The 176673-nt window shown below is 64.9% G+C and carries 141 protein-coding genes (1 of these 141 only partly in view); 77 read left to right on the forward strand and 64 right to left on the reverse strand.

What is annotated here, in order from left to right; all coding sequences use genetic code 11:
* Nucleotides 1-603, forward strand: the end of a protein-coding gene (boxA, locus tag U5805_RS07050) for a benzoyl-CoA 2,3-epoxidase subunit BoxA (RefSeq protein ID WP_322102735.1). It extends 651 nt beyond the left edge of the window; the window shows 603 of its 1254 coding nt (coding positions 652-1254); its start codon lies beyond the left edge, outside the window; its stop codon occupies nucleotides 601-603.
* A gap of 193 nt (nucleotides 604-796) precedes the next feature.
* Entirely contained in the window at nucleotides 797-1912 is a 1116-nt protein-coding gene (locus U5805_RS07055; RefSeq protein ID WP_322102736.1) for an L-dopachrome tautomerase-related protein, read from the forward strand.
* On the opposite strand, the gene U5805_RS07060 is transcribed toward U5805_RS07055, so the two are convergent.
* Nucleotides 1909-2820 (reverse strand): 2-dehydropantoate 2-reductase, encoded by a 912-nt coding sequence (locus U5805_RS07060; RefSeq protein ID WP_322102737.1) that lies wholly within the window; start codon nucleotides 2818-2820, stop codon nucleotides 1909-1911. The genes U5805_RS07055 and U5805_RS07060 overlap by 4 nt on opposite strands.
* 28 nt (nucleotides 2821-2848) lie before the next feature.
* Nucleotides 2849-3703 carry an NADPH-dependent oxidoreductase gene (locus tag U5805_RS07065; RefSeq protein WP_322102738.1) on the reverse strand — a complete coding sequence of 285 codons (855 nt, stop codon included), beginning with the start codon at nucleotides 3701-3703 and terminating at the stop codon, nucleotides 2849-2851.
* A gap of 243 nt (nucleotides 3704-3946) precedes the next feature.
* Here U5805_RS07065 and U5805_RS07070 point away from each other — a divergent pair, with 243 nt between their 5' ends.
* A complete protein-coding gene (locus U5805_RS07070; RefSeq protein WP_322102739.1) occupies nucleotides 3947-4807 on the forward strand; it encodes an oxidoreductase in 861 nt (286 codons plus the stop codon).
* Nucleotides 4808-4855: 48 nt separating this feature from the next.
* On the opposite strand, the gene U5805_RS07075 is transcribed toward U5805_RS07070, so the two are convergent.
* The gene (locus U5805_RS07075; protein WP_322102740.1) at nucleotides 4856-5500 is read right to left on the reverse strand and encodes a hypothetical protein; all 645 of its coding nucleotides are present in this window, start codon (nucleotides 5498-5500) and stop codon (nucleotides 4856-4858) included.
* A gap of 15 nt (nucleotides 5501-5515) precedes the next feature.
* Entirely contained in the window at nucleotides 5516-6910 is a 1395-nt protein-coding gene (locus U5805_RS07080; RefSeq protein WP_322102741.1) for a selenium-binding family protein, read from the reverse strand.
* A 248-nt stretch (nucleotides 6911-7158) separates the two neighbouring features.
* On the opposite strand from U5805_RS07080, the gene U5805_RS07085 reads away from it, so the two are divergent.
* The gene (locus U5805_RS07085) at nucleotides 7159-7494 is read left to right on the forward strand and encodes a DUF4148 domain-containing protein (protein ID WP_322102742.1); all 336 of its coding nucleotides are present in this window, start codon (nucleotides 7159-7161) and stop codon (nucleotides 7492-7494) included.
* 121 nt (nucleotides 7495-7615) lie between these two features.
* On the opposite strand, the gene U5805_RS07090 is transcribed toward U5805_RS07085, so the two are convergent.
* Entirely contained in the window at nucleotides 7616-8167 is a 552-nt protein-coding gene (locus U5805_RS07090; protein WP_322102743.1) for a helix-turn-helix domain-containing protein, read from the reverse strand.
* A 110-nt stretch (nucleotides 8168-8277) separates the two neighbouring features.
* Between U5805_RS07090 and U5805_RS07095 the strand changes: the two genes are divergently transcribed.
* From U5805_RS07095 to pbpC, 3 genes are all read left to right on the forward strand, one after another.
* Nucleotides 8278-9066, forward strand: a complete 789-nt coding sequence (locus U5805_RS07095) for an SDR family oxidoreductase (RefSeq protein ID WP_322102744.1) — start codon at nucleotides 8278-8280, stop codon at nucleotides 9064-9066.
* 259 nt (nucleotides 9067-9325) lie between these two features.
* A complete protein-coding gene (locus U5805_RS07100) occupies nucleotides 9326-15415 on the forward strand; it encodes an alpha-2-macroglobulin family protein (RefSeq protein WP_322102745.1) in 6090 nt (2029 codons plus the stop codon).
* Complete coding sequence (gene pbpC, locus U5805_RS07105) at nucleotides 15412-17643, forward strand: penicillin-binding protein 1C (RefSeq protein ID WP_322102746.1); 2232 nt, start codon at nucleotides 15412-15414, stop codon at nucleotides 17641-17643. Before U5805_RS07100 ends, pbpC begins: the two co-directional genes overlap by 4 nt.
* On the opposite strand, the gene U5805_RS07110 is transcribed toward pbpC, so the two are convergent.
* From U5805_RS07110 to U5805_RS07135, 6 genes are all read right to left on the reverse strand, one after another.
* Nucleotides 17644-19128 carry an efflux transporter outer membrane subunit gene (locus U5805_RS07110; protein WP_322102747.1) on the reverse strand — a complete coding sequence of 495 codons (1485 nt, stop codon included), beginning with the start codon at nucleotides 19126-19128 and terminating at the stop codon, nucleotides 17644-17646.
* Nucleotides 19125-20081 (reverse strand): HlyD family secretion protein, encoded by a 957-nt coding sequence (locus U5805_RS07115; protein ID WP_322102871.1) that lies wholly within the window; start codon nucleotides 20079-20081, stop codon nucleotides 19125-19127. Before U5805_RS07115 ends, U5805_RS07110 begins: the two co-directional genes overlap by 4 nt.
* Before the next feature lie 7 nt (nucleotides 20082-20088).
* Entirely contained in the window at nucleotides 20089-20298 is a 210-nt protein-coding gene (locus U5805_RS07120; RefSeq protein WP_322102748.1) for a DUF1656 domain-containing protein, read from the reverse strand.
* Nucleotides 20299-20335: 37 nt separating this feature from the next.
* Nucleotides 20336-22474: an FUSC family protein gene (locus U5805_RS07125; protein WP_322102749.1), complete on the reverse strand. Its 2139-nt coding sequence runs from the start codon at nucleotides 22472-22474 to the stop codon at nucleotides 20336-20338.
* A gap of 24 nt (nucleotides 22475-22498) precedes the next feature.
* A complete protein-coding gene (locus U5805_RS07130; RefSeq protein ID WP_322102750.1) occupies nucleotides 22499-22954 on the reverse strand; it encodes a MarR family winged helix-turn-helix transcriptional regulator in 456 nt (151 codons plus the stop codon).
* 179 nt (nucleotides 22955-23133) lie between these two features.
* Nucleotides 23134-23835 (reverse strand): HAD family phosphatase, encoded by a 702-nt coding sequence (locus U5805_RS07135; protein ID WP_322102751.1) that lies wholly within the window; start codon nucleotides 23833-23835, stop codon nucleotides 23134-23136.
* Between the two features lie 444 nt (nucleotides 23836-24279).
* Between U5805_RS07135 and U5805_RS07140 the strand changes: the two genes are divergently transcribed.
* Nucleotides 24280-25035, forward strand: a complete 756-nt coding sequence (locus U5805_RS07140) for a class I SAM-dependent DNA methyltransferase (protein ID WP_322102752.1) — start codon at nucleotides 24280-24282, stop codon at nucleotides 25033-25035.
* Between the two features lie 29 nt (nucleotides 25036-25064).
* Here U5805_RS07140 and U5805_RS07145 read toward each other — a convergent pair whose 3' ends face one another.
* On the reverse strand, nucleotides 25065-26204 hold the full coding sequence (locus tag U5805_RS07145; protein WP_322102872.1) for an alanine--glyoxylate aminotransferase family protein: 1140 nt from the start codon (nucleotides 26202-26204) through the stop codon (nucleotides 25065-25067).
* Nucleotides 26205-26529: 325 nt separating this feature from the next.
* Here U5805_RS07145 and U5805_RS07150 point away from each other — a divergent pair, with 325 nt between their 5' ends.
* The 8 genes from U5805_RS07150 (at nucleotide 26530) to U5805_RS07185 (ending at nucleotide 33864) form a co-directional block, all read left to right on the forward strand.
* Nucleotides 26530-26943: a PaaI family thioesterase gene (locus tag U5805_RS07150; protein ID WP_322102753.1), complete on the forward strand. Its 414-nt coding sequence runs from the start codon at nucleotides 26530-26532 to the stop codon at nucleotides 26941-26943.
* Between the two features lie 511 nt (nucleotides 26944-27454).
* Nucleotides 27455-27805: a hypothetical protein gene (locus tag U5805_RS07155; protein WP_322102754.1), complete on the forward strand. Its 351-nt coding sequence runs from the start codon at nucleotides 27455-27457 to the stop codon at nucleotides 27803-27805.
* A gap of 213 nt (nucleotides 27806-28018) precedes the next feature.
* Nucleotides 28019-29134, forward strand: a complete 1116-nt coding sequence (locus U5805_RS07160) for a branched-chain amino acid ABC transporter substrate-binding protein (protein ID WP_322102755.1) — start codon at nucleotides 28019-28021, stop codon at nucleotides 29132-29134.
* 154 nt (nucleotides 29135-29288) lie between these two features.
* Nucleotides 29289-30215, forward strand: a complete 927-nt coding sequence (livH, locus tag U5805_RS07165) for a high-affinity branched-chain amino acid ABC transporter permease LivH (protein ID WP_322102756.1) — start codon at nucleotides 29289-29291, stop codon at nucleotides 30213-30215.
* A gap of 7 nt (nucleotides 30216-30222) precedes the next feature.
* Entirely contained in the window at nucleotides 30223-31494 is a 1272-nt protein-coding gene (locus tag U5805_RS07170) for a high-affinity branched-chain amino acid ABC transporter permease LivM (protein WP_322102757.1), read from the forward strand.
* Nucleotides 31491-32261, forward strand: a complete 771-nt coding sequence (livG, locus tag U5805_RS07175; protein ID WP_322102758.1) for a high-affinity branched-chain amino acid ABC transporter ATP-binding protein LivG — start codon at nucleotides 31491-31493, stop codon at nucleotides 32259-32261. The genes U5805_RS07170 and livG overlap by 4 nt, the downstream gene beginning before the upstream one ends.
* On the forward strand, nucleotides 32261-32962 hold the full coding sequence (locus U5805_RS07180; protein WP_322102759.1) for an ABC transporter ATP-binding protein: 702 nt from the start codon (nucleotides 32261-32263) through the stop codon (nucleotides 32960-32962). Before livG ends, U5805_RS07180 begins: the two co-directional genes overlap by 1 nt.
* A 299-nt stretch (nucleotides 32963-33261) precedes the next feature.
* Entirely contained in the window at nucleotides 33262-33864 is a 603-nt protein-coding gene (locus tag U5805_RS07185; protein WP_322102760.1) for a DUF4337 domain-containing protein, read from the forward strand.
* A gap of 52 nt (nucleotides 33865-33916) precedes the next feature.
* Here the strand turns inward: U5805_RS07185 and U5805_RS07190 are convergent, their stop codons facing one another.
* Both U5805_RS07190 and U5805_RS07195 read right to left on the reverse strand, forming a co-directional pair.
* A complete protein-coding gene (locus U5805_RS07190) occupies nucleotides 33917-34315 on the reverse strand; it encodes a hypothetical protein (RefSeq protein WP_322102761.1) in 399 nt (132 codons plus the stop codon).
* Between the two features lie 217 nt (nucleotides 34316-34532).
* Nucleotides 34533-35000 carry a DUF2501 domain-containing protein gene (locus U5805_RS07195; RefSeq protein ID WP_322102762.1) on the reverse strand — a complete coding sequence of 156 codons (468 nt, stop codon included), beginning with the start codon at nucleotides 34998-35000 and terminating at the stop codon, nucleotides 34533-34535.
* Nucleotides 35001-35653: 653 nt separating this feature from the next.
* On the opposite strand from U5805_RS07195, the gene U5805_RS07200 reads away from it, so the two are divergent.
* A complete protein-coding gene (locus U5805_RS07200) occupies nucleotides 35654-36841 on the forward strand; it encodes a transposase (protein ID WP_322102763.1) in 1188 nt (395 codons plus the stop codon).
* Nucleotides 36842-36909: 68 nt separating this feature from the next.
* On the opposite strand, the gene U5805_RS07205 is transcribed toward U5805_RS07200, so the two are convergent.
* Complete coding sequence (locus U5805_RS07205) at nucleotides 36910-38430, reverse strand: mannose-1-phosphate guanylyltransferase/mannose-6-phosphate isomerase (protein ID WP_322102764.1); 1521 nt, start codon at nucleotides 38428-38430, stop codon at nucleotides 36910-36912.
* A gap of 493 nt (nucleotides 38431-38923) precedes the next feature.
* On the opposite strand from U5805_RS07205, the gene U5805_RS07210 reads away from it, so the two are divergent.
* From U5805_RS07210 to U5805_RS07255, 10 genes are read left to right on the forward strand one after another with little or no spacing between them, the layout of a single operon-like run.
* Nucleotides 38924-40303, forward strand: coding sequence for an undecaprenyl-phosphate glucose phosphotransferase (locus tag U5805_RS07210; RefSeq protein ID WP_322102765.1), 1380 nt, complete (start codon nucleotides 38924-38926; stop codon nucleotides 40301-40303).
* Between the two features lie 60 nt (nucleotides 40304-40363).
* Nucleotides 40364-41776 (forward strand): UDP-glucose/GDP-mannose dehydrogenase family protein, encoded by a 1413-nt coding sequence (locus U5805_RS07215; protein ID WP_322102766.1) that lies wholly within the window; start codon nucleotides 40364-40366, stop codon nucleotides 41774-41776.
* 37 nt (nucleotides 41777-41813) lie between these two features.
* Nucleotides 41814-42263, forward strand: coding sequence for a low molecular weight phosphotyrosine protein phosphatase (locus U5805_RS07220; RefSeq protein WP_322102767.1), 450 nt, complete (start codon nucleotides 41814-41816; stop codon nucleotides 42261-42263).
* Entirely contained in the window at nucleotides 42260-43435 is a 1176-nt protein-coding gene (locus tag U5805_RS07225; protein WP_322102768.1) for a polysaccharide biosynthesis/export family protein, read from the forward strand. Before U5805_RS07220 ends, U5805_RS07225 begins: the two co-directional genes overlap by 4 nt.
* Nucleotides 43436-43493: 58 nt before the next feature.
* Nucleotides 43494-45725, forward strand: a complete 2232-nt coding sequence (locus U5805_RS07230) for a polysaccharide biosynthesis tyrosine autokinase (RefSeq protein WP_322102769.1) — start codon at nucleotides 43494-43496, stop codon at nucleotides 45723-45725.
* A 21-nt stretch (nucleotides 45726-45746) separates the two neighbouring features.
* On the forward strand, nucleotides 45747-46682 hold the full coding sequence (locus U5805_RS07235) for a glycosyltransferase family 2 protein (RefSeq protein WP_322102770.1): 936 nt from the start codon (nucleotides 45747-45749) through the stop codon (nucleotides 46680-46682).
* A 38-nt stretch (nucleotides 46683-46720) separates the two neighbouring features.
* Nucleotides 46721-47866 (forward strand): glycosyltransferase family 4 protein, encoded by a 1146-nt coding sequence (locus tag U5805_RS07240; protein ID WP_322102771.1) that lies wholly within the window; start codon nucleotides 46721-46723, stop codon nucleotides 47864-47866.
* Nucleotides 47867-47868: 2 nt separating this feature from the next.
* On the forward strand, nucleotides 47869-49389 hold the full coding sequence (locus tag U5805_RS07245) for a glucose-6-phosphate isomerase (RefSeq protein WP_322102772.1): 1521 nt from the start codon (nucleotides 47869-47871) through the stop codon (nucleotides 49387-49389).
* Nucleotides 49386-50627 carry a glycosyltransferase family 4 protein gene (locus U5805_RS07250; RefSeq protein WP_322102773.1) on the forward strand — a complete coding sequence of 414 codons (1242 nt, stop codon included), beginning with the start codon at nucleotides 49386-49388 and terminating at the stop codon, nucleotides 50625-50627. The genes U5805_RS07245 and U5805_RS07250 overlap by 4 nt, the downstream gene beginning before the upstream one ends.
* 28 nt (nucleotides 50628-50655) lie before the next feature.
* Complete coding sequence (locus tag U5805_RS07255; RefSeq protein WP_322102774.1) at nucleotides 50656-51816, forward strand: glycosyltransferase family 4 protein; 1161 nt, start codon at nucleotides 50656-50658, stop codon at nucleotides 51814-51816.
* Nucleotides 51817-51937: 121 nt separating this feature from the next.
* On the opposite strand, the gene U5805_RS07260 is transcribed toward U5805_RS07255, so the two are convergent.
* The 3 genes from U5805_RS07260 to U5805_RS07270 are packed head-to-tail and all read right to left on the reverse strand — an operon-like array spanning nucleotide 51938 to nucleotide 55026.
* On the reverse strand, nucleotides 51938-52876 hold the full coding sequence (locus U5805_RS07260) for a GDP-mannose 4,6-dehydratase (protein WP_322102775.1): 939 nt from the start codon (nucleotides 52874-52876) through the stop codon (nucleotides 51938-51940).
* Nucleotides 52863-53906, reverse strand: coding sequence for a GDP-mannose 4,6-dehydratase (gene gmd, locus U5805_RS07265; RefSeq protein ID WP_322102776.1), 1044 nt, complete (start codon nucleotides 53904-53906; stop codon nucleotides 52863-52865). Before gmd ends, U5805_RS07260 begins: the two co-directional genes overlap by 14 nt.
* Nucleotides 53907-53943: 37 nt before the next feature.
* A complete protein-coding gene (locus U5805_RS07270) occupies nucleotides 53944-55026 on the reverse strand; it encodes an acyltransferase (RefSeq protein ID WP_322102777.1) in 1083 nt (360 codons plus the stop codon).
* Nucleotides 55027-55434: 408 nt separating this feature from the next.
* Here U5805_RS07270 and U5805_RS07275 point away from each other — a divergent pair, with 408 nt between their 5' ends.
* From U5805_RS07275 to U5805_RS07285, 3 genes are read left to right on the forward strand one after another with little or no spacing between them, the layout of a single operon-like run.
* Nucleotides 55435-57618, forward strand: coding sequence for a hypothetical protein (locus U5805_RS07275; protein ID WP_415914549.1), 2184 nt, complete (start codon nucleotides 55435-55437; stop codon nucleotides 57616-57618).
* A 30-nt stretch (nucleotides 57619-57648) separates the two neighbouring features.
* Nucleotides 57649-59115, forward strand: coding sequence for a flippase (locus tag U5805_RS07280; RefSeq protein ID WP_322102778.1), 1467 nt, complete (start codon nucleotides 57649-57651; stop codon nucleotides 59113-59115).
* The gene (locus tag U5805_RS07285) at nucleotides 59112-61583 is read left to right on the forward strand and encodes a glycosyltransferase family 4 protein (protein WP_322102779.1); all 2472 of its coding nucleotides are present in this window, start codon (nucleotides 59112-59114) and stop codon (nucleotides 61581-61583) included. Before U5805_RS07280 ends, U5805_RS07285 begins: the two co-directional genes overlap by 4 nt.
* A 59-nt stretch (nucleotides 61584-61642) precedes the next feature.
* Here the strand turns inward: U5805_RS07285 and U5805_RS07290 are convergent, their stop codons facing one another.
* The gene (locus U5805_RS07290; RefSeq protein ID WP_415914550.1) at nucleotides 61643-62830 is read right to left on the reverse strand and encodes an acyltransferase family protein; all 1188 of its coding nucleotides are present in this window, start codon (nucleotides 62828-62830) and stop codon (nucleotides 61643-61645) included.
* 204 nt (nucleotides 62831-63034) lie between these two features.
* Between U5805_RS07290 and U5805_RS07295 the strand changes: the two genes are divergently transcribed.
* Both U5805_RS07295 and galU read left to right on the forward strand, forming a co-directional pair.
* The gene (locus tag U5805_RS07295; RefSeq protein ID WP_165822883.1) at nucleotides 63035-63178 is read left to right on the forward strand and encodes a hypothetical protein; all 144 of its coding nucleotides are present in this window, start codon (nucleotides 63035-63037) and stop codon (nucleotides 63176-63178) included.
* Between the two features lie 263 nt (nucleotides 63179-63441).
* Nucleotides 63442-64332 carry a UTP--glucose-1-phosphate uridylyltransferase GalU gene (galU, locus tag U5805_RS07300; protein ID WP_322102875.1) on the forward strand — a complete coding sequence of 297 codons (891 nt, stop codon included), beginning with the start codon at nucleotides 63442-63444 and terminating at the stop codon, nucleotides 64330-64332.
* 43 nt (nucleotides 64333-64375) lie between these two features.
* Here galU and U5805_RS07305 read toward each other — a convergent pair whose 3' ends face one another.
* Both U5805_RS07305 and U5805_RS07310 read right to left on the reverse strand, forming a co-directional pair.
* Complete coding sequence (locus U5805_RS07305; RefSeq protein WP_322102780.1) at nucleotides 64376-64891, reverse strand: nucleoside deaminase; 516 nt, start codon at nucleotides 64889-64891, stop codon at nucleotides 64376-64378.
* A gap of 32 nt (nucleotides 64892-64923) precedes the next feature.
* Nucleotides 64924-66024: a BMP family ABC transporter substrate-binding protein gene (locus U5805_RS07310; RefSeq protein WP_322102781.1), complete on the reverse strand. Its 1101-nt coding sequence runs from the start codon at nucleotides 66022-66024 to the stop codon at nucleotides 64924-64926.
* Between the two features lie 320 nt (nucleotides 66025-66344).
* Between U5805_RS07310 and U5805_RS07315 the strand changes: the two genes are divergently transcribed.
* Nucleotides 66345-67964: a S53 family peptidase gene (locus tag U5805_RS07315; protein ID WP_322102782.1), complete on the forward strand. Its 1620-nt coding sequence runs from the start codon at nucleotides 66345-66347 to the stop codon at nucleotides 67962-67964.
* Between the two features lie 132 nt (nucleotides 67965-68096).
* Nucleotides 68097-69761 carry a S10 family peptidase gene (locus tag U5805_RS07320; protein ID WP_415914551.1) on the forward strand — a complete coding sequence of 555 codons (1665 nt, stop codon included), beginning with the start codon at nucleotides 68097-68099 and terminating at the stop codon, nucleotides 69759-69761.
* Between the two features lie 25 nt (nucleotides 69762-69786).
* On the opposite strand, the gene U5805_RS07325 is transcribed toward U5805_RS07320, so the two are convergent.
* Nucleotides 69787-70311 carry a nucleoside 2-deoxyribosyltransferase gene (locus U5805_RS07325; RefSeq protein ID WP_322102783.1) on the reverse strand — a complete coding sequence of 175 codons (525 nt, stop codon included), beginning with the start codon at nucleotides 70309-70311 and terminating at the stop codon, nucleotides 69787-69789.
* A 390-nt stretch (nucleotides 70312-70701) separates the two neighbouring features.
* Here U5805_RS07325 and U5805_RS07330 point away from each other — a divergent pair, with 390 nt between their 5' ends.
* The 9 genes from U5805_RS07330 to recD all read left to right on the forward strand — a co-directional run bounded on the left by U5805_RS07330 (nucleotide 70702) and on the right by recD (nucleotide 87821).
* The gene (locus tag U5805_RS07330) at nucleotides 70702-72009 is read left to right on the forward strand and encodes an MFS transporter (protein ID WP_322102784.1); all 1308 of its coding nucleotides are present in this window, start codon (nucleotides 70702-70704) and stop codon (nucleotides 72007-72009) included.
* 278 nt (nucleotides 72010-72287) lie between these two features.
* Nucleotides 72288-73526 (forward strand): NAD(P)/FAD-dependent oxidoreductase, encoded by a 1239-nt coding sequence (locus U5805_RS07335; protein ID WP_322102785.1) that lies wholly within the window; start codon nucleotides 72288-72290, stop codon nucleotides 73524-73526.
* Nucleotides 73527-73665: 139 nt separating this feature from the next.
* The gene (locus U5805_RS07340) at nucleotides 73666-74937 is read left to right on the forward strand and encodes an autotransporter strand-loop-strand O-heptosyltransferase (RefSeq protein ID WP_322102786.1); all 1272 of its coding nucleotides are present in this window, start codon (nucleotides 73666-73668) and stop codon (nucleotides 74935-74937) included.
* 140 nt (nucleotides 74938-75077) lie between these two features.
* Entirely contained in the window at nucleotides 75078-75959 is an 882-nt protein-coding gene (gene ugpA, locus U5805_RS07345; RefSeq protein WP_322102787.1) for a sn-glycerol-3-phosphate ABC transporter permease UgpA, read from the forward strand.
* Nucleotides 75959-76804 (forward strand): sn-glycerol-3-phosphate ABC transporter permease UgpE, encoded by an 846-nt coding sequence (ugpE, locus tag U5805_RS07350; protein WP_322102788.1) that lies wholly within the window; start codon nucleotides 75959-75961, stop codon nucleotides 76802-76804. The genes ugpA and ugpE overlap by 1 nt, the downstream gene beginning before the upstream one ends.
* Nucleotides 76805-76892: 88 nt before the next feature.
* On the forward strand, nucleotides 76893-77990 hold the full coding sequence (locus tag U5805_RS07355; RefSeq protein ID WP_322102789.1) for a sn-glycerol-3-phosphate import ATP-binding protein UgpC: 1098 nt from the start codon (nucleotides 76893-76895) through the stop codon (nucleotides 77988-77990).
* A 200-nt stretch (nucleotides 77991-78190) separates the two neighbouring features.
* Nucleotides 78191-81766 carry an exodeoxyribonuclease V subunit gamma gene (gene recC, locus U5805_RS07360; protein ID WP_322102790.1) on the forward strand — a complete coding sequence of 1192 codons (3576 nt, stop codon included), beginning with the start codon at nucleotides 78191-78193 and terminating at the stop codon, nucleotides 81764-81766.
* A complete protein-coding gene (gene recB / locus U5805_RS07365) occupies nucleotides 81763-85611 on the forward strand; it encodes an exodeoxyribonuclease V subunit beta (RefSeq protein WP_322102791.1) in 3849 nt (1282 codons plus the stop codon). Before recC ends, recB begins: the two co-directional genes overlap by 4 nt.
* Nucleotides 85608-87821, forward strand: coding sequence for an exodeoxyribonuclease V subunit alpha (gene recD / locus U5805_RS07370; protein WP_322102792.1), 2214 nt, complete (start codon nucleotides 85608-85610; stop codon nucleotides 87819-87821). The genes recB and recD overlap by 4 nt, the downstream gene beginning before the upstream one ends.
* A gap of 53 nt (nucleotides 87822-87874) precedes the next feature.
* Here recD and U5805_RS07375 read toward each other — a convergent pair whose 3' ends face one another.
* From U5805_RS07375 to U5805_RS07390, 4 genes are all read right to left on the reverse strand, one after another.
* Entirely contained in the window at nucleotides 87875-88300 is a 426-nt protein-coding gene (locus U5805_RS07375; RefSeq protein WP_322102793.1) for an organic hydroperoxide resistance protein, read from the reverse strand.
* A gap of 269 nt (nucleotides 88301-88569) precedes the next feature.
* A complete protein-coding gene (locus U5805_RS07380) occupies nucleotides 88570-89136 on the reverse strand; it encodes a TetR/AcrR family transcriptional regulator (protein ID WP_322102794.1) in 567 nt (188 codons plus the stop codon).
* Nucleotides 89137-89276: 140 nt separating this feature from the next.
* Nucleotides 89277-89912 (reverse strand): LysE family translocator, encoded by a 636-nt coding sequence (locus U5805_RS07385; RefSeq protein ID WP_322102795.1) that lies wholly within the window; start codon nucleotides 89910-89912, stop codon nucleotides 89277-89279.
* Nucleotides 89913-90039: 127 nt separating this feature from the next.
* Nucleotides 90040-90762: a CerR family C-terminal domain-containing protein gene (locus U5805_RS07390; protein ID WP_322102796.1), complete on the reverse strand. Its 723-nt coding sequence runs from the start codon at nucleotides 90760-90762 to the stop codon at nucleotides 90040-90042.
* Between the two features lie 96 nt (nucleotides 90763-90858).
* Here U5805_RS07390 and U5805_RS07395 point away from each other — a divergent pair, with 96 nt between their 5' ends.
* From U5805_RS07395 to U5805_RS07405, 3 genes are read left to right on the forward strand one after another with little or no spacing between them, the layout of a single operon-like run.
* Complete coding sequence (locus U5805_RS07395) at nucleotides 90859-91995, forward strand: HlyD family secretion protein (protein ID WP_322102797.1); 1137 nt, start codon at nucleotides 90859-90861, stop codon at nucleotides 91993-91995.
* Nucleotides 91988-93577: a DHA2 family efflux MFS transporter permease subunit gene (locus U5805_RS07400; RefSeq protein WP_415914552.1), complete on the forward strand. Its 1590-nt coding sequence runs from the start codon at nucleotides 91988-91990 to the stop codon at nucleotides 93575-93577. The genes U5805_RS07395 and U5805_RS07400 overlap by 8 nt, the downstream gene beginning before the upstream one ends.
* Nucleotides 93578-93592: 15 nt before the next feature.
* Complete coding sequence (locus U5805_RS07405; RefSeq protein WP_322102798.1) at nucleotides 93593-95104, forward strand: efflux transporter outer membrane subunit; 1512 nt, start codon at nucleotides 93593-93595, stop codon at nucleotides 95102-95104.
* A gap of 23 nt (nucleotides 95105-95127) precedes the next feature.
* Here U5805_RS07405 and kdgR read toward each other — a convergent pair whose 3' ends face one another.
* The 3 genes from kdgR to kduI all read right to left on the reverse strand — a co-directional run bounded on the left by kdgR (nucleotide 95128) and on the right by kduI (nucleotide 97827).
* Nucleotides 95128-95955, reverse strand: a complete 828-nt coding sequence (gene kdgR / locus U5805_RS07410) for a DNA-binding transcriptional regulator KdgR (RefSeq protein WP_322102799.1) — start codon at nucleotides 95953-95955, stop codon at nucleotides 95128-95130.
* Between the two features lie 130 nt (nucleotides 95956-96085).
* Nucleotides 96086-96856, reverse strand: a complete 771-nt coding sequence (gene kduD / locus U5805_RS07415; protein WP_322102800.1) for a 2-dehydro-3-deoxy-D-gluconate 5-dehydrogenase KduD — start codon at nucleotides 96854-96856, stop codon at nucleotides 96086-96088.
* Nucleotides 96857-96990: 134 nt separating this feature from the next.
* The gene (gene kduI, locus U5805_RS07420; RefSeq protein WP_322102801.1) at nucleotides 96991-97827 is read right to left on the reverse strand and encodes a 5-dehydro-4-deoxy-D-glucuronate isomerase; all 837 of its coding nucleotides are present in this window, start codon (nucleotides 97825-97827) and stop codon (nucleotides 96991-96993) included.
* A 316-nt stretch (nucleotides 97828-98143) separates the two neighbouring features.
* On the opposite strand from kduI, the gene kdgT reads away from it, so the two are divergent.
* Entirely contained in the window at nucleotides 98144-99160 is a 1017-nt protein-coding gene (kdgT, locus tag U5805_RS07425) for a 2-keto-3-deoxygluconate transporter (protein WP_322102802.1), read from the forward strand.
* A gap of 42 nt (nucleotides 99161-99202) precedes the next feature.
* Here kdgT and U5805_RS07430 read toward each other — a convergent pair whose 3' ends face one another.
* Nucleotides 99203-99748: a cytochrome b gene (locus tag U5805_RS07430; protein ID WP_322102803.1), complete on the reverse strand. Its 546-nt coding sequence runs from the start codon at nucleotides 99746-99748 to the stop codon at nucleotides 99203-99205.
* Nucleotides 99745-100803, reverse strand: a complete 1059-nt coding sequence (locus tag U5805_RS07435) for a catalase family peroxidase (protein ID WP_322102804.1) — start codon at nucleotides 100801-100803, stop codon at nucleotides 99745-99747. Before U5805_RS07435 ends, U5805_RS07430 begins: the two co-directional genes overlap by 4 nt.
* 219 nt (nucleotides 100804-101022) lie before the next feature.
* Between U5805_RS07435 and U5805_RS07440 the strand changes: the two genes are divergently transcribed.
* Nucleotides 101023-101421, forward strand: a complete 399-nt coding sequence (locus U5805_RS07440; RefSeq protein ID WP_322102805.1) for a GFA family protein — start codon at nucleotides 101023-101025, stop codon at nucleotides 101419-101421.
* A 97-nt stretch (nucleotides 101422-101518) separates the two neighbouring features.
* Here the strand turns inward: U5805_RS07440 and U5805_RS07445 are convergent, their stop codons facing one another.
* Nucleotides 101519-103663 carry a phosphocholine-specific phospholipase C gene (locus U5805_RS07445; RefSeq protein WP_322102806.1) on the reverse strand — a complete coding sequence of 715 codons (2145 nt, stop codon included), beginning with the start codon at nucleotides 103661-103663 and terminating at the stop codon, nucleotides 101519-101521.
* 97 nt (nucleotides 103664-103760) lie between these two features.
* Complete coding sequence (locus tag U5805_RS07450; protein WP_322102807.1) at nucleotides 103761-104162, reverse strand: hypothetical protein; 402 nt, start codon at nucleotides 104160-104162, stop codon at nucleotides 103761-103763.
* A 312-nt stretch (nucleotides 104163-104474) separates the two neighbouring features.
* Between U5805_RS07450 and U5805_RS07455 the strand changes: the two genes are divergently transcribed.
* Nucleotides 104475-104690 carry a hypothetical protein gene (locus U5805_RS07455; protein WP_322102808.1) on the forward strand — a complete coding sequence of 72 codons (216 nt, stop codon included), beginning with the start codon at nucleotides 104475-104477 and terminating at the stop codon, nucleotides 104688-104690.
* Between the two features lie 30 nt (nucleotides 104691-104720).
* On the opposite strand, the gene U5805_RS07460 is transcribed toward U5805_RS07455, so the two are convergent.
* The gene (locus U5805_RS07460; RefSeq protein ID WP_322102809.1) at nucleotides 104721-106880 is read right to left on the reverse strand and encodes a tetratricopeptide repeat protein; all 2160 of its coding nucleotides are present in this window, start codon (nucleotides 106878-106880) and stop codon (nucleotides 104721-104723) included.
* A gap of 171 nt (nucleotides 106881-107051) precedes the next feature.
* Complete coding sequence (locus U5805_RS07465; RefSeq protein WP_322102877.1) at nucleotides 107052-108116, reverse strand: alcohol dehydrogenase; 1065 nt, start codon at nucleotides 108114-108116, stop codon at nucleotides 107052-107054.
* 200 nt (nucleotides 108117-108316) lie between these two features.
* On the opposite strand from U5805_RS07465, the gene U5805_RS07470 reads away from it, so the two are divergent.
* A complete protein-coding gene (locus U5805_RS07470; protein WP_322102810.1) occupies nucleotides 108317-108733 on the forward strand; it encodes a MarR family winged helix-turn-helix transcriptional regulator in 417 nt (138 codons plus the stop codon).
* Nucleotides 108734-108797: 64 nt separating this feature from the next.
* Nucleotides 108798-108974: a hypothetical protein gene (locus tag U5805_RS07475; RefSeq protein ID WP_322102880.1), complete on the forward strand. Its 177-nt coding sequence runs from the start codon at nucleotides 108798-108800 to the stop codon at nucleotides 108972-108974.
* Nucleotides 108975-109040: 66 nt separating this feature from the next.
* On the opposite strand, the gene zwf is transcribed toward U5805_RS07475, so the two are convergent.
* Complete coding sequence (zwf, locus tag U5805_RS07480) at nucleotides 109041-110516, reverse strand: glucose-6-phosphate dehydrogenase (protein ID WP_322102811.1); 1476 nt, start codon at nucleotides 110514-110516, stop codon at nucleotides 109041-109043.
* Between the two features lie 303 nt (nucleotides 110517-110819).
* Nucleotides 110820-112175, reverse strand: coding sequence for an Nramp family divalent metal transporter (locus U5805_RS07485; protein ID WP_322102812.1), 1356 nt, complete (start codon nucleotides 112173-112175; stop codon nucleotides 110820-110822).
* 266 nt (nucleotides 112176-112441) lie between these two features.
* Between U5805_RS07485 and U5805_RS07490 the strand changes: the two genes are divergently transcribed.
* The 3 genes from U5805_RS07490 to U5805_RS07500 all read left to right on the forward strand — a co-directional run bounded on the left by U5805_RS07490 (nucleotide 112442) and on the right by U5805_RS07500 (nucleotide 115861).
* The gene (locus U5805_RS07490; RefSeq protein WP_322102813.1) at nucleotides 112442-113428 is read left to right on the forward strand and encodes a YncE family protein; all 987 of its coding nucleotides are present in this window, start codon (nucleotides 112442-112444) and stop codon (nucleotides 113426-113428) included.
* Between the two features lie 10 nt (nucleotides 113429-113438).
* Entirely contained in the window at nucleotides 113439-114446 is a 1008-nt protein-coding gene (locus tag U5805_RS07495) for a sterol desaturase family protein (protein WP_322102814.1), read from the forward strand.
* A 293-nt stretch (nucleotides 114447-114739) separates the two neighbouring features.
* Entirely contained in the window at nucleotides 114740-115861 is a 1122-nt protein-coding gene (locus U5805_RS07500) for a 3-deoxy-7-phosphoheptulonate synthase (RefSeq protein WP_322102815.1), read from the forward strand.
* A gap of 33 nt (nucleotides 115862-115894) precedes the next feature.
* Here the strand turns inward: U5805_RS07500 and U5805_RS07505 are convergent, their stop codons facing one another.
* The 6 genes from U5805_RS07505 to dbpA form a co-directional block, all read right to left on the reverse strand.
* Nucleotides 115895-116533: a DUF2894 domain-containing protein gene (locus U5805_RS07505; RefSeq protein ID WP_322102816.1), complete on the reverse strand. Its 639-nt coding sequence runs from the start codon at nucleotides 116531-116533 to the stop codon at nucleotides 115895-115897.
* Complete coding sequence (locus U5805_RS07510; RefSeq protein WP_322102817.1) at nucleotides 116526-117176, reverse strand: OmpA family protein; 651 nt, start codon at nucleotides 117174-117176, stop codon at nucleotides 116526-116528. Before U5805_RS07510 ends, U5805_RS07505 begins: the two co-directional genes overlap by 8 nt.
* Nucleotides 117173-120019 (reverse strand): DUF802 domain-containing protein, encoded by a 2847-nt coding sequence (locus U5805_RS07515; RefSeq protein ID WP_322102818.1) that lies wholly within the window; start codon nucleotides 120017-120019, stop codon nucleotides 117173-117175. Before U5805_RS07515 ends, U5805_RS07510 begins: the two co-directional genes overlap by 4 nt.
* A gap of 10 nt (nucleotides 120020-120029) precedes the next feature.
* A complete protein-coding gene (locus U5805_RS07520) occupies nucleotides 120030-120851 on the reverse strand; it encodes a DUF3348 domain-containing protein (protein ID WP_322102819.1) in 822 nt (273 codons plus the stop codon).
* A 107-nt stretch (nucleotides 120852-120958) separates the two neighbouring features.
* Nucleotides 120959-121603 carry a DsbA family oxidoreductase gene (locus tag U5805_RS07525; protein ID WP_322102820.1) on the reverse strand — a complete coding sequence of 215 codons (645 nt, stop codon included), beginning with the start codon at nucleotides 121601-121603 and terminating at the stop codon, nucleotides 120959-120961.
* A gap of 62 nt (nucleotides 121604-121665) precedes the next feature.
* Nucleotides 121666-123069 carry an ATP-dependent RNA helicase DbpA gene (dbpA, locus tag U5805_RS07530; protein ID WP_322102821.1) on the reverse strand — a complete coding sequence of 468 codons (1404 nt, stop codon included), beginning with the start codon at nucleotides 123067-123069 and terminating at the stop codon, nucleotides 121666-121668.
* A 583-nt stretch (nucleotides 123070-123652) separates the two neighbouring features.
* Between dbpA and U5805_RS07535 the strand changes: the two genes are divergently transcribed.
* Complete coding sequence (locus U5805_RS07535; RefSeq protein WP_322102822.1) at nucleotides 123653-124810, forward strand: porin; 1158 nt, start codon at nucleotides 123653-123655, stop codon at nucleotides 124808-124810.
* Between the two features lie 292 nt (nucleotides 124811-125102).
* Here U5805_RS07535 and U5805_RS07540 read toward each other — a convergent pair whose 3' ends face one another.
* The 3 genes from U5805_RS07540 to U5805_RS07550 all read right to left on the reverse strand — a co-directional run bounded on the left by U5805_RS07540 (nucleotide 125103) and on the right by U5805_RS07550 (nucleotide 128221).
* Entirely contained in the window at nucleotides 125103-126350 is a 1248-nt protein-coding gene (locus U5805_RS07540; RefSeq protein ID WP_322102823.1) for an MFS transporter, read from the reverse strand.
* A 119-nt stretch (nucleotides 126351-126469) separates the two neighbouring features.
* On the reverse strand, nucleotides 126470-127279 hold the full coding sequence (locus tag U5805_RS07545; RefSeq protein ID WP_322102824.1) for a siderophore-interacting protein: 810 nt from the start codon (nucleotides 127277-127279) through the stop codon (nucleotides 126470-126472).
* Nucleotides 127280-127408: 129 nt separating this feature from the next.
* Nucleotides 127409-128221 carry a PadR family transcriptional regulator gene (locus U5805_RS07550; RefSeq protein WP_322102825.1) on the reverse strand — a complete coding sequence of 271 codons (813 nt, stop codon included), beginning with the start codon at nucleotides 128219-128221 and terminating at the stop codon, nucleotides 127409-127411.
* 263 nt (nucleotides 128222-128484) lie between these two features.
* Here U5805_RS07550 and U5805_RS07555 point away from each other — a divergent pair, with 263 nt between their 5' ends.
* The gene (locus U5805_RS07555; protein WP_322102878.1) at nucleotides 128485-129174 is read left to right on the forward strand and encodes an SDR family NAD(P)-dependent oxidoreductase; all 690 of its coding nucleotides are present in this window, start codon (nucleotides 128485-128487) and stop codon (nucleotides 129172-129174) included.
* Nucleotides 129175-129233: 59 nt separating this feature from the next.
* Here U5805_RS07555 and U5805_RS07560 read toward each other — a convergent pair whose 3' ends face one another.
* On the reverse strand, nucleotides 129234-129953 hold the full coding sequence (locus U5805_RS07560; protein ID WP_322102826.1) for an SDR family oxidoreductase: 720 nt from the start codon (nucleotides 129951-129953) through the stop codon (nucleotides 129234-129236).
* 195 nt (nucleotides 129954-130148) lie between these two features.
* Here U5805_RS07560 and U5805_RS07565 point away from each other — a divergent pair, with 195 nt between their 5' ends.
* Complete coding sequence (locus U5805_RS07565; RefSeq protein WP_322102827.1) at nucleotides 130149-130718, forward strand: TetR/AcrR family transcriptional regulator; 570 nt, start codon at nucleotides 130149-130151, stop codon at nucleotides 130716-130718.
* Nucleotides 130719-130971: 253 nt separating this feature from the next.
* The gene (locus U5805_RS07570; RefSeq protein WP_322102828.1) at nucleotides 130972-131379 is read left to right on the forward strand and encodes a RidA family protein; all 408 of its coding nucleotides are present in this window, start codon (nucleotides 130972-130974) and stop codon (nucleotides 131377-131379) included.
* A gap of 76 nt (nucleotides 131380-131455) precedes the next feature.
* Here the strand turns inward: U5805_RS07570 and U5805_RS07575 are convergent, their stop codons facing one another.
* Complete coding sequence (locus U5805_RS07575; RefSeq protein WP_322102829.1) at nucleotides 131456-132379, reverse strand: glutaminase; 924 nt, start codon at nucleotides 132377-132379, stop codon at nucleotides 131456-131458.
* A 20-nt stretch (nucleotides 132380-132399) separates the two neighbouring features.
* Nucleotides 132400-133959, reverse strand: a complete 1560-nt coding sequence (locus tag U5805_RS07580; RefSeq protein ID WP_322102830.1) for a DHA2 family efflux MFS transporter permease subunit — start codon at nucleotides 133957-133959, stop codon at nucleotides 132400-132402.
* A gap of 406 nt (nucleotides 133960-134365) precedes the next feature.
* Here U5805_RS07580 and U5805_RS07585 point away from each other — a divergent pair, with 406 nt between their 5' ends.
* The 3 genes from U5805_RS07585 (at nucleotide 134366) to U5805_RS07595 (ending at nucleotide 137849) form a co-directional block, all read left to right on the forward strand.
* On the forward strand, nucleotides 134366-135016 hold the full coding sequence (locus U5805_RS07585) for an alpha/beta hydrolase (protein WP_322102831.1): 651 nt from the start codon (nucleotides 134366-134368) through the stop codon (nucleotides 135014-135016).
* Between the two features lie 348 nt (nucleotides 135017-135364).
* Complete coding sequence (locus U5805_RS07590) at nucleotides 135365-136432, forward strand: rod shape-determining protein (RefSeq protein WP_322102832.1); 1068 nt, start codon at nucleotides 135365-135367, stop codon at nucleotides 136430-136432.
* Nucleotides 136433-137063: 631 nt separating this feature from the next.
* Entirely contained in the window at nucleotides 137064-137849 is a 786-nt protein-coding gene (locus U5805_RS07595; protein WP_322102879.1) for an alpha/beta hydrolase, read from the forward strand.
* 86 nt (nucleotides 137850-137935) lie between these two features.
* Here the strand turns inward: U5805_RS07595 and U5805_RS07600 are convergent, their stop codons facing one another.
* On the reverse strand, nucleotides 137936-138337 hold the full coding sequence (locus U5805_RS07600) for a hypothetical protein (protein WP_322102833.1): 402 nt from the start codon (nucleotides 138335-138337) through the stop codon (nucleotides 137936-137938).
* 326 nt (nucleotides 138338-138663) lie between these two features.
* Here U5805_RS07600 and gltA point away from each other — a divergent pair, with 326 nt between their 5' ends.
* The 3 genes from gltA (at nucleotide 138664) to U5805_RS07615 (ending at nucleotide 144127) form a co-directional block, all read left to right on the forward strand.
* A complete protein-coding gene (gene gltA / locus U5805_RS07605; RefSeq protein WP_322102834.1) occupies nucleotides 138664-139971 on the forward strand; it encodes a citrate synthase in 1308 nt (435 codons plus the stop codon).
* 226 nt (nucleotides 139972-140197) lie between these two features.
* Complete coding sequence (locus U5805_RS07610) at nucleotides 140198-142468, forward strand: glycogen debranching N-terminal domain-containing protein (RefSeq protein WP_322102835.1); 2271 nt, start codon at nucleotides 140198-140200, stop codon at nucleotides 142466-142468.
* 159 nt (nucleotides 142469-142627) lie between these two features.
* Nucleotides 142628-144127, forward strand: a complete 1500-nt coding sequence (locus U5805_RS07615) for an aldehyde dehydrogenase family protein (RefSeq protein ID WP_322102836.1) — start codon at nucleotides 142628-142630, stop codon at nucleotides 144125-144127.
* A 47-nt stretch (nucleotides 144128-144174) separates the two neighbouring features.
* On the opposite strand, the gene U5805_RS07620 is transcribed toward U5805_RS07615, so the two are convergent.
* The gene (locus U5805_RS07620; RefSeq protein WP_322102837.1) at nucleotides 144175-145077 is read right to left on the reverse strand and encodes a LysR substrate-binding domain-containing protein; all 903 of its coding nucleotides are present in this window, start codon (nucleotides 145075-145077) and stop codon (nucleotides 144175-144177) included.
* A 126-nt stretch (nucleotides 145078-145203) separates the two neighbouring features.
* Here U5805_RS07620 and U5805_RS07625 point away from each other — a divergent pair, with 126 nt between their 5' ends.
* Nucleotides 145204-146397 carry an MFS transporter gene (locus tag U5805_RS07625; RefSeq protein WP_322102838.1) on the forward strand — a complete coding sequence of 398 codons (1194 nt, stop codon included), beginning with the start codon at nucleotides 145204-145206 and terminating at the stop codon, nucleotides 146395-146397.
* A 54-nt stretch (nucleotides 146398-146451) separates the two neighbouring features.
* On the opposite strand, the gene U5805_RS07630 is transcribed toward U5805_RS07625, so the two are convergent.
* The 8 genes from U5805_RS07630 to U5805_RS07665 form a co-directional block, all read right to left on the reverse strand.
* Nucleotides 146452-147213, reverse strand: coding sequence for an ABC transporter permease (locus U5805_RS07630; protein ID WP_322102839.1), 762 nt, complete (start codon nucleotides 147211-147213; stop codon nucleotides 146452-146454).
* Nucleotides 147210-148184, reverse strand: coding sequence for an ABC transporter ATP-binding protein (locus U5805_RS07635; RefSeq protein ID WP_322102840.1), 975 nt, complete (start codon nucleotides 148182-148184; stop codon nucleotides 147210-147212). Before U5805_RS07635 ends, U5805_RS07630 begins: the two co-directional genes overlap by 4 nt.
* A gap of 451 nt (nucleotides 148185-148635) precedes the next feature.
* Nucleotides 148636-149661 carry a porin gene (locus U5805_RS07640; RefSeq protein ID WP_322102841.1) on the reverse strand — a complete coding sequence of 342 codons (1026 nt, stop codon included), beginning with the start codon at nucleotides 149659-149661 and terminating at the stop codon, nucleotides 148636-148638.
* 75 nt (nucleotides 149662-149736) lie between these two features.
* A complete protein-coding gene (locus U5805_RS07645; protein WP_322102842.1) occupies nucleotides 149737-150789 on the reverse strand; it encodes a hypothetical protein in 1053 nt (350 codons plus the stop codon).
* Nucleotides 150790-150809: 20 nt separating this feature from the next.
* Nucleotides 150810-151646: an IclR family transcriptional regulator gene (locus tag U5805_RS07650; RefSeq protein ID WP_322102843.1), complete on the reverse strand. Its 837-nt coding sequence runs from the start codon at nucleotides 151644-151646 to the stop codon at nucleotides 150810-150812.
* A 31-nt stretch (nucleotides 151647-151677) separates the two neighbouring features.
* On the reverse strand, nucleotides 151678-152610 hold the full coding sequence (locus U5805_RS07655) for a DUF6282 family protein (protein WP_322102844.1): 933 nt from the start codon (nucleotides 152608-152610) through the stop codon (nucleotides 151678-151680).
* 11 nt (nucleotides 152611-152621) lie between these two features.
* Nucleotides 152622-153386 carry an HpcH/HpaI aldolase family protein gene (locus U5805_RS07660; RefSeq protein WP_322102845.1) on the reverse strand — a complete coding sequence of 255 codons (765 nt, stop codon included), beginning with the start codon at nucleotides 153384-153386 and terminating at the stop codon, nucleotides 152622-152624.
* Nucleotides 153383-153793 (reverse strand): cupin domain-containing protein, encoded by a 411-nt coding sequence (locus tag U5805_RS07665; protein ID WP_322102846.1) that lies wholly within the window; start codon nucleotides 153791-153793, stop codon nucleotides 153383-153385. The genes U5805_RS07660 and U5805_RS07665 overlap by 4 nt, the downstream gene beginning before the upstream one ends.
* A 288-nt stretch (nucleotides 153794-154081) precedes the next feature.
* On the opposite strand from U5805_RS07665, the gene U5805_RS07670 reads away from it, so the two are divergent.
* From U5805_RS07670 to U5805_RS07710, 9 genes are all read left to right on the forward strand, one after another.
* Nucleotides 154082-155518, forward strand: a complete 1437-nt coding sequence (locus U5805_RS07670; RefSeq protein ID WP_322102847.1) for an NAD-dependent succinate-semialdehyde dehydrogenase — start codon at nucleotides 154082-154084, stop codon at nucleotides 155516-155518.
* An 8-nt stretch (nucleotides 155519-155526) separates the two neighbouring features.
* A complete protein-coding gene (locus U5805_RS07675) occupies nucleotides 155527-157170 on the forward strand; it encodes a GMC family oxidoreductase (RefSeq protein WP_322102848.1) in 1644 nt (547 codons plus the stop codon).
* Nucleotides 157171-157336: 166 nt separating this feature from the next.
* Nucleotides 157337-158680: an MFS transporter gene (locus tag U5805_RS07680; RefSeq protein ID WP_322102849.1), complete on the forward strand. Its 1344-nt coding sequence runs from the start codon at nucleotides 157337-157339 to the stop codon at nucleotides 158678-158680.
* Nucleotides 158681-158887: 207 nt separating this feature from the next.
* Nucleotides 158888-159748: a MurR/RpiR family transcriptional regulator gene (locus U5805_RS07685; RefSeq protein WP_322102850.1), complete on the forward strand. Its 861-nt coding sequence runs from the start codon at nucleotides 158888-158890 to the stop codon at nucleotides 159746-159748.
* Between the two features lie 189 nt (nucleotides 159749-159937).
* On the forward strand, nucleotides 159938-160987 hold the full coding sequence (locus U5805_RS07690) for a C45 family peptidase (protein WP_322102851.1): 1050 nt from the start codon (nucleotides 159938-159940) through the stop codon (nucleotides 160985-160987).
* Nucleotides 160988-161007: 20 nt separating this feature from the next.
* Nucleotides 161008-162363, forward strand: coding sequence for an aspartate aminotransferase family protein (locus U5805_RS07695; protein ID WP_322102852.1), 1356 nt, complete (start codon nucleotides 161008-161010; stop codon nucleotides 162361-162363).
* A gap of 248 nt (nucleotides 162364-162611) precedes the next feature.
* A complete protein-coding gene (locus U5805_RS07700) occupies nucleotides 162612-163178 on the forward strand; it encodes a carboxymuconolactone decarboxylase family protein (protein ID WP_322102853.1) in 567 nt (188 codons plus the stop codon).
* A 31-nt stretch (nucleotides 163179-163209) separates the two neighbouring features.
* Nucleotides 163210-163434 (forward strand): hypothetical protein, encoded by a 225-nt coding sequence (locus U5805_RS07705; RefSeq protein WP_322102854.1) that lies wholly within the window; start codon nucleotides 163210-163212, stop codon nucleotides 163432-163434.
* A gap of 367 nt (nucleotides 163435-163801) precedes the next feature.
* Nucleotides 163802-164089: a YodC family protein gene (locus U5805_RS07710; protein ID WP_322102855.1), complete on the forward strand. Its 288-nt coding sequence runs from the start codon at nucleotides 163802-163804 to the stop codon at nucleotides 164087-164089.
* 236 nt (nucleotides 164090-164325) lie between these two features.
* Here the strand turns inward: U5805_RS07710 and U5805_RS07715 are convergent, their stop codons facing one another.
* Nucleotides 164326-164958 (reverse strand): LysE family translocator, encoded by a 633-nt coding sequence (locus U5805_RS07715; RefSeq protein WP_322102856.1) that lies wholly within the window; start codon nucleotides 164956-164958, stop codon nucleotides 164326-164328.
* 128 nt (nucleotides 164959-165086) lie between these two features.
* Nucleotides 165087-165551: a superinfection immunity protein gene (locus tag U5805_RS07720; RefSeq protein ID WP_322102857.1), complete on the reverse strand. Its 465-nt coding sequence runs from the start codon at nucleotides 165549-165551 to the stop codon at nucleotides 165087-165089.
* Nucleotides 165552-165566: 15 nt separating this feature from the next.
* On the opposite strand from U5805_RS07720, the gene U5805_RS07725 reads away from it, so the two are divergent.
* On the forward strand, nucleotides 165567-167024 hold the full coding sequence (locus tag U5805_RS07725) for a M20 family metallopeptidase (protein ID WP_322102858.1): 1458 nt from the start codon (nucleotides 165567-165569) through the stop codon (nucleotides 167022-167024).
* A gap of 86 nt (nucleotides 167025-167110) precedes the next feature.
* On the opposite strand, the gene U5805_RS07730 is transcribed toward U5805_RS07725, so the two are convergent.
* Entirely contained in the window at nucleotides 167111-167608 is a 498-nt protein-coding gene (locus U5805_RS07730) for a Cd(II)/Pb(II)-responsive transcriptional regulator (RefSeq protein WP_322102859.1), read from the reverse strand.
* A gap of 47 nt (nucleotides 167609-167655) precedes the next feature.
* A complete protein-coding gene (locus U5805_RS07735; RefSeq protein ID WP_322102860.1) occupies nucleotides 167656-167979 on the reverse strand; it encodes a hypothetical protein in 324 nt (107 codons plus the stop codon).
* Nucleotides 167980-168120: 141 nt separating this feature from the next.
* On the opposite strand from U5805_RS07735, the gene U5805_RS07740 reads away from it, so the two are divergent.
* Complete coding sequence (locus U5805_RS07740; RefSeq protein ID WP_322102861.1) at nucleotides 168121-170292, forward strand: heavy metal translocating P-type ATPase; 2172 nt, start codon at nucleotides 168121-168123, stop codon at nucleotides 170290-170292.
* Nucleotides 170293-170595: 303 nt separating this feature from the next.
* Here the strand turns inward: U5805_RS07740 and U5805_RS07745 are convergent, their stop codons facing one another.
* The gene (locus tag U5805_RS07745; RefSeq protein ID WP_322102862.1) at nucleotides 170596-175206 is read right to left on the reverse strand and encodes a DEAD/DEAH box helicase; all 4611 of its coding nucleotides are present in this window, start codon (nucleotides 175204-175206) and stop codon (nucleotides 170596-170598) included.
* A 305-nt stretch (nucleotides 175207-175511) separates the two neighbouring features.
* Between U5805_RS07745 and U5805_RS07750 the strand changes: the two genes are divergently transcribed.
* Entirely contained in the window at nucleotides 175512-176564 is a 1053-nt protein-coding gene (locus U5805_RS07750) for an aldo/keto reductase (RefSeq protein WP_322102863.1), read from the forward strand.
* Nucleotides 176565-176673: the final 109 nt, after the last annotated feature.

A 176673-nucleotide genomic window follows, 5' to 3' on the forward strand; every position in this document is an offset into this window, starting at 1 on the left:
CCCGGTTATAACAACGTTTCGCTCACTGTGAAGCGCGTGACGCGTGACCACGGCGGCAACGCCACCGACGGCGTGTGCTCGAACTATCTGTGCGATTTAAAAAAGGGCGACACGGTGAGCGTGCTCGGCCCGTTCGGCAATACGTTTCTGATGCCGAACCATCCGAACTCGCATTTGCTGATGATCTGCACGGGCACCGGTTCGGCGCCGATGCGGGCGATGACCGAATACCGGCGGCGCCGCAGGCTCAAGGGCGCGACGGGAAAGCTCATGCTGTTCTTTGGCGCGCGCACGCAGCAGGAGTTGCCGTACTTCGGACCCCTGATGAATTTGCCGAAGGATTTCATCGACACGAATCTGGCGTTTTCACGCACGCCTGGGCAGCCGAAACGCTATGTGCAAGACGTGCTGCGCGAACGCGCCGTGGATGTCGCGCAACTGCTCAAGGACGGCAACACGCATATCTACGTGTGCGGCTTGAAGGGCATGGAGGACGGCGTGTTACAGAGCTTGCAGCAAATTGCGGAAACGCACGGCATGGCGTGGGAGGCGTTATGGGAGCGCCTCAAACGTGAAGGGCGCCTGCACCTGGAAACTTACTAGTGCCATATCGTTAGATAACGTGGAAAGCCCGGCGAAAAGTCTGGGCACGACATTCGCTCCGCATGCAGCCGGTCTGGGCTCTACACTAATAAAGAGCCGTTCCCGAGGAGAGAGCATGCGAGTCGATCCCTTCCGCCTCCGCGCACGCCGACGCGTCATCGCGTCGCTCGGAGCTGTCGCGTGCGGTGCCGTCGTGCGGCCTTCCATGCTGCTGGCCGCCACGTCTCACGCTGCCAACGCGGCGCCGAAACTCGAAACAGTGGCCACCTTCGGTGACGATTTCAGGCTGGTCGGCATCGGCGTGACGCGCACGGGCCGGGTGTTCGCAACGGCGCCTTCCTCGGCGAAACGCTCGCGCTACAGCCTCGTGGAAGTGGACACGCGCACGGGCAACCTCACGCCGTTTCCCGATTCCGCCTGGAACGATTACCGGCCGCAGTTGCCGGGAGAGCGGCAGTGGATTTCCGTGCAGGCGTTATGGGTGGACGAGCGCGACCGGTTGTGGGTGCTGGATTCTTCGTTGCCTTCCGTCGATCAAGGCAAACAGCCGCCCAAACTCGTTCAGTTCGACATCGACAAGCGCGAAGTCGTGCGGGTCTACACGTTCGAGCACAGCGTCACGCCGAAGGATTCGATCAACGATGTGCGCATCGATCTCACGCATGGTTACGCGTTTATCAGCAATGCGGGCAATCAAGGCGGCATTGTCGTGGTGCAGTTGAGCAACGGGCAGTCGCGGCTCGTGCTGGCGGGCGATAGATCGAGCGTTTCCGATCCCAGGGAGCATCTGATGTTCGGCGAGCGCATCGCGCGAAAACCGGACGGCAGCGTGCTCGTGCTGCAAACGGACGGCATTGCGATTTCGCCGCACCGCAACTGGGTGTATTACCGGCCGCTCACCGATCATCACTATTGGCGCGTGCCGGTTGCGGCGCTGATCGACGAAACGCTTTCGCCCGCGGCGCTTGCGCAGCGCGTGCAGGATTTGGGCGAACACGCGCTCACGGGCGGGCTGCTGATGGGCGCGGACGGCACGCTGTATGGCGGCGATCTGGAAAAGCGCACGGTGGTGGCGTTCAAGGTGGTGCAACGCAACGGCAAACCGGCGCTCGAACAACGCACGCTGGTCAACGAACCCGAGCGCGTGTCATGGGCCGATGGATTCGCACTCCAAAACAATTATCTCTACTTCGCCGATTCGCATTTGCACGAACTCAATAATTTCTCGAACGGCTATCCGCGCAAGGGGCGCTTCACGATCTTCCGTGTGAAGCTGCCCCCGCAACCGTCCGGCTTGTTCGCGGGCTAGATTGTGCCGTGCGCTTTGTCTTCCACAAGGCGCACAAGGGTTTGCAGCAAACGGTTCGCCGGCGTGCGCACGCCGAGCGCCGTCCCGCGCGCCACGACATAACCGTTGAGATGGGCGATCTCGCTGCGCTTGCCGCGTGCGAGATCCTGTGCCGTCGACGAATACTGTCCCGGCATGGTCTTCGCAATGCGTTCGATGGCGCCTTCGATCTCGGGCGGCAGCGCCACGCCGTCGGCTCGCGCCACGGCCACGCACTCGTCGAACACGTCCTGCATCACCGCGTTGACGCCCGCGCCTTGAACGAGCCGGCCATAGGGCAGTTGCGTGATCGCCGAAAGCGCGTTGTACGCGCAGTTGACGATGAGCTTGGCCCACAGCGCGCCACGCACGTTCGGAGAAATGTCCGTGGGCACGCCCGCTTCGATGAGTGCGCGCGCCACGCTTGCGCTCGCGCTCGAAGGCTCGATCACGAGTTCGCCGCGTCCGTGATGGCGCACATGGCCCGGCCCGGCCATTTCCGTCGCCACGTACACCACGGCGGCGGCCACCTCGTTCGCGATCACGCCGCGCAGGCGGTCCGCGTTATCGACGCCGTTTTGCAGCGTGAGCACGAGCGTTTGCGCGCCGAGATACGGCTTGATCGACTCGCCCGCGCTCTCGGTGTCGGTGGACTTCACGCAGAACAGCACGAGTTGCGCGCCGGCCACGGCCGCGGCTTCCGTACTTGCGGTGAGACGGGGCGCGCCGATACGTTCGTCGAATTGTTGCGCCTCGAGGCGCAGACCTTCGCGCGCGATCGCTTCCACGTGCTGCGCACGGCCGATCAGCACGACCTCGTGTCCCGCGCGCGCGAGCATGCCGCCGTAAAAACAGCCCACCGCGCCCGCGCCCATCACGGCAACTTTCATTTGCATCTCCTCATAGCGTTTGCGCCCTTCAGCGCAATTCGAAGCCCAGTGCGTTGAGCGCGGCGCGCAGACGATCGCGGCCGTGCAGCGATTCGCGGCTGCGCCAGCGCGCGAGCGAACGCGAGGTCCAGCCCGCCGCGGTTTGCCCCTGGCTCGTCTGGAACGCGCGCGTTACTTCGTCGTACTGATTGATGGACGCTTCTTGCGAAGGCGCGTTGTATTGTTCGCGATGCAGCACGACCGGTTGCGGCAGACGCGGCTTCACTTGCGCGGGGCGCGTTTCGTCGGGGTAGCCCACGCACATGCCGAACACCGGCATCACGCGCGGCGGCAGTCCGAGTTCGGCGGCCACCTGCTCCGGGTGATTGCGGATCGCGCCGATGTACACCGCGCTCATGCCGAGCGATTCGAGCGCCACCACGGCATTTTGCGCGGCCAGGGCGGCGTCGATCATGCCGACGATGAACGTCTCCAGATAATGCAGTCCTTCGATGCCCGTGGCGTTGCGTTCGCCGGCCGCTTCGAGGCGCGCGAGATCGGCGAGCCAGACGAGAAAGATAGGCGCCTCGCGCACTTGCGACTGATTCGCCGCGAGCGCGGAAAGACGCGCCTTGCGCTCGGGGTCTTCGACCGCCACCACGCTCCATGTCTGAAGATTCGACGATGTCGACGCCGACTGCGCCGCGGCAATCAGCGTTTCGAGCGTGCCCGCGGGCAGCGCACGGTCGGCGTAATTGCGCACCGAGCGATGCGCGAGCAACGTGTCCAGCGTGGCGTTCCAGGCGGGCAGCGGCGCATTCCACGGCATGCCGTAGCGGGCTTCGAGCGCGCGCAGCGCTGCGGCGGTGACGGTGGTGGTTTCGTGCTCGGTAGCGGTGGACATCGGGGTTCTTCTCCGGCGAATGATCGTTTTATCAATGTGAACAATGCGAATGAACAGTGCGCGTGTGGCGTCAAGCGCCGTATGGTACATGGGACACGCCGCTCGCGCTGGCCCTGGAGCAGGAATTGCGCGTGGCCGCTATCATGATCGCGTGCGCCGCGTTGCCATCTCCGGCGCCTTCCACTTGCCTTTCGATTTTCGCTTTCGGCAGCCACGTCTGCCATTTTTACGCGAGGCTATTCCATGTCTGTCGATTCAAACAACGCATCGCCGGTGTGGTTCATCACCGGCTGTTCGACCGGCTTCGGCCGGGAACTGGCGCTCGCCGTGCTCGCGCGCGGCTGGCGTTGCGTCGCGACCGCGCGCAACAAGTCGACGCTCGACGATCTCGCCCCCGAGGCCGGCGACCGCTTGCTGCGCGTTTCGCTGGACGTGACCGATTCGGCGCAGATCGCGGCGGCGGTGGATGCCGCGCAAAAGCAGTTCGGCGCAATCGACGTGCTCGTCAACAACGCCGGCTACGGTTATCAAAGCTCGATCGAAGAGGGCGAGGAGGAAAAGATTCGCGCGCAGTTCGACGCGAACGTGTTCGGCCTCTTCGCCATGACGCGGGCCGTGCTGCCCGGCATGCGCGCGCGCCGCAAGGGGCATGTGATCAATATCACGTCGGTGGCGGGGCTGGTCGGCTTTCCGGGGTCCGGGTATTACGCGGCCACGAAGCACGCGGTGGAGGGTTTCTCCGACGCTTTGCAAATCGAGGTCGAGCCGCTCGGCATCGACGTGACCTGTGTTGAGCCGGGACCGTTCCGCACCGATTGGGCGGGCCGCTCGCTCGTGCAAACGCCCAGCCATATCGACGATTACGCGGAAACGGTGACGGCGCGTATGCAGCGCACTTCCGAAAATAGCGGCAAGCAGGCCGGCGATCCCAAGCGCGCCGCGCTCGCGATGATCCGCATCACGGAAGTCGAAAAGCCGCCGCGTCATCTCGTGCTGGGCGCGTTTGGCGTCGACGCGGTGGCGCAGCGTTTGCGCGCGGCGCTCGCCGATATTGATACGTGGCGCGATACGAGCATCGGTGCCGATTTTCCGGCGCAAGCCTGAGTCACGAACCGCGAGCGAATCACGAACCGCGCGTGAATGGTGCGTGATTCAAGCGGTCGCGATCATCAACGTGCCGGTGGCCACCAGCGCGCCGCGCCAAAGCCAGTCGAAGTTGATCCAGCCGCGCCTCAATACGCCGAGCCCGAGATACTCGTAAGCGAGCAACGCGATCGCGGCCGTGGTGGCGAGCGTCGTGAGCGTGTGCAGCGCGGTGAAGGCGAGCGATACGGCGAACGTATCGCTCGCGCCGCGCAAACTGCCGAAGCCGCCGCCGCAAAGCGGCAACATGGCGGGCATCAACATGAGCCCCGCGCCGTGCATCGTGGCCATCAACGCGGACCACGCGGCCAGCCCGGCGAAGCCCACCGTCATGCCCACGCGCACCCGGTGACGGTGCCCATACGCATGCTGCCACGCCGCCCAGCCGATCAACAATGCGCCCAGGCTCCAGTGCAGCGCCGCGCCGGGCACATACGCGCCAATCGCGGCGGCGAAACTCGTGAACAGCAATATGGACGCCGCATGCCCGAGCGCGATGGGCGGCAGCGCGAGCAGCAACGCGCGGCGGCTGCCGCGCTGCAAGCCGAGCGCGGTGGCGAAAAGCCAGCCCATGGCCGGATTCACGCCATGAAAAATGCCGCTTCCCGCCACCGCCGCCCACGCGGTCCAGTTCGCGCCGAAGAGTGCGTTCATGCGACGCTCCGGGCTTTAAGGGTAACAGTACGAATCCGATGAACAGTCGCCGCCTTCGAGCCGTATTTGATGAGGCCGATGCGACTTCGGCCAGTCGATAAAAAAGCGTTCGTCGAATGCCAGTCCGCCGTTTTCGCCGGCATCGAGTTTCACCATCCAGCCGTCGATACCTTGCGGATAGAACTGCTCGTCGATCGCGCCATAGAGCGAGTTGGTGAAATAGACGCGGCGGCCGTCGCGGCTCACTTCCACCATTTGCGGGCCGCCGTTCAACGCGCGTTCGGGCGCGAACGGATGCGCGGCGCGCGCCGCGATGCCGCCCACGCGCACGCAACCGGCCAGGCGGGGATGTTCGGGGTCCGAAACATCGTATTGGCGCAAATCGCCCGTGCCCCAACACGCTACGTAGAGAAAGCGGTCGTCGAGCGAAAGCGCGATGTCGGTGACGAGCGGCGGCACGGCGGCGAAGCCCTTGAGCATTGGCGGAAGATGCTCGGGATCGGCAGGCTCGGCCGGAATTTCGATGATCTTGCGCGCCGCCCATTGGTCGCCGTCCAGATACCACTGCCAGATCGACGCGGAAAGATCTTTCAGGCTGATGACCGAATTCACGAAGCCATAGGGGCGAGTGGGATTGTGCGCCGGCCGCAATTCGAATACGAGCTGATTCTCCGCGCCGAAATCGAGCACTTGCTTATGCCGGCGCGTATGCAAGTCCCAGAAGTGCAGGCGATGCCCATATTGGCCGCCGAATAGCACGTCAGGCACGAGTCCGTTCTCGAACGTCGGCGGCAAACCCCACTCGCTCGTCACGAGCGTGTCATAGCCGAGATGCCACCAGCCGTCATAAGCGAGTTGTTGCGGGCCGCGTTCGATTTCCCATTGGCCGAGTATGTCGAAACTCTCGTGATCCATCAGGAAGATGCCGCCCGGCGCTTCGCCCTGCGCGTTGCCGAGTGCGGTCACGTAAATGCCATCCGGCCCGCAATGCACCGTATGTGGGCGCGTATAACCGGCGCGCTGCGCGACGGCTTCGGGTTCATGCACGCGCACGATTCGAGGGCGCCGCGCATCGGGTTTCGTGTCGACGATATGAATGCGCGACGAGCGCAAGCCGGGCACGACGAGATAACGCCGCTCCGTATGCGCGTGCGGCGCATTGGGGCACAGATGCGAGCTGCATGCGTTCCAGCCGAAATGATGAAGCTCGTCGCCGATATTGGGCATGGGCAAACGATGGACGATGCGCCCGAATTCGGCCGAACGCGGGTCCAGATCCACCACGTCGAGCGAATCGGGCACCGTGCGCGTGGGATCGAAACTCGCCACGTACGCCAGCGTTTCGGGCGGTGCGTCGCCGGCCATGCGCGCGGAAGGATAAAAGGTCGGATCGGGCTTCCAGGTCGCCATCGTTGTCCCCTCTTTATGAGTCCGAGTAGTCGGAATCGCTATCATGCTCCAAAGCGAAACAATGCGTTGCGGACTTGCGCTATATCTCCGATAGTTAAAAGCTTATACGTCGGCGTGATTATCCGTTTTGCGAAAACAGTGAATTCGCGATCTGGACATTTATCTGCTGGCGCTGCCTTCCTAAACTTGTCATCAACGGAGCAGGAAAAAACGCTGCACCGAATCAATCAAGTTATTGGAGGTAAATCATGAAGTCGCTCATCAAGGCTGTTGCCGTCGCCGCCGTGTTTGCCGTCCCCGCATTGTCGTTCGCCCAGGCGCAAGGCTCCAATGGCCCCGTGTCGCGCGCTCAGGTGCGCGCCGAACTTTCGCAACTCGAAGCAGCGGGCTATCATCCGTCCGCGAACAACGTCTATTACCCGGAAGACATCCAGAAGGCCGAAGCGCGCGTGAATGCGCAGAACGGCGTGGCTGCCGCGCAAACCAGCGGCTATGGTCCTTCGACGAGCGGCTCGTCGCAAAGCGGCTTCCGTTCGGACGGCGCGGTGAGCAGCTATTCGCCGCCGGTTTATAACGCGCACTAAGCCCCGAATCAAAACCGCATCAAGCCCGTATTAGATCGCGTTAGTACCAGACGAAAAAGCCCGCGTTAAAGACGCGGGCTTTTTTGTTGCTGCGCGAGCAATAAGGTTTTGCGTGAATCGTTTATCCGCTTTTACGCTCGTCGACCCATTGGCGCGTGGCTTCGAGTATTTCATCCGACAACGCGGGGTCGTCGAACAGGCGCGCGAGCACCACCGCACCCACCATGGCCGACCAGCCGCCAATGGCCGCGCGCCGCGCCGCCTTGGCATCGTTACCTTTCATTCCCGCGCAGAACCGTTCGATCTGGCGCTCCAACCCCGCTGCCATTGCCGCGCGCGCTTCCGGCGTTTGCCGCGCCGTTTCGGCGGCGAGCGCAGCGGTAGGGCAACCGAGCGCCACGTTGTCGCAATGTTGGCGCGATAGATAACTCGCCGCATACCGCGAGAGATTGATCGCGCTGTCGTCGCCTTGCGAATAAACGTGATCGAGCGTGTGCGCGATCAATTCATCCTTCGATTTGAAATAGCCGTAAAAACCGCCGTGCGTGAGACCGGCCGCGCTCATCACATCGGCAACGGTCACCGCGTCATAACCGCGCTCGCGAAACAGCCGGCTCGCCGCTTCGAGAATCTTCTGGCGATTGATCGCCACCTGCTCGCGACTGACCCTCATTGTTTTCTCCGAGATCGTGCAACCGAATGCTTGACATTATACATGACGATCATCATCATTCCATTTACATGACGTTCATCATGTAAATGGAACTCACAAGGAGAATCGAAATGGCTGTTCGGCCTGCTGTTCTGATCACCGGCGCATCCACGGGTATCGGTGCTGTTTATGCGGATCGCTTCGCGAAGCGCGGCCACGATCTCGTGCTCGTGGCGCGCAACCGTGGCCGCATGGAGGAGCTTGCGGCGCGTTTGCGCGAGCGCGATGGCGTGAACGTCGATATCGTGCGCGCCGACCTTGCGGCGCCCGCCGATCTCGCGCAAATAGAAGCCCGTCTTGCGGACGACGCGCGCATCGGCGTGCTCGTCAACAACGCTGGCGCGGCTGCGCCGGGCAGTTTTCTCGATCAAGGTCCGAAGGTCGTCGGTGAACTGATCGATCTCAACGTGAGCGCCCTTGCGCGCCTCACTGCCTCCGTCGCGCCGCGCTTCGTGCGCGAAGGCAAAGGCTCGATCGTGAACATCGCTTCGGTCGTGGGCCTCGCGCCCGAATTCGGGTTGAGCGTGTATGGCGCGACCAAGGCGTTCGTGCTTTATCTCTCGCAGTCGCTGCACCTCGAACTCGGGCCGAAGGGCGTCTATGTGCAAGCCGTATTGCCCGCCGCCACGCGCACGGAAATCTGGTCGCACGCGGGCGTGGACGTGAATACGCTCAGCGGCGTGATGGAAGTGGGCGATCTCGTGGACGCCGCGCTGGTCGGCTACGATCGCCGCGAAACCGTCACCATTCCGCCGTTGCCCGACGCACAGCAATTCGCCGACTACGATGCGGCGCGTCTTGCCATGTTCGCAAACGTAGCGCAGTCGCAACCGGCAGCGCGTTATCGCGAAGCCATGTAATCCGCTTCACCACGCGGCCGGCGAAAACTCGCTGGCCGCGCATCGACTCCTGCTCGCTTTCCTCCGGTTTTTCCGCGTATTCAGCCCTTTCCGATAGAGCCCGCACGCATAGTAAGGCATGCTAACGGCGGCGCTCGCCTGCGTCCGGCCATTCCTGGCGCGTGACTTCGCGGCGCGCTGTAAGATTTGCCGCACGCCACGCCGAAGCCGCAAAAAATCGCTGCGGGCATGCGCTCATACAAGAACCAGGGATCGGTCGATGCAACGAATAATTCGAAGAACGGGCGGGTGGTGGACGTGGGCGCTTGCCGTGGCGCTGGGCGCGTTTTTGTTGGGGACGTGGCGTGCGGATGCCGCGCGCACGCTCAGCGTTTCGCCGCAGGGCACGGTGTCGCAGGCGCGCCAGGTGGTGATCAAATTCGACGAAGCCATGGTTGCCTTCGGCGCGCCCGATGCGAAAGATCCGGCGCGCGTGCAGTGTACTCCCACGGCCGCGAGCGCGGGACAGGGCCGCTGGATCGACGAAAAAACCTGGGCGTACGACTTCAGGAGCGACGTGCCGCCCGACACGCAGTGCGCCATTACGCTCGCCGAAGGTCTCAAGTCGCAAGCGGGCAACGCGGTCACGGGCGGGCGCCGTTTCGCGTTCTCCACGGGCGGGCCTTATCCGCTGAGCGCGCGGCCTTATGGCGGCGAGATCGAGGAGCATCAGACTTTCGTGCTGATTCTCAACGGCCCCGCAACGCCCGATTCCGTGCGCGACCACGTATGGTGCGAATCGGGCGGGCTCGGCAATCGCATTCCTGTGCAGCCGGTGGATGCCTCCGCGCGCGCAGCGTTGCTCAAGCATTTCGATCTGGAGCGCGACAGTGCGCGCGTGCTCACGCTCGCGTGTCAGCAAACGCTGCCTTCGAGCGCCGAAATGCAGCTTGTCTACGGCAAAGGCGTGAAAGGTCCGAACGGCACGCCGAACGAAGCCGAGCGCCGCTTCGACTACCACGTTCGCGAGCCGTTCACGGCGAGCATGAGTTGCGAGCGCGAGAATGCGAAGGCGCCATGCACGCCGTTGCGGCCCGTCACGATCAGTCTGAGCGCGCCCATTGCGCGCGCCGACGCCGAAAAATTCCGCCTCCAAGGCCCGAACGGCGCAATCGCTCCCACCTTCGACAAGGACAATAAGGATAGCGAAATAAGCGCGATTTCGTTTGCCGCGCCGCTTCCCGAACATGCCGCGCTCACCGTCCAGGCGCCTTCGGGTCTCAAGGACGTGAGCGGCCGCGCGCTGGCGAACGCCGATTTGTTCCCGCTGCGTACGGCCACCGCGCCCATGCCGCCGCTCGCGAAGTTCCCGTCGTCCACGTTCGGCATCATCGAACGCTTCGCGGAACCGGGCACGCCGCCGCTCGTGCCGGTTACGCTGCGCAATGTCGAAGCCGATCTGCACGTGGCCGGTCTCAACTCGGGCGAGGCGAAGTTCGAGAAGCTCGCCGTGCAGTCGGACGCCGACATGCGCCGCTGGATGCGTCTCGTCGATCAATTCGACGGCTACGGCATGAGCGAATCGTCGATCGACCGGCTCATGCCCGGCTTGGTCAAACGCGCGAAATCGCCGGTGGTGATACCGCCGCCTGAAGGCGGCGAAGCGCCGAAGGACCGCACCATCGACGTTCGCTCGCTGTCGTTGCTGGCGAATCAGCGCGGCGTGGAAGTGCTCGCGTTGCCGAAGGCCGATCCGAAAGCGCTGCGGCCGTTCGAGGTGGTCGGCATTCCCGTGCCGAAGCCGGGCTTTTACGTGATCGAACTGGCTTCGCCACGGCTGGGCGCGTCGCTGCTCGGCAAGCCGGTGCCCATGTACGTGCGCACGGCGGTGCTGATCACCAATCTGGGCGTGCATTTGAAGCAGGGCCGCGAAAACAGCGTGGTATGGGTCACGACGCTCGACAAGGGCGAGCCGGTGCCGAACGCCGACGTACACGTGTCCGACTGCAACGGCGACATGATCGCGCAGGGGAAAACCGATTCTCACGGACTCCTGACGATCGACGGCGCGCTCGCGAATCGGCGCGAATGCGCGGACCCCGGCGAAAGCGATCTGTTCGTTTCGGCGCGCATCAACGACCTCAAGACGGGGCCGGACATGGCCTTCGTGCGGTCGGACTGGGATCGGGGCATCGAGGCGTGGCGCTTCAACGTGCCGACCGATACGAGCCGCGAGCCCACGATCCTCGCGCATACCGTGTTCGATCGCACGCTGCTGCGCGCGGGCGAAACGGTGTCGATGAAACACTTTATCCGTGCCCAGACGATGCACGGTTTCGCCTTTCCGCAGCAGTACCCCACGCGCGTGACGATCCGCCACGCGGGCAGCGGTCAAACGTGGCACTTGCCGATCAAGTGGGCCGCCGACCACTCGGCCGACTCCACGTTCAAGTTGCCGCCCGAAGCGAAGCTCGGCGAATACGATGTCTCGCTCGACGACGGCGATCCCGGTGCAACGGCTTCGAGCGAAGGCGACGATAGCGGCGATCCGAACGGCGACGACGCCAACGCGGACGCCGGCGCTCTGCATGTGAACTACGAAACCGGCAGCTTCCGCGTGGAGGCGTTTCGTTTGCCGGTGCTGAAGGGCACGATCGGCGTTCGCAACGAAAAGACATCGCCGCTCGTGGCGGCTTCGCAGGCGCCGGTTTCGGTGCAGATCGACTATGTGTCGGGCGGCGCGGCATCGAACTTGCCGGTGCAGGTTTCCGCGCTGGTGAAGGACACGTCGCCGGCGTTCGCGGATACTTTCGGCGACTTCAGCTTTACGCCTTACGTGCCTTCCAGCAGGGGCGACAACGCCAGCGACGAAGACGACAACTCGCCGCAGGAAGACAACGCCATGGCGAAGCTGGTCGCCGACAAGGAGCCGCTCACGCTGGACCGCAACGGCGCGGGCGCGCTGACCCTGAAGAACCTGCCGAATGTGAACGCACCCAAACGCCTCGCTCTGGAAGCGACGTTCGCGGACCCCAACGGAGAAGTGCAGACCATCAGCGGCGCCGCCACGTTGTGGCCTGCCGCCGTGGTCGCGGGCATCAAGTCGGGCCGCTGGGTTTCGGTCGGCAAGAGCGTGCCGGTCACGGCGCTCGCGCTCGATCTGCAAGGCAAGCCGCGCGCGGGCGTGAAGCTCGAAGTGCGCGGCATTGCGAAGATCACGACCACCTCGCGCAAGCGCATGGTCGGCGGCTTCTACGCATACGATAACCACACCGAGACGAAGGATCTCGGTACGTTGTGCAGCGGCGCGAGCGACGACCACGGTCAGCTCGTTTGCGACGCGAAGCTTGGGGTGGCCGGTAATATCGACCTCGTGGCGACGGCGCGTGACGGCGACAATCACGCCTCCACGGCCACGACTTCCGTGTGGGTCACGCAGCAGGACGAACTCTGGTTCGGCAGCGAGAACACCGACCGTATCGACGTGTTGCCCGAAAAAACGCATTACGAGCCCGGCGAGACCGCGCGCTTCCAGGTGCGCATGCCGTTCCGCTTCGCAACGGCGCTCGTTGCCGTGGAGCGCGAAGGCATTATCGAAACCCATGTGGTGCAACTCGACGGCAAAGACCCGACGGTGGAGCTCAAGGTAAGCGACAAGTGGGGGCCGAATGTCTATGTGTCGGTGCTCGCGTTGCGCGGCCGCATACACGAAGTGCCGTGGTATTCGTTCTTCACGTGGGGCTGGAAAGCGCCGCTCGAATGGGCGCGTGCGTTCTGGTACGAAGGGAGGCAGTACGAAGCGCCCACGCCGCTCGTCGATTTGTCCAAGCCCGCGTATCGCTATGGGCTCGCACAAATTCGTGTCGGCAATGCGGCGCATGAACTGAACGTGAGCGTGACGCCCGATGCAAAACGCTATGCCGTGCGCGGCAAAGCGCATGTTTCGTTGCGCGTGCAACTTCCGGGCGGTCAGCCGGTTCCCGCGGGCACGCAGATCGCCGTGGCCGCCGTGGACGAAGCGCTGCTCGAACTGATGCCGAATCAAAGCTGGAATCTGCTCGACGCGATGCTGCAACAGCGCGCGTACGGCGTGGAAACGTCCACCGCGCAGATGGAAATCGTCGGGCGCCGCCACTTCGGGCGCAAGGCGGTGCCGGCGGGCGGGGGCGGCGGTCATGGCGCCACGCGCGAGTTGTTCGACACGTTGTTGTACTGGAACCCGCGCGTGACGCTCGATGCGAAAGGCACGGCGCAGGTGGACGTGCCGCTCAACGATTCGATCACGCGCTTTCGTATCGTGGCGATTGCCGCGAGCGGCACCGGCCGCTTCGGCACGGGCAGCGCCTCGATCGAAAGTACTCAGGACCTCCAGGTTATTTCGGGGCTGCCGCCGCTCGTGCGCGAAGGCGACGTGTTCCGCGCGCAATTCACGCTGCGCAACACCACGCCGCGCGCGATGAAAGTGGTCGTCACGCCTAACGTGCCGCCGCTCGCGCTCGACGCGCAAACCGTCGACCTTCCGGCCAATGCGTCGCGTGAAATCGCGTGGAGCGTCGCGGTGCCCGACCATCTCGCCGAAGCCGAGCGCCCCGCGCTGGTCTGGAACGTGAGCGCGGCCGAACAAGGCGGCGCACATGCGTCCGATGCGGTGAAACTCGCGCAGCAAGTGAGCGCCGCGATTCCGGTGACGGTGCAGCAGGCCACGCTTGCGCAGGTGGACGGCACGCTCTCGATTCCGGTCGCGGCGCCGGCGGACGCGAGCGCGACGCGAGCGGGCGCGCTGCGCGGCGGCATCGCCGTATCGCTGCAACCGAAGCTCGCGAGCGGTTTGCCCGGCGTGCGCCGCTGGTTCGAGCGCTACCCGTATTCGTGCCTCGAACAGCAAACGTCGATCGCCATCGGCTTGCGCGATTCCGCGCGTTGGCAAACCACGCTTGCGCGCATGCCCGTGTATCTCGACCGCGACGGCCTGGCGAATTACTTCCCGCCGAGCGACGACAGCGCGAGCCACGGCAGTCCCACGCTGACTTCCTATCTGCTCACGGTGACGGACGAAGCCTCGAAACTCGACACGCATTTCGCGCTCGCCGACGCCATGCGCGACAAGATGATCGACGGCCTCACGCGCTTTGTCGAAGGGCGGATCGAGCGTAATACATGGGCGCCGCGTCGCGATCTGGACTTGCGCAAGCTCGCCGCCATCGACGCGCTTTCGCGCTACGGCGCCGCGAATGCGCGCCAGCTCGGTTCGATCGAGATCGCGCCGAATCAATGGCCCACTTCGGCGGTGATCGACTACGCGGGCATTCTCTCTCGCGTGCGCGACGTGCCCGGCCGCGATGCGAAACTCGCACAAGTGCAGCAGATCTTGCGCGCGCGGCTTACGTATCAAGGCACGCAACTGACCTTTTCGACGGCCTCTCAAGACGACCTTTGGTGGCTCATGACGGACCCCGAAGTCAATGCCGCGCGCCTTGCGCTTGCTTTCGTCGACGACCCCGCGTGGAAGGAGGACATGCCGCGGCTCATGACCGGCTTGCTCGCGCTGCAACACAACGGCGCATGGGGCACGACCACGGCGATCGTGTACGGCTCGCTCGCGGTCGAGCGTTTCTCGCGTGCGTTCGAACACGATCCTGTTGCGGGCGCAACGAAAATCCAGTTGGGCGATGTCTCGCGCACGATCGACTGGAACGCGAGTGCGGGCATACCGGCATCGGGCGTACCGGCTTCGGGCATACCGGCATCGGGCATAACGGCTTCGGGCGCAACGGCTGCCTCGCAATCGGCACCTGCGCGCAGCACCGTGCTGGCATGGCCTACGCAACGCGCGGCCATACCGCTTACGCTCACGCAGAACGGCACGGGCAAGCCGTGGGCGACGATCGAAAGCCTCGCGGCCGTGGCGCTGCGCGCGCCTTTCGCGGCGGGCTATCGCATCACCAAGACCATCACGCCCGTGGATGCGGCGGTGAAGGGCGTCTATTCGCGCGGCGACGTGGTGCGCGTGCATCTCGACATCGACGCGCAAACCGACATGACGTGGGTCGTGGTGAACGATCCGGTGCCCGCGGGCGCGACCATTCTCGGCTCCGGTCTCGGCCGCGATTCGGAGGCGGCCACGGAAGGCGAGAAGCAAGACAACGATGGTCAGTGGCCCACCTTCATCGAACGCGGCTTCGACGGATATCGCGCGTATTACGAGTATTTGCCGAAGGGCAAGGTGTCGATCGAGTACACGGTGCGGCTCAACAACGTGGGCACGTTCGGCTTGCCGCCCACGCGCGTGGAAGCGCTTTACGCGCCCGCGACGTTCGGCGTCGCGCCGAATGCGACGATGGTGGTGAAGCCCGTGGATCGCGCATCATGAAAATACGCGGGCTGCTTGCCGTCTGCATTACGCTGATGCCGCTCAGGGCACTCGCGCTGCCCGCGTTCGACGACGTGCGCGCGCAATGGCAAAGCTCGGACTGGGTGCTGCTCGCGCGCGACGGCACGCCGATGCAGCGCACGCGCGTGGAGCACACGGCACGGCGCGGCGATTGGGTGGCGCTCGCCGACGTGTCGCCGGCATTGCGCGAAGCGATCATTGTTTCGGAAGACAAACGATTCTACGAGCACAGCGGCGTGGACTGGCGCGGCGCGGCGGCGGCGGCATGGGCGAATCTCTGGAACACGCGCACGCGCGGCGCATCGACCGTGACGATGCAGCTCACGGGACTGCTCGACGACGACCCTAAGCATTCGGGCCAGCGCTCGGTCGCGCAGAAGGCGGCGCAAGCCGTCGATGCGTTGCGCCTCGAACATGACTGGCGCAAGGATCAGATTCTCGAAGCGTATTTGAATCTCGTGCCGTTTCGCGGCGAGATGGTGGGGCTTTCCGCGCTTTCGCAGACGTTGTTCGGCAAGGCGCCTTCGGGTCTCGACGAACGCGAATCGGCCGTGGCCGCCGCGCTGATTCGCGCGCCCAATGCCTCGTGGCGCAAGGTCTCCGCGCGCGCGTGCCGCATTCTGCGCGACATGCGCGACGCGAACGGCTGCACCAATCTCGATGCGTTCACTCAGCTTGCGTTCGCGCGCCCCGCATCCACGCAAGACGATACGTCGTTCGACAATCGCAGCGAGACTTCACCGCAACTCGCGCCGCACTATGCGCGGCAAATCGCCAGCATCGCGCATCCCGCGCCGGGCGCGCGCGTGCGTTCGACGCTCGATGCGAACCTGCAACGCTATGCGCGCGACACGCTCGCGCGCACGCTCGTCGAACTCAACGCCCGCGCGCATCCGCGTAACGTGCAGGACGGCGCCGTGATCGTGCTCGACAACGCGAGCGGCGAGGTGCGCGCGTGGGTGGGTTCGTCGGGTGGGCTTTCGAAGGCGCGCGAAGTGGACGCGGCGCTTGCGCTGCGCCAGGCAGGTTCGACGCTCAAGCCGTTTCTCTACGCGGAAGCCATCGACGAGCGCCGCGTGACGACCGCCTCGCTGCTCGACGACGCACCGCTCGATCTCGCGGCGGGCGGCGGCCTGTATATGCCGCAGAACTACGACAAAGGCTTCAAGGGCTGGGTGAGCGTGCGCACTTCGCTCGGCTCGTCGCTGAACGTGCCGGCGGTGCGCACGCTCGTGATGGTCACGCCGCATCGCTTCGCGAACACGCTCACGTCGCTTGGCTTGCCGCTCACGCAAAGCGGCGATTACTACGGCTATAGCCTCGCGCTCGGCAGCGCGGACGTGACGCTCGTTTCGCTGACCAATGCCTATCGCGCGCTCGCGAACGGCGGCGTGGCGACGCCCATCGTCGAAATGCCGGCGGTGAAAAATGCGGTACGTCCCCCCGCAAAACGCATTTTCAGCCGCGAGGCGAGCTTCATCGTCACCGATGTGATCGCCGACAACAACGCCCGCACGCGCACGTTCGATTTCGACAGCCCGCTTGCCACGCGCATGTTTTCGGCGGTGAAAACGGGCACGAGCAAGGACATGCGCGACAACTGGACCGTGGGCTTCACGTCGCGCTATACGGTGGGCGTATGGGTCGGCAATGCGGACGGCTCGCCGATGTGGGACGTCTCGGGCGTGAGCGGCGCGGCGCCGGTGTGGGCCGCCGTGGTCGGCTATCTGCATCGGCAGGCGCCGAGCGTGGCGCCCGTTGCGCCGCCTGGCGTCGAACGCGTGCGCGTGACCTTCGCCGATTCCATCGAACCCGCGCGCAACGAATGGTTTCTCGCGGGCACGGCCACGCCGCAGGTAGGGCTCGCCTCGAATGCCGCCGATCTCGCGCGCGGTCCCGCGCAAATCGGCAGCCCGGTGGACGGCACGATCTTCGCACTCGACCCCGACATTCCCGCGCAGCGTCAGCGCGTGTGGTTCGAGCGAGCGACCGGTTCGACTGCGCGCGTGAACTGGCGGCTCGACGGCAAGCCGCTCGGCGGCGCGGCGCGCGTGGCGTGGCTGCCGTGGCCGGGCAAGCATCGGCTCGAACTTGTCGATGCGAAGGGCACGGTGACGGACACGGTGCGCTTCGAAGTGCGCGGCGCGATGGCGAAGCCCGGTTTGGCGCGCGCCGGCGCTACGCAAAACAACGTGGCTTCGCGCTGATCACTGCGCGCCTTGTGTTGCCGATGCCGCTTGCGGCGCCTGTGCGCCTGCCGTTCGATCCGCTTCCCAGCCGCCGCCGAGGGCGAGAAACAGCTTGACCTGATCGAGCGCGACCTGGCCTTCTGCGGCGGCCACTTGCGCGTGCGCGCTCGTGAGCGTGCGCGTGGCGTCGAGATCGGAGAGGAACGACTCGCGACCCGCCGCGTACAGACGGTGAGTTTCGTCGGCGGACTGTTTCGCCGATGTATAAGCGGTGCGCAGCGAATCGGCGCGTTGGTCGTCGGCGGCGTAGGTCGCGAGACTCGATTGCGTTTCGCGCAGCGCGTTGAGCACCACGCCGTCGAAATGCGCGAGCGCGCCGCCCGTTGCCGCTTCGGCCGCGCGTACGCGCGCGCGTTGACCGTTCGCGGGGAACGTCCAATTGATTAGCGGTCCGAACGACCAGCTGTCGGTCTTCTGCTCGAACAGATCGCCCGCGAGGCCGACCGTGCTCACGCCCGCGCCGAAACTCACCGAAGGGTACATTTCCGCCGTCGCCACGCCGATGCGCGCGGTGGAGGCAGCCAGCAGGCGCTCGGCCTGGCGCACGTCGGGGCGCCGCCGCAAGAGCGCCGCGCCGTCGCCCACGGGAATGGGCTGCTTCAACTTCGGCAGGCGATTGCAACTGAGCGCGGCGGGCGGCAGGTCGGCGGGCGCGCGCGCGAGCAGCATCGCAAGCTGATACTGCGCGATGCGGCGGCGGCCCTCGAAGCGCGGAATGTCGGCGGCGAGCGTGTCGGCTTGCGTCTGGCCGCGCGTGACGTCGGGTTGATTGCCGCGACCTGCGTCGCGCAGGCGCTTCGAAAGCGCCACGCGTTGCTGTTGAAGCTTGAGCGAGTCGCGCGCGATGGCGAGTTCCTCGGCGGCGGAGCACGACTCCACATACGCTTGCACGACGTCGGCCACCACGGTGATGCGCGCGAGATCGACGGCGGCTTCCACGGCTTCGTCGTCGGCGCGCGCGGCCTCCACGCCGCGCTTGAGCTTGCCGAACAGATCGAATTCGTACGACACGTTCAAGCCCAGGTCGCCGAGCGTGGCAACCGGCACCTTCTCGAACAGCAGATATTGCTCGCCCGACACCTGCGCGCGCTGAAAGCCCGCCGTCGCGCCGCCCGAAAAGCCGCCTTGCGCGGCGGCAACCGCGACCGCTTCGCGCGAGCGCGCGAGATTCGCGGCGGCCACGCGCAGGTTCGCATTCGATTCGAGGGCTTCCTGCACGAGTTCGTCGAGCGCGGGATCGTCGTAAAGACGCCACCAGTCGGCGGGCACGGCTTGCTGCGAAACGGGCGCATGGTCCGCGCCCGCAATCGGCCCTTGTGCGAGCGGCGCATTCACGAGCGCATCGTTCGGCAGCTTGTAATTGGGCCCGAGCGTCATGCACGCGCCGAGCGCCAGCGCGAGCGGCGTAAGCGCGGCGCTGCGCCAAAGAGCACGCCGTGTCATTGCGAGGCTCCGCTTGCGGCAACCGCATTGCTCGCGGCGCTGGCGTTGTTTGCCGCACTCGCCGGATGTGCGGGCGCGTGAGCGCCGGCTTCGGTGCGCACGGCCACCGTGGCGGTGCGGCCCGCGATCATGCGGAAGTCGTCCGGCACTTCGTCCAGCGCGATGCGCACCGGAATTCGCTGCGCGAGACGCACCCAGCTAAACGCGGGATTCACGTTCGGCAGCAGATTGGGGCTCGCTTGACGATCGCGGTCTTCGATGGCGGCGACGATGCTCTGCACGTGACCGCGCAATGGACGGTCCTCGCCCATCACCGTGATATCGACCGGCTGGCCGATATGAATGCCGTGCAGGCGCGTTTCCTCGAAATAGCCGTCCACGCGGAACGAATGCATGTCGACGACGGAAAGCACCGCGCGTCCCGCCGCAACGTACTCGCCCGTGCGCGGAGCGCGATCGTTCAAATAGCCGTCGACGGGACTCACGATCGTCGTGCGTTCGAGATTGAGTTTGGCGGTGTCCACCTGCACTTGCGCATCGGCGGCGGCGGCTTCGCCTTGCTCCACGCGCGTGCGGCTTTCTTCGAGCGTTTCGCTCGCCACGAGATTGCCGAGCGTGATGTTGCGCGCGAATTCGCGCCGCGCTTGCGCGAGCGTGGCCTTGCGTTGTTCGAGCGCGGCCTGGGCGAGACGCAGCGCCAGCGTGTAGCGCGCCTGGTCGATCACGAACAGCACTTGCCCTTTCTTCACCGCCTGGTTGTCGACCACTTCGACGCGGGTGATGAGGCCGCCCACGTCGGGCGCGACCTGGATCACGTCGGCGCGCACGTGGCCGTCGCGTGTCCACGGCGAGAACATGTAGTAGTTGACGATGCGCCACAGCACGAGCGCGGCTACGACGACGACGATGAGCGTCAGCAGGATTTGTCCCGCGGAGAACCAGGTTTTTTTCACGTTCACGTTAGTTCACGAAGCGATGCGACACGATGATGACGGCAGCCAGTACGAATACGTAGATGCCGAGATCGAAAATGGAACGGTGCCAGACGAGCCGGTAAAAACCGACGCGCGTGAGCACTTTGCCGATCGCGACATTGATGAGGTACGCGATCAGCATCAGCACGAGCACGGCGGGCACGAACACGCCGAAGATATCGATTTCGCCGATCATGGTGCGGATTTCGAAAAGGAGTGAGGGTCGCGCGCGTTCATGCCGTGGCCTCGCCGTTCGAAGGCGCCTGCGCGGACGAAGCCGGATAGAGCGCGAGCCGTACGCCCACGAGCGCATGTTGCGTGTCGCGCAGCCAGCGCTGCGAGACGAGCGCGCGCGGCGGCATGGTTGCGGACGCAACGGTATCGGGCGCGCCCGCGGGCGGCGTTTGCGCGAGCGCACGCGTAGCGACGCTGCGAAGCGCGTCGTCGATGGTGGCGAGCAGCGCGGGCGGCGCGCTTTGACGTTCGCTCGCTTGCGCGCAGCGCGCGTAATGATCGCTCACGCCGGCAAGCACGCGGTCGATCGCGGCGGGCACGTCGCCGTCGAGCTTGCGGCGCGAGCGGCGCAGATCGAGCGCATTGAGCGCGATGCGCAAGTCGCGAAAGCTTTCGATGGATGGGTGACGATGCTCGTCGGAAGCGGCCAGACGCGGCAGCAGTTGCATGAGCCGGTCGAGCATGCGCGAAGTGAGATTGCGCTGGTCGGCGATCGGCGCGGGCGAGGCGGAAAGCGCGACATCGCTCCAGCTCGAACGCAACAGGCGGCGTGCCGCGAATTCGGCGCCGAACGGGCGCGTCGCGCGCACCCAGATATAGGCGAACAGCAGGCCCGCGACGCCCGCGATATTACTATTTAGGAATACCAGGAAATCGGCTTCGTAGGCGCTTTGCACGCTGATGAACGTGGCCGTGTTGACGGCAACGAGCATCGTCACCACGTTGAACGCGGGGCGCGGGATCAGCGTGCCGATCAGGATGAACGGTCCCGCGAATAGCAGCACGAGCATTTCGAAGTCATGCACCTTGGGCAGCGCCACGAATAGATAAAGCCCCGCGAACACTACGCTCGCCGCCGTGGCGAGAAAGAAGCGGAACACCATGGGCGCGGGTTCGTCGAGCGCCGCGAAGAAGCAGCACGCCACGGCCGCGAGCGTGACCGCGCCGGCGCCGTCGTGCCAGCCCGAACTGACCCATAGCCAGCACGCCGCGAGAATCGCGCTCACGGGCACGAGGCACGAGAACAGCATCAGCCCGCGATCGTAGAAACGCTCCGTGCCGCCGAGCCGCCAGTGCCGGTAACGCGGCCGCCACGCGCCGTCCTGATGCGCGATGAGCGAGCGCAGCGCGCGGCAATCCTGCCATACGTCGATGACCTGACCGAGACGCCAGAGCGCATTCGAGAGCAGCGCGCCTTCCCAGCTCGTGAGCGCGTCGCGCGCCGGTTGCAGCGTGGCGATGCGCGCGCGCAGGCTTTCGGCGGTGGGGTCGCCCATTTCGTCGTGCATGTCGGCCGTGCGCGTAGGCAGCGGTTCGTCGAACCAGTGCGCGGCGTCGTTGAGCAGCGTATCCAGTCCTTCGGGCCACGCTTTCAAATCCTGGCGCAGCGCGATGAGCGGGTCGGCGAGCGCGGAAATCATCGGCAGAAAGAGTTGCATGCGTCCGCGCAATTCCTGTGCGCGCGCCAGAATGCCCGGATGCGAATGATCGTAGCTCAATTGACTGAGCAGAAATTCGAGCTGGTTCACGGTGCTTGCGAGCCGCTGGCGGCAGGCGGAAACCGCTTTGCCCGCGATATGGCCCGAGAGCGTTTCGCGGCCGTACCAGGCGGCGTCGCGGAACCATGCGTCGGCGCGCTCGATCAGCGTGGGCGCGAGGCGGCTCGGCAAAATATTGCTGCCGATCACGCTCGCGCAAATGATGCCGAGCGTGATTTCTTCCGTGCGCGCGATGGCCACGTCGAACACGGTGGTGGGGTCGGTTACGGTGGGCAGCGCGATGAGGGGCATGGTATAGCCCGCGAGCATGAACACGTAGCTGCGCGCCGTGCGATCGGACATCGCCAGATAGAGCAGCGTGCCGGTCCATGTCGCGACGATCACGCTGAACAGCATGGGCGTTTCGACGAACGGCGGCACGAGCGCGATGGCGGCCGCCGCGCCGAGCGCCGTGCCGAGCGCGCGATACAGCGCCTTCGAACGCGTGGCGCCCACGAACGGATTCGACACGATATACACGCTCGCCATGGCCCAGTAAGGGCGCGGCAACTCGAAGACGAGCGCGAGATAAAGCGCGAGCATGGACGCGGCGAAGGTCTTGACCGAAAAGAGCCAGTCGCGCAGGGTCGGGTAGGTCATGTTCCGCTTTCGGCTTTGGCCGTTTCAGTCGTGAAGGAGCGCGTCGGCGCCTTCGGCCGCGTTGAACGCGTTGAGCACGCGCAGCGTCGCTTCCAGGTCGGCGCGCGTCACGCCCTTGAGCACGCGCGAGCGCAATTCGCGCAGTTCGTCCTCCATGCGTGCCGTGACGGCGACGCCTTCGTCGGTCAGGGAAATGGTTTTGGCGCGGCGGTCGGCGGGGTCTTCGTCGCGGCGCACGAGACCGGCGGCGCAAAGCTGATCGAGCAGACGCACGAGCGAAGGCCCCTCGATGCCGACGTGTTCCGCGAGCGTCACCTGGCGCACCGCTTCGCCAAGACGGCCGGCCGTGAGCAGCGGCGCGGCGCACGCCTCGGACACGTTGTACGCGGTGAGGGCGCCGTGACTCGTGCGACGCCATTTGCGCGCCGCGACCACGAGCGTGCTGCTGACGGCGAGGCGTAATGTATGAAGATTCGACATCGGCGGGATGATAGCCCAAGGCGATTCGATAGCAAACTATCTTTTTGAACGCGGCGCCACGTCGGAAATGGTATGCGAACCGGTGGCGCCGTGCTTCGTGCGTGCCGGGCATTCGAAAACGGCTGGGGAAGAGCTTGCCCGAGGTTTCCAATCGTCCGGCGCGTGATTTTCACACGTGCTTATTTGTTTTGCCAGTTCGTGTTTTGCCAGTTCGCGAGCAAGGCGGGGAGTTGCGCCATGTCGGTGAAAACCTGCGCGACGCCCACTTCGCGCAGCGCCCGCGCGCTGCTGTGGCCCGGCTCGGCAGGGCTGTAGCCGAACACGGTGGCGCCCGCCGCGACGCCGGCGCGCGCGCCGGTAACGGTGTCCTCGATCACGGCGCAGCGGCGCGGATCGGCGTCGAGGCCCGCCGCCGCCGCGAGATAAACGTCGGGGAACGGCTTGCTGCGCGGCGTTTCGTGGCCGCTATAAATATGCGGGCCAAAACTGGCGAGCAGTCCGACCTTGCGCAGTTGCAGTTCCACCTTGCGCCGGTCCGCGCCCGACGCCACGGCAATGCGGCCATCGAACGCCGCGTGGATCGCGCGCACGGCGGCCGGTGCGCCGGGAATTTCGGCGAGATCGCGTTCGAGGGCCTCATTACGGCGCGCGCGAAAGCCTTCGAGCCAGGCGTCGGTGATACGCACGCCCGTCTGCGCTTCGATACGATCCGCCTCGTCTTTCACGGCCTTGCCGACGAAAATGCCCATCGCTTCGTCGACGGTCAGCGACCAGCCCAGCTCGCCCAGCATCTGCACGAGCACGATATGAGTGATGCGTTCGGAATTGACCAGTACGCCGTCACAGTCGAAAAGCACGGCGTCGAATGGGGTGGATGACATCGTTTGCCTGGCGTTGCCGGGGAAGTTGTATTGCGATGCGGCGGGCAAGGACGGGTTGACGTGCCCATTGCGCCCCGCATCTTGTGCGAGACGGCGATGATAACCGGGCTTGGCGTCGGGCGCAGTCCAGGCGGCAGATCGCGGTGCGGGCGGTGCGATCCAGACGATTTCGATATCAATCTCGCCCCCGGCCCTGCGCCATGCTATCGGCGACGATGCGTGCGTTTTCGAAGAAAATGGACCGCGTTTCCAACGCCAACACGTGAATTTCCGCCCGGCCCGTCGAGGCGCGGGCAGCGCGACTTACCGGCCGCCTTCAACGGCTTTTCCCGGCTTTGCCTTGGGTAGTGGAATTCGCAGTGGAACCGGCAGTGGAAACGGGCAGTGGAAACGATAAGGCAAAGCGGTGGACAATGGCGGTTTCGCAAATCGCCGCCCATCATCATGTCCGCCGAAGAAAAGAACCGCAGCGCCGGCGCCGGCTTACCCGGCCGCGCCAATTACACGCAATTCGCGGATCGCTACGCCGAACGCGCGCCCGTCAAGCCGCACAACGCGCTTTATGAACGGCCTGCAACGCGCGCGTTGCTTGGCGAAGTCGCGGGCCTGGACGTGCTCGACGCCGGTTGCGGACCCGGCATCGTCAGCGCGGAACTGGCGGGCGAGGGCGCGCGCGTGCGCGCGTTCGACGTGACGCCCGCAATGGTCGAACTGGCGAAGGTGCGTTGCGCGAATCTTGCCGTGGAGGTCACGACGGGCGATCTCGGTCAGCCGCTCGACTGGCTCGCCGGTGCCTCGTTCGATCGCATCGTATGTTCGCTCGCGCTCGATTACGTCGAGCATCTTGCGCCGACCTTCCGCGAGTTTCATCGCGTGGCACGGCCTGGCGCACTGCTGGTGTTTTCGATGGCGCATCCCATGCGCGACTGGATCGACACGCGCACGCGCGGCTCGCGCACTTACTTCGACACGACGCGCTTTGGCTTGCATTGGGGCGGCTTCGGCGAACCGAAGCCGTGGGTGGAGGCATTCAGAAGGCCGCTCGCCGACATCTTCAATGCGCTCACGGAAAGCGGCTGGAGCCTCGAGCGCGTGACCGAGCCGTTGCCCGCGCAGGAAATGAAGACGGTTTCTCCGGCGCTGCATGCGGAACTCACGCAAGCGCCGGCGTTTATCTGCGTGCGCGCGCGGCGCATCTGACGCGCGCGCGATTGCCGCGCGCGGGCGAATCAAGCGCGCCGTGCGCTCGACGAAAGCGATTCCTCGAGCGCGGCCACGCCGGCGGTGAGATTGACCGGCGCGCCAAGATCGCACATCGTGCGGCCAAGCGCATGCACCGTGCGGAACAGATGATGCTCGCGACATTGCTCGCCCATCTGCCCGATACGAACGATAGGCAGTCCGAACGATCCGGCAATCTCGACCTGATACTGCTGCGAGATGTGATTGCATACGGCGCGCGCCGTGAGATTCTCGGGCAGCGCAATGCCGACCACGGAATTGAGGCGGCAATCCTGTGGCGTATAGAGTGAGAGTCCTAGCGCGCTCACGCCGCTTTGCAGCGCAAGCGAGCAGCGCAGGTGGCGCGCGAAGCGCTTTTCGAGCGTTTCCGTGCATACGAGGCGCAGCGCTTCGTGCAGCGCGAGTACGCCGGAAACGGGCGCGGTGTAGTGATAGCCCGCGTTGTGCCAGAAGTTTTCGGCGAGCGTGGCATCGAGGCACCAGTGCGTGTTGGGCGCGGTGCGCGTGCGCACGCGTTCCCAGGCGGCGTTAGAAAACGCGATGAGCGAAACGCCCGGAATCGACGATAAGCCTTTTTGGCCGCCCGTAATGACGACGTCGATGCCCCACGCGTCCATTTCCAGCGGCATCGTGCTCAACGTACACACCGCGTCCACGACAACGAGCGCGCCCGCCGCCTTCGCGAGCTTCACGATTTCCTTGATCTGCGTGTTGCACACCGTGTTGGACGTTTCACCATGCACGATGGTGACGATGGCCGGGCGCGTGCTTTCTATCGCTTGCGCAACGGCTTCGAGCGAGGCAATCGTGCGGTCCGCAACGTCGAGCGTGGTGACTTCCGCACCGACGCGGCGCGCCATTTCGGCCATCCGTGCGCTAAAAAAGCCATTGACGATGGAGAGCACGCGCGTGCCCGGCCACGCGAGATTCGACACGGCCATTTCCATGGCGGCGGAGCCGGGGCCGGCCACGCCAAGCACCCAGTTCGAATGCGTCTGGAACACGTAACGCGCCATCGCCTTCACTTGATGGATCACGCGCGCCATGGTGTCGCCGAGATGGTTGATGACGACGGTATTGGCCTTTGCGACGGCGTCGGGAATGGGCACGGGCCCCGCGCCCATCATGAGGAGCGGCTCCTCGGGCAGGATGCGGTCGAGGGTTTCGACGCTGGGACAAGGAACCGGCGCGGCCTCGGCCGCTGCCGCCGCTGAGCGCGAAATGGCCAGCGGAACGGGGTGGAGCGCGGTGTCGTTCATCTTGGGTACCTGAATTCGTGAGGATTGAGGCGCGCGGAGGCGGCGCCTCCAGCAGTGTTCTGTCTGGCGGCGGCGCTGACCATGTACAGTTGCGCGGAAATCCGCTGAACAGTGGACAGTGGAGCGCCGCGCTGCGCAGCTTCATGCCGAATCCTATAATCGAACGCTTCCCCCGTTCTTGCCAGGAGCGCGCATGTCGCAATTCGCCGTGGACAATCCTTTCCTCGAAACCCTGGGCGTGAGCGTCGCGCAATGGCGCGAGGGCTATGCCGAGCTTGTGATGCCTATCGACGCCTCCAAGCTCAATCGGCAAGGCGTATTGCAAGGCGGCGCGATTGCGACGCTGCTCGACGCGGCCGCCGGTTACGCGGGACTGTTCGCGGAAGCGGGCCAGCCCGCGCGGCACGGCTTCACGCTTTCGCTGACGACGAATTATCTCGACAAGGGTCTGGGCCGCTTCGTGCGCGCAAAGGGCTTTCTGGAGCGCGGCGGCCGTTCGATCTTTTTTGCCCGCGCGGAGGCATGGGTCGACGACCGCGTGTTGATCGCGAGCGCGCAAGGCACGTTCAAGTATTCGCGACCGGCGGTCGATAGTTCGGCATCCTGACGTTTTATTGACCGATGAAATACCGGCGACGTTGCGTTATCGAGTCTTGTCGGTTGACGCTGGCTGTCCAAGGGATCGAGCGCCAACGGGAGCGCGATGTCGATTGGCTCTTGACGGAGCGAGCTTGACGAAACCTCGGGCAGCGCTCCTGTTCATGCCGCACGGCGTGCTCGAAATTGGTGCATGAGACGGCGGCGTTCCAGCCGGCAGTGTCATCGACACTTGCAGATTTAAGGCGATTTCCGCGAGCGGTGAGACGGCGGCGCAACAGCGCCGTTGGGATTCATGCCGGAATTTACGATCGCGATTTTTAGAAAACCTTGGGTGGCGTCGAAAATTGTCCTGTGATTTACCCAAAAAAAGAACGGGTTCGTGAAGAACGCGAGATGGGCTTATCACAATTTTTCCTCGTTCTCGTTTGTCTGAGAAATCTTAAAAATTGTCTAGACAAATCATGTATTTGGCGTAGTTGGTATTTAGGGTTTTCCCTGTTGTCGTCTCGAATTTCAAAATGATTTTCGCTTCGGTCTCTTTATTTTTAAGATGGTTGAAGATGCCGTGCTATTTTAAAAAATATTTTCGACTAAAACTAAAGAAACGATTAAGCGAAAAATTCGAATTGCATCTGGTTTCCAAAGCCCTTGACCCGTGTGGCTTGGCGCCGATCCGCCATCCCGCGCTCCCGACAATTTTCGTTTTTCAAGCATTATCAGGCGTCTCCAGGTGGGTAGATCAATTGACGCGCATCAGTATTTCCCGCGGCAAAGGGAAAAACCCTTGCTTGCATAGGAAATGGATTATTGATAGCATCCGCCGGTCGCTGATTTTGATCGGACCACCTTTCCGATTCGAAATGCAGTGAACGGGGCAGGCGGATCGCTTGCGCAACAGAATCTGTAACAGAGCAGATTCTCCGAACGCAGCCGCCTATCCAGGCGCTGATACACGCCGGGCCCCGTCACGTCTTTTTGATGCCCGTCGTGGTTGTTCTCCAAGGATTTTCATTGGGGCGCTGTTCGATTGCGCAGGTCATTCCGTCTGACCGGTTGACCCGAAAACAATCGAGGAGCTACTGATGAAGTTGTCCCGCCTTACCGCCGTTTCCGTGGCCGCCGCGCTGCTCGCATTTGGTGCAAGCGCGAACGCCGACACCGTGAAGATCGCCATTGCCGGCCCGTTCAGCGGTCCGGTCGCCCAGTACGGCGACATGGTCAAGGCGGGCGCGCTGACCGCGATCGAGCAGATCAACGCCGCTGGCGGTGTGAACGGCAACAAGCTCGAAGCCGTGCTGATGGACGATGCGTGCGAGCCGAAACAAGCCGTCGCCGTGGCGAACAAGATCGTTTCGCAACACATTCAGTTCGTGGTCGGTCACGTTTGCTCGGGCTCGACGATTCCCGCGTCGGACATCTACGAGAACGAAGGCGTCGTGATGGTCACGCCCTCGGCCACCGCGCCGCAACTGACGGAAGGCAAGAAGCGTCAGTTCATTTTCCGCACCATCGGCCGCGACGACCAGCAAGGCCCGGCTGCCGCTGCCTACATCATCAACAAGGTCAAGCCGAAGAAGGTTGCGATCCTGCACGACAAGCAGTCGTACGGTCAGGGCATCGCCACGTCGGTGAAGGCCGCGCTCGACAAGGCGCATATTCCCGTTGTCGTATTCGAAGGCATCAATGCCGGTGATTCGGACTACTCAGCAGTGGTCACGAAGCTGAAGTCGCAAGGCGTGGACTTCGTCTACTTCGGCGGCTATCACCCCGAAATGGGTCTGCTGATGCGGCAGTCGCGCGAACAAGGCGTGAAGGCCACGTTCATGGGACCGGAAGGCGTGGGCAACAAGGACGTCACGGCAATTGCCGGCCCGGCTTCGGAAGGCATGCTGGTCACGCTGCCCGCCGACTTCGCCGCCGACCCGGCCAACGCGAAGCTCGTGAAGGCATTCGCCGACGCCAAACGCGACGCCAACGGCCCGTTCCAGATGCCCGCCTATGCGGCCGTCGAAGTGATCGCGGACAGCATCAAGGGCGCAAAGAGCACCGACCCGACCAAGGTTGCCGCCTATCTGCACAAGAACGCGTTCAACACGCCGATCGGCAAGGTCGAGTACGACTCGCAGGGCGACCTGAAGTCGTTTCGCTTTGTCGTGTACACGTGGCACAAGGACGCCACCAAGACCGCCGCGAACTGATTTCGGCGCGCACGCCGCACGCCCCGCGCTGCGCGGGGCGTTTTCATGATCGTTTCATGAAGGTTGCGCGTGCAACGAAAGCTATGGGGAATTCTTTTGGGAAATCCCCCGGTTTCAAGGTCGCTTACCGGCTTCATCGCCGCGAGGCTTACGCATGAATGATTTTCTTCCGCAGTTCACCCAGCAGCTCGTCAACGGGCTCACGCTGGGCGCGATCTACGCGCTGATCGCCATCGGCTACACGATGGTCTACGGCATCATCGGCATGATCAATTTCGCTCACGGCGAGATCTATATGATCGGCGCTTACGTGGGCCTCGTCACGCTCACGGCGCTCGGCACTTCGGCGGGTTATCCGCTGCCGCTCGTGCTGGGCGCGGCGCTCGTCGTCTCGGTGCTCGTGACCGGGCTCTATGGTTTCGCGGTCGAGCGCGTCGCGTATCGCCCGCTGCGCGGCGGCCCGCGTCTCGTGCCGCTGATCTCCGCGATCGGCATGTCCATTTTCTTGCAGAACTACGTGCAGATCGGGCAGGGCGCGCGCGACGTGTCCGTGCCGATGCTCATTTCCGGCGCGATCGACTTCAACATGGGCGGCAACTTCGACGTGACGATTCCTTACGCGCGCATGCTGATCGTCGGCGTGACGCTCGTGCTGATGATCGCGCTCACGCTGTTCATTTCGCGCTCGCGCATGGGCCGCGCATGCCGCGCCTGCGCCGAGGACATGAAGATGGCCAATCTGCTCGGCATCGACACGAATCGCGTGATCTCGTTCACGTTCGTGCTTGGCGCGATGCTGGCGGCGGTGGGCGGCGTGCTGATCGGTCTTACGATCGGCAAGCTCAATCCGTATATCGGCTTCATCGCCGGCATCAAGGCGTTTACGGCGGCGGTGCTGGGCGGTATCGGCAGCATTCCGGGCGCGATGCTCGGCGGCGTGCTGCTCGGTCTCGCGGAAACGCTCGCTTCGGGCTATATGCCGGCGGAGTACAAGGACGTCGTGGCGTTCGGCCTGCTCGTGCTCGTGCTGCTGTTCCGTCCCACGGGTTTGCTCGGCAAGCCGGACGTCGAAAAGGTGTGAGGACGCAATGAGTCAATCCGTTTCCGTAAGCGCGCTCGCGCATCGCCCGGGTTCGTCGCAAACCGTGAAGGGCGCATTCGCCGCGGCCATCGCAACGATCATTCTCACCGCGCCGATTCTCGGCCTGCAACTCACGCTCGACGGTTATCAGGTCGTCTTGCAGCAGCACTGGCGTCCTGTCTGGATCGCGGCGGCCGTCGTGTTCGTGTTTCAGCTCGTCAAACCGCTCGTTGCGCGCGCAACGAGCGGCGTGCGGTTGCCGAAAGCGCCCGCGCTGGGTGCACGTCAGCAACGCATGGCGATCTGGGTGTTGCTCGCGTTCGGCGTGGTGTTTCCGCTGATGGGCTCGCGCGGCTCGATCGACGTTGCCACGCTCGCGCTCATCTACGTCATTCTCGGGCTGGGCCTGAATATCGTGGTGGGCTTCGCGGGTCTGCTCGACCTCGGTTATGTGGGTTTTTACGCGGTGGGCGGCTACACCTACGCGCTGCTCAACCAGTATTTCGGCTTCACGTTTTGGGAATGCTTGCCGCTGGCGGCGCTCGCGGCCGCAGCTTTCGGCTTCGTGCTGGGTTTCCCGGTGCTGCGTTTGCGCGGCGACTATCTTGCGATCGTCACGCTGGGCTTCGGCGAAATCATTCGTTTGCTGCTCAACAATCTCACGAGCATCACGGGCGGCCCCGACGGCATCTCGGGCATTCCGAAGCCCACGGTGTTCGGTTTCGAACTCGCGCGCCATGCGAGCGTGGAAGGCGCGAAGACGTTCAATGAACTGATCGGCATCGAGTACAACGGCGAGCACATGGTCATCTTCCTGTATTTGCTTGCGCTCGTGCTCGTGGCGTTCACGCTGTTCGTGACGAGCCGCCTGCTGCGCATGCCGATGGGCCGCGCATGGGAGGCGCTGCGCGAAGACGAAATCGCGTGCCGTTCGCTTGGGTTGAATCCCACTCGCATCAAGCTTTCGGCGTTCACGCTGGGCGCGTCGTTCGCGGGGCTGGCGGGTGCGTTCTTTGCGGCGCGGCAGGGTTTGGTGACGCCCGAGTCGTTCACGTTCATCGAGTCGGCGCTCATTCTGGCCGTGGTCGTGCTCGGCGGCATGGGCTCGCAACTGGGTGTCGTGCTCGCGGCCATTCTGTTGACGGTGTTGCCCGAAGTCGCGCGTGGCTTCGCGGAGTACCGCATGCTGATTTTCGGTCTGGTGATGGTGCTGATGATGATGTGGCGTCCGCAGGGCTTGTTGCCCGCAAGCCGTCCGCACGTGGAGTTGCCGCAATGAGCGCACAGGCATTGTTGGAAGTAGCGGGCTTGCAGATGCGCTTTGGCGGGCTGCTGGCCGTTGACGGTATTGATTTCGACGTGCGTTCGAACGAAGTGTTCGCCATCATCGGGCCGAACGGCGCGGGCAAGACCACGGTGTTCAACTGCGTGGGCGGCTTCTACAAGCCCACGGCCGGCGACATCGTGCTCGACGGTCACGCGATCGCGGGGCAAGCCAGTCACGAGGTCGCGCGTCGCGGTCTCGTGCGCACGTTCCAGAACATTCGTCTCTTCAAGCAGTTGACGGTGCTCGAAAATCTCATGGTCGCGCAGCACCTGAAGGTGAATCGCAACATACTGAGCGGCCTGCTGGCAACGCCCGCGTATCGCCGCGCCGAGCGCGCGGCGCTCGAACGCGCCGCGTACTGGCTCGAACGCGTGGGGCTGAAACAGGTCGCGAATCGCGAGGCGGGCACGTTGTCGTACGGGCATCAGCGCCGGCTCGAGATCGCGCGCTGCATGATTACCGATCCACGCCTGCTGATGCTCGACGAACCCGCGGCCGGTCTCAATCCGCAGGAAAAGATCGAATTGCAGCAGATGGTGGACGGCTTGCGCAACGAGTTCGGAATATCGGTACTCCTGATCGAACACGACATGAGTCTCGTGATGGGCGTTTCGGATCGCATTCTCGTGATGGAACACGGCAAGCCGATCATGACCGGCAAGCCTGGGGAAGTGCGCAACGACCCGCGCGTAATCAAAGCCTATCTCGGAGAGGACTGATGCTGAAGCTCGAACAGGTCCATACCCATTACGGCGCGGTGGAGGCGCTGGCGGGCGTGTCGATCGAAGTGAACAAGGGCGAGATCGTCACGCTGATCGGCAGCAACGGCGCCGGCAAGACCACGCTGATGATGACGGTGTGCGGCACGCCGCGCGCGTCGTCGGGGCGCGTGACGTTCGAGGGCGAGGACATCACGCGCACGCCCACGCACGAAATCATGCGCAAGGGCATGGCAATTTCGCCGGAAGGCCGCCGCGTGTTTCCGAGCCTCACGGTGCTCGAAAACCTGCAAATGGGCGGCTTTTTCGCCTCGCAACACGAGATCGAAGCCGGCATCGAGCATGTGTTTACGCTGTTTCCGCGTCTGAATCAGCGTGCGAAGCAGCGCGCGGGCACCATGTCGGGCGGCGAGCAGCAGATGCTCGCCATCGGCCGCGCGTTGATGAGCAAGCCGCGTTTGCTGCTGCTCGACGAACCCACGCTGGGTCTCGCACCGCTCGTGATCGCGCAGATCTTCGACATTATCCGCACGATTCGCGAAGAGGGCGTGACGGTGTTTCTCGTCGAGCAGAACGCGAACAAGGCACTGCACGTGGCCGATCGCGGCTACGTGCTCGAAACGGGGCGCGTCGTGCTGGCGGACAGCGCCGACAATCTGCTCGCGAACGACAACATCAAGCGCGCCTATCTGGGCGGTTGACGTTGGTACGACGATGAGTTCCTCGACCAAGGAACTTCTTGACGGCCTGCGCAGAATGTTTGCGCGGGCCGTTTCATTTTTTGAAGCGCGTTTTAAAAGCCCGATAACCTACATTCTGCTTTCGTTTTAAAGGTCTTTCATTCCGGTGAGCGCCTGTTCGGTATTCGTTGCGACGAATGCTTATTGGGTACTGGACAAGCGAGCCGCGCTCACGATAATTGAGCGTTTTGCGCATTTCGTCATGAGAGCGAAGGCGCGAGGCGGACCGCGGTCAGCCAGCGAAACCGGAGAGAGTTGGGATGTCTGATGAGTACGAAGTGCATGGGCCGCACGATCATGCGGTGGAACACGCCGCATCGGGTCATGGCGCGCACGGCGAGGGCGATGCGTTTCCCGGCCGCATGGCGGTCATGACGGCGATTCTTGCGTCGATTGGTGCGATATTTTCGTATCAAAGCGGCAACAGTGAAAATCTCGCGCTCTATTACAAGAACGAAGCGGCAATTCACAAGACCGAAGCCGCCAATCAATGGGCGTATTACCAGGCGAAAGGCGAGAAGCAGAATCTGGCCGAACTCGGCGCGGAACTCTCCGCGCTGGCGCCCAACGCGGACGCCGCGAAAGGCCGCTTCGCGAGCGAGGCGGAGCGTTATCGGCAGCAGAAGGAGCCGATTCGCGCGAAAGCCGAGGCGCTCGAAAAGACTGTCGAGGACGACGACGCGCGCAGCGAGAAGCTGCTGCACGGCCATCACCGTTGGGCGCAGGCCACGACGCTCATCCAGATTTCCATCGCGCTTACGGCGATTACGCTGCTCACGCGTCGCCGCTGGCTGTTCAGGACTTCGGTGGGCGCGGGTATTGTCGGCGTGGTACTGGGCGCAACGGCGTTCTTCGGCGGTTGATTTCGTCGCTGCGGCAAGGCTAGAACCGGCTTGAACCGGTTTTAACCGTACTTCAACCGCCGCATACGATGGCGGTCAGCAAGAGCGGCACGACCGAATGCACGGTTGCGTCGTTGTTTGCCTGGCGCAGGCGGGCGCGCACCGACTCGGCGGGCGCGCGCACGACCACGCCGTAAAGGGGCGCGGCGATTTCCTTACCGGCGCCGCGGCGAAACAGTGCGTCGTCGCGGTCGTAACCGAGCACCACGTAGACGGGAAAACCAAATGCGCTCAGGCGCGTGCCGTGTACCGGCCGAAAGGCGTTGACCGAATTCGCTTCCACGCGGCTCGGTTGCGGGTCGATCGACTTCTGCTCCATGAAAGACGCGACGAACGCATGCGGATTCGAATTGCAGTCGAATTGCGCGTCGGGCGGCGCTTCCTGAGCGTGCGCGTTTTGTGGCGCGAGCAAGACGGCGCATGCACTTGCCGCGCAGAACGCGAACGGAGCAAAAAAGCTGGCGAGAATTCGGCACATGATCATGGCTGCAAGTTCCAATGCCGCGAACGAACCGTTATGCCGGTTAGACATCAGGCGGTTCGATGCGTTCCAGGGTGGCGGCACGCGAATTGCTGGGATGTGCGCCGGCTCGCACATCCCGCCAACGGGCGCGAAGTGCGTCCCGGGGTTATAGCAATGACTTTGCCTGGCTCAGAATCTTGTCGCAGACCTGGCGCGTTGCGGCTTCCTTGAGGCCGCCGCCGGACAGATCGAGTCTGGAGCCGTTGCCGGCCGTGAGAATGCCGCTGGTGCCCTGCGTATAGCCGCTGTCGGTCGTATTGGCGCCGCCGGGCAGTTTGCTGAGCAGCGAGTCTTTCACGTTGCCGGCGCTGTTCGCATTCAGGTAATTGTTTTGAATGCAGTACTGAAGTACGCCGGTCACATTGCCAAGACTATTGGACGTGACCGATGCGCCGGACAGCGAACTGCCGAGGCCGCCCAGATTGCCTAGCGCGCCTTGCGCCGAGCCGCCGTTGCTGCCGCCCTGATTGAGCAGATTGCCGAGCTGGGCTTGCGCGGCGCCCCAGGGTGCAAGCAGTGCGAGCATGAGCGAAGCCATCGACGCGATGGCGATGCGTGGTGCGAAAGTTTGCATACACGAGTCTCCGTTGCGGTTGTGTGCTTTAACTATAGACGGATTCGATTTCTCGCCCGCGTTGCATGAGCGCGCGCAACGCGGTGGCGAAATGCGAAAAGCAGTGAGAATTTCGTGTGAACGATGCCGGGCGCATGCGTGCTTCATCGAGTTGTCACCTGTTGCGGGCACAACCTTAAAGGCGGCAAAAAAGCAGGTGCAACCTATCGAATTGACGCTTGACTCATGAACGGGTTTCGCTTCAACTGGTACTATTCGTATGAACTTGCGTGGCGGCGCAAGTCAGATTGACCGATGGCATGAATGGAGTGGTTACGAGGTCGCGGCGGAAGAAAAGCCCTTATCTACAGGGCTTTTACGCAATAATCGCGCCGTTTCAAGGTCAAGAGTGTTTCTAACCGTAACACTTATTACGGCCCTCCTCATCGGCTGGTTTCAGGTGGTATGCTTCCTGCACAATTTCTCCCTGCACGAGTGAGACCACGTTTATTGCGTCATTAGCGGGAATGCGCGCACTGCTCAAGTGCAGCCGGTAACGCAAATGAACACTTCATATAAGCATATGGTGCAACCGAGCAAGCCAACGCGGGCAGCAAGATCCGCGAGCGAATGCTCAGTCACAGCAGCCCCGGTCCGGCTGCGTGGAGAACAGCATGAACTTCGTAGAACTGAGCGACGACGAGTGGATGCAGGTGTCCTCGCTCGTATCCGATGAACCGCCAATCAGGCTAAACCGCCGCGGTCGCCCTCGTGCCGAACCGCGCGTCGTGGCGAATGCCGTGCTGTGGATTCTGACGACCGGCGAATCGTGGTCGCGTCTGCCCGCGCGCTATCCGTCCGGGCCAACGTGCCGCCGTCGTTTCGAGGAATGGCACATGAACGGCACACTGATCGAACTCGTGACGCTGCTCTCGCAGGGCGGGCGTCAGTTCGTCTATGTGCCCGAGCCGGCGCAGCCCGTGGTGCAAGCCGTTGCCGTGGCGCTGGAAGAGGTCGCGGAAGACGACGGCCAGCCGGCCGTCTACTGGAAGAGTCCCGAAGCGTGGCAAGCGCCCACGGCCGTTGCCTCGCTCGCCGAGATGCCGCTCGCGGGTCCGATCGAAAGTATGATGCGTCAGCTTGCCGGCGGCGAAGCGTCGGCGCCCGCCGTTGCCAAGCCCGCCGCTGCGGCTTCGGCTTCGGCGCACGCGTCGCGCGTGGCCGATGCGGCGCACGCGTCGCGCGTGGCCGATGCGGCACACGCGTCGCGCTTGAGCAAGCCGGCTTCGCGCGCCATGCCGCGCGAGGAGCGCATGGTGCCGCCCAATAGCGAACTGTCGCCGGGCGGCGCGACGCAAGTCACGGAATGGCGCGGCTTCGTGCTGAATCTCACGGTTCAGCCCGTGCGCAACCGCATGTTTCGCGCGGCGGTCGAGATCGTCAACGAGGAAGGTAAGCGCATGGAGCGCTCGGGCCTGATCGGGCCGCCGTTCCAGGACCGTGACGACGCGCGCGACTATGCTTTCAACTGGGCGCGCGAATGGATCGACCGCGAATGCCAGGCTGCGCCCGCTGCGAATGCGTCGCCGGCGTTGGCGCATGCCGTTCAGCAAACCGTTTCGCGCACGCAGCAGCACAATGGCGGCACGGCGCGCAACGACGGGTCGAATGCGATGGCGTCGCCCGTCGTTACGCGCACCGTGCCCACGCCCGCCAACATGCGTCTTGCGCCGATGCAACGCTACACCGCCACCGGCGCGTTGCTGGCGAGCGAAAGCCGCGACGCCAATGCCGCGTCTCCCGCCTCGGGTACTGCGGAACGCTACCCGTTCGGCGCGCGTTCGCGCCCGCATCCGGGCTAACGCGACCTCGTTTGTCTTGCGGTGGCCGCGCGCACGATGCGCGCAGCCGGCCTCTCTCAACGCTTCGATCACTGTCTGCCGTACTGGTCTTCCAGGCGCACGATGTCGTCTTCGCCGAGATACGAACCCGATTGCACCTCGATGATTTCGAGCGGCATCTTGCCCGGATTTTCCAGTCGATGCGCCACGCCGAGCGGGATATACGCTGATTCGTTCTCCGAAACGATAAAGCGTTCTTCGCCGCGCGTGACGAGCGCCGTGCCGCGCACGACGACCCAGTGTTCGGCGCGATGATGATGCATTTGCAGCGAAAGCCGCGCGCCCGGTTCCACGACGATGCGCTTCACCTGGAAACGCTCGCCGCTGTCCACGCTGTCGTAGTAGCCCCATGGGCGATGCACGAGCCGATGCGCGACGGCTTCCGTGCCGCGTTGCGCCTTGATGCGTTGGACGACCTTCTTCACGTCCTGCGCGCGCGAACGATCGGCCACGAGCACCGCATCGGCCGTTTCCACGACGACGAGGTTTTCCGTGCCCAGGCAGGCGACAAGGCGGCCGTCCGAATGGGCGAACGTATCGCTCGCGCCTTCGAACATCACGCGGCCTTGCGCGACATTTCCTTCGTCGTCCTTATCGGCGACCTGCCACACGGTGTCCCAGGAACCGAGATCGGTCCAGCCGGCCGACAACGGCACGACCACGCCGCTCGCCACGCTCGGGTCGCTCGATAGCGGTTCCATCACCGCGTAGTCGATGGAGTTGGACGGCGCGTTCGCGAACGCTTCGCGATCGACGCGGAAGAAGTCGCCGTCGTGCGTGCCCTGTTCGGTTGCCGCGGCACAGGCCGCATGAATGGCGGGCTGAAAGTGGCGAATCGCCTTGAGCCACGTCGACGCGCGCACGATGAAAATACCGCTGTTCCACCAATAGCGCTGCGAGGCAATGTACTGCTGCGCCAGTTCGAAATAGGGCTTTTCGACGAAACCGTTGAGACGCCGCGCGCCGTCCGGTTCCGTGCTCGCGAGCGGCTCGCCAACGTGAATGTAGCCGTAACCCACTTCGGGGCGCGTGGGCACGATGCCCATCGTCACGATCTGGCCATTGGCCGCGTGCCGCACGCCTTCGGCCACGGCGTTCTGAAATGCTTCGAGGTCGGCGAGCGCGTGGTCGGCGGGCATCACGACCAGAATGCCGTCGTCCTGCTCGGCCGCGACCGACATGGCCGCTATCGTGAGCGCAGGCGCCGTGTCGCGGCCCATCGGCTCGAGAATCAGGCGCGCGCGCTTGCCCGCGGCGCGAACCTGCTCCGCGGTGGTGAAACGATGTTCTTCGTTGCAAACGATCAGCAACTGCTCGGAGAGCGTGACGCGTTCGGCGAGCGCGTCGAGCCGTCCGGCGGTATTGGCCAGCAGCGACTGCTCGCCCACCAGGTTGATCATTTGCTTCGGATATTGCTCGCGCGACAATGGCCACAGCCGCGAGCCCGCGCCGCCCGCAAGCACGACAGGGCATACCTGCAACGTGCTGCGCGTTTCGGCTCGCGTCCGCGATGCTTGCGCCGACGCCGTTGCGGAACTCGTATCCGTCATCTCGTTCTCCTGAAAGGGTATCGGTGCTGCGATTTGTAGCATGCTTAAAATCGTCATAAATCGCGACGTAAAAAAGAAAACCGAAAATATTCGAATTAAATTGAATTCGTGGCGAGACGGCCACCAAATGCGAATAAAAAATCGAAGAAAAATTCATGGAAAGATCGCATTCGCTGCGGGGCGAACGCTGAAATACGCGGGAAACATGGGAAAAATGTTCCGGAATCCGGCGTCGCCACATCGGGAAATTGGCGCTTTCTCGGCAAACGTTGCCGAAAAAATAGGGAAATAAACACCCCGAAAGACGGGAAACATTTGGAGATACTTTTGAGCCTTGCCGCGCGAATTTTTATCGCGCTTTATTAGGGTTTATTCGGATCTGAATTAGCGGCACGATGCATCGGGCCGCGGCATTCCAATGCCATCAAAAGCGAAACGGCCATGGCGCGCAGCGCGTGGCCGCGATTCATTCTTTTAACCCGAGGTGCCGGACATGCTCAGCGTTCTAGCCAGAATCTTCGACGTTGCCGCCATTGCCGCTGGTGCGCTGCTCGCGGCTGCCTTGCACCATGGGCGGCCGGTGCCACTCACCGACGCTGAGAGCGTCGCGCTCGCGTTCAACTGCCTGCTCGCGATCTGGATGTTCCCCGCGTTCGGCATTTATCAATCGTGGCGCGGCAAATCGCTCTACGTGTTGTCCGCGCGGGTGTGCGTGGCATGGCTCGCGGTGGAGAGCACCGGCATTCTGCTGAGCTTCAGCGTTCACCGCGCCGACGCGCTCTCGCGCTTGTGGCTCGCGTACTGGGTGGTCGCTTCGGTTGCGTTCCTGATCGTCTCCAAGGGCATCGTACACATGGTGCTGCGTGGCATTCGGCGGGAAGGCTACAACCAGAAGGGCGTGGCCGTGGTGGGCGGCCCGCGTTACAACCGTTTCCTGATCGAGCAGATGCGCAGCCGTCCCGAAGCGGGCTTTCATCCCGCGCTCGTGTTCGATGAAGACAGCGACGGCGATGGCGCGGCGCAACTGGACGGCGTGCCCGTCGAGCGCAATCTGCCCGCAATGCTGGAATTCGTGCGCGAGCACGACGTGCGCGAATTGTGGCTTGCGTTGCCGATCACGAAGGAGCGCACGATTCATCGCATCGTCATGGCGTTGCGCAACGACTTCGTGAACATCCGCTTTATCCCCGACGTGCGCAGCCTGTCGTTTTTCAATCAGCCCGTGGTCGACTTGCTCGGCGTGCCGGCGATCAATCTCGCGGCTTCGCCGGTCACCGAATTGCACGTATTGCCCAAGCGCATATTCGATTTCGTGTTCGCGGGCGCCGTGTTGATCGCGCTCGCGCCGTTGCTCGCGGTGATCGCGCTCGCCATCAAGCTGACTTCGCGCGGCCCCGTGTTTTTCAAGCAGCGCCGCAAAGGCCTGGACGGCAACGAGTTCGAAATCTACAAGTTCCGCTCGATGAAGGTGCATGCGGAAGCGGCAGGCCAGATCACGCAGGCGCGCCGCAACGATCCGCGCATTACGCGCGTGGGCGCGTTCCTGCGCCGCACGAGTCTCGACGAGTTGCCGCAGTTCATCAACGTGCTCAAGGGCGAGATGTCGGTGGTCGGGCCGCGTCCGCACGCCATCGCTCACGACGACATCTACAAGGATCTCGTGCGCGGCTACATGGCGCGCTATCGCATCAAGCCGGGCATTACGGGTTGGGCGCAAGTCAACGGCTATCGCGGCGAAACCGATCGCGTGGAAAAGATGCGCGACCGCGTGCGCTTCGACCTGCACTACATGCAGCACTGGAGCTTCGCGCTGGATTTGCGCATCGTCGCGATGACGATGTGGAAGGGCTTCGCGGGCCAGAACGCATATTGACGCGAAGCCGCGCGCGACGCTTCGCACCAACGCAAGCAACCAATCACTTTTGAGGTGGGCATGAATCTGACGATCATTGGCAGCGGTTATGTGGGTCTCGTGACGGGCGCGTGTCTCGCCGACATCGGCAACGACGTGTTTTGCCTCGACGTCGATGCGCGCAAGATCGAGCTGCTCAATCAAGGCGTCGTGCCGATTCACGAGCCGGGCCTGCAAGAGATCATCGAGCGCAACCGTCGCGCGCGCCGTTTGACGTTTTCCACCGATGTGGAAGCCGCGGTCGCGCACGGCGACGTGCAGTTCATCGCCGTGGGCACGCCGCCCGACGAGGACGGTTCCGCCGATCTGCAATACGTGCTGGCGGCCGCGCGCAATATCGGCCGCTTCATGAACGGCTTCAAGGTTGTCGTCGACAAGTCGACGGTGCCGGTGGGCACGGCGTCGCTCGTGCAGGACGCGATTGCGTCCGAGTTGCGAAAGCGCGGCGAAAACCCCATGTTTTCGGTGGTGTCGAACCCGGAGTTCCTCAAGGAAGGCGCGGCCGTGGACGATTTCGCGCGGCCCGACCGCATCGTGATCGGCTGCAACGACGACGTGCCCGGCGAGCGCGCGAAAGAGGTGATGAAGCGCCTCTACGCGCCGTTCAACCGCAATCACGAGCGCACGCTCTACATGGACGTGCATTCGGCCGAATTCACCAAGTACGCGGCCAACGCCATGCTCGCCACGCGCATTTCGTTCATGAACGAGCTGGCGAATCTCGCGGACCGCGTAGGCGCCGACATCGAAGCGGTGCGACGCGGTATTGGTTCCGACCCGCGTATCGGCTACGACTTTCTCTATGCGGGCTGCGGCTACGGCGGCTCGTGCTTCCCGAAGGACGTCAAGGCATTGATGCGGACTGCTGAGGATTTTGGCGAGCCGCTGCAAATCCTGCGCGCCGTGGATGCCGTGAACGAAACGCAGAAGCAGGTGCTGGCGGACAAGATCGTCACGCGTTTCGGCTCCGATCTCACGGGCCGCACCTTCGGCGTCTGGGGGCTCGCGTTCAAGCCGAATACCGACGACATGCGCGAGGCGCCGAGCCGCGCATTGATTGCCGAACTGCTCTCGCGCGGCGCGCATGTGAAGGCTTACGATCCCGTCGCGACCGAAGAGGCAAAGCGCGTGATCGCGCTCGATCTCGCGGACGTGCCCGAGCAGCAGGCGCGTCTTGCCTTCGTACACGACGCGATGGAAGCGGCCAGCGGCGCCGACGCGGCCGTCGTGGTGACGGAATGGAAGGTGTTCAAGGCGCCCGACTTCGACGCGCTCAAGTCGCAGCTCAAGATGCCGATCGTGTTCGACGGACGCAATCTGTACGACCCGCTCGCGCTTCAGGAACTCGGCATCGAATATCACGCCGTGGGCCGCGCGAGCGCCACCATCGACGGCCGCGCGCGCAGGGAAGCCCCAACGCGGGCGCTGGTCTGAGCGCGCGCCAATCGCGGTTTTCCTGGGAGTCCGAATCATGATCAAGGACGTGCTGATTGTCTGCCGCGCCAATGTCTGCCGGTCGCCGGCGGCGGAGCAGCTATTTCGCGCGCGCCTTCAGGAGCACGCGGCATCGGGCAATGGATCGTTTCACTCGGCGGGCCTGCGCGCGCGCGATGGCGAAGACATGGACCCCGTGATGCAACGCTTGCTCGAGGAACGCGGCGTGCAGGTGGGCGGGCACCGCTCGCGCCGGCTCACGAGCCGCCTCGTGCGCGCCGCGGATCTCGTGCTCGTCACGGAGCGTAGACAGGTGCCCGAGGTCGAGCGTATCGAGCCGACCGCGCGCGGCAAGGTCTACGCGCTCGGGAACTGGGAGAACTCGGACGTGATCGACCCGCATGGCCTCGACGAGGACATGTATCGAGAGAGTCTTGAGTTGATGGATCGACTGGTAAAGGGATGGCTGAGCCGAATATGCCAATGAACAAACTGAAACTGACGGCCGTGGTCGCCTTGAGCGCCTTCGTTTCCGCGTGCGCCACGGCGCCCGGCAACTATCTCGACACTTCCAGCCTCAAGGAGGAGCCGAGCAACCAGCCGCAGCAGCAATACAACGTGCATCTGATCGACGCGCAACTCGTGATGCAGCAGGCACAGGCGGCCGCGGCCGCGCAGAGGCAGGACCTGCCGCCGTCGAAGTACGCGAGCGCGGCCAACTACGTCTATCACATCGCGCCCCAGGACATTCTGGGCGTGACGGTGTACGACCACCCCGAGCTTTCGACGCCGCAGGGCTCGACGTTCTCGACGGGCGGCAACACCACGCAAACGGTCGGCCAGGCGCTCACGCAGCCCTATACGAGCGCGCTGCCGGGCCAGGCCGATCCGTATGGCCAGACGGTTGCCGCCGACGGCACGATTTACTTTCCGTTCGTGGGCCGTATTCGCGCGGCCGGCAAAACGCCGGGTCAATTGCGCGATCAACTCGCGGCGGGCCTCGGCCCGTACGTGAAAAATCCGCAGGTGGACGTGCGCATTCTTGCGTATCGCAGCCAAAAGATTCAGGTGACGGGCGACGTAAAGACGCCGGGACCGCTCGCGATGAGCGACGTGCCGCTCACGCTCGTGGACGCCATCACGCGTTCGGGCGGCACGACCGATAACGCCGACATCAATCGCGTGCGCCTCACGCGCAACGGCAAGCTGTACGTGCTCGACGCGAACCGCATGCTCGACTCCGGCGACGCGACGCAAAACGTCATGCTGCAAGACGGCGACATCATCAACGTGCCCGACCGTTCGGACAGCAGGGTGTTCGTGATGGGCGAAGTGAAGACGCCGATGCAGACCGGCCTCATTCGCGGCAAGCTCACGATCGCCGATGCGCTCACGCAAGCGGGCGGCATTCTGGATACGGATGCGAACCCGCGTCAAATCTTCGTGATGCGCGGCATGAAGGACAACCCCACGCAGCCCGATATTTATCGCCTCGACATGACCAAGCCCGACGCGATCATGCTTTCGTCGCAATTCCAGCTACAGCCGCTGGATGTGGTGTACGTGGGCACGGCCGCATCGACGACCTTCAACCGCGTGTTGCAGCAGGTGCTGCCGACCATCCAGACCGTCTTCTATCTGAAGCAGATCACGCGCTGAACGAGCGTTTCCGGCATTCGGCGAAGACGACGGAGCAACACCTAGAAAGGATCGAAACGTGAGCACACAAGCGAACAGTTACGCGGCCACGGCCGGCCGCACCGAGGAAGAGGACGTCGTTCTCGGCCAGTTGCTGCGCGTCATCATCGACGACATCGTCTGGTTGATCGCGATCGCGGCGGCGGTCATCGCCATGGCCGTGTTCTACTGCTATGTCGCGAAACCGACCTACACGGCCGACACGCAAGTGCGTGTGGAACCTTCCGACTATACGTCGCAGGCGCTCACGCAAACGCAATCGGGCGCGAACATCAACAACGGGTCGTCGGCCGGAAGCTTGCCCACCGACGCCGAAATCCAGATGATCAAGAGCCGCAGCGTGGTGGAGCCGGTTGTTAAGGAGTTCAAACTGAACTTCTCGGTGGCGCCGGTCACGCTGCCGGTGCTGGGCAGCCTGGCGGCGCGGCTCGCGACGCCGGGCACGCCATCGCGCCCGTGGCTCGGTCTTTCCAGCTATGCGTGGGGCGGCGAAGTCGTCAACGTCGATTCGGTCGAAGTCACGCCCGCGCTCGAAGGCAGGAAGCTCACGCTGACGGCGCTCGACAACAATCGCTACGTGATTTCGGGCCCCGACGGCGGGCGCTTGCTCGAAGGCGCGGTCGGCCAAACGGCGCAAGGCGGCGGTGTTTCGATACTCGTGAGCCAACTCACGGCGCGCCCGGGCACGCGCTTCACGGTCGTGCGCATGAACGACCTCGACGCGATCAGCGCGTTCCAGAACGCCATTCAGGTGCAGGAGCAGGGCAAGCAAACCGGCATCATCGACATCTCGCTCGAAGACACCGACCCCACGCGTGCGGCGATGGTGGCGAACGCCGTGGCGCAGTCGTATTTGCGCGAACACGTGGCAACGAAGCAGGCCGACGCGAGCAAGATGCTCGACTTCTTGCGCAGCGAACAGCCGCGCCTGAAGTCCGACCTCGAAAACGCGGAAGCCGCGCTCACGGCATACCAAAGCAAGTCCGGCTCGATCAATGCCAGCGACGAAGCGAAGATTTATCTGGACGGCAGCGTGCAGTACGAGCAGCAGATTTCGGCGCTGCAATTGCAGATCGCTTCGTTGCAGCAGCGCTTTGGGGACCAGCATCCGGTGCTGATCGCTGCGCGCCAGCAGCTTGCGCAATTGCAAAGCGAACGCGCGAAGTACGACACGAAGTTCCGCAATTTGCCCGCGACCGAAGTGAAGGCCGTGCAGCTTCAGCGCGACGCGAAAGTGGCCGAGGACATTTACGTGCTGCTGCTCAATCGTATTCAGGAGCTTTCGGTTCAGCGCGTGGGTACGGGCGGCAACGTGCATATCGTCGATCCCGCGCTGCGCCCCGGCAAGCCCTCGAAGCCGAAGAAGCTGCTGATCGTGTCGGCCGCTTCGCTGCTCGGTCTGATTCTGGGCACGGGTTTCGTGTTGATGCGCCGTAACATGTTCAAGGGCATTGTCGATCCCGACCAGATCGAGCGCTCGTTCCAGCTTCCCGTGTTTGGCCTCGTGCCGCTCTCGCAAGAGCAAACGTTGCTCGAAAAGCGCGGCCCGGTGCGCGGCGGCGCGCGCACGCGCGACGTGCTTGCCAACGCGCGGCCGAAGGACCTCACGGTGGAAAGCCTGCGCAGCCTGCGCACGTCGCTGCAATTCAGCGTGATGGACGCGCGCAATCGTGTCGTTGTCCTTACGGGTTCGGTTCCCGGCGTCGGCAAGAGTTTTCTCACGGCGAATCTCGCGGTCTTGCTTGCCACCTCGGGCAAGCGCGTGTTGATGATCGACGGCGATATGCGTCGCGGCGCGCTGGAGCGTTATCTCGGCGGGCCGCAGGAAAACGGCTTTTCCGAACTGCTTTCGGGGCAAATCTCACTGGACGAGGCGATTCGCGCCACCGAAGTGGACAACCTGCACTTCATCTCGTGCGGCCGCCGTCCGCCCAACCCCTCCGAGCTGTTGATGTCGCCGCGGCTCGCTCAGTACCTCGAAGGCTTGTCGGCGCGCTACGACGTGCTGCTCATCGACACGCCGCCCGTGCTGGCCGTGACGGATGCCGCGATCATCGGCGGCCATGCCGGATCGACGTTCCTCGTGCTGCGCTCGGGCATGCACTCCGAAGGCGAGATCGCCGACACCATGAAGCGCTTGCGTAACGCGGGCGTGCGCGTGCAGGGCGGCATTTTCAACGGCGTGCCGGTGCGGGCGCGCGGCAGTTACGGCTACGGCTATTCCGCGGTTCAGGAATACCTGAGCACTTGACGCAGCGAAGGGGAGCGAAAGATGAGAGTGACCGTGCTCGTGCCGACGTATCGGCGTCCTGAAGATTTGTCGCGCTGTCTTTCTGCGTTGCTGCGCCAGGAGCGTGCGCCGCAGGAGATCGTGGTGGTCGCGCGCGCCGACGACGAAGCGACGCATGCGTGCCTCGCCGATCACGTCACGCCGCGCGTGCTCAACGTCAAGGTGGCCATCGTCGACGAACCCGGCCAGGTGGCCGCGCTCAATCGCGGCATCGACGCCGCTACGGGCGACGTCATCTCGATCACCGACGACGACGCCGCGCCGCGCGCCGACTGGGTGGCGCGCATTGCGGCTGCTTTCGAAGCCGACCCGCAGCTTGGCGCACTGGGCGGGCGCGATTGGGTGCATGAAGACGGACGCGTGCTAGACGGCGAGCGCGCACTCGTCGGCAAGCTGCAACCCTCGGGCCGTATCATCGGCAATCACCATCTTGGCGTTGGCGGCGCGCGCGAAGTGGACCTGCTCAAAGGCGCGAACATGAGCTACCGGCGTGAGGCGATTGGCGACTTGCGTTTCGACCGGCGTTTGCGCGGCTCCGGCGCGCAAACGCACAATGACATGGCGTTCAGCATGAGCGTGAAGCGTGCGGGCTGGAAGCTGCTTTACGACCCGCTCGTGGCCGTCGATCATTTTCCCGCGCCGCGTCCCGGCGAAGATCCGCGCAATGCCCAAACGCTGGCTTCAATTCGCAACGCGGCGTTCAACCTGCATCTGATCTTGCTGGGCCATCTTTCTCCGCTGCACCGCCAGGTGGCGTGGTGGTGGTATGCGCTGGTCGGCACGCGCGTGTATCCGGGCGTGGTGCATACCGCGTTGAGCGCATTGCGCGGCGGTTCGGCGGGCGCGGCGTTCGCACGTTGGCGCGCCGTGCGCGGCGGCGCGCGTGAAGCGCGCCGCGCCATGACCGCGTTGGCGTGACCGCTTGCGTTGGCCCACGATTACACGGAGGACCCCGAATGAGCAGTACGTATGTCCACGTCCATCTGTTTTACGGCGCCGACCCGCGCCGTTATCGCAAGGGCGAAAATATCGGCAGCCTGTACGGCTATCACCACGCGGAATCCGCGGAATTCGCCCTCGATTTCGCGAAGGATTCGCGCGAGATCGCGCCGGTGCGTTTCGCGCGGCGCGCGCTGAAAGCGGCGCTCGGTTTCGACCTGATTCATGCGTGGCGCAATCGCCGCGCTATTTTGGACTCCGATGTAATCTGGACGCATACGGAGCAGGAGCATCTGGCCGTTGCGCTCGTTTTGCTGATGCTGGCGAAGAAGGGCGGTCGGCGCCCGCTGCTGCTTGCGCAAAGCGTATGGCTGCTCGATCGCTGGCAGGGCTACGGCAGCGTGCGGCGCGCGTTGTATCGGCGTTTGCTGGCGCGTGCCGATCTGCTCACGACGCTTGCCAGCGAGAATGCCGCGCTGTGCCGTGAATATTTCGGCCGCGAGGCGCGCCATGTGTTCTACGGTCTCAATACGAACGACTTTCCGTTGTGCCCGCCTTCGCACTGGAAGCCGAATGCGCCGGTGCGCGTGGCGGCCATCGGCAACGATCGCGACCGCGACTGGAGCACGCTCGTGAGCGCGCTGGGCAACGACGCGCGCTACCAGGTGCGGATCGCCACACGTCGGCACATGCCGGCGTCGACGCGCGCGGCGAATGTGGAGATCGTGCGCGTATCGGGCATTCAGCAACAACATGCGCTTTACGATTGGGCCGATATCGTCGTCGTGCCGCTGCGCCCCAACTCGCACGCTTCGGGCATCACCGTGATGCTGGAAGCGGCTGCGCTCGGCAAGCCGATGATCGCGACAAAAGTGGGCGCGCTCGAAGATTACTTCGACGAAAAAGCCGCGAGCTATGTCGAACCATTCAACCCGCAACAGCTGCGCGAGGCTGTGGATGCGCTCGTGGCCGATCCGGCGCGTGCGCTCGAACAGGCGCGCGAGGCATGCGAACAACTGCGCACGCGCGATCTGACGACAGAGCACTTCGCGCGGCAGCATGCCCAGCTCACGCGCGAAATGCTGCACGAGCGCGATGCGCGCCTGGATACCGCGACGGCGAGCGCGCCGCGCGAGCCCGGCGTGGCCGCGCGCGGGATGTGATCATGCGCGTGTCCTCCGCCTGGGCGCCGGCGCCTTCCGTTCCGCCGCCACCGCCGCCGCAAGCACCGAGCGCGCCGCGCGCGCCAGGCGCACCACGCTCGGGCCTGCGCCGCGCGCTCGGCCGCGATACGCTGCCGCCGCTCGCACTGTGGGTTATCACCGCGCTGTTGATCGGCGCGCATCAAGGCACGGTGCTGACGTTGCTGTTTCCCGTGCTTTCGATTGCGACCGGCATGTGGCTGTATTTCGTCAATCCCGTGCGTTATGTGGGTTTCATGTGGTGGCTCTGGTTTCTGAGTCCCGAAGTGCGCCGTCTTGCCGATTACGGCAAGGGCGCCTTTACGCCCACGAGTCTGATTCAAGTCGCACCGCTGGCCGTGACGATGATCAGCGGCATTTCGCTGCTGCGCTATTACCCGCTTCTCGCGCAGCGTCGCGGTTTGCCGCTGCTGCTCGCGCTGCTCGGCATTGCGTATGCGTTCGTGGTGGGCGTGATGTCGTCGGGGCCGGCGGCTGCCGTCTACGATCTCGCGAACTGGGTGTATCCGCTGCTCATCGGCTTTCATATCATGGTGCTCACGCGCCAGTATCCCGAGTGCCGGGCCACGATCGTCAACACGTTTATTTACGGCATGCTCGTGATGGGCGCATACGGTCTCGTGCAGTTCTTCATCATGCCGCCGTGGGACGCCATGTGGATGATCGGCTCGGACATGAACTCGCAAGGCGACCCCGTTCCGCTCGGCGTGCGCGTATTCAGCACGATGAATTCGTCGGGGCCGTTCGCGTTCGCGATGATGGGCGCGATGGTGCTTGTGATGGCCGCGCAGCATCGCGTTCGTTGGGTTGCGGCGGCGTTCGGCTTCTTTTCCTTCGCGCTTTCGCTCGTGCGTTCGACATGGGGCGGTTGGGCCATTGCCATGGTGATTCAATTGATGAAGTCGAGCAATCGCGTGCGTGTGCGCATTATCGTGAGCGCAATCGTGCTTGCGGGTATCTGCGTGCCGTTGCTGACGTTCGGTCCCGTTGCGGATCGCATGCAGCAGCGCTTGAATACGCTCGTCAATCTCAGCGACGACCAGAGCTATGAAGCGCGTAACCAGTTCTATGCCGATTTCGCCAAGACCGCATTCACCGACGTGACGGGCGAAGGCTTGGGCGCGACGGGCGCGTCGACGAAATTATCGAGCGGCAACGGCGAACTCGGCAAATACGGCAGTTTCGACAGCGGCGTGATGAACATTCCGTTCGTGCTCGGCTGGCCCGGCACGCTGCTGTATATGTCGGGCGTGCTGTGGCTGCTGGTTCGCGCGGTGCGCGTATCGCTGCGGATGCAGGACGACCGCTACGTTTGCGCGTGCCTGAGCTTATCGGTGTCGATTTTCGCCATGCTCGTGTTCACGAATTCGCTCGTTGGAACGGGCGGCTTGCTGCTCTTTTCGAGCGTATTTTCCATTCTCAGCGCGGGGCACTGGCGCAAGCTTTCGAGCCAGCCTGCCTTTACCACGGAGGTCTCCGATTGAGAGTCGCGATCGTCACGCATGTGGTGCGCCACAACGACGGCCAGGGGCGCGTCAATCATGAAATCGCGCGCGCCGCGCTCGACGAAGGTTTCGAGGTTACGCTGGTCGCCTCGCACGTTGCGCCCGAATTGCTCGCGCATCCCAAGGTGAAATGGGTGCGCGTGCAACCGTCGCGGTTCTGGCCGACCAACTTGCTGCGCCAACAGGTGTTCGCGCTAAAGAGTGCGCTGTGGCTGCGCGGCCATCGCAGCGAATACGACGTATTGCACGTGAACGGCTTCATTACGTGGGCGCACGCCGACGTCAACACGGCGCATTTCGTTCACGGCGGTTGGGCGCGGAGCCAGTATTACCCGTTCGGGCTGACGCGCGGCGTGTGGTCGGCGTATCAATTCGTTTATACGCGTGCGAACGCGGTATTGGAGCGCTGGGCGTATCGGCGTTCGCGCGTGATCGCGGCCGTGTCGCGCAAGGTGGCGGACGAAATTCGCGCTTCGGGCGGCGATCCGGTCGAACGCCTGGACGTGATTTACAACGGCGTGGATACGCGCGGTTTCGCCTCGGCCAGCGCGGATCGTGAAAAATTCAAGTTGCCTGAGGACGCTTTTCTGCTGCTTTTCGTGGGCGATTTGCGTACGCCGCGCAAGAACCTCGGCACCGTGCTCCATGCCATGAAGCAGATGCCGGAGCATGTGCAACTCGCGGTGGCCGGGTATTTGCCCGGCAGCCCGTACCCTGAACTCGCGCGCGAACTGGGCATCGAGAATCGCGTGCATTTTCTCGGCCTCGTGCGCGAAATGCCGGTGCTGATGCGCTCCGTCGACACCTACGTATTTCCTTCGCGGTACGAAGCAATGAGCCTTTCGCTGCTCGAAGCAATGGCCGCTGGTTTGCCCGTCGTCACCGCGCGCACGGCGGGCGGCGCCGAAGTCATCACGCCGCAATGCGGCATCGTGCTCGAAGATCCCGACGACGGCACCGCGCTCGCCCATGCCGTAGTGGCGCTCGCGAGCGACAAGGTGCGCCGTCTCGCCATGGGCGAGGCCGCTGCCGAACTCGCAACGCAATTCGGCTGGGCGCGCATGGCCGCGCAATATATCGCGCTTTATCGGCAACTGGCCGGTGACGCGAGCGAAGCGTTGCGCCGCGAAGAGTCCGCATTGCCCGCGGGCACGTTGCCCGGCGCTCGATCGTTGCGATCACTGCAATCGCTGCACACGCCAACTACCCCTGAATAACCGCATTCATGCAGAACAAGGACACGCGATGACCACACAATCCATCCAATCGCTACAGATCGGCATGCACTGGTTCCCCGAACGCGCGGGCGGCCTCGATCGCATGTATTACTCGCTCGTGGGCGCGCTGCCCGGCGCGGGCGTGCAAGTGCGCGGCGTCGTTGCCGGTTCGCACAAGGTGGCGGTGGACAGCAAGGGAGCGATCAACGGCTTCGGCTCGGCTTCGCGCTCGTTGCCTTTCCGTCTCATGGATGCGCGCCGCGCATTGCGCCACGAAATCACGCGTCATCGTCCCGATGTGATTTCCTCGCACTTCGCGCTTTATACGTTCCCCGGTCTCGACGTTACGCGCGGCATTCCGCAGGTCTCGCATTTTCAGGGGCCGTGGGCGGACGAAAGCCTCGTTGAAGGCGCGGCCACGTTGAGCCAGCGTATCAAGCATTCGCTCGAACAGTCGGTGTACGAGCGGTCGTCGCGGCTCATCGTGCTTTCGAAGGCGTTCGGCGACATTCTCACGAAGCGCTATGGCATTTCGCCGGAGCGCGTGCGCATTGTGCCGGGTTGCGTGGATACCGCGCATTTCGACCCGGAATGCAGCGCCGCCGAAGCACGCATGAAGCTGCAATTGCCGCAGGGTCGTCCTATCGTGCTGGCCGTGCGCCGGCTCGTGCGCCGCATGGGACTCGAAGACTTGATCGACGCGATCAAGACCGTGAAGACGAGTCATCCCGACGTGCTGTTGTTGATCGCCGGACGCGGGCGTCTGGAAACGGAATTGCAGCAACGTATCGACGAAGCCGGCCTCGGCAACAACGTAAAGCTGCTGGGTTTCGTGCCCGACGCGCACTTGCCCGCGCTCTATCGCGCCGCTAACTTGAGCGTGGTGCCCACGGTCGCGTTGGAAGGTTTCGGGCTGATTACGGTCGAATCGCTTTCCGCGGGCACGCCCGTGCTCGTCACGCCGGTGGGCGGGTTGCCCGAAGCGGTGGCGGGGCTCTCGCCGGATCTCGTGCTGCCCACGACAGGCGCCGATGCCATTGCCGACGGCATAGTCGGCGCGCTTTCGGGCCGCATCAAGATGCCTGACGAAGCTGCGTGCAAGGCGTACGCGCGAACGCATTTCGATAACGCCGTCATTGCCAGGCGCGTGGCGGGCGTGTACGCGGAAGCCATTGCCGCCGCGCATTGAGTGAATTTTTGGCGCTTTAAAAAGCGAAACGCCGCTCGTTAAAGAGCGGCGTTTCGAGAGAAAACAGAGCGTTGATGAGAAGAAAGGCGCGCGCCTTATTGCGCCTCCTTAACGCGTTTCCTTATTGCGTTTCGGGCTGACGTTCGCGGGCTTCATCGTACATCCAACGCAACGTGTCCTCGAGTCGTTTGCGCGTGCTGTCACCGATAATCGAACGCAACTTCGCATTCGAGCCAATGAGTTGACGCACTTCATTCGCGCGCACGAAACGGGGATCGACATGGACTTCGATGTCGTAGCCCGCGATGCGCGAAAGAATGTCGAGCAACGCGCCAAGCGTGTGACCCACGCCCGAGCACACGTTGACGGTCGCGCCGCGCGGCGCCGCTTCGATGAGCCTGGCGTAGCTGTCCACAACGTCGCGAACGTCGGAAAAGTCGCGCGCGACGTGAATGTTGCCGAGCGAGATGCGCTCCTCGCCGCGCGCGTAATGTTCGACGATCTTGGGAATCAGAAAGTCGGCGGTCTGGCCCACGCCCGTATAGTTGAACGGCCGCGCAACGACGATCGGCAGCGCGTTGTCCCAGCGTTTCGCGACGTATTCCATCGCGAGCTTGCTGACCGCGTAATCGTTGGCGGGTTGCGGAGCGACCGTTTCGTCGATCACGCCGTTCGTAGCGTTGCCATACACGTTGGCGCTGCTCGCGAGCAGCACGGCGCGCGGCTTCTTGCGTTGACGCGCGAGCGCGTCGAGCAGGTTGCGCGTGCCGACCACGTTGACGACATAAGTCCGCGCCACGTCGCTGCTCGCGACGTGGGCCACGGCAGCGAGATGCACGACCACATCGGGCTGGGCGGTTTCGACCGCATGTGCGAGCGCCTGCGTGTCGAGCAGATCCGCATTGAGCGGCGTCACGCCGTCGGGCACGCGTTCGTTGTCGCGCACCGTGCCCCAGACGTGATAGCCGTCCGCTGCAAGGCGTTTGGCCATGTAGCGCCCGGTGAAGCCGCCGACGCCCGTAATGAGCGCGTGCGGCCGCGTGGTATCAGAACGTGTCATGGCGTTCGTTGCGTGCGAGGTCGGCGGTGACCATCATCTGGCAAAGTTGTTCGAGCGACGTTTGCGGGTGCCAGCCGAGTTTGTCCCGCGCTTTCGCGGCGTCGCCAATCAGCAGATCGACTTCGGCGGGACGATAGAAGCGCGGGCTCACGGCCACGAGCTTGCGGCCGGTGGCCACGCAAATGCCGGTTTCGCGTTCGCCCTTGCCGGACCATTCGAGCTGAAAACCCGCTGCGGAAAAGGCCATTTTCACGAAGTCGCGCACGGTCTCGGTGCGGCCGGTGGCGAGCACGTAAGTGTCGGGCGAATCGGCTTGCAGCATGCGCCACATGCCTTCCACATATTCGGAGGCATAGCCCCAGTCGCGCTTGGCGTCCATGTTGCCGAGTTCGAGCATGGCCTGCTTGCCGAGCTTGATCTTGGCGACGGCGTCGGTGATCTTGCGGGTCACGAATTCGCGGCCGCGCAGCGGGGATTCGTGATTGAAGAGAATGCCGCTCGTCGCGAAGATGCCATAAGACTCGCGATAATTCACCGTCGACCAGTGCGCAAACAGCTTCGCGATGCCATAAGGGCTGCGCGGATAGAACGCCGTATCCTCGCATTGCGGAACGGCCTGCACCTTGCCGAACATTTCGGAGGTCGAAGCTTGATAAAAGCGCATGCGCGGATTCACCACGCGAATCGCCTCAAGCAGATTCAATGCGCCAATGCCGGTCACTTCGGCGGTGGTGACGGGCTGATCGAACGACACGCCCACGAAGCTTTGCGCGGCGAGGTTGTACACCTCTTGCGCTTGCGATCGTTCGACGAGACGCATGGTCGAGCCCGCGTCGGTGAGATCGTGCTCCACGAGTTCGAGCGAGGGATGATCGAGAATCCCGAGTTCGCTCATGCGCCAGAAGTTGACTGAACTGGTGCGGCGATACGTGCCGGTGACGTGATAGCCCTTGTCGAGCAGCAGGCGCGTGAGGTACGCACCGTCCTGGCCGGAAACGCCGGTGATGATCGCTTTGCGTCGTTCGTTCATATGATGTGCCTTTGAAGTAGCGAGCGGGATGAGGGAATCACGATTGCGGGCTGGTCGAACTCACGCGCGCGCCGAGTTGCGCGGGTGCCGCGAGTGGGGCGCGGCGCGGGCCGCGCGTAAGGCGTCGCTCGAACAGGAACCAGCTCGCGCTTGCATAGGCGAGCGTGAGTGCGAGCGCGATGCCTGCGCTGGGCAGCCGGCTGAAATGCGGCCACACGGCATAGAGGATCGTGAGGTGAATGAGGTAGATCGTGTAGCTGATAGTGCCCACATACACGAGTACGGGATGAGACAGCACGCGCCGCACGATGCCTTTCGATTGCAATGCATAGATCACGGCGGAAGTGCAGAGCACGAGTGAAATGCTGTAAAGCAGTGCATTCGAAAGCGGCGTGTTCATGCCGCGAAAGCGCGGATAGTGCAAATGAAGCCACGCGAGCGCGGCGAGCGCCGCGAAGAATAAAACAGCCGCCGGAATCTTGAAGCGTTCGAGTGCGTTGCGGTCGTTGCGCACGAGCACCGCGAGTAATGCGCCCGACGCAAGCAGATCCATGCGGAACGGCATGAGGTAGTAGATCGGCCAATAGGTGTCGAACCACGGCGTTGCAATAGCGCGCAATACGGGCGTGATAACGATGAGCGCGGCCGCCACGATGGCGAGCCAGCGGCGCGGCAGCAGCAACACCACGAAAGGCCAGACGATATAGAACTGCTCCTCCACGGCAAGCGACCACAAGATGTTCAAGCTGTCATGGCCGCTTTGTCCGAGCGCGTCGCCGATGTTGGTGGCAAAGAATGCGTACCACGGCCAGTAATGCGCCCAGCCAAAGCCGAACAGCAGCGACGACACCGCGAGCAGCAGCACATACGGCGGCAGAATCCGGCGCACGCGCCGCGCATAGAAGTAACTGAAATAGGACTGCCCACGCGCCTTGCGTTCGAGCAGGATGCCCGTGATCAAAAAGCCGCTCAGCACGAAAAACAGGTCCACGCCCATCCATAGCGGCGCGCGCAACGCATGTTGCGCGAACACGGCGAGCACGGCAATCGCACGCAAGCCGTCGAGCTGGACGATGCGGTGAGAGTGGTCGGCGGAGCTAATGGGTCGGTCAACGGTCATCGGTCATCCGGTTGTGGTGCATGCGCAGTGCAAATCATTCTAGAAAGAATTAATTGATCAAAAGCCATTCAAAAAGCCGAAATATATCGGTGTGGGGATTTCGCAATGAATAGACATTGAATACGGAATTTACAAAGTGATACGTCGTTTCCAGGCGGCGCGGGATCAGCCTGAGCGCGCGCAGACGGCCTTGCAGGCGCACTCATGTATTTATTTCCTCATGCCAAAAATGCCAGTACGAATGACTGAATTTTTTTGAATTATTTTCGGTTTTTAGCGGTGATTTTTCACGCGGTTTGTACGGCATGATCCCGGCAGATTGCCGTCACCTGACCGGAGGAATTCGCCTTGCCGACGAAGTTGCCACGGCCCCTGCCATTTAAAAGCCGCACGCGTGCCGAACGCCGCTTGTCCAGAACGCTGGCGCTCGTCGCGATTTGCGCGTACGTGTGTACGTCGTCGGTGCAGACGATTGCCGCGCCGCAATTGCAAGTGACGACTTCGTGGATCGGCAATACGTATGGGTACGGCCAAGGCACGTGGATGCAGATCAACGTGACCGCGATTGCCGTCACGCCCGAAGGCAAGGTGTTCACGAATGCGCCGTGGGACGAAAGCGGCGCGGAGATCAGCGCGTATCAGGACGGCAAGCCGCTTGGCTTCGCGGGCGGCACGCATGGTTGGGGCGGCGCGGGCGGCAATGCCGTGGCGGTGAACCGTCACTACCTGTATGCGGCCGTGGGCGTGGGCAATGAAAAGGGGCATCTCGTCGGCAACGGCATCTGGCCGGAGAAGGGGCGCCAGTGGTTCGGCGTCACGCGCAGGCCGCTCGACGAACCCAAGCGTGCTGCGGCGTTTCAGGCGTCTCCCGATCCGCTGAATCCCCATGCGCAACTGGCCGGTGCGTTCCTCAAGATCGCCGATGTGCCGATGGGCACGCGCGCCGATATCGGCGGCCTGGCCGCAACCGACTCGACGCTCTATGTCAGCAATACGTCGATGAATCGCATCGAGGTCTATGACGCGAATGCGATGCAGCGCAAGACGCAATGGGACGTGCCCGCGCCGGGACGCATTGCGCTCGCGGGTGACGGTTCGCTCTGGGTGCTGACGGGCGCGAATGGCAAAAAAGGCCCGCACGTCCAGCACTTTTCCGCCGACGGCAAACCTCTCGACGACACGCTCGAGTTGCCCGGCGACGCTTATGCCGTCGATATCGACGTCGATCCTTCGCAGCGCGTGTTGATTGCCGATAACGGCCCGCGTCAGCAAATCCTTATCTATACGCGCAACGGCAAGACGTGGACGCAAAGCGCCACGTTCGGCGAACGCGGCGGTATTTTCGCGGGCGTCGCGGGGCGGCCGGGTCCGGGCCGTTTCAATGGTTTGACCGGCGTTGCCACGGATGCGCGCGGCAACATCTACGTGTCGACCAACGGCATCGGCCCGCAACACGAAAGCATCGGCGCGGGACTCGGCGCGACGCTCGAAGCGTATACGCCTGCTGGCAAGCGCTTATGGAATCTCGAAGGACTGCTTTTCGTCGATGGCGCGTGGATGGACCCGCAGCGCCCCAATAGCGTTTATACGGGAAACAAGCGCTTCGAACTCGATTTGTCGAAGCCGCCGGGACAGGACTCGCGTTACGTCGGCTTTCTCTCGAATCGTTTCCGTTATCCCGACGATCCCGTTTTCCATACGGATCAGTGGCCCGGCTTGCCGACCGCGCGCGCGCTCGACGGCCGCACGTTTCTCTTTCTCACCGACATGTATGCGGACCATCTGAAGATCTATCGCTTCGATGCGCAGCATGACGGCGAAACGGCGATCCCCTCGGGCTTTATCGCAGGCCGCGAACGCCCCGTGTTGAACGTGCCGAATGCGCCCTCGGGCGGCGACTGGATCTGGCGCGATACCAACGGCGACGGTGCGTTCGAGAGCGGTGAATTCACGCGTAACCCGAGCCGCGAAAAGCTGGGCGGCGGTTGGGGCTGGTGGATCGACACGCGCGGCGACATCTGGCGCGCGCGCGACGAGAAGGGCATCTGGCGCTTCCGGTTCGGCGGTCTCGATGCGAAGGGCAATCCGATCTACAGCTACGACAAGCTCGACAAGTACGCGATTCCCGCGCCGTTCACCGAAGTGCATCGCGCGATTTACGAGCCGCAAACCGACACGCTTTACGTCACCGGTTATACCGCCGATGCGCCGCACGATCCCGGCTTCTGGAAGGAAGCGGGGCGCGTGCTCGTGCGCTACGACAAGTGGACGAGCGGTCATCCCGAGCAGCGCTACGTGCTTCGCTTGCCGTGGGACCCGCACGCGAAGCCGCCGGTTACGCCCGCGGGTCTCACCGTCGAAGGCCAATACGTGTTCGTGGTCGAACCCGCGGGCAACGTGCATGTGTACGACAAGGACAGTGCGAAGGAGATCGGCACTTTCGGCCCCGGTCCCGAAGTGGGACACGCATCGGGCTGGGTCGACGTGCCGTTCGGAATCAGTGCGCATCGACAGGCGAATGGCGAGTACCTCGTATTCGTCGAGGAAGACGCGCGCGGCAAGGTGCTCATGTACCGCTGGAAACCGGCTTGACGCTGCGCGGCCGAAACAACGGGAAATTCAATGGATAAAGGAATACTGCGCAACGTCGCGATCAATCTGTTCGGCCTGGTGTTGCCGACCTTCGTATCGCTCGTCACGGTGCCTTCTTATATTCGCATGCTGGGCGTCGAACGCTATGGCGTGATTGCGCTCGTGTGGACCTTGATCGGCTACTTCAGCGTGCTCGATCTGGGCATGAGCATGGCCGCGCAGAATCATATTTCGAAGGCCTACGCGTCGAAAGACACCGAAGCGTGCGAGCGCGTTTTCTGGAGCGCGTTCTGGCTCAACTTCACGACCGGCGCGATTGGCGGCTTGCTGATCTATTCGGGCGGCGCGCTTTATACGGCTTATTTCACGCATGTTTCGCCCGAGTTGCGTCACGAGGTGTATCTCGCGCTGCCGTGGCTCGCGGTGGCGATTCCGGTGGCGAACGTGTCGTGGGTGTTTGCCGGCGCGATCAACGGCGCGGAACGTTTCGGCATCTACAACACGAATCAGACGCTCGGCACGTTTCTGTTCCAGTTGTTGCCGCTGGGCGCTGCGTGGTTGTTCGCGCCGAATCTGCAAACCGTGCTGGCTGCCGCCGTATTCGCGCGTTTCTTCGCGGCTGTGCTGCTTGGCCGCTCCGCGTTGCGTGTGCTCGGCATTCGCAAGATGCAACGTCCGCGGCTCGATACGTCCAAAGCGTTGTTCAATTTCGGCGGCTGGATGCTGATTGCGAGCATCACGACGATGGTCGCGGATTCGCTCGACCGCATGATGCTGGGTGCGGGCCTGGGCGCGCGTTTCGTCACGTATTACACGGTGCCGCAAAACCTCGTCACGCGCCTGAACATGGTGCCCAATGCGCTCGTGCGCACGCTGTTTCCGCGCCTTTCTTCGTTGCGCCGCGAGCACGCCGACGAAGTGGCCGCGCAATCGCTGCAATTTCTCAATGGCGTGTTCACGCCGGTGGGCATCGGGGCGATTGTCGTGCTTGAACCGTTCTTGCGCGCGTGGGTGGGCCCCGTCATCGCGGAACACGGCGCGCCCGTTGGCCGCTTTCTCATCGTTGCCGTGTGGCTGATCGGGCAAGCGAGCGTCACGCGCATTCTCATTCAGTCGCAGAACAATCCGGCCGCCGCCGCGCGGGTCGGGCTCGTGGAATTGCCGCTGTTTGCGGGGCTTCTGTGGCTGGGCATCTGGCGTTTCGGCTTGCCGGGCGCGGCGGCGGCCGTGCTGTTCCGCTCGTGGTTCGACTACGTGGTGCTGCTGTGGCTCGCACGCATTCATAGCCGCACGATCCTCGTCGATATGTTCGCACATCTAAGTTTTCTCGCGGCGGCGCTCGCGCTCGCGTGGTGGCTGCCCGACGCGTGGTACGCGATCGGCGCGGGCGTGGTGCTGGCATTCGCCAACGTGGTGTGGTCCGTGGCAACGACACCGTTGCTGCGCGGTTATGCCCGTTCCCTTCTGTTTCGACTGAACTTACGGAAAAGCGCATGAGTCACGAACTGATTGACGAAACGGCGTCGTCCGAAAGCGCCGTTGCGCCGCTCCAGCGGCGCGATTCATCCTCACTGCAACGCGCGGAAACAGCGGCGCTCGTTGCGCCCGCGCGCACGGCGGGCCGCGCCCCGCGCGTGGCCATCGTGCACGATTGGCTCGTCACCTACGCGGGCGCGGAACGTGTGCTCGAGCAGATTATTGCCTGCTTTCCCGACGCGGATCTTTTCTCGGTTGTCGATTTCGTCGACGCGAAAGATCGCGGCTTCCTGCGCGGCAAGCGCGCGACCACGTCGTTCATTCAACGCTTGCCGAAGGCGCGCACGCGTTATCGCGCGTATCTGCCGTTCATGCCGCTCGCCATCGAGCAACTCGACGTTTCGGGTTACGACGTGGTGATTTCGAGCAGTCACGCGGTAGCGAAGGGCGTGCTTACCGGGCCGGATCAATATCACATCAGCTATGTGCATTCGCCGATCCGTTATGCGTGGGATTTGCAGCATCAGTATCTGGAAGAGTCGCGGCTCACGCGCGGCCCGAAGTCGGCACTCGCGCGGCTGATTCTGCATTACATCCGCAACTGGGACGTGCGCACGGCGAATTCGGTGGATCAGTTCGTCGCCAACTCGGAGTTCATCGCGCGGCGCATTCACAAGGTGTATCAGCGCGATGCGGAAGTCGTGTATCCGCCTGTCGACATTGATTCGTTCATGGTCGAAACGCAAAAGGAGGACTTCTATGTGACGGCCTCGCGGCTCGTGCCGTACAAGAAGATCGACTTGATCGTGGAAGCGTTTTCGCGCATGCCGGACAAGCGGCTCGTGGTGATCGGCGATGGTCCCGACATGCAGAAGGTGCGGGCAAAAGCCGGCGCGAATGTCGAAGTGCTGGGCTATCAGCCGTTCGCGGTGCTCCACGATCGCATGCGCCGCGCGAAGGCGTTCGTATTCGCGGCGGAAGAGGATTTCGGCATTTCGGTTGTCGAGGCGCAGGCGTGCGGAACGCCCGTGATTGCGTATGGCAAGGGCGGGGCGCTGGAAACCGTCGTGGAAAACGGCCCGCGACCCACGGGACTTTTCTTCGGCGACCAGGACGCGCAATCCATCATCGCCGCGGTCGAATCGTTCGAGGCCGATCCCAAGCGCTTTCGCGCGGAGGATTGCCGCGCGAACGCCGAGCGTTTTTCTTCGCGGCATTTCCGCGAGCAGTTCTTTGCGCGCGTGGCGCGCGCGGTGCCGTCGGTCACGCGTGCCGGTTCGGCGCACGGCGCGCTGCCCGTCGAGGCCGATGCGAACGCAGCGGCGGCGCCGCGCGTGCTCGCCGTGGATCAAAGCGGCGTGCTGGGCGGCGCCGAACTCTCGCTGCTCGAAGTCGTGAAGGGATTGCAATCGCGCATTAATGTGCTGCTGTTCAACGACGGGCCCTTCAGGGAGGCGCTCGATGCCGCCGGCGCGAATGTCGAGGTGGTCGATTCGGGCGCGCTGCGCAACGTGCGCCGCGATGGCGGCACCGCACCGCGTTTCGGCGTGATCGCCGGCGTTGCGGGACTCGTGCGCGAGACGCGCCGCCGCGCGCGCGACGCCGACGTGCTCTACGCCAACACGCAGCGCGCGATGGTGATTAGCGTGCTTGCGGGCAAGCTCGCGCGCAAGCCGGTGGTCTGGCATTTGCGCGACATCGTGAGCGAGGAGCATTTTGGCCGCGTGCAGCGCGCGATCATCAAGGGTTGCGCCAAGCTTGGGCTTGCGCATGTGATCGCGAATTCGCATGCGTCAGCCAAGGTGTTTGCGCAGCTCACGCGCTTCGATGAAGACCGCATCGACGTCGTGCATAACGGCGTTGACGAATCGCCGTTTCGTGCGCTTGTCCGCGTGCCGCAGCGGCAACTGCGTGGACAGATCGGCTTGCCCGAAGAGGCGTTTCTCGTCGGCGCGTTCAGTCGTCTCGCACGCTGGAAGGGGCAGCATGTGCTGCTCGAAGCGCTGTTGCACGAACCGCGCGCGCATGCGGTATTCGTCGGCGCGCCGCTATTCGGGGAGGATGATTACGCGGCCGAACTGCACGCGTTCGTGGAGGCGAACGGCCTTCGGGATCGCGTGCATTTTCTCGGCTTCCGTCACGATATTGCCGCGTGCATGCGAGCCGTCGACGTGATCGCGCATACCTCCATCACGGCCGAGCCGTTCGGGCGCGTGGTGGTGGAAGGTATGCTGGCGCAGCGGCCGGTCGTGGCGTCGCGCGACGGCGGCGTGACGGAGATTGTCGAGCACGGCAAGAACGGCTTGCTCTGCACGCCTGGCGACGCAAGCCAACTCGCCGCGACGCTCGGCAGACTGCACGACGACGTGCTGTTGCGCGAGCGTCTCGCGGGGCAGGGCCTGCAAACGGCGCGCACGCGCTTCGGCAAGACGCAGTATGTAGAGGCGGTGGAGCGTGTGCTTGACGATGTAGCGGCTCGCGCGCGTTAAGCGAGAGCCGTCTGAAACGCAAACGGCCCGCATGAAGCGGGCCGTTTTTTTGCCTGCATTCAGGCTGCGACGCGCTTCCTGAGCCGCGCGGCTGCGTTGAGCGCGGGACGCTCGAAGAGTCGATAGAAGATCCAGGCAACGGGCAGCACGGCAAGCGTGAAGCCGAACGAAGGCCAGATCGACGTTTGCAGCGACGAGCGATAAAGCAGCGAGCCGAGCAAGACGAACAGCGGCAGATGAATCAGATAAAGCGAGTAGCTGAATTCGCCGAGTTTCGCAAAGAGCGAGGCCAACAGACCGACTGCTGGTGAATCGCCATGTGACGCGGACGCGGAGTGGGAACGTTCCAGCGCTTTCACGAGGTAGCACGCGAACGCGCACGCCCAAAGCTGGAATGCGCCGAACTGGCCGAAATGGAACGCCGCACAACCGGCCGCCGCGAACAGCGCGGACGCGGCATAGGCGTAACGAAATCCCGAAGCGCCGCGCAGATGGATTTCGGCGATCCAGGCGCCGAGCATCCACGAAAACCAGTACGACGTGAAGATGACCACGTCATGCCGTTGCAGCGTCATTGCGGAAACGATATTGACGACTGCCACTGCGCCCAGTACGGCATGAAAGCCGAAGCGGCGGCGGGCGGCAAACAACAGCGGATAAAGCAGATAAAACTGCACTTCGAGCGAGAGCGTCCACAGTGCGCCATTCGATCCATACGTTTTGCCGGCAATGCCCTGCAACGAGAAAAGATTGACGAGGAATGCCCGGGGGCCGATGTCGAGAATCTTGTGACTGACCGGCAGCAAGGTAAGGCTGATCGAATCCGCCGCGAACGTGAGCAGCAGCGCGGCCAGCAACACCGGATAAATGCGCACGAAGCGGCGCAGCCAGAATTGGCGCGCATCGAGCGTGAAGCTGGGATTGGCGAGGAGGCGCGCGGCGCCGCTGCGGTGAATGCAATAGCCGCTGATGACGAAAAAAATCGGCACGCCCGCCGATCCCCACGCAACGGGCAAGGTGAGCCACGCCGCGAGCGTGCCGGGATCGCTCAGGCTCGCGTGCGCTTGATGGAACGCCCCCATGCCGATCCACGTGACCTGGCGGCAGTGAAAGTAAGCCACGAGCAAGGCGGCGAACCCGCGCAGGGCTTCAATCAAATGGTCGCCGGCAATGACCTTGGGCCGCGCGGCGGCGGCAGGCATGGCGGTTGCAGGCGGCAGTGCGGTTTCGAGTGCGGGATCGCTCATGGTTCTCCGGTGCGGCCGGTCGTGGGAGTGGACCCGGCGATCATAGGCCGCGCGCGCGAGGCCCGGACGGGTAAAAGATTTTCAAAATGTATTCGATAAAAAAGACAAATAAAGAAATAAAAGCAGACAAAAAAAGCCGTAGTTTATTTGTGGAATTTGTAATGCTAGTTTGAGTGGGATCGCCTGTGATCGCTGGAGAATCCGATGAACCTGCATTTACTGGCCGGCGTGGCCGTGCTGTTGATACTCGTGGCGGTCTCCGCGTATCGCGAAGCCCTGCGCAACGAGCCCATTCGGCGTGCGCGCACGCGCTCCGGGGCGTTGCCGCCCGTGGACGAAGCAGAGTAAGATGCGCAACCTGTCAAGCGCGGTACGCGGTGTTTCAGCGTGCGCCAATTCGGGAATTCGTGCCGATTAACGTGTGATCTGGCAATAATTTCCGGTATTTAAGTTAGTGATTTGTTCTGGATTTATGCGTCGGTTTTGTTGTCGACGAAATGACGGAAAGCAATTTCGCAACATAAGAACTGCCTCAAGCAGACCCCTCGGGGAAGCCCGGCTTGCCTCGTTGCAAGACCGCGACTCAAACGAACGATCTGGGAATGGACATCATGCTGAAAGTCACCAAAGCGGTATTTCCTGTTGCGGGCCTGGGCACGCGCTTCTTGCCGGCTACCAAGGCTAGCCCGAAGGAAATGCTGCCGATCGTCGACAAGCCGTTGATTCAGTATGCGGTGGAAGAGGCGATCGCAGCGGGGATCACCGAGATGATTTTCGTGACCGGCCGCAGCAAGCGCGCCATTGAGGACCATTTCGACAAGTCCTACGAGATCGAAAGCGAACTCGAGGCCCGCAACAAGCAGAAGCTGCTCGACCTCGTGCGCAGCATCAAGCCGGCCAATGTCGACTGCTTCTACGTGCGCCAGGCGGAAGCGCTCGGCCTTGGCCATGCCGTGATGTGCGCGGAAAAGCTCGTGGGCGACGGTCCGTTTGCCGTGATTCTTGCGGACGACTTGCTCTACAGCTCCACGCCCGTCATGAAGCAACTCGTGAACGTGTTCAATCACTATCACAGCTCCGTGATCGGCGTGGAGGCCATTGCGCGTGAGAACAGCGCCTCGTATGGCGTGGTGGACGGCCGCGAGTGGGAAGAGGACGTGTTCAAGCTTTCGGGCATCGTCGAAAAGCCCGCACCCGAAGCGGCGCCGTCGAACCTGGGCGTCGTGGGCCGCTACGTGTTCATGCCGACGATATTCCAGCATCTGCGTGCGCTGAAGCCCGGCGCGGGCGGCGAGCTGCAACTCACCGACGCCGTGCAGTCGCTGCTGGCCGAGGAGCAGGTGCTCGCCTACCGCTACATGGGCACGCGTTTCGATTGCGGCAGCAAGCTCGGCTATCTGAAGGCAACGGTCGAATTCGCGCTGCGTCATCCTGAAGTGAAAGACGAATTCGAAGCGTATTTGCAGGCACATTTGCCGGCCGCGCTCGCGGCGGCGGCCTGATTATCCAACGGCCGGGCGCGAGGCGAAGGAACGGCGCGCGGGCTCAGTGTCCGCGCGCCTGCCAGAACGCGCGCTGTACGCGCATCACGTCCTCTTCCACTTCCTCGATGGGTCCGAGAAGATCGACGGCCTTCTGGCAGTGGTCGAACACGTAACGCGACGAAACGCTCATGGTCGGATTTTCATCGTGACGCCCGGTGGCTTCCAGCAGGCGCGCTTCGGTCAAGCCGAACACGACGCGCCCGATATTGGCCCAATACGCGGTGCCCGCGCACATGCAGCAAGGCTCGACCGACGTGTATAGCGTGCATTGCCAGAGATAGTCCGCGCTGAAATTCATGGCGGCGATGCGGGCGAGCACCGCCTCCGCGTGATTGACCGTGTCGACGTTGCCTTGCTCGATCAGCACGGTCTCGTGGTCGGGGCCGACGAGGATCGCGCCGAACGGATGGTGCCCGAACGACGCGGCGCGCTCGCCCACGGCCGCCGCGCGGCGCAAGTGGCGCACGATTTGCTCGCGCGTGGGCGATGAAGCGGGCGCAGCCGTGAGTGCCGTCATGCCTGTCTCCTTGCTGGAATGGGAAAGCGCGCTTACTTCGGAACGCTGCCGTCGACGCCTTCGACGAACCAGTTCAGGCGCAATAGTTCGGTATCCGAAAGGGATTTTCCGGCGGCCACGCGTATCGTACCCGTTTGATCCTTGATCGGCCCGGCGAACGGATCGAACGTGCCCGCCACGATCGCATTGCGCTTCGCGCTCAACGCTTTTTGCGCGGCCGGAGAAACGGCGCTCGTGTTGATGTCGGCGAGGTCGATCGCTTTTTCCTTGAGACCCCACCATACCGGCGCGTTGGTCCACGTACCGGCCATGACCTGCTGCACGAGGTGCGAGTAATACACGCCCCAGTAACTCACGCACGCGCCGAGCTGCGCATTCGGGCCGAACTGCTTCATGTCGGAATCCCACCCGAACGCGTGAACTTTCTTCTGTTCGGCGGTTTGCATCGTTGCTGTGGAGTCGGTGTTCTGGATCAGCACGTCGGCGCCCTGGCCGATCAACGTTTCGGCAGCCTGCTTTTCGCGACCCGGATCGAACCAGCTATTGATCCAGATGACTTTCACTTTTGCGTTGGGATTCACCGAGCGCGCGCCCATCGTGAACGCGTCGATATTGCGCACCACTTCGGGCACCGGCACGGAACCCACGAAGCCCAGCAGATTGCTTTTCGTGGTGTAACCCGCCACGAGGCCGGCCAGGTACGCGCTCTGATAAGTGCGCACATCATAGGTCGCGAAGTTGGGCGCCTTCTTGTAGCCGGTCGCGTGCATGAATACCGTATCGGGATAGTCCTTCGCCACTTTTAGTTCGAAGTCCTGAAAACCGAAGCTCGATCCCACGATGATCTTGTTGCCTTTCGCGGCGAGGTCGCGAAACACGCGTTCGGAGTCGGCGGATTCGGGTACGTTTTCCACGCGCGTTACCTTGATCTTGTCGCCGAACTGCTTTTCCACGGCTTTCACGCCTTGTTCGTGCGCGTAGGTCCAGCCCGCGTCGCCGGGATTGCCGAGATAAACGAATGCGACGCCGATGGGCGGCGTCGCGGCCACGCTCGTGCCGATCGACAATGCGGCGCCGAATGCCGCGATAATGAGCGGAGCGGCGCGAACCGCGCGTGCCAGGCGTTCTTTCATGAGGTCTCCGGTAAGCGGAAGTCAGGATGAACGCATGTTCGCGAGCCAAATATTGGGGAAATATTTGTTGTCGTTATCTCTCGCATAACGAAGCTAATATGTTGGGAAACGGTTTGCGGCATGCGCGGTTTTTCACGCTGTAAAAGCCGGGCACATGAACTGCTTGATTTTGCGCGGTTTGCGTCCGCGTTCGACGGCATGACGCAAAGGTATGCAGGCAGCATCGAACGGCATGCGGTGCCCACGTGGCGCGCGGAATCCGGCAATTCGTCGCGGGTCCGACCGTCGAAGGGCACGCGCTTCATCAAGGAGAACGAGCCATGACGAGGCATCCCGTGGCAGACAGCAACCACCCCGCGCCAAGCGGCGCGCAGTGCGTGGGCGCTTGCGACCCGACGGAACATTTCGACATCGTGCTGATCTTGCGGCGTCAGTCGTCGGCCGAATTTCACGAGCTTGTCGACCGGCTCGCGGCGAACGCACCCGGCGCGCAACCCGTCTCACGCGAGGAATACGAGCGGCGTTTCGGGGCTTCGGCAGAGGACGTGAAGCGCGTGGAGCAGTTTGCCGCCGCGCACGGCCTGCAAGTCGCCCATGCCGATCCGGCGTCGCGGCGCGTGGTGCTTTCGGGCACGGTGCAGCAGTACAACGCGGCGTTCGGCATCGACTTGCAGCGCTTCGAGCATCAAATCGGCCAATCGAAATTTCACTTTCGACAACCCAACGGCCCGGTGCATTTGCCCGACGACGTTCACGACGTGATTACCGCGGTCGTGGGTCTCGACAATCGCGCGAAAGCGCAGCCGCATTTCCGCATCAATCACGGCGCGGCGCCGGGCGCCGAAGCCAGCGATCCTTCCATTCGACCGCCGATTCGGGCCGCGCGCGCCGTCAGCAATTCGTTCACGCCGTTGCAGCTCGCCGAGCTTTACGACTTCCCGCCCGGCGACGGCAAGGGGCAGTGCATCGCGCTGGTCGAAATGGGCGGCGGTTACAGCACCGACGATTTGAGTGCCTATTTCAAGGCACTTGGCGTGACCATGCCACGCGTGGAAGCCGTGTCCGTCGACGAGGCCGGTAATGCGCCCACAGGCGACCCCAACGGCCCCGATGCCGAAGTGACGCTCGACATCGAAATAGCGGGCGCGCTCGCGCCGGCCGCGCTCATCGCCGTGTACTTCGCGCCGAATAGCGAGGCCGGTTTCGTCGATGCCGTGAGCGCCGCGCTGCACGACAGCGAGCGCAAGCCTTCGGTGATTTCGATCAGTTGGGGCGCGCCCGAATCGACGTGGTCGCAGCAATCGCTCAGCGCGCTCAACGACGCGATGCAAACCGCCGTCGCGCTTGGCGTGACCGTGTGCGCGGCGTCGGGCGATAGCGGCTCGACGGACGGCGTGAGCGACGGCGCCGATCACGTCGACTTTCCCGCATCGAGCGTCTATGCGCTCGGCTGCGGCGGCACGCACGTCGTCGCTTCGGGCCGGCGGATCACGCGCGAAACGGTGTGGGGCAGCGGCGACGACGGTGCAACGGGCGGCGGCGTGAGCGCCACGTTCGCGCTGCCCGCATGGCAAAAAGGCTTGCGCGTCGTGCGGCGCGACGGCGGCGCGGGCGGGCTCGTGCGGCGCGGCGTGCCCGACGTTTCCGCCGACGCGGACCCGGCCACGGGGTACGTGGTGCGCGTGGCCGGCGCGGACACGGTGGTGGGCGGCACGAGCGCGGTGGCGCCGCTCTGGGCCGCACTGCTTGCGCGCATCAACGCCACGCGCGGCACGCCTGTGGGCTTCGTCAACGCGAAGCTCTATGCGCAGCCTGGCGCGTTCAACGACGTCACGAGCGGCAGCAACGGCGACTACTCGGCCGCGCCCGGCTGGGACGCCTGTACGGGCCTCGGCACGCCGGTGGGCAGCAAAGTGGCGGCGGCGCTCTCGCAGGCGTAGCATGAGCCGTCGCGCGGTGCATCGTGGCGCGGCGCGACGCGTTTTTACGGTACGAAAGTTCGCGACGGTCCATGCGCGAAGCATGTTGCCGATGCGAGCGCTGTGCTTGCTCTAGTCGACACAGGAGACGACATGAACGACGAGGCGCAGTCCACCAGCAACGGTCAGGCGCACGGCCGGGCCGGCGGCAACGGCAAACATCGCGGTCCCGCGGATCAACCTTGCTTCGATCCCACCGCTTACGGCAACGGCCCCGACGACTTCGTCACCGACGTGACCGAGAACGCCGCGATCACGCATCACGCGATCCAGATCGGCAAGGAAGTCATCGCCTATACGGCCACGGCGGGGCATCTCGTCACCGTCGATCCGAGCAGTTCGCAGCCCAATGCGAAAATTTTCTACGTGGCATTCACGAAAGACGGCGTGCAGGCGCAGGATCGCCCCGTAACGTTTTTCTATAACGGCGGGCCGGGGTCATCGTCGGTGTTCGTGCTGCTCGGCTCGTTTGCGCCCAAGCGCATCAAGACTTCGATGCCGGGCTTCACGCCGCCCGCGCCCTATGCGCTCGAAGACAACCCCGACAGCCTGCTCGACACGAGCGATCTCGTGTTCATCAACCCCGTGGGCACGGGCTATTCGGCGGCCGTCGCGCCGCATCACAACCGCGACTTCTGGGGAGTCGATCAGGACGCGGATTCGCTCAAGCAATTCATCAAGCGCTATCTTTCGGCAAATGATCGCTGGAATTCGCCGAAGTTTCTCTACGGCGAGTCGTATGGCACGGCGCGCAGTTGCGTGCTGGCTTACCGGCTGCATGAAGACGGCATCGACTTGAATGGCGTTACGCTGCAATCGTCGATTCTCGATTACACGCAAAGCGGCAATCCGGTTGGCGCATTGCCGACGGCCGCCGCCGACGCATGGTTTCATCAGCGTCTGGGGATAAAGCCCGCGCCCAAGGATTTGCAGGCCTTTGCCGCACAGGTCGCGCAATTCGCGCGCACGGATTATCGCGAGGCGCTTTCGAAATTTCCCAATGCGAAAGATCCGGCCATTACCGCCGCGCTAACGAAACTCTCTCAATACACCGGTATTGATACGCAAACGCTCGAATCGTGGAATCTCGACATTGCCGCCTACGACAGCCGCGGCAATTCGCTTTTTCTCACCACGCTGCTCAAGGACAAAGGCGTGGCGCTGGGTTCGTACGACGGCCGCGTGACCGCCATCGACACCGGCATCGCGGGCAACGTCGACCCGAATTCGGGCGGCAACGATCCCACCATGACGGCGGTGAGCGGCGTTTATACGGCAATGTGGAATAGTTATCTCAACGAGCAATTGAAATTCCGCACTAATTCGTCATTCACCGATTTAAACGATCAGGCTTTCCAGAACTGGAACTTCGGCCATATCGATCCGACCGGCGCGCAAAAAGGCACCGATGCGCAGGGTAACGTGGTGCTTTATACGGCCGGCGATCTGGCGGCGGTGATGGCGCTCAATCCCGACTTGCGCGTGCTTTCGGCGAATGGCTATTACGATTTCGTCACGCCGTTCTATCAAACCGTGATGGACTTGCAAAAGATGCCGCTTGTCGATCAGAAGGTGCGCAACAACCTGAGCGCGCGCTTCTATCCTTCGGGGCATATGGTGTATCTCGACGCGGCTTCGCGCACGGCGCTTAAAGCCGATCTCGCGAAGCTTTATCAGTCGGCGGTGGCGGACCGGCCGGCGGTGGCGCGCATTCGTGCGTTGCAGCGCATGAACACGATGAGCGCCATGCAGCACTGAACGGAGCGAACGCCAAGGCGCGCGGCTATGGCGTACGGCCTTGCGCCATGGCTTCGAGACACGCGCGCGCATCGCCCTGCACGATGCGTGCCGCGCACGCGATCATCAAATTCTTCGCAAGGCCGAAATCTTCCACGAAATAGCCGCGGTCGCAAATGCGGCCTTCCGAGCCGGCCGTGGAAGGCACGCGTTCGATTAGCGTTCCCGCGTCGGACGTATAGGCCCAAATTTCCTTGCCGAGGGCGGCTGCATAGCCAATTTCGAATGCGGTGCCGGAGTCCGGCTCGCCGGGGCCGCGAAAATCGTTCACATTGGCCATGACGATTTCGGCGGCGCGAATGGCGTCGATATTCGAACGATAGATCCACGCGGCTTTGCGCGGGCCGTCGAGATCGGCGGGCGCTTCGGCGTCGAGCGGATAAACGCCTTCAAAGCCGAATTCGGCGCAGGCCGCGACAAGTCGCGCGCCGTGTTCGCGCGCGTCGCGGCGAAACACGTCGAAGCCGGCGAGATACACGCGCGGACGGCGGGGCGGCGAAGCAATATTCATGGCGCGCGATCCTCCTTTCACAATGTCGAATATTCGAGTGGGCGATTCTAGCGCCGTGGCGTGGGCGTTTGCGGTTTCCGCCAGTGCTGCGCTATTTCGGGGCTTTCATTCGGTTGACAATAAATATTGCCCGTGGCTACGATCATGCCCGTTGCATCGCCGCGTGTGCAAAGGCGCGTGCGTGATTTCATGCCGGGTCGTGCGGTTCGCTGGTAGCATTCGCGCTCGATACCGGCGGGGCAGCGCGCGTTTCCGAACATGCGCCCCCGTTTTTACGCCGACCTGCTGGCCCATTCGTGGTGCATGCTTCATGCCTGCCGGAACCGACTGAGGCCATCGGGCAGGCAACCCGCGATGCCGCCGGGCATCGCTTCGCACCATGTGGAGACCATGAATACATTTGCCAGCGGCCAATCGAAGGCCGCATTGCAGGACATCGAGGCGCGCGCCTATGCGAAAGCCACCTGGCGTTTGCTGCCTTTTTTGTTTCTTTGCTACGTCGCCGCCTATCTGGACCGCGTGAACGTGGGTTTCGCGAAATTGCAGATGCTCAATGATCTGCAATTCAGCGAGACCGTGTACGGCCTTGGCGCGGGCATCTTTTTCATCGGTTATTTCTTCTTTGAAGTACCCAGCAACATTCTCATGCACCGCGTGGGCGCGCGGCGCTGGATCGCGCGCATCATGCTTACGTGGGCCGTGATTTCGGCGGCGGCGTTGCTCGTGAAAACGCCCATGCAGTTCTACATCGTGCGTTTTCTGCTGGGCGTGGCCGAGGCGGGCTTTTTCCCCGGCATCGTGCTGTATCTCACGTACTGGTTTCCGGCCGCGCGCCGTGGCCGCATGAATGCGCTATTCATGATCGGCATTCCCATTGCCGGCGTGGTGGGTGGTCCGCTTTCGGGCTGGATTCTCGCGGCTTTCACGAGCGCGAGCGGTTGGGCGGGCTGGCAGTGGCTGTTCCTGATCGAAGCCGTGCCTTCGTTCGTGCTGGGCGTGATTACGCTGTTCTATCTGCCCAACAACATTCGCGCCGCGAAATGGCTTTCCGACGACGAAAAGGCCGTACTCGAGCAGAACATCGCGCAGGATAACGTGGGCAAAGGCCATGCGTCGATCGGTTCGGTGTTCACGAACGGCCGCGTGTGGCACATGGCCATCATCTACTTTTGCTGCATGATGGGCCTGTACGGCATCAGCTTCTATCTGCCCACGCTCATCAAGGCAAGCGGCGTGAAGGACGCGCTCAACGTGGGCCTTTTGACGGCCATTCCCTACGCGTGCGCCGTGGTCAGCATGCTCAGCGTGGCAAGGAGCGCCGACCGCTCGGGCGAGCGCCGCTGGCACTTCGCCCTGGCTTCGCTGGCATCGGGCATTGGTTTGTATTTCAGCACCGTGTTCGGCGCGAATGTGCCGCTCGCCATGATTGCGCTTTCCGTGGGCGCGGCGGGCATGCTCGCGACGATGCCCGTGTTCTGGACCTGGCCGAGCGCGATTCTCGCGGGCGGCTCGGCCGCGGCGGCCATCGGCATGATCAATTCCATCGGCAATCTGGCGGGCTTCGTGAGCCCGTCGATCATCGGCTGGCTCAAGGACGTGACGCATAGCACCAACGCGGGCATGTACTTCGTTTCCGGCGCGATGGTGCTGGGCGCGTTGCTTGCATTTCTGTTGCCGAAGAAACTCGTGAACGATTGAGTTCCGGCGCGCTCGCGCGCATCGTCATGAAAAGCAGCGGCTTTTGTCGCTGTTTTTCGATCAAGACGAAAACGCTATGAATCGCGCGGCGGACGACACCGACGGCACACCGCATTGCGCGCACTGCGCGGCGAATCCTCGCTGTTTCGCGAGCACAAACCGTGCGATCATCTCGTTCCTTGGCGCGCTGGCGGGCGCGGCTTTGCTGCGCTGCAAACACTGCGCGCATGAGCCACCCGCCGCCGATGCGCGCAACGAATCAATGAACGGGAGCGGACATGCAAGAAGGCAGCACGGTGGTGATCGTCGGGGCAGGGCATGCGGGCGGCAACGCTGCTGCGCTGTTGCGGCAATACGGGTTCGAAGGCCGCGTGGTGCTGGTCGGCGAGGAGCCCGTGCCGCCGTATCATCGTCCGCCGCTGAGCAAGGCTTACCTGAGAGGCGAGGCCGATGTCGAGCGCCTTTGGCTGAAGCCGCGCGCATTCTACGACGATCAACGCATCGAACTGAAACTCGGCACGGCGGCGCAATCGCTCGATCCAGCGGCGCATACGCTCACGCTCGCGGACGGCAGCGAACTCCATTACGACAAACTGATTTTTGCCATGGGCTCCATGCCGCGCGCGTTGGCGGTGCCGGGCCACGATCTCGAAGGCGTGGTGGCATTGCGCTCGCTCGCCGACGCGGACGTGCTGCGCGAGCGAGTGAAGCCGGGCGGCCAGCTCGTCGTGGTCGGTGCGGGTTATATCGGGCTGGAAGCGGCTGCGGCGGCGCGTCAATTGGGCCACGCGGTCACGGTGCTCGAAGCCGCGCCGCGCGTGCTGGGGCGCGTGACGGGCGAAACCGTTTCCACGTTCTATGCAAACGAACATCGCGCGCAGGGTGTGGATTTGCGTCTGAACGCGAAGATCGAGGCGCTCGTGGGCGAAGGCGGCAAGCTTACGGGCGTGAGGCTCGCCGGTGGCGAGATCGTGCCGGCCACGCTTGCGTTGATCGGTATCGGCATCGTTCCCAATGAAGCGCTCGCGCGCGACGCCGGCATCGCGTGCGCCAACGGCATTCAGGTGGACGACGACGCCCGCACGAGCGATCAAGACGTTTTCGCTATCGGTGATTGCGCGCATCGGCCGCTTTCGCACTATGGCCGCGCGGGCCGGCTCGAAAGCGTTCACAATGCCGTGGAGCAGGCCAAGCTCGCCGCGGCGGCCATCGTCGGCAAACCGCGGCCCGCATGCGACGCGCCGTGGTTCTGGTCGGATCAATACGATCTCAAGCTGCAAACCGTGGGCCTTTGCGAAGGTTATGACGAAACGATCGTGCGTGGCGACCCCGCCGCGCGCCGCTTCGCCGTCTATTACCTGAAGGACCGCGAGCTGCTGGCCGTGGATGCCGTGAGTTCGATGCCCGACTTTCTGTGCGGCAAGAAGCTCGTGGGCACGGGCCGCAAGCTCGACCTCGACGCGCTGCGCGATCCCGCCACGGAAATCGGCAAATTCGCGGCGGCAACGCTGGCATGAAGGCCGATCGCGTGATTCGTTGAGGTACGTGCTACGACGATAGCGGCGGTCTGCCTTATGATGCGTGCCGTCCGGGCCGGTGCCCGGAGCCGGTGCGCGCCTTGCAGCGGCAACACCGTGTTTCAAGGACTTTCGTGCCATGAATTCGTCGATCGGCGGCTCGTCGCTTCCCACTCTCCAGCCGGCCAACGCGTGCGCCGCATACGCACAGCGCGGCGTTCATACCGCCTCGTTCGCGCAGCTCGGCGCGCCCGTTTTGCCGGGCCCCGAAGGCATCCGCTTCGACTTCAATTACGGCTGCCGCGTGCAAGTGCCGCGCGACGGGTGGCGCGTGCGCATGCGCGATCTCGACACCGGCAACGTGGTGTTCGATGCCGCGCTGCAAGCGGACGAAGTGGCCGCGAGCCGCCGCAAGTATTTCGTCCGGTTCCTGCTCGAAGTGATGGAGGGCGACCGCCTCGTGTTCTCGCATGCGTTCGATGCGAAGGGCCGGCGCGTGCGCATCGAAGTCGGTTCGGGCGCGATGGGCGACGCCATTGCCTGGATGCCCGCATTCGAGGCGTTTCGCCGGCAGCACGGCTGCGCGCTCACCGTGCGGATGCAGGACTGGCTGAGCCCGTTGTTCGAAGCGGGCTATCCGTCCATCGACTTCGTCGGGTCGGACGAGGCCGGCGGCGAGGAGCCGGTTTATGCGACTTATCGCGTCGGCTGCTACAAGCCTTTCGCCGATCGCGATCATCAGCCGACCGATATGCGCGTGAGCAACCTCCAGGATTTCGCGTCGTATATGCTCGGCGTTCCGGCCATCGAGCGCCGCCCGCGCGTCGCGAGTGCGAATCCCGCGCGCGTCATCGAAGGGCGCTACGTTTGCATTGCTACGCAGGCTTCGGCGCAATGCAAATACTGGAATTATCCGGGCGGTTGGTACCGGTTGGTGGAGCACCTGAAATCACGCGGTTACCGTGTGCTTTGCATCGACCGCGACCGCGAATCCGCCTCGCAGGAAGCCGTGAACGTAATGCCGTCCAATGCGGAGGATTTCACGGGCGCGTTGCCGTTGCAGCAACGTGCGAGTCTGCTTGCGAACGCCGACTTCTTCGTGGGCCTGGGCAGCGGCCTTTCGTGGCTGGCGTGGTCGGTGCAAACGCCTGTCGTGCTGATCAGCGGCTTCTCGCATCCCAAGGCGGAATTCCATACGCCGTGGCGCATCATCAATTTCCACGCGTGCAATAGCTGCTACAACGACACGCAATTCGAATTCGACGACGGCGATCATGGCTGGTGTCCACGGCACGCTGGGGACGCGCTGCGCTTTCAATGCACGAAAGCCATTACGCCGGAGCATGTGATTCGCGTGGTCGATCAGCTTATCGACGCGCAGCTCGCATCGCGGCGGAATCCAGACGAATAACGTCTCGAATCGCGCGGCTCCCAGTCTCGGCTAGAATGCGTACGCGGCGCCGCCTGAAGGCGGCCACGGCATTCCGATAATCAAGCCGCGCCACCAGGCGTTCGCATGGCCGTACGCCGCGATTCGAGGAGAGTGAAGCGATGGAACAACGCTCCCGCTTTGGGACGGGTTTGCTGCCTTATCTGCTCGTCGGCCCGCAACTTGCGGTGACCGTCATTTTCTTTCTCTGGCCGGCCGGCGTGGCGCTAATGCAGTCCACGCAGTCCGAGGATGCTTTCGGCACGTCGTCGGTGTTCGTCGGTTTCGCCAATTTCACGCGGCTCGCGCACGATCCGCTCTATCTGGACTCGGTCAAGACCACGCTCGTTTTCACCGCGCTCGTGACGTTCGCCGGGCTCGCCATTTCGCTGTTGCTCGCGGCCATGGCGCACCATGTCACGCGCGGCAAGCGCTTCTATCAAACTTTCCTGATCTGGCCGTATGCGGTCGCGCCCGTCATCGCCGCCGTGTTGTGGGGTTTTCTCTTCAATCCTAGCATCGGTCTCGTGACGTATGCGCTCGCGCATATGGGCGTGGTCTGGAATCATGCGCTGAATCCGGGGCAGGCCATGGCGCTCGTGGTGATTGCTTCGGTGTGGCAGCAGATCAGCTATAACTTTCTCTTCTTCTATGCGGGCTTGCAGTCGATTCCGCAGTCGCTGTTCGAAGCGGCCGCAATCGACGGCGCGGGGCCTGTGAGGCGCTTTTTCGGCATCGCGTTTCCGTTGCTCTCGCCCACCGGTTTTTTCCTGCTCGTCGTGAATGTGGTTTACGCATTGTTCGATACGTTTCCGGTGATCGACGCGGCAACGGGCGGCGGTCCCGGCCAGGCGACCCGCACGCTCGTGTACAAGATCTTCGACGAAGGGTTTCGCGGGCTCGATATCGGCAGCTCGGGCGCGCAATCGGTCGTGCTCATGCTGATCGTCACGGCGCTGACGGTGTTTCAATTCCGTTTCATCGAACGGCGGGTGCAGTACTGATGATCGAAAACCGCAAATACTTCAATCTGTTTTGCCATGCGATGCTGTTGCTCGGCCTCGCCGTGGTGGTGTTCCCGGTGTACGTTGCGTTTTGCGCGGCCACGATGAACGAAAAGGAAGTGTTTTCCGTGCCGCTTTCGCTGTTGCCCAGCACGCATCTATTCGCGAACGTCGCCACCGTCTGGCGCAATGGAACGGGCAACGCGGCAAGCCCGTTCGGCGTGATGCTGATGAATAGCGTCGTTACCGCGCTCGTGATCTCGGTAGGCAAGATCGCCATTTCGATTATCTCCGCCTATGCGATCGTGTTCTTCCGCTTTCCGTTCCGGCGGCTCGCCTTCTGGCTTATCTTCGTCACGTTGATGCTGCCGGTGGAAGTCCGCATATTTCCGACCGTGCAGGTGGCGGCCACACTGCATCTCACGAATACGTATGCGGGCCTAACCTTGCCGCTGATTGCTTCGGCCACCGCCACGTTCTTATTCCGGCAATTCTTTCTCACGCTCCCGAACGAATTGATCGAGGCCGCGCGTATCGACGGAGCGGGGCCGATGCATTTCTTCTGGGACGTCGTATTGCCGCTGTCGAAAACGAACATCGCGTCGCTGTTCGTCATCACGTTCATCTACGGCTGGAATCAGTATTTGTGGCCGATCCTGATGTCGAGCACGGCGTCCATGACCACGGCGGTGGTCGGCATCAAGAGCATGATTTCGAGCGGCGACGCCGCAACGCAATGGCATCTCGTGATGTGCGCGACGATGATCGCCATGCTGCCGCCGCTTGTTGTCGTGCTGGCCATGCAGCGCTGGTTCGTGCGCGGCCTGGTCGACGTCGAGAAATGACGATGAAGGCGCGCGAAAGCGCGTCGGCAGTCAATCCATTCATAGCGAAGCACAGCATCGAGACGTTTTTCGTCTCGCGGGGGAAGGCATGGCGGCATTGACCATACGCGGCGTGACGAAGTCATACGACGGCGCGCATCAGGTATTGCACGGTATCGACGTGGACGTGCAGGACGGCGAATTCATGGTGCTCGTCGGGCCTTCGGGATGCGGAAAGTCCACGCTGTTGCGCATGGTGGCGGGGCTCGAAAGCATCACGTCGGGCGAGATAGCGATTGGCGGCAAGGTGGTCAATCGCATGGAGCCCAAGGATCGCGACATCGCCATGGTGTTTCAGAACTATGCGCTTTATCCGCACATGACGGTCGCGCGCAACATGGGTTATAGCCTCAAGCTTCAGGGGCTCGATCGCAAGACGATTGATGCGCGCGTGAATGCCGCGGCCGACATTCTCGAGCTTGGCACGCTGCTCGAACGCAAGCCGCGCGAGCTTTCGGGCGGCCAGCGCCAACGCGTTGCCATGGGCCGCGCCATCGTGCGCGAGCCCGCCGTTTTTCTTTTCGACGAACCGTTGTCGAATCTCGACGCGAAGCTGCGCGTGCAAATGCGCCTTGAAATCCAGCGTTTGCACGCGCGGCTGCGCACGACGAGCCTGTACGTCACGCACGACCAGATCGAGGCGATGACGCTTGCGCAGCGCGTGATGGTGCTGAACGGCGGCCGCGCGGAGCAGATCGGCACGCCCAGCGACGTATATGACCGGCCGGCTTCGATGTTCGTCGCGAGCTTCATCGGGTCGCCGGCAATGAATCTGTTGCGCGGGCGTGTGAGCGACGACGGCCGATGCTTCGAAATCGCGGGTAACGGGCCGCATTTGCGGCTTGCCGAGCCGCCCCCATGGCTGCCGAAAGGTGCCGAATGCGTGTTGGGCGTGCGGCCCGAGCACATGTACGTGCGTGCTGCCGAATCGGCGCAGCCGGTGCGGAGCGAGCCGGTCACGCTGGAAGTGGAAACCTGCGAGTTGCTGGGCGCGGACAATCTCGCGCACGGACGTTGGGGTAATGCCGATGTGGTGGTGCGTTTGCCGCATGAAACGCGGCCGGCGCCGGGCGAGCGACTTGCGGTGCAGTTGCCGGCTTCACGCCTGCACTTCTTCGATAGCGCCACGGGAGCGCGGCTCGGCTAACGCCGCAAAACAAGCCGGAAATCGCCCTTGCGCCGCACCTCGCGCGCGCGAATGTCGTAAACTGTTGCTACGTGCGGATACGGCTATCCGCACGTTTTGCTTCTGCAATACACCGACCTTGGCGACATGGCAGCATTCTTCCTGACCCGATCCCTCACGAAATACGCAGCGCGCGCGCATCGTGCGCGTGGGAGCCTCGTTTGAATACGCGCGAACTGCCCACGGGATTGATGCTCGTGCATGGCAACCAGCCCGAGCGCATGCGTGATTTGATCGTACACTGGATTCGCCAGAATCCGCTCGCGCCGCTCGAGAAAGAAATGTTTCTCGTGCAAAGCAACGGTATTGCGCAATGGCTCAAGCTCGCGTTTGCCGCCGATCCCGCGCAGGGCGGCGTCGGCATTGCGGCAGCGCTCGAAATGTCGCTGCCGTCGCGCTTTCTGTGGCAGGTGTATCGCGCGGTGCTCGGCAATGACGCGGTGCCCGCCGTGTCGCCGTTCGACAAATCGCGGCTTACATGGCGTCTCATGCGCATGCTGCCCGCGTTGCTCGACGAGCCCGGTTACGAGCCGCTCAAGCGCTTCATGGCGCACGACGAAGACCAGCGCAAGTGCTTTCAGCTCGCGCAGCGCGTGGCCGATTTGCTCGACCAGTATCAGGTTTATCGCGCGGATTGGCTCGCGGCCTGGGCCGAAAACGAGGACGTCTTGATCGACGCGCGCAGCAACCGCACGCCGTTGCCCGAAGAGGCGCGTTGGCAAGCCGCGCTGTGGCGCGCCTTGCTTGCCGATGTGAGCGCGCGGGGCGAGGATGGTATCGGCTTGCGCGACACGGGACGGGCCGCCGTACACGAGGCGTTCATGGCGCGCGCGCAAGCGTGGCAGGACGGCGAAGCGCGGCCTGCGGGCCTGCCGCGCCGCCTCGTGGTGTTCGGCATTTCGAGTTTGCCGCGGCAGTCGGTGGAGGTGCTCGCGGCGATGTCGCGCTGGAGCCAGGTGTTGATGTGCGTGCATAACCCTTGCATGCATTATTGGGCCGACATCATCGCCGACCAGGATTTGTTGCGTGCGCAACATGCGCGTCAGCGGCGGCGTGCGGGCGCCCCGGCACAGCTGGACGAATCGCAACTGCATCTGCATTCGCAGCCGCTGCTGGCCGCGTGGGGAAAGCAGGGGCGCGATTTCATCGGCTTGCTCGACGAATACGATAGCGACGAAGCGCGCGAAACCTATACGCCGCATTTCACGCGTATCGGCCAGCGTATTGATCTGTTCGAAGGCGACGAAGCGCGGACCTTGCTGCAACAGTTGCAGGACGATATACGCGACTTGCGGCCGATCGGCGAAACACGGTCGCACTGGGAGCCGGTCGATATCGAGCATGACGAATCGATTCGCTTTCATGTTGCGCATAGCGCCCAGCGCGAAGTCGAAATCCTGCACGACCGCTTGCTCGCGGCATTCGCGGAAGATCCCACGCTGCGGCCGCGCGACATCATCGTGATGGTCCCGGATATCGAAGTCTATGCGCCGCATATTCAGGCGGTGTTCGGGCTGCTCGATGCCGACGACCCGCGCAGCATTCCGTTCAGTGTCGCGGACCGTGCGCAACGCGCGTTCGATCCGCTGATTGCCGCGCTCGAAATGCTGCTCGCGTTGCCGTATTCGCGCGTGACCGTGAGCGACGTGCTCGATCTGCTCGAAGTGCCGGCGGTGCGTGCGCGCTTCGGCATCGACGTGGAGGACGTGCCCACGCTGCGTAGCTGGATCGACGGTGCGAACATTCGCTGGGGCTTGCATGCGCAGCAGCGGGCAAGTCTCGGTTTGCCGCAAGCGGACGAATTGAGCGCGCCAAATAGCTGGGCGTTCGGCTTGCGTCGCATGCTTCTGGGTTATGCGACCGGCGAACGTGCGCAAGCATGGCACGGTATCGAACCGTTCAGCGAGATCGGCGGACTCGACGCGGCGTTGCTCGGCCCGCTCACGCGTTTGATTGACGCGCTCGATCACGCCTGGCGCACGCTGCGCGAACCGGCCACGGTCGAAGCGTGGTGCGAGCGCTTGCGCGCGCTGAAAACGGCCTTTTTCTCGGCGGAAGACGGCGAAGATGCCTTCACGCTCGACCGGCTCGACGGCGCGCTCGAAACCTGGCGCGAAGCCTGCGACGAAGCCGCGCTCACGAGCACCTTGCCGCTTGCCATCGTCGCCGAAAACTGGATGGCGGCGCTGGAAGGCGGTGGCCTCTCGCAGCGCTTCTTCGCGGGCGCCGTGACATTCGCCACGCTCATGCCAATGCGCGCGATTCCGTTTCGCCGCGTGTGCCTGCTCGGCATGAACGATGGCGACTATCCGCGCAGCCGCACGCCGCTCGATTTCGATCTGATGCGCCGCGACTATCGGCCCGGCGACCGTTCGCGCCGCGAGGACGATCGTTATCTTTTTCTCGAAGCGTTGCTTTCGGCGCGCGACCATCTGCATGTTTCGTGGATTGGCCGCAGCGTTACCGACAACACGCCGCGTCCGCCTTCGGTGCTCGTCGGACAGTTGCGCGATCACTTGAAAGCGGGCTGGCGGCTCGCTTCGGAAGAACGCGGCGCGCTGCTCGATGCGATCACGATCGAACATCGTCTGCAACCGTTCAGCGCGGACTATTTTCCCGAGCAGCCCGCGCGCGCCACGCTTTACACCTATGCGCGCGAGTGGAACAGCCCCGCGCCGCAACCGAAACCCGAAGCGGCCTCGCAAACCTTGCTCCCCGTGGAGCGCGACGAACCGCTCACGATTCGCGAGCTTGGCGACTTCCTGAGTAATCCGGTTCGAAGCTTTTTCCGGCAGCGTTTGCGTGTGGCATTCGAAAGCGAAGACGCGGCGAGCGAGAACCACGAGCCGTTCGAGGTGGACGCGTTGCAGGCGTGGCAGTTGCAGGGCGAGTTGATTCGCGCGCAGATCAAGGCGATGGAGCGTGGCGAGGACAATCTCGAACCGGCCGCGCTGGAGCGGCTCGAACGCATGCATCGCAGCGGCGATCTCGCCACGGGCGGCTTCGGCGAAGTGATCGGCGAGGAATTGCTCGCGCCGATGGCGGAATTGTTCGTCGAATATCGCAAGACGCTCGCGCGCTGGCCCGACCGGCTGGAGCATCAATATGAAATTCGTCTTGATGTGCCGCGCGACGGACGCACGCTCACGGTCGACGACTGGCTCGACGATTTGCGCGCGGGGCCGGAAGGCGCGCTCGGGCGCGTGCTGCTCGACCCCGGCACGCTCGTCAAGGACAGCCGCTATCGCGGCGATCGCCTCGTGCCGTACTGGGTCCGGCACGTTGCGGCACAAATCGCGGCGGGGCCGGTGACCACGGTAATCGTGAGCAAGGTGGGCGTGGCCGAATTTTCGCCGCTCGATCCGCAAGTCGCGCACGCGTGGCTGCGTGCGCTCGTTGCCGCGTGGGACGAAGGCGCGCGCAGGCCGTTGCCGCTCGCCGTGAAAACGGCGTTCGCGTGGTTGCGCAAATTGCCCGATTCGTTCCACGGCACGCGAGAATCGGTGCCGGCGGAAACGTGGGACGCGGCGCGTGCCGTCTACGAAGGCAGCGGTCGCGTGCGTGGCGAGCGCGAGACGAACGCTTATCTGCATCGCGCGTTCGCCGACTTCGATGCGCTCGTTGCGCACGATGAATTCCTCACGCTTGCCACCACGCTGTTGTGGCCCGTCTATCGTGCGCCGCTGGCTTCGTCGCGCCCACAGCGCAGTTCGAGCGGAGCAGGAGAAACCGCATGAATGCCAGCATGAATCCGCTCGAAAACGTCGATGCCGAAGTGCTCGATCCGCTGCGTTTTCCGCTTTACGGCAGCCGTCTGATCGAGGCGAGCGCGGGAACAGGCAAGACCTTCACCATCGCCATGCTGTATGTGCGACTCGTGTTGGGGCATGGCGCGCTGAATGCCCAGGCGAGCGACGCCGGCTTGTTCGACGATGAAGCGCGCGTGGCCGGCCGCGCGCTGACGCCGCCCGAAATTCTCGTGGTGACGTTCACGGACGCCGCCACGAAGGAGTTGCGCGAGCGTATCCGCGCGCGCTTGATCGAAGCGGCCGAATGCTTTCGCGCGAACCCCGACGAAGTCGCGTTGCGGGCGGCGGGGGAGGATTTGCTGCACGATTTGCGCGAGGATTATGCGCCCGAACAGTGGCCGGGATGTGCGCGCCGTTTGCAGCTTGCGGCCGAATGGATGGACGAGGCCGCGGTTTCCACGATCCACGGCTGGTGCAATCGCATGCTCAGCGAGCACGCGTTCGATAGCGACAGTCTCTTTTCGCAAACGCTGGAAACCGATCAGACGGAATTGCGCGCGGAAGTGGTGCGCGACTATTGGCGCACGTTCATGGCGCCGCTCAACGCCCAATGCGCGGCCGAAGTGCGTGCATGGTTCGCGAGCCCGGACGCGTTGCACAAGTCGATTCGCGGATTGCTCGCGCACGCCGAATTGCTGCCCGATGCGCGCGATCCCGAGGCCGCGCTGGTCGACGCGCGCGCGCGCGCGCAAGCGGAACTCGAAGCGTTGAAGGCGCCGTGGCGCGTGTGGATCGAAGAAGTGGAAGCGTTGCTCAACGCGGCGCGCACGGCCAAGCAGTTCAACGCGAGCAAGCTCAAGACGAACCATTGCGAATCGTGGATCGGAAAGCTGCGCGAGTGGGCCAACAATCCAGAGCTCGCGCATCCGGGTTTCGACGATAAAGCAGCGGTCTGGACGCGCCTTACGCCAGCCGGTCTACAGGAAATCTGGAAGGGCGAGCCGCCGGAGCACCCGGCGTTCGTGGCGATGGAGACGTTGCGCGAATCGCTGGCTTCGCCGCCGCACGCGAGGCAGGACGTGCTATGCCATGCGGCGCGCTGGGTCGCGCGGCGTTTTGCCGAAGAAGAGGCGCGCCGTTCGCAAATGGGTTTCGACGATTTGCTCACGCGTTTGCTGGATGCGTTGAAAGGCGAAAATGGCCCGCGTCTTGCCGAGATCATTCGCAAGCAATATCCGGTTGCGTTGATCGACGAGTTTCAGGACACCGACCCGATCCAGTATCGGATTTTCGATTCGGTTTATCGCATCGAGTCGAACGACATCCATACGGCAATCGTCTTGATCGGCGATCCGAAGCAGGCCATCTATGCATTTCGCGGTGCCGATATCTATACCTATCTGCGCGCGCGGCGCGCGTGCGAAGGGCGTCTTTATACGCTCAAGAAGAATTTCCGTTCGACGCGCGCGATGGTGGACGCGGTTAATCGCTGTTTCGATGCGGCGGAATCCCGTAGCGAAGGAAGCGGCGCATTTTTGTTTCGGAGTACGGATGGTCGGGAAAACGCGCTGCCGTTTGTCGCGGCCGATGCGCATGGCCGCGCGGAAACGCTGGTCGCGGACGGTGGGCCGCTGCCGGCGCTGAATGTCTGGTGGCTGCCTTCGTCGAGCGATGGAAAGCCGCTCAGCAACAAGGCGTATTTCTCGGGCATGGCGGCAAGTTGCGCGACGGAAATGGTGCGCCTGCTGAACCTCGGTCAGCAGGGCGCGGCGGGTTTCGAAAGCGATCAAGGCGTGCGTGCGTTGCAACCGGCTGACATGGCGGTGCTCGTGAACAACGGCACGGAGGCGCAGGCGATTCGCGAGGCGCTTGCCGCGCGCGGCGTGCGCAGCGTCTACTTGTCGGATCGCGATTCGGTGTATCGAATGCCTCAAGCCGACGAATTGCGCTATTGGCTCGCAGCGTGCGCCGAACCCGACGACGGGCGGCTCGTGCGCGCGGCACTCGCCAGTGCGACGCTTGGCCTCGAATGGGCTGAGCTGGACGCATTGGGTCACGATGAAGCCGCGTGGGAGGCGCGCGTGCTGCAATTCCGTAGCTATCGCGAATGCTGGCGCAAGAAGGGCGTCTTGCCGATGCTGCGGCGACTCTTCAACGACTTTCATGTTCCGCAGCGCTTGCTGGGTCAAAGCGCGGGGGCCGGCCTCAACGGCGAACGTGCGCTCACGAATCTGCTGCATCTTGCCGAATTGCTGCAACAGGCCAGCACGCAACTCGACGGCGAGCATGCGCTGATCCGCTATCTCGACGAACAGCGCGAAGACGAAAGCGCGGGCGGTGGCGGCGACGCGCGACAGTTGCGGCTGGAGAGCGACGCGGGTCTTGTGCAGGTCGTCACGATCCACAAGTCCAAGGGCCTTGAGTATCCGCTGGTGTTCTTGCCGTTCGCATGCGCGCATCGCGCCGTCAAACCCGAAGACATGCCGTTCAAATGGCACGATGAAGCAGGCGGCTTGCACGTCACGCTCGAAGCCGATGCGCGTGTATTGCGTCAGGCCGATCGCGAACGCCTTGGCGAAGACTTGCGCAAACTGTATGTCGCGCTTACGCGCGCGCGATACGCCACGTGGATCGGCTACGCTGGCGTGGCCGACGTCGAGGGCAGCGCGTTCGGTTATCTGCTCAGCGGCGGCGCCGCCATTTCTGCTGAGGATACCGAAGCATTGCTCGAAGCGCTGCGCGGGCCTTGCGAGGATATTGCCGTGACGCTTGCGCCGGAAGCCGCGCGCGAGGTGTTCGCGTTGCGCGACGTGGGCTCGCGGCGCGGTCAGGCCCGCACATTGATGCGTCGCGAGCGAGAGCGCTGGTGGATCGCGAGCTATTCGAGCCTCAAGACCGTCGACGCATCAATTGGTGAAGGCGTTCCTGTCGAAGCGGACGAATCACGCGCGGCACCGGAGACGCGCGGCGAGGACGTGTTCCTCGAATTGCTCGAAGCCAGCGTGCCGTCGGAGGACGATGAAGCACTGGGCAATCTCGCTCAAACGCGGGTGACGCCCGCGCTTTCGCCGATGCACGGTTTCGAGCGCGGTCCCGACGCAGGCAGTTTTCTGCACGAATTGATGGAATGGGCCGCCGAAGAAGGTTTCGCGAACATCGTGAAGGACGAAGCGCGCGACAGCGTGCGCGACATGATCGCGCGTCGCTGCCACGTGCGCGGCTGGTCGCACTGGATCGAGCCGCTCACCGCGTGGCTGATTGAACTCGTGAACATGCCGCTGCGTTTGCCCGATATCGACGGTGAGGCGGTATCGCCCATCGCGCTGAAATCGCTGGCGTCGTATATGGCCGAAATGGAATTCTGGGTCACGGCGAATTCCGTCGATACGCTCGAACTCGATCAGATCGTGACGGAACTGACACTCGATGGCGAGGCGCGCCCGGCGCTCGACGCCACGCAACTCAACGGCATGCTCAAAGGCTTTATCGACCTCGTATTCGAGCACGAAGGGCGCTATTACGTCGCCGACTACAAGTCGAACTGGCTCGGCCCCGACGATGCCTCGTACACGTTCGCGAAAATGCGCGCGCAGATTCTTCATTCGCGTTACGAATTGCAGTACGTGCTCTATCTGTTCGCGCTTCATCGACTGCTGAAATCGCGGTTGCCCGATTACGATTACGATCGGCATATCGGCGGCGCCGTATATATGTTTTTGCGCGGCGGCCGTTCGTCGGGGCAAGGTTTGCATTGCGAGCGCCCGCCGCGCGAGTTGATCGAATGGCTCGATGCGCGCTTCGCGAACCGCGATGCGTTGGAGGACGTGGCATGACGAAGCGCCGCCCACGAGAACTTATCGGCGTGACGGGCGATTTGTTCGAAAATCTCGATACGTCCGATGCAAATGCGGTTCGCCAAACGAAACCGCATGCCGCGCGCGAATCGGCAACCCAGATGCTGGGCGTGCTCGATCACTGGGTCGAGCGCGGCTGGCTGCGCACGCTCGATGCGGCGTTCGCGCGGTTCCTGTGGACCGAAGCGCCGCACAGTGCTCCGTTGCTGTTGCTGGCGGCCGCGCTGGCAAGCCATCAACTCGGCCGCGGCCATGTCTGCCTCGACTTGAAGGCGACGCTCGACGATCCCGCATTCGCGCTTTCCTTGCCGCCCGATGGTCCGCAAATGTTGCCGGCAGTGCCTGCGCAGCCGCCTGCCGAAGTGCTGGCGGGCGTGACGCTCGCGCAATGGCAGGCGGCGTTGGCGGAGCCCGATCTCGTCGCGGCACAAGTGCATGACGAAGCCGGGAATACGCCGCTCGTGCTGACCGGTACGCGTCTTTATCTGCGCCGTTACTGGCAATACGAGCAAGACGTGCGAGCGGGCATCGAGCGGCGCCTTGCGCGCGGCGCGCAACTCGAAGCGGCATTGCCGCTGCCTATTGCGCGCGCGACGCTCGACGCGTTGTTTGCGCCGCGCGCGAGCGGAACCTCGCACGTGCGCGCGGACTGGCAAAAGCTCGCTTGCGCGCTCGCGGCGCGCAGTGCATTCAGCATCGTTACGGGCGGCCCCGGCACGGGCAAGACCACCACCGTCGTAAGATTGTTGGCACTCCTTCAAACTTTGGCGCTGGGACCGGCGAGCGGATCGGTCAACGCGCGACCGTTGCGCATTCGGCTCGCGGCGCCGACCGGCAAGGCGGCCGCGCGCCTGAACGAATCGATCGCGGGCGCCGTGGAGCGGCTGCCGTTCGATGCCTTGCAGAAGCACGTCGATGCCACGATATTGCGTAAAGCGATTCCCACCGCTGTGACCACGCTGCATCGCGTGTTGGGCACGCGGCCCGGCAGCCGGCGATTCCGGCACGATGCGGCGAACCCTTTGCCGGTGGATGTGCTGGTGATCGACGAAGCGTCGATGGTCGATCTCGAGATGATGGCCGCCGTGCTCGATGCGCTGCCTTCTTCAGCACGCCTGATACTTCTCGGCGACAAGGATCAGTTGGCCTCGGTCGAGGCGGGCGCGGTGCTGGGCGAACTTTGCGACCGCGCGCGCGAAGGCCACTACACGGAAGCGACGTGCGCCTGGCTCGAAGCCGCGACGGGCGAACGTATCGACGCGGCAATGCTCGACGAGCGCGGCTTGCCGCTCGATCAAGCCGTGGCCATGCTGCGCGAGAGTCACCGGTTTGCATCGGAGAGCGGGATCGGGGCGCTATCGGAGCTTGTCAATGCGGGTGACGCCGTGGGCGTCGCGAAGATCTGGACGCGCGGTTACGCGGATCTCGCGCGCATCGCGTGTTCCGCGACGGATGACGGGCCGCTGCGCGCGCTGAGTGTCGATGGCCGCGTGGGCGACGACACCGAAGGGCGGCGGCAAGGTTATCGGCACTATCTGGAGACGATGCGCGCGATGCGTCCCGCGCCCGATGCCTCGCCCGAGGCGCTCGCGAAATGGGCCGCCGATGTGCTGAAGGCGCACGGCGCGTTTCAGTTGCTCTGTGCGCTGCGGCGCGGTCCGTGGGGCGTGGACGGACTCAATCGGCGCGTTGCACGGTTGCTGCACGAGGAAGGTCTCATCGAGCCGCGCGGAGACTGGTACGCGGGCCGCCCCGTGCTTGTCACGCACAACGACTACGAGCTTGGCCTCATGAACGGCGATATCGGCATCGCGCTCGAACTGCCCGTGCCGCCGGGCGAGCCGCCGGTGTTGCGCGTGGCATTTCCGGCGGGCGACGGCTCGGGCGGCGTGAAGTGGGTGTCGCCGAGCCGGCTTCAGGGCGTGGAAACCGTGTTCGCACTGACAGTCCACAAGTCGCAGGGCTCGGAGTTCATGCACGCGGCGCTCGTGTTGCCCGATACCTTCAGTCCGATTCTCACGCGCGAACTCGTCTATACGGGCATCACGCGCGCGCGCGCCTACCTCACGCTCGTGGTGCCCGAAGGTCGCCAGGTGCTCGACCGCGCCGTGCTTGCCAAGGTGCAGCGGGCGAGCGGCCTCATGGCCGGGCTCATGCGCGATGCGCAGCCGGTTTCCGTGCCAACGTAGAAAAGGCCGCGTTTAGCGGCCTTTTCATGCTGCGTCATGCGCTTGCGGTGCGCTTAGACGATCGTGAGCGTCACGTCGATGTTGCCGCGCGTGGCGTTCGAGTACGGGCACACGATGTGAGCCTTGTCGACAAGCGCCTGGGCGGCGGCGCGGTCCATGCCCGGCAGGGAAATCTGCAATTCCACTTCGATGCCGAAACCGTTCGGAATCTGGCCGATGCCGACTTTGCCCGTGATCGACAGGTCTTGCGGCAGGGCGATCTTGTCGCGTGCCGAAACGAATTTCATCGCGCCGATAAAGCACGCGCTATAACCCGCCGCGAAAAGCTGTTCGGGATTGGTGCCGTCGCCGCCTGCGCCGCCCAGTTCGCGCGGCGTGGTGAGCTTGAGGTCCAGATTGCTGGCGGGGATCACGGCGCGGCCGTCGCGGCCGCCGGTGACGTTGGCTTCGGCGCGGTAGAGAACTTTTTCGATCGACATGACAGGCTCCTTGTTGAGCAAAACGATGAATTGAGAAACGACTTCGTACTGCGTGCGACTTGCGCGACTGTGTCAGCGCGCACAAACGGTCCAGCGCAAAAGAAGGGCTTGCGAATTCCTGTTTGCTGCTTTCGGGTGCATCTCTTTTCAGATACGCCGCCGAGCGGAAAAACAGTTCATCTTGCGCTTCTTTTGTGTCAGCTATCTATCAGAAGATAGATTATATTGCCTAAATAAACGGGGCAACGTGCCGCCCCGTTTCGAACGCTTTACTGCGCCACGCGCCACATGGCTTCGACATCTTCAAGCCGCGACTTCGTGTGAAACAACCGGCTGGCCAGCACGCTGCCCTGCAAGGCCGCGAACAACGTGCGCGCCGCGCTTTCCGGGTCGCCTCTCACCACGAGCGTGCCTTCTTTTGCACCTTGCGCCAGCACCTCCGCGAGCCAACTTTCGTTGGTGCGGAAAAACGCTTGCACCGCCTGGCGTACGTTTTCGGGCAGCGACTCGATGTCGGCGGCGAGCATGCCGCACAGGCAAATCTGATCGCCGTCGCCCAAGGTCTTGCCGAACAGCTTCGTATATCTAGCCAGCTTTTCCTGCGCCGGCAGCGCGGGATCGACCGACCGCAAACCCGCCATTACTTCGTCGCTGTACTGGCTCACGGCTTCCAGCACCAGATCGTCCTTCGACGGGAAGTAATAGTGGATGCTCGACGTTTTCACGCCCACCAACGCCGACAGGTCCCGGTAGCTAAAGCCGTTGTAGCCGCGCAGCATCATCAACGTGATGGCGTGGTCGAGAATCTGGTCCCGCACCGTCAACTTCGTTTCCATGAGCGATAATTTATCTACTGGAAGGTAGATTGTCAAGCGCGAATGCAGAAAATTTCCTGCGGTATGCGAATGCACTCGAATGCATCGCATGCAGTGCAGGTCATCTAGTGCGGCTTGGGAGTCGGGCGGGCTGCACGCGATTACAACCCGCGATGCCCCGCGCTCACGACGAGGCGCAAACCCAGCGCGGCAATCGCGCCCGCCGCGACGCGATCGATTCCGCCTTTCGCGCGCAGGTAAAGTTCGCGGGGCCGTTGGCTGGAAAAGCACATCGCGACCACGGTGTACCAGCCGGTTTCGATGGCAAACACGAGCGGCGGCAGCGCGAAGTAGCACCAGAGCGGCGGATGCTGCGGCAACAGCGCAACGAAAATGCTGCCGTAAGCCACCGCCGTTTTCGGGTTGCTCAGTTGCGTCGTGAGACCGCTCCAGAACGAGCGGCCCGGGCGTTCGCCGGCCCCGGCGCCGTTGTCGACGGTCACGGGCTGTCCTGCGCCGCGCCAGATGCGCAAAGCGATGTACAGCAGATAGACGCCGCCCGCGATTTTCAGCGCGGCATAGAGCCAGGCGACGGTGGCGAGCAAGGTGTACAGGCCCGCGAGCGCGATGCCCGCGAAACAGATCGCGCCGATACCCATGCCGAACGCGGTGGCAACGCCGTCGCGCCGGGACAAGCCGATCGAATTTCGCGCGACGAGCACGAAGCTCGGCCCAGGACTCATGGCGCCCAGCAGGACGGCGGCAAGGATACTGGCAACGGCGGAGAGCGGTGACATGGAGGCGGCTCCGGTAAAGAACGAAGGATGGTTGCAGGCGCTACCGGCGGCAGGCACGAATCCGCAACAGCAAAGACGCGCAGCGCACATTCGGCACGGTTGCGCGGCGCGCGATCGAATTCGTTAGTTATCTTGAACGTTCGCGCTCGGCGCGTTCGCGGCTCCAGAACTGCAACAACATGCGCGTTTGTTCGGCAATGCTGGTTTTCAAAAACTCGGCGTTTTGTGCGTCGATGTCGTGCCATCCCAGCATCGCCAGCGTGGAGCGCCGCGCGAGATGGAACAGCAGGAACTGGCCATAGAGGCTGAACATGCGCACGACGGTAATAGGGTCGTTGGCCGGCGTGCCCGTGATGCGCTCGAGCAGGTCGACGTTGATCTGGTTGAGCGGCCCGCGTATGCGTTCCTGGAGAATTTTCGAGCCGATTTCGGGCTCGGCGCCGCTTTGCTCGCGTGCGAAGAAAAGGCGTTGATCGGGCTCGTGATGCTTGACGAAAGTGCGATCCGCCACGCACATCAGGATGTCGATGAATGCGTTGATGAGCGCTTCGGGACCGGCTTCGGTGGCGAGCACTGAGCGCGCGCGCAGCACGGCGGGTTCGAAGGCTTGCCAGGATTCGTCCGCGATCCATTCGGCGCAGGCGCGATAGAGTCCTTCCTTGTTTTCGAAGTAGTACTGGAGTGCCGGTGCATTGACGCCGGCGCGCGCGGCGATCTCGCGCGTGGACGCGCCTTCGAAGCCGTGCCGGCCGAACAGCGCGATTGCCGATTCAATGATCTTGCGGCGCGTTTCGTCGCCGCGTGCGTAGCCCCCTTCAGGCGGTCGCCGCAGTCGTTTCCCTTCGCTCATGCATTTTCCTTCATAGCCGAGACGCAATATAACACTTGACACACTTGTTCCAGATGGAATAATTTTGCCAACTGGAATAAATTAGAGATTACAAACATGTCAACGACTGCAGGCGCACCCGGCCGCGATGTACCCGAAGCCGCCGCTGCGCCCAAGAAGCGCGGGGCCAAACGCCCGATTCTGATCGGGCTCGGCATTGTGGCCCTCATTGCAGCGGCCATCTACGGGGCTCACTGGTGGATGGTGGGCCGCTTTATCGAATCGACCGACGACGCCTATCTCCAGGCCGACAGCGTGACCATCGCGCCGAAGGTGAGCGGCTATGTCACCGACGTCTACGTGGCCGACAACCAGACGGTGAAAGCGGGCGATCCGCTCGTGAAGCTCGATGCGCGCCAGTACCAGGTGGCGCTCGACCAGTCGCTGGCCACGGTCGATGCGCGCAACGCCGACATCGAGCATGCGCAGGCACAGATCGAGCAGCAGCGCGCGAACATCGCGCAAGCCGAAGCGCAGCAGCAGGTCGCGCAGGTGAGCTTGCGTCACGCGCGCGATGAAGTGGCGCGTTATGCGCCGCTCGCGGCCACGGGCGCGGAAACGACCGAGCGGCTCGCCGAACTCACTAGCACGCGCGATCAGGCGCAGGCCACGCTCGCGGCCGATGCGGCCGCCGTCACGGCCGCGCGCTCGCAGATTTCGGCGCTCACGGCGCAGCTTTCGCAAGCGCGGGCGCAACTCGAAGCGGCACGCGCGAACGCCGCGCAATCGCAACTCGATCTCGACAACACCGTGGTCAAAAGCGCGCTCGCAGGCCGCATCGGCGACCGCACCGTGCGCGTGGGACAGTACGTGCAGCCGGGCACGCGCATGCTCACCGTCGTGCCGGTGCAACAGACCTATCTCACCGCGAATTTCAAGGAAACGCAGATCGGCCGCATGCGCGTGGGACAGCCGGTGGAATTGCGCGTCGACGCGCTGCCGGGCCACACGCTGCATGGCGTGGTCGACAGCTTCTCGCCGGGCACGGGCGCGCAATTCGCGCTGCTGCCGCCCGAGAACGCAACCGGCAACTTCACGAAGATCGTGCAGCGCGTGCCGGTGCGAATTCGCCTGCAAACCGGGCCCGAAACGCGCGCCGTGCTGTTGCCGGGCATGTCCGTGAACGTCGATGTCGATACGCGTTCGGCGCGCGAGGACGATCGCCGCATCGAGCAAGAGAACCATCGTGGCTAACACCGCTCAGATACCCGCGCCGCATCCGCATGGCGAGCGCGCGAGCGCGGCCGACTGGGTGGCCGTCGCGGCGGGCGCGCTCGGCGCGTTGATGGCCACGCTCGACATTTCGATCACGAACTCCGCGCTGCCGCAAATCCAGGGCGAAATCGGCGCAACGGGCACGGAGGGCACGTGGATTTCCACGGGCTATCTGATGTCCGAGATCGTGATGATTCCGCTTGCGGCCTGGCTCACGCGTGTATTCGGACTCCGAAATTTCCTGCTCACGAACGCGGCGCTTTTCATCGCCTTTTCGATGATGTGCGGCTGGTCCAGCACGCTCGGCGTGATGATCGCGGGCCGCATCGGCCAGGGCTTCACCGGCGGCGCGATGATTCCAACGGCGCAGACCATCATCCGCACGCGGCTGCCGCTCTCGCAGTTGCCGGTCGGCATGACGGTGTTCGGCCTGATCGTGCTGCTCGGGCCGCTGCTCGGCCCGGTGCTGGGCGGCTGGCTTGCCGAGAACATTAGCTGGAGCTGGTGCTTCTTCATCAATCTGCCCGTTTGCATTGCGCTGATCACCTTGCTGATCGTCGGTTTGCCGCCGGACCGGCCGCATTGGGAAGCGTTCTTCAAGGCGGACTGGCTCGGCATTCTGGGGCTTGCCATCGGCCTGAGTTCGTTGACCGTCGTGCTCGAAGAAGGACAGCGCGAGCGCTGGTTCGAATCGAACATGATTCTCTCGCTCACGGCCGTCTCGTTCGTTGGCATGGTGCTGATCGGCATCTCGCAGTTCGTGGCAAAACGGCCGATCCTGCGGCTTTCGCTCATGCGCAACCCGCGTTATGCGAGCGTGATCGTGATCGTGTCGGCGGTGGGCGCGGGGCTTTACGGCATCTCGTACCTGTTGCCGCAATTTCTGAGTCTCGTCGCGGGCTACAACGCCGAACAGTCGGGCGGCATCATGCTGCTTTCCGGGCTGCCCGCATTTCTCGTCATGCCGATCCTGCCGCGCCTGCTGGCCAAGGTGGATTTTCGCGTGCTCGTGGTGAGCGGGCTGCTGCTCTTCACGTTGAGCTGCATGCTCGACATTTCGCTGACTGCGCAGAGCGTGGGTCACGACTTCGTCTGGTCGCAGCTCATTCGCGGCGTGGCGCAAATGCTTGCCATGATGCCGCTCAATCAGGCCTCGATGGCCGCGGTGGCGCGAGAAGATTCCGGCGATGCGGCCGGCCTTTACAACATGGCGCGCAATCTCGGCGGCTCGGTTGGGCTCGCGATCATCGGCACGCTGATCGATCGGCGCGAAACGTATCACACGGCGGTACTGCGCGAGTCGGTCAGCAGCAATTCGCTGATCGGGCAAGAGCATCTGGCTTCCGGCGCGGCCAACTGGTTCGCGCAAACGGGCGACATGGCGTATTCGCAATTGCGCTCGCTCGGCCAGATCGCCGCGCAGATTCAGGTGCAATCGATGGTTATCACGTACTCCGAAACATTCTGGGTGCTCGGCATCGCGCTGGCGGCTTGCGTGCCGCTCGCATTGTTGCTCAAGACCCCAAAGCCGGGCGCGACGGCATCGTCCGCCGGTCACTGAAGTTTTCTCCTATCCATGACGGCAACCCGTTTTTATCGTTTTTCGCTCGCACCGCTGAGCGCATCGCTGACCGTAGCGGCGGCAGCTTGTCTGCTTGCGGCCTGCACGGTCGGCCCGAATTATCGCGGCGCTCCGGCCGTCGCGCCCGAGGCGGCCAGCGCGGCCACCTTCGTGCGAACGCCCGCGCAAGGCGTGACGCCTTCGCATGCGCCGAGCGAATGGTGGCTCGCGCTCGACGATCCGCAACTCAATGCGCTGATCGCCGCCGCGTTCGCGCACAATCCCGATCTGCGCGCGGCGCAGGCGCGTTTGCGCGAATCGCGAGCGCAATTGCAGCAACAGCGCGCCAACGAACTGCCGAAGGTCAGCGCGAGCGCCGCGGCGTTGCGCATGCGCGAGCCCGACCTGAGCGGCCTCACATCGTCGTCGAGTAGTTCGGGGCAGGGCGACAGCGGCAGCCAGGGCGGATCGTCGGGGCGCGGCCCGCTGACGTTCTACACGGCCGGCTTCGACGCCTCGTGGGAAATCGACTTGTTCGGCGGCACGCGCCGCGCTGTCGAAGCGGCCAGCGAGGAATCCGAAGCCGTCAATGCCGATCTTTCGGACACCCAGGTATCGCTGGCGGCGGAAGTGGCGCAGGCGTATATCGACTTGCGCGATCAGCAACAGCGTCTCGCCATCGCGCAGCGCACGGCCGACTTGCAGCAGCAAATGCTCACGCTCACCGAGCAGCGCCGCGCGGGCGGCACGGCGGCGGAAGTCGACGTGCAACGCCTTACCACGCAGGTCGAAAACACGCGCTCGACGCTCACGCCGCTTGCGGCGCAGGTGGAAATCTCGCTCGATCAACTGGCGGTGCTGACCGGCAAGGCGCCGGGCGCGCTCGACGCGGCACTGTCGCCGCTGAAGCCGCTGCCCACGATGCCCGCCACCGTGGCGGTGAGCGATCCCACGACGATGCTCGCGCAGCGCCCCGACATTCGCGCGGCCGAACGCCGGCTTGCATCGAGCAACGCGCAGATCGGCGAGCACATCGCCGACTTCCTGCCGAAGCTCACGTTGTTCGGCGATCTGGGCTTCACTGCCGCCGACCCGGGCCACCTCATGCGCAAGAGCAATTTCAGTTGGATGGGCGTGCCGTATCTGCAATGGAACGTGTTCGATTTCGGCCGTACGCTGGGCGCCGTGCGAGGCGCCGAGGCGTCGCGCGACGAAGCCGAAGCGCGCTATGAAAAGGCCGTGCTCGCGGCGCTCCAGGATGCGAATGCATCGCTCTCGCGCTACGGCTATCAGCGTGAGCATCTCGTCACCTTGCAGAAGGTGCAGACTTCGGCGGAGCGTTCGGCAACGCTCATGCGCCAGCGTTATCGCGCCGGCGCGTCGAGTCTCGTCGATCTGCTCGACACGCAGCGCGCCGAATTCGCCGCGCAGCAGGATGTGGTATCGGGCCAGGCGGAACTGCTCAAGGACTTCGTTTCGCTGCAAAAGAGCCTGGGCCTCGGCTGGCAGCCGGCCACTTCGGGCTGACGCCGGGCGGCGCCGTCGATCGGCTACGTGGATTCGGCTTGCGCCTGCTCGCGCAACGCCGGCTCGCGATAGCCTAGCCGTGCGGAAATCGCGGCGCCCGCGCGCTTGAGCAGTGCGACGTAATGCGCTTTCGTGTCCGCGCCGCAGCGCATGGTCGGAAACGAAATCGACAAGCCCGCGATCACGTGGCCGAAGCGATCGAACACGGGCACGGCGAGGCACTGCAAGCCTTCCTCTTGTTCTTCGTTATCCTCACCAAATCCTTGCTCGCGCACGTGCGGCAGAATGTTCAGCACGGCTTCGCCCGAAGTGAGGGTCTTTTGCGTGGACTTGCGAAATTCGACATGCGATAGCGTCTCGCGCGCGGTGTCGGGCGTCATGAACGCGAGCAGCACCTTGCCGATGGCGGTGCTGTGCAGCGGATTGCGCCGGCCGATGCGCGACTGCATGCGCAGACCGTAGTCGGCGTCGATCTTGTGGATGTAGATGATCGCGTCTTCGTCGAATGCGCCGAGATGCACGGCTTCGCGCGTGGCCTGCGCGATGCGGCGCATTTCGACGTCGGCTTCGCGCACGAGGTCGACGCTTTCCAATGCTTTGGCGCCGAGTTCGAACAGCCGTATCGTCAGACGATAGCGATCCGTTTCCACTTCCTGCGCCACGTAACCGAGCGCCTTGAGCGTTTGCAGTACGCGATGCACGGTGGTTTTCGAAAGCGAAAGCCGCTGCGAGAGTTCGCTGATGCCCACTGGCCCGTTCTCGCCGAGCGCGCCGAGAATGGCGAATACGCGGCCTATCGACGACGCCGATTCGCCCTTGTCCGTGCCTTCCGTTTCGCTCGTCGCGTTCATTGCGTGCTCCTGTGCGGCGCGTCGCGATTTGCCGGTTTCACCCGTTGCTGCCATGTTCGTCAGTCCATTTTCATTCAAGCATTGGCGGGAGCATACCGCGTTGCGCGTGCGCGGCAAATTTCGATGAGCGTTAGCGCGCCAGCCAGCCGCCGTCCACGGCGAGCGTGTGGCCGTGAACGTAGTTCGACGCGGCCGATGCGAGAAACACCACGGGGCCCGCGAGATCGTCGGGCACACCCCAGCGCGCGGCCGGAATGCGGCTTACGATTTCCTCGTTGCGCTGCGCGTCGTCGCGTAGCGCGGCCGTGTTGGCCGTTGCCATGTAGCCGGGCGCGATGGCGTTGACGTTGATGCCGTGCGCGGCCCATTCGTTCGCGAGCAGGCGCGTGAGGCCCAGCACGCCGCTTTTCGACGCCGTATAGGACGCCACGCGAATGCCGCCCTGAAACGACAGCATCGAAGCGATGTTGATGATCTTGCCGCCGCTGCCCTGCGCGACGAAACGGCGCGCGGCGGCTTGCGCGAGAAAGAACACGCTTTTGAGGTTGACGTCCATGACCGTGTCCCAGTCGTCCTCGCCGAATGCGAGCGCGTCTTCGCGACGGATGATGCCGGCGTTGTTCACGAGCACGTCGATATGGCCGCAGGCTTCGACGGCGGCGCGCACGATGTCTTCGACGGGCGCCACGGAACCGAGATCCGCGCGCACGTCGATAAAGCGGCGGCCCGCGGCTTCCACCTGCGCGGGCGTATTGCCGGGCTCGCCGCGGCACACGCCGACGATATCGCAGCCCGCGTGCGCGAGTGCGAGCGCCATGGCGGCGCCGAGCCCCGTGTTGCTGCCGGTGACGATTGCAACCTTGCCGGCGAGGTCGAACGGATTGAACGTGCTGAATGCCATGGATAAGCGGCCCTCCTGCCGGTTGCGATATGTGCCGGTGCGCGCTGCGCGGCGGCGCCTGGTGGTGCCTGGTGGTGCTTGATGATGCCTGGTAGTGTCTGGTAACGCTTCCGCCCGGGAATACGCCGCGCGTGCTAGCGCAGGTCGCGCACGGCAAGATGGTCCATGTCGCCGAACACCTGATTTTCGCCGACCATGCCCCAGATGAAAGTGTAGGCCTGCGTACCGACGCCGGAATGTATCGACCAGCTCGGCGAAATCACCGCCTGCTCGTTATGCACGAGAATATGCCGTGTTTCGTGGGGTTCGCCCATCATGTGAAAGACGGCGGCATCGTCGGCGACGTTGAAGTAGAAATACACTTCCATGCGGCGTTCGTGCGTGTGGCATGGCATCGTGTTCCAGAGGCTGCCGGCATCGAGCTTCGTCATGCCCATCGAAAGCTGGCAAGTGGGCAGCACATCCGGCACGATGAACTTGTAGATCGTGCGGCGGTTGCCGGTGGCGACGTCGCCGAGCGTTTGCGGCGATGCTTCGGAGAGCGAAATGGTTCGCGTCGGGTAGGTCGTGTGCGCGGGCGCGCAGTTGAGGTAAAACTTTGCGGGCCGGTCGGCATCCGCGCTGCCGAATGCGACCGCTTGCGTACCCTTGCCGATATAGATGGCTTCTTCGTTGCGCACCGCGTGGCGCACGCCGTCCACGTCCACCCAACCGTCGCCGCCAATGTTGATCGCGCCCAACTCGCGCCGCTCCAGCAGATAACTTACGCCAATCGTTTTGCCGAGCGAGGAAGGCACTTCCACCGCGCGCGTGATAGGGGACGCGCCGCCCACGATGATGCGGTCGACGTGGCTGTAGGTGAGCCGCAATGCGTCGGCTTCGAATAGCCGCTCGATCAGGAACTCGCGGCGCAAGCCCGCGGTGTCGAGCGTTTTCGCGTATTCGCTGTTGATGCTCTGGCGAACTTCCATGCGGCGTCTCCTTATCTCGCTAGACATGCAGTGCTGCCTCTGCGGACGACTATAGTGCAGTTTCCGGAATTCGGAACATTGGTCCGAAAATGCTGCATCGCCATAACGCGTTTGGCAAGCGGTCTGCCCATATTGTGAGAAAACGCCGAACCAAAGCGGGTAAACGCCAGGAATTTTATGCGGGGAAATCGGAACGCCGTTCCTTTTGCGCTGCTATTCTGTTTCCGAGACGACGAGTGCAGGGAGCACCCCGACAAAAAGCCGGACGCACGATAGTGCCGATCCGGCAACCGGACGCAAAGTCCAAGGAGGAGGCATGAAGCTGAAGAAGGCCATAGACCGCGTACCTGGCGGCCTGATGCTGGTGCCGCTGTTGCTGGGCGCCTGCGTGCATACGTTCGCCCCCGGCGCGGGCAAGTACTTCGGTTCGTTCACCAACGGTCTGATTACCGGCACCGTGCCGATTCTCGCGGTGTGGTTCTTCTGCATGGGCGCGACCATCGACCTGCGCGCGACCGGCACCGTGCTGCGCAAATCGGGCACGCTGCTCGTCACGAAGATGATCGTTGCGTGGATCGCGACGCTCGTCGCCGCGCACTTCATTCCCGTCGATGGCGTGAAAGCCGGTCTTTTCGCGGGGCTTTCCGTGCTTGCCATCACGACGTCGATGGACATGACCAACGGCGGCCTCTACGCCGCCGTGATGCAGCAGTACGGCACGAAGGAAGAGGCGGGCGCATTCGTGCTGATGTCGGTGGAATCGGGGCCGCTCGTCAGCATGATCATCCTTGGCGCGACGGGCGTGGCGTTCTTCGAGCCGCGTCTTTTCGTCGGCGCCGTGCTGCCGTTTCTGGCGGGCTTCACGCTCGGCAATCTCGACAGCGATCTGCGCGATCTGTTCGGGCGCTGCGTGCATCCGCTCATTCCCTTCTTCGGCTTCGCGCTCGGCAACGGCATCGACCTGAACGTGATCGTCACGAGCGGCATTCCGGGCGTTGCGCTGGGCCTCGGCGTGATCGTCGTCACCGGCATTCCGTTGATTCTTGCGGACCGCTGGATCGCGGGCGGCAACGGCGCGGCGGGACTTGCGGCGTCTTCCACGGCGGGTGCGGCGGTGGCGAACCCGGCCATCATCGGCGAGATGATTCCGCGTTTCAAACCGCTCGTGCCGGCGGCCACCGCGATGGTGGCCACCGCGTGCCTCGTGACCGCGATCCTGGTGCCGATTCTCACGGCGCTTTGGGTGCGCCGCCGCGCCGCGCGCGACGCGCTGCTGCAAGAACTCAGGGAGTCTTCCGCGCAACCGATGGCGGGCCGCGACGCGCACGTGTGAGCGTTGCGCGAGGCACGCCTTGTTGCTTTGTCGCGGCGGCGACTAACCGCGTGCTTCGCCTCGCGCCATGCTGGCGAGCACGCCGTCGCGGCGAATCAAGGCGTGAAAGAGCGCGGCGGCGAGATGCAGCAGCACCGTGGCGAACAACACCATGGCAAGCCATGTATGCGCGCTGCGCAGCCACGTGTAGAGCACGACGCTGTGCGGCGCGATCGGCGGCAGATGCACGCCGCCGAACAGCACCACGGGATAACCGCCCGCCGAGAGCATCGACCAGCCGATCAGCGGCATGGCGATCATCAGCGCGTAGAGCGCGAGATGCGAGGCGTGCGCGCCCATGCGTTGCCACGCGGGCAGGTCGCCGGGTAGAGGTGGCGCGCCGCGTACGAGCCGCACGCAAAGGCGCACCAGCACGAGCGCAAGCAGTGCAATGCCCAATGGCCGATGCAACATGAGCAGGCTGGTATGCAGCCGAGAAACGGTCGCGACCATGCCTACGCCGACGAACAGCATGGCAACGATCAGGACTGCCATCGACCAGTGCAACGCGCGTTGCAGCGCGCTGAAATGTTGGCCCGCTTGCTTCATGGCTGCGTACCTCCATGCGGTTGCGCAAACGTTGCTTCTTCGTGCGTGCGCCGGTTGAACGAGACGGAATACGCCGCCGAACGCGCGGCCAGCAGCGGATCGTCGGAGGGCTTGAGTCCGTCGGGCAGAATCGTCGGGTCGTAGTTCACGTCGCGGCACTGGCCGTTGCTTTGTGGTTCGGCGTGACGCAGCACGAGCGTTCCCGCGTCGATGCGTTCGCGCCCGGCGGGCCATTGCCGCGTGGCGTCGTTGGTCGGATCGCCGGGCGCGGCCACGGTCAACACGAGATGCCAGCGCAGCGGACCCGAAGCGAGCCGCGCGTCGAGATCGTCGGCGAGAAAATCCGGATTGCTTTTTTGCGCCGCCGTTTCGGGCGCGTATGCGGTTTCGGGCACGGTTTCCCAGCGCACGGCGTGCCGGTTGCCGGCGGCGTCGGTGGCGATGAACGCGTTGATGCTGTAGAACGCGGTGTTCGCGAAACTCGAAGGCAAGGGATGTGCCTTCACCCAGTTGCGAAACGGCAAGGTTTCCGGGTTCGACTTGAAGAACGCATCGAGTTTCGCGGGGTCGGGCTTCCCTGTGGCGGGATCGGGCTTCGACGCCACGAGCTGCTCGTAAAATTGCTTCGGATTACGAACGACAAAGACGGGTGTGGAATTCATGCCGGTGCGCCACTGCTCGCCGTCGTGCAACTGGAACATCAGCGCCATGCTGCGCACGGGCGAACTGGCGTCGGGCGCGGACGGATTGCTGCCGGGAATCGCAAAGCGGCCAATGACCGGCGTGCTACCCGGCGCGAACACGGCCGCGCGCGAAACCTGCGCGCCGTTGCCGTTGCTTTCGAACTCGCCTTCGAGACATAGTCCTTTCGCATGATTGCGCCGAAAGCCCGCATGGATGCCGTAATTCGCTTCGAACGTGTTGACGATATGCGGCGCATCGAGGCGCTTGGGCGTGAGCCAGCCCGCGGTCCACGCGAAGGCGGCGCCCGCGCAGCCCACCACGGCTGCAATGACCGCGAGCCGGCAAGGCACGCAGATGGGCGCGCGATTCATGACGTGCCTCCCATGCGCGCCGGCGAGCGAAGGGACGCAATCGGTGACGAAGCATTGGGCAGGGTCTGCATGATCGTTCCAGTTCCGGGGGATGGCGCGAGGGCCGATACTGGCGTCAACACTCCGCTTCGCGTTCTATTCCATCGTTGCCGCATAAATGCGCGAAGGCGTTGAGTTACGATGTTTGGCGTGCGCCGTTGCGGCGCGAAGGAGGGCGCGATGCTGGCTGGCGGCTGTTTATGCGGAAAGATCCGCTACGAAATTTCAGCGGAGCCGATTCACCATACGATTTGCCATTGCGTGGATTGCCGGCGTGCGAGCGGCGCATTTTTCGTCGCATGGATCACGGTTCGCGAAGCCGATTTCAGGTTCGTTGCGGGCGCAACGAAATCGCATCGGTCGAGCGCGGGCGTGGAGCGCGCTTTTTGCGCGGAGTGCGGGACGCCGTTGACGTATCGGAACGCGTCGTTCGCAGGCGAGGTCGATGTGGCCACGGGCACGCTCGACCGTCCCGGCGAAGTGCCGCCGCGCGACCACACATGGGTCTCGCAGAAGCCCGCGTGGGTCGTGCTGGCCGACGGCCTGCCGCATCACGCGCGCGCCGGTTCCGAGAGCTGACGCTAACGCTCGACGCAAAAAAACCGGCGCCCGAAGGCGCCGTCCAAAGAGAGAAGGTCGAAAAAGAGAAGGTCGAAAGGAAAAGCGAACGCGCCGATCAGCTCAGTTGCATGACCGGCGCCACGGCGGCCGGATCGCTGATGCTCGGCTTGCCGTTTTCGACGTGGCCCGCGAAGCGCCACACGAACGTACTGTCGTCGCGGCTCGTGACCGTGAGGTCGTACCAGTGATGGCTCGAAGCGAGCACCCAGGCTTCTTCGACCGGCACGCCGGCCGGCACGAGCACCGTGCGTTCTCGCGCGCCGTAGGCATTGTCGTTCACGTTGAGGCGGGCGATGCCGCCGCCCGTGTTGGCGAAGCGCAGGAACAGGTTGCCGTTGGCGACGTCGTAATGCGCCTTCACGACCGGTTGCGGTGTGCCGGTGAGCTTGCCGAGCAGGCCGCCTTGCGACGATGAAGGCGCGGCGGTGCCGGCAAAGCGGCGCACGTAGCCGTTCGGGCCATGGACCTCGAATGCGTAGACGCCGTTGGTCACGGTCAAGTCCCACGTTTCGTCGATCGACTTGCCGGCTTCGACGGTATAGCGCCACGGACCGTCGCTGCGATTCGTGCCGTACACGTAGAAGTGCGCGCCCTGGCGGCCCGTGTTCGCAAACGTGATTTGCAGCGTTTTCCGCTGCGCGTTCGGTTGCGCGTTCACATGCAACTCGTAGGGCAGCGCGCGCGCATAACGCACGCCGGGCTCCTGCGCGTCGATCGGCTGCGGCGAGGCGGGCACCGTGGGCGCGGCGTTCACGGAGCATTGATTGTCGGCGAGCGCCATGTAGTTGCTCGTGTCGGGCAGCGAGGGCATCGACGCATCGGGCGTGCGGAAGTCGAAGCACGTGGTGAGGTCGCCGCACACGGCGCGGCGCCATGCCGTGATGTTCGGCTCATGCACGCCAAAGCGCTCCTCGATGAAGCGAATCACCGAGGTGTGGTCGAACACTTGCGAGCACACGAAACCGCCCTTGGTCCACGGCGAAACGACCGTCATCGGCACGCGCGGCCCGAGCCCGTAGGGCAGGCCGTCGGCGGTGTACGAGCCGCCGCGTCCGGGGTTCACCACGTCGTGAATCTCGCCTTCCACGCTCACCGTCGACTTGCCTTGCGTGGACGTGGTGGGCGGCTGCGGCGGCACGATGTGATCGAAGAAGCCGTCGTTCTCGTCATACATGATGAAGAGTACGGTCTTGCTCCAGACGTCGGGGTTCGACGTGAGTGCGTCGAGAATCTGCGAAGTGTATTCCGCGCCGTAGGCAGGCGTGTATTTCGGATGCTCCGAAAACGCCGCGGGCGGCAGCAGCCACGAGACTTGCGGCAGATTGTTCGCTTGCACGTCGGCCTTCAGGTCGGCGATCGTGCGCACGGTTTGCGCGCGCTGATACAGCGCCGAACCCGGTTGCGCGTTGATGAAGTTCGTGAAGTTCTGAAGAATGTTCGTGCCGTAGTTGCCGTTGAGCGGATCGTTGCCGTTCGTGCCTTGCTGATAGATCTGCCACGAAATGCCGGCGGCTTGCAGACGCTCGGGGTACGTGGTCCACGAAAGCAGTTGATAGCTGGGCGGCACGTCGCCGTCCACGAAGTCGTTGTTGTCGAGCAGCGGGCCGCCCATCGTGCCGCTGGGGTCGACCATGCCGGTCATGAGGTACGCGCGGTTCGGATGCGTCGGGCCGGGCAGCGAGCAGAAGTACTGGTCGCATACGGTGAAGGCATCGGCCAGCGCGTAGTGGAACGGAATGTCCGCGCGCAGGTAATAGCCCATCGTCATGTCGGTCTTGTACTGCGGCCACTGATCGTGCGCGCCGTTATTGATCGCGTAGTGAGTCGGATACCAGTTGTGATCGAGGTCGCCCACGCACTGCGCGCTCGTCTTGAACGTGTCGAGATGGAACGGCAGCACCGGCTTCGTCGCATCTTCCTTCGACGGCTGATACCACACAGGCCGGCCGCCGGGCAGCGGAATCGGCAGACGGTCGTTATAGCCGCGCACGCCGCGCATATGGCCGAAGTAATGGTCGAACGAACGGTTTTCCTGCATGAACACGACGATGTGTTCAATATCGCGAATCGAGCCTGTGCGCGAGTTCGCGGGAATGGCGAGCGCGTTACGGATCGATTCGGGAAAGACGGTCATCGCGGCGGCGGCGGCGCCCGAGGACGCGACGGTTTGCAGGAAACGGCGACGGCTGGTTGAAGTCATTGTTGTCCACCTGTCTGCGTAAAATTAGTTTGGAATGCTTAACGGTGTAAGGAGGGCGATAAAGAAGGCGACTGGCAAAGGGACTGCGTGAATGACGCTAGGGATTCGAATCGTTGCCGTTGCCGTTGCCGTTGCCGTTGCCGTTGCTGGCCTGCTGCTGCGCACCGTCGCCGGGCGCGTAGCTCATGACGGGCGCGACCTGCTGGCTGTCGGCGGCGAGGCTTGCTTGCGCGCTTTGTACGGGATCGCTCGCGAGCGCGCTTGCATTGGCGTCGGCGCTGGTATCGGCGTCGGCGTCGGCGTTCGAGGCCGCGGGCAGGCGGATGCCGGCCGAAGGCGCCGCAACGGCGTCGCGCGGCGAAGGCGCGGTTTGCGACGCGGAGCGTGCGGCCGCCGAGCCGTCGTCGGGGCCGCACGCATCGAGCATAATGGTTGCGAGTGCAACGAACGTCGTGACGAACGCGGCTCTCGCCATGCCGGCGTTGGGGCGTATTCTCATGTGCGCATCCTTTCGTTGGGGATGAGTCGCGCACAGTTTGGTCGGCGTTGAAGAAAGAATTGTGAAACCGTGAAAACGTTTGCGCGCCTGAAACATCTTGTTTCAAAGCCGTGCGGAATGACGGTTGCCGTATGTCTTTGCGCTAACGAAACGCTTTCATCGCGGCGCGGTTTCGTCGATCCGGCATAGATGCCCCGGTCGTCTGGAATCGAATGTGCGGAGCAATGCGCGCGGAGTAAAATACAAGAACCTGTCACGCACGCAGCGTGCGGCGACAGGATCGAGACGTTTTCGCTATCGTTCAATTTCGCCATGAACACGCCGAACAAGGAACCCGCGCGCAAGCGCCCGCCCCTCTGGGTGCTTAACACGCTAACCGCGCTCGTGGGCTTGCTCACGCTGGCGGCCGGCGTCGGCTGGGTGATCTACAAGTCGGTGGTCGATCTGGAAATTCCGTACTTCGCGATTCCGCTCGTGATGTGCGTGCCCGTGATCGTCGCGGTGGCCTTCCGCAACATCTGGGACTGATTCGCGCGTTCGGGCGCTTTTAGCGCGGCGTCAGGTGGCGAACCGTTGCGCGCAAGCCGCGCGCACCCGCTCGATCACGGCGGCCCACGTTTCGTCGAGGCGCTGCCGGAACAGCCGCATCGTGCCGGGATACCACGGCGAATCTTCGCGCTCGTGCAGCCAGCGCCAATCCAGATCGTTTTGCGGCAGCAGCACCCAGCACGGCGTGCCGACCGAAGCAGCCAGATGCGCGACGGAAGTATCGACGCAAATCACCAGATCGAGTTGCGCCGCGATCGCGGCCGAATCGGCGAGATCGCGCACATCGCTGCCCAGGTGCAGCAGCGGCAAGGCTTCGGGCGCGTCGTGCGCCTTGCGCGCCTCGTCTTCGCCGCGCCCTTTCTGCAAACTCACGAACCGCAAATCCGGCACGCTCCATAGTGGCGCCAGCGCGGCGAGCGAAGGCAGCGAGCGATGCGCGTCGTTGTTGTGCTGAGGATTGCCGCGCCACACAATGCCGATTCGCGGCCCCGGCGCGAGCGTCGCGAGGCGCGCGGCCCAGTGCGCGATCCATTCGGGCTCCGGCGCATACGCGAGCGGCGCGGGCAGCGTGCCGAGCGTCGTGCCGAGCCGATGCGGCACGCTGATCGGACTCACCCAGGCGTCGAATTGCGCGGAAGCCGCCGCGGCGCTTTCGTGGTCGAGCACGGCGTCGACGCCTTCCACGCCGCGCATCAAACGATGCAGCGCTTTCACGCAGGCAAACGCGATATGCCGCGCGCCTTGCGCCTTCAATTCGCGCGCGTAGCGGCCGAATTGCAGCATGTCGCCGAGCCCGTCTTCCTGCCATAGCAGCAGCGTTTTGCCCGCGAGCGACTCGCCTTGCCAGGCGGGGCATTGCAATAGCCGTTGCGTCGAGCGATGCACGAATCCCGGCATCCGGTAGCGGCATTCGTAGCGCGCAAAACCTTCTTCGAACCGGCCCATGCTGATGAGCAGCGTCGCGAGGCGGAACTCCGCGTCGATATAGTTCGGCCGGATGGAAAGCGCGCGTCGATAACCGGCTTCCGCTTCGTCGAGCCGGCCATATTCCTTATGAATGCTCGCGACGTTATAGTGCGCTTGCGCGAAATCGGGCTGCACCGCAAGCGCCTGATCGAAGGCGGCGAGCGCATCGGCGTAACGCTTTTGCGCCATCAGCAGACAGGCGAGATTGTTGTAGGCCTCCACGCGCCGCGGCAAGCGGCGCACGGTCTCGCGATACGCCGCTTCGGCTTCCGGCAGGCGCCCCAATGCGTGCAGCACGACGCCCAGGTTGTACTGCGCCTCGGCATGTTCGGGCGCGATCGCAAGGGCCTGGCGAAATGCGCTTTCCGCTTCGGCGGGGCGGCCGAGATCGTTGAGCACGCAACCCAGATTGTTGAGCGCGTCGACGAATCCCGGGCGTATCGCGAGCGCGAGCCGGCACGCCAGCTCCGCTTCTTCGAGCCGCTTCGAAATTTTCAGCACGAGCGCGAGGTTGTTGAGCGCCTCGGGAAAATGCGGCTCGATGCGCAGCGCGTCGCGATACGCGGCGTCGGCTTCGTCGATGTGGCCGCGCTCGCGCAGCAGCGTGCCGAGCGCGTTGTGTGCTTTCGCGTGGCGCGCATTGGCCGCGATGGCCGCGCGCAAGGCGGCTTCGGCTTCGGGCAGGCGCTGCTGTTCCTGCAACAGCAGCGCGAGATGGAAATGCGTGTCGGCGTGATCGGGATGGCGCGCAAGCAGCGCGCGAAACGCGACCTCCGCTTCGGCGTGACGGCCGAGGCGTTGCAGCACGACTGCGAGATGGCTGCGCGCGTCGGCGTTGTCGGGATCGAGACTCAGAAGGCGGCGGTACAGCATTTCCGCTTCGCCGAGCCGGCCGAAGGTCGCGCAGACGGTCGCAAAGCCGCTGTATGCGGGCAGGAAATCGGGCTTCGCGGTGAGGCAGCGCAGCCAGAGCGCTTGCGCGCGCGATGCGTCGGTGATGCCGGTCGCGCAGATGGCCGCGAGATTGAGCGCGGCGGCGAGCGCGGCGTCGTGCGGCCGCGCCTCGTTGCCCACGAGCGGTTCGAGCAGCGCAAGCGCTTCGGCGAAGCGGCGCGCGTCGCATAGCGCGTTGGCTTCGCGCAGGAGGCGGTCGAGTTCGGGCGCGGCGGGCGCGGGTGGCGCGATGAACGAAGAGGCGGTCACGTTGGGTTTCGCAAGTGGGCGCGGACAATCCGGCATTGCGAGCTTATGTCACCCGGCGTGCAAGCGAAGGCGCGAATTGAGCGCCTGCGCGGCCCTTATTTGCCCGATCGACGCGCTATCGGCCAAAAAGGGCGCTTTTCAGGCGCGCGCCCATCGTCTAAAGCACCGGAATCAAGGCACCAGGATCTGCCTGCCGACCACCTTGCCTTGCACCAGCGCCTCGAACGCCTCGTTGATTTCGCTGAGCGGCCGCTGCAATACCGGCGACGCGTGCAGCCTGCCTTCGCGCATGAGCGCGACGAGTTCGCGCAGTTCGGGCAGCGTGCCCACATAGCTGCCTTCGATGCGCAGCGGGCGCATGGGAATGACCGGCAGCGAGACGGTGAGATCGCCGCCCATCAACCCGACGATCACCACATGGCCGCCGCGAGCGCACGAATCGAGCGCGAGCTTCACGGTGGGCGTCGCGCCCACGAGATCGAGCACGGCGCGCGCGCCGCCGCCCGTTGCTTCGACGATCTGCTGCGCGGCGTCGCTCGCGCGCGCGTCGACGGCGGCAAGCGCGCCGGCCGCGAGCGCGGCTTCGCGCTTGGCGGCGTCCACGTCGACGACGATCGCGCCTTGCGCGCCCATCGCCTTGAGCACTTCGAGCGCCATCATGCCGAGTCCGCCCGCGCCGATCACGACCACGGGGCCTTCGTGAATGCGCGCGCCGAACTTCTTCGCGGCCGAATACGTGGTCACGCCCGCGCAGGCGAGCGGCGCGGCTTTCACGGGGTCGAGGCCCGCGAGATCGACGAGATAACGCGGATGCGGCACCAGCACGTAGTCGGCGAAACCGCCGTCGCGCAGCACGCCGAGCGATTGCGGCTTCGCGCAGATGTTTTCCTCGCCGCGCCGGCACGCCGCACATTCGCCGCAGCCGATCCACGGATGCACGATGGCCGTGGCGCCCGCCGAAAGCGCGCTCGCGTCGGCGGAAGCTTGCGGGCCGAGCGCGACGACTTCGCCGCAAATTTCATGGCTTGGCGTGAGCGGCAGCTTGATGCCGCGATCCGCGAGCGAGAGCTTCTTGCCGCCGCCGAGATCGTAATAGCCTTCCCAGATGTGCAGGTCGGAGTGACAGAGACCGGCCGCCTTCACGCGCAGCAGCACTTGCGTGCCGGTAGGTTGGGGCACGTCGCGCTCGATCAGCGCGAGCGGCTTGCCATGATCGACAACGCAATAACAACGCATTTGCATCGATGTCTCCATTTATAGGTCTGTATGCCGGGGCGCTCCCGGCCCGGCGAGGGCGGCAATGTCCTCGCCGCATCATAACGGATTCGTCTGGTCGTGCTTTTTACGTCATCGAAAGACTTCGAAAATGGCATGCAGGTGCCGGGATTCATGCCGGGATCGTTGCATAGCTAACGATAACGGTTTATCCTGCACGCATGTTCGATCATTGCCTTTACTTCAACACGACCGCGCTCGCGCGGCGGCTCGAACGCGAATGGACCGAGGCGTTCGAGCGTTTCGATCTCACGCCGCCGCAAGGCTTCATGTTGCGCGCGGTGCTGGACCGACCCGGCTCGCTGCAACGCGAACTCGCCGATCTGCTGTCGATCGCGCGTCCCACGGCCACGCGCGTGCTGGACGGGCTGGAAGCGCGCGGCTATGTCGAGCGTCAGCGCACCGAGGGCGACCAGCGCGAAGTGGCGATCGTGCCCACGCGCGAGGCGCTCGCGATTCGCGACGCGCTCAATGCCGCGAGCGCGGCGGTCACGAGCCGCCTCAAACGCACGCTGGGCGGCGAAGCGTTTGCCGATACGGTTGCGCGTTTGCGCACGGCGCGCGCGACGCTCGGCTGAGCGCGGCCAACGGCAAGGCGCGCGAATTGCGCGAAGCAGGCATCAAAGAGTACGGAGTTTCATCATGCGGCGCATCGGCGCTTTTTGCATTTCCATGTGGCTGGCCGCCGCGGTTTTATTGCTCGGGCGTCATTCGGTGCCGCTCATGGCGTTGAGCGGCGTGATCGTGTTCGCGGGGCTGGACCTGTTCCGGCCCGAGCCTCGGCAACCGGAACCGCCGCGCGACGCACGCAAGCGATAACGCGTTCCGCCGTGCGCCGCGCTCATGCGCGGCGCACTTCCGCATCACATCGGCATCACATCGGCATCAAGCCTCTTCGGCCCACGACATGTTCTCGCGCGCGAGCAGCGCCGAAGAAGCCGCCGGCCCGAAGGTGCCCGCCGTATAAGCGCGCGGACGGTCGTTGAGTTCCTTCCAGCCGTCGAGAATCGGTTCGACCCACGTCCATGCGGCTTCGAGTTCGTCGCGGCGCATGAAGTGCGTGAGGCGGCCGCGAATCACGTCGATCAAGAGGCGCTCGTACGCTTCCGCGCGGCGCTCGGGAATGGCCTGCTGCAAGTCCAGGTTCAGGCTCACCGGCAGCATGTTCATGCCGCTGCCCGGCTCCTTCGCGAGCATCTGCAACTGGATCGACTCTTCGGGCTGAAGCTGGATCACGAGGCGATTGCCGTAATTGCGCGGGCCGCTCGGAAAGATCGAGAACGGCAGGTCGGCGAATTCGATCACGATTTCCGACTGGCGCTTTTGCAGGCGCTTGCCCGTGCGCAGGAAGAACGGCACGTTGGCCCAGCGCCAGTTGTTGATGTGCGCGCGCAGGGCGACGAAGGTTTCGGCCTTGCTGTCCGCGGGCACGTTGTCTTCTTCCAGATAGCCCTTCACCGGCTTGCCGTCCACGGCGCCGGCCGCGTACTGGCCGCGCACGGTGTCGCGCGCGATGTCGGCGAGCGACATTGGGCGCAGCGAGCGCAGCACCTTGAGCTTTTCGTCGCGCACGGCGTCGGGGTCGAGCGAAACGGGCGGCTCCATCGCCACGATGCACAGCAGTTGCAGCAAGTGGTTCTGCACCATGTCGCGCAGCGCGCCCGTGTGATCGTAGAAGCCCGCGCGGCTGCCCACGCCCACGGTTTCCGCCACGGTGATCTGCACGCTGCGAATGTACGGCGCCTGCCACAGCGGCCCGAAGATCGGATTGCCGAAGCGCAGCACCATGAGGTTCTGCACCGTTTCCTTGCCGAGATAATGGTCGATGCGGTAGATCTGCGACTCGGCGAAATGGCGGCCCACCGACTCGTTGATCTCCTGCGCCGAGGCAAGGTCGTGGCCCAGCGGCTTTTCGAGCACCACGCGCGCTTGCGCGTCGAGCAACTGCGCGGCCGAAAGGTTGTCGCAAATCGTCGTGAACAGTTCCGGCGAAGTCGAGAGATAGAAAACGCGAATGGCGTTGTCGCGCGAGGCGGCGCGCAGGTGCGCGTAATCGTCGGGATTGTTCACGTCGATGATGACGTACTGGAACAGGCCGAGAAAACGGTCCCACGCCTGCGCGTCGAACGCTTTCGCGTCGATGAACGGGCGCGACTGATCCTCCATGAACTTGCGATAGTCGTCGATCGTCCAGTTCTTGCGGCCCACGGCGATGATGCGCGTTTCGGGCGGCAGATTGCCGTGCAGGTGCGCCGTGTACAGCGCGGGCAGCAGTTTGCGCGCGGCCAGGTCGCCGCCGCCGCCGAAAATGATCATGTCGACGGGCTGTTCGGGCGCGGCTTGGGCAGGCTGATTCGTCATGGCAGGTCGGGGGTGACGCGCGCGGTGGCGAGGCAGCGCCGTTCGCACGCAATTGCAAAGCCCGCGACCGGCGCGAACGCGGGCACGGGAAAACGCTAATGGTGCATGGTTTCGCGCGAGTTTGCACGCGCGACGCGAAGGCGGGGCGTTTATTGCGGGATTGTTTCGCGCCTGGGTGCGCTCGTGGCGCGTTCGCGTTGCGCTCGTGCCGCGTTCGTTTCGAGCGTGTTTCCGGCTTGTATCGTTCAAGCCGCTAAACAAGTGCGCGTTTTCTGAAACTACATAACTTCCGGGCGAGGCTCTTCAGCCCAAACCCGGCACCGCCGCGCCGCAAACCTGCGCGAGCAGCACGACGTTGAGCGCGAGCACGCCCGCCGCGCCGGCAACCGCGGCGCACGCGGTCGGCAGACGGTTGCGATGCGGCCCCATGACGTCGCCGCGGCAGGTGAACCAGACGAGCGCGGCCATCGGGAACGGCAGCGCGAGGCTCAGCACGACCTGGCTCGCGACGAGCGCTTCGGTGACGTTCACGCCCATCGCCACGACGATGAAGCTCGGCACCATCGTCACGGCGCGGCGCAGCCACAGCGGAATGCGAAAGCGCACGAAGCCCTGCATGATCATCTGGCCCGCGAGCGTGCCGACCACCGAACTCGAAATGCCCGAGGCGATCAGCGAAACGAGGAAGAGGCCGGCCGCCGCCGCGCCCAGCAGCGGCGCGAGCGTGCGGTACGCGGTGCCGATTTCGGCCACGTCGGAGAAGCCTTGATGGAACGCGCCCGACGCCATCATCACCATGGCCATGTTGACGAGCCCGGCCACCGAAAGCGCGACCACGACTTCGACGTTTGAAAACTTCACGAGCCGCGCGCGCTCGGTCTCGTTGCGCGCGAGCACGCGCGCCTGAGTGAGCCCCGAATGCAGAAAGAGCGCGTGGGGCATGACCGTCGCGCCGATGATGCCCACCGCAATGGCCACGGCGCTGGCGTCGGGCAAACGCGGCGCCGCGATGCTGCGCGCCACGCCCGGCCAGGAAATCGGCGTGATGAAGAGTTCGATCAGATAGCAGATGCCGATCACGCCCACGAGCGCGCCGATCACGAGTTCGAGCGGCCGGAAGCCCGTGCGTTGCAGAAAGAGCAGCGCATAGGTGACGACGGCCGTGATCGCCATGCCCGCGATCAGCGGAATGTGAAGCAGCAGCGCGAGACCGATGGCGCCGCCGAGGAATTCGGCGAGATCGGTGGCCATGGCGGCGATTTCGCTCACGATCCACATGAACCAGACGAGCGGCGCGGGCAGGCGCTCGCGGCATAGCTGCGCGAGATTGCAGCCCGTGGCGATGCCGAGCTTCGCGGAAAGGCTCTGGAACAGCATCGCGACGAGGTTGGCGAGCAGCACGACCCAGAGCAGCGCATAGCCGTAGCGCGCGCCCGCCTGGATATTGGTCGCGAAATTGCCCGGATCGATGTACGCGACCGAAACGACCACGGCGGGGCCGGCAAGCGGCAGCAGCAGCGCGAGACCGCGCCGGCGCCCGTCCAGCGCCTCGCGCACGGCGGCGACCGTGCCGCGCGTGAGGCCGTCGCTTTGGTCGTTGTCGCTCTCGATCTGGCTATCGGTGCGGTGCGGTTCGTCGATTCTCGTGCGATGATCCATGCAACTTCTAGCCTCGGTTCGGGGTCTGTACACGCTGACTCCGCACGCCGCGTGCCGTATTCGAACACCGCGCGCGTCATCGGAATTCCATGCTCGCGCGTTAAGCAGACTGTCCCGCGCGCGCTCGATCGCGTTTGAACGCGGTCTGGCGCGTCCCGGCGTGGTCGGCGCTCCTATCTCAGCACAAACCGGCGCCGCGTGCCTTTGCCGTTCATCTCCCTTACGAAATGCCTGATTTCCCGATCCTTTCGATTACCTCCGCCCGCATGAAACACACGCTCGCGGCCGCGCTGCTCGTGAGCGGTCTTGCCGGCGGCGCGCCGGCCCACGCCGACGACAAGGTCATCATTCTCGACTCGGGCGAGGCGAAGCTTTCGCTTATCGACGAAGCGAGCCGCACCGTGGTCGGCACCGAACCCACGGGCAAGGAGCCGCATCACCTGATGATCACGCCCGACGGCAAGTCGCTGATCGTCGCCGACTCGGTCTCGAACGACCTGATGTTCGTCGACCCGCATTCGGGCCAGGTGCAGCGCCGCATCGACGGTATCGAAGACCCGTATCAGCTCGGTTTCTCGCCCGATCACAAATGGTTCGTGACGGCGGGCCTGCGGCTCGATCGCGTCGACGTCTACCGCTGGGACGGCCAGAACTTCACGATCGCGAAGCGCATTCCGCTCGCGAAAACGCCGAGCCACATCAATTTCACCTCGGACAGCAAGATTGCATTCGTCACGCTGCAAGACACGGGCGAAGTGGCGGCCATCGACCTCGCGACGCAAACCGTGCTGTGGAAACTGCATATCGGCAGCACGCCCGCGGGCATCTGGATGACGCCCGGCGACAAGTACCTGCTCATCGGCATGACGGGCGAGGACGACGTGGCCGTGGTCGACTGGCGCAATCGCACGCTCGTGAAAAAGATCCAGACCGGCCGCGGCGCGCACAATTTCCGCGACCTCGACGACGGCAAGCACGTGGTGGTGTCGAATCGCGTGGAAAGCACCATCAGCATTCTCGATTACACGACGCTGACCAAGGTGGGCGACATCACCGGGCTGCGCCCCGGCCCCGACGACATGGAGCTTTCCGCCGACAAGCGCTACCTGTGGGTGACGTTCCGCTTCGCGAAGCACGTGGGTATCATCGACCTGAACACGCGCCAGTTGATCGACACGATCGCCGTGGGCCGCTCGCCGCACGGCATCTACTTCGCGAACAGCGCGCCGTTGCGCGTGCCGAACCCGGACTGAAGGAGTTCCGATGCTTGACACGTTGATCTCGCAGGCCGACAACCTTGTTTCGTGGCTGCAAACGCTCGTCTACGTGGACGCCGTGCAGCCGTTCTTCTACAAGGTCGGCCTGATGGGCTACGACGAGGACACCTACGACGCGCTCTACTGGGTGATCGTGGGCGTGCTCGAAATCGTCGCCATGTACGCGCTGCTGCGGCCGCTGGAGGCGCTTGCGCCCGTGGAAAGCTGGCAGGACCGCAAGGCGCTGCGCGCCGACGTCTGGTACACGTGGATCGCCAAGCTGGGCATTCTCAACATGGCGTTCTTCTTCGTGCTCACGCCGCTGTTCAACCACTGGCAGAGCCTGATGGCGATCCACAACATTCCGAACCTGGAAGTGGACAGCCTCTGGCCCGGCGTGACCGACCGGCCCATGGTGTCGTTCGCGATCTACCTGATCGTGCTCGATTTCGCGGGCTACTGGTATCACCGCTGGCAGCACCGCTTCGGCGTCTGGTGGGAATTGCATGCCGTGCATCACAGCCAGCAGCAGATGTCGCTCTGGTGCGACGACCGCAATCATTTTCTCGACGACGTGGTGCAGGCGGCGTTTTTCGCGGCCATCTCGCTCGTGATCGGCGTGCAGCCCGCGCAGTTCGTCGTGCTCGTGGCCGTCAGCAATTTCATGCAGAGCGTGCAGCACGCCAATGCGCGGCTGAAATTCGGCTGGCTGCTGGAACGCCTCGTGGTGAGCCCGGCGTTTCACCGGCGCCATCATGCGATCGGCTACGGTCACGAAGGCACGCGCTACGGCTGCAACTTCGGCGTGCTGTTTCCGTGGTGGGACATGATGTTCCGCACGGCGTCGTGGAACCCGGCGCCCGAGCCCACGGGCATTCGCGACCAACTGCCCGCGCCGCACGGCGGCGGCGTGAATTACGGCGAAGGGCTGCTCGCGCAGCAATGGCTCGCGCTCGTGCGCATCGCGCGGCGGCTGGCGGGCAAGGGCTATCCGCTCGGCGGCACGGCGCGCTGATGCGCTGAACCTCGCGGCGCGCTTTTTTTACGCGCTTGCGACACGTTTGTCACGCGTTCGCGTTGTTGGTGGATTCGCGAGGCGGTCTTCGGGCCGCCTCGCGGCGTTTCGGGCGCGGGTTTTCCAGCGTTCGCCGTGCGCTCGCCGTGCGCGTTCCGGCGGGTTTCGAGCGAGCGCCGCGTGCGAAATGCGATAATCGGCGGACCGTCCCCCGCGAGACGTGTGCGCCGCAAGCGCCTCGCTCGCATGAAATCTGCATGAGAAGCGCTTTGAATGCTTCGCCGGAGAATAAATTGAGCCGTATCGACAACCCGCAGCACGACCAGGAAGTCGGCGTCGCCGACGCCACCCAGGACACCACCCGCATCGACGACACGCGCATCGGCGCCGTGCGCCCGCTCATCTCGCCCGCGCTGCTGCTCGACGAGCTGCCGGTGCCGCAAGCGACGCAAACGCTCGTGGAAGCGAGCCGCGCCGACATCGCCAACGTGCTCAAGGATCGCGACGATCGACTCGTGGTGGTGGTCGGGCCGTGCTCGATTCACGATCACGACCAGGCCATCGAATACGCAAAGCTGCTCAAGACGAAAGCCGACGCGCTCAAGGACGATCTGCTCGTCGTCATGCGCGTGTACTTCGAGAAGCCGCGCACGACCGTGGGCTGGAAGGGCTATATCAACGATCCGCGCCTGGACGGCAGCTTCCGCATCAACGAGGGGCTGCGCGCCGCGCGCCAACTGCTGCTGGACATCAACGCGCTCGGGCTGCCCACGGCCACTGAATTCCTCGACCTGCTGAGCCCGCAATACATCGCCGATCTCGTGGCGTGGGGCGCGATCGGCGCGCGCACGACCGAGAGCCAGAGCCATCGCCAGCTCGCCTCGGGGCTGTCGTGCCCGATCGGCTTCAAGAACGGCACGGACGGCGGCGTGCAGGTGGCCGCCGACGCCATCGTGGCCGCGCGCGCGAGCCACGCGTTCATGGGCATGACGAAGATGGGCATGGCCGCCATCTTCGAAACGCGCGGCAACGACGACTGCCACGTGATCCTGCGCGGCGGCAAGAGCGGCCCGAACTACGACGCGGCTTCGGTGGCGGCGGCGTGCGCGGCGCTCGCGAAGGCGGGCATGCGCGAACAGGTGATGATCGACTGCTCGCACGCGAACTCGAACAAGGCGCACGAGCGGCAGATCGAAGTGGCGAAGGACATCGGCGCGCAACTGGCGGGCGGCGAGAAACGCATTACCGGCGTGATGATCGAGAGCCATCTCGAAGCGGGCCGGCAGGATCAGAAGCCGGGCGTGCCGCTCAAGCGCGGCGTCTCGATCACGGACGCGTGCATTAGCTGGGCGCAGACCGAGCCGGTGCTGGACGGGCTGGCGCAAGCGGTGAAGGCGCGGCGGAAAGCGGGTTAAGCGGGATAAAAGCGAAGTAAAAGCGGGGCGCTCTCAGCGCCCCTTGCGCCCCTTTTTCGCGCCGCGCGCCGCTTCCTTCGCCGGCGCGCTCGCCGCCGTCGCGCCGTTCAACTGTTCCAGCCACGAAAGCGCGTCCGCATACGCGAGAAAGTGCTGCAAATAGCCCGGCGACACCTCGCGCATCAGCGAGAGCGCGCGATGCACGAGGCTGCTCGAATTGAGCGGCCCGGCGTTTTTCGGCACCTGATCGAGCGACTGGCGCAACTGCGTTTCGGTGCGCACGCGCGACCACGTTTTGCGGAAATACTCCACCAGCTCCGGGTCCGGCTCGTGCCGCACGCGCGACGCGGGTTGCTCGGGCTCCGCGCGCGCGACCGAATCCACGAGCCGGCCCAGCGCCGAACGCCGCGCGCCGATGCGCGCATCGAACGACGCCGCGCGCGCCGTCTGCGTCTCGTTCGCGCGCGCGATGTCGGCGGCGAAAGCGCGCAGCAATTGCGCAAGCCGCGCGTCGAGCAGGCGTCGCGCTTCGCCGGTTTGCGCCGCCGCGCGCCGCTCCATCGCCTCGATCAAGTGAAAGCGCACGGGGTCGAAGCGATCCGCGCCGCGCGCGCGCCAGGCGTCGAGCAGCGCGCGGGCGTTCGCGGCATCGTGGCGCGCGCCGTCATTCACCGTGCTTCTCTCCGCCGACGGTCGGCTGGCGCGGCACCGGCGCGATTTCCACGCGGCGGTTCTTCGCGCGGCCCGCGTCGTCGGCGTTGGAACTGATCGGCTGTTCGGAGCCGAACGCCGCCGCGAACACCGACGACTTGGGCACGCCGGCGTCGATGAACGCGCGCGTGACCGTGAGCGCGCGCTCGGCGGAAAGCTCCCAGTTGTCGGCGAAACGTTTGTTGCCCGCGTGAACCTGCTGATCGTCGGCGAAACCGCTCACCATCAGGATTTCGTCGCGGCTCTTGAGATACGCGGCGAGCGGCCCGGCGAGGCTGCGCAGCAATTCGCGGCCTTGCGGCTGCAATTGGTCGGAATTGAGCGCGAACAGCACGCTGCCCGCAATGCCGATACGCCCGTTCACGAGCGTCACGCGCCCCGCGGCGAGCGGTCCGGCCAGCGCCTGTTCGAGCGTCTTGCGGCGCTCGGTTTCGGCTTTGCGCTCCTTCACTTCCTTCGCGAGCCGGCTCGACACCTCCAGTTGCATGCCGATCACGCCGACGAGAATCAGCATGAACGCGCCGAGCAGCACCGACATCAAGTCGGCGAACGCGGGCCAAACGGGCGCGGCCGGCGCGGCGCCGCCGTCGAGATCGTCGTTCATGCCGTTTCGGCTCCCGTCGAGGCGCGCTGGCCGGCAAGCTGCTGCAAGTTCTCGACGATCTGCTTTTGCGACAGCATGCTCAAGTCGATCACTTCGCGCGCCTGCGCGACGTAGTACGCGAGCTGGTCGTCGCTGCGTGCGAGCGACTTGTCGAGCGCGGCCTCGATGCGCTCCAGGTGCGCGACGAGCTTGTCGTTCGACTCGCCGAACACGCCGACGGCCGCGCCGAACGCGTCACCGAGGCTCGCGACTTCCACGGCGCTGCCCGTGACCTGCGCGGCAATCGCGCCGAGCTTGCCGGTTTGGTTTTCCACGGTGGCGCTGAACTGGCCGCCCACGCGTTCGAGCAATGCCGCCGAGGTCGACACGAGCCCGTCCACGGCCGCGCGCTGTTCGGTGGCGGCGCGGTTCACGGCGTCGAGCAGCGTTTCGAGCGTGGCGAGCAGGCGGCTGCGCTCCTCGAGCATCGCGGTGTCGCGCACCATGCTGTCGGAGAGCTTCTGGCGCAGTTCGGCGACCACTTCGGCGGCGGCTTGCGGCGCGACAGACGCGGCCTGCACGAGACGCTCGATTTCGGCGATGGTGTCGTGCGCGTGCTGCTTCGACTGCGCGACGATGCCGTTCGCGGCCTGTGCGAGCGCGGCGCAAATGTCCTGCTGACGCTGCTGCGTCGCGGCGCTCGTGGCTTCCCACTCGTGGCGCAAGGTCGCGGCGATCTCGGCGAGCGACTTCGACCACGCGTCGAGGCGCTCGCGGTCGCGCTCGGCGATTTCGTGGTGCAGATTCGCGGCGGCCTTGGGCGCTTGCGCGGCGGCGTCCACGAGGCGGTCGATTTCGGCGAGCGTTTTCGTCGAATGCTGTTCCGACTGCGCGGCGATGCCGCTGGCGGTTTGCGCGAGCGTGGCGTGCGTCGCGGCCATTTCGGCGCGCAGCGTCGCGGCGAGTTCGGCCAGCGCGGCGGTCCACGCGGTGAAGCGCTCGCGGTCGCGCTCGGCGATTTCGTGGTGCAGATTCGCGGCGGCCTTGGGCGCTTGCGCGGCGGCGTCCACGAGACGGTCGATCTCGGCGAGCGTTTTCGTCGAATGCTGTTCCGATTGCGCGGCGATGTCGCTGGCCGTTTGCGCGAGCGTGGCGCTCACCGCCTGCTGATGCTGCGCGGCGGCGGCGCTCGTCGTTGCCCATTCGGTGCGCAGCGTCGCGGCCATTTCGGCGAGCGATTTCGTCCACGCTTCAAGGCGGTCGCGGTCGCGCTCGGCGATTTCGTGGTGCAGATTCGCGGCGGCCTTGGGCGCTTGCGCGGCGGCGTCCACCAGACGGTCGATTTCGCCGATCGTTTTCGCGGCGTGCTGCTGCGATTGCTCGGTGATTTCGCGCGCGGTCTGGGCCAGCGTCGCGCAAATCTCGCGCTGATGCTGCGCGGAGGCGGCGGTCGTCGTTTCCCAATCGGCGCGCAGCGCGGCGCTCATCGCCGCAAGCGCCTCGGCCCAGCTTGCGAGCCGCGCCTCGTCGCGCGCGGCGAGCGTGGTTTGCAAGTCGGCGTGCGAGGCGTCCACGGCGCGCAGCAGCGACGCCGCGTGCTGCTCGAACGTCGCGGCGGCCGCGCCCAGCGCCTGCTGCTGATCGGCGGCGAGTTTCGCGCCGGTGCTTTCCTGTTGCGCGAGCGCCGCTTGCCATGCCTGCGACACGTTTTGCGCCGCCGTTTCGAAACGTGCCGATACGCCGTCGAGCAAGCCCGCCGAGCGCGCCTCGAAGCTCGCGTTGAAACGCTCCAGCGCGCCGCCCAGATTGGCCGCGAGCGCGTCGCTGGTTTCGCGATGCCGGGCGAGCGCGCGGTTCCAGTTATCGGCGACGTTCGCTGCCGACGCCTCGAAGCCGCGCGTCACGCCGTCCAGATGCGTTTGCACCGCGTTCGCGAGCGTGCCGTGCAGCGCGGCGGATTCGCTCGCGAGACCGGCCATCGTCGCCTCCATCACGGGTCGCAGCGCGGCGCCGGCGGCGCGCGCGCTTTCGGCGGCGCTGTCCTTGAGCGATTCGCCCACGGAAGCCGCGAGGCGGCTCCACGCGGCTTCGGCGCTCACGGCAAATGCCTGCTGGCTCGCCAACTGCTGTTCGTGCTGCGAGGCGCTCTGGCGCTCGATCAGCGTCATCAGCGCCTCGAGCTTCGCGGTGAGCGCGGGCAGCGCGTCGGCCTGGCGCTGCATCAGCTTGAACGATTCGTCGCGTCGATGCGCGGGCGAGAACGCGCGCAGCGTCGTGGCGATCTTCACGTCGAGCTGTTGCGCGGCTGCGATGCGCTCGCGCCGCACGAGCGCCGAAAGCAGCCCGAGCATCGCCGAGGTGGCCACGCCCGCGATCGACGTGCCGAACGCGAAGCGCAGGCCGTTGAGCGGCGCGGCCAGCGAGGCGCGTATGGCGTCGAGATCGGTGGCGCTTTCGAGCGCCGAGCCGGTGCCCTTGAGCGTCACGACCATGCCGAGCAGCGTGCCGAGCATGCCGAGCAGCACCAGCAGGCCGGTCAGATAGGGCGCGAGCGCGGGGCCGGGCAGGGCGGCGCGCTCGCCTTCGATGCGCGCGCGCACCGGATTGCGCAGGGCGGCGGGCAGCGTGTCGAGCCAGCCCGCGAGGCGCGCGGGCGCGGCGCCCAGTTGCGCGAGCGCGCCGCCGAGCGCGGCCGTGTCCTGCCGATAGCGATGCAGTTCCCACGCGCCCGCGACATAGCACGCGCCGATCAGCAGCGTGACGGCGAACGCGAGCGCATTCGAGCCCAGATAACCGGCGCCGATCCAGCAAACGGCTGCGAGACCAGCGGCAAAAACGACAAGATCAAGGCGAAATCGGGACATGGCAATTGATTTAGCTGGTGCGAAGGGCGGCAAGCAGCCCTTCAACCGGTTGAAACCGAATTTCGAGTTCGGCGAGCAGCACGCTCTGCATATCCTTGCGGAAACCCGCGAGCCATGCGTGCGGCGCGGCGGCTTTGCCGGGGGCGGCGTTGTCGGCGGCGGCGGAACCGGCGGTATCGGCGGAACCGGCGTTATCGGCCACATTGCCCGCGCCGGCCGCATCGGCCACATCGGCTGAATCCGCGGTTTGCGCGCGCAAACGCTCGAAGTGTGCGCCGAGCAGCGCCGGAATGCCGGCCAGCAGCCGCTGTTCGCGCGCGGCCAGCGCCTGTTCCATCACGGCGTCGACGGTGGCGAGATGCGCGAGCTTCGGTGCGCGGGCCGCGAGTGCCGAGCGCAGGCGCGCGCGCAACGCGCCGATATCGGACTCCATCGCCTGTTGCAGGGCCAGATAGCGCTGACGAAACTCGGCGTAATCGGGCGCGGCATCCGCTTGCGGGTCGGCGGGCGCGGCAGCCACGGTGCGCCGGTCGCGGCCGTCGCGGCGCGCGGGCGCGTCCTCGCCCTGGATCGAGCGCGTGAGCGCCGCGCGCAAGCGCGTGACTTCGGCCTGCTCGACGCTTGCGCCCACGCGCGCCGCTCCCGCGCGAGCGGGCGGCACCTGCACCGAAAGCGCCGTGGAAAGCGCGATGGCGTCGGTCCAGCCGAGCCACTGGCTCAGATGGTCGGAAAGCGATTGCCGCGACTCGACGACTTCGGCGTTGCCGAAACCGGCGAGCAAGCGGACGAGCGTCGGGCCGCTCAAGGCTGTGCGCTGCGAGGCGAGCACCATTCCACCCAGGCAAAAACCCGCTAGTTTACACGCCCGCGCCCGCTCGCCCGCCATCGGCCGTTGCGGCGCGCTTTCGCCGCGCGCTGCAACGACCGCCTACCGCCTTGTCAGGCTTCGCCCGCAAGAATCTGCTCGATGGCTTTCTCGAAGCTTTCGGGCGGCTGGCCGCCGCTCAGCAGGTACTGATCGTTGAAGATGATGGCGGGCACCGACTGAATGCCCGACTCCTGCGATTCGCGCTCCTCGGTGCGCACTTCGTCGGCGTACTGGCCGCTTTCGAGCACCGCGCGGGCACGGTCGGCGTCCAGACCCACGGACTGCGCCGCCGCGACCAGCACCGCCGGGTCGCTCGTGTCGCGGCCTTCGCCGTGATATGCGCGCAGCAGCGCGAGCTTGAGCGGCACCTGCTTGCCTTCTAGCCCGGCCCAATGAATCAGCCGATGCGCGTCGAAGGTGTTGTAGATGCGCTCGCGCGTGCCGAACGTAAAGCCGACGCTGGCGCCGCGCTCGGCGATCATCGCCTGGGCTTGCGCGATCTGCTCGGGCGTGCGGCCGTATTTCTTGCTCAGATAGTCGACGACCGATTCGCCGCCTGGCGCCATGTCCGGGTTCAGTTCGAACGGATGCAGCGCGATGCTGGCGTCGACGCGATCGCCGAGCCGCTCCAGTGCGATCAGCAGCGAAGAAAGGCCGACCGCGCACCACGGGCACGCGACGTCGGAGACGAAATCGATTTTGAGCGCTTGTTTCATGGCGTTCCTGCTGATAATGGCTGGTTATCGGATTGGCTGTCGGGCGCGAGGCTTCGCGGCGCTCAGAATTCCTCGTCCATGAGGCGCGCTTTCACCTTCTTGCCCTTGACCTTGCCCGCATTGAGCTTGCGCACGGCGTCGCGCGCGACGCTGCGCTCCACGGCCACGTAAGTCGAAAAATCCGTCACGTTGATCTTGCCGATCTGCGCGCCGCTGAAGCCCGCTTCGCCCGTGAGCGCGCCGAGCACGTCGCCGGGGCGGATCTTTTCCTTGCGGCCGCCCAGAATCTGCACGGTTTCCATCGGCGGCAGCAGCGGTTCCTTGCTCGCGGGCTGGAGTTCGGAGACGGGACGCCATTCGACTTCGCGCTTGAGCGCCTGTTCGATGCCGCCCACGCGGCCCATTTCGTCCATCGTCGAAAGACTCAGCGCCCAGCCGTCCTGATCGGCGCGGCCCGTGCGGCCGATGCGGTGTACGTAGACTTCCGGGTCGGGCGTGACGTCGACGTTGATCACGGCTTCGAGCTGCGCGATGTCGAGACCGCGCGCGGCCACGTCGGTGGCCACGAGCACGGAGCAACTGCGGTTCGCGAACTGGATCAGCACTTGATCGCGTTCGCGCTGGTCGAGTTCGCCGTGCAGCGCGAGCGCGTGAAAGCCCTGCGCGCGCAGCACGTCGAGCAGGTCGCGGCATTGCTGCTTGGTGTTGCAGAACGCAAGCGCGCTGGTCGGGCGATAGTGATTGAGCAGCATGCCGACGGTGTGCAGGCGGTCGTTCTCGCTCACTTCATAGAAGCGCTGGCGAATCTTGCTGTCGTCGTGATGCTCCTCGAGTTTCACTTCTTTCGGATTGCGAAGGAATTGCTGGCTCAGTTTCGCGATGCCTTCAGGATAGGTCGCCGAGAACAGCAGCGTTTGCCGTTCCTTCGGGCATTGTCGCGCCACCGTGGCGATGTCGTCGAAAAAGCCCATGTCGAGCATGCGGTCCGCTTCGTCGAGCACGAGCGTGTTGAGCGCGCCGAGCGCGAGATTGCCGCGTTCGAGGTGATCCATGATGCGGCCCGGCGTGCCCACGACGATATGCGCGCCGTGTTCGAGGCTCGCGGCCTGCGGGCGCATGGGCGTGCCGCCGCACAGCGTGAGCACCTTGACGTTTTCTTCGGCTCGCGCGAGGCGGCGAATTTCCTGCGTGACCTGATCGGCGAGTTCGCGCGTGGGGCAGAGAATCATCGCCTGCACGTCCTGGCGGCGCGCGTCGAGGCGCGCGAGCAGCGCGAGCGAGAACGCGGCGGTCTTGCCGCTGCCGGTCTTGGCCTGCGCAATGAGGTCGTGGCCCGCGAACGCGATCGGCAGGCTCGCGGCCTGGATGGGCGTCATGTCGACGTAACCGAGACGGGTGAGATTCTCAAGCGTGGCGGGCGCGAGCGGCAAGGCGCTGAAAGGCGTGGGAGTGGCTGTGTTCGTCATGTGAGGCTCGCCGGTTGCACGACGGCGGCGTGGCCGGCGCGCGATCGTGGCGTGGATGAGGTGCGCCGCAAGTCGAGGCGCGCAAGCCGTGATTTTAACGGATGCCGTGCCCGTGCCGCCGCGCGCGTGCCCGCGTACCACGGCGCAGCCGCTTCCATTCCTGCTTCTATTCCTGCCTCTATTCCCGCTTCTACTTCATTAATCGCGATGCGGAAATAATCGGACTCCGATATTTCCGATTAACGTTTGGTAATTAAATTTATTGAACTTTTCGACGTTTCGCTTTGCGTAATTCGTCGATTCGAATTACGCAATAATCGAATTTCTCGTGTTGCGGATTGGCGTGGCGGGATTGCGACAACTCTTTTCAAGGTTTTAAAGCGGTTACGAAGAATTTCCGTTTAAAAACATTTATTTATCGTCCGATATTCGAATATTTCCAGATTTCGCAAATATCTGTTACAGCGCCGGATGACGCGAATTAAAGGTGTCGACACGTAGACTTCGCTCGAGATTGCCGGAGCGGCCCCATTAGGCGGAGCTGCTTCAGCGCGGTCCGAAAGTCAAAAGGAAAGTCAAGGTCATGAAGAAAACTCTGATTATCGCGGGTGTCATGGGCGCATTCGCTGCAACGGCGGCGCACGCGCAAAGCAGCGTTACGCTCTACGGTTCGCTCGATGCGGGCATCGTCTACGCGAACAATGCGGGCGGCCACTCCACATGGAACCAGGGCAGCGGCGCGCTCTCCGATACGTACTTCGGCCTGAAGGGCAGCGAGGACCTGGGCGGCGGTCTGCATGCGATCTTCACGTTGGAAAACGGCTTCAACCTGAACAACGGCAAGCAAACCGAGAGCGGTTCGATGTTCAACCGTCAGGCGTACGTCGGTCTGCAAAGCGACAAGTACGGCACGCTGACGCTGGGCCGCCAATATGACTCGATGGTCGACTACCTTTCGCCGTTGTCGGAATCGGGTTCGGGCTACGGCAATAACCTCGCCGCTCATCCGTTCGACAACGACAACCTCGACCACTCGTTCTCGATCAAGAACGCCGTGAAGTACCAGAGCGCGAACTATCAAGGCTTCAAGTTCGGCGGCCTGTACGGCTTCAGTAACGACGCCGGCCAGTTCGCGAACAACCGCGCATGGAGCGTTGGCGCTTCGTATGGCAACGGCCCGCTGAACGTCGCGGCCGCTTACCTCCAGATGAACAACACGCGCACGGGCAACACGAACGGCGCGAACTCGGCGGGCGCGGACAACAACTTCAATCTCTCGGCTGAAACGCAACGCACGCTCGGCGCAGGCGTGAACTACAACTACGGCCCGGCGACGGTCGGCTTCGTGTGGACGCACACGCAGTACGAAAACCTGATCGCCGGCGGCCAGAACGGCAACACGTTCACAATCCCGACCGGCACGAACCTCCACATGGACAACTTCGAGCTGAACGGCCGCTACGCGCTGACGCCGGCTCTGGCGCTCGACGCGTCGTACACGTTCACGGACGGCAAGCTGAAGGGTTCGAACGGTTCGGGCGATCCGAAGTGGCACACGGTTTCGCTGCAAGCCGATTACTCGCTCTCGAAGCGCACCGACGTGTACGTCGAAGGCGTGTACCAGCACGCCTCGGGCGAGCTTGGCGATGCGGGCGCGAATGTCGCGATGATCAACACGCTTTCGCCGTCGACCACGCAGAACCAGGTCGCCGCGACGGTGGGTCTGCGTCACCGCTTCTAAGCAGCGCGACCGATATGCGCTTCGTCTTGATCGGTCTTGATCGGTCTTGATCGGTCTTGATCGAAGCGCATGGCCATGACGAAGCGAAGGGAAGCCGATCGGCCGGTCGGGTTCCTCGCTTCGCCGGCTTTGATCCGAAGCACAACCGGTTAGCCGGGCGGCGCGCGCTCACGAGGCGCGCGCCGCCCGGCTAACCGTTTTTTTTCGCCGCGCTTTTGCGCATGGATTGCCGATACATCGCTGATACCTTCGCCATCGCGCTTTCGATGCTTTCGTCGGCGAAAACCCGCTCTCAGGACTCGGCGGCGGCCGGCAACGGCGAGGCGGGCGTATCCGCCACCGCGCCGCGCACCTGCGTGACCCATAGCACCGTCACGCACGTGAGCGCCGCCGCGATCCAGCCGTTCTGGCCGAAGCCCGCGATCGTGCCGTTCGCGCCGTTCGACAGCAGCAAGCCGCCGAACCACGCGCCGATGCCGGTGCCGAGCGCCTGCACCGCGCTGTTGGCGCTCAGGAAGGCGCCGCGCCGGGCGGGCTCGGGAATGGTCGTGAGCAGCGCCTGGAGCGGCACCATGCGGCTCGACGTGCTGATCATGAACACGCCGAAGAACGCCACGAGCCCGAGGAACGGCAGCGTGGGCAAGTGCGTGACGATGAGCGTGGGCCCGAGCGACGCCAGCGCCATCGCGCCGAACACGCGGTGCTTGCCGTAGCGGTCCGCGAGACGGCCGACCGCGCGCGCGGTGAGGAAGGTCGAGGCGCCGCCCGCCATGTAGAGCCACGAAATCTGCTGCGGCGCGATGTGGTGATTCGCGACGAGCATCGGCGAGATGAACGGAATCACCATCATGTGCGCGGTCATCATCGTGAACGTCAGCCCGAACGCTTTCATATGACGCGGCAGCGTGAGCAGTTGCCACAAGCGCGGCACGATCTCCGCGAGCGGCGTGCGCTGTTCGAGATGCCCGGCGAGCGACGGCACGACGCGCGAGCCCGCGAGCCAGATGGCCGCCGAAAGCGCGACCAGCAGCAGGAACGGCGTGCTCCAGCCGAAATGCGCGCCCAGCATCACGCCGGCGGGCACGCCCGCGATGGCGGCGATGGAGAACGCCGTCATGATCGTGCCCGTGGCGGCGCCGCGCCGCGCGACCGGAATCACGTCGCTGACGATGGCCATCACGATGGAGCCGAGCACGCCGCCCGTGAGGCCCGCGAACGCGCGCGCCGCGAGCAGCATGTGGAAATTCGGCGCGAGCGCGCACGCGAGATTCGAAAGCGCGAACAGCGCATACGCGACTTGCAGCAGGCGGCGCCGGTCGAAGCGATCAATATAGGTAGCCGCAAGGAGTCCTGACAAACCCGAGCAGAGCGAATACGCCGATACGGCCGTCGCGAACGCCGCGGGCGTGATCGCGAATGCGTGCATGATTTGCGGGCCGAGCGGCATCATCACCATGAAGTCCATGATGACGGTGAACTGCGTGAGCGCAAGCAGCCAGAGCAGCGTGCGTTCGCGCAGCGGAGTGAGAACGTGGGTCATGGGCGGGCGGCGAGCCGAGTCAAAAGACGAAAGGCGAAAGGCGAGGCGCCGGGGCGCGGCCTCGCGACTTCGCGGCCTCGCGGCCGCGTGCGCGTTGCGTTAGCTTCGCGTGACGATCGTCAGTCGTCGATGGTTTCGTGCGCCGCCTGCGCGCCGCGCCGCCAGTACGCCGAAGCGCGGACGCGCTTCTTGTCCACGCCGCGCTCGTTGCACAGATGAGCGCGCACGGCGCGTATCGACGAAGCTTCGCCCGCCGCCCAGACGTAGCCTTCGCCGGGCGGCAGCCAGACTTGCGAGACGGCGTCGGCGAGCGGTTGCTCGCCCTCGCTTTCGTCGCGATAAACCCAGACGGCGTAGAGGTCGGCTTCGGTCGGCAGTGCGATGCGGGCCGCGCGATTCGCGACTTCGACCACCACGGCCACGCGCGCGCCGGCGGGCAGTTCCGCGAGGCGGCGGGCGATGGCGGGCAGCGCGGTTTCGTCGCCGATCAGCAGATGCCAGTCGAATTCGCTGGGAATGACCAACGAGCCGCGCGGGCCGCCCACGCCGAGATACTGGCCGGGCCGCGCCTGCGCCGCCCACGCCGTGGCGGGACCGGCTTCGTGCAGCGCGAATTCGAGGTCGAGTTCGTTGGCTTCGGGGTCGTAGCGGCGCGGCGTGTAATCGCGCGCGGCGGGGCGCGCGACGCCTTCGGGGAACACGATGCCGTCGGGGCCGAGGCTCGGCAGTATGGGTTTTTCGGCGCCTTCCTCGGGGAAAAACACCTTCACGTGATCGTCGAACGACGCCGACACGAAATCGCTGAGATCGCCCGTGAGCGTCACGCGCACGAGCGCGGGCGAAACGGGCGCGACGCGCGCCACGCGCAACAAGCGGAATTTCAGCGGATGACGCACGCGGACGACTTCGAGTTGGGACGGATTCGGCATGAATGGCTCCATTGTCGGGTGGCGCGGCGCGCATGCACCGCGTGTGGATAAGGGGAAGAACGGCGCGGCGGCCCGGCTCGATCTGGCCCGCTCCGGTTCGACGTGAGCGGGCCTGCCGTTCGCCCGGCCTCAGGCGCCGCCGTTCTCGATTTCCTGCGTGGCGCGCGCGAGGATCGCCGCGATACGGCGCTGCTCCTCGGGCGAGACGTCGGAGCGGCGCAGCAGCGCTTGCTTGAGCGCGCGGCGCGCCTCGATCAGTTCGCGCACCCAGCCGCTCGCGTCAGAGACGTCCTCGCCCGCGAGCGCGCGCCGCATCACGTCCATCTTGCGGCCGAAATGCGTGAGCTTCGCGAGGATGAGGTCGGCGCGCTCGCGGTTTTCGCCGAGATGCGTGCGGCCTTCGGGCGACAGTTCGTAGCGCTTGCGGTTGCCTTCGAGCGTCACGCTCACATAGCCCAGTTCTTCCAGATACGTAAGCGCCGGATAAACCATGCCGGGGCTCGGGCTGTAAAAGCCGTTCGAGCGCGCGTCGAGCGCCTTGATCAGCTCGTATCCGTGGCTCGGACGGTCGGCGAGCAGCACGAGCAGCATGAGTTGCAGGTCTTCGGACGTGAACTTGCGGCCGCGACCGAAACCGTCGCCGTCGCCGAAACCTCCGAAGCCGCCGCCGCCGCCGAAATTGCCGAAGCCGCCGGGGCCGAAGCCTTCGCCGAAATGGCCGCCGGAGCCGTCGCCGCCGCGATGACGGCCCATGGCGTGACGCAGCGCGTGAAAGGCGTGATGCGCGGCGTGGCGGCCGGCGCGCCGCTCGGCATGGAGGCGATGGAAAGCGGCGGCGAAAAGTTCGCGCGGGTCGCGTGGATGGCGGCTTTCGGGGCCTTCGCAGGTTTCGCGGTCCTCGCCGCCGTGGCGGCCGAAATGGCGGTGATGGTGGTGGCGCATGGGGCCTCCTTGTCTACGAGTGTCTTAAGATGTGTCTTAAGATATATATCGTAAGAGCGTTTGTCAAAGAAAATTTTGGGGCAGCCGGACGCGACGGCCGTCCCGCGGGCGTCGGCGGCGGTGCGAAACTCCGCACTGCCTATTCATGACCTTATGTCATTACGACGATGATATTCATGCTCTCGACTCACTCTCAGCGGGATGCTTCAATCGTTGAAAAGCCGGCCCGCGACGGGTTCGGCACTTTGGACAGGAGAGTGAAGATGGGCACGAAGAAAACGGTTTTGATCGTTGGCGCATCCCGAGGTTTGGGATTGGCGCTTGCCGAGGAATACTGCGAAAGAGGCTGGCAGGTGATCGCCACGTCGCGCGGCCGCTCGCCGGGTTTGCAGCGGCTTGGCGAACGTTATGCCGAAGCGCTCGAAGTCGAAACGGCGGACGTGATCGACCTCGATTCGGTGAAGCAACTGCATGCGCGCCTGAACGGCCGCAGGTTCGACGTGTTGTTCGTCAATGCCGGCATTTGCAAGGCAAACGAACTTACTCCGCTCCACGTCGAGGAGAAAGACTTCCTCGACATGATGCTCACGAATGCACTGAGCCCCATGCGCGTGATCGAACTCTTTCACGGCTCGGTGGCCGGAGACGGCGTGATTGCGGTGATGTCGTCGGAGATCGGCAGCATTGGCAACTGCCGGGGATTCTGGGAACTTTATAGCTCCAGCAAGGCCGCGTTAAACCTGCTGATGGCGGCATTCGCGGCGCGCAACAATGACGATACGCGGGCGCTGTTGCTGGTGGCGCCGGGCTGGGTTCGCACCGAAATGGGCGGCTCGGCGGCGGCGCTCGAAATTTCCGAAAGCATTCCGCACGTCGTCGACAGGGTGGCGGACAACGCGGGCAAGCCGGGACTGCGTTTCATCGACCGCCACGGGCACAGTCTCCCCTGGTAATTCACGGCACGGCGTTGCGCCATCGTGCGCGCCACGCCGTGCGGGCATGGGCGCCTCTCTTAATCGCCGAGTTGCATGGCGGCTTCCAGCTTTCGGCCATCGGTTGCCCAAAGTTGTTCGATTTGCAATGCCATGGGATCGGGAAAAATCGAGGTTCGGCCCTCTTCGAGACCTCGAACGATTTGGGCCGCCGCGTGTTCCGGCGCGGTCTTGTCCAGCGGAATGCCCTTGGCCAGATCCGTGTCGATTGGGCCGGGATAGATGCCCACGACGCTAATGCCCGATTTCGCCAACGTGCCGCGAAGCGCCTGCGTGAGCGACTGCAACGCGGCTTTCGAGGCCGAATAACCGGCCAGCACGGGAACCGGCGCGAGGCCCACGATGCTGACCACGTTGGCGATGATGCCGGAACCGCGGCTGACGAAAGAAGGCGTAAACGCCCGAATCACGCGGAGCGTGCCGTAGTAGTTGGTATTCATGTCGGCCTCGATCGCCTCCTGCGTGCTGCCGAGCCAGTCGCCGAACGCCATGGTTCCCGCATTGTTCAGCAACACGTCGACATCCTTGGCCGTAGCGGCGGCCTGCTTGACGGAAGCGTCGCTGGTCACGTCCAGTTGAAGCGGCACCACGCGTGCATCCCCGAAGTCCGGCAGGGATTCCAGAACGCGCGCGCCGGCATGGATGCGGGTAACGCCGTGCTTCAGCAGTTCCCGAACGGTTGCCGCGCCAATGCCGCGGTTGGCGCCGGTAATCAGCACGGTTTTGTTTGCGAGGGACATCGTCGTTTCTCCACGAGAGGGATACATCGCCAGGCCGGCGGGTGAGATCTAATTAGATGTTAAACGAAATCTAAAATCAAGAATTTTTTCGGCTCCGATGTTTGCCGCGACGAGTGCGGCGACCCGCAAGCAGGATTTCGATTAACATCTATTCGTGAAAGGAACTCGGGAGACGCCGCGAGGCGGCGCGAAGGCATGAGGAAATCAAAGCAGGAAACTGCCGAAACCCGGCAACGCATCGTCGAGGCGGCTTCCACGGAATTCCGCCGCAACGGCATTGACGCAACGGGGCTGGCGGATTTGATGGCGGCGGCGGGACTGACGCATGGCGGCTTTTACAAGCACTTCGAGTCGAAGGAGCAAGTTTTCGGGGAGTCGCTCGCGCTTGCAATCGATTCGATGGTGGAATCCATGGAGCGCACGGCGTCGCGAGGCAAGCGAGGGCTCGATACCGTCATCAAGGACTATCTTTCCCACGAATTCCGCGACAACGTGGAGTCGGGATGCCCATTGGTCGCGCTGGGAAGCGATCTCGCGCGAAGCAGCGACGAAGTGAGAGAGATCACCACGGCGGGCTTTCTCAAGATGGTGTCCGTCATCGCCGGCCGGCTGGATGACTTGCCGCCGGACGCTGCAAGAAATAACGCGCTCGTGATGCTGTCGACGATGATCGGCGCCGTCACGATGGCGAGAATTGTGTCGGACCCCGCGCTTTCGAAGGCCATTTTGCAGCAGGCGCGCAAGCATCTGACGCAGCGGGTTTGAGCCTTACCGTTCAAAGCGCAGGGTTGCGCCCGCGCGCTTTGCCTCCAGTTCGCTATCTCTACTTTCGCTATTTCATGCCATCTACACAGTCATTGCCCGAATCAAAACAAGACGCGTTGAATGCGGCGTCGCAAAGTCCGGGCGATAGCCCGTCCATGCGAGTCGCCGTGCCGCCCGAAAGCACGGGAGGCATCTTGCGACGGATGCTGTCGAACGGCCCGGCCGCGGGCTTCGTTTCGGTGAAGGCGTGACCATGGCCGACCGCGAACGAATCGTACCCACGGCGATGCAGGGTCTCGTGGAGCGTGCCGGTTACGTGCCGGCGGTGAAAGTGGGCGCCACCGTGTATTGCGCGGGGCAAGTGGGCCGCACGGCCGACCTCGAAGTGATCGCCGATCCCGAAGCGCAATTTATTGCATGCTGGGAGAATCTGCGCATCGTGCTGGAAGCGGCCGGATGCACTTTCGATGACGTCGTGGACATGACGACGTACCACGTACACATGAGTGCGCATATGCCGGTGTTTCGTGCAGTAAAGAACCGCCTCTTTCCGCGCGGGACTTGCGCGTGGACGGCCATCGGCGTGGCCGAACTCGCGCATCCGGGGCTGCTGGTGGAAATCAAATGCGTGGCGGTGCAGCGGAGCGCGGCGGGCGGCTAGAACGGCCGTTTCGTCGAATGCGAACACGGAGACAGCCGCGCTGCACCGGTACATCGGCGCCGGCCGAAATCGGGCTTCAAAAAATCGACCGCCCCGTGCGCGTCGTCAGCCACTCCAGCGCCAATTGTCCGACGAGCGAATTGCCTGTGGCGTCCAGCCCCGGCGACCACACGCACACCGCGAACTCGCCGGGCAGCACCGCCACGATGCCGCCGCCCACGCCGCTTTTCGCGGGCAATCCCACGCGATAAACAAAATCGCCGGCCGCGTCGTAGGTGCCGCAGGTGAGCATCAACGCGGAAAGGCGTTTGGCCGAACTCGCGTCGACCACGGGCTCGCCGCTCGCGGGCGATACGCCGCCGTTGGCGAGAAAGAGCGCGGCGCGCGCGAGTTCCACGCAATTCATCGCTATTGCGCATTGGCGGCAATACGCGTCGATCACCGTATCGGCGGGCATTTCGAGGTTGCCGAAGCTTGCCATGAAATGCGCCATCGCACGGTTGCGCGCGGCGTGCGCGAGTTCCGATTGCGCGACGCGCATGTCGTAGTCGATATCGGCCGCGCCCGTGAGCCGCCGCACGAATTCCACGAGCGCGGTTTCGGCGCGCACGAAGCGGCGGCAGAGCACGTCGGCGACGACGATCGCGCCCGCGTTGATGAACGGATTACGCGGCTTGCCCGCTTCGAATTCGAGCTGAACGAGCGAATTGAACGCGTTGCCCGAGGGTTCGCGGCCCACGCGGTCCCACAACGCGTCGCCGAGCAACTGGAACGCGAGCGTACACGCGAACAGCTTGGAAATGCTCTGGATCGAGAAGCGCACGTCGGCGTCGCCGGTGCGGTACACGTTGCCGTCGACGGTCACGATCGCCATGCCGAAGTGCGCGGCGGGCACTTTCGCCAGTTCGGGAATGTAGTCGGCCACGCGCCCGCTGCCGAGATGAGGGCGCAGGTCGTGGTGGATTTCGTCGAGTATCGCGGCGTAATTCGTGATCGTCATCGGGTCGGCCAGGCACTGAATCAATGCGCGCCCGCCGCGCCGCCGCCGCCGCCGCGCGTCGACTTGGTGATCCAGATGAGCGGAATGATCGCGAGAAAGATGATCGCCGAAATATAGAAGATGTCGTTCAGGCCCATCATCGCGGCTTGCGTCGACAACTGGAAATCGAACAGCGCGCGCGAGGAAGGCTCGCTCAAATGCAGCAGCGTTTGCGTTTGCGAGATCGCGGCGTTGAACGTCGGGTTGTCGACCGAAGCCTGCTCGGTGAGCCGCGCGTGATGCAGGATCGTGCGATTGTTCCAGGCGTTGGTCGCGATGGAGGTGCCCACGGCGCCGCAGAACACGCGCACGAAGTTCGAGAGGCCCGCGGCCGCCGGCACGCGTTGCGGCGGCTGGCCCGCGAGAATGATCGCGGTGAGCGGCACGAAGAACAGCGCCATCGGCACGCCTTGAAGCAGCGTGGGCAGCACGAGATGGAACGTGTCGATTTCGATCACGTACTTCGAGCGCATGTAGAACACCACCGCGAACAGAACGAACGCAACGGTCGCGATGATGCGCGCGTCCGAGCGCGGCAGAATGCGGCCGACCACGGGCGAAAGCAGCATCGCGAAGATGCCGAGCGGCGCGGTCACGAAGCCCGCGTCGACGGAGCGGTAGTTCAGATACTCCTGCATCCACTGCGGCAACAGCACGAGATTGCCGAAGAACACGCCATAGGCCACGGAAATCGCGATCGTGCCGCCGAGAAAGTTTCGTTGTCCGAACAACCTCAGGTCGACGATCGGATGTTCCTCGGTGAGTTCCCACACGAGGAAGAACGCGAAGCTGATGAGCGCCACGATGCCGAGCGCGACGATCACGGGCGAGTTGAACCAGTCGAGATCCTTGCCCTTGTCGAGCAGGATTTGCAGCGACGCGACCCACGCGACCAGCAGCCCGAGACCCACGATGTCGATAGGCGGCTTGCGCGTGGCGGATTCGCGCGTGCGATAGATCGTCCACGTGATGAAGCCCGCGAACAGGCCCACGGGAATGTTGATGTAGAAGATCCACGACCAGTTGTAGCTGTCGGTGATCCAGCCGCCGAGCGCCGGGCCCGCGATCGGGCCGACGGTCGTCGTCATGGCCCAGAAGGCGAGTGCGGTGGCGGATTTGTCCTTGGGCCACGAGCCGAGCAGAATGGCTTGCGAGAGCGGGATCAGCGGCCCGGCCACGGCGCCTTGCAGCACGCGCGCGACGAGCAGGATGGGCAGCGTGGGCGCGATGCCGCACAGCCACGAGGCCAGCACGAACGAAAGAATCGAGGCGACGAACAGGCGCACCTGGCCGAAGCGCTGCGTGAGCCAGCCGGTGAGCGGGATCGACACCGCGTTGGCCGCCGCGAACACGGTGATGACCCACGTGCCTTCGTCGACGGACACGCCCAGGTCGCCGGAGATCGTGGGGATGGCGACGTTTGCAATCGACGTGTCGAGCACGTTCATGAAGGTCGCGAGCGCGACGGCAACGGTGGCGAGGATCAGGCGGCCGCCTTCGAGCGGCGGGGGCGGCGCGGGCGTGGCTGCGGGTTGGTTCAAGCGTGTTCTCCGCTGATTCGGTTGCGTGCTGCGGGCAGAATGGCGATAGTTCCGTCGGCGGAACCTGACAGCGGCAAAGCATACCTGTAATCGCCGCGAGCCATCGCCTGTAGGGGAAGCATCCCCACGCGGTTCGCGGGTTTTGGCTTGCGATTGGCTTTCGCAAGGGCGATGGCGAGCCGCGCGTCGGCGTCCGCGCGGCTCGCGTATGCTGGCGGCGGGCGCGCGCGAGGCGGATTTCGGTGGCCGGGCTTCAGCGCGCGGCGTTCGGCGTCGGGTTTTGCGTCGGGTTTGGCGTCGAGGTCGACGTCGGATTTGGCGTCGAGGTCGGCGTCGGGTTTGGCGCACTCCGCGCCTTTTGCCGCATCACGCGCACACGATGATTCACCGCAGGGGAGGCTCGATCATGAGTTGGGAACCGTTCGAAGGAGGCTGGCGTCTGGCGCCCGCCGATGGCGCCGCGCGAGCGCTCGTCGTGCTGCTGCACGGCGTGGGCAGCAACGCGCGCGATTTGATGCCGCTCGCCGACGCGTGGCGCGACGCGCTGCCCGGCGTCGCGTTCGTTTCGCTCGACGGCAGTGAGCCGTTCGACGGCGGCTTTGGCGGACGCCAGTGGTTCAGCCTGCGCGACCTCAACGAGACGAATCGCGAGGCGCGCACCTCGGCCGCGGCGCGGACCTTCGAGCGCCGCCTCGACGCCGAACTCGCGCTTTGGGGCATCGGGCACGCGGCGCTCGCGCTGGTCGGGTTCTCGCAAGGCACGATCATGTCGCTCTATCACGTGGCCACGCAGGACGCGGGCGCGGCGGCCGTGATCGGCTATTCGGGGCGGCTCGTCACGCCCGTGGTCGCGAAAAGCCGCACGGCGATCACGCTCGTCCACGGCGAGGACGACGAGGTGATTCCCGTGCTCGAAACCGAGCGCGCGGCCGCCGCGTTCAGCGACGCCGGTTTTGCCGTCACGGCCTACGCGTTGCCCGAAGTCGGCCACACGATCACGCCGCAAGGCGCGATGCTCGGCCGCGACGCGCTCGTTCGGGCGCTCGTGCGCGCATAGGACGCGAACAGGGCGCGAACAGGGTGCGCATAGGGTGCACGGGCGGCGCGTCGGCGTTGCGCGTGCCGTATCGGCGTCGATTCAGGCGCTGATTCGACAGATGAATTTCCGCCGATGCACCGCGTTGCGCGTGCGGGGCGCTCCGCATAGCCGTTTATTTTTGGCAGAGCTAAAGTTTGCGCCGGTCGCGGCCGTAAACCCGGGTGTCGCTGCGGCCATGTGGGCCGCGAGGCCCGTTTCGACCGGCGCACGGGGTCGTCCGCAAAGCACGGACGCGCGCCTTCGGCACGCCTTCACGGCGGGCGCTTCGCCCGCCGGGGCGCTCACACCGCACGCACGAAGACCAATATGGCCCGAGCCAAGCCGCACTCATTCTTCTCCAAACGGCTGTCCCGTCAGGACGTGGCGCTCGATCTCGGCACGGCCAACACCCTCATGTTCACCGCCGCTCAAGGCATCGTGCTCGACGAGCCGTCCGTGGTCTGCTTCGACCGCCGCGCGGGTGCGGGCGACGCCAAAGCCAAGGCGACGGTGGCCGCCGTGGGCCGCGAGGCGAAGGAACTGCTCGGCCGCACGCCCGCCAATCTCGAAACCGTGCGACCGCTCGCGCATGGCGTGATCGCCGATTTTTCCGCCGCCGAGCACATGATGCGGCGCTTCGCGGCGATGGCGCGGCCGCGTTCGCGGTTCGGCCGCCGTTCGGCCTTCACCGTGTGCGTGCCCGAGGGCGCCACGCGCGTCGAGCGCCGCGCGATCCGCGAGGCGGCCTTCGCGGCGGGCGCGGCGCGCGTGAGCTTTATCGGCGAATCGCTGGCTTCGGCGCTGGGCGCGGGCTTGCCCGTGGATGCGGCGACCGGTTCGATGGTCGTCGATATCGGCGGCGGCACGACGGAAGTGGGCATCGTCGCATTGGGCGGCGTGGTGTGCAGCGGCTCGGTGCGCGTGGGCGGCGACGAATTCGACCGCGCCATCGTCAATTACGTCCGCACGCTCTATGACGTCGTGCTCGGCGATCAGACGGCCGAGCACGTCAAGAAAACGATCGGCAGCGCGCTGCACGGCGAACCCGTCGGCCGCGCGCGCGCCACGGGCCGCAGTCTTGCCGACGGCTTGCCGCGCACCATCGAAATCACCAGCGAGGATATCGCCGATGCGCTGGCCGCGCCGTTGCGCGCGGTGATCGGCGTGGTGCGGCGGGTGATCGAGACGGCGCCGCCCGAACTCGTCACCGACATCGCCGGCAACGGCATCGTGCTGACGGGCGGCGGCGCGCTGCTCGGCCGCCTCGATCAGCGCCTCGCCGCCGAACTGGGCGTGGCGGTGCGCGTGGCCGACGAGCCGCTCACCTGCGCCGTGCGCGGCGCGGGCGCGGCGGCGGCATTCGCGGGCGAGCACGGTTTCCAGGCCGGCGAATAACGGCGCACGGGGCGTGATCGCGGCGCGAATGCCGCCGCGCGACGCAGCGTGCTTCGACGACAAGCGCGCGAGGCGCGGCGCTGTTGCGTCGTAAGTATTTCGAACGGTGGCGAAGAATGTTGCGGGCGCTTCGCCGTATGCCGTGGCACCTCGCCGGCACGTTGCCGAAAGTCGCACGCGAACGGATCGTGAGCAGGCCGCAAGCAGGCCGCAAGCACGCGGCAGGTGCGCTCTGCGGCGCGGGGCGCGTGCCGGGCGCGCCCGTTGTGCGTGCGAAAAGACGCGCCGGTGCATGGCACGCCCGTCGAAAGCGCTTCGCAACACTTTGCAATCGTATTGCCGCAGCCGCAGCCGCGACCGCGACCGCGCCGCCGGCGCACTCGGGTCCGTCACTGCGGGAAAACCCGCACACGCAACGTCACGACGTGGGACAATACGCCTCTTTACCGGCGCGCGCTGCCGTGCGTGAACGTCGTTTCGCCCGCGAAGCAGAGGCCGACGCCCATGCGCTCGCGAATGAACCGTCGCAGCCGCCGCGCGCCGCCGACCTGCCGTTTCCATTTTTTTCGCCGTGAATCCAGCCGATTTCCCGGCCCCCGGCACGTTCGTCGAACTGCCGGGCGGCCTGCCCATGCCTTATGTCGAACGAGGCGAGGGCGAGCTTCTACTTTTCGTCCACGGCTCGCTGTGCGACTACCGCTACTGGCAACCGCAGCTTGCCGGACTCGCGCGGCATTACCGCTGCGTTTCCGTGAGCCTTTCGCACTATTGGCCCGCGGGCGACATCGCCAACGAGACGCCGTTTAGCTGGAGCCGTCACGCGGACGAGATCGCGCATTGCATCGACGCGCTCGGCGCCGGTCCCGCGCACGTGATCGGCCATTCGCGCGGCGGCGCGGTGGCGTTCCAGTTCGCGCGCCGTTATCGCGATCACCTTCGCACGCTCACGCTCGCCGATCCGGGCGGTCCCGTGCAGCAGCCGGGGCAGGCGCTCGCGGCTCTGCCCGAAACCGTCAACGCGCTGCGCGCTCGCGCCGTGGCGCTGATCGCGGCGGGCGAGGTGGACGCGGGCCTCGAACTATTCGTCGATTCCGTGAGCCGGCCCGGCTTCTGGGCCAGGAGCACCCACGCGTTCCGCCGCATGGCCACCGACAACGCGCACACGCTCGGGCCGCAATTTCACGATCCGCTGCCCGCGTTCACGCGCGAAGCCGCCGCCGAAGTGCATTGCCCCGTGCTGCTGATCGACGGCCAGTTGAGCCCCGAGGTGTTCCATCGCGCGGTGGCCGCGCTCGAAGCCTGGCTGCCGGACGCGCGCCACGCCACGGTGGCGAGCGCCTCGCACGGCATGAACCTCGCGCGTCCAGCCGCGTTCAACGAACTGATCGACGGATTCGTGAGCGGCTTCGCCCGATAGTTTGGAATCCGTAATAAATGCGGCGAATAAAAAAGCGGCCGAATTGGCCGCTTTTTTACGTCGAACGCAGTCGCATTGTGTCGCGCTCAGTCGCGGCCATGCGCGTGCGCGTCGAGCTTGAGTTCGGCGGCTTCGCCGACCAGACCCGCGTAATACAGATGCACGCCGATCGCCAGCGAATCGTTGCGGATTTCGTGGAACGCTTTCCACGCCTTCACCGGGTCCTTGAAAACGAGGTAGTGCGCTTCCTGCGAAACGAGGCGCGCCACCTGGTTCAGACCGTGGTTTTGCAGCTTGCTTACGAGTGCGTCGAGGCTGCGGTGCGTGCGCGCGTCGGTGCGCGGATACAGCATGTGCAGCACGGCGACGCGCTCCGTGGCAAGCGCCGCCGACAGGGCAACCACGATGTCCTGGTGATTGAGCGCCGTAACGACGGCGCCCTCCGCGAGTTCGTCTTCTGCGAACAGGGTGTCGATCGAAATGTTCATCTGCCCATCCTTACGTTTTGCTTTAAGCGCGTGTGGCAAGAATTACCGCCCTGCGATCTGGGAACGCATCGCATGGCAGTCAGTATGGCAGAGTCAAAGCGTCGCATGTTGCATTGCACTAGCAAAATATTGTTGCAGGAAGTCGTATTAAGGCGGCTGAAAGCTAGTTAGTGTTGCGGTGTAAAAGAGGCATTGTTGCGAATTGCGCTATCAATGAATGCAGGGCAGCGCCGTAGAATGCGGCATGCGGTCGCAGCGGGCCGAGTACCGGAAGCGGTTTTGCGGCGCTGCGATTTTTTGCGAAGTGACAGCAAAAAGGACACAACATGATCGATTCGAAGACACACGCCACGCTCACGATTCCCGGTCAGGCGGAAGGCGTTCAGTTGCCGGTCTACAAGGGCACGATGGGCCCGGACGTGATCGACATCCGCAAGCTGTATGGCCAGACCGGCATGTTCACCTACGACCCCGGCTTCATGTCGACGGCGGCGTGCAACTCGGCGATCACCTATATCGACGGCGACAAGGGCGAACTGCTCTATCGCGGCTATCCGATCGACAACCTCGCGCAGAACGCCGACTTCCTCGAAAGCTGCTACCTGCTGCTCAAGGGCGAACTGCCCACGCAGGCGCAGAAAGACGAATTCGTCGCGATGGTCACGAACCACACGATGGTTCATGAGCAGATGCACTTTTTCTTCCGGGGGTTCCGGCGTGACGCGCATCCGATGGCGATTCTGGTGGCGGCGGTGGGCGCGTTGTCCGCGTTCTATCACGACTCGCTCGACATCAATAACCCGCAGCATCGCGAAGTGTCGGCGATCCGCATGATCGCCAAGCTGCCGACGCTCGTGGCCATGGCGTACAAGTACACGATCGGCCAGCCGTTCGTGTATCCGCGCAACGATCTCTCGTACAGCGCGAACTTCATGCAGATGATGTTCTCCACGCCGAGCGAGGAATACGAGGTCAACGACGTGCTGGTGCGCGCGCTCGACCGCATCCTGATCCTGCACGCCGACCACGAGCAGAACGCGTCCACTTCCACGGTGCGTCTCGCGGGTTCGTCGGGTGCGAATCCGTTCGCGTGCATCGCGGCCGGCATCGCGTGCCTGTGGGGTCCGGCGCACGGCGGCGCGAACGAAGCCGCGTTGAATATGCTCGAAGAGATCGGCTCGGTCGATAACATTCCGAAGTTCATCGAGCAGGTGAAGGACAGGAACTCGGGCGTGAAGCTAATGGGCTTCGGCCACCGCGTGTACAAGAACTACGACCCGCGCGCGAAGCTCATGCGCGAAACCTGCTACGAAGTCCTGAACGAACTGGGCCTGCACGACGACCCGCTGTTCAAGCTCGCCATGGCGCTCGAAAAGATCGCGCTCGAAGACGAATATTTCGTGTCGCGCAAGTTGTATCCGAACGTCGACTTCTACTCGGGCATCGTGCAGCGCGCGCTCGGCATTCCGACCGCGATGTTCACCTGCATCTTCGCGATGGCGCGCACGGTAGGCTGGATCGCGCAGTGGAACGAAATGATCGCCGACCCCGAGCAGAAGATCGGTCGCCCGCGTCAGTTGTTCATCGGCGATACGCCGCGCGAGGCCAAGCCCATCGCGCAACGGGCCGCGTAACGTCAAGCGTTTCCCGCGCTTGGCCGCACGCGCGCCGGGCGCGGCGGCATCGCTTGAAAGCCGCCTGAAAACGGGCGCCCGCACGTGTCAGCGTGCCGGCGCCCGCAATTTTTTCCGCGCACGTTCCTTGCAGGCATGCCGGGCCTGCCGCGCATCCTCCTGCAATGTGTTCGCTCAAGCCGCTAGAATCGGGTGGAAGTGCAGCGAACCCGAATGGAGGCATTGCATGCAGGACCCAGAAGGACTCGGCGGCGTCACGCGCTCAACGGGCGTGGATCATCCCCAGCAAGAAATCGACGGCGCGTTCATCGCGCCCGAAACGCCCGAAGTCGCGAGCGCGACCCAGCATGTGCTGAAGTCGGGCGACACGTTCATCGTCAACGATCCGCTGGGCGACCTCACCGGCATCGACGACGGCCTCTTCGTCAACGACACGCGCGTGCTGTCCTCGCTGCGTCTCACGTTCGGCGGACGCGTGCCTTCGCTGCTTTCGGGCAGCGTGAGCAGCGACAACACCGCGTTCACCGCGCACCTGACGAATCGCCCGCTGCCGCCGCTCGGCGGCTCGACCACGCCCGAAGGCGTGATTCACGTTTCGCGCGAACGCGTGCTCTCGGGCACGATGATGACCGAGGCCATCGAACTGACGAACTACGGCACCACCGACGCCGTGGTGCCCGTTTCGGTCTCGTTCGCAAGCGACTTCCGCGACATGTTCGAAGTGCGCGGGCTCAAACGCGAGAAGCGCGGCACGCTTTCGGCGCCGCGCGTGGAAGAGGGCACGGTGCGGCTCGAATACATCGGGCTCGATCAGGTCGCGCGGCGCGTGCGCATCGACTTTTCGCCGGCGCCCGACAAGCTGCTCGCCGACCGCGCCGATTTCACCGTCGACCTGCCCGCGCAAGCCTGCGTCTCGCTGTACCTCACGGTGTCGATCGAAGTGGAAGCGCTCGCGGGCGCGGCGCCCGGCGCGCCGAGCGCGGGCATCATCCAGCCCGACCATTGCCTCGTGAATTCGGGCGAGCGCGTGGGGCGCGCGGCCATGCGCGCGGCGCTCGTCGATTCGCATATCGTGATGCGAGAGCGGCGCCGTTCGGCAGCGCGGCTGCGTTCGAGCAATCCGCTTTTCAATGCGTGGATCAACCGTTCGATCGCCGATCTCGGACTGCTCACCACCGACTTGCCGACGGGCCCGTATCCGTACGCGGGCATTCCGTGGTTTTCCACGCCGTTCGGCCGCGACGCCGTGATCACCTCGCTGCAAACGCTGTGGCTCACGCCCGCGCTCGGGCGCGGCGTGCTGCGTTTTCTCGCGGCGCATCAGGCGCGCGAGGACTCGCCGTTCCGCGACGCGGCGGTCGGCAAGATCATGCACGAGATGCGCAAGAGCGAGATGGCGGCCACGGGCGAAGTGCCGTTCGCGCTCTACTACGGCGGCGTGGATACGACGCCGCTGTTCGTGGTGCTGGCGGGCGCCTATGTCGAGCGCACCGGCGACCTCGCGCTGATCGACGAGCTGTGGCCCGCGCTCGAACGCGCGGCCGCGTGGGTCGCGGGCGTTTGCGATCGCAACACGCTCGGCCTGCTCGACTATCGGCGCGAATCCGAGGGCGGTCTCGCGAATCAAGGCTGGAAGGACAGCCACGACTCCGTGTTTCACGCCGACGGCCGTTTCCCCGACGGCCCCATCGCGCTCGTGGAAGTGCAGGCGTACGCAAGCGCCGCATTCGAAACGATGTCGCGCTTCGCCTCGCATCGCGGCCAGGTGGAAGACGCCGCGCGTTATGCCGCGCGCGCCGACAAAATCCGCCGCGCCGTGGAAGAAAAGTATTGGATGCCGGAATCGGAGTTCTACGGCATCGCGCTGGACGGCCACGGCGAACTGTGCCGCGTGCTCGCCTCGAACGCGGGTCATCTGCTCGCGTTCGGGCTGCCCGAATACGAGCGCGGCCGCGCGGTCGCGAGCACGCTCGAATCGGCGCTCTTTCATACGGGCTGGGGCGTGCGCACGCTGGCGGCGGGCCAGGCGCGTTTCAATCCGATGGCGTACCACAATGGCTCGGTCTGGCCGCACGACAACGCGATTTGCGCGCGCGGCCTCGCGCGCTACGGGCGCAAGGAAGCGGCGGTGCGCTTGTTGCAGGCGCTGTTCGAGGCGGCCGTGACGTTCGACATGCGCTTGCCGGAACTCTTCTGCGGCTTCCCGCGCCGCCGCGGCGAGCCGCCCACGGCGTACCCGGTCGCGTGTCTGCCGCAAGCGTGGGCCGCGGGTTCGCCGTTCATGATGCTCGAAGCGTGTCTGGGCGTGACCATCGACGCGGCGCGCAACGAAGTGCGCGTCGAGCAGCCCATGCTGCCCGAAGGCATCGACTGGCTCGAAGTGGGCGACCTGCGCGTGGGCAAGTCGACGGTCACGCTCATGTTCCGCCGCGTGGACGGCGGCAAGGTCGTGGCTTCGGCCGATCGCGGCGACGTGAAGGTGGTCGCGCTGCTGTAAGCGGTCGCGGCGCGGGTGTGTTTCCAATCGGAAAATACCCGCGCTCGCGCGTGCCGGGAGGGTGAAAACCGCGATTGTCGGCATAAAACGGCGCGTGTATAGTGCCTCGGGTATTGATGTTTCTTATCGGAAACTCCAGAACCAGAGGGAATGTGCGTCATGAATGCCTCGACCATCCTTGCCGAACTCGGCATCGCGCAGCGCGCGCAAGCGGGCGATATCGCCGTGCATTCGCCGATCGACGGCGCGTTGATCGGCCGCGTCGCGAGCCGGCCGGTGGCCGCTGTCGATGCGGCGCTCGCACAGGCGCAACATGCGTTCAAGACGTGGCGCGACGTGCCCGCGCCGCGCCGCGGCGAACTCGTGCGGCTGCTCGGCAACCGGCTGCGCGAAAAGAAGCGGGCGCTCGGCGCGCTCGTCACGCTGGAAACCGGCAAGATCCTTCAGGAAGGCATGGGCGAAGTGCAGGAGATGATCGACATCTGCGACTTCGCCGTGGGGCTTTCGCGCCAGCTTTACGGCTTGACGATCGCTTCGGAGCGGCCCGGTCATCGCATGGCCGAAACGTGGCATCCGATGGGCGTGTGCACGGTGATTTCGGCGTTCAATTTTCCCGTTGCCGTGTGGTCGTGGAACGCGGCGCTCGCGCTCGTGTGCGGCAACGCGGTGGTGTGGAAGCCCTCGGAGAAAACGCCGCTCACGGCGCTGGCCGTCGAGGCCATTCTGCAAGAGGCGCTGAAGGCGTTCGGCGATGCGCCCGAAGGGCTCGCGAGCGTGCTGATCGGCGGGCGCGAAGTGGGCGCGAAACTCGTGGCCGACGCGCGCTCGAACATTGTGAGCGCGACGGGCAGCACGGAAATGGGCCGCGCCGTGGGCGTGGAAGTCGCACGCCGTTTCGGCCGCCCGATTCTCGAACTTGGCGGCAACAACGCGGGCATCGTCGCCGCCACGGCGAACATGGAACTCGCGCTGCGCGGCATTCTGTTTTCGGCCGTGGGCACGGCGGGCCAGCGCTGCACGTCGCTGCGCCGCCTGTTCGTGCATGAAAGCGTGTACGACAAGACCGTCGAACGGCTGAAAACGCTGTACGGCAAGGTCAAGGTCGGCAATCCGCTGGAGGCGGGCACGTTGATGGGACCGCTCGTCGACGAAACGGCGTTCAAGCGCATGCAGTCGGCGCTGGAGCAGGCGAAGCGCGAGGGTGGCGCGGTGTTCGGCGGCGAGCGTTACGCGGTGGCGGGCAGCGAGAAGGGCTTTTACGTGCGCCCGGCTATCGTCGAAATGCCGCGGCAAACGGAGATCGTGTTGACGGAAACTTTTGCGCCGATTCTCTACGTGCTCAAGTATCGCGATTTCGACGACGCCATCGCCGCGAACAATGCCGCCGCGCACGGGCTTTCGTCGTGCGTGTTCACGAACGACCTGCGCGAGAGCGAGCGTTTTCTGTCCGACGCGGGCAGCGATTGCGGCATTGCCAACGTCAATATCGGGCCGAGCGGCGCGGAAATCGGCGGCGCGTTCGGCGGCGAAAAGGAAACGGGCGGCGGCCGCGAATCGGGCTCGGACGCGTGGAAGGCATATATGCGGCGCGCGACGAATACGGTCAATTATTCTTCGGCGCTGCCGCTCGCGCAGGGCATCGACTTCAATATCGAATAGGCGGTGGGCGAAGCTTCAACGTGAAAGCCTGCGAGAAGCGGGCTTTTTTATTTGTCGCCGGCGTTTGCCGTCTCCCTCGCCAGCGCGACGAACCGCTCCACGCAGGCCGCGCCGAACGGCTCGATCCACGAGACGGTTTGTTCGAGCGCCGGCGCGCCCGCGATCGGCACGTACGCCACGCCGGGGCGTTGCAGCGCGCGCGTGAACGCGGGCACGATGGCCACGCCGCGTTCGGCCGCGACCAGCGAAACGAGCGTCGCGACCTGCGAGGCCGCCGCGCTCGTGCGCGGCGTCACGCCGGCTTGCGCGCACAGCATGTCGAGCGCCGCCGTCATCGCCGAACCGTGGCCGGGCGGAAACACGAGAAAGGTCTCGTCGCGCAACGCCGCGATGTCGAGCGCCGGTTCGCTCGCGTGCGCGCTCGCGCAAGGCACGGCCGCGACCAGCGGCTCGCGCGCCACCACGAGCGTCTTGAGGCCGTCCGCGTGCGCCGCCCGCGCCGACCAGCCGAAGCCGATGTCGAGTGCGCCGTCGACGATCTGGCGCGGCTGGCTTGCCGTGGCGACCTCGCGAAACGTGAGATCGACGTCGGGCAGTGCGCGGCCCGCGCGGCGCACGATGACCTCGAACGCATCCGACATCGGGATCGAACTCGTATAGCCGATCACGATGCGCCCCGTCACGCCTTGCGCCATCCTGCGCGCGGCGTGTTCCGCTTCGCCGGCGGCGTCCAGCACGGCGCGCGCGCGTTCGAGAAAGCGCGCGCCTTGCGGCGTGAGTTGCACGCTGCGCGTGGATCGGTCGAAGAGACGAATGCCCAGTTCGGCTTCGAGCGCCGAAATATGACGCGTGAGCGGCGGTTGCGCAATGCGCAGGCGCGCCGCCGCGCGGCCGAAGTGCAGTTCGTCGGCGACGGTCACGAAATAGCGGAGGCGGCGCAGATCGAGCATTGTTGTGGCTTGCGGTATCAATGGCGACGAAATCGGTATTGGCGTGCGCGCGGCGCGATCGTCAGACTGTCGATAGACGCGTTTTCCTCGCGCCGACATCGCGACATCGACAAACCGGTTTCCAGCATGAACGAAAAAACCCGCCGCGCCGCGTTTTTCCTTTGCGGCTTCGCGGCCTTCATCAACCTGTATTCGACGCAGGGCATCCTGCGCGAACTCGCGCTCGCCTTCAACGTGAGCGCCGAGCGCGCGGGCCAGGGCGTGAGCGCGACCACGCTGGCCGTCGCCATTATCGCCCCGTTCGTCGGCATGCTGGCCGCGCCGTTCGAGCGGCGCAAGGCGATTGCGTGCGCGGCGGTGCTTTCCGCGTTGCCGGCGGCTTGGGCGGCGCATGCGGAAAGCTTTGCGGCGTTTCTCGCGGCGCGCTTCGCGGCGGGCGTGCTGATGCCGTTCATCTTCGCGATCTCGATTGCGTTCGTGGGCGAGCGCTACGGGCGCGACGGTGCGGCCGAAGTCGGCGCGCTGTTCGTCGCGGGCACGACGCTGGGCGGTTTCGCGGGCCGTTTCGTCACCAACGGTCTCACGGCAACGCTGGGCTGGCGCTACGCGCTCGACGTGGACGCGCTGCTGTGCCTCGTCGCCGGTCTCGCGATCTACGCGGGCCTGCCCGCGTCGCACGCGGCGGCGCGCGCCGAACACGCAGGCGAAGGCGCCGCGCCATCGCACTGGAAAGCGCTGCTGCGCGCGCCGCTGCTCGCGTCGTTCGGCGTGGGCGCGTGCGTGCTCGCTTCGCAGGTCGCAACGTTCACCTTCGTCGGCTTGCGGCTCGCGCGCGCGCCGTTCGCGTTCACCACGGCCGGCATCGGCGCGATCTACGCGGTGTTTCTCGTGGCGGTCGTCGTCACGCCGATCTCGGGACGCCTCGCGCGCCGGCGCGGGTCGCGCGCGCTTGCGCTGGCGGCCGTGGCGCTCGGTATCGCCGGCGCTCTGCTTACGCTCTCCGCCAGTGTGGCGGCGATTCTCGCCGGTCTCGCGCTCGGCTCGACGGCCGTGTTCGTGGAGCAGGCTTCGGCCAACACGTTTATTTCGCAGCGCGCGGCGGCGGCGCGCTCGACGGCGATCGGCGTCTATCTGTCGTGCTATTACCTGGGCGGCAGTCTCGGCTCGGTGCTGCCGGTGCCCGCTTGGCATCGCTGGGGCTGGGCCGGCTGCGTGGCGTTCGTGATCGGCGCGCAGGCGCTGGCCGGCGTGCTGGTTTTCGTGTTCTGGCGCGAGCCGCGCGGCGTGCCGCGAACACGGCCCGCGCGCGCATCGGCCTGAAATCGAGCTGAAATCGACCCGAAATGACGGCGAGGGCCGCGAGGGCCGCGTCGCTCAGCTTTTCAGGCGGTAGCCGGTCTTGAAGATCCACGCGGTGATGCCGACGAATACGCCGAGAAACGCCGCCGTCATCAGCAGGCTCACGCCCACGTCCACGTCGGCGAGACCGTAGAAGCTCCAGCGAAAGCCGCTGATGAGATAGACGATCGGGTTGAGCAGCGTGATCGCGCGCCACGCGGGCGGCAGCATGTCGACGGAATAGAAGCTGCCGCCCAGAAAGGTGAGCGGCGTGATGATGAGCAGCGGCACGATTTGCAGCTTTTCGAAGTTGTCCGCCCAGATGCCGATGATGAAGCCGAGCAGGCTGAACGTGATCGCCGTGAGCAGCAGGAACAGCACCATCCAGAACGGATGCTGGACCTGGATCGGCACGAACAGCGCCGAAGTCGCGAGAATGATGACGCCGAGTACGACCGACTTGGTTGCCGCCGCGCCGACATAGGCGATCACCGCTTCGAAATACGACACCGGCGCGGAAAGCAGTTCGTAGATCGTGCCCGTGAAGCGCGGGAAGTAGATGCCGAACGACGCGTTGGAAATGCTCTGCGAGAGCAGGGAAAGCATGATGAGGCCCGGCACGATGAACGCGCCGTAGCTCACGCCGCTCACTTCCTTGATGCGCGAGCCGATCGCGGAGCCGAACACGATGAAGTAGAGCGAGGTGGAGATCACGGGCGCGACGATGCTTTGCATCAGCGTGCGCCGGGTGCGCGCCATTTCGAAGCGGTAAATGGCGGCAATTGCGTGGATGTTCATGGTGCGGTTACCTGTCCGTTGTCGTTTTTCGCATTCGATGCCGCCGCCGCGTCCTTGCCGACGAGGCTCACGAAGATGTCCTCCAGGGAGCTTTGGCTCGTTTTAAGATCGGTGAAGCCGATGCCGGCGTCGTTGAGGCTCTTGAGCAGCGCGATGATGTCGTTGCGTTCGTTTTCGGCGTCGTAGGTGTAGGTCAGTTCGGTGCCGCCGTCGGCCAGTTCGAGACGCCATGCACCCAGCGCGGGCGGAATGACGGCAAGCGGCGCTTCGAGCTGCAAGGTCAACTGCTTGCGGCCGAGCTTGCGCATCAGCGCGTCCTTGCGTTCGACGAGCATGATTTCCCCGGCATTGATCACGCCGATACGGTCGGCCATTTCCTCCGCCTCGTCGATGTAATGAGTGGTCAGGATGATCGTCACGCCGTTCGCTTTGAGCCCGCTTACGAGCTTCCACATGTCGCGGCGCAGCTCGACGTCCACGCCTGCCGTCGGTTCGTCGAGAAAGAGGACTTGCGGCTCGTGCGAGAGCGCCTTGGCGATCAGCACGCGGCGTTTCATGCCGCCCGAAAGCGTGACGATCTTGCTGTTGCGCTTTTCCCATAGCGAGAGATCGCGCAGCACGCGCTCGATATAGGCGGGATTGGCGGGCTTGCCGAACAGGCCGCGGCTGAACGAGACGGTGGCCCATACCGTTTCGAACGCGTCCGTCGTCAGTTCCTGCGGCACGAGGCCGATCAGCGAGCGCGTGCTGCGGTAGTCGGCGACGATGTCGTGGCCGTCCACGCGCACGCTGCCTTCGCTCGCATTGACGATGCCGCAGATAATGCTGATCAAGGTGGTTTTTCCGGCGCCGTTCGGTCCCAGCAGCGCAAAAATCTCGCCGCGATGGATGTCGAGATTGATGTTCTTGAGCGCGTGGAATCCCGATGCGTAGACTTTCGAGAGATTCTGGATGGAGAGGATCGTTGGCATGAGCATGACCTGAATTGGGCTTTTCGCGGCGGGCAGTGCCGGTATCGAAGCTGCCTCGAAATACGTCAAGGTCGTCACTGTACCGAAAACGGCAAGCTCGCGTGCGAGGCGACGCTCAGGCGTGGGAATAGGTTGGCGTGACGCAAGGCAGGGGACGCCGCCGGCGCTGGCCGTGAAGCCGCGCGCCGCTTTGTGCGCTGCACGCTGTCGCGCCGGCGGCATGCGTGGCGAGAATGCGCGGGCGTCGGGAACGGTGTGGAAGCAAGCCTTCGCGGCGCGTGCGGGAAAGCTCGCTCGCGGCGACGCCGCGACGCCTTGCTGCGCCGCAGGCGGTTGCGGTCAGCGAAAGCCGGGCGATTGCCCGGCGAATTGAGATGAGGGCGTGCGCCCGGCGGCTCGGCGGCGGCGGGCACACGCAACGCGCAACGCGCAACGCGCGCGAAGGCGCGTCTTAAAACGCCTGTACGATGCCGAGCTGCACGCCGCGCGCGGGTGCGCCCGGATAGGCGAGCGCGAGGCCCGCGTTCGCCGCGCCCACGAGCCGGTATTGCGCGCTGCCGCGATTGTCGAGCCACGAAAGCGCGGCATAGACGCTCGTGCGTTTCGAGAACGCGTAGTTGAAAAGCGCGCTGTATTGCGCCGCGTCGTTGCTGCCGATGCGGTCTTGCAGGAACGTGTAGCCGAGCGCAGCCCAGGCGAACGGCGAGAAGGTCCAGCGGCCCGAAACTTCGACGCTTCGAATGTCGATGTGCATGTCGTCCCACGAAGCGCCCGCGTAGCCGGCATAGAGCCGGATCGCGCCGAAGTCGTAGGAGCCGCCCGCGAACGTCGAGCGCTCCGTGCTGGTCGCGTTGGCGTTGCGCACGCCTTGCATCGCGTAGACGGCGGAGATCGACTGATTGTCGTAGGTCAGCGCGAACTGATAGTTGGAGCCGCCCGAGCGGAAGCCGCCCGCATCGCCGAGACCGATGTAGCCCGACGCCTGAAATCCCGCGAATTTCGGCGAAAAATACCCGACCGTATTGCTCGTGCGATAGGTGTAGACGCTCAGGTTGTCGATACCCGAAGCCTGCGTCGCGCCGCCGAATGCGTCGAGCCGCCCTTCGTTGAGAAACAGCAGGGAGTTTTGCCGCCCGAGCCGCACGCTGCCCCACTGGCCCGACGCGCCCACCCACGCTTGGCGGTTGAACAGCGAGCCGGCCGTTGAGAACGTGCCGTCGTTCGAATTGAAGCCGTTTTCCAGGTCGAAGTCGATCTTGTTGCCGCCGCCCAGGTCTTCCGAGCCGCGAAAGCCGATGCGCGAGCCGTACTGGCCGCTGCTGTTCATCGCGGCCGTGTAGCCCTTGCCGGTATCGACGTATTGCACGAAGGTGTCGATGAGTCCATAAACCGTCACCGACGACTGCGCGTGCGCGGTGGAAGCGGCAAGGAGCGGCAGCGCGACGAGCGCCGCATAGCGTGGGGTCAAGCGTTTCATAGGTCTCCTGGGTTTTATTTAATTCGGATTACTGATTATCTGGACGAAGGCGCGCCGCAAGCAGCGCGCACGGTGCTAGCCGGCGGAAGGCGCGAACTGCTGCCAGTAGCCGGGACGGCTCGATTGCTGTTGATACGTCTGCACGCTGTCCGCCGCGCGGCCCAATATTCCGGCGGCCGTCTGGTTGCGGTCCCGCAGGTACGCATCGAGTTCCGCGATGGCGTCGCCGAGCGCCGCGTAGCCGCGCGTGAGAACGGCCGAGGTCATTTCGGTCGCGCACGCGCCCGCGAGCAAAAAGCGCGCGACGTCGAGCCCGTTGCGCGCGCCGTTGGTGGCGAGCAGCGGAAAGTCCGCGCCCACGCGGCGGCGCGCGAGCGAGATCCAGCGCGCCGTGAGCGGCAGCGCCCAGCCGCCGCCCACGGCCGCGTTGGTGCCGAGCACGGGGCGTTGCGTCTCGAGATCGGGCAGGAAGCCCATGAAGCGGCCCATCAGGATCACGGCGTCCGCGCCGCCCGCCCTGGCGGCTGCCGCGATGCCCGCGACGTCCTCGCTCTGGCCGGTGAGCTTGATCCACAGCGGCAGCGTCGTGGCCGCCCGCAGCCGCGCGACGATGCGCGTGATGCGCTCGGCGTCGCGTTCGAGGCGAATGGCGCCTTGCGCCGCTTCCTCGCCGTGCGGCGCGCCGATGTTCACTTCGAGCACGCGCAAGCCCGCCTGCTCGATTTGCGCGGCGAATCGCGCGCATTGTTCGAGGTCGCCAAGTATCAGGCTCGGAATCACGTAGCTGTCGTTCGCGCGCGCTTCGGCGTCGAGCGCGGCCAGCTCGTCGATCCAGCCTTCGAAGCCGCGTTGCAGCAGGCCCGAACGGCAAAAGAGCGTGGCGTCCTGCGCGGCGGCCTCGTGCCACGGCACCGGGTTCCAGTGCGTGTCGAGCAGCGCGTAGTCGGTGCGATCGAGCTGGTCTTTCGCGGCCTGCGATTCGTTGGTCGATTTCGCGACCACGGCGCCCGCGCCCTGGCGCAGCGCCGCGCGGATCGCGTCGCCGGTCATGGTGTGCTCGCCCGCGCCGCAAATCACGGGGTTCTTGAGGGCGAGCGCGCCCGCGCGGCTTTCCAGTCGATTCGTCATGATGCGTCCGGTGCGTGTGTTCAGTCGGTTTTCTTGCGATGCGCCGCGAGCGTGTGCTCGTAGGCGTTGCCGTTAAGGCGCGCGCTCAGCGCGGCGGCGGCGGTTTGCACGTGCTTGAGCATGGCCGGCTCCGGCGGCGAGACCACTTCGCCGCTCGAACCCACCACGCCGATCGTGCCCAGCACCACGTTGTTGTGGCCGAAGATCGGGCAGCACAACGCATTGATGCCGACCGTCACCTCGCCGGGCGCATCGTCGTAAAGGCGCGCGCGGATCAGCTTCAGGCGTTCGGCGAGTTCGGCGGGATCGGTCATGGTGTGCGGCGTGAGCGGCGGCATCTTGCGCCGCATCACGCGCTGCTGGCTGGCTTCGTCGGCGAATGCGAGCACGATGCGCCCCTGCGCCGAGCAGTACGGCTGCACGCGATTGCCGGGCTTCACCGAAATGCACACGTTGGCTTTCGATTCGACGGTCGCCACCACGAGCGCGGTGTCGTTGGTCGCCACCGAAAGCAGGGCGGTCTGGCCCGTCGCGTCGCGAATCTGCGTGAGATAGGGGTCGGCGAGCTGGCGCAGGTCGAACTGCTCGCTCGCGGCCGCGCCGTAGATCACGAGGCGCGCGCCGAGCCGGTACTTCTCGCTCACCGGGTCCTGCTCCACCACGCCGAGCTGGCGCAGCGAAGCCAGATGCCGGTACACGCGCGGCTTGGGTTCCTCGATGATCTGCGCAAGCTCGGTCACGCCCATCGGCCGTCGCGCGGACGACAGCTCGTCGAGCAGCTTGAACACGATATCCACCGATTCCAGCAGCGCCGGACCTTCTCCCGCTTCCTGAATGCGCGCCTTTTGCGTTGCCATTGATTCGTTCTCCGGTTGTGCCCGGCGCGGTTCAGATGCCCATCAGCCGGGCGGCGTTGCCCGACGTCATTTTACGGATGTCCGACTCGCCGTAGCCAATGTCGAGCGCGGTGCGTATCACGCTGCGGAATCCGTCGCCGATGGTCGGATTGCCCTTCTGACCGAGATCGGAGCCCAGAATCGTCAGGTCGACGGTGCCCGCCTCGATCACCTGGCCGAGAAATTCGGGATCGTAGAACTTGAACTTGGAGCCGGGCACCCACATGCACATCGAATGCTCCATGAACACGCCCTCGCTCGCGAGCTGGCGCATGTGATCGAGCGTCGCGTCGACCACGTAGGTCGGGTGGTTCACGAGCAGGCGCCGCACGCCGCGTTTGCGCGCCTCCTCGAACAGCGGAAAGATTTCGGAGATGTGCAGATGGCCGCCCGAGAGCACCACGCCCGCTTCGGCGATCAGGTCGAGAATCGCGAGCACTTCGTCCTTGAGCTTGCCGTCGTCGTCGAGCACGGTGAGCGGGATCGGCTCCAGCATGCGCTGCGTCGTCTGCGGAAATTTCTGGTCGAACTGCTTGTCCTGATGATGATGCGCGATGTGGTTCTTCGAAGAGAACGTCGGCATCCACACGAGATCGGCGCCCAGTTTCAGGCCGTGCTCGACCGCATGCACGTTCAGGCCGCCCACGGCGTTGTTGAGCGGCACGCCCGAAAGCACCTGCACGCCCGAATCGGCGAAATGCTTGTTGAGCAGATACGAAACCGGCGTACACGAGTAGTAGTGGTCCTTGAGCAGCACGGCCTTGATGCCGGAGGCCGACGCCTCGCGAATCGCTTCGACGTGATCGAGATAGCGCGCCATGACGGAAGGGCCGCTATGACAATGCAGGTCGATCGCGCCTTGCATGAGGCGGTCGATCTGCGCGTCCTGTTCGGCGGTGTCGTGGTCGAGAAGGGTGTCGTTCATGGCAATTCCTTTCAGAGTGCGGCGCGCACGTGCTGCGCGGCCTGGCGCCAGCCGGCGCGCATCATGGATTGATCCGAGCCGATGACAAAAAACGAGGCGCCCGCCGCGCGCCATTCGGGCACGCTCGCGGTTTCGCCGAGAAAAATTCCGCCGGTCTTGCCGGCTTGCACGGCCGCGCCGAGCGCCGCGCGCGTGGCGCGGGCCACGGCGGGCGCGTCGAGATCGAACGTGCCGAGCGACACGGAAAGGTCCGCGCGCCCCACGAACAGGCAGTCCACGCCTTCCACGGCGGCAATGGCGTCGAGATGCGCGAGCGCCTCTTCGTCCTCGATCTGGCAGATCACGCCGATGCTTTCGTCCTGCCGCGCGATGTGCTCGCGCATCGGCATGACGCCGTAGTCGCCGGCGCGCGCCGAGTTCGAAAACCCGCGCACGCCCTGCGCGTAACGCGTGCGGGCAACGATTTCGGCGGCTTGCGCGGCGTTGCGCACGTGCGGCACGAGCACGCCTTCCGCGCCCATGTCGAGCACGCGCAGCAAGGTGGCCGCCTGGGTGTCCGGCACGCGCACGAGACCGGCCACGCCCGCGGCGCGGCACGCCATGAGGCATGCGTCCAGCGTGCCCGCGCCGAACGCGGCGTGTTCCGCGTCGATCACCACGGCGTCCAGCCCGGCCGCGCCCGCCACTTCGACCGGCTGATAGTGGCCCGTCTTGATGAACGAGCTGACGATCGGCTCGCCCGAGCGCAAGCGCTGGCGAAACGGCCGCGCGTTCACGCCGAAGCTCCGGCGCGGGCTTGCCGCGGTGCGAATTCGCCGGCCTGGTAGTCGACCAGATGGCGGTAGTCCTCGCGCAGCGGCGCGAACACGTCGAGGTTGAGCACCACCTCGTCGCCGACCGGCTCCGCGTAATGCACGACGTGCGGCGGGATGCGGATCATCGTGCCGGGGCCGCCTTCGATCACGTCGTCGTCGAGATGAAAGCGCACGCGCCCCTGCACGATGATGACGAGCTGCTCGAACGTATGGCTGTGCGGAAACACCTGCATGCCGGGCGTGAGCCAGTTCATCACGCACATCACGTCGTCGCCGCGAAAGCCGACGCGTTCCACGCCCTTGCGCACCACTTCGCGCGGCAGGTCGTTCCAGTTGTGAAGCAGGTCCTGATAGTTCTTCGCGTTCATCGGCGTGAGCCCTTCGTGGATGACACGGCGCGCGGGGAAGGCGCTTTCGTGTTTCGATTAAAAGAACAATTTTTCGACGAGGGGAATCCTAGTTGTTGTTTCAAGCACCGGTCAAGCTTCAATGCCGATAAAACGCGTCGGGATTTATACCTGGCGACAAGTGCTTGACAGGGCTCGAAAAGTGACTCTACGATGTGTCGATGAAAAGAACATTGTTTCTTTCATGAAAACGACAAATCGCAGAAAAGTCATGAACGAAGGTCGCAAGACCGCAAAGGACGCAACACGATGACTCTGGAAACTCCCTTGCTGATCGACGGTGCGTGGCGCGCCGGCACGCACACCCGGCGCTCGACGGTGCGCGACCCCGCCACGGGTGCGTCGCTCGGCGAACTGACGCTCGCGAGCGAGCAGGACATGGCGCTCGCGCTCGCGGCGGCGCAGCGCGGCTTCGAGGCGTGGCGCAAGACTTCGGCATACGAGCGCGCGAAAATCCTCGGGCGCGCGGCGGACCTGCTGCGCGAGCGCGCCGAAACCATCGCGCAGCTCATCACGCGCGAGCAGGGCAAGCCGCTTGCCGAGGCGCGCATGGAAGCGGGCGGCGCGGGCGATCACGTCGACTGGTATGCCGAGGAAGGGCGCCGCGCGTATGGCCGTCTGATTCCGCCGCGCCAGCGTGGCGCGCGCCAGATCGTGCAGCGCGAGCCGGTCGGGCCGGTGGCGGCGTTCAGCCCGTGGAACTTTCCGGTTTCGCAGCTCGTGCGCAAGATCGCGGGCGCGCTCGCGGGCGGTTGTTCGATCGTCGCGAAAGGGCCGGAGGAAACGCCGTCGTCGTGTATCGAAATGTGCCGTGCGTTTCAGGACGCGGGCGTGCCGGACGGCGTGCTGAATCTGCTGTTCGGCGTGCCGGCCGAAGTGTCGTCGTATCTGATCCAGTCGGAGGCGATCCGCAAGGTCTCGTTCACGGGCTCGGTGCCCGTCGGCCGCACGCTGGGCGCGCTGGCGGCCCGGCATTTGAAGCGCTGCACGCTCGAACTGGGCGGCCACGCGCCGTTCATCGTCTGTGACGACGCCGACGTGCCCGCCGCCGCCGCGCTCGGCGCCGCGCTGAAGTTCCGCAACGCGGGCCAGGTGTGCGCGTCGCCAACGCGCTTTTTCGTGCAGTCGGGCGTCTACGAAACCTTTGTCGACGCGTTCGCGAACCAGAGCGCGCGGCTCGCCGTGGGCGCGGGCAGCGACGCCGCCACGCAGATGGGACCGCTCGCGAATGCGCGCCGCGTGGACGCCATGAGCGCATTCGTCGACGATGCGCGCCAGTGCGGCGCGACCGTGCGCACGGGCGGCGAACGCATCGGCGGCACGGACGGCTTCTACTTCCAGCCGACCGTGCTCACCGACGTGCCCGAAGCCGCCCGCGTGATGCGCGAAGAGCCGTTCGGCCCGATCGCGGTGGTGCTGCGCTTCGACACGCTGGACGAAGCGATCGCGCGCGCCAACGCGTTGCCTTACGGACTCGCCGCGTTCGCGTTCACGCGCTCGATCGCCACGGCCACGCGTTTCGCCGACGATCTCGAATGCGGCATGGTTTCGATCAATCACTTCGGCCTGGCCGCGCCGGAAACGCCGTTTGGCGGCTGGAAGGACAGCGGCTACGGCAGCGAGGGCGGCAGCGAAGGACTCGACGCCTATCTGCAACCGAAGTTCGTCAGCCAGATCGGCGTGTGAGTGGATACATGAGCGGCGTATCGAAACACACGGCGATGGAAACCTTCGACTACATCGTGGCGGGCGGCGGCTCGGGCGGCTGCACGGTCGCGGCGCGTCTGGCCGAAGCGGGTTGCAGCGTGCTGCTGCTCGAAGCGGGACCGCGCGACAATCATCCGTACATCCACATTCCCGGCACCTTCATTCGCGTTCACGGCACTCGCCGAACGTGGATGTACCGCACGGATGCGCAAGCGCACGTGAACGGCCGCGAGGTGTATATCCCGCAAGGCCGCACGCTGGGCGGCGGCAGCTCCGTGAACGCGATGATCTACATTCGCGGCCAGCAGCAGGATTACGACGATTGGGCGGCGGCGGGCGCGAGCGGCTGGCGTTTCGCCGATGTCTTGCCTTACTTCCGCCGCGCCGAAGGCAACCAGCGGCTGGGCGCGCCGCTGCACGGCCAGGACGGCCCGCTCACCGTGAGCGACGGCACGCACCGGCATCCGCTGAGTCTCGCGTTCGTGCAGGCGGCGATGGAAGCGGGCGTGCCTTACACCGCCGACTTCAACGGCGCGCGGCAGGAAGGCGTGGGCTATTACCAGACGACGACGGAAGCGGGGCGCCGTTGCAGCTCGGCCGTGGCGTATCTCGGGCGCGTGCGCGGGCGGCACAACCTGAGCGTGCGCACCGGCTACGAAGTGGAGCGTCTCGTATTCGAAGGCCGCCGCGCCGTCGGCGTGATCGCGCGCGCCGACGACGGCAGCCGCCACGAATTCCGTTGCCGCGAGGAAGTGGTGCTGAGCGCGGGCGCGCTCGCCACGCCGAAAATCCTGATGCTCTCGGGCGTGGGCGAGGGCGCGCACCTGCGCGAACTGGGCGTGGAAGTGCTGCGCGATCTGCCCGGCGTGGGGCGCAACTTCCAGGACCATCTTTCGGCTTCGGTGTACGGACGCACGCGCGAGCCGGTGAGCCTGCTCGGCCACGATCGCGGCGTGAAGGCGTTGCGTCACGGTCTGCAATACGTCGCCGCGCGGCGCGGGCTGCTCACGTCGAACGTGATCGAGAGCGGCGCTTTCGTCGATGCAACCGGCTGCGGGCGCCCGGACGTGCAGTTCCACGTCGTGCCCGCGCTGGTCGGCGACGTCGATCGCGCGCCGCCCGAAGGTCACGGCATCTCGGTGAACCCGTGCGCGCTGCGGCCGAAATCGCGCGGCACGCTGCGCCTGCGCAGCACCGATCCGCGCGAGGGCTTTGCGCTCGACGCGGGCTTTCTTTCCCACGAGGACGATCTGCGCACGATGGTGGCGGGCGTGCGGTTCGCGCGGCGTATCATGCGCGCGCCGTCGCTCGCGCGGCTGCTCGACGGCATGCTGGTGCTGCCCGATACGGCCGACGACGCAATCCCCGAAAGCGTGTACGAGGACTACGTGCGCGCGGTGGCGAAGACGGTGTTTCATCCCGTGGGCACCTGCAAGATGGGCACGGACGCGCAAGCGGTCGTGGCGCCCGACCTGCGCGTACACGGGCTGCAAGGACTGCGCATCGCCGATGCGTCCGTGATGCCGCTGATCGTGAGCGGCAACACGAATGCGCCGACCATCATGATCGGCGAGCGCTGCGCGGACTTCATGCTCGCGCAACGCGAGGCCGGGACGCGGCGCGCGGCCTGACGCGGCCCGCGCGAACGCGCGCGGGCGGACGTGGCCGCAGAGCCGCGCCGCCCGATCGCGCGGGCAGTACCACGGCGAGCTCGCGCGAGCGGCTTGCGAAGATGCACACAAGACACCTCTAAAGCAGCAAACGAGACAGCACAACACGCAGTCGAGGAGACACCCCATGAATCTGCTTTCCCGCCCGACGTTCGATTCCGCACGCGACTGGGCCTTGTACAACCGCATCGCGCGGCGCATTCTGCCGTTCCTGTTTTTTCTCTACATCATTTCGTTTCTCGACCGCGTGAACGTCGGGTTCGCGAAGCTGCAAATGGCCGCCGATATCGGCTTGAGCGACACCGCGTTCGGCTTTGGCGCGGGCGTGTTCTTCATCGGCTATTGCATCTGCGAAATTCCGAGCAACCTGATGCTGCAACGCTTCGGCGCGAAATTCTGGATCGCGCGCATCATGGTGCTGTGGGGCATCGTTTCCTCGTGCATGCTGTTCGTGCATACGCCCACGGCGTTCTACGTGCTGCGCTTTCTGCTCGGCATTTCCGAGGCGGGCTTTTATCCCGGCATCGTGCTTTATCTCACGTACTGGTTCCCGACTTACGCGCGCTCGCAGGCCATGGCGTATTTCAATCTGGGGATTGCGCTCGCGGGCGTGTTCGGCAGTCCGCTTTCGGGCTGGATCATGCAGACCTTTGCGGGCGTGGGCGGGTTGGAAGGCTGGCAATGGCTGTTTCTGCTCGAAGGCTCGCCCGCCATCGTGTTCGGCATCGTCACGTATTTTTATCTCGACGACGGCCCCGGCAAGGTTCGCTGGCTCAGCGCCGAGGACAACGCGCGCGTAACGACGCAACTCAACGCGGAGCGCGGCGCGAACGAACGCGAGGGCGCGCGGCACGACTTCGGCGCGGCGTTCACGAACGCGGGCATCTGGTGCTTGATCGTCACGAATTTCACGCTGCTGTGCGGCACTTACGGCGTGTCGTTCTGGATGCCGCAGATCGTGAAGAATCTGGGCGTGCGCAATCTTTTCACGACCGGCCTGCTCGCCGCCGTGCCGTTCGCGGTGGCGGCCGTGGTGATGATCGTCGTCAGCAAGCATTCCGATCGCACGAAGGAGCGCCGCTGGCACGGCACGATCGCCACGGCGCTCTCGGCGGCGGGCCTCGCGTTCAGCGCGTGCTTTCACGGCCAGCCGTGGCTTTCGCTGATCGGCTTGAGCGTGGCGATGGCGGGCGGTTTGTCCGGCTTCTGCGTGCTGTGGGCGCTGCCGGGCGTGCTGCTGACCGGTCAGGCGGCCGCCGCCGCGATCGCGCTGATGGCGATGATCGGCAACCTGGGCGGCTACGCGAGCCCGTTCCTGATGGGCTGGCTGCGCGATCGCACGGGACACCTCGAAAGCGGGCTCTACGCGCTTGCCGCGGTAACGCTGATCGGCGCGCTCACGATGGCGTGCGTGCCGCAACTGCGGCGCCGCGCGCCCGCCCGAAGCATCGTGGGCGACACGCCGGCTTAAGGGCGCTTTCGCGCGTGCTCGCGCCCGTTTGCGCCCGTTCGCGCGTGCTCGCGCGCAGCGGCGAAGGGCATGGCGATGCGGCACGCCGGCGACTAAACGCGCCAAGGTCGGAAGCACGCGCGAAATTGCGCATCGGAAACCGTCACGCTTGCAACACTCCGCAACACGAGTGATAACATTTGTTGTCACTCATTGCCCGAGCCTTGCATGCCCGACAGTTTCGACCAGCTCGCCGCGCTGATCCGCGCGCGCTTTGCCGACCTGAGCCCGCAATTCCAGACCGGCGCCGCCTTCCTGCTCGACCATCCCGACGAAGTCGCCGTTTCCTCGATGCGCAAGGTCGCCGAGCGCGCCGGCGTGCAGCCCGCATCGCTCGTGCGTTTGTCGCAGCAACTGGGCTTTCCGGGCTGGAACGAGTTGCGCGATCTGTTTGTCGCGCGCGTGCGCACGCGTCCCGAGCCGCTGTCGAGCCGCGCGCGCTCGCTCGTCGCGGGGCAGAGCAAGGACGGGCTCGCGCGCGATCTGCTCGTGGCGCAGCAGCACAATCTCGAAGCGAGCGCCGCGCAAAACAGCCGGGCGATGAGCGAGGCCGCGCGCGTGTTGCGCCGGGCCAAACACGTGCATGTGGCCGGTTTCCGCTCGTGTTACGCGGTGGCTTTCGGTCTCGTGTACGGCTACCGGCTGTTCCGGCCTTCCGTGTCGCTGCTCGGCGGCGAGGCGGGCACGCTCGAAATGCAGTTGCTCGGCATCGAGCGCGAGAGCGCGACCATCGTCGTGAGCTTCGCGCCGTATTCGGTGGAAGCCGTGCGCGTGGCCGAGGCGGCGCTCGAAAAGGGCAGCCGCCTGATCGCGCTCACCGACAGCGCCGTTTCCCCCATCGCGCTCAACGCCGAAAAGGCGCTCATCTTCACGCACGAAAGCCCGTCGTTCTTCCCCTCGCTCGTGGCCGCGACGGCGCTGGCCGAATCGCTCGTCGCCCATCTGCTCGCGCTCGAAGGCGCGGGCGCGATCTCGCGGCTCGAAGCCGCCGAGCGCACGCTCAACGCGCGCGGCGCCTACATGCCCTAAGCGCTTTTTTATCGACGAAGCCCATTGCCGGGCGCGCGTTACCGCGGAACGCGCGCCCGGTTTCGTTCGCGGGTTTAAACTTCATATGTTGTTTTGATAATTATATAAACAACATATGTTGCGAAAAGGAAAATTCCGGCGTATAAATCGACGCTACGCAAACAACGCGTGAATCCAGCGAGATTTTCGATGCAGGCACTCAAGACTTATCGCGTGGCCGGTTCCGCCGAGTCGATCGGGCGGCAACTCGGCGCGCTCGCGAAACCGGTTTTCGCCGACTACATGGCGCAAAGCGGCGCGTGGCGCGCGGTGAGCCGCTGGCGCGGCAGCGCGTTCGTCCGCGCGCTGCGCTCGGCGGCCGCGCGGCATTGCCCGGCGCACGTCGCGGAACTCGACGCCATGGCGCACGCGCTCGGCTGGCCCGCCGACGACCTTTTTCTCTGGAATTGCCGCGGCGAACTGATCCACAACGCGCCCGACGGCTGCACGACGCTGGCGGCGCGCGAGGGCGCGAACGGCCTGATCGCGCACAACGAAGACGGCGACCCGTGGCTGCTCGGCCGCTGCTGTGTCGTGGAGGTCGAGCCGGAAGGCCAGCCCGGCTTCACGAGCTTCTACTATCCCGGTTCGCTGCCGGGCCACACGTTCGCGGCCACGCGCGCCGGACTCGCGCAGGCGATCAACAACGTGCGCATTCGCGAACCGCGCGCGGGCGTGCCGCGCATGCTGCTCGCGCGCGCCGTGCTCGACGCCCGCTCGCTCGACGCCGCGCTCGCGCTGCTGCGCGACACGCCGCGCGCGAGCGGTTTCCATCACACGATCGGCGGTGTGGATGCGGCGGGCGCGGTGCGCGTCATGAGCGTCGAAGCCACGGCGCGGCGCTGTTCCCCGGTCGAGGTGAGCGCGCCTTCGGGCCATGCGAATCATCTGATCCACGCGGGCTGCGAGCACGAGGCGCAAATCGTCACCGATTCGTCGCGCGACCGCCAGGCGCGGCTGGCGGAACTGCTGCCCGCGCTCGGCGCGCAGCCGGACGGCGCGGCGCTCGTGCGCACGCTGCAAGACCGCGCGGGCGCGGGCCTGCCGATTTTCCGCGACGACCCGCACGACCCCGACGACGAAAACACGCTCGCCACGGCCTGCATGCGCATCGAGCCGCGCGGCGTGGCGTTCGACGTATGGCAACGCGGCGCGCGCGTGCTCGACGCATTCATCCCTGCCGCGCGCACGCGCGCCTGACACTTTCCTTCGAGGTCTCCATGAGCCAGGTTTTCCATCGCATGCCCAAGCAAACGCTGCCCGTCGCGGTGGCGGGCGACGGCATCGAAATCGTCGATTCGACGGGCAAGCGCTACATCGACGCGAGCGGCGGCGCGGCCGTATCGTGCCTCGGCCACAGCAACGCGCGCGTGATCGAAGCGATCCAGCGCCAGGCGCGCCAACTGCCGTACGCGCACACCTCGTTTTTCACGACCGAGGCGTCGGAGCAGCTTGCCGATCGCCTGGTTGCGGCGGCGCCGGAAGGGCTCGATCACGTGTATTTCGTTTCGGGCGGCTCCGAGGCGATCGAAGCGGCGCTCAAGCTCGCGCGTCAGTATTTCGTGGAGAAGGGCGAGCCGGCGCGCCGCCACTTCATCGCGCGCCGCCAGAGTTATCACGGCAACACGCTGGGCGCGCTCGCGATCGGCGGCAATGCGTGGCGGCGCGAGCCGTTCCTGCCGATCCTGATCGAATCGCACCACGTGAGCCCATGCTATGCGTACCGCGAGCGCCACGAAGGCGAAACCGACGAAGCCTATGCGCAACGTCTCGCCGACGAACTCGAGCGCAAAATTCTCGAACTGGGCGCGGAGAACGTGGCCGCGTTCGTGGCCGAAACCGTGGTGGGCGCGACGGCCGGCGCGGTGCCGCCCGTGCGCGACTATTTCCGCAAGATTCGCGCGGTGTGCGACCGCTACGGCGTGCTGCTGATTCTCGACGAAATCATGTCGGGCATGGGCCGCACCGGTCATCTGTACGCGTGCGCGGAAGACGGCGTCGCGCCCGATCTGCTGACGATCGCGAAAGGCCTGGGCGCCGGTTATCAGCCGATCGGCGCCACGCTCGTGAGCCGGCGCATCTACGAGACGATCGTGGGCGGCAGCGGCTATTTCCAGCACGGCCATACCTATATCGGGCATGCGACGGCGTGCGCGGCGGCGCTCGAAGTGCAGCGCGTGATCGCCGAGGAAAACCTGCTCGACAATGTGCTCGCGCGCGGCGAACAACTGCGCGCGCGCCTGCGCGAACGTTACGCGAATCATCCTTATGTGGGCGACGTGCGCGGGCGCGGCTTGTTCGTGGGCGTCGAACTCGTGCGGGATCGCGCCACGAAGGCAACGTTCGATCCGGCGCTGAAGCTGCACGCGGCGATCAAGCGCGAGGCGTTCGCGCGCGGCTTGATGGTGTATCCGATGGGCGGCACCGTGGACGGCAGGCACGGCGACCATGTGCTGCTCGCGCCGCCATTTATCTGCACGGAGCGCGATATCGACACCATCGACGCGCGTCTTGGCGAGGCTTTGCAAGGCGCGCTGGTTGCGGCTGGTGTGGCTGCCGTGGCGGGACCGGCGTGACCCACGTTTTGAAATGAGTTGCGCATGAGCCTGGCGGCGGGTTCCGGCACGAGCGCATGGTGTGCAACTAACGCCTATCCTGTGCTGGGCCGTCAATTCAACGTGCCGCCGCGGCGATGGGTTTCTGTTTTCGCAGCGGTTCGCGCCAGCGCTCGCTGTGCAACTAACCGCCTGCCGCTTCCCAAAACCGCGAGTTCGGCGCGCAGCCGCGCAACCGATGCTTTTCTGAACATCAACGGAGTCCACCGATGACGCAAACCACAAAGCCGCGGCTTCCCGCATTCGACGCTGCCAGCGCGTCGCCGGAGCAAAAACGCGTGCTGGACGAAATTCTCACGGGGCCGCGCGGCAATCTCAACGGGCCGTTTCTCGGCTGGATTCACAGCCCGGAACTCGCGCAGCACGCGCAGCGCCTGGGCGCGTTCTGCCGCTACAAAACCGGCTTGTCGTTGCGGCATTCCGAACTGGCGATTCTCGTGACGGCCGCGCGCTGGCAGGCGCAGGCGGAGTGGTACATCCACTACCCGATCGCGCTGCAAGCGGGAGTGCCCGAAGCGCTGGCGGAGCAGATTCGCGCGGGCGCCGCGCCCCGGTTCGACGATTCCGGCGACGCGCTCATTTACGCCTTTACGACCGAGCTGTACGACAACAAACGCGTTTCGGACGCCACTTACGCGCGCGCCGTCGAGCGTTTTGGCCACGAAACGACGATCAATCTCGTGGGCTTGCTCGGCTACTACGCGCTCGTGGCGATGACGCTCAACGTGTTCGACATGCGCGCCGACGGGCAGACAACGCTTCCATTCGCCGAATAGCGCTTGCGCCTGTTGATTGCGCGGTGGCTTCATGACGCCCCGTCCGTTTGCTCCCGGCGGGGCGTTTGTTTTAAACGATTGCCCGAATAAACGTGTCAGCCATATTTCACCGGCGATATTTAATCGTTCGGTTAATCGACAGTATTTCATGTTTGAAATGATCGCCGAAAATAAAAAACGAACGAGCGATCTTCGCAGCGGTAAACGTTTCCATTCCCGCTCTCACCCGGTATCGGGCTTTGAACCATGCGATTAATACTGTACGAAAGGCGAGGTTTGTAATGCGAACCCATTGCCGCCAAAATGCATTGCTCTGCGCAAATAATAATACTGTTGAAGCCTCGACGCCCCGTGCCGGTAGCTTTTGCCTTGAATTCGCATAGCTTTCCGTAAATTGTTCTGTCCGAAGTGCTTGACGCGTTTTAGCAAAATACCGTCGACAGGGTTTTCCGCAGGCCATATTGAAATGTCTTGCAAGCGTTAATTCGGGTTGTTAGTCTTGCCGAACTCATTATTACCGCTGAACTCCGTTAGCGAAAAAACGTCGAAAACCACAGTTCGGCAGCGGAACGCCAGATCCGCTTGAAGTATTTCTCTTCGTACCTTTTTCAACGGGGGACATCATGCTTGATACGACCATCGACGTTGCAGTTAGCCCGCGCGCCGCCTTGGCCAGCATTGGCGACGTGGTGACCCTGACTTCCGGCGGGCCGCGCATGACGGTGACGTATGCCGGGCCGGTAGGCTTCGCCGCCGGCCATTGGCTGATCTGCCAATGGTTCGACGAACACGGCGAACTGCGTCAGGACATGTTCGCCGACAACATGGTCGAGATCCAGCCGCGCTCCATTCCGGCTGCCTCGGTCAACATGTACGGCCTGTCCGGCGGCCGGGCCGCCAGCGGGTTTTGAGCGTCGTCGTCATCGCGGGCGCATGAGCGAGCCGCGGGCTTGCGCATGTAACCGGGCGGTGTAAGCGGGCGCGCCGCCGCGCAAACAGCACGCACGGATAACCGCACACAAAGCGTGCGCCAGCGCTTGCCGCAGTGTCGAAATGCGGTGTCGAAACGCGTGTCGAAACGCGTGTCGAAACACGGTGTCGAAACAAACGGCCAGGCCTTCGCGCCCGGCCGTTTGCGTTTCGAGCCTCAGCGCTGCCCTTCAGCGGCGATGCGCACGGCCAGCCCGGCCAGCACCGTGCCCATCAGCCAGCGCTGCAACACGAGCCACGCGGGCCGTCCCGCGAGAAACGACGCGATGGTGCCGGCCGTCATGGCCACGGCGGCGTTCACGCTGATCGAAAGCGCGATCTGCACGCTGCCGAGCACGATGGACTGGGTCAGCACGCTGCCGTGATGCGGGTCGATGAACTGCGGCAAAAGCGAAAGATAAAGAATCGCGATTTTCGGATTCAGCAGGTTCGTGACAAAGCCCATCAGAAACAGCTTGCGCGTGTTGTCGACCGGCAGGTCGCGCACCTGGAACGGCGAGCGACCGCCGGGCTTGAGCGTTTGCCACGCAAGCCAGAACAGGTAGAGCGCGCCGCCCAGACGCAGCGCGTCGTAGGCGAACGGCACGGCCATGAGCAGCGCCGTAATGCCGAACGCCGCGCACAGCATATAGAACACGAAACCGAGCGCGACGCCGCCCAGCGAAATCAGCCCCGCCTTGCGCCCTTGGCAAATCGAGCGCGAGATCAGATAGATCATGTTGGGACCAGGTGTGAGCGCCATGCCGAGCGCGACGGCGGCAAAGGCTAGCAACGGGGCGGCATGAGGCATGAACGGCTCCAGTGAGGGCGAAAAGGAAGGGCGGTGGTCGGAACGATTATTTCATGCACGACGCGCTTGCGCGCGCCGGAACCGCAGCGTTGGCCATTCGGATAAGACCGCATTCGACGCGCGCGTTGCTACGGCTTGCGATTGGCGGAGCGCGATTCGCGCGCCTGCACGCGGTCGTCCAGACGGCGCGAGAACGACAGCATGCCGATGCGGCGGCTGCGCACCTTGGTCTGGCCACCCAGGTCGCGCGGCGGATTCGGCTGAAGCGACCAGACGAGCGCGAGCGCCCAGCCAAGCACCGTCCAGCCAAGCACGGCGTTGAAAACGGCAATCACGAGCAGATCGTGACGGCGGCGGCGGTCGGCGATCAGGGCCGGGAGGAAATAGAGCGCGACCACGGCTGCGAGAGCGACGATCTCGAAGACGGAACGGCTCACCATAATTTGCTCTCCTGAAAATCGCGCGATGAATAGGGATTGACCATTGTCGCTCGGATCGGCGTCGGGCGCACGTAAGGTCCTGGCCGAACGGCCAACGACGAGCGCGAAGGGTGTCGGCGGCCGGCGGTTCGGGTCTATCATCAGGGTTTTCATCGCAGGGAACCGATCATGTCCGACACGTCCGAAGCCACGCGGCAACTCGATCACGACGCATTGCGCACCTTTGTCGAGCGCAAATGGCACGACGAGATCGTGCCCGCGCTCACCGACTACATCGCCGTGCCCGCCAAGAGCCCCGCGTTCGATCCGCAGTGGGCGAAGAACGGCTATCTCGAACGCGTCGTTCAGGACGCGGCGAAGTGGGCCGAGCAGCAGCCCGTGCGCGGTCTCAAGCTCGAAATCGTGCGTTTGCCCGATCGCACGCCCGTGATCTTCTTCGAAGCGCCGGCCACGCGCTCGGGCAGCACGGAAACCGTCGTGCTGTACGGCCATCTCGACAAGCAGCCGGAGTTCGCGGGTTGGCGCAACGATCTGGGCCCATGGACGCCCAAGCTCGAAGACGGCCGCCTGTACGGCCGAGGCGGTGCCGACGACGGCTACGCGATCTACGCGAGCGTCACGGCGCTCGCCGCGCTCGACGCACAGGGCATCGAGCGGCCCCGCTGCGTGGGCCTGATCGAAACCTGCGAGGAATCGGGCAGTTACGACTTGTTGCCGTATGTCGACGCGCTGCGCGAGCGGTTGGGCGACGTCGGCCTCGTCGTGTGTCTGGATTCGGGCGCGGGCAATTACGATCAGCTCTGGCTCACCACGTCGCTGCGCGGTCTCGTGGCAGGCGACCTCGAAGTCGAGGTGCTCGAAGAGGGGATTCACTCGGGCTCGTATGGCGGCATCGCGCCGTCGAGTTTTCGCGTCATGCGGCAACTGTTCGAGCGTCTCGAAGACGCCGCGAGCGGCACGCTGCTGCCCAAGGGCTTTCACTGCGCGATTCCGCAGCAGCGCCTGAGCGAAGCCGAAGCCACCGCGAAGATTCTCGGCGAAAGCGTGTGGAAGGGCTTGCCGTGGGCCTGCGGCCAGGACGGCCGCCGCGTGCTGCCCACCACCACCGACCCGCAACAGGCGTTGCTCGATTCCACCTGGCGGCCGTCGCTTGCGGTCACGGGCGCGGCCGGTTTGCCCGCCATCGCCGACGCGGGCAACGTGCTGCGCCCACGCACCGCGTTCAAGTTGTCGCTGCGGTTGCCGCCGCTGGTGGAGGCGTCGCAGGCGGTGGCCGAACTCAAGTCGCTGCTTGAATTCGATCCGCCCTACAACGCGAAGGTCACGTTCAAGCCCGATGCAGGCGCGGCCAACGGCTGGAGCGCGCCGGAGCTGGCGCCGTGGCTCGCCGCCGCGCTCAACGACGCGTCGCGCACGCACTTCGGCGCAGATTGCGCTTATCTGGGCCAGGGCGGCACGATTCCGCTCATGAACGTGTTGCAGGCGGGCTTTCCGAAGTCGCAGTTCATGGTGTGCGGCGTGCTTGGGCCGAAGTCCAACGCGCACGGCCCGAACGAGTTCCTGCACGTCCCGTACGCGAAAAAACTCACGGCGACGGTGGCCGAGGTGATTGCCGCCGCGCCTTGAGCTGGCGGCGACCGCCCGGAAGCGCGGTCGCTTCGAAGGCGCGGTTTGCGATGAAGAAGGTGCGGTCGTTTCGACGGCCGCGCGGATCACTCGCCGGCAGTGTGCCGATGCGGTGTCGCGGCCGTGTGCAGTGCTTCGTGAGCGGCTTGCGCGGGCGTGTCGGCGTGACAGGAGCAGCGTTCGTCGTCCACGGGCTGCACCAGGTTTTTCATGATGCCGCACTCGGCGCTGCTGCGGTGGTGCGTATGGCAACTGTCCCGCAGCGTGCGCAACTGCTGTTCGAGCACGCGCATCGACTCGATTTGCTGATGGATGCGGGCGATCTGGTTGTCGATCAGTTCGTTGATTTCGCCGCAGGGCTGGCTCGGGTCGGCCTGAAAGCGGCGCAGCATGCGGATGTCCGCCAGACCGATGCCGAGCGAGCGGCAGTGGCGGATAAAGTTGAGCTGGGCCTCGTGCGCGGGCGTATAGCGCCGATAACCGTTGATTTCGCGCGCGGGCTCGTCCAGCAAGCCTTCGCGTTCGTAGAAGCGCACCGTTTCTACGTCGCAGTGCGCGAGGCGGGCGAGTTCGCCGATTCGCATGGTGGCGGCTCCCAAATGATGTGACGCATGACTTGACCCTGTAGCGGCTACAGGCTGTTCAATGATTTTGTCACTTTTGGGAGAGTTTGACGATGAACCAGGCGTTCTTGTCGCGGATTGCCGCGGCACAGCGTGTTCGCGCGCGTGACGAGGGGCAGGGCGACGGTGCGAGCGCCGCGCCCGCCGTTGCCGATGCCGACGCTTGCCGATCGTGTTGCGGCGCGCGCGAACCCGCACGCATTCAGGCGCAGGAGGCGCTGGAGGCGCATGGCGATCGCGGGCGCGGTGAGCGCGGCGGGCACGGCGGCCACGATCGCGGCGAACACGATCACGGCGAACACGATCACGCCGGGCACGATCACGCCGGGCACGATCACGGCGCGCATGCCGGGCACGCCTGTCACGGTCAAGCCCAAAACAGCGACCGTGCGGGGCACGATGCCTCGGGTCACGATCACGCCGGCACCTGCTGCGGTTCGCCTTCGCCTTCACATGCCGATGCCGGAAAACCCGTGCCCCGCGCGTTCGCGCAAGCGCCCGAAGGCACGCGAGCGACGCGCTGGCGCATCGACAACATGGATTGCCCCACCGAAGAACGGCTGATCCGCAACAAGCTCGAGCCGATGGCGGGGGTCGCGCGGCTCGATTTCGATCTGCTCGGGCGCGAGTTGACGGTTCACCATCGGCTCGACGACACGCAGCCGTTCGTCGATGCGTTGAAGGCGCTGGGCATGACGCCGAGCGCGCTCGAAGGCACGGCCGCCGGTGCGGCGCGGGAGACGTCGCGCGGCTTGAAGTCGCGGCAGAAATGGCTGCTCGCCGCCAGCGGCATCGCGGCCGTGAGCGCCGAATTGCTGGCCTGGACCACGGGCCGGGAAACCGGCTTGCCCGTGCTGATCTGCGCGGCGGTTTCGCTGTTGTGCGCCGGGCTGCCCACGCTGCGCAAAGGCTGGATCGCGCTGCGCCACTTCACGATCAACATCTATTTCCTGATGTCGCTCGCGTTGATCGGCGCGGTTGCCATCGGCAAATGGCCCGAAGCGGCCATGGTCGTGTTCCTCTTCGCGCTTGCCGAGGAAATCGAGGCTCTGTCGCTCGAACGCGCGCGCCAGGCCATTCGTTCGCTGACGGCGCTCGCGCCCGACACCGCCGAAATCTGGCTCGACGCCGAAAATGCGTGGCGCGAGCGCGCCGTGGGCGAAGTCGCCATCGGCAGCCGGATTCGTGTGCGCACGGGCCAGCGCGTGCCGCTCGACGCGCGCGTGATCGCGGGTCGCGGCGCGCTCGATCAGGCGCCGATCACGGGCGAAAGCCTGCCCGTCGACAAGGAAGCGGGCGCGGCGCTGTACGCGGGCAGCATTGTCGTGGATGGCGTGGTCGAAGCCGTCGTCACGGCCGCCGCGCAGGACAGCACGCTCGCGCGCATCGCGGCGGCGGTTCAGGAGGCGCAGGCGCAGCGCGCGCCCACGCAGCGTTTCGTCGATCAATTCGCGCGCTATTACACGCCGGCCGTCGTCGCGCTCGCCGTGCTGATCGCGCTGGCGGCCCCGCTCGCGTTCGGCGGCGCGTGGAGCGCGTGGCTCTACAAGGCGCTCGTGCTGCTCGTGATCGCGTGTCCGTGCGCGCTCGTGGTGTCCACGCCGGTCACGGTCGTGAGCGGCCTCGCCGCCGCCGCGCGCCACGGCATGCTCGTGAAGGGCGGCGTCTGGCTTGAACGCGGGCGTCTGCTCAAGGCCGTCGCGCTCGACAAGACCGGCACGCTCACGCGCGGCGAACCGGCGCTGACGGACGTGCTGGCGCTTTCTTCGACGTTGACGGCGGACGAAGCGCTGCGCATTGCCGCAAGCCTCGACGACGCCAGCACGCATCCCGTTGCGCGCGCGATCGTCGCGGGTTGGCGCGCTCGCGCGCCGCAGGCGCGGCTTTCGTCGGTCGAGGCATTCGCGGTACTCAACGGGCGCGGCGTGCAAGGCAGGATCGACGGCGAATTCTGGCGGCTCGGCAATCATCGGCTGGTGGAGGAAATCGGGCTTTGCACGCCCGCGCTGGAGGCCCGGCTCGCGCAACTCGAACAGGCCGGCAAGACGGCGGTCGTGCTGTGCGCGTCGCATGCGGCGGTGGCCGTGTTCGCCGTCGCGGACGCGTTACGCGCCGAAAGCGTCGAGGCCGTGCGCGCGTTGCGCTCGCTCGGCGTCGCGCCGGTGATGCTGACGGGCGACAACGCGTCGACGGCACGTGCGATCGCGGTGCAGCTCGGCATCGACGACGCGCGCGGCAATCTGTTGCCGCAGGACAAGCAGGACGCGGTCGCCGAACTCTCCGCGCGTTACGGCATGGCGGCGATGGTCGGCGACGGCGTGAACGATGCGCCCGCGCTCGCGCGCGCCGACATCGGCTTCGCGATGGGCGCGGCGGGCACGGCCACGGCGCTCGAAACCGCCGACGTCGCGATCATGGACGACGATCCGCGCAAGATCGCCGCGTTCATCGGCCTTTCGCGCAAGACGGCGGCCGTGCTTAAGCAGAACATCGCGCTCGCGCTCGGCATCAAAGCTGTGTTTCTCGTGCTCGCGCTGGCGGGCGAGGCGACGCTCTGGATGGCCGTTTTCGCCGATGTGGGCGCGAGTCTGCTCGTCGTGGCGAACGGGCTGCGCGTGCGCCGGCATTTTGGCGCGCGCAAGTGATCGCTTGAGTTGCAACTAACTGCCGGGCGTGTGAGGCGCCGGGAGAGTTGGCGGGGGCGGAACCGAGGCGAAACGTGGCAAGGCGCGGCGCGCAGGGAAAATCGCCGGACGTTTGGCGGTTCGGCGGTTTGGGCGGTTTGGCGGATCGGCGGATCGGCTGATCGGCGGATTGGCGGTTTGGTGGATTGGCGAATCGGCGGATCGGCGGATCGGTGAATCGGTGAATCGGTGAATCGGTGAATCGGCGAATCGGCGAATCGGTGAATCGGCGAATCGGCGTCGGCATCGCGCGCAGCAAAACCGTCACCAAGGCTTCGCCAGCCGCGCCCGCAACGCCGCACGTCCGCTTTCGTCGATATCGCCGAAAAACGCAAACCGGCCCGCCACGAGCGTCGCCACGGGCACGCCGTCGCGAAACACGATGCGATTGCCCGCCACGGCCGGCACTTTCTCGCCGGGCAGCAGCGTGCCGACGAGGTTGAGCGGATCGGCGGCCGGAATGCAGATCAGCGCGTTACCGTCTCCACCCTCGTCGCCGGATGCCGATGCCGATGCCGGCGCAGGCGCGCTCACACGCCGCCGCCGCACTTCGCGCAGCAGCGCCACCGCTTCGGGCAGCGCGAATTGTTCGCCCGACAAACCCGTCACGAAACGCCCGCCGCGCACCTTGCCGCGCGCTTCCATGCGATGCAGCACGCGCAGCAGGTCGCGCCACGGCGGCAACCACGGCGCTTCGCGCGCCAGCAGATGCCAGCAGATCACGCCGTAGCGTCGCAACAGCACGCGCGCGACGTGTTCGAGCAGATCGGTGTCGGCGGGCGGGCGGCGCGCCGGCGTCGCCGTCGCCGCTTTGGCGCGCGCCCCTTGCGTATGCGCCGGCGGCGCGGTATCAGCGGCATCAGCGCCATTCCGGGCATCAGCGCCATTCGCGGCATCAGCGGCATCAGCGCCATTCGCGGCGGTATCGGTCGCGCGTTCGCCCGGCGGCGCGCGCCGCAACGTCGCCCAGCGCCCCGCGTCGGCCATTCCGCCCACCAGCGGCGCAAAGCCGCGCGGTTTGCGCCGTCCGTGATGCGAGCCGCGCTGTGCCGCCGGTTTCACGAGCGCGCGCAGGCCCGCGAAACTGTCCGCATTCACGAGTCCCGCCGAAACCAGTTCGCCCAGCGCGTTTTCGAGTTCGACGCCAAGTAGATGCGCATCGGCGGCGAGTTCGTCGAAGAACATCGCGCCGTGCCGCGTCAGCGCTTCGTACACGCGCCGCGCGCGCGCCGAAAGCTCGGCGGTGTCGGGCGTTTCGACGAGCGCCGTCCAGCGCGCGAGTTCGCGGCGCGAAAGCAGCACGACGGGCGTGCTGCGCACCGTAGAAGTGGCGGCTGCGCGCGCGGGCAAGCGCGCCCACGCAAGGTGCCCGGCGCGGCAGAGATCGTCGAGCAGCATCGGCGGCGAATCGCCAAAACGCGTGTCGAGGCGCGCGGGAAGGATTTCGTCTTCCCACGCGAGCGCCGAAGCTTCCCAGCCTTCCAGTTGATCGAGCACGGCGGCGAGCGCGTCGCGGCCCGACCCGCGCGTGCCCGGCGCGACGCGCTGCCATTCGAACAGGAAGCGCATGAAGTCGTGCCGCTCCACCGGCTCGATCTCGCGCCGCAGCTTGCGCACCGTGTAGCGATGAATGCGCGCGAGCAGATGCCGCTCGCACCATTGCTCGTCGCCGCCGTGCATGGCCTCGGGCGTGAAGCGGCCGCGCATCGCCGTGCCTTCGGCTTCGAGGCGCGTGAGCGCGAGCGCCGCCACGCGCGCTTCGAGCGCGAGCGGCCGAGCGATCTGCGCAAGCGTAAGCGGCCCGAAACCCGACAATCGCGCGCGCACGATGTCGACGATCGCCGCGTCCTCGTCCCACGCCTGCGCGTAATCGGGCGGCGGCGTGAGCGGCGGCTCGCACTGCGCTTGCGGATAGATCGCGCGCACGCACGCGAGGCGCTCGATGCTCACCCACAGAGAATCGTTTTCCGCGACGGCGATGCGTGCCGCGCGTCCCGATGCCGCGAGTTCCGCCAGCCACGCGGGCCATTGCGGCTCGCGCTGCGCTTCGCTTTGCGCCAACGCGCCGAGCGTGTTGAGCGCGTCGTGCATTTCGTCGACGTTGCGCGCTTGCGGCCAGGCTTCCTCGCGCACGTTCGCGATGGCTTCGGCGTCGAGCGCGCACAGATCGTCGGCGGATTCGGGATCGGTCCAGCGCCGCGACAGCACCGCTTGCGTGCGGCGTTCCTCGATCGGCGCATCGTCGAGATAGGCGTAGGGGCGCGCCGTGAGAATTTCGGCCGCGAGCGGCGAGGGCGCGGGCAGTTCGCGCTCCACGAGCGTCACCTCGCGCGCCTCGATCCGGCGCAGCAGCGCGAGCCATGCTTCGGTGTCCATCGCTTCGTGCAGGCAGTCGTCGAGCGTCTGGCCGACGAGCGGATGTTCGGGCACCTCGCGCTCGCCCGCGAGGTTTTCGACGCACGCCACCTGATCGGGAAACACGGCCGCGAGCAGATCCTCGCTGCGCATGCGCTGAATTTGCGGCGGCGTCTTGTGGCCGCCGGTCTGGCGCGGCAGCGCGAGCGCCGTGGTCGCGTTCCAGCGCCAGCGCACGCCGAAAAGCGGCGCGTCGAGCAGCGCCTGCACGAGCAGATGCTCGGCGGTGTTCGAATGCAGATAGCGCCACACCTCGTCGAGCGCGAAGCTGTGCGCGCCCGTCAGCGAAAGGATGATGGCGTCTTCGGTCGCGGCCGCCTGCAACTCGAAGTTGAACTGGCGGCAAAAACGCTTGCGCAGCGCGAGCCCCCACGCGCGATTCATGCGGCTGCCGAACGGCGTGTGAATCACGAGTTGCGTGCCGCCCGATTCGTCGAAGAAGCGCTCCATCACGAGCGTATCCTGGGTGGGCAGCACGGTGAGCGCGCCGCGGGCGCGCGCGAGATATTCGACGATCTGGCGCGCCGCGGCGTCGTCGAGATCGAGCGCGGCGGCGAATTTGGCGGCGGCGAAACCGACCGCGCCCGCGGCGTCGCCGCGCTCGTCGGCTTCGCTCAGGAACGCTTCCACTTGCTGGCGCAGCCGCGAAATCGCGAACGACAACTCGTCGCTGCGGCCCGGCGCCTCGCCGAGCCAGAACGGAATATTGGGCGGCTGGCCTTGCGCGTCCTCCACGCGCACGCGGCCCGCCTCGATCCGCAGAATGCGATACGACGCGTTGCCGAGCTGGAACACGTCGCCGGCCAGGCTTTCGACCGCGAAGTCCTCGTTCACCGTGCCGATCTTCACGCTTTGCGGTTCGAGCAGCACGGCGTAATCGGCGTTGTCGGGAATCGTGCCGCCCGAGGTGAGCGCCGCGAGCCGCGCGCCGCGCCGCGCGCGCAAGGTCCGGCTCACCACGTCGCGATGCAGATAGGCGGCGCGCGGGCCGTGGCGGCTCGCGAAGCCGTCGGCGAGCATGCGCAGCACGGCGTCGAATCGCGCGCGCTCGAACTGCGCCCAGGGCGTGGCGCGGCGCACGAGCGCGTAGAGGTCGTCGTCGCGCCATTGCGCGCAGGCCACTTCGGCGACGATCTGCTGCGCGAGCACGTCGAGCGGCGCGTGCGGCAGCGTGAGCCGGTCGAGTTCGCCGCGCCGCACGCAATCGAGCAGCGCCGCGCATTCGATCAGATCGTCGCGCGACGTGGCGAACAGGCGGCCCTTCGGCACGCCGCCGACCTGATGGCCCGAGCGCCCCACGCGTTGCAGGAACGCGGCGATCGAGCGCGGCGAGCCGATCTGGCAAACGAGATCGACGTCGCCGATGTCGATGCCGAGTTCGAGCGACGCCGTGGCCACGAGCACGCGCAAATCGCCGCTTTTGAGGCGCTGTTCGGCCAGAAAGCGATGTTCCCGCGCGAGGCTGCCGTGATGCGCGGCCACGGCTTGCGCGCCGAGCCGGTCGGTGAGATGGCGCGCCACGCGCTCGGCCATGCGCCGCGTGTTGACGAACACGAGCGTGGTGCGATGCAGGGCGACGAGTTCGGCGAGCCGGTCGTACACGCGCTCCCACACGTCGTTCGCCATGATCGCCTCGAGCGGCACGGGCGGCACCTCGATCGCCAGGTCGCGTGCGCGCGCATGACCGACATCGACGATCTCGCAGGCGGGCGGCGGCGCGGCGGCATCGAGCGCGGCATCGCCGAGGCCGACCAGAAAGCGCGCCACGGTTTCGATGGGTTTTTGCGTGGCCGAAAGGCCGATGCGCAGCAGCTTGCGGCCGCACAGCGCGTCGAGCCGTTCGAGGCTCAGCGCGAGATGCGCGCCGCGTTTGTTGCCCGCGAGCGCATGGATTTCGTCGACGATCACGCTGCGCGCGCTCGCCAGCATCTTGCGGCCCGACTCGGAACCGAGCAGCACGTAAAGCGATTCGGGCGTGGTGACGAGAACGTGCGGCGCGCGTTTGCGCTGCGCGGCGCGTTCGGGCTGCGGCGTGTCGCCGGTGCGCACGGCGGTGCGAATCTCCACGCGCGGCAGGCCCATTTGCGCGAGTTCTTCGCCGATGCCCGCGAGCGGGCGTTCGAGATTCAGGCGGATGTCGTTCGACAGCGCCTTGAGCGGCGAGACGTAGATGACGAGCGTGGCGTCGGGCAGCGCGCCGCCGTGGTCGAGACCTTCGCGCACCAGTTCGTCGAGCGCGGCGAGAAACGCCGTGAGCGTTTTGCCCGAACCCGTGGGCGCGGCCACGAGCGTCGCGCGGTGCGCGGCGATGAGCGGCCACGCGGCGCGCTGGGCGGCCGTGGGCGCTTCGAAGCTGCGGCGAAACCAGCCCGCGACAGCCGGATGAAAGCGCGCGAGCACGTCGCCGCGAGGATCGGCGCCGGCGTCGAGATCATGCGTAGCGGTGACGGACGTGCTCATGCGTGCCTGAAGCTTGAAAACGGTGAAGAAGGCGGGATGACCGGAAGTCTCGCAGCTTTCGTGCGCGCGTGTGCGGCGTGGCATTGCGAGTCGCGGCGCGTCGCGGCGAGTCGCGGCGCGTCGATGCGCGGCTTGCGGTTCGCCGAGGCGATGCAGCGCATATCCGGGCGCATCGGCACATTTTCAACCGGCTTACGCGGCGCGCGCGCTCCGGCAAGCCTCGCGCGATCGCAGTATCCTCGCCGCGTTGGACGTTTCCCCGTGGTTTCCCTGTGGTTTCCCCTCACTCACGACGGAGTTTCCCCATGCGTTACAACTCACTGGGCCGCACGGGCCTGTTCGTTTCGGAGCTTTGCCTCGGCACGATGACATTCGGCGGCGGCAGCGGCATCTGGAACCAGATCGGCGATCTTCAGCAAGCGGACGCCGAACGCCTGATCGGCCGCGCCATCGACGCCGGCATCAATTTCATCGACACGGCCGACGTTTATTCGCAAGGCGCCTCCGAGCAGATCACCGGCCAGGCGCTCAAGAATCTCAAGGTGCCGCGCGAACAGGTCGTGATCGCGACCAAGGTATTCGGCGAAATGGGCGGCGCGCCCAACGAGCGCGGCGCGTCGCGTTATCACATCATGGACGGCGTGAAGGCCAGCCTGAAGCGCCTGCAACTCGACCATATCGACCTCTACCAGATTCACGGTTTCGATCCCGCCACGCCGATCGAGGAAACCGTGCGCGCGCTCGACACGCTCGTGCAGCACGGCCACGTGCGCTACGTGGGCGTTTCGAACTGGGCCGCGTGGCAGATCGTGAAGGCGCTCGGCATTGCGCATCATCACGGGCTCGCGCGCTTCGAGTCGCTCCAGGCGTATTACACGATCGCCGGGCGCGACCTCGAACGCGAAATCGTGCCGATGCTGCACAGCGAAGGGCTTGGGCTGATGGTATGGAGCCCGCTTGCCGGCGGGCTGCTGAGCGGCAAGTACGGGCGCGATCAGCAAGGCGAGGCGGGCAGCCGCCGCACGACGTTCGACTTTCCGCCCGTGAATCGCGACCGCGCGTGGGATTGCGTGGACGCCATGCGGCCGATCGCGGAGAAAAAGGGCGTTTCGGTGGCGCAGATCGCGCTTGCCTGGCTGCTGCATCAGCGCGCGGTGACGTCGGTGATTATCGGCGCCAAGCGCGTGGACCAGCTCGAAGACAACGTGGCCGCGACGAAAGTGACGCTTTCCGCCGAAGAACTGGCCGTGCTCGACGACGTGAGCGGCTTGCCGGCCGAATATCCGGGCTGGATGCTGGCGCGGCAGGGCGAGTATCGGCGCGAGCAGATGAAGCAGTCGCGCGCGGGCGACGCTTGATCTTCGCGCGATGTCGGGGTCGATGCCGATGTCGCTGAACCGCAACTAACTGCCGAGACAGCGCGAGTTAGTCGAAAAAAACGCGGGCGGAAAAATTCTTTCCGCCCGC

The sequence above is a fragment of the Paraburkholderia sp. J41 genome (assembly GCF_905220235.1).
Taxonomy (GTDB): domain Bacteria; phylum Pseudomonadota; class Gammaproteobacteria; order Burkholderiales; family Burkholderiaceae; genus Paraburkholderia.

Excerpts from the sequence above, each read along its gene's own strand:
- U5805_RS07060 (WP_322102737.1), bottom strand. The coding sequence starts at position 2,820 with ATGAAAGTTGCCGTGATGGGCGCGGGCGCGGTGGGCTGTTTTTACGGC.
- U5805_RS07065 (WP_322102738.1), bottom strand. The coding sequence starts at position 3,703 with ATGTCCACCGCTACCGAGCACGAAACCACCACCGTCACCGCCGCAGCG.
- U5805_RS07070 (WP_322102739.1), top strand. The coding sequence starts at position 3,947 with ATGTCTGTCGATTCAAACAACGCATCGCCGGTGTGGTTCATCACCGGC.
- U5805_RS07075 (WP_322102740.1), bottom strand. The coding sequence starts at position 5,500 with ATGAACGCACTCTTCGGCGCGAACTGGACCGCGTGGGCGGCGGTGGCG.
- U5805_RS07080 (WP_322102741.1), bottom strand. The coding sequence starts at position 6,910 with ATGGCGACCTGGAAGCCCGATCCGACCTTTTATCCTTCCGCGCGCATG.
- U5805_RS07085 (WP_322102742.1), top strand. The coding sequence starts at position 7,159 with ATGAAGTCGCTCATCAAGGCTGTTGCCGTCGCCGCCGTGTTTGCCGTC.
- U5805_RS07090 (WP_322102743.1), bottom strand. The coding sequence starts at position 8,167 with ATGAGGGTCAGTCGCGAGCAGGTGGCGATCAATCGCCAGAAGATTCTC.
- U5805_RS07095 (WP_322102744.1), top strand. The coding sequence starts at position 8,278 with ATGGCTGTTCGGCCTGCTGTTCTGATCACCGGCGCATCCACGGGTATC.
- U5805_RS07100 (WP_322102745.1), top strand. The coding sequence starts at position 9,326 with ATGCAACGAATAATTCGAAGAACGGGCGGGTGGTGGACGTGGGCGCTT.
- pbpC (WP_322102746.1), top strand. The coding sequence starts at position 15,412 with ATGAAAATACGCGGGCTGCTTGCCGTCTGCATTACGCTGATGCCGCTC.
- U5805_RS07110 (WP_322102747.1), bottom strand. The coding sequence starts at position 19,128 with ATGACACGGCGTGCTCTTTGGCGCAGCGCCGCGCTTACGCCGCTCGCG.
- U5805_RS07120 (WP_322102748.1), bottom strand. The coding sequence starts at position 20,298 with ATGATCGGCGAAATCGATATCTTCGGCGTGTTCGTGCCCGCCGTGCTC.
- U5805_RS07125 (WP_322102749.1), bottom strand. The coding sequence starts at position 22,474 with ATGACCTACCCGACCCTGCGCGACTGGCTCTTTTCGGTCAAGACCTTC.
- U5805_RS07130 (WP_322102750.1), bottom strand. The coding sequence starts at position 22,954 with ATGTCGAATCTTCATACATTACGCCTCGCCGTCAGCAGCACGCTCGTG.
- U5805_RS07135 (WP_322102751.1), bottom strand. The coding sequence starts at position 23,835 with ATGTCATCCACCCCATTCGACGCCGTGCTTTTCGACTGTGACGGCGTA.
- U5805_RS07140 (WP_322102752.1), top strand. The coding sequence starts at position 24,280 with ATGTCCGCCGAAGAAAAGAACCGCAGCGCCGGCGCCGGCTTACCCGGC.
- U5805_RS07145 (WP_322102872.1), bottom strand. The coding sequence starts at position 26,204 with ATGATGGGCGCGGGGCCCGTGCCCATTCCCGACGCCGTCGCAAAGGCC.
- U5805_RS07150 (WP_322102753.1), top strand. The coding sequence starts at position 26,530 with ATGTCGCAATTCGCCGTGGACAATCCTTTCCTCGAAACCCTGGGCGTG.
- U5805_RS07155 (WP_322102754.1), top strand. The coding sequence starts at position 27,455 with ATGATTTTCGCTTCGGTCTCTTTATTTTTAAGATGGTTGAAGATGCCG.
- U5805_RS07160 (WP_322102755.1), top strand. The coding sequence starts at position 28,019 with ATGAAGTTGTCCCGCCTTACCGCCGTTTCCGTGGCCGCCGCGCTGCTC.
- livH (WP_322102756.1), top strand. The coding sequence starts at position 29,289 with ATGAATGATTTTCTTCCGCAGTTCACCCAGCAGCTCGTCAACGGGCTC.
- U5805_RS07170 (WP_322102757.1), top strand. The coding sequence starts at position 30,223 with ATGAGTCAATCCGTTTCCGTAAGCGCGCTCGCGCATCGCCCGGGTTCG.
- livG (WP_322102758.1), top strand. The coding sequence starts at position 31,491 with ATGAGCGCACAGGCATTGTTGGAAGTAGCGGGCTTGCAGATGCGCTTT.
- U5805_RS07180 (WP_322102759.1), top strand. The coding sequence starts at position 32,261 with ATGCTGAAGCTCGAACAGGTCCATACCCATTACGGCGCGGTGGAGGCG.
- U5805_RS07185 (WP_322102760.1), top strand. The coding sequence starts at position 33,262 with ATGTCTGATGAGTACGAAGTGCATGGGCCGCACGATCATGCGGTGGAA.
- U5805_RS07195 (WP_322102762.1), bottom strand. The coding sequence starts at position 35,000 with ATGCAAACTTTCGCACCACGCATCGCCATCGCGTCGATGGCTTCGCTC.
- U5805_RS07200 (WP_322102763.1), top strand. The coding sequence starts at position 35,654 with ATGAACTTCGTAGAACTGAGCGACGACGAGTGGATGCAGGTGTCCTCG.
- U5805_RS07205 (WP_322102764.1), bottom strand. The coding sequence starts at position 38,430 with ATGACGGATACGAGTTCCGCAACGGCGTCGGCGCAAGCATCGCGGACG.
- U5805_RS07210 (WP_322102765.1), top strand. The coding sequence starts at position 38,924 with ATGCTCAGCGTTCTAGCCAGAATCTTCGACGTTGCCGCCATTGCCGCT.
- U5805_RS07215 (WP_322102766.1), top strand. The coding sequence starts at position 40,364 with ATGAATCTGACGATCATTGGCAGCGGTTATGTGGGTCTCGTGACGGGC.
- U5805_RS07220 (WP_322102767.1), top strand. The coding sequence starts at position 41,814 with ATGATCAAGGACGTGCTGATTGTCTGCCGCGCCAATGTCTGCCGGTCG.
- U5805_RS07225 (WP_322102768.1), top strand. The coding sequence starts at position 42,260 with ATGAACAAACTGAAACTGACGGCCGTGGTCGCCTTGAGCGCCTTCGTT.
- U5805_RS07235 (WP_322102770.1), top strand. The coding sequence starts at position 45,747 with ATGAGAGTGACCGTGCTCGTGCCGACGTATCGGCGTCCTGAAGATTTG.
- U5805_RS07240 (WP_322102771.1), top strand. The coding sequence starts at position 46,721 with ATGAGCAGTACGTATGTCCACGTCCATCTGTTTTACGGCGCCGACCCG.
- U5805_RS07245 (WP_322102772.1), top strand. The coding sequence starts at position 47,869 with ATGCGCGTGTCCTCCGCCTGGGCGCCGGCGCCTTCCGTTCCGCCGCCA.
- U5805_RS07255 (WP_322102774.1), top strand. The coding sequence starts at position 50,656 with ATGACCACACAATCCATCCAATCGCTACAGATCGGCATGCACTGGTTC.
- U5805_RS07260 (WP_322102775.1), bottom strand. The coding sequence starts at position 52,876 with ATGACACGTTCTGATACCACGCGGCCGCACGCGCTCATTACGGGCGTC.
- gmd (WP_322102776.1), bottom strand. The coding sequence starts at position 53,906 with ATGAACGAACGACGCAAAGCGATCATCACCGGCGTTTCCGGCCAGGAC.
- U5805_RS07270 (WP_322102777.1), bottom strand. The coding sequence starts at position 55,026 with ATGACCGTTGACCGACCCATTAGCTCCGCCGACCACTCTCACCGCATC.
- U5805_RS07280 (WP_322102778.1), top strand. The coding sequence starts at position 57,649 with ATGGATAAAGGAATACTGCGCAACGTCGCGATCAATCTGTTCGGCCTG.
- U5805_RS07285 (WP_322102779.1), top strand. The coding sequence starts at position 59,112 with ATGAGTCACGAACTGATTGACGAAACGGCGTCGTCCGAAAGCGCCGTT.
- U5805_RS07290 (WP_415914550.1), bottom strand. The coding sequence starts at position 62,830 with ATGAGCGATCCCGCACTCGAAACCGCACTGCCGCCTGCAACCGCCATG.
- U5805_RS07295 (WP_165822883.1), top strand. The coding sequence starts at position 63,035 with ATGAACCTGCATTTACTGGCCGGCGTGGCCGTGCTGTTGATACTCGTG.
- galU (WP_322102875.1), top strand. The coding sequence starts at position 63,442 with ATGCTGAAAGTCACCAAAGCGGTATTTCCTGTTGCGGGCCTGGGCACG.
- U5805_RS07305 (WP_322102780.1), bottom strand. The coding sequence starts at position 64,891 with ATGACGGCACTCACGGCTGCGCCCGCTTCATCGCCCACGCGCGAGCAA.
- U5805_RS07310 (WP_322102781.1), bottom strand. The coding sequence starts at position 66,024 with ATGAAAGAACGCCTGGCACGCGCGGTTCGCGCCGCTCCGCTCATTATC.
- U5805_RS07315 (WP_322102782.1), top strand. The coding sequence starts at position 66,345 with ATGACGAGGCATCCCGTGGCAGACAGCAACCACCCCGCGCCAAGCGGC.
- U5805_RS07320 (WP_415914551.1), top strand. The coding sequence starts at position 68,097 with ATGAACGACGAGGCGCAGTCCACCAGCAACGGTCAGGCGCACGGCCGG.
- U5805_RS07325 (WP_322102783.1), bottom strand. The coding sequence starts at position 70,311 with ATGAATATTGCTTCGCCGCCCCGCCGTCCGCGCGTGTATCTCGCCGGC.
- U5805_RS07330 (WP_322102784.1), top strand. The coding sequence starts at position 70,702 with ATGAATACATTTGCCAGCGGCCAATCGAAGGCCGCATTGCAGGACATC.
- U5805_RS07335 (WP_322102785.1), top strand. The coding sequence starts at position 72,288 with ATGCAAGAAGGCAGCACGGTGGTGATCGTCGGGGCAGGGCATGCGGGC.
- U5805_RS07340 (WP_322102786.1), top strand. The coding sequence starts at position 73,666 with ATGAATTCGTCGATCGGCGGCTCGTCGCTTCCCACTCTCCAGCCGGCC.
- ugpA (WP_322102787.1), top strand. The coding sequence starts at position 75,078 with ATGGAACAACGCTCCCGCTTTGGGACGGGTTTGCTGCCTTATCTGCTC.
- ugpE (WP_322102788.1), top strand. The coding sequence starts at position 75,959 with ATGATCGAAAACCGCAAATACTTCAATCTGTTTTGCCATGCGATGCTG.
- U5805_RS07355 (WP_322102789.1), top strand. The coding sequence starts at position 76,893 with ATGGCGGCATTGACCATACGCGGCGTGACGAAGTCATACGACGGCGCG.
- recB (WP_322102791.1), top strand. The coding sequence starts at position 81,763 with ATGAATGCCAGCATGAATCCGCTCGAAAACGTCGATGCCGAAGTGCTC.
- recD (WP_322102792.1), top strand. The coding sequence starts at position 85,608 with ATGACGAAGCGCCGCCCACGAGAACTTATCGGCGTGACGGGCGATTTG.
- U5805_RS07375 (WP_322102793.1), bottom strand. The coding sequence starts at position 88,300 with ATGTCGATCGAAAAAGTTCTCTACCGCGCCGAAGCCAACGTCACCGGC.
- U5805_RS07380 (WP_322102794.1), bottom strand. The coding sequence starts at position 89,136 with ATGGAAACGAAGTTGACGGTGCGGGACCAGATTCTCGACCACGCCATC.
- U5805_RS07385 (WP_322102795.1), bottom strand. The coding sequence starts at position 89,912 with ATGTCACCGCTCTCCGCCGTTGCCAGTATCCTTGCCGCCGTCCTGCTG.
- U5805_RS07390 (WP_322102796.1), bottom strand. The coding sequence starts at position 90,762 with ATGAGCGAAGGGAAACGACTGCGGCGACCGCCTGAAGGGGGCTACGCA.
- U5805_RS07395 (WP_322102797.1), top strand. The coding sequence starts at position 90,859 with ATGTCAACGACTGCAGGCGCACCCGGCCGCGATGTACCCGAAGCCGCC.
- U5805_RS07405 (WP_322102798.1), top strand. The coding sequence starts at position 93,593 with ATGACGGCAACCCGTTTTTATCGTTTTTCGCTCGCACCGCTGAGCGCA.
- kdgR (WP_322102799.1), bottom strand. The coding sequence starts at position 95,955 with ATGAACGCGACGAGCGAAACGGAAGGCACGGACAAGGGCGAATCGGCG.
- kduD (WP_322102800.1), bottom strand. The coding sequence starts at position 96,856 with ATGGCATTCAGCACGTTCAATCCGTTCGACCTCGCCGGCAAGGTTGCA.
- kduI (WP_322102801.1), bottom strand. The coding sequence starts at position 97,827 with ATGGAAGTTCGCCAGAGCATCAACAGCGAATACGCGAAAACGCTCGAC.
- kdgT (WP_322102802.1), top strand. The coding sequence starts at position 98,144 with ATGAAGCTGAAGAAGGCCATAGACCGCGTACCTGGCGGCCTGATGCTG.
- U5805_RS07430 (WP_322102803.1), bottom strand. The coding sequence starts at position 99,748 with ATGAAGCAAGCGGGCCAACATTTCAGCGCGCTGCAACGCGCGTTGCAC.
- U5805_RS07435 (WP_322102804.1), bottom strand. The coding sequence starts at position 100,803 with ATGAATCGCGCGCCCATCTGCGTGCCTTGCCGGCTCGCGGTCATTGCA.
- U5805_RS07440 (WP_322102805.1), top strand. The coding sequence starts at position 101,023 with ATGCTGGCTGGCGGCTGTTTATGCGGAAAGATCCGCTACGAAATTTCA.
- U5805_RS07445 (WP_322102806.1), bottom strand. The coding sequence starts at position 103,663 with ATGACTTCAACCAGCCGTCGCCGTTTCCTGCAAACCGTCGCGTCCTCG.
- U5805_RS07450 (WP_322102807.1), bottom strand. The coding sequence starts at position 104,162 with ATGAGAATACGCCCCAACGCCGGCATGGCGAGAGCCGCGTTCGTCACG.
- U5805_RS07455 (WP_322102808.1), top strand. The coding sequence starts at position 104,475 with ATGAACACGCCGAACAAGGAACCCGCGCGCAAGCGCCCGCCCCTCTGG.
- U5805_RS07465 (WP_322102877.1), bottom strand. The coding sequence starts at position 108,116 with ATGCGTTGTTATTGCGTTGTCGATCATGGCAAGCCGCTCGCGCTGATC.
- U5805_RS07470 (WP_322102810.1), top strand. The coding sequence starts at position 108,317 with ATGTTCGATCATTGCCTTTACTTCAACACGACCGCGCTCGCGCGGCGG.
- U5805_RS07475 (WP_322102880.1), top strand. The coding sequence starts at position 108,798 with ATGCGGCGCATCGGCGCTTTTTGCATTTCCATGTGGCTGGCCGCCGCG.
- zwf (WP_322102811.1), bottom strand. The coding sequence starts at position 110,516 with ATGACGAATCAGCCTGCCCAAGCCGCGCCCGAACAGCCCGTCGACATG.
- U5805_RS07485 (WP_322102812.1), bottom strand. The coding sequence starts at position 112,175 with ATGGATCATCGCACGAGAATCGACGAACCGCACCGCACCGATAGCCAG.
- U5805_RS07490 (WP_322102813.1), top strand. The coding sequence starts at position 112,442 with ATGAAACACACGCTCGCGGCCGCGCTGCTCGTGAGCGGTCTTGCCGGC.
- U5805_RS07495 (WP_322102814.1), top strand. The coding sequence starts at position 113,439 with ATGCTTGACACGTTGATCTCGCAGGCCGACAACCTTGTTTCGTGGCTG.
- U5805_RS07510 (WP_322102817.1), bottom strand. The coding sequence starts at position 117,176 with ATGAACGACGATCTCGACGGCGGCGCCGCGCCGGCCGCGCCCGTTTGG.
- U5805_RS07515 (WP_322102818.1), bottom strand. The coding sequence starts at position 120,019 with ATGTCCCGATTTCGCCTTGATCTTGTCGTTTTTGCCGCTGGTCTCGCA.
- U5805_RS07520 (WP_322102819.1), bottom strand. The coding sequence starts at position 120,851 with ATGGTGCTCGCCTCGCAGCGCACAGCCTTGAGCGGCCCGACGCTCGTC.
- U5805_RS07525 (WP_322102820.1), bottom strand. The coding sequence starts at position 121,603 with ATGAAACAAGCGCTCAAAATCGATTTCGTCTCCGACGTCGCGTGCCCG.
- dbpA (WP_322102821.1), bottom strand. The coding sequence starts at position 123,069 with ATGACGAACACAGCCACTCCCACGCCTTTCAGCGCCTTGCCGCTCGCG.
- U5805_RS07535 (WP_322102822.1), top strand. The coding sequence starts at position 123,653 with ATGAAGAAAACTCTGATTATCGCGGGTGTCATGGGCGCATTCGCTGCA.
- U5805_RS07540 (WP_322102823.1), bottom strand. The coding sequence starts at position 126,350 with ATGACCCACGTTCTCACTCCGCTGCGCGAACGCACGCTGCTCTGGCTG.
- U5805_RS07545 (WP_322102824.1), bottom strand. The coding sequence starts at position 127,279 with ATGCCGAATCCGTCCCAACTCGAAGTCGTCCGCGTGCGTCATCCGCTG.
- U5805_RS07550 (WP_322102825.1), bottom strand. The coding sequence starts at position 128,221 with ATGCGCCACCACCATCACCGCCATTTCGGCCGCCACGGCGGCGAGGAC.
- U5805_RS07555 (WP_322102878.1), top strand. The coding sequence starts at position 128,485 with ATGGGCACGAAGAAAACGGTTTTGATCGTTGGCGCATCCCGAGGTTTG.
- U5805_RS07560 (WP_322102826.1), bottom strand. The coding sequence starts at position 129,953 with ATGTCCCTCGCAAACAAAACCGTGCTGATTACCGGCGCCAACCGCGGC.
- U5805_RS07565 (WP_322102827.1), top strand. The coding sequence starts at position 130,149 with ATGAGGAAATCAAAGCAGGAAACTGCCGAAACCCGGCAACGCATCGTC.
- U5805_RS07570 (WP_322102828.1), top strand. The coding sequence starts at position 130,972 with ATGGCCGACCGCGAACGAATCGTACCCACGGCGATGCAGGGTCTCGTG.
- U5805_RS07575 (WP_322102829.1), bottom strand. The coding sequence starts at position 132,379 with ATGACGATCACGAATTACGCCGCGATACTCGACGAAATCCACCACGAC.
- U5805_RS07585 (WP_322102831.1), top strand. The coding sequence starts at position 134,366 with ATGAGTTGGGAACCGTTCGAAGGAGGCTGGCGTCTGGCGCCCGCCGAT.
- U5805_RS07590 (WP_322102832.1), top strand. The coding sequence starts at position 135,365 with ATGGCCCGAGCCAAGCCGCACTCATTCTTCTCCAAACGGCTGTCCCGT.
- U5805_RS07595 (WP_322102879.1), top strand. The coding sequence starts at position 137,064 with ATGCCTTATGTCGAACGAGGCGAGGGCGAGCTTCTACTTTTCGTCCAC.
- U5805_RS07600 (WP_322102833.1), bottom strand. The coding sequence starts at position 138,337 with ATGAACATTTCGATCGACACCCTGTTCGCAGAAGACGAACTCGCGGAG.
- gltA (WP_322102834.1), top strand. The coding sequence starts at position 138,664 with ATGATCGATTCGAAGACACACGCCACGCTCACGATTCCCGGTCAGGCG.
- U5805_RS07610 (WP_322102835.1), top strand. The coding sequence starts at position 140,198 with ATGCAGGACCCAGAAGGACTCGGCGGCGTCACGCGCTCAACGGGCGTG.
- U5805_RS07615 (WP_322102836.1), top strand. The coding sequence starts at position 142,628 with ATGAATGCCTCGACCATCCTTGCCGAACTCGGCATCGCGCAGCGCGCG.
- U5805_RS07620 (WP_322102837.1), bottom strand. The coding sequence starts at position 145,077 with ATGCTCGATCTGCGCCGCCTCCGCTATTTCGTGACCGTCGCCGACGAA.
- U5805_RS07625 (WP_322102838.1), top strand. The coding sequence starts at position 145,204 with ATGAACGAAAAAACCCGCCGCGCCGCGTTTTTCCTTTGCGGCTTCGCG.
- U5805_RS07630 (WP_322102839.1), bottom strand. The coding sequence starts at position 147,213 with ATGAACATCCACGCAATTGCCGCCATTTACCGCTTCGAAATGGCGCGC.
- U5805_RS07635 (WP_322102840.1), bottom strand. The coding sequence starts at position 148,184 with ATGCCAACGATCCTCTCCATCCAGAATCTCTCGAAAGTCTACGCATCG.
- U5805_RS07640 (WP_322102841.1), bottom strand. The coding sequence starts at position 149,661 with ATGAAACGCTTGACCCCACGCTATGCGGCGCTCGTCGCGCTGCCGCTC.
- U5805_RS07645 (WP_322102842.1), bottom strand. The coding sequence starts at position 150,789 with ATGACGAATCGACTGGAAAGCCGCGCGGGCGCGCTCGCCCTCAAGAAC.
- U5805_RS07650 (WP_322102843.1), bottom strand. The coding sequence starts at position 151,646 with ATGGCAACGCAAAAGGCGCGCATTCAGGAAGCGGGAGAAGGTCCGGCG.
- U5805_RS07655 (WP_322102844.1), bottom strand. The coding sequence starts at position 152,610 with ATGAACGACACCCTTCTCGACCACGACACCGCCGAACAGGACGCGCAG.
- U5805_RS07665 (WP_322102846.1), bottom strand. The coding sequence starts at position 153,793 with ATGAACGCGAAGAACTATCAGGACCTGCTTCACAACTGGAACGACCTG.
- U5805_RS07670 (WP_322102847.1), top strand. The coding sequence starts at position 154,082 with ATGACTCTGGAAACTCCCTTGCTGATCGACGGTGCGTGGCGCGCCGGC.
- U5805_RS07675 (WP_322102848.1), top strand. The coding sequence starts at position 155,527 with ATGAGCGGCGTATCGAAACACACGGCGATGGAAACCTTCGACTACATC.
- U5805_RS07680 (WP_322102849.1), top strand. The coding sequence starts at position 157,337 with ATGAATCTGCTTTCCCGCCCGACGTTCGATTCCGCACGCGACTGGGCC.
- U5805_RS07685 (WP_322102850.1), top strand. The coding sequence starts at position 158,888 with ATGCCCGACAGTTTCGACCAGCTCGCCGCGCTGATCCGCGCGCGCTTT.
- U5805_RS07690 (WP_322102851.1), top strand. The coding sequence starts at position 159,938 with ATGCAGGCACTCAAGACTTATCGCGTGGCCGGTTCCGCCGAGTCGATC.
- U5805_RS07695 (WP_322102852.1), top strand. The coding sequence starts at position 161,008 with ATGAGCCAGGTTTTCCATCGCATGCCCAAGCAAACGCTGCCCGTCGCG.
- U5805_RS07700 (WP_322102853.1), top strand. The coding sequence starts at position 162,612 with ATGACGCAAACCACAAAGCCGCGGCTTCCCGCATTCGACGCTGCCAGC.
- U5805_RS07705 (WP_322102854.1), top strand. The coding sequence starts at position 163,210 with ATGACGCCCCGTCCGTTTGCTCCCGGCGGGGCGTTTGTTTTAAACGAT.
- U5805_RS07710 (WP_322102855.1), top strand. The coding sequence starts at position 163,802 with ATGCTTGATACGACCATCGACGTTGCAGTTAGCCCGCGCGCCGCCTTG.
- U5805_RS07715 (WP_322102856.1), bottom strand. The coding sequence starts at position 164,958 with ATGCCTCATGCCGCCCCGTTGCTAGCCTTTGCCGCCGTCGCGCTCGGC.
- U5805_RS07720 (WP_322102857.1), bottom strand. The coding sequence starts at position 165,551 with ATGAAAACCCTGATGATAGACCCGAACCGCCGGCCGCCGACACCCTTC.
- U5805_RS07725 (WP_322102858.1), top strand. The coding sequence starts at position 165,567 with ATGTCCGACACGTCCGAAGCCACGCGGCAACTCGATCACGACGCATTG.
- U5805_RS07730 (WP_322102859.1), bottom strand. The coding sequence starts at position 167,608 with ATGCGAATCGGCGAACTCGCCCGCCTCGCGCACTGCGACGTAGAAACG.
- U5805_RS07745 (WP_322102862.1), bottom strand. The coding sequence starts at position 175,206 with ATGAGCACGTCCGTCACCGCTACGCATGATCTCGACGCCGGCGCCGAT.
- U5805_RS07750 (WP_322102863.1), top strand. The coding sequence starts at position 175,512 with ATGCGTTACAACTCACTGGGCCGCACGGGCCTGTTCGTTTCGGAGCTT.